Source organism: Paenisporosarcina quisquiliarum (assembly GCF_043641925.1).
GTDB lineage: Bacteria > Bacillota > Bacilli > Bacillales_A > Planococcaceae > Paenisporosarcina > Paenisporosarcina quisquiliarum_A.
Genome location: NZ_JBHZRU010000005.1, coordinates 1 through 168788 on the forward strand (window position 1 = coordinate 1; position 168788 = coordinate 168788).

Below are 168788 nucleotides of genomic sequence, written 5' to 3' on the forward strand. Positions count from 1 at the left end.
CGGCTGAAGGGATCGGTCTTGAAAACCGACAGGGGAGTCAAATCCCGCGGGGGTTCGAATCCCTCTTCCTCCTCCATTTTTACTAAGCACTAAATGGTATACATACCAGATGCAAAACCTTCTCACTTTCTAAGAAAGCAAAAGGGGTGGAGCAAATCGCCAAACGAAGATGGCGATTAACACCGACGCAAGCAAAGCGCGGAAGGTGTCCAATATGATTGTTGCGTTGGAAACAATGTAACATCTAATAACATTATCGCGGGGTGGAGCAGCACGGTAGCTCGTCGGGCTCATAACCCGAAGGTCGCAGGTTCAAATCCTGCCCCCGCAACCAACTGGTCCCGTGGTGTAGCGGTTAACATGCCTGCCTGTCACGCAGGAGATCGCGGGTTCGATTCCCGTCGGGACCGCCATTTTTAAAAAACATCAGAATTGAAATAAGCAATGCGACTAACAAAGTTTCGCAGCTTAGAACAATTCAATTGTGGCTCAGTAGCTCAGTCGGTAGAGCAAAGGACTGAAAATCCTTGTGTCGGCGGTTCGATTCCGTCCTGAGCCACCATATTTGCGGGTGTAGTTTAGTGGTAAAACCTCAGCCTTCCAAGCTGATGATGAGAGTTCGATTCTCTTCACCCGCTCCATTTTTTATGTGGGCCTATAGCTCAGCTGGTTAGAGCGCACGCCTGATAAGCGTGAGGTCGATGGTTCGAGTCCATTTAGGCCCACCATTCCGAAGTAGCTCAGTGGTAGAGCAACCGGCTGTTAACCGGTTGGTCGTAGGTTCGAGTCCTACCTTCGGAGCCAACTCTGGGGAAGTACTCAAGTGGCTGAAGAGGCGCCCCTGCTAAGGGTGTAGATCGGGCAACCGGTGCGAGGGTTCAAATCCCTCCTTCTCCGCCAGATGTTTGGCCCCTTGGTCAAGCGGTTAAGACACCGCCCTTTCACGGCGGTAACACGGGTTCGAATCCCGTAGGGGTCATTTAAGAAGATGCGCTATCATTAGATAGCGTGTTTTTTTATGGACTTTTTTATTGTATACATTAGGTTTTCAACTATTTCATTTTGGGCATACAAAAAGACTGCTTAGTTTGTATCATCTAAGCAGTCCTTTGCATTTACATTAAATAGCCAATCAGTATCCCAATGCCTAATAGAAAACCAAAGATTGTATTGGTTAAAGCCGTATCTTTCATCGCTGGCATAACTTCTAATGGATGTTCGTACGTTCTGAACGTTTTAATTGCGTGAATTGGTTTTTTTATGCTTAAAAGAACTAGTAAAGACCATGGTGTAATCATACCAAGTGCAACCATCACAATAATCCATACGTAAGAGACGATAAACAATAATAGCAATACCGTAATTGCATGGTTACGACCAATTAAGATAGCCATCGTGCGTCTGCCACTTTCCTTATCCCCTACAATGTCTCTAATGTTATTTGATAACATAATTGCTGCAACGAGCAACATGCTCGGAATGGATAATAGTACTGCAAGCAGAGTAATTTCTTCCGTTTGAATATAAAAAGCAATTAATACAATCAACATGCCCATAAATACGCCGGAGAATAGTTCTCCAAATGGTGTATATGCAATAGGGAAAGGACCTCCTGTATAAAAGTAACCGATTGCCATAGAAACTACCCCAACGACAGCTAAGAGCCAAGTTGTCTCTAAACAAATATAAATCCCGAGCAGTGCTGCAATTCCATATAGTAGAAACGCTAATTGTAATACTGTTTTAGGTGCTACACCATTACGAACAATGGCTCCGCCAATACCTACTGATTTTTCATTGTCTAAGCCTCTAGCAAAGTCATAATACTCGTTAAACATATTGGTAGCCGCTTGAATTAATAAGCTTGCCACTAACATCGCTAAAAATAAAATCCAGTTAATAGAACTATATGATAAGGCAATCATGGTTCCAAGGAATACCGGTACAAATGATGCGGTTAAGGTATGTGGTCTTGTTAATTGCCACCATACGCGCCAACCGGTATCGGCTTTTAAATCGTGTGACATTTGTTTTTCGCTCCTTCTAGTGTTTTTACCTCTCTCATTGTACTTCATCCAATAGTTTATGGATAGATTGTTTGCTTAACGGGTGCTGAAATGGCGAGAAAGAGGTATGATAGAAGGTATGATATTCAAGGATAGTCACGAAAACGTGTAGTCCTATTTACGGAGGGAAAATGGATGAAACAGAAGTCTTTTACATCCACTAATTTGACGATTGAAGATAAAACTTCAACGTATTATTTTTATACAGAAACAATTGAAGTAAGTGGCTTATCCTCGATTGCATTTTTTGAAGCAGGCGAGTCATATAAAGGTAAACGGTTTTATTGGCAGAATCGTGAAAAGACTTTTACGCTAGTAGGTCTCGGTCATGCTTATGTGATACAAAATTCGTTACAAGATAATCGTTTTGAAGATATTGATTCACAATGGAAAAATTTATGTGCATCTATTGTTAATGAAGAGCATGAACTTCAACCAATATTGTTTGGTGGATTTTCTTTCGATCCATTAAATCAACTAGAATCAGAGTGGGATTCGTTTCCTTCTGCATACTTTGCTGTGCCATCATTTCAATTAGTTATAAGAGATGATCGGGTTTTTATTAGCATCCATTTAATTACGAAAGATCCAAACTCTCAAATTGCATTTGATCAATTACGCACACAACGAGATGACTTAATACATGCTGCACAAGTGAATGAATTAAAACCCTATGCGAAACCGGTAGTTTCACACTTAACTGAACGTTTTAAAGAAACGTATTTAGATGCTGTTTCTCATGTGACTCGACTTATTGAAGCTAAGGAAGCGCAGAAAGTCGTGATAGCTCGTTCCTTGGCATTACAATTTATCGAAGAAGTTAGTTCACCTTCAGCTATGTATCATGTTTCAAAAGAACAACCGGAAAGCTTTGTGTTTGGCTTAGAGCTTGAGGAACAATTATTCTTTGGAGCGACGCCTGAAAGGTTAGTGAAAGTAGAAAATCAAAAAGCACTGTCTACTTGTTTGGCTGGTTCTATAAAAAGAGGTCAAACGGCAACCGAAGATCAGCAGTTAGGAAATGAATTGCTTCAAGACGCGAAAAATCGTGAAGAGCATCAATATGTCGTGGATATGATTTCGCAGGTTTTTGAAGAATACTGTGAAGAAGTAAAAGTACCTAAATATCCTAAATTGATGAAAATTCGAGATATCCAACACTTATATACACCGGTTGAAGGAACCTTGAAAAAGGGACAAGGCCTATTACAACTTGTCCAAGACTTACATCCAACTCCTGCACTTGGTGGGGAGCCACGAAATGAAGCAATGGGTATTATTCGTATGGTAGAGCAAATGAATAGAGGCTATTATGCGGCTCCTATTGGATGGATTGATGCAAATGGTAATGGTGAATTTGCCGTCGCGATTCGATCAGCTTTATTAAATAAAGACCAAGCATACTTATATGCAGGTGGAGGGATTGTCGGTACGTCAGATCCAACTTCTGAATATGCAGAGACCTTGGTTAAATTTAGACCTATGTTACGTACTCTTGGAGGTAAGTTAAATGGATGATCATCGTACAATTTTGACTGAATATGTGCACTCGATAGCGCAAGCCTTCCTTGATGCTGGTGTTAGGAAAGTGGTGATTAGTCCAGGTTCAAGATCCACTCCTTTAGCGTATGTGTTTAGCCATATGAAGGAATTTACAACGTATATGCAAGTAGATGAACGTTCAGCAGGATTTTTTGCTCTTGGATTAGCAAAAGCTAAGAAACATCCTGTTCTATTACTATGTACATCTGGGACTGCGGCCGCGAATTATTTTCCAGCCATCGTTGAAGCTAATTATGCTAGAGTACCATTGATTGTGTTAACGGCAGATCGACCACATGAGTTACGTGAAGTTGGCGCACCTCAAGCAATCGATCAAATTCAGCTTTACGGTAATCATGTGAAATGGAGCGTAGACTTCCCACTAGCTGATTCAAGTAGTGAAACGATTCCTTTTGTTGAACGCCATACGGCAAGAGCAATTGCTCAAGCAAAAGCCGCACCAATGGGTCCAATCCATATCAATATTCCATTTAGAGAACCTTTACTGCTTGATTTTGATTTCATCAAGAAGCCTTCAACTTTTCAACAGTCATTTTCAGGAGATGTACAAGCATCTGAAGAAGCTAAAAATTTCGTTGCTGAAAAAATTAATCATGCTAAGAGTGGATTCATTATTGTTGGTGAACTGCCAAAAGAGTTTTCTCACGAAGACTTTTGGACTTTTGCTAAAGTCTTGAAATGGCCGATACTAGCGGACCCACTTTCGCAATTAAGGTCAAATCTTCCGGAAGCATGTCAAGATTACTTAATTGACCAGTATGACGCACTTCTAAAAAACGAACATTTTGCTCAATCTATCATGCCAGAAGTCGTCATTCGCTTTGGGGCTCAACCCGTTTCAAAACCATTAACTCTATTTTTAAAAACTTACCAACCTAAGACATTTATCATCATTGATGAAAATCCTGTCTTTCGTGATTCCATAGGTGTTGTGACACACCATATTCATTCCGTACCTAACGTTTTTTGGAATGAATCGTATGTGAATGAGTCAAGTGATTATCTAAATAAATGGACACAAGCGAATGAAATGGCAACTAACCATGTAAATCAATACATAGCCAATCAAAAGGATGAGGGAGCATACGCAGGGTTGTTGTTTCAGCATTTAGAGGATGCAAGTGATTTGATTTGTGGTAGCAGTATGCCGATTCGAGATGTCGACACGTTTTTCAATAAAACATCAAAAGACATTGGCATCTATGCAAATCGTGGGACAAATGGAATTGATGGAGTTGTCTCAACAGCTCTAGGGATTCAACAGTCATTAAAGAGATCTAGCACACTCCTTATTGGTGATATCTCCTTTTTACACGATGTAAATGGTTTGTTAGTGTCTCGTTTTCATAAAACTGATTTAACGATCGTGGTGATGAATAATGACGGAGGTGGAATTTTTTCATATCTCCCCCAGTCATCTGAAGAACAATATTTCGAAAAGTTATTTGGGACACCAACAGGATTATCGTTTGATTCCATTGCGCATATGTATGAAGCGGAATATTTCTTGATTGAATCAAAAGAGGCATTTCTGACAGCGTTGAAGACTCCTAAAAAAACGGATATTCGAATTATTGAAGTGAAGACGAATCGTCAAGAAAATGTTAGGGTACATCGACAATTATGGAAAGCGATTTCTGAGGAGATTGACCAGTCATGGAACAGTTAACTGTGGATGTTAGAGGAATACAAATCAGTTTTACGATGACAAATCCCGATGCAAACGAGTCTATTGTATTTTTGCATGGCTTTACAGGGAGTTGGAGGTCTTGGGAACCAGTTATTAAACTTCTACCTAAAACCATCAACTATATCTCGATTGATTTAATGGGACATGGTTCAACTGAAGTAAGTTCAAATCCTGAGCGTTATCGGATGAATGAGCAATTACTCGATTTAGAAGAGTTTTTTTCATTAATTCAGTTAACTAGTTTTTCATTAGTTGGGTATTCAATGGGTGGACGAATTGCTTTAGCTTATGCATTAGGACATCCACAACAAGTTAAGAATTTGGTGCTCGAAAGTACTTCTCCGGGACTTAAAACCAATGAAGAGCAACAGTTGAGACGACAAGCTGATGACCAATTAGCAGATCGGATTGAAGAAGATGGACTCGAATCATTTATCGATTTTTGGGAGAACATACCTTTATTTGAATCTCAAAAGTCACTTTCGATTGAAAAGCAGCATGAAATTCGTTCCGAAAGGCTTGCACAATCTGCTTTAGGTCTCGCGAATAGTCTGAGAGGGATGGGGACTGGACAACAACCATCTTATTGGTCGAAACTAGATGAATTAGATATACCTGTGTATTTAGTGACTGGAGAATATGATACAAAATATACCGAGATTGCGGACGAAATGGTCAAAAAATTAAAAGATGGATCCCATCTGCAAGTTTCGTCAGTTGGACATGCAATACATGTGGAAAATCCCGTTCAGTTTGCTACAATAATAATGGAGCAATTAATCGATGGAAATTAGAGGAGGAAGATTATGACACGTCAATGGGTAACAGAACGTACATATGAAGATATTAAATATGAAACATATAACGGAATCGCTAAAATTACGATTAACCGTCCGGAAGTTCGAAATGCTTTCCGTCCTAAAACGGTGAAGGAATTACTTGAAGCTTTCACTTATGCACGTGATGATTCAAAGGTTGGCGTTATTGTTTTAACAGGTGAGGGAGAAAAAGCCTTCTGTTCTGGTGGTGACCAATCGGTGCGTGGTCATGGTGGATACGTAGGAGAAGATGAAATCCCGCGTTTAAATGTTTTAGATTTACAACGTTTAATTCGTGTTATTCCTAAACCAGTAGTTGCAATGGTTGCAGGTTACGCAATTGGTGGCGGACATGTTCTTCATGTTGTTTGTGACTTAACAATTGCTGCTGATAACGCGATTTTCGGACAAACAGGTCCAAAGGTTGGATCATTTGATGCGGGTTATGGCTCTGGTTATTTAGCTCGTATTATCGGTCACAAAAAAGCGCGAGAAATTTGGTACTTATGTCGTCAATATGATGCACAAGCCGCACTTGATATGGGCTTAGTCAATACAGTTGTGCCTTACGCTCAGTTAGAAGACGAAACAGTTCAATGGTGTGAAGAAATGTTATCTATGTCTCCAACAGCTTTACGATTCTTAAAAGCTGCAATGAATGCAGATACAGATGGCTTAGCTGGACTTCAGCAAATGGCTGGAGACGCAACTCTTCTTTACTATACAACTGATGAAGCGAAAGAAGGCCGCGATGCCTTTAAGGAAAAACGTAAACCTGATTTTGGTCAGTTCCCACGATTCCCTTGATTTGAACTTCCAAAGCTGTCCTTAATGGACAGCTTTTTGTAAAGGAGAAGATTTTTTGTATCCAAATTTAATTACTAAAAGAGCTTCCTTAACACCCCAAAAAACTGCCATTATTTTTGATCAGGAAAGATGGACTTTCAAAGATGTGGAAGTCGTAGCCCATGAAATGGCAGGGAAGCTTCGATCAGTAGGCATTAAAACAGGAATGAGAATTGCTGTGCTTTCACCTACAAACACGGACTTTTTGAAGGTCATATACGGTTGTATGTATGCAGGTTGTGAGATGGTCTTTTTAAATGAACGATTGAGCGAAGAAGAATTGAAGTATCAAGTGGAAGACTCAAATGCAGTTAAAATTTTAGTAGATGATAGCTACGCATCAAAATTAATAAGTGAATCTGTTTGTTTATTTTCAACTTTAAATCAAGCACCCATTGAACAAGTTACTTCTGCAAAAGAATGGGCACCAGATCGGACGATTTCTGTTATGTACACATCGGGGACTACTGGGTTTCCTAAAGGTGTTCGCCAAACAATGGAAAACCATTTTTCGAGTGCGACTGCTTCTGCATTCAATATGGGGGTTGACCCTAATGATGTATGGTTATGTACGATGCCGTTATTTCATATTAGTGGATTTTCGATCATCATGCGCTCACTAATCTATGGAATTGGCATTTCATTGTACGCCAAATTCGATGCTGTTAAAATAACGGATGAATTAATTGATGGTACAGTCACACATATGTCTGTAGTGTCCGTCATGCTTGAGCGAATTCTAATAGAATTAGAGCATCGAAATGAACTTGTTTCAACTAAGTTTAAAATCATGTTAGCTGGTGGTGGACCCATTCCGATTGCTTATTTAGAGCGGGCTCAAGCTAAAGGCATTGCCATTTTACAAACATACGGTATGACAGAAACAAGTTCGCAAACGTCAACTTTAGCTGCGGAAGATGCGAAGAGAAAAATCGGTTCTTCAGGGAAACCTCTTTTATTAAATGAAATAAAGATTGATGGTGCAACCTCACCTCATGAGATCGGGGAAATCCTTATTAAGGGTCCACATGTAACGCCAGGGTATATCGGTCATTTTGCGAATCATCCTGCACAAAGAGATGGGTGGTTATATACTGGGGATGTCGGTTATCTTGATGCAGAAGGCTATTTGTATGTTGTTGATAGGCGATCAGACTTAATAATTTCTGGTGGGGAAAATGTTTATCCTGCTGAAGTTGAGAATGCGATCCTGAAACATCCGGATATTTTAGGTGCAGGGGTTTGTGGTCACAAAGACGAACAATGGGGAGAGGTACCTGTCGCTTTTATCGTAACGAATGCGCAAATTACTTTGGAGTCATTGCAAAAATTTTTATCAAATCATTTGGCGGCATATAAAATACCAAAGTTTATGTATATTGTAGAAGAACTCCCAAGGAATGCCTCGAACAAATTGTTGAGAAGAGAGTTGAAAAAGTGGCTACTATCCAAATAATAAGTGCAAAGATGTTTCACGTAAAAGTACCATTAAAAAAACCCTTCACAACACATTTACAATCGGTCGAGGAGCGGGAAAGTATTCTTATTGAGATGATGGATGCCGATGGAACAATCGGTGTAGGAGAATGTGTGGCTTTTACATCACCTTGGTATACAGAAGAAACAGTATCCACTGCTTGGCTTGCGATTGAACAATGGTTAATGCCTTTGGTTTTGAATGAAACCTTTAAACATCCTAATGAATTAGATCATGCCATGTCTTTCGTTAAAGGAAATAGTATGGCGAAAGCATCTATAAATCATGCTATATGGGATATTTATGCCAAAAAAATGAATCAGCCTTTGTGGAAATTAATTGGTGGAGTTAAAAGCGTTATTGAAGCTGGTGTTGTGATTGCAGAGAACAATTTCACTGAGCTTTTAACAAAAGTAGAGAAAGCAGCAACAGATGGATATAAGCGAGTTAAGTTGAAAATATCTACTACTTCTAATCCAAAAGAATTGAAGGAATTAATTACTCGATTTCCTAACTTGCAATTTTTCGCCGATGCAAATGGTGCGTTTTCAAAGGATTCAATACAGATTCTTAAGCAGTATGACGAGGTTGGACTAACGCTTATCGAGCAGCCTTTTAGTGAAGATGAAAATCTCCTGTCAGCACAAGTTCAAGCGACGATGAAGACTCCTTTTGCATTAGATGAAAGTATTACTAGCTATTCAGATGCCAAGCAAATGAATAAAGACCAATCAGGGAAAATCATTGTGCTCAAACAAGGTCGAGTTGGAGGGTTAAGTGAGGCGTTAAAAATACACCAACTTGCAATGGAAGAGAACATTCCACTTTGGATAGGAGGAATGATTGAACTTGGTGTTTCAAAAGCATTTAATGCTGCTTTTGCGTCACTACCGTCCATTAAGTATCCAGGTGACTTTAGTTCAGCCGACTATTTTTTTGAACAAGATTTAGCCACTCCACCTGTTCAAGTTCAAAATGGAATTTATTCTTTAACGAATGAACCGGGAGTAGGAGTTTTGTGGAACCACGAATTAATTGAACAGTTTTTAATTAAAAAACAAGTATGGAATGAAAAACCACGCAAAGGAACTTAATCCCTTTACGTGGTTATTTTAATGCTTCTTCTAGTGTCGTTAAATTTTTCTCCATTAATGTAAAATAGGTTTCTTCGTTTTGAATATCTTCTTCCGTAAGGACGCTGAGATTATGAAGGATACCTGATTCAGCTCCAACCTCTGATTGAATTACTTTTGCTAAGTTTGACGAAACATTTTGTTCGAACAAGATCGTCTTAATTTGTTTCTCTTTTGCTAGTTCTACAATTTCAGTTAATTCTTTTTGAGAAGGTTCATCTTGTGAATTCAATCCAGCAATTGCAACCTGCTCGAGTCCATAAGCCCCAGCTAAATATCCAAACGCTGCATGAGAAACAAAAAATGTCTTGTTGGGTACATTGTTTGCCATTTCTTGAAATTTCATATCTAACGCTTCTAATTCTGTTTGCAATGCATCAAAGTTCTTTGTATAAGTTTCCTCGTTTGCAGGATCTTGTTCAATAAGTGAATCTTGAATCGATTTTGCTAACTTTATGCTAATAGTTGGTGAAATCCACAAATGGGGATCAATGTCTCCATGATCATGGTCATCATGATTTTCTACTGCTTCATTTTCATTAGCATGAGTATCCTTCTCTTCATGAACATGAGTATCTTCATCTTCTTTAGCGTGAGATTCCTCATCTGTGCCTTCATCTTCATGTATTTCTTCTTGAACTAAGTCTTCATCAGATACAGAATTCGATGTGGCTATCAATTTTACTTGTTCATTTGCCAATGTTTTTTTGGCATTATCCACAAAGCCTTCAAGTCCCATGCCAATATAGAAAAATAGATCAGCATCTGCAAGATTCATCATATCTTTTTGCGTAGGGTCAAACGTATGTTCATTTGAACCAGTTGGGTAAATCGATTTTACTTGAACGAGGTTTCCACCAATTCGCTCTGTAAAGTATGTGAGAGGATAAACGGTTGTGTAAATGGTTAATTTATCTGCGTCATTATTTTCTTGAGGGAGTGTATCTGTTTGTCCGCATGCAGCGGTAAATAGGATAAGTATGCTAGTAAGTATAATAAAATATGCTTTTTTCATTAATAAATCTCCTTAACAGTAATCATTACGATTTGTTTTATTGCCTTTATTAGCATACAAGAATCGTTCCAAAAAGACAAGAAAAAAGAAATGACGTAATTCAAGTCATTTCTTTTTCGGCCATTCTTCAGGAACTGGATCATATCCACCTTCATGAAAAGGATGACAACTTAATATTCTTTTTGTGGCTAAGTAAACACCTTTAAGGGCACCATGTTTTTGAACTGCCTCAACACCATAATGCGAACAAGTCGGATAAAATCGACAACTTGGAGGAGTTAAGGGAGAAATCACTTTTTGATAAAATCGAAATATACCAATGACAATATATTTCATACGTTCTTATCATCCGTCATTGATTTTTGTGGTACCGGATCGATTGTGTGTTTATGTGAATATGCTTTATTTGTTGATAAAAGGAAAATGAGCGTTATTCCAATGACAACAATGAACGCAACAACTAAAAGGAACCATAAAGTCATTTCTTTCACTCCATTTCTGTCTGTATGTTTATTGTAGTGACTTTAGTGGTAAATTAAAAGTAGAAAAGCTTTAAATATAAAAGAGGAGAGTGTTTTTTTATGTCAGCAGCATTAAACAAAGAATTAAATAAGCAGGTAGCAACTTGGTCAGTTATGTATACGAAATTACATAATTTCCATTGGTATGTAAAGGGACCTCAATTTTTCACTCTACATGCTAAATTCGAAGAACTTTATAATGAAGCAACACTTCATATGGATGAAATTGCAGAAAGATTATTAACATTAGGTGGAAAACCTGTTGCGACTTTAGCGGAGCATCTTGAATTGTCGGATGTGAAAGAAGCTACTGGGAAAGAATCAACAGATCAAATGGTTAGCTCAGTTGTGAAGGATTTCGATACGATTATGAAATCATTGAAAAAAGGGATGGACGAAGCTGCTAAAGATGAAGATGATATGACGGAAGATTTATTAAATGCTGTCTATCAATCGATTGAAAAACACCAATGGATGTTAAATGCATTCTTAGGTGATACAAATAAATAAGAGAGTATAGACAAATTCCTTTTCAGAGGAATTTGTCTTTATTTTTTGTGAGAATGGACGATATTAGATTTGTAGGGAAGGAGGTATGTTTATGGAAATGAGCTCAATTATGGCAAGTCAATTGAGAGAACTACAGTCTACAGTTCAAATGAGCGTTATGAAAAATGCGCTTAATATGAGCTCGGCATCTGCAGTTGAAATGCTCCAAAACATGCCTGAGCAACCGACAGCTTCTCATCCTTATAAAGGAACAGTTGTCGATATTTCAGGCTGACCAAAGCAAAAAGACATGCCATCAATTTGATGTGCATGTTTTTTGTTTTATGTAACATCCTATTTAAAAGAAAGGATGTATGATATGGCGAAAATATATGTCTCCGTAACCCATCATCAATATTATTTCCATCCGGATGATTCTCCGTGGGAATATGAAATTGAAGGAAAGCCAGAAGTGATTACGATACTGGACGAATTATTTAATCAGAAACAAGAGTGGGAGTGGAAAAATTTCCTCCGGGCTCACTTACCTTATATACCTTATCATTTAGATCCAGAAAATGACGAAGTGGACTTACGATTGAAAAAGCTATATGCAGTCATTCATGAATATGGAACGGATGACGCGAAAGTGCTTATAGAATCAATGCCCTTTTATGCACCAAGGGAACAATCTATGAACGAAATTCGATAAATGTTGAATGCAATGCATGCCTTCGCTACACTTTAATGAAAGGGGTGTAGAAGGCATGTATTTTTTTAAAGATTTAAATGGATATGATGTCACTTTATCATTTGTTCCAGATACGTTTTCCATACCTGCGAAACATGTTCTGATACTTGCTAATAAACAAGATAAGTGGTTAGTAACGAAACATCCAGAGCGAGGGATTGAGTTCCCTGGTGGAAAGGTCGAAGAAGGCGAGACATTAGTAGAAGCTGCAAAAAGAGAGACCTATGAAGAAACCGGTGCAGCTTTAACAGATGTGAGTTGGTTTGCAGAATATACGGTTCATACAGTACCTCCATTTCGGAAAGTCGTATATAGAGCTACAGTAAATCACATAGTGAAAATGAATAAACAGTTTGAAACAGATGGCTATAAATGGATGACTTTAACTGAATTTAACAAAGAGGAAAATTTAAGTTTTCATATGAGAGACGAAGGTATGAAAAAAATGTTGGAAAGAGTGATGCTGAATGAAGCAAAGCGGTGAAATCTTCTCTAAACAGCCTTACCCAAGTCCAAATCCGAGTATCCAACTAAGTGAAATTATTTATTGGTCCAATGGTTTACGAGTAAAAGGTTTACTTGCAGAGCCAAAAGGAAAAGGTATTTATGAAGGGATTCTATACTTACGTGGGGGAATTCAGCGAGTTGGCATGGTTCGACCTAGCCGAATCGCTCAATTTGCTGCGCAAGGCTTCGTCGTTTTCGCACCCTATTATAGAGGAAATCGTGGCGGAGAAGGCTTTGATGAGTTTGCAGGTGATGATCGATATGATGCCGTACACGCTGTAGATGTGTTAAAGCTTTTTCTGAAGGTACATAGAATACATATCTTTTCTTTTTCTAGGGGAGGAATCATGGCCCTTTGGACAGCCATTTTACGTAATGATATTGCCTCTGTGGTTACATGGGCAGGAGTTACAGATGCTGCCTTAACGTATGATGAACGTAAAGATATGAGACGAATGATGAAACGAGTTATTGGTGGTACTCCTACCAATCATCCCGAGCTTTATCATGCAAGAACACCATTGAATTACATGGATGAATTTACGTCACGAGTACTGATTATTCATGGCTTGCAAGATCAGCATGTAAGTTTAGAACATGCAAAGAAACTCGAAGCTAAACTTTCGCAATCAAAGAATGAAGTGAAAACTTGGTATTTTGAAGAATATAAGCATCACTTCCCACCAGCAGTAAATAGACAAACAGTAAGAGATTTAACACAGTGGATGAGAAATGCGAGAGGAGATTTGTCATGAAACATATTAAAATTCAATTAGAAACAACCCATTCTGAACACAAAACATCTTTTCCGATTACGACGTCTTATTGGCAAGAACTTTGGGATACATACACCACCGATTTCAGTTCAGTAGAAATTCATTGTTGGAAAGAAGAGCCCAAACATATGGAGGAACTTGAAAAGATTGCTTCGTTAATTCAAGATCAAAATTTGATTATAGCTTATACCGTAACCTTGAACGAAGAAAATCGAGAGTTTTTGCGAAATAACTCCATTGATGAAAATGGGGGATTAAAATGGTTTACGTTGCTATTCTATAAAGAAACGACGCAAATGTTGGAAATTGGCCAATATGGTTCTGAAATTAGTTTGTACGGGATAGATGAAAAGGAAGCGGAGACATTTAAAGCGATTTTTCCTGAAGATGTCGAGTCAGAATATTTTAAAGAACATTTAATGTGACTTAGAGTATCACACATTAAGAATCTGCAGCTCTCATATTACAGACAAAAAAATGCTGATTTCCATTTCGCCGGACGCTTTCCGCGGAGGCCAACAGGATGTTGGTTTCACAGACGTTGCCACACGATGTGGCATTCTTAGTCTGTGTTCCTCAGCCGCTTCCCTCGCGAGGCTCAGTCCAGGGTCTTCACTTCTTGCTGATTCCGCCGGAGTCGCCGCCTCAATTACAATCAGTAAAAGCATATGTAAGCCAATTTCTTTAACAGAAGAAAAAATATCGTTGACATCAATTATTTGAAGTGAAATAAGTAGCCGCACATCTATTAATTGAAATGAATGCTAATGATAAGAACTAACCTTTTAAACCTAAAAAAGAGCTTGCACAAGTTAATGTGCAAGCTCTTTTTGATTAAATAATTGGTCCACCTTTAGAAGAAATATCTTCTGAAACTGATCCGAATTTTTTGAAGTTTTCACGGAATTGATCAGCCAATTCTTTTGCTTTCTTGTCGTAAGCATCTGTGTCTGCCCAGGCATCGCGTGGATTTAACACGTTTGTTGGAACGCCAGGGATTTCTGTAGGAATTGCTAAACCAAAGACTGAACCTTTGTTTGTTTCCACATTATCTAGTTTTCCTTCAAGTGCTGCACGAACCATAGCTCTTGTATAAGATAATTTCATGCGGCTACCAACGCCGTATTCTCCACCAGTCCAACCGGTATTAACTAAGAATACTTGTGAGTTATGCTCATCAATTTTCTTACCTAACATTTCTGCATAAACAGTTGCAGGTAGTGGTAAGAATGGAGAACCGTAACATGTTGAGAAAGCAGCTTGAGGTGAAGTGATTCCACGCTCAGTTCCTGCAAGTTTCGATGTGAAACCGCTTAGGAAGTGATACATTGCTTGCTCTTTCGTGAGTTTACTGATTGGAGGCAATACGCCAAATGCATCAGCAGTTAAGAAAATAATTGTTTTTGGATGACCAGCTACAGATGGATCGACAATATTATCAATTGCTTGAAGCGGGTACGCTGCACGTGTATTTTCAGTTAATGAAATATCATCGTAATCAGCAATTCTAGTTTCTGAGTCTATAACTACGTTTTCTAAAACGGAACCAAAACGGATGGCATCATAAATTTGCGGTTCATTTTCATGTGTTAAATTAATCGCTTTTGCATAACATCCGCCTTCAATATTGAAGACGCCATTGTCTGACCAACCATGCTCATCGTCCCCGATAAGTTTGCGATCAGCATCAGCTGATAAGGTAGTTTTACCTGTTCCTGATAAACCGAAGAACAAAGCAACATCGCCTTTTTCTCCAACGTTAGCAGAACAGTGCATAGGAAGAATACCTTGTTCAGGTAATAAGTAATTCATAATCGAGAAGATCGATTTTTTCATTTCACCAGCATATTCAGTACCACCGATTAAAATAATTCGTTTCTCCATAGACACCATGATGAAAGTTTCTGAAGATGTACCATCAACTGCTGGATTTGCTTTAAAAGTCGGAGCTGATACAATTGTGAAATCTGCTTCGTGAGTAGTTAACTCTTCTGCAGAAGGGCGAATAAATAATTGGTGAGCAAACAGGTTATGCCAAGCATATTCGTTAATCACTTGTAAAGATAAGCGAGATTGTTTGTCTGCACCAGCAAATCCTTTAAACACAAATAATTCTTCTTTTGTTTTTAGGTAATCGATTACTTTCTTATATAATGAGTCAAAAATTTCAGATGAGATGGGTTGATTAACAGGACCCCAGTCAATTTTGTCCTTTGAAATGTCTTCTTCAACCATGTACTTATCTTTAGGCGAACGACCTGTGTATTTTCCAGTCTCCGCTTTTACAGCACCTGTTGATGTTAAGACAGCTTCTCCGCGTGATGTTGCTTTCTCCACTAATTGTGGTACTGAAAGTTGAACGTGCACGTTTTGGCCATTTAACAATTCGTTCAGCTCGGTAATTGTGTTCACTGAATTCATGTATATGTACCTTCCTTTTTCAAGTATTCCCGATAAAATGGGGTAATTTTGATTCGAGAATTAGTATAACACATTCCGTTTAATAATCTACACTAATAGCCTGTATAAAATATAGATATTTCTTGTCAAAATTAATGTGCATAAAATGTTTGACATTGTCGAAATTGTTTATTATGATGTAAAACTGAACGGATACTCTTATCCCGAGCTGGTGGAGGGGTCAGGCCCTATGAAACCCGGCAACCTGCGATTATATGATTTCATATGATTGGCGAAGGTGCTGAACCTGAAGCAAGGTGAATTCCTTGGATGATAAGAGTGAAAGGTGCCTACTAAATCATACCTTTCCTCATGTAATTGACGTGAGAGAGGGTTTTTTTTATGCTATCTCACTAAATTGCATTTAAATGGATGATTTAACACAGACATCTCCCTTTATCCTCGTGTAGAAGCCCGAAACGGCGGAAGGTTTTATTCAATCGAGTAAAGCTTGACATGGGAAATGAGTACCGTTTGAATTTTCCGAGAGAAATCTCGAAGGATATAGGAGGAATTAATAATGACAACTCGTCGATTATTTACATCAGAATCAGTAACAGAAGGGCATCCGGATAAGATTTGTGACCAAATCTCAGATGCAATATTAGATGCTATTTTAACAGAAGATCCAAATGCACGTGTGGCATGTGAAACAACAGTTACAACAGGATTAGTTCTTGTAGCTGGAGAAATCACAACGTCAGCTTATGTTGATATTCAAAAAGTAGTGCGTGAAACAGTTCGTGAAATTGGTTATACTCGTGCAAAATATGGTTTTGACTCAGAAACATCAGCTGTTTTAACAGCAATTGATGAGCAGTCTGCCGATATCGCAATGGGTGTTGACCAAGCATTAGAAGCTCGTGAAGGTTCTATGTCAGATGATGATATTGAAGCAATCGGTGCTGGAGACCAAGGATTAATGTTTGGGTTTGCATGTAATGAAACGCCAGAATTAATGCCTCTTCCAATTAGTTTAGCTCACAAGTTAGCTCGTCGTTTAGCTTTGGTTCGTAAAGATGAGATTCTTTCTTACCTACGTCCAGATGGTAAAACACAAGTAACTGTAGAATATGATGAAAACAACAAACCATTGCGTATTGACACAATCGTTATTTCTACTCAACATCATCCAGAAGTAACGCTTGAACAAATCCAACGCAACCTTAAAGAACATGTTATTAATCCAGTTGTACCTGCAGAATTAATTGATGAAAACACAAAATACTTCATTAATCCAACTGGTCGCTTTGTTATTGGTGGACCACAAGGAGATGCAGGTTTAACAGGGCGCAAAATTATCGTTGATACTTACGGTGGTTATGCTCGTCACGGTGGTGGAGCATTCTCTGGTAAGGATGCAACAAAAGTTGACCGTTCAGCAGCTTATGCAGCACGTTATGTTGCTAAAAACATCGTAGCAGCTGGTCTTGCTGATCGCTGTGAAGTTCAATTAGCATATGCAATTGGTGTTGCTCAACCTGTATCGATTGCTATTGATACATTTGGAACGGGTACAGTTGATGAGTCGAAAATGGTTGAAATGGTTCGCGAATTATTCGACTTACGTCCAGCTGGAATCATCAAAATGTTAGACCTTCGTCGTCCAATCTACAAACAAACTGCAGCATATGGACACTTTGGTCGTACAGACATAGATGTTCCTTGGGAGAAAACAGACAAAGCTGCTGCATTAAAAGAAAAAGCAGGCGTTTAATTGAAAAAGCTGTTCCGGAATAATTCGGAACAGCTTTTTTAATTCTATTAACCCTTTTGCATGGCTTTATAAATTTGTCCTTTTTCGGCATACTCTCGAACAATACGTTCCATATCCTTACGGTCTTCATCGTTTAAATCTCTGACTACTTTAGCAGGTCTCCCAAGAGCCAGTACACCCGGCGGAATCATTTTACCGGGTGGGACTAAACTGCCAGCGCCAATGAACGCTCCTTCTCCGATTAGAGCTCCATCTAACACAATCGACCCCATACCAATTAAAGCACCTTGTTTCACCGTACAACTATGTAAAGTCACTTGATGACCTACCGTAACCTCATCTTCTAAAATTAATGGAAAAGCTGGACTTTGATGCAAGCAACATAAATCTTGAATGTTTACCTTATTACCGATAATCGTTTTATTCACATCTCCACGGATGACCGTATTAAACCATACCGTAGACTCTGGACCAATCGTGACATCCCCACTAATTGTCACAAAATCAGCTATATATACAGATGCATCAATTTCAGGAGTCTTTCCATTAAAAGGGTAAATCATTAAATGACCTCATTTCTTCGTTTAGCTAAGTTTCATTATACTAAAAAAGAGGGAATCATAACTAGAATAGAGTGAAAGCCTATTTTATCCATCATATTATCCAGTAGGATAATGGTATAATAAAAGGATTAATAGCATTTAGTAAAAGGGGAAGATGTTCATGTGGAAATGGGAAGCAGAAGGTAAAGCAAAAGCTGTCATAGCTATTGTACATAGTGCATATGAGCATCATCGTCGTTACGCATGGACGATTGAACAATTTAGAAAATCGGGTTTTCATGTGGTGATGGGAGATCTCCCAGGTCACGGTGAAGATTCTTCATTAAATGAGGCACATGACGAAGATTTTGAGTTGTATTCTAAATACGTCAAACAACTAGTCGAAGTTTCCATGGCGGATTCCTTACCCGTATTTGTTATGGGACATGGAATGGGAGCGACTTTGGTTATGCATGCATTACAAACTCATTCTATTGAATGTGCAGGTGTCATTTTGACCTCACCATGGTTAAATTTACGTATCCAGCCATCTAAATTATCTGGGGCTCTAGCGAATATGGGCAAGCTAGCAGATCATATGAAGAGTACTCATGAAATTTCAATAAAAGAATTGACACGTAACTATGATGTATATGTACAAGAAAAAGACGATCCACTTTTTACAAATAAAATTACATTAAAGTGGTATAGAGAATTACAAAATTTGAAGAAAAATACGGTTGGTAGTGTTGAATCAATCTCCAATATCCCGGTATTATTAATGACCGGTGAACGTGATAAAGTAACGGATCCAGTTTTTAGTGAAAACTGGCTGAGCAAACAAAAATTATGTGAGTATCAATTTAAAGAATGGAAAAATGCTTATCATGATTTATTTCATGAGCCAGAGCGTGAAAATGTTTATTATTACACGGAATCATTTATGCACAATGTTCTGCGTTCTATAGGTTATATTATTTAATAGAATACACCAAAAGAAAAAGCACTTGACTGTGCTTTTTCTTTTTTTATCTTCATCTATCAAAATTAGCTTAAAATAATATTTTTTCAGACTATTTCTATTTCTCGGCTTGTGTTCATACAATATCTATAATATAGTGAATTGTGTGACAATAATGTGAACTATACAAAGGGGGAGAACAGATGGAAGAGTTTATTGGTCAAGTAAACAATTTTTTATGGGGTCCGTGGATGATTTACGGATGTTTAGCAGTGGGACTTTTATTTTCAATTCTTACACGTTTTGTTCAAGTTCGTTTAGTGAAAGATATGGTTCAACAGATTTTTAAAGGTAAAGAATCAGATGCAGGGGTATCTTCATTCCAAGCATTAGCTATTGCTTTATCAGGTCGTGTTGGTACTGGTAATATCGCAGGTACTGCAACGGCGATCGCATTTGGTGGTCCTGGTGCCGTGTTCTGGATGTGGATGATTGCCTTCATTGGTGCAGCATCAGCATTTGTTGAATCAACACTTGCACAAATTTATAAAGTGAAAGATCAAGGGCAATACCGTGGTGGTCCAGCCTACTACATAGAAAAAGGAATTGGCGTGAAGTGGTATGCCATTCTATTCGCACTAGCTGCTTTATTAGCAATGTCGATCTTAATGCCAGGTATTCAATCGAATTCAATTGCGATCGGAATGGAAAATGCATTTGGATTAGAGCGTTGGATCACTGGTGCAGCAATCGTTGTCATTTTAGGTATCATTATTTTGGGTGGAGTTAAACGTATTGCTCATGTTGCGCAATTAGTTGTTCCATTCATGGCAATTGCTTATATGTTAATGGCAATCGTTATTATCGGAATGAATATTACTGAATTACCAGGTGTCATTTCATTGATTTTCTCAAGTGCATTTGGTTTTGATTCTACTTTCGGTGGGATGATTGGTGCTGCAATTGCTTGGGGTGTTAAACGCGGAATTTACTCGAACGAAGCTGGTCAAGGTACTGGTCCTCACGCAGCAGCAGCTGCTGAAGTATCACATCCTGCAAAACAAGGTTTGGTTCAAGCATTCTCAGTATATATCGATACTTTACTAGTTTGTTCGGCAACAGCATTTATGATCCTATTTACAGGAATGTATAATGTTCAGCTAGATGATGGAGATGGCCCATTTGTTGTAGAAAACTTACCAGATATTGAAGCGGGTCCTGGTTATACACAAGCTGCCATTGATCTTGCGCTTCCTGGAACAGGAATTGGCGCTGGTTTCGTTGCGATCGCACTATTCTTCTTCGCATTTACAACAATCATGGCTTATTACTATATGGCTGAAACAAATGTGGCTTACTTATTAAAAGGGAATGCTGAAAAAATTGGGATTTTTGTTCTGAAAATAGTAATCCTTGTTACAGCGTTCTTAGGAACAGTACGTGAAGCTGGTCTTGCTTGGGCACTAGGGGATGTTGGTTTAGGATTGATGGTATGGTTAAACTTAATTGCCATCTTAATCATTGCCAAACCTGCACTTATTGCACTGAAAGACTATGAAGCACAGAAGAAAGAAGGCTTGGATCCTGTCTTTGACCCTACTAAACTAGGTATCAAAAATGCAGATTTCTGGGTTGACTACAACGAAAACTTGAAAAAATAATACACATTCGCCCAACCTAAGTTGGGCGATGTTTTTTTCTGTTATAGTTAAAGTAAAAAAGGGGTATGTTACGTGGAAATGGCTTTATCAGTCTTTATCATTGCTGTAGGAATTAGTGTATTTATTATCATGAAGAAATTCTCTCATACGAGTAAAACGTACTTAGTGAACTTTGCCATTGCGCTATTATTAGGTTTACTAGTGTTGCGTACGCTTATGCTAGATCCAATTGATTGGATCGGATACTTAGCCATTGTTTTTTGTGGACTAGGCTTCCTCGCACAATTAATTCTAGGATTTAAAAACTTAAAAATGTCAGAACAATAAAACCAACCGTTGCAGCTTGCAACGGTTGGTTTTTTATTGGGGTTGTTTTATTCCACTCTGCTTCCTTTACTTATCCGTCTCTTTGTCCAAACAGAGTTTGCCAGATGACCTATAACCATGACATCCTATTAAAATTTTTCAACATTATCGCTCAAGTATTAATCTCATTTGGTGTCTAGATATATTTAAGTCATTACAGAAGTAGTGTTAGTTTTGATTAATTTGTGTCATTAGGACTATTAGTAATAGAATCATCAAAGCTCCATTGATGAATACATAATTTATTTGTTTTCGGTAATAATAAAAAGTTCTGCATATTTCAGTTATAAACACATATATTTTTGGAGAGAATGATGAAGTGGAAGGGAATGGAAAAATAAAAATCAAGCATTTTTTTTTTGCTTTTTTGTAAAAATTGAATATTTTTCCATTGTTTCGACTTTTCCTTACAAATAAAAAAACGATTTCGACAGAAGCTTACAGAACCTCCTATGTACTAATAAATTTAATTGATTTAAATTAAGGTGGTAGGAAAAAAGGTTCAAGTAAATTTTACATGTGAATAAAGAAGTTTGATAAGTAGAACTTTTTATTCATTTAAATGTAATTATTTGAATAATTTTTATGAGTATTAAGTACTTTGTACTTTTACTATAAATTAATTTGGCCTGAGAGCCCCAAGGGAGAGGGAATATGAATCAACTATTCAAATCAGTTTATTAGTAAAAACATTTGTACCAGTATTTCGCTTCGATTGCTCTACTACGAAAAGATGTTTATAGCAATTGGAAGGGAGAGGAATTTATGAAAAAGCTTATTGGAATTATAATTGCCTCCTCTGTGCTGGTTAGTGCAGGATCGATTTATGCAAATGTTGATCCAGCAACCAAACTCTCAAATTGGTATGATCATTCATTTAAAAAGAAGAGCGGAAAATTAGGAGCAGAGACGGCAGTTGGACTCTTTAAAGTGTTTACGCAGTTTCAAGGCATTATGGAAGAATCAAAAGATTCGATTGACTCTTCAATTGTTAGCTTCACTGCGGACCGTGTGAAAGAGGTAGCTTTAGAAATAAGTCGAATCCAAAACGATACTGTAAACCGTTTAGATGAAACCGTTTCTGAATTAAAGAAAGAAAACTTCGATGACTATGCTGAAAATGCAAATATTGAAGAAGAACTCGATCAGAGTGTAGAAGAAATTCTGGAAGAGGTCTTAAGTGAAGAGGATTCAAATGAATAATGCGAAAAGCGGACATTCATTCAAAAAACACACCACAAAGGGGACATTCAAATGTTAAAAACAATCAAAGGTAAAGTAATTGCAGGTACAGTATCAGTAACATTATTAGCTGGTGCAGGAGCAGCCTTCGCTAGTTCTAATGCAGGGGCAAACTTAAAAGATTGGTATGATGGTCAGTTTAATACTGCTTCTGGGAATATTCAAAGTGATGTTGCTACAAATGTACAAAACAGAATTAATGGTTTAGCTTCTGAATATAATGGGCTAAAATCAGCAGCAGGAAATAGTATTAGTACTGATGGCACAACCGCAACAGCAACTGCTAGCGGAAACATTGACACAGCTGCACAAGAACATATCGATGCAATAAATGCAGAAAAAGTTCATATTCAAGGTTATATGGCTGGTCAATTTGCTTCCCTTGAAACATTTGCGGATGGTTTAATTAATCAAGCTGGAACTGCTGCAGTAAATTACGCAAATAATGATTTAACAAATTATACTGGAGCACAAGGTGTCGCGGCACGTACAAGTTTAACAACTGCTTTAGAAGACGATACTGAAGATGCAGTTGCTGAATTACAACAAGCAATTAGTGCTGCCCAAGGTGAGCTTCAAGGTCAATTAAATTCACTTGAAGATTCGACTACTGAAAATATTATTGATGCTATTGATGCTAAAATCGAAGAACTTCGTTTAACAATCACAGCTAAACGTGATGCTTTAGTTGCTGCTCAAAAAGTTCTTATTGACGCAAAAGCAGTTGAGTTAGAGGAAGCTGCAAAAGCTGCTTTACAAGCTGAAGTTGACGGCATTTAATTAGTTTTTTCATACTAAATAAGGACCTCGTTTTTTAGAGGTCCTTATTCTTGTAACTGGAGGTATTGTATTGGATAGTAGAGTTGAAAAATATAAAAAGAAGCGCAAAACCAAGAAAAATATCGTTTTAATAGGTGCTGTCATTTTAACACTTGGTATCGGAAGTGGTATGAAAACGACATTTGCAGATGCTGATGTCAGTACCATGTTAATTAATTGGTTTAATAATAAACAATCCGATTCCATCAGGGAAATTGATAGAGCAATAACTGCGGAAAAAGAAATCTTATTAGCCGATTTGAAACAACAACTTAAAGCTGAAATGGATGCTGCTGAAAATGATCTTTATCAGTTTACTGAGCAAGTAAAATCGGAACGAATTGCTTCATTGAGAGAACATGCATCTATTTTAATTGCTAACATTAATATTGATAACAGCAAACAAGAAGCTGCTATTACATCAAACATCAATTCAATTGTAGAAAATGCAATCGCTCAAATGAATAGCGCTGCCGCATCAATTCCTGAAACAGTTGTAGTGCCTGTACCTGAAACACCAGCAAAAAGTGAACCAGTAGAAGTTCCTGAAACAAAGCCAGAGCCAATCAGTGAAACGGTTCCAGCTCCTGTAACTCCTACTCTAGAACCATCTCCAATCACGGATCCAATTATTGAACCTGTAACGGAATCAGAAACTGAAGAGAAAACAGACATAGTTGAAGAGCCTACAACAGAATCAACTCCAGAACCAATCTCCACACCACCAAATATAGTAGTTGAAGATGTTCAAGCAAATCGTGATTCGAGCTTGGAAGATGAGTTAACTGAATAAATTTAGTTTTAACTGAAGGCTCTCTATTGAGGGTCTTTTTTTTTCGGATGTGACAATTAAATATTAATACAAATAAATACTACTAATAATCTCTTCAAAAATTTGCTATAATGGACGAATGACTTTTTCTAGCATAGATGCGTAGAAAAAATAGGAGGATATTATGGCATTACAAGAAATTATTCGTACGTTAATCGTTGAAACACCGTCAAAACCAGGGAACTTTGCGAAAGTAGCAACTGCAATCGGGGTAGCGGGTGGAGATATAGGAGATATTACAATTATCAAGGATGGCACGCTGTCTACGATTCGTGATATTAGTGTTAAATGTGAAAATCTTGAACAGTTAGATCAAGTAATTGAAAATGTTCGAGCGATTAGTGAAGATGTTCATATTCATGCGGTAACAGATGATGTACTAAAAGCGCATGAAGGCGGAAAAATTCACATGAAGAGTCGCATCGATGTACGTTCTTTAGGTGATCTTCGTCGAATTTATACACCGGGCGTTGCGAGTGTGTGTTTAGACATTCAAGAAGATCCAGATAAAGCACGCTATTTTACAAGTATCGGTAACACAGTTGCGATCGTTACAGACGGAACGGCGATATTAGGACTTGGTAATATTGGTCCTGTTGCGGGGATGCCTGTAATGGAAGGGAAAGCCGTTTTATTTGATCAATTTGCAGGAATTAGCGGAATTCCTATTTTACTTGATACGAGTGATATTGATTCAGTGGTTGAAACAGTTAAGCATATTCATCAAGGGTTTGGTGCGATCTTGCTTGAAGATATTGGTTCTCCGCATTGCTTTGAAATCGAAGAGCGATTGAAAAAGGAATTGCCGATTCCAGTTATGCATGATGATCAGCATGGAACAGCGGTAGTAGCACTTGCTTCGGTATTATCTGCTTGTCGTGCAACTGGAGTGGACCCTAAGAAAGCGGTTATCGGCCAAATTGGTTTAGGTGCAGCTGGTCTTGCGATATGTCGTATGTTAATGGCTTATGGTGTTGACAATGTTTACGGTATCGATCGTCAGCAAGAAGCTTTAGATCGACTTACTAGCTATGGTGGCCAAACACTTTCTTCATTGGAAGAGATTATGTCAACTTGTGATATCGTAGTGGCTACGACTGGAGTAGCCGGTCTGATTAAACCGAGTATGGTTCGCCCAGGGCAAATCATTTTAGCGTTGTCGAATCCAAATCCTGAAATCACGCCTGAAGATGCATTAGCGGCAGGAGCTGCTTATGCTGCGGATGGTCGTCTTGTTAACAATGCGATCGGTTTCCCAGGTATTTTCAGAGGTGCACTAGACGCAGGGGCTAGTGAAATTACGTATCCAATGCTTGTAGCAGCGGCTCAAGCTATTTTCAATCATACAAAACCAGGGGATTTAATTCCGAATCCGTTAGATCCTTCTGTACACCAAGTTGTTGCTCGAGCAGTTGAATTAGCAGCTACAAAACAAAAGTTATGAAACAAACCGGTCTTTTCCATTGTGAAAAGATCGGTTTTTCATTTACACTGATACAAAATCAACTTTTGGATGTGAATAATATGAAGCAACTTTTACATAATGCGAAATTCTATACAATGAAAAGTCCAAGCGACCATGTTGAAGCGGTCTTAATTGAAGATGGCAAAATTCTTCAATTGGGCAAATATGAAAAATTGAAGAACGAAACAGCCAATCAATTAGATTTAAAAGGATCATTCGTCTATCCCGGATTCGTTGATAGTCATATTCACTTAATCGGACATGGAGATAAATTACGCTATATCGATTTGTCCCTTTTTGAATCTGCAGAGACTATGAAGGAACATTTGAAAAATCACTTTGAACAGCGGAATCCGCAAGAATGGATTGTCGCAGAGGGATGGAATGAAAACAATTTTTCTGATAAAAAGATTCTTCATCGAACGGAATTAGACGAAATTACTACTTCACCACTCGTACTAAAACGCATTTGTCGCCATGCAATGATTGTGAATTCGAGAGCACTTGAAATAGCAGGAATTACTAAAGACACACCCGACCCAAGCGATGGCGTAATTGTTCGTGATGAATTCGGAGAACCTACAGGGTATTTAATGGATGGGGCACAGGCACTGATCTTAAAACATATTCCTGAAGTCAGTGTTGATCAATTAAGAACTTCTCTAGAAATGGCAGCCGAAGATTTACTTTCTTTAGGATTCACGGGTGTTCATACAGAAGACATGAGTTACTATGGAGATTACTCAAAACCACTTGAAGCATTTCAACAAACATTCGGTGAACATAAAAAGTTCCGAATTCATTTGTTGAGACATCACTTGGTTTTTGATGAGATGATACAAAGTGCATCCTATAGGGAACCTTGGATTGAGCCAGGTGCGATGAAAATATTTATTGATGGAGCGCTTGGTGGACGAACGGCTTTACTGACAAAACCTTATGCGGATGATAAATCCACACAAGGGGTCAACATACATTCACAACAAGAACTGAATGCATTGGTTGCGAAAGCTAGATCTTACGGAGAAGCTATTGCAGTTCATGCGATTGGTGATCTTGGAATGGAAATGATTGTAGAAGCTATCGAATTACATCCAGTGCCAAAAGGAAAACGTGATCGACTGATTCACGCAAACGTGCTAAATGAAAATTTGGTGAGTAGAATTGAAAAGCTAGACGTCGTGTTAGACATCCAACCGAGTTTTGTAACTTCTGATTTTCCTTGGGTGAAGGAAAGGCTGGGCGAAGAACGATTGACTTGGGCATACGCTTGGAGAAAATTAATCGATCGAGGGATTGTGTGTAGTGGTGGTTCAGATTCACCGATTGAAACGGTTGATCCAAGACTTGGCATGTATGCGGCAGTGGCAAGAAGAAATCCGGGTGAGACACACGACGGCTATTTACCTGAAGAAAAGTTAACTCGTTTTGAAGCCATTTCGTTATATACCACTGGAAGTGCATACGCTATTGGAAAAGAATTGACACGTGGAAAAATCGATGTCAATTACGATGCAGACTTCACTGTTTTTGACCGAGACTTGTTTGAAGGAACAGAAGAACAACTTTTAGATGCAAATGTTGTAAAAACGATTGTAGCTGGGGAAGTAATGTTTTCTAACAAGAACTAATGTAAATGAAAAAAGAGTAGCACGAAATGCGACTCTCAGTAAGGGGATTCGGACAATTTATCGTCCGGATCTTTTTAATTTTTCACTATTTAACATACTAATTTCATGATATGGAGTAAAACAGTGCAGACTCCTGCGAGAAAAGCGAAGTGCCGAAATCCGCTCGGACGAATAGTCCGAGTTAGTTCGGCGCAAGCCCGCGGAAAGCGCAGCTATTTTACGGAATATCATTAACATTTTACATGACTAATTATCTAGAAAACTTCTTTATAATTCGTACCTTCACAAAGTGCAGCTTCTTCAATTGGTATCCGAACAGATAACATGTACAGATTTAATAAAGTGAAAACAAGTGCTGTAATAAACGCATTAAACATTAATGGAATGACTAAAAGTTCAAGAGCAACGATTGTGTAATTAGGATGTCTCATATATTGAAAAGGTCCTTTTTTAACGACAGAAGCTCTAGGAAGTATCATGATTTTTGTGTTCCAAAATCGTCCTAATGAAGAAAGTATCCAAATCCTCATTAATTGTGTTACTGCAAAGACAGTGAAGAGTGGCAATAAAAATATAAACAGTCCTCGATTCAATAATGTGAATTCAAGCAATAGGCTAATAAAAAACCCTATATGCAAAGCAACCATAAATGGATAATGACGTTTGCCCACTTCATATCCGCCTTGAGATTTAATCCACTCTTCATTTCGCTTTGCTATAAATAATTCAATAACTCGTTGAATGATGACAAATCCGAAAATGATGAGAAAAACAATTACGTTTATGTCCATTTTAATAGCACCAATTCGCCACTGAATCCTGGACCCAGTGCAGTTAATAATCCAATATCTCCACTACTTTTCTTTTGCTTCATAAATTCTTCTAACACATATAAAACAGTTGGGGAAGACATGTTGCCGTGATTCTTTAACACTTCTCTTGAGATATTCGTTTTATTCGAATCTAAACCCAATGCTTTTTCATAAGCTGCTAAAACTTTTTTTCCACCCGGGTGTGCAATGAAGTGATCAATTTGTTCAGCAGTGATTTGATGCTCGTTTAAGAATTCGGTGACAAAGGGTTCTAGCCATTTTTCAATAATGGAAGGAATACTTTTTGAAAAGACCACATGCAGACCATCATTTTTCATATTCCAACCCATGACGTCTTCTGAATTCGCCATTGTTTTAGAAGAGGTAGCGACAAAACTTGGTAGGGGCTCACTTGAAGAGACCTCCACTTCATCTCCGCAAACTAAGGCGCAGGCTACTCCATCCGCAAATAAAGATGCACCTATTAAATTGCTTTTCGTGTAGTCATTCGGTTGAAAGGTGAGGCTACAGAGCTCTACACAAAGAATAAGTACCTTTGCTTTTGGATAGGCAAGACAATATTCAAATGCGCGACTCAAGCCAGATGCTCCTCCTGCACAACCTAAACCCCAAATCGGAATTCGTTTGACATAATCCGAAAATGGCAATTGGTTTAAAATGCGTGCGTCAATGCTAGGGGTTGAAAAACCAGTACTGGAAATAAAAAATATCCCGTCAATTTCTGAAGGATGAATAGGTTGTTTTAAAAAAATGGAATTGTTCAAGCAAGCATGGACAGCTAATGAGCCATAAGAAGTGGCTAACTCGATATATAGACGATTTCGTTCTTCTAAATCATGTGGTTGTTCGAACCACTCCATCGGTACACAAAACTGCCTTGATTCGATTTCACCGTTTTCAAAAACTTTTAACATCCGGTCTAAGTCTGCGTAGTGATCAGTAAATAAATTTTTTAATAATGTAGCTGCGTCATTTTGAGAGTATGAGTAGGGTGGCTTATATGAACTAATTGAATGGATTTGAGGCATACATATTCTCCTTATATGGTTCAATAATAGTTTCAGCTTTTCCATATAAAAGAAGATATATTCAAATAAGAGACTGTTCAACAGGTGATTAACAAAAACTGGTGGAGGAAAAAGATTTATATTACTTTATCTGTTTTTTGGAAACACCACGATGAAGTGACGAACCCTATAAAGACTAAAACTTCGGTTAAAAATTAACACAGCTTTGAAAAATGATGAATATAATAGATTATTTTATGCTGACCAATGGGAGTGAAATAATGGGAGCAATTAATGGGAAGAAATTAATCGACCGTTTGAATGAATTGGGAAGCGAAATATGGTTCGATGGAGAAAAAGTTACAGGGAAGATTTCAGAGCATCCTGCATTCAAGGGGATTCTTGAGACAAAAGCATCTTTGTATAACATGCAGTTTGATTCCAGTCTTTCAAATGAAATGGTGTTTATTTCACCTAGTACTAATAAACCAACGGGACTTTCATATTTACAACCTAGAACAAAAGAAGATTTAGTAAAGAGAAGAACAATGATGGAGCATTGGGCAAGATTGACCAAAGGAATGATGGGGAGAAGTCCAGATTATATAAACTCTGTTTTAATGGCTTTTGCTTCTTCTGCTTCATATTTAAATGGAAGAGAAAAGTGTTTTCCAGAGAACATTCAGTCTATTTATGAATTAGCCATGAATAAAGATTTAACATTCACTCACACATTTGTTACCCCTCAAGTAAACCGGTCTTCCTTAAATTTTTATTCCTCAAAGGAACCAATTTCAGCAAAAGTAATCGATCAGAACGAACACGGGTTAGTCATAAAAGGTGCTCGTCTACTAGCTACTCAAGGGGGCATAACGGATGAAGTTTTAGTTTTTAGCACCCCCAGTTTTTTCTTAGATGAGGATGAAGCATATGCTTTCTCAATTCCATCAAATACCCCAGGGTTAAAATTTATTTGCAGGGAATCTTTTGTTGGTGGTGATTCCGCCTTTAATTATCCACTTAGCTCGAGATTCGAAGAAATGGATTCTCTTGTTGTCTTTGATAATGTGTTGGTCCCATGGAACCGCGTATTCTATTATGGAAATATAGAAGTATCGGCGAAATTTCTGATAAAAACTTCTTTTCATTGTTTTGCTTTACATCAAACCATAAACAGACAAATTGTGAAATCCGAGTTCATGTTAGGGCTTGCTCAACTTCTTGTGGAGATTATTGATGTATGCGAATATCAGCACATTCAAGAAAAACTATCAGAATTTATTATTGGACTGGAAACAATGAAAGCACTTCTTGAGAAATCTGAGCATCACTGTAAATTAGATGAATTTGGAACGATGCGTCCACATCTACCTCCTCTTCAAATTGCGAGTAATATTTTTCCTAGAATTTATCCTCGATATTGTGAAATCATCCAATTAATTGGTGCAAGTGGTATGGTGACTTTGCCCACTGAGAAGGCAATTAATTCTTCAATCGGCTCTGATATTCACCAATATCTTCAAGGCTCAAACACAACTGCCGAAGAGCGTTTAAAGATATTCCGATTGGCGTGGGATTTAACAATGAGTTCATTTGGCACAAGACAAATTCAATACGAAAGGTACTTTTTTGGAGATCCCATACGGTTGTCTAGTGCACTATATAATACGTATCCAAAGGAGCAATACGTAAACACCGTTTGTGAATTTCTTGATATCAAAAATGAATAAAACTGTTCGAAGCTGGGATTTTTAATTCTTATTAAAAGAGAGTTGTTCATTTTACTGTTCTTCAATGCTTGTTTTAGGAAAGCGCATGAAACAATGTGATTTTAATTTTTTATAGCCTAATAAAATCTAATGGAATCTAGGTAGTCTAGTCCATTAGATTTTAAATTTGCTTAGTTTTTTCTAATGCTAATATAAACGGTGCATGATTTACTTGATTTATAAATTCATATTTTAATACCTGAATCGAGGATTGGGGCAGTTCACTGACATACTGGAGTAGGGCATCACGTTCAATATCTCCACCTTCGTGTCCATGGTAGACAACAATAACGATTATTCCACCAACTTTAAGTAAATTGAGACAAGCTTCAATTGCCATGACAGTGGTATCAGGTCTAGTAATGGTGGAATGATTCGCACCAGGCAAATACCCAAGATTGAAGACAGCGGCTGAAATTTCTTGATTTACATATTTGGGTATGTGTTCATGTCCGTCAAGAATGACGGATGTTTGATAACTAAATTCTATAAGTTTTTGCTTTGTTGAATTAATCGCAGATTGTTGTATGTCAAAAGCGTAGACATGGCCAGTTTTCCCAACTAGTTTAGCAAGGAAGAGGGTATCATGCCCATTTCCTGCCGTACCATCAATCACAATGTCACCTTCTGTAATAGTTTTTCGTAATAAAGTTTTTGAGTAGGAAAGAACTCGTTCTAAAATCATTCGGTTTTCACTCCTTTAAAAAGAAGTTTACCATGATTTCATTGACTAGCTAATGTCTATTAATTTCGGAATAATCTTTGTATTTAAGACATCTTGTTGTCCTTCATTAAATAGAATACAATTATTTTGGATTTCGAAATAATGGAGGAAGAAAGATGCCGAAAAGTGTTTGGCTGCTAATCATTGGAATGCTTGTAAATGTTACAGGTAATTCATTTTTATGGCCTTTAAATACAATATATTTGCATGATCACTTAGGGAAAAGTTTATCGGTCGCTGGCTTAGTATTAATGGCTAACGCAGGAGCGGGTATCATCGGTAATTTACTCGGTGGTTATTTATTCGACAAAATTGGTGGTTACAAATCAATCATGCTAGGAATCACCATAACCATTATTGGATTAACTGGTCTGACGATCTGGCACGGTTGGCCACATTATGTCTGGTTTCTTACCATCATGGGTTTTAGTGGGGGAATTGTTTTCCCAAGTATGTATGCGATGGTAGGTACTGCTTGGCCAGAGGGCGGACGAAAAGCATTTAATGCCATTTACCTTGCACAAAACTTAGGTGTTGCAATTGGGCCAGCGGTTGCTGGTGTCATAGCCGATTATAGTTTTGACTATATATTTGTTGCTAATCTAGGCATGTATGTAGTGTTCTTCTTTATTGCATTAATAGGATATCGGAAATTTAATATAGCACCTGATAGACATACTTCAGTTATTAATGAAGGGAAAAAGATTAAAAATAAAGCACCATTTTATGCATTGTTAATTGTAACAAGTGGCTATCTAATTTGTTGGTTAGTTTACGTTCAGTGGCAATCGACCATTGCGACATATACGCAAGAATTAGGTATTACACTGAAACAATATAGTCTGTTATGGACAATCAACGGGTTACTAATTTTAGCTGCACAACCTATCATACAGCCGATTGTGAAACGGTTAGAACATCGAATTAAAGCTCAATTAGTATTGGGAATTGTTATTATGATGATTTCGTTTGTTGTAGTAGGTTTCGCAGATGCATTCTCAATGTTTGTCACGTCAATGGTTATTCTTACTATTGGTGAGATGTTTGTTTGGCCAGCTGTGCCAACATTAGCTAGTCAATTAGCGCCAAAAGGTAGAGAAGGTTTCTATCAAGGAATTGTAAATAGTACAGCTACGATTGGAAGGATGCTAGGCCCATTCTTCGGTGGCGTGCTAGTAGACCTATATGGAATGACCGCAATGTTCTTAATATTAACGACATTCATGGCATTAGCCATCATTCCAAGTCTTTTATATGATCGACCACTAAAGAAAGTGGAAAATCTTAAAGAGGATTCTCCTTTCAGATAGTAACTAAGAACTTAGAAATTTAATTTAAGACTAAGTTAAATGTTAATTTTTTTCTCATTTTGAGATATGGAACAAAACATCGGAGACTCCAGCGGGATGAGCGAAGTGCCGAAATCCACTCGGACGCTAAGGCCGAGTTAGTTCGGTGCAAGCCCGCGGAAAGCGCAGATGATTTGTGGAATATCATCAATCCTATTTAATCTTAACTTTTAATCTTTAACGGAGAGTCCTCAATAGACTCTTCGTTTTTTGCATATTTTCAGATACTTTGGGAAAATAGAATAGAACGAATCGTGAGGTAGGGTGAATCAAAATGAAATCTGTTTTTCAACAATTACCGGAATCTGTACTGACTCAAATTCTTGAAAATGCTTTTCAATGGTTTGTAGTGGTTGATAAAGAATGCCGTATTCTATATATCAATGAAGATTATTGCCGTTTCTTAGAAGTTCCTAGAGACAAAGCCATTGGTCAACCGGTTGATCAAGTCATTGAAAATACTCAAATGCATGAAGTAGTTAAGTCAGGTAAAGCACATGTGGCTTCGCCGCACTATATTAAAGGCACGTACATGCTAGCTAACCGTGTGCCATTAATTGTAGACGGAGAAATTGTTGGAGCTTTCGGGAGCGTGGTTTTCCGAGATATGACAGATTGGAAAAAGCTAAGTTCGCATGTTCGGACCACGATGGATAAAATCACGATGAATTCCAATGAATCTAATCAAAGATCATACCGATTAGAAGATATTAAAGGAAGTTCACAAGCGATTCGCTCGATAAAAGAAACGATTCAAATGATTGCCCCAAGTGATTTATCCGTTTTAGTAGAAGGAGAAAGTGGAACGGGTAAGGAACTATTTGCTCAAAGTATCCACGAACGTTCGGAACGATCTGATTTGCCGTTTGTCAAAATTAATTGTGCCGCGATTCCATCTGAACTACTTGAGGCAGAAATTTTTGGTTCTTTTTCGGAGTCAAAAAATCAATATCGCAAAGGCCGTTTTGAACAAGCTGACAATGGAACCCTTTTTATTGACGAAATAGGAGCAATGCCACTTACGATTCAAGCCAAACTACTTCGCGCTATTCAAGAGGGAGAAATAGAGCCGTTAGGTGCTCAACAAAACATTCGTGTAAATGTACGAATTTTGGCTGCAACAAATAAGCCATTAGAAACGCTGATCGAGCAAGGGAAGTTTAGGGAAGATTTGTATTACCGTATTCAAGCTATTACTTTACGCATTCCCCCGTTGCGTGAGCGAATGGAAGATTTTACGGAACTTGCAAATACTTTTTTACAGCAATACATATTAAAAGCTGGGAAACGTAGACTTGTATTAGCCAGTCAAACGAGAGATTATTTACAAGCCTATCATTGGCCAGGAAATGTTCGAGAATTACAAAATGTTATTCAAGCTGCTGTTTATTTAGCAGATAATGAAACCATTGAACCTTCTGCATTACCTGATACACTCAAGCAACATCGTGCGAATCAGTTTAATGAATCCAATAATCTGCAGGATGCAATTGAGCAACTAGAACGGTCCATGATTCAAGAAGCACTGGGTATCGAAGATGATAAAAAAGTGGTGGCTAAGCGTCTTGGATTAAGCAGATCGACACTTTACGAAAAAATAAAAAAATATAACTTATGACCTATTTCCGAGAATCTGGACTTAATTCCGATAATCCGGACTATTAAAATACATGAAATAACCAAAGATAAAAACTATATTGCTATAAAATCCGAAATTTCGGACAGAAATGGGGTAAAACTGGACAAAATGTTGTCACAACTGCTATTGCGTGAATAGTAAGGTTCTGTTTTAATAGCTAGTGAAAGCGCTTTTATACAAAAATTCAAACGATTTCTTGTAAGGAGGAAAACCCATGAAGCCAATCTATTCTTCTGCAGAAGAGGCTGTACAACAAATTCAAGATGGAGCCACATTAATGGTCGGTGGTTTCGGACTTGTAGGAATACCAGAGACGTTAATTTTAGCTTTAGTTGAAAAAGGAGTTAAAGATTTAACGGTCATTTCAAATAATTGTGGCGTAGACGAATGGGGTCTTGGACTTTTATTGAAAAATAAACAAATAAAAAAGATGATTGGTTCATATGTTGGTGAAAACAAAGAATTCGAGCGCCAAGTATTATCTGGCGAAATCGAAGTAGAATTGACACCACAAGGAACTTTAGCAGAAAAAATCCGCGCTGGCGGAGCAGGGATTCCAGCGTTCTTTACACCTGCAGGGGTTGGGACAACCGTTGCTGAAGGCAAAGAAATTCGTGTGTATGATGGAAAAGAGTACGTTCTTGAAGAAGCTTTACGAGCTGATTTTGCACTTGTTCGTGCAGCGAAAGCTGACAAGTTTGGAAACTTAGTCTATAACAAAACGGCGCAAAACTTTAATCCGATGATGGCTGCTGCTGGTAAATTTACGATTGCAGAAGTAGAAGAAATTGTTGAAACGGGAGATATTGATCCTAATACCGTTCAAACACCTAGCATCTATGTGCAGGGGATTCTACAAGCGAAACAAGAAAAACGGATAGAGCGACTAACGACGCGTTCATAGAATAGGAGGAGACAAGCTATGGGAACAGTAAATGTCAGAGAGCGTATAGCAATTCGAGCAGAACAAGAGATCGAAGATGGAAACTATGTCAACTTAGGTATCGGAATGCCAACATTGGTTGCGAATTACATTTCACCTAATAAGACTGTGGTTCTTCAATCAGAAAATGGTCTATTAGGTATTGGACCATATCCTACTGAAGATGAAGTGGATCCAGATTTGATTAACGCAGGTAAAGAAACAGTTACCACGATTCCAGGATCAGCCTTTTTCACAAGTGCAGAATCTTTTGGCATGATTCGTGGAGGGCATGTGGATGTTGCCATTCTAGGTGGTATGGAAGTATCTGAAAACGGTGACCTTGCCAACTGGATGATCCCAGGGAAAATGATTAAAGGTATGGGTGGAGCTATGGATTTAGTTCACGGTGCCAAAAAAATCATCGTGATCATGGATCATGTTGCAAAAGACGGTTCACCAAAAATTAAAAAGCAATGTGATTTACCGTTAACAGGTAAGGGTGTGGTTAACAAAATTATTACGGAACGTGCACTGATTGAAGTAACACCTAATGGTTTAGTTTTGAAGGAAGTTTTCGAGGGATTCACTGTTCAAGACGTCATTGATTCTACAGAAGCTTCTTTAAATGTTGATGATGTAAAAGAAAACGTCTAATAAAATTTCGGGGGAAATTTATTCATGGATACTAGTGTTGTATTGAGCATGATCGGACTTATTGGTGGACTTGCTTTACTAATCTTTTTAACACTTAAAGGTGTTAACATTCTAATTGGCGGACCTATTTCTGCTTTATTCGTAGCTGTAATGAGTGGATTGCCTTTATTCCCTCAGTTAGTTGAAGAAGGTGCGGCAAACTTTGTTACTAGTTATATGACAGGTTTTACATCATTCATTTTAGCTTGGTACCTAATGTTCTTACTAGGAGCTGTTTTCGGTAAAGTAATGGAAGACAGTGGAGCTGCCGATTCAGTAGCTAAATGGTTTGTTGGCAAGTTAGGTATGAAGTATACAGTTCTTGCACTTGTATTAGCTTGTGCTGTTTTAACTTACGGTGGAGTTAGTTTATTCGTTGTAGCATTCTCGGTTTATCCGATGGCTATTTCATTATTTAAACAAGCAGATTTACCACGACGTTTTATTCCAGCTACATTAGCTTTAGGTTCTGTAACGTTCACAATGACATCAGCAGGTTCTCCAGAAATTCAAAACTGGATTCCAATCCCATTCTTGGGTACAAACCAGTTTGCTGGATGGGAAGTTAGTTTAATTGTTGCTGCATTCATGGCTGTGTTTGGTTACTGGTGGTTGAAGAAAATTATCAACAAAGCTGTTAATAAAGGTGAACGCTTTATCGATCGTGAAACGGATCCAACATTTGACGTTACACGACCATTACCAAATCCTTTCTTAGCAATGATTCCATTATTAGTCGTACTTATTATTTCATTCATCTTCCATGATTCATTAAAGCAATCAGCTTTAATTGTTGCTTTACTAGGCGGTATTATTGCCACATTTATCGTTAGTTGGAAATACTTTAAAGCTCCTTGGGAAGCAGTTTCTGCTGGTACAATCGGTGCGATTATCGCAATCGGTAATACAGCTGCAGTTGTTGGTTTCGGTGGAGTTGCTAAATCCGTACCAGCATTCCAAGTAGCGGTTGATGCAATGACAAACATTCCTGGTTCTCCGTTAATTGGGGCGGCCGTAGCGGTATCTGTTATTGCAGGTATGACCGGTTCAGCTTCTGGTGGTCAAGCAATTGCGTTACCATTATTGGCTCCTGGATATATGGATGCAGGTGTTAACCCTGAAGCGTTACACCGTGTTGTAGCCATTTCATCTGGTGCACTTGATTCACTTCCACACAATGGATATGTTGTTACGACAATTCACTCTATCTGTGGTGAGAAATATAGTGCAGCTTACTGGGCTGTAGCGGCAACAACAGTTGTAACACCAGTTATCGGTGTTATTATTGCCATCGTACTATTCTCATTCGGCTTTGGACTTTAATTAATCAAATTCAGCCGCCTCGTGCGGCTGATTTTTTTGGAGGGACATATAATGGTAAACGACAAAGTTTTATTTATCACAGGTGCTGCACAAGGAATTGGTTTTGAAATTGCACGTGAATTTTCTAAAGCAGGTGCAAAGGTTGTCTTAACTGATTTGAATGAAGAAAAAGTGAAAGAAGCTGCTGCATCTCTAGGTTCTGACGCGATTGGTTTGAAATGCGATGTTACAAAAGAAGAAGATATTATTCAATCAATTGATGCAACAATTGCTCATTTTGGTCGACTGGATATTTTAATCAACAATGCTGGGATGCAACATGTTGCCATGCTTGAGGATTTCCCGACTGAACGTTTTGAATTACTCATTAAGATCATGTTAACAGCTCCATTTATTGCCACGAAAAATGTTCTTCCACATATGCGAAAACAAGGTTTTGGACGAATTATTAATATGGCCTCAATTAATGGATTAGTTGGATTTGCAGGAAAAGCAGCTTATAATTCTGCCAAACATGGTGTCATCGGCCTAACAAAAGTAGCTGCACTAGAAACTGCAGCCGATGGAATTACGGTCAATGCCGTTTGTCCTGGTTACGTAGATACGCCACTTGTTCGCAATCAGCTTCAAGATTTAGCGACTACACGTAAAGTTCCACTTGAGTCTGTTTTAGAGGAAGTTATCTATCCGTTAGTTCCTCAGAAACGATTATTAGATGTAAAAGAAATTGCTGACTTGACTCTATTCTTATCGAGTGAACAAGCAAAAGGAATGACAGGGCAAGCAGTCGTCTTAGATGGTGGATATACTGTTCAATAAATTCTTGTGCTTTTTCCATACTTCGATTACAATGAAAAACAATAGTGTTTGACCGTGAAGAGGAATAGTAAATAATTTTGTGTTTGTAGAGAGCTGACGGTTGGTGAAAGTCAGTATCACAATTTATCGAACTCGCCTTGGAGTCAGCATTGGTGAAGGAATAGTAACCGGTGCCGTTTTCCGCGTTAAGGAAACAAGTTGAGCAATTGTATGATTGCTAATTTGGGTGGTACCGCGGGAGTATGCGTATAACTCTCGTCCCTTAGTCTTTTTTGACTATTGGGACGAGAGTTTTTTTATTTTCAAAAGGAGGAAAACACATGAACTTTAATCATCAACAGATCGAACAAAAATGGCAAGCTTATTGGGAAAAAAATCATACTTTTAAGACAGGGGAAGACGCATCAAAGCCGAAGTTTTATGCATTAGATATGTTCCCATTTCCTTCAGGTGCAGGGTTACATGTTGGACATCCAGAAGGCTATACCGCAACCGATATTCTAAGCCGATTTAAACGCATGCAAGGATACAATGTATTACATCCGATGGGTTGGGATGCATTCGGATTACCTGCAGAGCAATATGCTTTAGATACAGGAAATGACCCTGCAGAATTTACAGCGAAAAACATTGCAACATTTAAACGTCAAATTCAAGAACTTGGATTTTCGTATGACTGGGACCGTGAAATCAATACAACGGATCCTTCCTACTATAAATGGACGCAATGGATTTTCCTTCAGCTTCATAAAAAGGGATTAGCTTATGTTGACGAAGTAGCTGTAAACTGGTGCCCAGCATTAGGTACTGTTTTGGCGAATGAAGAAGTAATTGACGGGAAATCTGAGCGTGGAGGACATCCAGTAGAAAGACGCCCAATGAAGCAATGGATGTTAAAAATCACAGCTTATGCGGATCGTTTAATTGAAGATTTAGATGACTTGGATTGGCCGGATAGCATTAAAGATATGCAAAGAAACTGGGTTGGACGTTCTGAAGGTGCAGAATTAACATTTAACATTGCCGATACAGATCATTCATTCAAAGTCTTTACAACTCGTCCTGATACGATTTTCGGGGCAACTTACGCAGTTCTAGCACCAGAGCATGCATTAGTGAAAGAGATTACAACTTCTGAGAATAAAGAAGCAGTTTCAAAGTATATCGATTCAGTTAAATTGAAAAGTGATTTAGAACGAACGGATCTTGCAAAACACAAAACTGGTGAATTTACTGGTGCATACGCAGTAAACCCAGTTAATGGTGAAAAGATGCCAATCTGGATTGCTGACTATGTTCTTGCAACGTATGGTACGGGAGCAATCATGGCGGTACCAGCACATGATGAGCGGGATTATGAATTTGCTACGCAATTTAATTTGCCAATCGTTGAAGTTGTCGAAGGTGGCGATATTCAAAAAGAAGCTTACGCTGGTGAAGGTGCACACATCAATTCGGACTTCTTGAATGGCTTGGAAAAAACAGAAGCGATTGAAAAAGCCATTGCATGGTTTGAAGAAAACGGTACAGGAGAAAAGAAAGTAACTTATCGTTTGCGTGACTGGTTATTTAGTCGTCAACGTTATTGGGGTGAACCGATTCCAGTAATTCACTGGGAAGATGGTACAATAACTGCTGTTGAAGAATCTGAACTTCCTTTAATTCTACCGAAAGCAACAGATATCAAACCGAGTGGAACTGGTGAATCACCACTAGCTAAAATTGATGATTGGGTAAATGTTGTTGATCCAAAAACCGGTATGAAGGGTCGTCGTGAAACGAATACAATGCCAAACTGGGCAGGAAGCTGCTGGTATTACTTGCGTTATATCGATCCTAAGAATGATCAAGCAATTGCAGATCCAGAATTGATAAAACAATGGTTACCTGTGGATATCTATATCGGAGGAGCAGAGCATGCTGTGCTTCACTTGTTATATGCTCGTTTCTGGCACAAAGTATTGTACGATATCGGTGTCGTTCATACAAAAGAACCTTTCCAAAAGCTATTTAACCAGGGCATGATCTTAGGTGAAAATAACGAAAAAATGTCTAAATCAAAAGGGAATGTCGTGAACCCAGATGATATCGTAGCAAGTCATGGTGCAGATACATTACGTCTATACGAAATGTTTATGGGACCACTAGATGCATCGATCGCATGGTCTGAAAATGGCTTAGACGGAGCTCGTCGCTTCTTAGATCGCATTTGGCGATTGTTTATGAATGAAGACGGTACTGTTAGCAATAAAATCGTTGATTCTAATGACGGAACGCTAGAAAAAGTCTATCATCAAACTGTTAAAAAAGTGACAGAGGACTATGAAGGAATTCGCTTTAACACAGCTATTTCTCAAATGATGGTATTCATAAATGAAGCCTATAAAGCGAAAGCAGTGCCAATGGAATATGCAAAAGGATTTGTTCAAATACTAGCACCAGTAGCCCCTCATTTATCTGAAGAATTGTGGGAAAAATTTGGTGGCACTGAGACAATTTCATATGTGCAATGGCCAATATTTGATGAGTCCAAGTTAGTTGAAAATGAAATCGAAATGGTGATTCAAGTTAACGGTAAGGTTCGAACGAAGATTGTCGTGAGTAAAGATCTTACAAAAGATGAACTTGAAAAAGCTGTTTTGGCTGATGAAAAAGTCAAAGAAATTCTTGAAGGCAAAGAAATGAAAAAACTAATCGCCATTCCAGGTAAATTAGTTAACATGGTCATTGTGTAATGGAAGCGATTCATGTCGTTGTCATCATTGTCATAGCAGCATTTTCATGGAAGCTCTTTAGTATCCTCCGTCAAGATGAAATATCTAAAGGCGGTAAAAGGATGGCAATTAGTTTATATGTCTTTACTCTAATATCATTAGCAGTTGCGCTTTATTTCGGCTAAATATTGAAAAATCCTCTTATCTCATGAAAATTGAGATAAGAGGATTTTTTTCTGTTTTGGTGAATGTTCGCTCAGTTAGAAGTATGGCGATCTTGGTTAGAATTTTAACGGTCTCAGTTCGAAAAAACACATTCTTGGTTAGAATTATCGCCATCTCAGTTGTAATTGTCCTCAAAGCCTGATCTCAGACGAAGGCAACCTAACAGGAAAGGCTGCGAAAGTGAAACGTGTAGCCCAAATTAGCCCTGCCCGCTCCGCTTGGCAGGTGTTTCTGTGAGAGAATATAGTCGCTAAGTTAGAGATTTCGCATTCTTGGTTAGAATTTTAGCGTTGTCAGTTAGAAAAATAGCATTCTTGGTTAGAATTATCGCCATCTCAGTTGTAATTGCCATCAAAGCCCGATCTCTGACGAAGGAAACCCAACAGGAAAGGCTGCGAAAGCGGGGCTTGCAGCCCCAATTAGCCCTGCCAGTTTCGCTTGGCAGGTGTTTCTGTTGGTGAATGTTCGCTCAGTTAAAGATTTCGCATTCTAGGTTAGAATTTTAGGGTTCTCAGTTAGAAATAAGCCATTCTTGGTTAGAATTATCGCCATCTCAGTTGTAATTGTTATCAAAGCCCGATTGTTGAAGAAGGTTATCTAACAGGAAAGGCTGCGAAAGTGAAGCGTGCAGCCCAAATTAGCCCTGCCCGCTCCGCTTAGCAGATATTTCTGTGAGTGAATGATTGCTCAGTTACAATAATAAATAAGAAAACCCGTCAAAGTGAAAACGCCACTTTAACGGGTTCAAATGTTGTTGACTTAATAATTTACTGGTACATAAGGAAAAGTTTTAGCATGTTGAGCTGCACTCATGCCAGCTATTTTTCCTGTTACCAAGGCGGCAGTTATATTGTATCCACCTGTGTAGCCATGAATGTCTAAGATTTCTCCACAGAAATAGAGGCCATTCTTTTTCTTTGACGCCATCGTTTTTGGTTCGATTTCTTTTACGGAAACACCACCACCGGTAACAAAAGCTTTTTCAATTGGCTGGGTACCGTTTACTTCCATCGTAAATGAATTAAGTAATAAAGCTAAATTACGCACTTTTTCATTCGGTAATGTCGCGCCAATATCATTTCCATCGATGCCCGCACGTTGCAGTAGGAATAATAACCAGCGTTCAGGTGCGACACCTTTCCATACGTTTTTGATTGCTTTTTTAGGTTCGTCTTTCATCATTTTAACGAGCATTTGAAAAGCAGATTCATTATTTTCGGCAGGTAGCGAATCGATGACCATTTGTACTGGTTTTTCTCCATTTTTCATACGTTCTTTCACTACGTATTGACTACAACGAAGAATAGCCGGTCCACTTAAACCGAAATGTGTGAACAACATGTCCATTTGATGTGTCACAAGGATTTTTCCTTTTTTATTTAAAACGGACACAGCCACATCACGTAAAGCTAATCCTTGAAGTTCTTTTGATCGGATGAATTTCTCATCTGAAAGTAGGGGAACTTCCGTTGGATACAAAGTCGTTACTGTATGGCCTGCTTGTTTAGCCCATGGATATCCGTCACCTGTGGAACCCGTTTGGGGAACTGCTTTTCCGCCCACAGCGAGAACTACGGCTCTACTTAAAATTTCTTCGCCACTTTTAAGACGAACACCAGTTATTCTTTCATCATCCATTAAAAGTTTCGCAACAGGTCTTTCAAATAAAACCTCTACCTTTAATTTATCTAGTTGACGAATAAGGGTATCAACGACATCCTGTGCTCGGTTGGAGACAGGAAACATACGTCCGTGATCTTCCTCTTTTAATTCAACACCTAAGCCTTCAAAAAACGTAATAATGTCTTCGTTATTAAAAACAGAGAAGGGGCTATATAAAAATCGACCGTTACCAGGAATATGCTTAACGATTTCTTCTTGAGATAAACGATTAGTTACATTACAGCGACCACCACCTGAAATGGCCAGTTTTTTACCTAGTTTTGTTCCTTTTTCGAGCAATAACACTTTTTTACCTATTTCGCCTGCAGCAATTGCAGCCATCAATCCAGAGGGTCCGCCTCCAACAATAATTACATCGTACATGTGTCCACACACTTTCTATTTCTTTTTCTTTATTATAAACCATTTGTGGTTTTGATGTCTGAGGAGTAAAATACCTTGTAGATTGTAAAATTTAGAAGTCAGGAAGTAACTCATGTCAAATAATTTATTTAAAGGAACAGCCATTTTAACACTTGGTTTGTTTCTCTCAAAAATACTCGGTGTAATTTACATCATTCCATTCTACGCAATGGTCGGAGAAGATAATATTGGTCTCTATCAATATGCTTATATTCCATATAATTTGATGCTGGCAGTGGCTATTTCAGGAGCTCCATTAGCTTTTTCCAGATTTGTATCTAAATATAATACACTTGGTGACTTTCACACTGGACGTAATTTATTGAGGTCCGGATTGCTAACAATGATGGTTACGGGCTTTTTATCATTCCTTTTCTTATATTTCTTTGCAGAGCCTTTAGCTGCATTATCTATTGACAAGGATGAAGAAATTTACTCGGTCACTGATGTTAAAGAAGCAATTCAATGGGTTAGTTTTGCTTTAATTGTTGTGCCATTTATGAGCTTATTAAGAGGATTCTTCCAAGGGTATAGCTATATGATGCCCACAGCTGTATCACAATTAATCGAACAAATTGTTCGTATCATTTTCTTACTTGGTGGAGCCTTTGTAGTTATTAATTTGATGGATGGATCACCAAAACTAGCTATTCAAGTGGCTGTATTATCCGCTTTTGTCGGTGCAATCGGCGGGTTAGTTGTCCTTTATTATTATTGGAAACGTAAAAAACCAGAATACGATCACTTGTTAACAACTTCGACCACATCACATGATGTGAGTTTAAAAGATATGTATAAAGAAATTCTTGTCTATGCTGTGCCTGTTGTTTTCTTAGGGGTTGCTAATCCATTATTTCAATTTGTGGATTTATTAACGTTTAATCGTGCGATGGATTCCGCGTTAGATTTTGATTATTTAGGCGTTTTAAACCTTACAGCTCACAAGTTAGTAATGATTCCGGTTATGCTTGCCACTGGTTTTTCTATGGCACTTATTCCATTAGTAACAAAACATTTCACGATGAATGAACATGAACAGTTATCACAAACATTGGATAAAACATTCCAAGTATTGTATTTCTTAACTTTGCCAGCTGTAGTCGGAATGACGGTCCTCGCTAATGAGTTGTATCATTTCTTCTATAAACCAAGCGAGATTGGTTCAGATATTCTTGCGCATTATTTACCAGTAGCCATCTTGTTTAGTTTATTCCCAGTGACTGCAGCAATTTTACAAGGAATTAATCAGCAAAAATGGATTATCTTGAATTTATTAGTCGGATTATTAATTAAACTAGCAATAAACATTCCATTGATTAATCTATGGGAAACAAATGGTGCAATAGCCGCAACCATTATTGGGTATAGTGTAGCTATTTTCATGAATTTTGCGGTACTTGTTACTACTCAAAACTACCGATCTAAACTATTAGTAAGAAGAATCATACTAATTACTGCTATCAATGTGTTAATGCTATTTGCAGCAGCACTAACTAGAATGTTATTGATCCAATTCATGCCAGCCGAATCAAAACTTTCTGCCTTACTCATTATATTGATCGTAGGGGTAGTAGGTGGTCTCGTATATGGAGCAATTAGTATACGTCTAGGAATTGCACAAAAACTATTTGGTGAACGTTTAACGAAGTATACAAGGAAATTTGGTTTTTAAGGTGGGACATCTATGCGGCTAGATAAACTTTTATCCAATATGGGATATGGCTCTAGGAAAGAAATAAAAATAATCGTAAAATCTAAGGCAGTAGAAGTTAATGGGAAAGTCGCAAAAGATGTATCGATGCATGTAGATAGTGAAAAGGATGACATTCTCATCTCAGGAGAGAAGGTAATTTACACAGAGTTTATTTATTTAATGATGAATAAACCTCCTGGCGTCATTTCAGCTACAGAAGATAAAAAGGATCAGACGGTAATTGATTTACTTGAGCCTATCGATCAGCATTTTCAACCGTTTCCAGTTGGTAGATTAGATAAGGATACAGAAGGCTTACTACTTATTACAAATGATGGTCACTTAACCCATCAATTGTTGTCACCCAAAAAACATGTGCCAAAATTATATTTCGCTGAAATTGATGGAATGGTTACTGAGGAGGACATCGCGAAGTTTAAAGAAGGTGTTATTCTTGAAGATGGTTATTTAACGAAGCCTGGTGATCTGACAATCCTGCGAAGTGGCGATACATCAGAGATTGAATTAATCATTACTGAAGGTAAATTTCATCAAGTGAAAAGAATGTTTGAAGCAGTTGGAAAGCGTGTGACATACTTAAAGCGCTTGAAGATGGGATCACTAGAATTAGATTCAACACTAGAACTGGGTCAATATAGACCATTAACTGAAAAAGAGTTAGATGAACTAAAGCCAAAGGACTGAATATAAAACCCAAAAACACAGCTTACACTCGAAAGAATGAGTGTAAGCTGTGTTTTTTATACAGGATTTCTAAGATGTCATTCTTACTCGCTTACTCGTCGTTGTCCATCTGCCTCGACTTGGGCTGCTAATTAAGTCATTAAAGGCCAACACGTTCAAATCTCTTTGAACGGTGCGAGGAGTGATGCCGAATTCATCGACTAGATCTTGTGTCGTGACAATTCCATGATCTCGAATGTACATATACACATCTTTAATTCGATTGAGCATCCGATCAGTAGTTGGTTTCATTTGTAGAACCACTCCTTCATCTTATGTTCTCTTGGCAAAGACTAGCGGACGACATGAAGTTTCTAATAGAAACAGGTGCTTAAGTAACTTGTCTTAGACATCCCCTTTTCTATATTGTTCGTCAAATGGTAATCTGACAATTCAATTATAACGGATTATCACTATTTTCTCTATAAATATCTCTAAATTTAACGAAATCTTTACATAAACATTACCAATATGACCGAACGATACAATCAAATTTATGAATATCATTCGCTTTATAGAATTTCTACTACTAATTTTTAGAGAAAAGTGTAGAATAGCTTTAAGTAATATGGAGGGTGGTTTTTTCGAATGGATTGGATGAAAGAAGCACAAAATCGACAAGATGAATTAATTTTAGACTTACAACAACTTATACAAATACCAAGTGTGTTAGATGAGTCATTAGCTACTAAAGATTATCCATTTGGACCTGAACCATATCGGGCTTTAAAATGGTTACTTGATAAAGGTGAAAAAGAAGGAATGATCGTTAAAGATGTAGATCATATGGCTGGACATATCGAAATGGGTGAAGGAGAAGAAATTCTTGGCATTTTGGGTCATGTAGATGTGGTTCCTGCAGGAAATGGCTGGACATACCCACCATTTGAAGGAACGGTAGTAGGGAATAAACTATTTGGTAGAGGATCTATTGATGATAAAGGTCCGACAATGGCTGCATGGATGGCTATGAAAATGGTGAAGGATGCTGGTATCCAATTAGACAAGCGTGTACGTTTAATCATTGGGACGGATGAAGAAAGTGGATTCCGCTGTGTGGAGCAGTACTTCCAAAAAGAAGCCATGCCAACCATTGGCTTTGCGCCGGATGCGGATTTTCCAATTATTAATGCTGAAAAAGGTATCTCAACTCTCCGTTTTTCATTCCAAGCTGAGAACACGAACGAGGATATTAAATCGTTTGCATCTGGGAAGCGAACGAATATGGTACCAGATTTTGCAGAAGCCGTTTTGATACATGATGATCCAAACATTGGTAAAACATTTGAGCAGTTTTTGCTTACCAATAAAGTCAAGGGATCTGTCATTCCTAAACATAACGAGTGGCACTTTACGCTAGAAGGTAAATCAGCACATGCCATGGAACCTAATGATGGCGTGAATGCCGCGATATATCTTGCAAAATTCCTTGCAGAATATGTAACATCAACGGGTTCAAAGAAATTTATCGATTTTCTAGTAAATACTTTTTGGAATGATTCGAGAGGAAATGCCATTGGATTAGCATTTACCGACGAAATGTCTGGTGATACTACGCTAAATGCAGGTGTCATCGCTTTTGATGGGAAGACGGGTACTGTTGATGTTAGCTTACGCTATTCGGTAAGTTATTCATTTGAAGAGAAATTGACCCAATGCCAAACAGCTGTTAATGAACAAGGAATCGCAGTAGATGTACTGTCCAACTCAAAACCTCATTACGTGGATGAGTCGGAAGAGTTAATTCAAAGCTTAAAGAAAGTATATGAACGTCAAACGGGTGAACCCGCAACGTTGCTAGCTATTGGTGGCGGAACATATGCAAGAGTGTTAGAAAAAGGTGTGGCATTTGGGATGTTATTCCCTGGAGAAAAAGATGTTGCTCATCAACTTGATGAATTTGTAGATATTCAAAACCTCTTAAAATCTGCAGCGATTTATGCGGATGCAATTTGTGAATTAGCTGCTAAAAAGTAAAGCTATGATACACGATAAATGTGAGAATCTATTTCGATAATGAATTTATAGAAGCTACATTTTTTATTGGAATTAATAAAATAACCTCAAAAAATAGAGTAATACATGAAAGAAGGATTTAGCATGTCAATCATTTTATGGAACAACCAATTAATAAATGAAGAAGAAATCAATATTTCAAAAGAAGATCGTGGCTATCAATTTGGTGACGGGATTTATGAGGTCATTCGTGTTTATGATGGTTCCATGTATACAGCAAAAGAACATATTGATCGGTTATATGAAAGTGCCGACAAAATTAGACTGATCATTCCGCATACAAAAGATGTTTTCCACAAAATGATGTATGACTTGATTGAAGCAAATGAGGTTGTTACGGGACAGGTGTATGTTCAAGTAACTCGTGGTGTATCTGCTAGACAACATCAATTTCCTTCACCTTCAGTTGAATGTGTGATTACAGCTTATACAAAAGAAGTAGCACGTCCTGTTACACAAATGGCAAACGGTGTTTCAGCTAAAACAGTGGAAGATGTACGGTGGTTACGCTGTGATATTAAGAGTTTAAATCTACTTGGAAATGTACTCGCTAAACAGGAAGCGCATGATGAGGGATGTTTTGAGGCTGTATTACATCGAGGAGATGTAATTACAGAAGGGTCATCTTCGAATATGTATGGCATACGTGGCGGCGTCCTTTATACGCATCCGGCAACAAATTACATATTAAATGGTATTACCAGACGAGTGATTTTAGAATGCTGCGAAGAAATTGGATTACCTGTGGTAGAAGAAGCGATGTCATTAACGAATTTATATGACCATGAAGAATTTTTCATGTCTTCAACGACGGCTGAAATATTACCGATCATTATGATTGATCAAAAACCAATAGGAACTGGTTTACCAGGAAGTTGGACTACCAAGTTACAAGCTGCATTTGAAGCGAAAATAAATAAAGCAGTTCATGCTTAAAAAGGCATCCCTCTTTTTAGAGGGATGTTTTTATTTACTGTTTTTTTATTGTGAGCTACTGTAAACTAATGGTACTAAGACTGGTGGTGTCAAGCTCATGAATCAGCATTATTTTGTTGGCATATCAGTGCCAAAACAACAGACAATTTCTTTAATAAAAGCAGCGCATGAAATGGAATTAAAGAACACACATAAAATAGTGGTGGCTTCAGAAGATATGCACATTACTTTGATGTATTTAGGGGCAGTTAACCCTCATCAAATGAATGAACTTATCAAATTTATGGAAAGTGCATCGAAATGTCATTACCCGTTTGAGATTCATTCTACTTCTGTGCGGGTATTTGGCAATGAAGAAATTCCACGAGTAGTTTACGCAAACATTGAAGAAAAGCAGGAGTTACATTCTTTACACACAGATTTATCAATAGGTGCTACTGAAAAAGGACTCCGGTTAGATAAAAAACCTTTTATACCTCATATCACATTAGCGAAAAAATGGAGCGGTTTTGGACAGATGCAATCTATTATTTCGTTTAATGATCCAATTTCTTTTACTGTCGAAGAGTATTCATTGTTTGAGATTCATCCAAACCAAAGTCCAAAATACAAATCCATTGCCACTTTTCAACTAGGAGATAGATAAATTATGGCGCAACTCGTAAAACTTCAAGATTATATATCACGTTATCAACGAGATTTGAAGAGATACCCAACTCAATTTGTGAGACTTAAAAAAATTCAGTGGGAACGCATGAAGACGGAATGGGAAACCGGTGCGGAAGTCCCTCACTGGGAACACGAGGAAGAAGTGGAGACGTTTGAAAAAAAGGGTTGGTTCAAGCGAATATTCGATAAGAAGAAAGAGCAGGAATTAGCTTGGGAAGAAAGTTCAATAGAATTAGAAACGCAAGATGAGGAAGAAGATGACAGTGGTTTTCATTTTGAACCTAATATTGTGTATACCCCTCAAAACTTAGAAGATTTAAAACGTATGTATATGGATCAACTTTTCCATTTTCAATTAAAGTGGGCAAGTTCAACACTTTTGGAAAAATCCCATGTAGATCCTAAGTTTTTACGTGACAGCCTGTTACGACAATTAACTCAAAAACTACCTGATAATTATTTATTATTTTACTATCCGATTTTACAATTAAAAAATGCTCCTCTAGAGTTGGATATTTTGTTATTAACACCTACTGAAGCCTTATGCATTAAAGTGTTAGAGGAAGAAAACATGGCAGCCTTCATTGGAAGCGGTGATCGCTTTTGGGTAAAAAAAGTGGGGAAAGCGGAGAAGAAAATTTTGAATCCAACCATTGGTCTAAATCGAATGGAAACGATACTTACTCAAATATTTAAACGAGAAGAAATTGAATTGCCAATTAAAAAAATAATCGTTTCCCGAAACGGCTATATCGATTTTCCAGGTTCAACTTATGGATTCCAGTTTATAGACAAACGTAAGTTTCCTGAGTGGTTTACGCAACTAAAGAGTACAAATTCGCCAATGAAACATATGCAACTAAAAGCAGCTCAAGCAGTATTGGGGATGGTTCAAACCACATCTTACCATCGTGTTGGCTGGGAAGTAGATGTTGAGGAAGATCCATCATGAGAGTAACTTTTATTATTAATCCCCTTGCTGGAAACGGCAAGGCGGAACGAAAATGGCAGACTTTTAAAGAAGGATTAGACTTTCCGTATGAGTTTTTCCTGACAAGGGCTGCAAAAGATGCAACTGCAATTGCTACAGATGTTTCGAAAGATAATGAGAAGAACCATTTAATCATTGCTTTTGGAGGAGATGGTACCGTTCATGAAGTAATCGAAGGGTTATTGGATACTGATTTTTCGATTGTTGGAGTTGTAGGAGCGGGATCCGGAAATGACTTCGGTCGCGGTTATGTTGCTTTTAAAACACCAGTTGAAATTAATGAATATGTTAGGTCAGAGAAAAACCATCAAATGATGGATATTGGGATCATTCAAAATAAGAACCTACCTTATTATTTCGTTAACAATGCAGGATTAGGCTTTGATGCTTTTGTGGCATTTAAAGTGAATCAATCTCCTTTTAAGAAATGGTTAAACCAATTTGGGCTTGGTAAATTAACGTATACATATTTTGTGATTTATACATTACTGACGTTTAAGAGATTCAATCTTTCAATTTCCACAAAATCGGATCAACTAGAATTTAAAAATGTGTGGTTTGCTACTGTAAGTAATCAGCCTTATTTTGGTGGTGGAATGAAAATCTCTCCAACATCTAATCCTAGTGACGGTTTGTTAGAGTTAACAGTCGTTCATGATCTTTCAAGATTAAAATTATTAGTGGTGTTTGCTACTGTCTTTTTTGGAAAACACACGAACTTTAAAGAGGTTCATCAAATGCAAGCTCCTTTATTCAAATTATCGACAGATACATCAGTCTACCGACATACTGATGGAGAATTTGCTGGTTTAACCGAGCCATTCATTGAAGATGAATTTAATGTGCAACAGGAGAAATGGAGACTGGTACAATAATTCTCAACTTGACGAAATTGACTAGATTGGTAATAATGGATTGTCATATATAAATGTAATAACGAAAGTAGGAAAGTATCAAATGAGATTACGTCATAAACCATGGGCAGAAGATTTTATTGCAGCTCATCCAGAAATAGTCATTGCAAACCCAGAAGAACATAAAGGTAAATGGCACGAAGTATTTGGGAACAATCATCCCCTTCATATAGAAGTAGGTACAGGAAAAGGACAATTTGTTACTGGGATGGCATTAGCCAATCCTGACATAAATTATATCGGTATCGAGTTGTATGATAGTGTTATAGTTTGTGCAGTTGAAACAATTTTAGAAGCAGGGGACGTTCCAAACTTAAGATTATTAAAAGTAAACGGAGCAGACTTGCATAAGTTCTTCCAAAAGAACGACGTGAAACAAGTTTATTTAAATTTCTCTGACCCTTGGCCAAAAACTCGTCATGCAAAAAGAAGACTAACACATGAAGAATTCTTAAAACTTTATGAATCGATTTTAGTGGATTTTGGTGAAATACACTTTAAAACTGATAATCGTGGTTTGTTTGAATTTTCACTTCTAAGCATGTCTTCATACGGCATGTTACTTAAAGATGTGTCATTAGATCTTCATGCTAATCCCCCTGAAGGTAATGTAATGACTGAGTATGAAGAAAAGTTTTCTGCCAAAGGGCAACCGATTTACCGTTTAGAATCCCAATTTGTGAAAAAGGAAAGCCTCTGATTTCAGAGGCTTTTTTTGTTATACTGATAAGCAAGTAAGATTAAGGATATTAGAAAAAGAGGTCAGAATCACTACTTTGAATATGTATTTCATTGCACTGATAATGTCTGTCATTCCAATATTAATTCGGAAAAAAATACTTAATTCAAAAAAAGGTGGAATCGCACATATGGATCAATATACATTTCATCAAATGAAACTAACATGGCTACAAGGTGGCTTTACGAACTTAGATGGTGGAGCGATGTTTGGGGTAGTCCCCAAGCCGCTATGGTCAAAAAAATATCCTGTTAATGAATTGAACCAAATTGACCTTAGTACCGATCCAATTCTTATCCAGTATAAAGGCAAAAACGTGTTGATAGATTCAGGAGTTGGATTTAACAAGATGACTGAGAGACAGTTAAGAAATAATGGAGTTATTATGCAATCGCATTTAGAAGATTCATTAGCAGAAATTGGCTTACTTACAGAGGATATTCATTTTGTTTTAATGACACATATGCATGCTGATCATGCATCTGGTCTAACAAAATTTGAAAACGAGCAGTTAATGCCCACGTTTCCGAATGCAGAAATTATGATGTCTGCAATCGAGTGGGAAGAAGTTCGTCATCCGAATATTCGATCGAAGAATACATATTGGAAAGAAAATTGGGAGCCCATTCAACATCAAGTTAAGACATTTGTTGAAGAAGTCGAAGTAATACCAGGAATCAAAATGATCCATACAGGTGGTCATAGTGCAGGGCATAGTATTATCAAACTTACTCAAAATGATGAGACCTTAATTCATATGGCGGATATTATGCCGACACATGCTCATCAAAACCCTTTATGGGTGCTGGCTTTTGATGATTATCCCATGTCCTCTATTTATGCAAAAGAAAAAATTATGGCAGAAGCACTTGCTAATGGTCATGGCTTTATTTTCTATCATGATGCTTTTTATCGTTTAATAAAATGGGATGTAACAGGCAAAGAAATAATAGATAAATTAGAGCGTACTAATAGACACAATTAATGGATATAAATAAAAGCGATCCCTAAACTTAGGGGATCGCTTTTCATTACATTTTGATTAATTCTACAATCGTACCTGTTCGAGCATCGGCGAAAAATTCAAATTGCTCCATCTCGCCTTCGCTAACTCGTGAAATTCCCCCGCGATACACATCAGTGGAAATTCCTTGGCGATTGAAACCTTCAGTCTTCATATAAATCCAAGAACCGTCAATCGGTCCTTCCTTCTTAAATGACTGTTTCACCCCGTGAAGTACAAGTTCTGCTGGTTTCAACGGTTCAATACGTTTTGCAACTTCGCGGATTAATAAACCCGCAGCAATTCCAGTGGTGAATCCTATGAATAAGTCACGTGTTTTCAATTGACCAGCCCCCTATGCAAATTGTAGTAACAGTTTACCATAAGATACGCGAAATCACTCTGTAAAAGAATGCGATAAATAATTCGGAAAGCGAAAGATAGGGGTGGAAATACTTTGTCAAGTGGACTACAATATTAAAGAATGTACATAATGAGGAGGATATAAAAGTGAATACAGAAACCCTTCAATTATTTAAAACACTAACAGAACTTCCGGGGGCTCCTGGAAATGAGCATGCAATGAGAAAGTTTATGAAAAGTGAACTTGAAAAATATTCAGATGAAATCATTCAAGATCGTCTTGGCGGAATCTTCGGCGTAAAAAAAGGCGATGACCAAGGACCGAGAATTATGGTGGCAGGTCATATGGATGAAGTTGGATTTATGGTGACACAAATTACGGAGAACGGAATGATTCGTTTTCAACCTCTTGGTGGCTGGTGGAGTCAAGTTTTATTAGCACAAAGAGTCGAGATTATTACTGACAATGGACCAGTAGTTGGTGTAATAGGTTCTATTCCTCCACACTTGTTAAGTGATGAAATGCGTAACAAACCAATGGATATTAAAAATATGTTAATTGATATTGGTGCAGATGATCAATCCGATGCGAAGAAAATCGGCATTCGACCAGGACAACAAATTGTACCGGTATGCTCATTTACACCAATGGCGAATAAGAAGAAAATTTTAGCCAAGGCCTGGGACAACCGATATGGGTGTGGACTGGCGATTGAATTATTAAAAGAGTTAAAAGATGAAACTTTACCAAACACTTTATATTCTGGAGCGAATGTAATGGAAGAGGTAGGTCTTCGTGGCGCACAAGCCGCAGCAAACATGATTAATCCAGATTTATTCTTCGCTTTAGATGCGAGTCCAGCTAACGATATGTCTGGATCGAAAACCGAATTTGGCCAGCTTGGGAAAGGCACACTTTTACGAATTTTTGATAAATCCATGATTACTCACCGTGGGATGCGAGAATTTGTATTAGATACTGCTGAGTCTAACAATATTCCTTATCAGTACTTTATTTCTCAAGGTGGAACAGATGCAGGTAGAGTTCATATGTCTAATGAAGGTGTTCCAAGTGCAGTTGTGGGTATATGTTCAAGATATATTCATACATCTGGTTCAATCATTCATACAGACGATTATGCTGCAGCAAAAGAGCTAATTGTTAAATTGGTTAAATCTGCGGATCGTACAACTTTAGAGACCATTCATCAAAATGTTTAAACAAAGGAGCCTGAAAGGGCTCCTTTTAAACTGTAAATAAAACAATAAGGGTTTCTTCTTAAAATTCAATATTAACTTTTATCCTTTACTGAAATAGAAAGTGGTCGGCTCTTTCTTTCGCTTTCCGCGGACGAAACGCCAGCCTCCTCGGCTCAGCTGTTTGACTTGCTGACCCTGTGGGGTCTAGCGTATTTCGTTTTTCCGCAGGAGTCTTCAGAAATAGCCGTCCACTTTCTACTAAAATGTATTGTTAACAGAGCTATACAAAAATGATTGTTTAAGTTTAAACACATAGCGTATGATTGTAGCGCAAGGCGACTCCTGTGGGACTAGCACGTACTGAAAGCCCGCAGGAACGGAGTGACGAGGAGATTGAAGGCGTGCCCCACGGAAAGCGTCCGCATGGAGCGGAAATCAACTTTGTTAGAGTTTTATTATTAGATTATTTATTATGAAATTAACTCATGTATATATTTACTGGGATTTTTGTTGATTGGAATGGAGGCGGCGACTCCGAGAGGATTAGCAAGAGCTTTAGACCCTGGACTGAGCATCGCGAAGGAAGCGGCTAAAGCCTTGCCCTCCGGAAAGCGTCCGTCGCAATGGGAATCAACATTTTTTACTTATCTCAATTCCATAGTTTCTCACAAATTGTATGTAGAGGAGAGGCAAATAGTTGAAAATAGGCATAGGCACGACAAACCCAGCAAAAACATCGGCAGTTAAACGATTATGCGATATACACTTTCAAGATGCTATTATTTCCGAATATAAAGCACATTCTCTTGTTTCAGAACAACCTTTAAGCGACGAGGAAACATTACTTGGCGCAAAAAATAGAGCAACACATGTCCTAGAACTCTCAGATGCACAACTTGCATTTGGACTTGAAGGTGGCGTGAAAGAAGTAAACGGTCAAATGTACATATGTAATTGGGGAGCATTAGCTCTAAGAGATGGCACTTTTTTTGTAGCAGGTGGAGCGCAAATTCCATTGCCGGAAGAAGTAGCAAAATCTATTCGGGAGGGTTTAGAACTTGGCCCAGTTATGGATGCGTATACCAACCGAAGTGGAATTAGTCACTCCGAAGGAGCAGTAGGCGTTTTTACAAATGGTTTATTAAAACGACAAGAAATGTTTGAACATATACTTATTATGTTGATTGGACAATATAAGCGCACACAATCCACCATTTAATACGCTTGAGTTGCAACCATTACCGAACAATATTAAAATGTAAGTACTGCGTAGTTGAATGGAGGAAAGAAAATGAATCGAAGTTGGTTGCGGATTTTAATCGCACCTCTCGTCATGATTAGTTTAGTTGGATGTTCAGCATCTGTTGAAAATCAAACAGAGGATGGCATTCAAGAAGCTAAAGAAGTATTCCAAGGTGATTCCATTAAGCCAAATGAACAAGTAGAATCCGTTCAATTCTATGTTCCAGGTGGCTTTGCTATAAAAGAGGAATCCGATGAATCAAATATTGTTCTTTCGGATGATCATGACTCATTTGTATTATTTATTAATCCAAACGAAAAAGCAGATAGTCAATTGTTTTATGACTTATTACTTGCTGAAAAGAAAGACATGATTTTAGCAGAGCAAACGTTTGAACAAAACGGTCGATTTGGTTTTGTTGCTTTATTACCATCCGGTGAAGAACATTATGAAATTATTGTAAGTAGTGGTGGTTATAAATTATCCACGATATCAGATGAAAATAAAATCGCTGATAACATGCAACAGATGATGGAAATTATTCGTTCCGTTAAAGTTGAAAAATAATGGAGGGTTGATGAATGAAGCATTTAGAGTCAGTTGAACAATTTAATGAGTTAAAACAATCTTCAACTGTTGTGTTCCTATTTACGGCTGACTGGTGTCCGGATTGTCATTTCATCGATCCGTTTATGCCAGAAATCGAACAAACATTTAACAGCCTCACATTCATTTCAGTTAACCGTGATCAGTTTATCGACATTTGTGCGGAGAATGAAATTTACGGAATTCCTAGTTTTTTAGCTTATAGAGATGGTGTAGAAGTTGGAAGGTTTGTCAGTAAAGAACGTAAGACGAAACTAGAAATAGAAGAATTCTTAAATAGAATCTAAAAATTAAATGGATATAACAATTATTATTTGTTGTAAATGATATGAACCGCAATAGTCAAATCTATTGCAGAATCGGCTGTCTATTTAATAGTTCCAATAAATAATGAACGGTTCCGCCATATCGGTGTGAGCCGTTTACTTTTGTAGAGGATGTGAATGTATGAATTCAGAGCAATTGGTAAATCGTTTAAAAGAAAAGTTAGCTGATCCAAACTTTAATTGGCAATTCGATAAAAAAACAGATCGAATCCGGTTAGACCATGCTGTATTAAATAAAGGAATGGATATATCTTTACCTGAAATCTTAGCTAAGTATGAAGTGAAGAAAGAACAAGCGATTGATGAAGTTGTGTATACGATTAGCCAAACATTTTCTGCAATGGAGATGGAAGCAAAGGGACTTATTCAATCTAATCATTCCATTTTTCCGGTTATTAGATCAACGTCATTCCCAACAAAATCGAATGATGGTGAACTCTTCATTACTTCTGATCATACTGCGGAGACAAGAATTTATTATGCCTTAGATTTAGGGAATACGTATCGCTTGATTGACCAAAAGGTGTTAAATGAATTAAACCTGTCCGAATCCCTTGTTAAAGAAACTGCTCGTTTCCAAGTTAGAAAATTAGCTATTAAATTAAAAGAAGATCATGTAGCAGGTAATGTTTTTTATTTCTTAAATGTAAATGATGGTTATGATGCTAGCCGTATTTTAAATGAATCATTCTTAAAAGAAATGGAAGCGAAAATAGAAGGGGATATGACTTTATCTGTCCCTCATCAAGACGTATTGATAATTGGCGATATACGAAATGATGTAGGATATGATGTTCTTGCACAGATGACAATGCATTTCTTTACTGTCGGAACGGTTCCTGTTACATCCTTATCGTTTCTTTATGAAAATGGAGAGTTAGAGCCAATATTTATCATGGCTAAAAATCGAGTTGAAAAGGAGAAAGAAAATAAATGAATATGTTTTATAACACACAAGGAATTGGTGACGTTTTACTCGTCCAATTAACTATGGATTCATTCGAAAATATCGAATCTGAAACAAAAGGTGACATTACTTTAATAAAAGATGCACAATCAGGAAAAGTTGGAGCATTTAATTTATTTCAAGCAAGCAATTATGTAAGCATTGCTGATAAAGGTTCAGTAGAAATAACGGAAGATCTTGTTGCTAAGGTACAAGAGGTATTAACTAAAAACGGTGTGGACTTAGTTTTAGAAATCGATTTGTCGCCGAAATTTGTTGTTGGACATGTTACTTCAAAAGAAAAACATCCGAATGCAGACAAATTAAACGTATGCCAAGTTAACGTTGGGAATGAGACCATACAAATAGTTTGTGGTGCATCTAATGTCGACGAAGGTCAAAAAGTAGTTGTCGCAAAAGTCGGAGCTGTCATGCCATCTGGTTTAGTTATTCGTGATGCAGAACTAAGAGGCGTACCTTCTAGCGGTATGATTTGTTCAGCAAAAGAGTTAGCAATCCCAGATGCACCAACTGAAAAAGGCATTTTAGTATTAGAAGAATCGACAGAAGTAGGAATTCCATTTACAATCTAATACATTTTACAAGGCTAAGTATCCATTTTTAAGGATTCTTAGTCTTTTCTTTTTAGATTCATTTAAAACGCAAGGCAAAACTGATAAAATGGAAATATTGAAATGAAAAGAGGGTTTTATTTTGAAATGGTTGACCAATAAATTGCAACGCTTGTTTTCAACAGATCGAGAGGATTCTGTTGAAATCGAAAGTGAACTTGAATACACGGATACTAAAGTATACATAGATAAAAAAACACCGTTTAGGTTTCCATTAATTAGTGATGATGAAAAAGAACATAAAAATGATGGTCACATTCCTCTTATGAAAGATGAGGAAGATCTAGAGGGAGACATCCAGCCTCTTTATATGCATAAGAAATGGCAACAAAATCGTCCGACTGCACCAGTCACTCAAACGATAAAAAAACTAGAAATCAAAGCGATTCCACAAACAAAGAAAATACCAGTGGCGACAAAAACGTTTACGCCGACTCAAGTTCCTTCACCCATACATGGATTTGCACGTCCGAATGCTAAAACGGGTAAGCCAATTGAAGAATTACTTGCTAAAAAAAATCTGGACGATCCTAATGCGAGTAAAGCATTGAGGATTAGTACTGAGCCAGAACCATTAAAGATTAGTGAAAGACAAGAAGAAATAACGAAACCGATCATTTTATCTGAACCTACTCGTGAGATTCCAAATACATCTGAATCTCAAAAAGAAATAATCAGCAAAGAAGAGGTACATGAAAAAGAGATTCAAGCAATTCAAGTTGAACCAGTTTTAGAAAAACCAACATCAAACAAAACTTTACCCTTCAATGTCATGATGTTGAAATCGGATAAGCAAAAGCTTGGAAACAAAATGGACATGCCTTCTAAAGTACAAACTAATAACTCTTTTAATCAACCGGTTGCAACTGAAGTGGTTGCAACAAATATGGCACCTGTTAAACCGATTGCACCAGTTGAAACGAAGCCAGTTGCTTTGCCAACCGAAGAGAATGGCTACATCTTTCCACCACACCAATTCTTAGTACCACCTGAGCAGAAAACACAGGACACCGAATGGATGGAAATGCAGGCAACGAGATTAGTAGAAGCGTTATCCTACTTTCAAGTAAAAGGTGAAATTATTCAGATGGTGCAAGGTCCTGCTGTCACTCAATTTGAAATGACAGTCGGGAATGGCACGAAAGTAAGTAAAATCAGAAATCTCGCAGACGATTTAAAACTTGCGTTAGCTGCAAAAGATATTCGTATTCAAGCACCGATTCCAGGTAAGAGTTCAATTGGAATTGAAATACCAAATCGAGTATCTAGACCGGTTCGTATTTCAGAAGTTGTAGATAGTGAGCCTTTTAAAACGTCCGATTCACCCTTAGAGGCAGCACTAGGTCTAGACCTCACTGGTAAACCAGTGACCATTGATTTGCGAAAAATGCCACATGGTTTAATTGCTGGAGCTACAGGTTCAGGTAAATCAGTATGTATTAACTCATTATTAATTAGTTTGTTATACAAATCGAATCCTTCCGAACTGAAATTGTTACTAATTGATCCGAAGATGGTGGAGCTCGCTCCATTTAATCATATTCCTCACTTAGTAAGTCCTGTAATTACCGATGTGAAAGCTGCGACTGCTGCTTTAAGATGGGCAGTTGAAGAGATGGAAAGACGTTATCAATTATTTGCACATGTTGGCGTTCGTGATATTACTCGTTACAACTCAATAGCAACTGAAAAACGTCAATTTGCACAAAAAATGCCTTATCTTTTAATCGTTATTGATGAATTAGCTGATTTAATGATGATGGCACCAACTGAAGTGGAGGAAGCCATTTGTCGAATTGCTCAAAAAGCAAGAGCGTGTGGCATACATTTAGTAGTAGCGACACAACGTCCATCTGTAGATGTCATTACGGGCTTAATAAAAGCAAATATCCCAACTCGTATTGCTTTCTCAGTATCATCTCAAGTTGATTCTCGCACGATCCTGGATACACAGGGTGCAGAACGATTATTAGGACGCGGAGACATGTTGTACTTAGGAAATGGAATGTCAGCTCCAGTGCGTCTGCAAGGTACTTATGTGACCGATGATGAAATGGAAGCTATTATTGAACACGTAAGAAGCCAAGGAGAGCCTGAATACTTATTCGAGCAAGATGAGCTAGTACGACGACTCGAAGTTTCTGACGATCAAGACGAACTTTTTGAAGAAGCCTGTCGATTCATTTTAGAACAAGGTTCTGCTTCTACCTCGTTACTCCAACGCAAATTCCATATTGGATATAACCGAGCGGCAAGGTTAGTGGATTTAATGGAACAACATGGTTACGTCTCTGAGCAAAAAGGAAGCAAGGCGAGAGAGGTCTTTATTACTGAAAATGATCTCGAAGCATTATTTGGATGATTCATAGCGAATACATTTGGAAATGGATGTATATGCTTTGTTAAATAGTAAGAAAAAACGTTCATTTCTTGAGAAGATTAATTGATGATATAATAGGGTAAGTAATTTAAGAGAAAAGTTCGGGTACCTTTCCCAGGAGGTTATATATAATGACATTGTTTCATTTTACAGGTATTAAAGGGTCAGGTATGAGTTCACTGGCTCAAATTTTGCATGATGCTGGAAATCAAGTTCAAGGGTCAGATATTGAAAAGCACTTCTTCACAGAAGATCCACTTCATAAAAGAGGAATTACGATTCTTCCTTTTAATAAAGATAATATTCAAGAAGGAATGACTGTTATAGCAGGAAACGCTTTTCGTGATGATCATGAAGAATTAGTTGAAGCTAAAAATAAGGGCATTGAAGTAATTCGTTACCATGTATTCTTAGGAGATTTAATGAACCAGTTTATATCAATTGGTATAACAGGATCTCATGGGAAAACATCAACAACTGGTTTGATGTCACATGTATTAGGTGGTCATGCACCTACGTCATACCTAATCGGAGATGGAACAGGCCATGGTACTGAAGATGCCACGTATTTTGCTTTTGAAGCATGTGAATATAGACGTCACTTCTTAGCGTACCACCCGGACTACATGATTATGACCAATGTAGATTTCGATCACCCAGATTATTTTGGTGGAATTGATGATGTATTTTCGGCATTTCAAACGATGGCTTTGCAGGTGAATAAAGCAATTATCGCTTGTGGTGATGATGAGCATTTGCAAAAAATTCAAGCGAATGTACCGGTTGTGTTTTATGGATTTGGATCTGAAAATGATTTCGAAGCAAGAAATGTAACCAAAACAACGACTGGTTCAACATTTGATGTGTTTGTTCGAAATGAATTCTATTACACGTTTGAAATTCCATTATTCGGAGATCACACGGTTTTAAATGCCTTAGCTGTCATCTCTCTTTGTCACTATGAAGGTATCAAAGCTGAGACAATACAAGCGCAATTAGCAACGTTTAAAGGTGTTAAACGTAGATTTACAGAAAGCGAAAAAGGTGGCCATATTCTAATCGATGATTATGCTCACCATCCGACTGAAATCAAAGCAACGATTCAATCTGCACGACAAAAATATCCGGAACGCGAAATTGTAGCTATCTTCCAACCACATACATTTTCTCGAACTCGAACTTTTTTAAATGAGTTTGCTGTAAGTTTAGAAGGTGCGGATGCTGTTTATTTATGTGATATATTCGGTTCTGCTCGTGAAAATGTAGGAGATTTATCAATTGGTGATTTAAGTGAGTTAATCCCAAATTGTTCTGTCCTAACAACTGAAGAGATTGATCGATTACTAAACCACAAAAATGCAGTCTTTTTATTCATGGGTGCAGGAGATGTACAAAAATTCCAACGTGCTTTTGAAGAAAAAATTATATAAAAGATGAGCTCTAGCCATATTTGGCTAGAGTTTTTATTTTGCAGGATTATATCGGTATTTATCAGCAGGATTTTTGAAGCTTTTGTAGAATAAAGATATCATTCACGTTTAATTACTGCTGTGAATGGGAACATAGTTTATATGAACATCATAGAGGAGGAATAAAGTATGGAGATGGAAATTATTCTATACATAGCTGCCTTAATCGCGGCAATAGGCTTTCTAGTCTTATGTATTAGTTTAGCCATGACGTTAACATCATTGAAAAAGACCCTTACAAATGTGTCTAATACAATGGCAGGATTAGAAGGGCAACTTCAAGGTGTAACGAGAGAAACGACTGAATTGCTTCACAAAACGAACGGTTTAGCGTCAGATCTTCAGTATAAATCTGAGAAACTAAACAGCGTAGTGGATGCAGTTAAAAACGTTGGCGAATCTGTAAATGGATTAAATACATCAGTTAGAAGAATTACATCTTCTATTTCTACAGAAGTTGAAAGAAATGAAGACAAAATTGCTCAAGTTGTACAATGGAGTAATGTTGTCATGGGCATTCGAGATAAGTTGAAAGAACGAAAAGCACTTGAAGAAGCAAGAGCAGGATATACGATTTACTCAAATAATCCTGATGAAGTAGCTACTAAACAAAATCAAGGAGGAATTTAATATGACAAACTACAAACCAAATTACAACGAAGCTCAATATAATCATGAATTCTACAATAACAAATCTAAACAAACGGAAGCTTACTTACCACAATCTTATGAATATCAAAATGGACACCGCGATTCAATTTACTCAAATGACGAAGTAAATTCAAAAGACTTTGTAATTGGTGCATTAGTTGGCGGAATTATTGGTGCAGCTGCTGCATTATTCCTTGCTCCAAAAACAGGTAGAGAATTACGTGAAAATGTTTCAACTCAAGCAATGCAGTTAAAAGACAAAACAGCTGATTTCTCATCAACAGCTAAAGAAAAAACTTCTCATTTGTCTACTCAACTAAAAGAACAATCTGGACAAATCGTTGATAAAGTAAAAGGAATGAAAACAAAATCATCAGCTCCAATGGATGATGGCACTGCTTCTTCTGAAGGTGAAGAGCCAATTGATTTCTTAGAAACGGTTACGAATACGGTTGACGAAGTGGCAGACGAAGGTAATAAAGGATTAACAGCTACTGCTAAAGCTTTACAAGAAGCTGTGGAAGATCAAAATAATAAATAAGTTTTATGTTAAAAACCCCTCACACCTTTAAAAGATGTGAGGGGTTTACTTGTTTAAGAACTAAAATGAATTTCTAACTGATCTCCACCAAAAATGGGTTCATCAAAACTAGATGACTGTCCATTTCTTAAAATAGCGAATTGACCAGATTGCTGATCAGAAAGTTTCCAATCGGTAAATCGGAAAACATCTTGGAAAATCCATGGATTCGTGTCTAATTTATCTATAGTTACATGACTTCCAGCAGAAACAACATCATTTAATTTGGCACTATTTCCATTGACGTGTACTGATACACAATTTTTTTCTAGTTTCGTTTGCTTACCTTGAAATGAAATTGTTATCGTATCTTGAAGCTTTATTTGAAGTTGATCCGCAATGTTTTGAACAGATGGTGACATGCTTTTAGATACGGACAAGATATCAGAATCTTGAACAGGATATTGAAGTTTAATAGGTACATCATTGAGTAAAAGTTGTGAAGAAAATTCTGGGAATAAAACAGATTTCCCATCGACTGATATAAAATACGGTTTAATTTTTTGGAACAAGTGTGATTGACCAGTGGCTTTAATAATGTCTTCAGCAGAATCAATGGTTTTGATGGTTACTTTATCTCTCTCTTGAAGAGATGAATCGAGAGTTGCTGAATTACCATTGACTTGAATTAATGGCTCAACCATATACATCGTGCCTTCTATAATGACTGTTTTAATAGATGCATCATCGATTAGATCACGTACTGTCACTTGAGCATTAGCTCCATCTCGGCCTTCAATTAAATGAATAACATCTCCATTTTTAATGAGAGACTTTGTATTGGCAGGTTCATTATTTACATGTAAGGTTGCAGGTTGACCATGTTCGCCAGGAATCATAATATCTCTACCATTTACGTTTACTGCTAATGCCATACCAGGTTTTCCGTATAAACTACGTGCTCGAATATTCGCTGCTAGAAGAGCATCTCCTACAGTCATTTCCTTTAATTCGAATAGCCGAATCACCTTTTCATTGACTTGAACAGACATATAATGAATCGGTGTTTTTCTTGCTGCAATGGCTATGCCAATCGGTGTTACTAATTCAGGTGAAGAAGAAACATGCTCGGCTTTTGTTAATGACTGAATAGCATCTATACCTCTTACAGCTACACGATTCTCTGGTAACTCTAATTCAGCTGCAATAAGTTTTGTAATATCAGGAGTTAAACTGCCACCGCCAACTAACATAATCGCTTTAGGTGATTGTTGATTATTTAGTCTTAAAATTTCATGAGCAATAGATTTAGCTAAATTAGAGGTTGCCGGACGTAATGCTTCAATGACTTCGGTCTTCGAGAAAAATTGGTCAAATCCCAAGATATCTTGAATACGGATTTCGTCAGACTGGTTGATCATTCGTTTTGCTTCTTCTGCTAAAGGAAAATCTAGTAAATAATGATCACTCATAGCTTCCGTAATCTCATCACCAGCTGTCGGAACCATTCCATAGGCAACCACGGTACCTTTATCCGTAATTGCAATGTCAGACGTTCCAGCGCCAATATCAACTAGTGCAACATTTAACCGTCGCATAGAAGGTGGAATCAGCACGTTGATCGCTGCAATCGGCTCTAAAGTTAGGCCTTCCATTTCAAGGTCGGCTCTTTTTAATGCTGATAAAAGTGATTCCACAACAACTCGTGGCAGGAAGGTTGCAATAACTTCAACCGAAGCAGTCGAACCTTGCTGGTCGACTAAACTTCCAATTTCTTCACCATCTAATCTGTAATAAAGAACAGAATAACCCACACAATAGTAGTGACTATTTTTGTTTTCTATATCGTCAGTGAGTAATTGTTGTTGCGCTTGCTGGACAGCTGCTAGCTCTAATCGACTAATATCTTCTTCGGAAAATAGAGGACGATTTGTTACATCCATTTCAACTAAAGCTTGTTCGGTTTTTAAAGCTCGTCCAGCGGCTGCTACACTTACTTTAGTAAGAGGACCATGGGTTTGTTCAAGATTTTCTTTTACGTGTCTGATGACATCTGCAACAGCTAGTACATTATGTATTTGACCATCTAACATAGCCCGCTCTTTATGTTCTTCTACAACTAAGTCTGCTACATGGTAGGAATCATTTTTTTCTTCTAATATGATGCCAACTACTGATCTCGTTCCGATATCTAAAGCGAATAGTTTTTCAGCCAATCGAAAGCACATCCTTTTATCTTCATAACCCATTTTTACTTTCGCGCGTTGAAGCGATAAAGAAAATGCGTGACTTTCTAATTTTCATTGATTATAATAGTTCTATTATCTAAAAATGTATCATAGTTTTCGGTTCGCCGAAAGACCTGGTACCAGGAAGAGAGGAGATCACGGTATGAGCCATCAAGAATTAGATCATTTACGCACACGTGTTGATGAATTAAATTTAGAAATTTTAAAATTAATCAATGAACGTGCAAGCGTAGTTCAAGAAATTGGAAAAGTAAAAGAAAAGCAAGGTGTCAACCGTTATGATCCTCTTCGTGAGCGACATATGTTGAATTTATTGAAAGATAACAACGTTGGTCCACTGCCGCAATCGACAGTTGAACATATATTTAAAGAAATCTTTAAATCTGCATTAGAACTACAAGAAGATGATCATCGTAAAGCACTATTAGTATCGAGAAAGAAAAAAGCAGAAGATACGATTGTCGTGATTAATGGAGAACGCATTGGAGAAGGCGGTCCATCATTTGTATTTGGACCATGTGCAGTTGAATCATATGATCAAGTTTCAACAGTTGCTGGAGCCATCCAAGCAAAAGGTTTAAGAATGATTCGTGGGGGCGCTTATAAACCAAGAACATCGCCTTACGACTTCCAAGGTCTTGGCCTAGAAGGATTGAAAATTTTAAAACGTGTAGCTCAAGAATATAATTTAGCGGTTGTCAGTGAAATTGTCACACCTTCACACTTAGAAGAAGCTTTAGAATACATTGATGTAGTTCAAATTGGAGCACGTAATATGCAAAACTTTGAATTATTAAAAGCAGCAGGGTCTATTAAGAAACCCGTTCTATTAAAACGAGGAATGGCTGCAACGATTGATGAATTCATCAATGCTGCTGAATACATTATTTCACAAGGTAATGATCAAATTATATTATGCGAACGTGGGATTCGTACGTATGAGAAAGCGACACGAAATACACTAGATATTTCAGCTGTGCCAATTTTAAAGCAAGAAACACATTTACCAGTATTTGTGGATGTTACTCATTCCACAGGACGTCGTGATTTATTGCTACCTGCAGCTAAAGCAGCGATTGCGATTGGGGCTGATGGAGTAATGGCTGAAGTCCATCCTGATCCAGCTGTTGCCTTATCAGATGCAGCACAACAAATGAATTTACAACAATTCGATGAGTTCTACGATTCGTTGCAAAAATTCATGAAGAACTATGATATGAAATAATTTACGCTGTTTAAGGCATACAACTAAGTGAATGACATACGTTTCATATCAACGAAAGACTGACTGCCTCTTGTCCCAACTTGTGGATAAGAGGTGTTTTTCTATTTTTTTGTTATTGCTTTATAATGGCAGAAAACTATTATATGATGAATAAATAAGAATGGGTATGAGCGGGGAGTGAAGATAAATGACGATAACAATCTACGATGTTGCGCGAGAAGCAAATGTTTCAATGGCAACTGTGTCTCGAGTAGTGAATGGAAATCCAAATGTAAAACCAGCAACCAGAAAGAAAGTTCTTGATGTCATTGAACGATTAGAATATCGACCAAATGCTGTCGCTAGAGGTTTAGCAAGTAAGAAAACAACAACTGTTGGCGTAATAATTCCAGATATCTCAAATGTTTTTTATGCTGAACTAGCAAGAGGGATTGAAGATATTGCAACGATGTATCGATATAATATTATTTTATCGAACTCCGATCAAAGAGAAGAGAAAGAATTACAACTATTAGAAACAATGTTCGGTAAACAAGTAGATGGGATCGTGTTAATGAGCGAACAAGTATCAAATGACCTGTTGCAAATGATCGAACGATCTCCAGTTCCCATTGTATTAGCAGGAACAATAGATGCAACAAATCGGATACCGTCCGTAAATATTGATTACCATCAAGCGGCATATGAAGCAGTGAGTAGACTTATTCAAAATAATCATAAACGAATTGCGTTTGTTTCAGGTTCACTAAGCTCAACAATTAATCGTGCCTTTAAATTTACAGGGTATGAAAAAGCATTAGAAGACGCTGGTCTAACCATCGATCAATCATTAGTCATCGAAAGTGATGCTACATATGACGACGGTATCGAAGCATTTCTAAGTCTTCAAAGTATTGAAAATCCACCGACTGCTTATTTTGCAGGGAATGATGAATTGGCAATTGGTTTAATCCACGGTGCTCAAGATCAAGGCTTGAATGTCCCTGAAGAGGTTGAAGTCATAAGTTTTGAAAATTCAAAGTTAGCTCGAATGGTTCGTCCAACATTAACGAGTGTGGTCTTACCCCTTTATGATATTGGTGCCGTTTCCATGCGTTTATTAACTAAATTCATGAGTAAAGAGAAGATAGATGAAAAAACAGTTGTTTTACCACATCGCATTGAGGAACGACATTCTGTTAAACCTCTTCAATAAAAATGTGCTAAGCACTAAGAAAACAGTCCCATGAGGAATTGATTTCTTAGTGTTTTTTTAGATAGAGAGTGAAGGGGAACTTGACATTCTTGATTTCGAGGGTCTTATTCAAGGATTCATTAAGGCTGTTCTCCAATTGGATTGTGCTATTCTCGATTTTGCCTGGCCTATTTAAGGATTCGACCATCACATTCTAAAATTCATGATTTTAAAACAATTTAACTTACTTTATGTGAGGGAAAGCGGCTGAAGTCTTGCCCGTGGAAAGCGTCCGCCGAAATGGAAATCATCCTATATTATTTGTCTACAGTCAAAAAGGAATGAATGCGATATAAATCGTCATTCATTCCTTTTATTTAATCTGTATGGTTTCGAATTATATATAACGATTTTTGTAATACTTGATGATTTTTTTCCGTTATCTCCGCTTTTCTTGGAATGGGTTCGTATAATTTTTCTGGGTCATGCCAAGTAGGTATTAGAGGAACTGGGGACTCACTTTGCCACCTATCTATCCAATCTGGTGGCAAATCACCTTTTGGTAAAGGAAGACCTTTCATTTCCATCCATAATAAAGACCAAGCTCGAGGAACTACTCTCCATATATCATAGCCTCCACCGCCAACACCAATCCATCGTCCATCACAAAATTCATGTGCTAGTTCATGTGCTAACTTAGGAATTTCTTCATATATTTTCATAGAACCATAAAGATGAGTTAGTGGGTCAAAGTAATGAGCATCGGCTCCATTTTGACTAATAATCACATCGGGTTTAAAATGCTCAGCTATTTCACGAAAGGCTGTTTTATATAACTCTAAAAATGAATCATCTTCGGTAAATGCATCAATCGGAAGGTTAAAAGAGGTACCATAACCTTCTCCTGTTCCTCTCTCTGTCACATTTCCAGTCCCAGGAAATAAATATCTTCCTGTTTCATGTATAGAGACAGTACAAACTGACGGATCGTCATAAAATGTCCATTGCACGCCATCCCCATGATGGGCATCTGTATCAATATATAAGACGCGTGCATTATATTTTTCTTGTATGTATTTAATAGCTACTGAACTGTCGTTGTAAATGCAAAATCCAGAGGCTCGTCCACGAAAACCATGATGTAAGCCGCCACCTAAATTAAGTGCATGACTTGCTTTATTTTCCATGACGTAATCCACGGCTGTCAGCGTACCTCCAACTAATAATGCGCTTGCTTCATGCATATTAGGAAAGATAGGCGTATCTTCCGTTCCTATTCCATAGCTTTCTGTTTGCTCTTCAGTGACCAAGCCTTTGCTCGCTTTTTTTACCATTTCAATATAGCGCTCATCATGTGCAAGCAGCAATTCTTCATCAGTAGCCATGCGAGGAGCAATAATGTCTTCATCTGATAAAACGTTCATTTTACGTAGTAAATCTGTCGTTAATACAAGACGCTTTTGGTTAAATGGGTGTGTGTCAGAAAATTTATACCCTAATTGATTTTCTGAATACACAAATACTGCTTCTTTTTTTACGTGTTGATTCCCGGCATGTTTGGCCATAATACATCGAAACCTTCTTTGCGGATATCCTCAATAATTTGGAGAGGATTCATCGTTTTGACTCTGAAAACTAGAATTTTGTTTTCTTCACTTTTTGCATCAGGGTATACCAATACACTTAAAACATTCGCGCTATGGTCATGAAAAACTTTCGAAACTTCGAATAATATGCCTGGTTTGTTAGGCACTCTCACTTCAATATGAGAACCGGGTTGATGTGCACCAGTTAATTCAATATATTTGTACAATAAATCAGTTTCCGTAACAATACCTACCAATTTTTCTTGACTGACAATTGGTAAACAACCTATTTGTTGATCGTAAAAAATCGTTGCAACTTCTTCCACGAAATCGAGTGGATGACCTATAATGGGATTTTTCGTCATAATTTTATCTAGCGTAATCGTCATAAGTTCATTATCATTGTGATCTAAAATATTCGATGGAGTCGCTTGTTTAATATCCCGATCTGAGACAATGCCAATGACTTTACCTTCTAAATCGGTGATTGGCAAATGACGAATTTTATTCTCACGCAATACATGTATGGCATCTTTGATTGTGTGAGTAGGTTGCAAGGTGAGAACTTTTTTTTGCATCATTTCTTCAACAATCATGAGGCATAATCTCCTTTATATCCTGGGTTTTGAACTAGTACATAAAGCGGTTCATAAATCGGAGTTGATCGAATCGCTGAATCGATTCCATATCAATTCGACTACCGATTTTAGCCATTAAACAATTAGCAGGATGAGAACTAATTTCAGGATCATCCGTAGCGAAGTATTCCAGGCCGCCTGCATTCATCATTTTTTCCATTACTTTTCGGTATTCCCAGACATTTAAACCTGTACCTTTTAAATCCCAATGCCAGTAATATTCAGTCGTAATTGTAATATAATCTTCCATCATATCATCCATCATGGACACTTTTAATAAGCCTTTCCCAACGCCTGAACCACGGAATTTAGGGATGACTTCAATTGCGCCTAATTCGATTAAATTTTCCATTTGACCTTTAGACCAACGCTCAAGAGGGTCAGGATATAAGTACGTTACATAACCAACAATTGTAAAGTTATCACGTGCAATTAGAATTCTTCCTTCAGGCAACTTTGCAATTTCAGTAATTGCTTTATGTTGCTGTGCAGGTGGTCTAAATGCAACCAGGTCTTTGTGAAAATCCAAACGAGCGATATCTTCTGAGGATACAGGACCTTCAAGAATGAGACTGCCATGTTTTGTTTTTAATTCAATGGCATTATAGGTTTTTGTATGTTCCATATTTGCACCACCTAGTTTGACAATATGTTCATTATACATGAATTATAAAAGAGGAAAACGTTTTCACAAAATCAAAAGTAAAATTTTCGAAAAATAAAATAATTCGCTTTTTAATTTCTGATTGATGTAAACTAGTAGATGTATCGTATTCGAAAGGGTGGTAGAAATGAAACTTGAGTCACTTCCTGTTGTTCAAGGAGATTACTTACTCCAAAATTATGATGAGGCTGCTTCAAACTTTGATTGGGCAGACGTTGAGAAAGAATTTAGTTGGTCGGAAACGGGTAGATTAAATGTAGCTCATGAAGCAATTGATCGCCATGCTAACTCACATCGAAAAAATAAGGTTGCTCTTTACTATAAAGATGGAGTTCGAAAAGAAACCTATACGTTTAATGAAATGAAGAAATGGTCTAATAAAGCAGCAAATGTATTGAAAACGCATACAAATCTAGAAAAAGGGGATCGCCTGTTTATTTTCATGCCTCGATCACCAGAATTATATTTTTCACTGATTGGTGCTTTAAAAATGGGTGTAATCGTCGGTCCTTTATTTGAAGCATTTATGGAAGGAGCAGTTTATGATCGTTTAGCTGATAGTGAAGCAAAAGTGATCGTGACAACTCCAGAATTGTTAAGTAGAATTCCAGTAGAAAAATTACCTCATTTAGAAACGATTTTACTTGTGGGTGACGGAATAGAAGAACAAGGAAAAAACGTGGACTTTATGAAGTATCTCGAAACAGCTTCTCCTTACTTCCAAGTGGAATGGCTATCGAAGGAAGACGGATTAGTTTTGCATTATACTTCTGGTTCTACAGGAAAGCCTAAAGGTGTTCTGCATGTGCAAGAAGCGATGCTGCAACATTATCAAACGGCTAAATGGGTACTAGATTTAAAAGAAGAAGACATTTATTGGTGTACGGCAGATCCTGGCTGGGTAACTGGTACTTCTTATGGAATTTTTGGTCCATGGCTTACTGGAACAACTATGGTTGTTTTAGGTGGACGCTTCTCACCTGATACATGGTATAAAACGATTGAGGATTATGGTGTAACTGTATGGTACAGTGCCCCTACTGCATTCCGTATGTTAATGGGTGCAGGGGATGCGCTCGTGAAATCATTTGATTTATCTTCATTACGTCATGTTTTATCAGTAGGAGAGCCACTAAATCCGGAAGTTATTCGATGGGGTGCACAAGTCTTTAATCATCGTATTCATGATACATGGTGGATGACCGAGACGGGTGCTCAAATGATTTGTAATTATGCTTGTTTACCAATTCGTCCAGGTTCAATGGGTAAGCCGATACCTGGAGTAAAAGCAGCAATCGTAGATGATCGTGGTGTCGAGTTAGCACCTTATCAAATGGGGAACTTGGCCCTGAAAAAAGGTTGGCCATCAATGATGCGTCAAATTTGGAATAATCCTGAAAAATATCAATCTTATTTCTTAAATGACGAGTGGTATGTTTCTGGAGATTCAGCTTATATGGATGAAGATGGCTACTTCTGGTTCCAAGGACGCGTAGATGACGTTATTATGACATCTGGCGAACGTGTTGGACCATTTGAAGTGGAAAGCAAGTTATTAGAACATCCTGCAATAGTAGAAGCAGGCGTTATTGGTAAACCCGATCCGATCCGTGGTGAAATCATCAAAGCATTTGTTGCACTAAAAGAGGGTGTTGAACCTTCGGATGAGCTAATCGCTGATATTCAACAATTTGTGAAAAAAGGTTTAGCTGCTCATGCAGCACCGAGAGAAATCGAATTCAAAGACAAATTGCCGAAAACACGTAGCGGGAAAATTATGCGCCGAGTATTGAAAGCCTGGGAATTAGATTTACCAACAGGTGATTTATCAACAATGGAAGATTAATTATTATAAAAAAGCTGTACTACTCATCAATTTGAAGAGTAGTACAGCTTTTTATTACCTTTTCTATTCTTGTTAATTCAAAAAAAACACAACTTGTCCACTTCGGACAAGTTGTGTTTTCATTATATGTTATTCATCTTCAGCAGGTGGCTCAACAGGTGGTTCAACTGGAGGTTCAGGTGGTGTTCCACCATCCCCAGGTGGATTTCCTGGTTCATCAGTAGGCGGCTTCGGCTCACTAGGTGGTGGTGGTTTAGGACCACTAGGTGGAGCTGGTGGCTTAGTTGGCTGAGTCGGATTTGGTGTAGGTGTAGGTGTCGGCTCCGGTTTTGGAGCATCAATTTTCACGATATTAGAACTAGCTGATTGCTTGCCAGTAATATCTACTGCTACAACAAAGTACTCACCAGGACCGGATACAGAGAACTGATTTCCACTTGCTTCTAAAACAGAAGCTAATTTAACATTACTACTTCCTGAGCGTTGGAATACTCGGTAACCGACAACATCATTTGATCCAGAGTTACTCCAAGATAAACTACTTCCAGAAAGACTAGCAGTTACACCATTTGGTGACGCTCCATCTGCTTCAAACGTATCTTCAGAAACGACACGATTTGCAAACCCTGAATTTTGTGGGAATAGCTTGCTCGGATCACCTTTTATTCTTCCGAACATACGATTTATAAAGTCTTCATTCACTCCAACTCCACCCTCAACTACAAATTCACTAGGTGTAGACGGCAATGAACGGAATCTTTTCCCATTAATCATGACATAAGATGATGAAATGAAACTATCATCGACTTTTTGTGAAACATACGTATTACCATTGAACAAATCAGAAGTGACAAGTCCTGCTTTAGAACATCCATCTGATGGTGCAAGACCAGAAATCGAACAGAATGATTTAGAAACGACACCTTTAGGTGCTTTAAATTCAACATTAGGATCGACTAGTTCTGGATTAACATCATATGAACTATTCATAATTCGGGCCCAAAGTAAATTGACGCGTGTACCAGGCTGTAAATAGGTTCCATTCGCAAGGTTTAAGTTGGTTGGCTGATCGTAACCTAACCAAACACCTAAAGTAATAGAGGGGTTATAACCCATAAACCATACATCATGAGCGTCATTTGTTGTTCCTGTCTTAGCAGCAAAATCAGATTGGAATTTAAGTTCACCGTTTGCTCTAGTTCCTGTTCCTTCACTCAATACATCTCGCAACATATCCGTCACAATGTAAGAAGTTTGAGGGGAGTAAACAGGTGTTGCTTCAGACTGATGTTGGAAAATAATATTGCCATCTGCATCTTCAATTTTTTCAATCATATATGATTCAATAAATTGTCCGCCATTTGCAAGTGTGGCGTAAGCATTTGTATTTTCTTGAACTGTAACACCTCTAAACATACCACCGATAGAGGTCGAAATATTTGTGTAATCTTGTTCGGATAAACGAGAAAATTGGAGTTTCTCTAAAAATGTTGCTGGTCGTTTTTCTAATATTTGATCATATAATCGTAAGGCCGCTAAATTCTGAGATGATGCAAGTGCTTGTCGCGCGGGAATAATGCCGAGCTCTTGCTCACGATTAAAGTTACCAGGATTATATGGTTCACCAGATCCATCAATATAATCCTCAAATGCAACATCGACTACTGGGCTTCCCGCGCCAATTACTCCATATTCAATGGCAGGGGCATAAACCAATAAGGGTTTCATCGTTGAACCATTTTGTCTATAAGCGAATGTAGCATGGTTTTGAGCTTCCAGTTTATAATCGCGTCCGCCAATGAAACTTAAAATTCGACCCGTACTATTTTCCATTAACACACTGCCAACTTGAACTGGCGCATCGACTTCTTCGACTTCACCTGTGTCAGGATTTGTTCTCTTTTTCCTTAAAGTAGGTCCATAATTTTTAAATTCATCTTTAACTTTTTGATGGGCATCATACATATTTTTATCAATCGTAGAATAAATACGATAACCATTTGTTCGCATCGCACGATCGGCAAGTATTTCATACTTCTGTTGTAAGTTTTCCTCATCTGCTAATCGTGAAGGGTCTATATTATCTTTTTCTGCTAGCATTTCAGAAATTATTATCTTAGCTTGTCTTTCTAATTCAAATGTTAAAAAAGGATATCTTTCTTGTGGTAATGGCTCGGGTTTTTTGAAATCTTGTGTAATATCATAAGCTACTGCTGCATCGTATTCAGCTTCCGTAATATACCCAGTTTCTTTCATGCGATATAGTACAGTTAACATACGGTCAATTCCAGGTTTTAAACCGGCCTCATCTTTTAACACACCTTTAGAAGTGAATGGTGTATGAGCAAATGGTGCTTGTGGAATTCCTGCTATAAATGCAGCTTGTGGAAGGGTTAAATCTTTTGCTGCTACATTAAAAATACCTTCTGCAGCTGTTTCAATCCCAGCTATATTAGCTCCAGATGCATTTCTTCCATAAGGAATAATATTTAAATAAGCTTCGAGAATTTCTTCTTTAGACATGAATTTCTCTAATCTAAGTGCCAATAAAATTTCTTTCGCTTTTCGTTCATATGAAACTTCGTTCGTTAAAATCTGATTCTTGATTAACTGTTGCGTTAATGTTGAACCACCTGTTTGACTATCTGAATTTGTTACATCTTGCATAAGACCTCGGAAAATTGCTTTTGGAACAATTCCTTCATGGACATTAAAATATTCATCTTCAGTTGCATATACAGCATCTAATACATACGGTGAGACTGAACTTAACTTCGTTTCATTTCTCTGAAGATCTGTTCGTAACTTTCCTAGATAGACATTATTTGCGAAGTACACTTCTGATGTCTCTTCATAACTGAAAATGGATGAACGCATTTCTTCTTCCTTACGTAATGGCTCTTGATCAACTAATGAAGCAAAATATCCTGCTCCGACAGAACCTACAAAGACGATACTAGTAATAATAACAATCACGAATAGGAGAGCTAGATTCCAAAGAACACCTGAAGTGATTCTAAGTCCTTTTGCCCATTTTGCTTGTGTCCATTTATTCCACGTTTCATTTATGCGATTTAGCCAGTTTTTTGCTTGATCATTCAATTGAATCGACCCCCTAAAATCTTGTTACATTATATCATAATTCCTGGATATCTAATATATTTATTGACATTGAAAAAAAAGAGCGTAAAATGACCTAATATATAGTTTCTTAAGCGATGAAAAGTCCGAAGTAATGGATGCATAAACTGTTTAGAGAGTCAGCGGGTGGTGAAAGCTGATCAGTATGCAACCGTGAATTACAGGCTTGGAGCATAACGCACGCACAGCGATAAAGTGCTTGTAAAGCGGAAGGGATTTTTTCCTTCAAGCTGGGTGGTACCGCGCAAAATGTTAATTAGCGTCCCTGCATGATTCTTTATGAATCGTGCGGGGACTTTTTTATTTAGAGGAGGAATTATAATGACTAACACATTAATCGAAGATTTAAAATGGAGAGGGTTGGCTTATCAATTAACAGATGAAACCGGTATGGTTGATTTGTTGAATAAAGATTCAATTTCACTATATTGTGGTGTGGATCCGACAGCTGATAGTATGCATATCGGACATATTGTCCCTCTGCTTACTTTACGTCGTTTTCAAATGCACGGCCATCGACCAGTATTACTAATCGGTGGAGCAACTGGGATGATTGGTGATCCTTCTGGACGAAGCGAAGAAAGACAACTTCAAACAACTGAACAAATCGATTTAAATGTAAAAGGCTTACAAAAACAAATGGAACGAATTTTTGATTTTAATTCAGATAACGGCGCAATCTTAGTTAACAATCGTGACTGGATTGGTTCAATGGACGTTATAGAATTTTTACGTGATTATGGTAAATATATTGGTGTTAACTACATGTTAGCAAAGGATACGGTAGCATCACGTCTAGAAGGTGGCATCTCATTTACGGAATTCTCTTACATGTTAATTCAAGCTATTGATTACAATCATTTATACAATGAACACCAGTGTCGAATACAAGTAGGTGGCTCAGATCAATGGGGTAATATCACAACCGGCTTAGAAATGATTCGTAAAACGCATACAGAAGAGACGAAAGCATTTGGGATGACAATTCCACTTGTGACAAAAGCTGATGGCACTAAATTCGGGAAATCTGCATCTGGATCCGTTTGGTTAGATGCTGAGAAGACGTCTCCATATGAATTCTACCAATTTTGGTTGAATACTGCAGATGCGGATGTTATTCGATACATGAAAATCTTTACTTTCCTAACACGCGAAGAAATCGAAGCTTTTGAAGTGACTGTTACGGAAGAGGCACATCTTCGTAAAGCTCAAAAAGCTTTAGCAGAAGAAATGACGAAGATGATTCATGGAGAGGCTGCACTTGAAAATGCAATTCGTATTACAAATGCATTATTTAGTGGAGACATCAAAGCGTTATCAGCAAACGAAATGAAAGAAGTATTTAAAGATGTTCCTTCTATTGAATTGACGAAGGAAGATAAAAATATTGTTGACCTTATTGTTGAAGGTGCGATTTCATCATCAAAACGTCAAGCTAGAGAAGATGTAACGAATGGCGCGATTTCGATTAATGGAGAAAAAATTACAGATGTAGGATATGTGATAAGTGCTGCTGATCGATTAGACGATTCATTTGCCATTGTACGTCGAGGGAAGAAAAAGTATCATATGGTGAAATTTGTTTAATAGTAGAATGAATAAGATGCCTTGAGACTAATATCTCTTGGCATCTTTTTCATACTGATTTTTTGCATCGCATCCAACATGAAGTTGGTCACGAAGTGGCGTATTCAGAGAAGAATTCTTCGAGTTTCATATTTAGAAGTAATAGTAATTCAACATTGGTAGTTACCATAGACGATTATTTAACATTCGTTACCCAGGCAGGAAGGCGTAAGTCACTGTATATTTCTGGGTGAAGTATATTCGCTAGTTTAAAGGCGCCTTCAAGTAAGCGAGGGGAGGGGCGACAATAAAGTTCTTCTTCCATAATATAAAGTTGTTTCTTTTGATTATCACTAAGTCCATCGTAACCAGGGCGTTTCTCAATAACTTTTGTATTCACTTTAGCTTGTGCTACACCCACCCAGGCTAAGAAAATATAATCTGGATTTCTCCGTAACACATCGTCCCAATCCGTTTGAATACTTGCTAACTCCACATCACGAAATACATTGCGACCGCCAGCAATCTCACTTACTTCCGTTAACCAGTTTATTTGCCCAGGCGTAAAAATCGGTTTTGGCCACCATTCCCAATATAGTTCTGGGCAATAAGAGATAGTAGCTGCACGATTTTTCATGTCATTTATGAAGTCATGGTACTCATCGACAACTAATTCAGCAGTTTTAGAATGATTGCACGCATGTCCAACAGTTAATAAGTCTTCTGCAATATTTTCTAAACTTTGTGGATTCAAGACAAGGTGAGGAATCCCTCGTGCAATTAATTCATCCACATTTTTTTCCATTCCAGGAACACTTAATGATGCTAACACTAAATCAGGTTTCAATGCTTCAAGTTCGTCCATACGAATAGATAAATCGGGACCTAGTTTAGGTAAATGTTGTACCGATGATGGCCAATCCGAAAAATCGTCCAAGCCAACAAGTTGATCACATAAGCCTAAATAAGCTAAAAGTTCGGTGTTACTCGGGCAAATTGAAATGAGTCTCATAATAAAACTCCTTTAATTGTTTTTATAAGTTTAGCATAAACAAAAAAAGAGCCCCAAAAGGGACTCTTTCATGATTAACGTGAGTAGTACTCAACGATTAATGCTTCGTTAATTTCTGCATGTAATTCACTACGTTCTGGGTTACGAACGAATGTACCAACTTTTTTGTCTGCATCGAAAGTTAAGTAGTCAGGAACAAAGTTGTTCACTTCGATTGACTCGTTTACGATATCAAGGTTTTGAGATTTCTCACGAAGAGAAATTTCTTGACCTGGCTTCAGACGGTATGAAGGAATATCAACGCGTTTTCCATCGACCATAACGTGACCGTGGTTAACTAATTGACGAGCGCCACGACGAGTGCGTGAAAGACCTAAACGGTAAACGATGTTATCTAAGCGAGTATCAAGAAGAATCATGAAGTTCTCACCTGATTTACCAGGCATTTTAGCAGCTTTATCAAATAGTGTACGGAATTGACGTTCGTTTACACCATACATATGACGAAGTTTTTGTTTTTCTTGTAATTGTAAACCATATTCAGACATTTTTTTACGTTGGTTAGGACCGTGTTGTCCTGGTGCGTAAGGGCGTTTCTCTAATTCTTTACCTGTGCCGCTTAGTGATAAACCAAGACGACGAGACAGTTTCCATGCTGGACCTGTATAACGAGCCATGAGAGACTCCTCCTTTAAGTGGTTTTATTTTGTTGTAAAATAAGACCAGATGTATCAAACTTATTGTCATTTTATTTTCATGTACCTTCGCCCTCGCAGCCAAGGGTTACGCGATACCCCTTCCGAAATAGTCGGAGGAATAAAATGAAGCATATAAATCCATACAACTGCTGCATTTATTTTACACAAACTCCATTGTAACTAGAATAGTACAAAGTGTCAAGGTACTTCTTAAATAATCAATGTATAGATATTTGAAATTAAATTCCAAATATCTCATTTCATAATAGTCAAAATGGCACATTAAATGTATACTAATAAATAGTTAGTAATTCATGGAATTTTTAAAATTCTTAATAAAATTAGGTGATATTATGTTAAATCATAGTGAAACAATTGTTCATATAAAATCAGAAATGCTTGATTTGTGGAATGAAAATGGAATGAAAAATATTCCGGCTACTGGATGGTTTGATTTATTCAACCAACTATTAGAGAAATATTTTGGAATCCAAGAAAGTCATTTCATGTTATTTGATATGGATCGATTTATCCCTTTAAACTACAATCACTCAATTATGAAAAAAATGGACTCATTAACTTGGCAACAAGTTAGTTACGCATTCTCTACTTCATGTGTAGCAAATTTAAGCAAAGAATACTCTTCTGTGGATCCTTCAATGGATTCGGCACTGTTGTTTAAAAGCAGTGAAGGCACTCCCGAAGGATTAATGTTATTGAAGTCTACTCAACGATGGAATTCTTTTTCTAATTCGGATTATGTAGAGGAGTTTTCTACTATCTCTTCCTATTTAATCTCTAACATTAAGAAGCAAATATTTATTGCTCAAAAAGAGAAACAATATAGAGAATTATTTAACGTTACGGAAATGTTCCATTCTACCATGGACATTGACCGAATCCTAGAAGGTGTTTTATTAGCGATGAATAGTGCATTTCCATCATTTCAAACAGATTTAGTTTTATCGAATGATCAGGATCGTCAAATGAAAATTGCGGTTAAATTATTTGATTATTTGTCTGAAAGGCCCTCAGCGATTGAAGCTTTTGTTTCTGGAGAAATCACAGTAGAAAATGCGAGTGATTTAGACTGTCGATTATTAAATGCTCCGATAAAAGGGAGACAAGGAATTTATGGGATTCTGCAAGTAAGAACACCAGAAGATTACTTATTCTCTAATCGCCAAAAAGATTTCATTCGCATGTTAGCAAATACATCAGGGAATGCTCTCGAGAATGCAAAGCTTTACCATCAATCGCATCGATTAATAGCAGATTTACAATTAATAAATGAAACTTCCCATAAATTGAATATGAATTTGAAACTTGAAGAAATGCTAAATTTCCTTCAAAAGCAACTAACAAAATCATTTCATCCTATGCAGTCTTGTTTTGTATTTATAAATGATGATGAAATGGATATTACGACATCTTGTCCAAAGTTTATCGCATCCAAACCTGGACAAATGTATATCTCACATATTAGTCATCATTTCAAAAAGTCGAGAGATTCGCTGTTTATAGCAGATTTCACGAAATTCGCTGATGAAAAAGTTCCGTATCTTTCTTTGATGGCTGTTCCACTTTTAGATCAACAAGAGATTTTCGGTTACTGTTTCGTACTTCATGAAGAGCCATATTTCTTTTCTTTTGATAGTTTTAAACTTATGCAATCACTTATTCATCACTGCACACTTGCCATTACAAACTCTAAACTAAGAGATCAGCTACAAGACATGGTGGATCGTGATCATTTAACAAAATTATATGCAAGAAGTTACCTCGATCAGTATGTAGAAGAGTCTATTGAGAAAGATCATTCAGGGGTCTTTATTTTGCTCGATATTGATAACTTTAAACAAGTGAATGATACTTACGGACACCAGGTAGGAGATAAAATTCTGGTTCAAATCGCTCAGCTTCTTGATCAAACAATCGGTGGCAAAGGGATAGGTGCTCGATGGGGTGGCGAAGAATTAGCTGTGTTTTTACCTCATTTTACAGAAGATGAAGGGAAGAACCTTGGACTGACTTTAGTAGATTTAGTACCAAAAATGACAAACCCACCAGTAACTATTTCATCAGGTCTTGCAAGTTGGGAACATTCAGGGCAAGAAGCATTTCATGATGTTTTTCATGCTGCTGATACGGCTTTATATGAAGCAAAGAATAATGGGAAAAATCAACTCCGAATTTTTGATTCAAACGTCTCTTTATAGAGACGTTTTTTTTTATAGATTTAACCAATTCAATTTAAAAATTCATGAAAATCAACCATACAAGTAGTTCTATATTTGTATAAATTAATTGACCTTTGCAAAAAGAAACGATTCAAGTAAAATGGAATAGGATGGAATGAAAGCGTTTACATCAAGAAGGGGTGCTTTATATGCATAACAAAGAAGTTAAAAAGGAAACTTCCCTTATCCACAAAGGCTATGTTTCTAAAAACCATCATGATAGTTTGACAATTCCTCTCTACCAAACATCCACTTTTGCATTTTCTAGTGCAGAGGAAGGTGAGCGTCGTTTTGCAGGTGAAGAAAGTGGAAATATTTATTCCCGTTTAGGCAATCCTACCGTGAGCTTGTTAGAAGAACGGATGATGGAACTTGAAAGTGGGAAAGGAGCACTTGCCTTTGGGTCGGGGATGGCCGCAGTAAGTGCTGTATTGTTACATGTTATTAAATCTGGTGATCATATTTTGTGTTCGCGAGGAATTTATGGATGTACCTTTGGACTGCTCGAAATGTTTGAAGAAAAATTCAATATTTCACATAGTTTTCACGCGATGGAAACGGAAGAAGAAATAGAAGCAGCCCTTCGACCAAATACAGCTTGCTTGTATATTGAAACACCGATTAATCCAACAATGGAGATAGTTGATTTATCTCTAGTTATAAAAGTTGCTAAAAAGCATGGTATTAAGGTCATTGTAGATAATACATTCTCCTCACCATTTTTACAAAACCCATTAGAAATGGGAGCTGATTATGTCCTTCACAGTGCAACGAAATATATAAATGGTCATGGAGATGTAATCGCTGGTTTGCTCGTGGGAAATGATGCAGACGACATGATGAAATTACGAATGACTGTTCAAAAGGATGTTGGAGGAATCATTTCTCCATTCGATGCTTGGCTATTAATTAGAGGCCTTAAAACGTTGCATGTTCGAATGGATCGACATACTCAAAATGCAGGAACACTATTGTCTTATTTAAAAAATGAGCCATTTGTTGAAAATATTTATTATCCTTTTGATGAATCACATCCACAATATCACATTGCAAAAAAACAAATGAAAGCTGGAGGGGGATTAATTTCCTTTACCATTCGAGGTGGAAAAGAAGCAGCACAGCTCTTTTTGAATTCACTATCTCTTATAAAAATAGCGGTCAGTTTGGGAGATGCGGAAACGCTTATTCAACATCCCGCGACCATGACTCATTCAGTGATTCCAGAAATGGAACGAGAAAAAATGGGCATTACCCATTCGTTACTTCGAGTTTCGGTTGGATTAGAACATCCAGAAGATTTGATTAACGATTTAAAGCAGGCTTTTATAAAAGTCAAAGAGCAAATGCCAACAACGAATGTAAACTAAAAAAGAAAGAGGTGAATTTTTCCACCTCTTTCTTTTACTTTTATATATGTTTCATTAATATTTGGACAAAACCTTCCAATCCTGCTTGATCTTCACTTGAGAATCGATTTTTTTCAGGACTATCGATATCAAGTACACCAATAACTTCGCCATTTTTTATTAGCGGAATCACGATTTCAGACTGAGATGCTGCGTCACATGCTATATGCCCTGGGAAGGCATGTACGTCAGCTACGACCATCGTTTCTTGTTTAGCAACAGTTGTACCACAGACTCCACGACCTACAGGAATTCGAACACATGCAGGTAGTCCTTGGAATGGACCTAAAACAAGTTCACCGTTCTCCATTAAGTAAAATCCGACCCAATTAATGCGGTCTAAAAATTGATTTAATAATGCGGATGCATTACTTAAGTTAGCAATTTGATTTTTTTCGCCTTCTAATAAGGCATTGAGTTGTTTACCTAACATGGAGTATTGCTCCACGCTATTTCCTGCATAATCTGTTTTTGTAAACATAGGTGCACCTCTTTTAAATGTTATTTTAATGTAGTATAAACGTCTTCGTAATATTGGTGCAAGTCATCAGCACAATGAGCATCTGAACCAAAAACAAGTGGAATACCTTGCTCTTTTGCATATTGAATATAAGGTGCAGGTGGATATGTTTCTAAACAATATTGTTTAGCGAGACCTGCGCTATTCACATCGATTTCATAATGATGAATTTTTATATCTTGTAGTGTACGAATGATTAAATCGTGATCATCCATTTTTTCTTGAAGGCCATGTTGAAATTTATGAATTAAAGTTGGGTGGCCAATTCGGGTTGGTTTATATAAACCTAGGTCAGTCACAATAGATTGTCTGACGGTATTGTAATAGTTTTCGTAAACGGTTTTTAATGAACCAACCTTACGAACATAATTATTGAAATGTTCAACCGAGTAATCAATACATTCATATTTCTTTTGATGTAAAAGAAAATGCACAGATAAAATGGAGTCATTCAAGTGGGGTCCAACTTTATTTAAGAAATTTTTTGTTTCCACTTCAAATCCTTGTATGTAATCGACTTCTAGACCTATATTAATTTGAATTTCAGAAGAATATTTCATTTTCAGCTTTTGTAATTCAGTAATGTAAGGATCTAAAAACTCCATTTTCATAAAGCTGTCTTGTTCAGGAACCGTGTCGATAAACCCTTTTGGTGCTGGAGCATGTTCAGTGAAAGTAATATGAGTGAAACGATTACTAATTGCTTTCTCAATATATTTTTCAAAGGAATCTGAAGAGCCGTGAGGACAAAAAGGGCTGTGTATATGACCGTCAATTTTCAAAAAAGGACACCTCCAAGTAAAAAGAACCGAATTTTTTATATATTTCAGCAAAATTCTTGTAATTTCGTCAGCAAATTTGCTTTATTCATGGTAAGATTACATGTATAAAATGGCATAGACCGTGATTTTGGAACAGGGGGCTTACGATGGATTATATCATTATTGCAATCATCGTACTAATAGCACTGATTATCGTTGGATTTTCTTTTCGACGAAAACATAATGCTGAAATAGAGCGTTTGGAGCATGAAAAACATCAAATTCAAAATAAACCAATCTTAGAAGAAATGACGAAAGTAAAGCAATTGAACATGAATGGTCAAACAGAAGAAATGTTTGAGAGTTGGAGAAATAGTTGGACTGAAGTTATGGACATACATATGCCTAAAATTGACGCCTTATTGTTCGATGCTGAAGAATCAATCGATAAGTTTAGATTTAAACGTGCATCTGCTATTGAAAAAGAAATTAGTCAACGGATAAAAGAATGTGATCAACAGATGTCACAAATTTTAATCGAACTGGAATCTTTAATTGGTAGTGAAGAAAAAAATCGTATCGAAATTGACCAATTAAAAGAACAATATAGATCGGCTCGGAAAACATTATTAGCGCATCAGCATTCTTTTGGTGCAGCAGCTGGCCCATTAGAAAAGAAATTAGAAGAGTTTGTGCCATTATTTGATGAATATGATCAACTAACCGGTTCAGGGAATTATCTGCAAGCACGTGAAATTGTGATAGCTCTTTGTCAAGAAGGTGAAAGAGTGTTCAGTATTTTGCACGACATTCCTTCCTTATTAACTGAAATTCAAAATAAGATTCCTTCTAATATCCATGACCTTCGAAGTGGTCAACGTGAGATGGAAGAGCAATCATATTATTTAGAGCATCTTGAGATGACAGAGCAATTGAATAAATTAGAAGAAGAATTATTATCCCTAAAAGAATCAATTATTCAACTAGAACTTACTCATGTGATACCACGAGTGCATGAAATTAAGGATGAAATTGAAACATTTTACGATTTACTTGAAAAAGAAGTAATGGCGAAACGTTTTGTCGACCAAAATCGTCAATCAACCGAACTTCGTTTAGCAGAAGTGACAACTATCACAAGACAAACAAATGATGAAGCCGCTTATGTTCAACAAAGTTACCGTATTCCTGAAAAAGAAGCAGAGATTCCACAAGTTTGTTTAAAACAAATTGAATCTTTACAAAAACGATATGATTTACTTTCTCAAAGAGCGAGCGAAGATCAACTAGCATATTCCATTTTACAAGACGAATTAACACAAATCGCTATCAATTTAGAAAATCTGTATGATGAGCAAGATGAGTTTGCGAACAGTTTGAAAAATCTTCGAATTGATGAAAATCGTGCTCGTACCAAGCTTGATGAATTAAAGCGCTTATTGCATGAAACTGACCGAATGTTACATAAAGCAAATATGCCTGGAATTCCTGAAGAGATGGATGTACGTTTGGAAGAAGCTGAGGAACATATTTACCTTGTTATGCAAAGCTTGCAGGAAGTACCATTGAACATGAAATTAGTGGATTCCTACTTAACAAAAGCTGATAAATGTATACATGAAGTTCATGAGAAATCCAAAGAAATGCTAGAAAATGTACTATTAATTGAACGTATTATTCAGTATGGAAATCGATATAGAGCGAGCCATCCTCAAATGAATCAACGTTTACTTGAGGCTGAAGCAGCATTTAGACAACTACGATACACGAAAGCGCTTGAGGAAGCCGCTACAGCAGTGGAAGAAGTGGAACCTGGTGCAATGAAACGAATCGAAGTACTTGTCAAAGAAGATGCTTGGCGTTCATAATAGGAGCATCATTAACCACCACACAAGATTCTTGTGGGTGGTTTTCTTTTCGAAAGGAAGAGTGCAGTTGAATTATATGGATCATAGCGCCACTACCAAGCCACGCAAAGAAGTGCTTGATACTTTTATAAAGGTGAACGAGAACTATTATGGGAACCCAGCTTCTATTCATGAAATGGGTGTAGAAGCGAATGCTTTATTGGAAAGAGCGCGTTCACAAATCGCAACGATGTTAGGCACGGAAAATCATAAAGTTATTTTCACTTCTGGAGGTACTGAATCTAATCACTTTTCCATAACAGGAATAGCAAAAGGATTAAAAAGTCGAGGTTCACATATTATTACTTCGAAAATTGAACATCCATCTGTCCTAGAATCAGTTAAGCAATTAGAAAATGAAGGCTTTGAAATCGACTACTTAGAAGTGAATAAAGATGGAATTGTATCAATAGAAGATTTACGTAAGAAACTAAGAAAAGATACTGTACTTGTAAGTGTTATGCATATCAACAACGAAATTGGCTCAATTCAACCAATCGCAGAATTAGCTGAGCATGTGAAGAAAAACAGTCGGGCGATTTTTCATGTAGATGCAATTCAAAGCTTTGGTAAATATTCTGTAGATTTTAACTCTTTGGGAGTTGATGTTTTATCTCTTTCAGGACACAAAATAAATGGACTTAAAGGTACGGGGATTGTTGCTTGGAGACCTGAGTTAACCTTTTTTCCTGTATTAGTTGGTGGTGGACAAGAGTATGGCTTACGAAGTGGAACAGTTGCTGTTCCTCAAGCAGTTTCATTAGCCAAAGCCATGAGACTGACATCCGAGAACCTTGGACATGCTCATTCGCAATATGGAAAATGGTCCACTGAACTTAGAGAGTTTTTAAGTGAATTCCCATCCATTAAAATTATTTCTCCTTCTGATGGCGCTGTTCATATTTTGTCCTTCAGTGTGAAAAATATAAAAGGTGAAGTATTAATAAATGCACTTCAAACTAGAGGGATCATTGTTTCAACATCCAGTGCATGCTCTTCTCGACAAGTAAAAACTAGTCATGTGATTGAAGCATTAAAAATTGCAGATGACTATAAAAAAGGTGTACTTCGAATCAGTTTTGGTTATGGCATGGAGGATCAACAAATTCAAGATTTTAAATATCATTTTAAAGAAATAATGAAGCAGTTAAAAGGAGAATAATACACAATGAATTGGAAAGAAATATTAATACGTTATGGTGAACTATCAACAAAAGGTCGCAATAGAAATTCATTTACTGGGAGACTTCGAGATAATATCCGCTATGCGTTTGCAGATTTACCTAAAATGGAAATTATTACTGAACGTGATCGTATGTTTATTCGACCTAATGAGGATGAAACGATGAAGGAAGTTTTGAGTCGCTTGCCACATATATTTGGGATCCAATCGTTTAGTCCTGTTGCATCTTGTAGTTTGGACTTAGAAGATATTAAAGATACAGCTGTGCGTGTTGTTCAAGCAATTGAGCGTGAAGGCAAGACATTTAAGGTAACGGTTAAACGTTCCTATAAACCATTCCCTTTAGAAACCAATGAATTACAGCTTTTGGTGGGATCACATGTATTGCGCAATTTCCCTGAAATTAAAGTTCAAATGAAGAAACCAGATATCGAACTTCGTGTAGAAATTAGACGTGAAGGTGCATATATGACAGCCGAGGTCATCCAAGGAGCTGGCGGATTACCGATTGGTTCTAATGGTAAATCGATTTTGATGTTATCCGGTGGAATCGATAGTCCAGTTGCTGGTTATCAAATGTTAAAACGTGGTGTTAGACTTGATGCAATCCACTTCCATAGTCCTCCTTATACAAGTGATCGTTCAAAAGAGAAGGTCATGGATTTAGCTGAAAAATTAAGTCGTTTTGGTGCATCTGTAAAGTTACATATCATTCCTTTTACAGAAATCCAAGAAGAAATTCAAAAACAAATTCCTGAAAATGTGTCAATGACCACTACACGAAGAATGATGCTTAAGATTGCAGACCGAGTGAGAGAAGAAACGGGTGCGTTGGCTATTATTACAGGAGAAAGTTTAGGTCAAGTGGCTAGTCAAACGTTAGAAAGTTTAACGGCCATTAACGCCGTAACTAATACACCAATATTAAGACCTTTAATAGCATTTGATAAACAAGATATCATCACAATTGCTCAAGAAATCGATACTTATGAAGTGTCTATTCGTCCATACGAAGATTGCTGTACCATCTTTACACCCGCCAGTCCAAAAACAAAACCAAAATTAGAAAAAGTTGAGTTTTATGAGAGCTTTAAATCTTTTGATGAAATGCTTGAAAAAGCTGTTACCAATCGTGAAATATGTGTTTATCCGATTAAAAAGACCGACAAGTTTTCCGATTTACTGTAATTCCATGAATTACTATTTTCCATGTGTGCATGAAAATGAGCGAATCGCACATTCTATCTTCACAAGGAGGTGACACACATGGCAAATCAAAGTTCAAATCAATTAGTAGTTCCGGGTGTGAAACAAGCTTTAGATCAAATGAAATATGAAATTGCTCAAGAGTTTGGCGTACAGCTTGGACCAGATGCTACAGCGCGTGCTAACGGATCCGTTGGCGGAGAAATTACTAAGCGTTTAGTGCAAATGGCAGAGCAATCATTAAACGGCTACTCAAAATAATGGTATTAAGGGCCGGTAGCTTCTGCTACCGGTCTTTTTCTTTAGAATACGTAGATAAACATTATTTTAGCCAAAAATGTTTTTATAATGAGAAGCTAATATTTCCAGTTCCGCAACCCACATTTCGTAGAAATGTTTTATGAGAATAATTTATTAAATTTACATTCCTTAAAAAGGACTCTATAATAAATTTATTATTTCGAGAGTCAAAAGGAATGGGGTGGAATCTTGTCAGAAAGTCAAAAAGGCATTATATGGGCAGCAGGTGCTTATATCGTATGGGGAGTTCTACCGATATATTGGAAAACGTTGCAACATGTACCGAGTGCTGAAATATTAACTAGTCGTGTACTATGGGCATGTTTGTTCACGCTTATTATCGTAATTTTAATGGGGAATCTTTCAACACTTCGAAATGATTTAATTGCGTTGTGGAGAAATAAAAAAGCATTTTGGAGTTTGTTCAGTGCTTCCTTTTTAATAACAGCAAATTGGTTTTTATATATTTGGGCAGTAAATTCAAGTCATATGGTTGAAACAAGTTTAGGTTATTACATAAATCCATTGGTTTCAGTATTATTAGGCATTTTCTTTTTAAAAGAAAGATTGACGAAAGCCCAGCTAGCTGCCTTTTTCATAGCGGCAATCGGTGTCTTAATTTTGACGGTTTCTTATGGAAGATTTCCGTGGTTAGCTTTCGCACTAGCCCTTAGCTTTGGTTTATATGGATTAATGAAAAAGACGATCAAATTGGATGCACTAAGAGGGCTGACGATTGAAACCATGTTTGTATTGCCCTTTGCTATCATCTTTTATGTGTATTTATTTATGACTGGAAAAGCAGTTTTATTTCATGACACGATCCAAACTGATTTCTTATTACTATTAACTGGCGCAGCAACAGCTATACCTTTACTGTTATTTACAAAAGGTGCACAAAATATTCCATTATATATGATTGGTTTCTTACAATATATTGCTCCAACTTGTATGTTAATTTTAGGTGTCATTATATATGGAGAATCATTTGCTTTAATTGATATGATTTCATTTTCGTTCATATGGTTTGCATTAATTCTCTTTACTGTTTCTAAGGTTCTAGAAGCAAGAACTCGAAGACAAAAAACATGAACAACTAGAAATAAAGCAGGCGAGAAATGATTCTCGTCTGCTTTTAATTTATAGATAGGTTCTTTTTACTTTTTCCCAGAAAGAATTATTCTTTAATTTAACCGTTTTTACGACTAAATCACTAAGTTGAATTTTTACCGCATCTACATGTTGAATGCTCAGCGATTCATTATCCATACCCATTGTTGGGAACACATTTCCGTTTTGCTGTAGTTTTAATGTTAAGCTTCGTTGACCGCTTAATATGAAAGAAGATCCTAACGTTCTAAATTTATTACTATTAACAGAAGCCAGCTCAGATACTTGTATACAAGGAAGTAACGGATCCACTACAGCTCCATTTACTGACTTATTGTATGCAGTACTACCAGTCGGAGTCGCAATAATCATACCGTCTCCTCGGAACGTTTCAAAATGTAAATCATCAATATGGACATCTAAAACGAAAGTCTTTGTAATATTTGAACGAATACTGAATTCATTTAAACAATAAAAAGCTGGATTCTCATCCACAAATACTTGTAAGATAGGATAGCGACGTACTTCTATTTCCGCATTTTGAACATCACGAATCATGTTTTCTAAGTCGTTAAAGTGAAAATCGCAATACATACCCAGAGTACCCGTTGTGGAAATACCTGCGTATAAACAATCCTGTCTAAAACCAGTTTTTCGAACAGCTTGTAAAAACGCCCCATCTCCACCCAAACTCACAATAATGTTGGCATCATTTTCATCTTCAACAACCGAAAATCCAAATTTGTGTATGGTATCAGAAAGTGTTTTTTTATTGGCTAAAGAAGCCTCATCGTGTTTTGAATAAATAAATATATGTTTACGTTCAGACATGTATTTGGGCCCCTTTTAAAGAATTCTTGTCGTTATTTTAGCATGTTCTGAAACATTTCGACACGATATTCGTATAACTTATTGTAGAAACTAAGGAGGAAAGAGATTTATGAACACAAAACGTTGGATTGCATTAGGTGCGGCTGCACTCTTACTAGGAATTTCACTAGTCGTCAATATGGCGTCACTTGCTTTTAGCAATGATTGGTCGAGCAGTTTTGAAGAGATGCTAGCTATGCCAGAATCAGAATTTACGGAAACGATTTTAGAAGAAGGTAATATGGACGAAAAAATTGCTGTTTTAACAGTGGATGGCGTTATTCAAGATACAGGAAGTGCTAATTCATTGTTTGGAGCTGTGGGTTACGATCATCAGTTTTTTATGAATCAACTTCAAATGATTAAAGAAGATGAAACAGTGAAAGCAGTTGTTTTGCAAGTTAATTCACCTGGTGGTGGAGTTGTAGAATCTGCTCAAATTTACGATAAGATTGTGGAGATTCAAGAAGAAGTCGGTGTACCATTCTATGTTTCAATGGGAAGTATGGCAGCTTCAGGAGGATATTACATATCAGCTCCAGCAGATAAGATCTTTGTGAATAAAGAAACACTTACAGGATCGATTGGTGTCATTATGGAAAGTATCAACTACGGAGATCTTGCTGAAAAATATGGCATTGATTTTGTAACTATTAAAACGGGTCCTTACAAAGATATTATGAGTCCAACTCGTGATATGACTGAGGATGAACGTGCGATGCTACAAGAAATGATCAATGATTCGTATGAGTCATTTGTCGACATTATCGAAGACGGTAGAGGCATGACGGAAGCAGAAGTGAAAGCTGTTGCTGATGGTCGAATTATGAATGGTCGTCAAGCTATTGAAGCAGGTTTAGCGGATGAGACTGGTTATTTAGAAGATGTGATCGCTGCAGTGAGAACAGATTTTGATTTATCGAACGCGCAAGTGATTGAATATGGTTATTCCCAAGATTTAGCCAGCTTATTCTCATTAAAAGCACAGTCATTATTTGGAGGCAACATTGAAAATCAATTGATTGGTAAATTGCTTTCAGATTACCACGCACCAAGAATGATGTACATTTACGGTGAGAAGTAAGGAGGGTGACACTATGAACGAATCTCAAGAAACAATTATTTCAAATGAACATACATCCACTTCTCCAGTTCAAAAAGATCCTGCACAATTTGAAATGTATGATCGATTTGTTCCAAAGCCAGCAGGTTTTTGGACTCGTTTTTGGGCTTACTTAATTGATTTAATTGTGATTTCATCCATAACAAGTATATTTGTCTACCCACTATTCCGTATTTTTGAATGGGATTTACAAGGGACAACTTGGTATGCACCAATTGGAATCATCACGAGTCTCATTTTCTATTTATATTTTGTCTTAATGACTTTGTTCTTAAAACAAACGGTAGGGAAAATGATTTTCGGCATACGAGTGATTTCTAGTAAACAGGATAAGCTTTCTTTTTCTACTATACTATTTAGAGAATGGATTGGTCGTTTCTTTTCAGCAACAATCTGGCCATTATACTGGCTAATTGGTTTTACTCCAAACAAACAAGGCGTTCACGATTTTATTGCGGACACAATGGTGATCCATGAACAAGCGTTTGAAAAGAAAACTTTCCGAAGAGTGATTACTACTGAAAGGTCGACTGAGTTGCCAGAAACAAACTCGATTTAGTAAGATAGAAAAAAGGGAGGCGTTATCTTGGTACAAGTTACATTTAAACACGAACCCATAACACTTATCGGAACTGAAGTGAAAATTGGAGATAGTGCGCCGAATTTCACTGTTTTAGCAAACGATCTAAGCCCAGTTACTCTGGAAGATTCAAAAGGCAAAGTACGTTTAATCAGTGTGGTGCCTTCATTAGATACTGGTACATGTGATGCACAAACGCGCAAATTTAATGAGAGTGCTTCTGAACTTGGAGAGAACGTTGTGATTTTAACGATTTCTAATGATCTACCATTTGCGCAAAAACGTTGGTGTGCAGCTGCTGGAATTGACGCAGTACAAACACTTTCTGATCATCGAGATTTATCATTTGGTGAAGCTTATGGAGTAGCGATTCAAGAATTACGTTTACTTACTCGTGCCATTTTCGTAGTCGATACAAATGATAAAGTTACGTATGTAGAGTATGTATCTGAAGCGACTGAACACCCAAATTATGAAAAAGCAATCGAAGCTGTTAAATCTCTTACAAACTAATGCGAAGAAACCCACTCGAGAAATTTGAGTGGGTTTCCCATTTGCATGAAAGTAACAATCACATTTTATAAGGAGTTATATATGAACAGTTCATTGGAACAATTATTTACGTTTATAGATACACATGCGAAACAAATGCAAAGTGATGAAAATATCACTTATATCGAAGGTGTATTAGAAACAACAGAACTATGGTTAGATGGAGACATCTCACCCGAAGTGAATCAAATTGAAAAAGAGGATATTCGAAAAGCAATTCAACTAGCCATTTTAAAAGGCATGAAGGAACATGTTCAGCCTCATCATCAAATGACACCTGATTCACTTGGATTACTCGTTGGGTACTTTGTGGATTTATTAACGAAAAACAAAGAGCAAGTATCTATTTTAGATCCAGCAGCTGGAACGGGGAATCTGTTATTTACGGTTCTAAACTTTTTGCAAGGAAAAGCAATTTCATCTGCAGTAGAAATTGATGACATGCTGATCCGTCTTTCAGCTTCAACTGGTGATTTATTGCAACATCCAGTTACGTTATATCGACAAGATGCCCTACAACCATTGATGATTGACCCGGTAGATATTGTTGTTAGTGATTTGCCTGTTGGATACTATCCAGATGAAAAAACTGCTTCTAGTTATGAATTAAAGGCAAAGGAAGGCATGTCTTTTGCTCATCATTTAATGATTGAACAGTCTATTCGTCACACTGTAGATGGTGGATATCTCGTTTTGTTAGTCCCTCAAGGTATTTTCGAATCTAATCAAGCAAAAGAGCTACACACTTATTTCTCTAAATATGCATGGATGCAAGCCGTCATTCAATTGCCGACGAATTTGTTTAAAAATGAAGCACATGCAAAAAGTCTTCTTGTGATTCAAAAAAAATCGGCCGACTTAAAACAACCGAAAGAAGTCCTTTTAGCCAAAGTACCTAATATGTCTAACAAAGAAGCAATGTCCTTGTTTTTTAAAAAAGTGAACATATGGCATAAAGAAAACACTAGTAGATAGTTGCCCGTCCCTTTTTTCCACTGTACAATTACCGTAACAGTGGAAAAGGGGCGTTTTTTTATGGTCAAAATTATAGCAATTAATGCTGGAAGTTCATCATTGAAATTCCAACTACTTCAAATGCCTGAAGAAGAGGTCATTGCAAAAGGATTAATCGAACGCATTGGCTTAAAAGATCCAATCTTCTCGATGACGACAAATGGAGAAAAAATAGAACTCATTCAATCTATTCAAAACCATCAAGATGCCGTGAAAATTCTTTTACATATGCTTATTGAACAAAAGGCGGTTTCATCATTGGATGACATTGATGGTATCGGACATAGATTAGTTCATGGTGGAGAAGACTTTAGCGATTCGGTATTAATTACGGAAGAAGCAATCGCTCACTTTGAAAAACTATCCGACCTAGCACCTTTACATAACCCTGCCAATATAACAGGAATTAAGGAATTTCAAAAAGCACTTCCACAAGTGCCAGCAGTAGCAGTATTTGATACCGCGTTCCATCAAACGATGCCTGAAAGCTCGTTTTTGTACTCGATCCCATATGATTACTACAAGAAATATGGAATACGAAAATATGGATTTCATGGTACCTCCCATAAATATGTTTCAGGCAGAGCAGCTGAATTACTAAATCGTCCAATTGAATCGATCCGATTAATTTCCTGTCACCTTGGAAATGGAGCTAGTATCGCGGCAATTGACGGTGGTCAATCGATTGATACATCTATGGGCTTTACACCGTTAGCAGGTGTAACTATGGGAACAAGATCTGGAAACCTAGACCCAGCACTTATTCCGTTTATCATGGAGAAAACAGACAAAAGTGCAGAAGAAGTGTTAGACGTTTTGAATAAAAAGTCGGGCATGTTAGGGGTTTCCGGTTTCTCTAGTGATTTACGTGATATTGAAGTAGAAGCTTCTCAAGGAAATCCACGAGCTCAGCTAGCGTTGGATGTATTTGCGAGCAGAATTCATAAATATATTGGATCATATGCCGCACGAATGAATGGAGTAGACGCGATCATTTTCACAGCGGGAATAGGTGAAAACAGTGACGTCATTCGCGAGAAAGTTTTAGCAGGTCTGCAGTTTATGGGAGTCTACGTAGATCCGGATTTAAACAAAATCAGAGGCAAAGAAGCATTTATTAGCTATCCGCATTCACCTGTAAAAGTGATCGTGATTCCAACGAATGAAGAAGTTATGATTGCGAGAGATACGGTACGATTAGCAAATTTATAACATGAAAAATCCCGAGGTTATATGCCCTTAAGCCTTATTCCTAGCTGATTTGATGAAAAGTAACCATTCAACAGTGAAAAATTAGAATGTATGCTAATCACTAAATAAATGACCTTATTCTTCAATGTGAAACCATAACCGAGTTTTTATCAAATTGTTAATTCAACCTTTCTTTTTGTTCTAAAATAACAATGAAGGAAGGTTTTTTTAATGGCTCCACGCAAAAGGAAAACACAAGTAAGCAAGCAAGTCTCAGGACTTACATTTGAACGTGCAAGAGAGATTGTAATCAGTGTAAAAAAAGTTGAAGGAAAAGCTGCACATTAATATCCAAACGTTTGTTAGAAACTATATTTTTCAAAGAAGGAAAAGCCAACATTTATTGCTTAAAAACTGTAAATGAAATCACAATTTTATTGACAAATAATTTCTATGGCAATTAGGAGACAGGTCACTAAATTTATTAATAGAGTCTTCCCCACCTTTGGATAAGTAATGAATATGGTGCGCTTCTAGGAACGGCTCCCCATATATATCATTGCAGCGGGTACGAGTTTGATGAAAATGAACAATGGTTTTTTAGACAGCAATGGCAAGGTTTACAAATTCGTTCGAAATGTAAAGTACTACCAATTCTATCCTCCTCCTTCGATTTTAAGTAGTTAGTCATAAGCTGACCTTTCCAAATTCCGACTCACATAGATATTTTTTGATAAATTTTCCACTTTAGGGAGGTATTTAAAAAAGTATGTAGAATGAGTTAAAAAAGGAGGGGATATTATGAAATTATTCAAATTTACAATTCGAAATTTTAAAGGAATTAAAGAACTTACGATGGATGTGGAGAATATCTCTATTATTATCGGACCAAATAACTGCAGTAAAAGCACGATCTTGCAGGCACTAAATCAATTTGGAAGTAAAGAACTCAAACTTAGTAAGCATTTATATCATAAACATAATATGTCAGAACCTATTAGTTTTCATGCGACATTTACTGATTTAACTCCAGAAGAGATTGAGATGCACGGTATCAGAAATTCTATTCATAGAGATACAAGTAATTTTATTGTAAGAGCTGTATATAAGGAAGGTGTAAACGTTGAGCGTGCTTCCAAGACATCAGGAGCAGAAACTCATGACCTAGAACAGGAAGGCTGGGAAGGAAGACTAGGAGGGGGAGTTAATGGAACGCACTTCCTAAATGTCTTTCCAGAAATCATATATATACCTGCTGTCAAAGATGCTAATGATGAACTAAAAAATAATTCGGCTCATATGAAAACACTTTTCACCCTTTATAAGGATGTAGTTGCAGGTTTACCTGAATATCAAGAAGCATATGAGAAGACTCAACTACTTCAGCAAAGAATCAATGAGCATAATGATGAAAAAATAAAATACTTTGAAGATGAAGTAAAAGCTTTTTTAAATGATGTAACTTCAACAGATGTAAAGTTTAAAGTAAATGTAAGTCCATTAGATGATATTGTAAGTACATCCGTTGCTACAAATTTTAATTATAATGGTTTAGATACAGAGTTAAGCCATCAAGGGAATGGTGTGCAAAGAACTTTTATTTTGTCAGTTTTCAAAGGTTTCAGGAAATACAAGAGACGTTTTGAGACAGAAAATGTTGAAAACAAAAGACCTTTAATTGTTGCCTTTGAAGAACCCGAACTTTACTTACATCCGCATTTGGCAAGAGTGTTCAAAGATACTTTGTACAGTTTAGCAGACGATGGATTCTTTCAAGTAATTGCGACATCACATTCGCCTAATTTTGTGGATTTATCCAAGCCGAATAGAACACTCGCAAAAGTATTTATAAATGAGGACAATGAAGTTGGTTTAAATCAAGTTAATTCAGATGTTTATGGATTACCAACAAATGAAAAAGAACGACTTCAGGCTCTTTTACGGTTTAATCCTTATGTAAACGAGGTCTTTTTTGCTGACAGAGTCATACTGGTTGAAGGTGATACGGAAGTAATTGCTTTAAAAGTTTTAGGAGAAAAGTTAGTAAATAACGGTCTCTTGAACCCAGAAGATTATCATAAAACTTCTGTAGTTAACTGTAATGGAAAGGGAACAATGTATCTTTTACTAAATATCTTAAATAATTTTGGTATCAAATATACAGTAATTCATGATTATGACATTACGGAGCATGACAGAAAAGGGAATCGAAGAAGTAGCAGTTCATTAAAAGCAACTTTGACACTCAATCACAAATTAGAAAGACTAGCTTTTGCTAGAGAAAACAATAAGTATGTACTGCGTCATACATTTGAAGCTGAGATGCCACCTGATTATTACCGTGGGTCTTCAAAGTCTTTTTCCGCATATGAATACCTAAATACAAAAGAACTTGATGAGTTGCCAATTGGTCTATTAAATATTGTCAAGGCATCCTATGGACTAGCGGAAATTGAACTAGACCATAGAAACGAAATTTTAATATTAAATTACGACTGGATTGAAATGAATGAAGCCTTAGAAGAATGGACTGAACCAAGAGAAGAAGAATTTCTAATAAGGTTATGGAATCACGAACAAGAAGTAGCACCTGTTTAAGATTTCAACTCTCCCGTTTGAAGAAAGCCTAATAGAATTTGAAAGTAGAGTTAAATGAATAAGCTCAGTAGTTGTGAAAAGACATCCACTTTAATGGATGTCTTTTTCTAGGTTTTGCTTTTAATTTGCTAATGGATAGTCAAAAAATAGTCTATACTTAGAGAGTCATAGGAGAAAGATACAAGAGTGGCTTATAAGAGCGTTCAAATAGGTCTCTCATCCCTTTCCCCTATTAGGTTTGAAATTGTTCTAATCATAATCTGAGGTGTGTTAATCCTCTTAGGACCATCGACCTTCATTAATTAATATTCCTCTTAATCGCTGAAACATTTTAGGATGATAATTCACTGAATTATGATGATTGTTTATTTCTGTAGGATTTAATATTTCTTTCGATACAATCCATATCTTTTCTCTGTCTTCTTTATCTTGATAAACGTTGACTACGAAAGAAATGGTCCTCGAACTTTCTTTATCAGACTTATAAATTTCCTCTCTAACAAATTGTTGCTTTGCCAATATACTCATCTCCTTTAACATCATTATATCTACTATTTTTTAATAAGTTTGCAGCCAGTGCCATACTTAGTCTTCCGTGCTCCTTTAAATTCATTAATATGTAATCTTGGAAACTCCTTTTCCCATAATTCAAATACATAATGGTTATTTGATTCGCCATTTTTGTATAGTTTGACAATATGGAATCCATATTCATCATTACACCTAGTTAATGCTCTTTTCTCTCGAATTGAAATAATTCTTCCTGAATGTGTAACTTCATAAATACCTTCGTACCCTTGAATAGTCTTTCTATCTTCTCGAAACTCCATTTTCAAACTCCTTTATTGACTTATTCTGAAGTAATAATATTTATTCCATATTATACTAATTGAAAGGTATAATTAATACTATTAAATTAGTAAAAATTGAATACTTAAATAAAGAGAATAAGTATATAGCTAATTAGAGAAGAGGGTTTAGATGAGTACATGGATATTTCAAGGTAATCCGACAAAATTTAACGTAGATGATTATTTATTAGATAATGATAAGATTTGGTGGTCTATTCGACAAGAGCATTTAGCTAAACATATACAATTAAATGAGGAGGTATTTATTTGGAGGTCAGATGGTGGAAATAGAGGGAGTGGGGGGATTGTTGCAAGAACTTTAGTAACAACACTTCCACAAGAATATACAAATGACAATGAATCTGCTAATTACTGGTACGCAGATATAAGCGGTGATACATATCTAGCAGTGGAACTCAAAGTGTTGGAAGTAAAAGTGACAAATGGGATAAAGAGCAGTTTCCTTAAAGCGAACCACTTACTAAAGGAATTACCGATATTAAGATTAAGAAATAATACAAATTATCTTTTAGAGGAGAATATGGGTACGTATTTAAGTAGTATTTGGAAGGAAGGACTTTCGAAAAAAACAATAGCTGTTAATGCTGATGATGTTACTATATTAAAATCCAATTTCCATCAAGCTATGATGAATATTACTGAACAAACCAAGAAATTCGGTTACAATCCTACACGTTTCAAAAAAATGCTTTTAGCAGATGGTGGACATTTTGTCGCTAAGAAGCTTCTAAGTAGTAAGACTGTTTCTGATGGATTTAGTGTGTTGTGGGAAAATAATGCTTTAGATTTGTCAGTCGAAGCGGTGGTTTTACAAAAAGAATTTAGAATACTATTCACAGCAGAAGAACTTGAAATTGCTGAAAAAAGGTTAAGTGAGTTTGGATATCAAGTGGAAGAAGAAGAGTTACTAGGAGAACTAGAATTAGATAGAAGTATCGCTTCTGATATTGAAGCGGAACTTGCTGAAGATGGTCATGGAATTGAAGGGAAATTAAAGTATTACTTTGGTAAGCGATATGAACGAGATTCAAAAAACAGGAAAAAGGCTATTAAAGAACATGGAATAAATTGTTATGCTTGTGGGTTTAATTTCGAGGAGGTATATGGTGAACGAGGAAAAGACTTTATCGAAGTACATCATATTAATCCTTTGAGTACGTTGGAAGAAGCTGTAGAAATTAATCCTGAGACAGACTTAGTTCCATTATGTGCGAACTGCCATCGAATGATTCATAGGAGAAAAGATGATGTACTTAAAATTAAAGAATTGAAGGAAATATTAAGAAATACGAAAGGATAGTCTTAGCCTTATTTATTTTTATTCTTCTATCATCAATTCAAATTGTTGTCAGATTTTTGGAGGGATTTATAAGTAACTAAAGTGTGATATGGACGACTATTAATTTCACGAAGGAAGAGTATTAATTTATAAAAGGGGTGTATTATTATGAATTTCGAAAGAAAGAAAGATTTAATTAATCAATTGTTAAATGAACTTAATGAGCTTGAATACAACCAGGATACCTCTGATAGAGAATCTTTTATGAGAAAAGGTGAAGTAACTTTAAGAGCGATTTTAGGTGATAGCTCACATCAGGTTGTTGAATTTAAAAATGTGAGATTTTCCCCTTCGATTTTAAGTATTGGTGGAGATAATACAGATGCATATTTAAAAGGCTTTAATAGAGGTAAAGGTAATATTAAAGCAATTTTAAATGGTGTTCTACATGAGGTGGTTTTGCAAGATGAAATTAATTTGAGTACCTTAGAAAATGCTAATTCGAATGAAAAAGAGAAACTAAAATCAAATAAAGTTTTCATTGTTCATGGTCATGACGATGGGTTAAAGAGTGAAGTTGGTAGATTTGTAGAAAAATTAGGGTTTGAGGCAATTATTCTTCACGAACAAGCTAGTGGGGGTGGAACAATCATTGAAAAAATAGAACGTTATTCTGATGTTGGATTCGCTATTGTGCTTTATACACCTTGTGATGAAGGTAAAGCAAAGTTAGCCGATACACTTAGAGATAGAGCTCGACAAAATGTTGTATTTGAACATGGTTATTTTATTTCTAAATTAGGACGTTCAAATGTTGTTGCATTGCACAAAGGTGATGATATTGAGTTGCCTAATGATATTTCTGGTGTTATCTATATAAAATATGAGGGTGGAAATTGGAAATTTGAAATAGCACAGGAAATGGATGATTGTGGTTATGAAATTAATTATAGAAAATTGAAATAAAAAATATCATATACAAAAATTCAGTTTGTTCAAAGATTGGTTCCTGGTGGTTTAAAATATCGCTAATTTTGGTAATCAAAAATGAATTAGCATAGATTTGCATTAGGTTCTCTATTTCAAATACTTTATTGAACTCAAATTTGCAACCACTACAATAGGAAGAGAAACTTGTGAAACCAAGCCTGAAATGCTATATTATGTGAAAGAACATATAAGAAACATTGATACAACAACATTTGGATATATAGTTTTGGTTTTCACAATTCCAACGTATGAAGAAGTTATGATAGCGAGAGATACGGTACGATTAGCAAATTTATAACATGAAAAATCCCGAGGCTATATGCCATCGGGATTTTTTGTTTACTCGTGTTCGTCAGTACGGACAACCAATACGTCACATTTAGCAGCTCGTACGATATATTCTGATACACTGCCGATTAAGAAACGCTCGACTGTACTTAGTCCTGTTGCTCCACAAATAATTAAATCAGCTTCTACTTTGTTAGCTAAGTCTTTTGCAATAACTGATTTAGGTGAGCCATAATCTACAATGACATTTACCTTTGTGACACCAGCTGCTTCAGCTTCTTTTTTATATCCAGCCAAAAGTTCTTCTGCAAAAGCCTGAGCTTTGTCAGCAATGGAGCGATCGTAAGCTTCAACTGCAGCAAATGATCGAGTATCGATCACGTTTGCTAAGTTTAATGTAGCGTCGTTACGTTTAGCAATTGCAACTGAATTTTTGAAAGCCCATTCTGCTTCTTTTGAACCGTCTACCGCGACTAGAATATGTTTATAAGTGATTGACATTCTGTTTCCTCCTTTATTTGTTCTCTATGATATTATTCGACAAGTAAGCTTATAATCCTTTTGGCAGGACTATTTATTTTATTATTTTAAAAACATTTTTAGCTAGGAATAGGTAAAGTAGTGAACTACCTATGAAAATGAGCATCCCAGGCGAAAACGTCTGAGGAATCATTAAATAGACGATACTCATACTGGCAAAGGTGATGATTGCAGCAAGATTTAATTGATATGAACCACTAATTACTTTTAATAGTACGTCCTCTGAAATGATGCCTTTTTTGATTAATAAATAATCTGTCACTAATATGGCAGAAAGAGGAATAATACCAGCCCCTAGGTATGAAATGAAATAAGAAGCTTCAGAAGCTAAAGTTGGGAAACAACTAAAAGTAATACCAACTACACCAAAAAGAAGTGAGCTCCTAATGCGTCCAAGTGACGGCCATGTATTTAGTAAACTAAAACTGCCAGTATAGGCATTTCCAATATTGATTGAAATCATGGCAAGTAAGCCACTGAAGGTGATAAATAAACCAACTAATACATGTGGGGCACTTTCAGTTAATACAACAAATGGATTAGTTGAATTAAAATAGGAACCAACAAGTGTACCTATAAGTGCTGTCATAAAGTAACCTGCTGCATTCCCAACAAACATGCCAGTAAATCCTTGTTTAGCGGTTTTTGCATACCTTGTCATGTCACTTGATGCACTAACACCAGAGACAAATTGGACAAATGCTAAACTCATATAGAAAAGAAAAGGTCCCCATTGAAATGAGGTAAATGAAGTAACTTCACTATTCTCAAAAGATATTTGAGATAAAATCACATACAGCATAAGACCTTGACCAATCAAAAGAACGGGCAGAGATAGTCTCGTTATTTTCTTGACTGCGTCATATCCTACAAGCGCCAAATATGCCATAATGCCTGATGTACAAATAGCGAGTATTGGGAATGGTATTTCTATCTTAAAAAAATTAGAAATAACAGTTTGTAATATGAATGTACCGCCTATTGTTTGAACGCTAAACCAATATAATGAGGTGATCACTCGAATAGGAGAAGCAATTTTTGTAGCAAGCCATGAGCCAGTAAAAGCCCTAACGATGTATTGTCCAGGTAAACCATACAATGCACCAGGTATAGACAGAGCTGAGACTAAGAGGAAAGCTAGAAGTGCTCCTATCCATACTGCTAAAAACGCTGCTTGCCAAGATAAGTTTCCTTGAGTTACAGCTAATGTCGGAACTAAAAAGTTGCCTGCATTTACTGAGAATGCGAATGTAATAATTGCGTATTCTTTCCAACTGGATTGTTTGAGAGCTAAAGGAACGGGTTCTAACCCGTATCTTTCGAATTTACTCGTATTCATATTAGTCATCGTATAAAACACCGTCTTTCAATTATCAGAAATATTGAAAAATCATTTCTCGAAATATTTTTAAAGCCATTTTCAATTATATCTGATAGAATGGATTTGCTTTGAGATAATTTATTTATGTCAGCACATCTGACTTATGATTATGAATCTATATATACACATAGGAGGGTTTTTCAATGAAAATTGGAGTGCCAAAAGAAATAAAAAATAACGAAAATCGTGTTGCAATGACACCAGCTGGGGTTGTCAATTTATCTGTATTTGGTCATGAAGTATTTATTGAATCAGGTGCAGGTCTAGGTTCTGGTTTCACTGATGAAGCATATGAATCTGCTGGCGCAACAATTGTTGCAACTGCAAGTGAAGCTTGGGCTAAAGATATGGTCATGAAAGTGAAGGAGCCAATTGCTTCAGAATATGGTTATTTCTCAGAAGGACTTATTTTGTTCACATATTTACATTTAGCACCTGAGCCAGAGTTAACAAAAGCTCTAGTTGATAATAAAGTCGTTGGTATCGCGTATGAAACAGTACAATTACCGAACAACTCATTGCCATTGTTAACTCCAATGAGTGAGGTAGCGGGTCGTATGTCTACACAAATCGGTGCACAATTCTTAGAAAAAATCCACGGTGGAATGGGTATTCTTTTAGGCGGAGTTCCTGGTGTTTCTCGTGGGAAAGTAACGATTATTGGTGGAGGAATTGCTGGGACGAATGCTGCACGTGTTGCAGTAGGTATGGGAGCAGAAGTGACGATTATCGACTTGAGTCCTGATCGTTTGCGCCAATTAGAAGAATTATTTGGTCGCGATGTACAAACATTGATTTCAAATCCATTCAATATCGCAGAATCTGTGAAAGAATCTGATTTAGTTATTGGTGCTGTATTAATTCCAGGTGCAAAAGCTCCTAAATTAGTTACAGAAGAAATGATCATGTCAATGAAACCTGGTTCAGTGGTTGTTGATATTGCAATTGACCAAGGTGGAATTCTTGAAACGTCTGATCGTATTACAACACATGATAATCCAACATATGAAAAACACGGCGTAGTACATTATGCGGTAGCAAATATGCCTGGTGCGGTTCCAAGAACTTCTACAATGGCATTAACAAATGTTACGGTTCCTTATGCAGTGCAAATTGCAAACAAAGGATATAAACAAGCTTGCTTAGATAATAATGCACTTCTAAAAGGGGTAAACACTTTAGATGGTAACGTGACGTACCAAGCAGTAGCTGAAGCTCAAGGTCTACCGTATGTGAGTGTAGATTCTCTTTTAAGATAATCACTAGAAAAGACCCTTTTCATATTGAAAAGGGTCTTTTCTATTATACAAATAGAAATATTTGATTTTTTAAAAGTTTGACGACGTTCAAATCTCTATACTATTCTGCAGAAATGATAACCAATTCTTTTGGATATTTCGTTAAAACTTCAACGCCATCCTTCGTCACCACAACATCATCTTCAATTCGAACACCTGTAATACTTGGATCGTAAATTCCAGGTTCGATTGTAAATACCATTCCTTCGATCAATTCCATCTCATTATTCCCTGTTACTGATGGGAATTCATGTACGGAAATACCAAGACCATGGCCTAAGCGATGGGTGAAGAATTCGCCATAACCCGCTTCAGTAATAATATCTCGTGCTATCTTATCTAATTCCATAGCTTTTACACCAGGTTTAACAGCGTCCACTGCAGCTTGTTCTGCTTTGCGTACCGTTTCATAAACCTCTTTTTGCTTAGTTGAAGGTTCACCAAATGCAACTGTGCGTGTTATATCTGAGCAATACCCTTTGTAAATAACACCTAGGTCAAATAATACGAGGTCACCTTTTTGGATTTTACGATCACCTGGCTTGCCATGTGGAGAAGCAGTTTTGGGTCCACTTAAAACCATGGTGTCAAATGACATATGGGAGATTCCTTTTTTCTTTAAAGCTAATTCGATTGCCGTTAAAATCTCAAGCTCGGTTTTTCCTTCTGCAATTTCACTTACTCCGACTTCAATCGCATAGTCAGCATATGCAGCTGCTTCACGAAGGATAGCTAATTCGTTTGCGTCTTTTACAACACGCATTGAATTGAGTTGATCATCGAGTCTAGTGAAAGTAACATCTGGGTATAATTCTTGAATAGCTTCTAAACGTTCAACCGTCATATGCGATTTTTCAATAGCTATTTTTGATGGCGTTACTTTTTTGTTTTCGATGGCTTGTTTTAATAATTGCCATGGCTGATCCGTATCTTGATGTCCGACTACATCAAAATTCCATCCTGCATTTTTTGCATCCGGTACTTCCATTTTAGGAAGAATCATTAGAGGTTCAGCGTCTTGAAAGACTAGAACGCCAAGCAACCGTTCATGAGGATTGCTTCTAAAACCAGAAATATAAAACACGTTATCAGGTGTTGTAATAAAAGCCGCATCTATATTATGCTCTTTTAAATAAGTAGAAATTTGATTGATTTTACTCATGGTAGCACTCCTTTTTGTATTGTTCTCCTAAATAGCATATCAAAAAACAGGATTCTCGGCATTTTTATCGAATAAAGAACAATATCCACAGAAGGAGGTTATAAAAATGTATGTATCTTTCCATGGACATTCAGTTGTCAAAATTAAAACAGGGGACTTTACAATTCTGATTGACCCTTTTATTTCCGGAAATGGCTTAACAGATTTAATTGCTGAAAATGAAAAACCAAATGTTATATTGTTGACGCATGGACATAATGATCATGTTGGCGATACGGTAGCCATAGCAAAGGCTAATGATTCACTCGTTATCGCACCATTTGAACTTGCTGAATACTTAGAGTGGCAAGGAGTGCGAACGCACGGGATGCATATCGGTGGAGCTTACCAATTTGAATTTGGGAAAGTGAAATTAACACAAGCTTTTCATGGCTCATCGTATGTCACAGAAAAAAATGAAATTATTTACACAGGAATGCCAGCGGGAATTTTGTTCTCGGCAGAAGGAAAAACCATTTACCATGCAGGAGATACTGCGTTGTTTGGAGATATGAAATTAATTGGGGAACGTCATCCAATCGATCTTGCTTTTTTACCAATTGGTGATAATTTCACAATGGGAATTGAGGATGCTGCTTATGCAGTTGAATTATTGAATCCCCAAGCAGTCGTTCCGATTCACTACAATACGTTCCCGCCAATAAAACAAGATCCTAATGATTTTAAAGAATTGGTCAAACACTCAAACGTTCATATTTGGGAAGCTGGAGATGGAACAGAAATGTAGTGTGTAGCACGGAAAGTCTTTGACTTTTCGTGCGTTTTTTATGGCTGAAAAATGATACCTTTGTGATACACTAACAATAGAACGATTGTTTGGGAAATAGGTGATGACATGGCAACTAAGCATGAACAAATTTTACAATATATCGAGTCACTACCCGTTGGAGATAAAATCTCTGTGCGACGTATTGCGAAAGAACTTCAAGTCAGTGAAGGGACCGCATACAGAGCGATAAAAGAAGCAGAATCTCAACGATATGTGAGTACCATTGAACGAGTTGGTACAATTCGAATTGAAAAGAAAAAGAAAGAAAATATTGAACGATTAACATTTGCAGAGGTCGTCAATATTGTAGATGGTCAAGTGTTGGGCGGGAAAAGTGGCTTACATAAAACGTTAACGAAATTTGTTATTGGTGCCATGCAACTGGATGATATGATGCGATATACAGATGCAGGCAGTCTTTTAATCGTCGGAAATCGGACAAAAGCCCATTTTACTGCTTTAAAAGCTGGAGCGGCTGTTTTGATTACTGGCGGTTTCGAAGCTTCAGACATGTTAAAAAAATCAGCAGACGAACTGGAATTACCCATTATTTCAACGAGCTATGACACGTTTACAGTTGCAACAATGATTAATCGTGCGATCTATGACCAATTAATTAAAAAAGAGATTCTCTTTATTGAAGACATTTATGTACCTTATCAAGAAACAGATTTTTTAAAAGTAACCGACGAAGTGAAAAGTTATCACGATCAAAATGCCTTAACAACCCATGGTGGATTCCCAGTGATCGATGCCAATCAAAAGTTGGTTGGTATTGTTACAGCTAGAGATGTCATTGGGATTGACCACAATGAATCCATAGAAAAAATAATGACCAAAAATCCACTAACTGTATCGATGAAAACGAGTGTTGCAACTGCTGGACATCGAATGATATGGGAAGGCATTGATTTAATGCCGGTAGTAAATGACGCGGGGAATTTAGAAGGTGTCATCAGTAGACAAGATGTTTTGAAAGCATTGCAATTAGCTCAACGACAACCCCAGCATGGTGAAACAATCGACGATATCGTGAAAAGTCAAATGAAGGTTTTAGATGAGAATGATTTAGCAGTAGAATTTACTGTTACGCCACAAATGACCAACCAATTTGGCGCGATTTCTTATGGCGCATTTACAACGCTGTTAGCTGAAGTTGGAAATCATGTTTTGAAGAAAAACAAACGCGGGGATAGTGTTGCTGAAAATATGACCATCTACTTTATTAAGCCGATGCAAATGGATAGTGTCATTACAGTGAAGCCAAGCATTTTAGACATGAGTAGGAAATTTGTGAAAATGGAATTTGATGTTTATCAGTCAACTTTACTTGTTGGTAAAGCCATGATGATGTTCCAACTCTTAGAAAGATAGAGATGGCAAAGAAAAAAGTGATGCGGTAATACGCATCACTTTTTATTCAAACGAAATTCTTCTTCTACAAACTGACCATAATGTTTCATTACTTTGGCATAATGAACGATGGTAATTAAACCGATGACAATAAAAATGGCTGAAATAACATATGTTATGGTTGTAGAAAATAAGAAAAGTTGGTTTAAGCCAAAGAAGAAAAGTAAACTTCCAAGTGCAACCATTGCTCGATTGGCATACCATTTTTTTGCAATAGGTAATTCACTTCGCAATTGTTTCACTTTCATGTAAAAGTAAAAAACAGCTGAAATGATTATGAAAAAGACAAAAACTGCATTTATCATCGTAAACCTCCTGGAATATGTGAAACTGTCATAATTGTAACGACATTTCCTAGAAAATGCGAATGGTATTAATTTTAAGTTGGAGGGAAATCACATGAAACGTCAAATCATTGACACAATAGCTAGGTACGAAACAATCATCATTCATCGCCATGTAAGACCTGATCCAGATGCCTATGGTTCAGCTTTCGGCTTACGCGAAATTTTAAGAGCGACTTATCCAAATAAGAAAGTCTACACTACAGGAGAGCATGAAGAAACACTCTCATTTTTAACTATGCCGGATAAAGTGACAGATGATCAATTTAAAGATGCATTAGTTATAGTGACAGATACCGCAAACACAGAACGAGTGGATGATCAGAGATATAAAACGGGTGCTTTTTTACTGAAAATTGACCATCATCCGAATGATGATCCTTATGGCGATTTGCTTTGGGTTAATACAGATGCTAGTTCAGCTAGTGAAATGATTTACGACCTTTATGAAGAAGGAAAGAAAGTGTCCGACTGGACTATGTCCGATGAAGCTGCAAGATTGTTATTCGCAGGTATTGTGGGAGATACAGGTCGATTTATGTTCCATAGTACAAGTCGAAAAACGTTTGAAACAGCTGGCGATTTAATTTCTTATAATTTTGATCGAACTGAACTGTTTAATGGAATGTACGAAGTCGATCGTAATTTATTGAATCTGCAAGGTTATATATATCAAAAATTCGTTATTGATGATAACGGAATGGCGTATGTCAAATTAACAATGGATACATTAAAAGAATTTGGCGTAACATCGAGTGAAACATCATTATTAGTTGGATCTCTTGGAAATGTAAAAGGAATTAGAGCGTGGGTTATTTTCATCGAAGAATCAGATCAAATTAGAGTTCGACTTCGTTCAAAAGGACCGATTATAAATGAATTAGCGAAAGAATTCGGGGGCGGAGGTCATCCCCTTGCTTCAGGAGCATCGGTTTATTCATGGGAAGAAGCAGATCGTGTAATCGAAAAATTAAAAGGTATATGCCAATAAAAAGAAGGGAGAAAATCAAGTGAATCCAGTATATCCGCATGTACAAACATCAGCAGATTTATTAAATAGTACGGTACGACTGGAATCACTGATTCCTTTCTTACAAGAACAAAAAGCGTCGGCTGTCGCAATTACGAATCGGAGAATGTATGGCACACTTCCATTTTATAAGTCTGTGAAAGCCGCTGGGGTTCATCCTGTCATCGGATTAAGTTGTGACGTTGAATTTTCAGATACGATTAAATTACCTATTCAAGTGTACGCTAAGTCGAATAAAGGGTACCAAAACTTGTTGAAAATTAGTAGCGCTCTTGAAGTGAAAGGGTTAGTACAGCTTCCACTAAATTGGTTAAAAGCATATAAAGAAGATTGCGCCATCATCTTAGCTATACCAGATACTGACGATTGGTCGGATAGTCAAATTGAAGAAGTTGTATCCAACATGAAACAACTCTTTTTAGATGATGTGTATGGTGGTATAGAAAGACCTGGTGGTATTGTTTCGCCTCGTGAAAACTTCATTGTTTCCACTATGAATCAACAAGGAATTCCTGTCATAGCCACACATCATGTGAAATATGAACATGCGGATCATGCATTCTCTTATGAAGTGGCTCAAGCGATTTCTAATGGAGTAAAACTGCAGGATTCATCACGTGTAAAACCAAGCCATACGAATTCATACTTGCCAAGTGCTCGGGATTGGATTGAATGGTTTGCCGATCATCCAGAGTGGTTAGATTCTTCTGAAAAACTTTTAAATAGTTGTTTAGTGGACATTCCTTTACATAAAATGCACATGCCTGCATTTCCAGTGACTCCTCCTTTAACATCCGCGGAAGTACTTAAATCACAATGCTTATCTGGGCTTTCCCAACGCTTAGGAAAAGTATCTCACGAGTATTTCGATCGACTTGATATGGAACTTTCGATAATTAATCAAATGGGGTATGCAGATTATTTTTTAATTGTGGCTGATTTTATGGCATATGCAAAAGAGAAAAAAATCCTTACTGGACCAGGACGTGGTTCTTCAGCAAGTTCACTCGTTGCATTTTCTTTATTTATCACTCATGTAGATCCTTTAAAGTTCGGTCTTTTATTCGAGAGATTTTTAAATCCTGAACGAGTCACGATGCCTGATATAGATATCGATTTTGTAGATAACCGTAGACAAGAGGTTATTCAATACGTAGCCCAAAAATATGGTCAAGCTTTTGTCGCGCAAATCATCACGTTCGGGACATTATCAGCAAAAGCAGCTGCTCGTGATGTAGCTCGTGTTTTTGGTTTTAGTAATGATATATTAGAAATGATTTCAAAACAACTACCGAATAAAGCTGGGATTTCCTTAAAAGAGGGTATAGAATCCTCGACTATTCTAAAAAAATGGATTGAATCTGATGCCCTACACAAACGTTGGGAAGAAGTAGCGTTACAATTAGAAGGTTTGCCTAGAAATGGTTCGACTCATGCAGCTGGAGTTGTATTGTCTCCAGTTCCTTTAGTTGAGCTTTTACCTATTGAAGATGGACAAGAAGGAATATATTTGACGCAATGGCCGATGCAAGATGTCGAGCAGAGCGGTTTATTAAAGATGGATTTCTTAGGTCTCCGCAATCTCACAATTTTAGATCGAATCCGATCTATGATTTGGTATGATACAAAAAAATGGTTAGATTTCGAGAAAATCCCTCTAGATGACTCACAAACTTTTCAATTGTTGCAAGAAGGCGATACCACAGGCGTATTCCAATTAGAATCCGATGGGATGAGACAGGCGTTAAATGATATTAAACCATCTCATTTTAACGATATTGTAGCGGTAAATGCCCTTTATCGTCCCGGACCAATGGAGCATATTGCGACCTATAAGCGTCGAAAACATGGTGAGGAAAAAACAATTTATCAACATCCGATTTTAGAGCCGATTTTAAGTGACACTTACGGCGTTATTGTCTATCAAGAGCAAATCATGCAAATAGCATCACAAATGGCAGGATTTACGTTTGGTGAAGCTGATATTTTACGCAGAGCCGTCAGTAAGAAGAATAGACAAGTGTTGGACGAGCAACGCCAACACTTTGTTACTAAATCAATGGCTAAAAACTTTACTCCTCATGAAGCCGAAAGTATTTATGATTTAATTGTTCGTTTTGCAGATTATGGATTTCCAAAAAGTCATGCTGTCGCATATAGCATGATTTCGTATCAAATGGCTTATTTAAAAGCCAAGTATCCCGCTTATTTTTATGCTTCTTTATTAACAAGTGCAATCGGTAATAGTGATAAATCGATGAAAATTTTACAAGAAGTTAAACAAAAAAAGATTTCCTTATTACCGCCCTCCCTATTAAATAGTGGACTTACATTCCGAGTAGAGAATGGGTCAATTCGATTTGGATTATCTGCAGTAAAAGGAATTTCTTATGAGTTTTTAAAACGTATCATTGAAGCACGTAAATCTGCTATTCCACAATGGAAAGATATCTTTGAATTAGCAGCGGGTTTGTCTGCTCAATATTTTTCGAGAAAACACATAGAACCATTAATAAAATCTGGGGCATTGGATGAGTTTCATCAAGATCGATCCACCTTATTAGCCACATTGGACGCTGCTGTTAAATATGCTGAACTCGTACGTCCGAAAATGGAAGTGGATTTGTTTGAAGGGGATTTCAATTCTTTTGGGAAACCAAAATACATTGTGAAAGAACCTTTGCCAGATATGATGAAATTACAGTTCGAAAGAGAAACACTCGGCTTTTATATGTCTAGCCATCCAATCGGAAGATGGAAAGAAACCTTAAATCAACCATTCATAGATCTTCAAAATTTGGGGAATAAAAAGAATGGAGAGCACGTTTCCGTACTTGGCATGATTGAGGAAATACGCAGAATTCGCACGAAAAAGGGAGAATCAATGGCTTTTGTTACTCTTCAAGACGAAACCGGAGACGGATCAATTACTATTTTCCCTAGCGACTACGCTAATATTAATCTTATTTTAAAAGAACAAGAGATTGTGAACGTCGAAGGCATTATCGAATGGCGTCAAGGTAAGCCACAAATCATCTTAAAGCAAATGAAAAGTAGTTCTTCTTTTAAATAATTTAAGTACGTGAGGCTATCTCAAAAGTCATTAAGTGACGGAGAGATAGTTTTTTTATGCATATTTTAGATTTTATATATTTAAAATTGTTATATCTTGTTTAATTTTTGAAACAAAAAGTATATTAATCGGATATTAGTATTGCTCTTAAAATCTTAGCATTTTCTTTATCTAGTTCTCCGAAAATTCTATCCTCCATAATGATTGTTGCTGTTTCATCAGAATTGAACCAAATCGCGTAATCAGCTATTTTCTTTGGCTCTTTATCTTTATCTAAGTCGTAAAATAAAGATGCTTTTATATCTTCTCTTTTTTCCATAAGTGGTGGCTCGACATTTTGGTTCCATTGTATATTCCCGAACGCTATCCCCAATAAATTCAAATTTTCTTTATCCGTAATTGTTACAAAGTCACCATTACTTCCGTCTAATTTCACTTTCTGAACATCAACTTTGAAAAGTTGTTTCATGTCTGAATGAGAAGTTTGCTCAACCTCCTGATTATTAATGTCTGTACATCCTGCAATTAGAAACAGTGAAAGAAAAAAAACTGCAATAAAATTAGTCCACTTCTTCAAACTAAATTCCCCCTTCAAACAGTTAATTTTGATTCACAATTTAATTAAGTTTAATCTAATTTTTTTAAACACTATATTAAAATGAAATTGTGAATTAATTCAATTTATGTAAAACAGTATTGATAGATAATGTATAGCCTCGAAAAATAAATAATCTTCGAGAGACAATTAACTTTAACTTACCAATCTTTTCATACAAAACAAATCTTTTATGAATAACCATGTATCTCATTAATAACATTTTCAAATAATGCCCATTGCAACCAATCGAATTTTTTTGTATGATAGTCACATTGAGTGGTCAGACCACTTTGTAAATAATGGAAGCAAGAGGGATGCACATGGACAAACAGTCCACTAAAATGTATTTACAAATTGTTCGAGAACTCAGGCTCCTTATTCAATCAGAAAATATTAAACCCGGTGGCAAATTGCCTTCTGAAAGAGAATTAGTTGAACGACTTAAAGTTGGGCGGTCGACTGTTCGAGAAGCACTTAGAAGTTTAGAATTACTTGGGTTAATTGAAACAAAACGTGGAGAAGGAACTTTTTTAACGGATTATCGTAATCATAAACTGGTTGAGATTTTATCAACTTTTATACTACAAGATACAAAAACAATTAATGATGTCCATTTAACGAGACAAACTCTTGAAAAAGAAGCGATCCGTATTGTATCTGCTTCACCTAATTTAATGGATTTGCCGGTCTGGGAAAGTTTATTAATAAAGTTAGACGAAGAAGGAACTGTTCAACGTGAGGACATCATTCGTGAAATTTTAATCGTAAGCAATAATCGGCTGTCTTTAAAGATGTGGTTTTTACTAAAACAATATGGCGAAGAGCCCTATCAAGGTTTCACAAATGAAGATGAAAATACCTACCTTATACAATTGCTACAAGCAATCAAGGATGGGGAAATTGAACAAGCTGTCGAAGCATATAATGCTTGGACGAATTTTTTAACAAAGGGGAGAGAGAATGTATGATACGAGATATTTTTTCAAGAAATCGTAAACACAAATATGCGACGATTCCAAATCTCGCTTCCAAAACGGATGTACCTGAAGGAATTATGACAAAATGTCCTGAGTGTAAATATATAGGTTTAACAAAAGATTTAATGTCGAATAAAAAAGTTTGTCCGGGATGCGATCATCATTACAAAATGACTGCCTATGAGCGAGTAGCTAATTTCTTAGATGAATCTACTTTTGTTTCTATGGATGATCATCTAGAAACAGTTAATCCACTTAATTTCCCTGGGTATACAGACAAAATAAAATCTGATAGTAAAAAAACTGGCTTAAATGAAGCTGTGCTGACTGGTACTGGGCAAATCAATGGTCAGAGTGTAGTGGTTGCGATCATGGATGCTCATTTCCGAATGGGTTCAATGGGATCCGTTGTTGGAGAGAAAATCACACGTGCTGTTGAAGAAGCGACGAAACAAGGCGTACCTTTTATTATTTTCACTGCAAGTGGTGGAGCAAGAATGCAAGAGGGTGTTCTTTCTTTAATGCAAATGGCGAAAACAAGTGTTGCGCTTAAGCGTCATAGTGAAAAAGGTTATTTGTTCATCTCGATTTTAACTCACCCAACTACAGGTGGAGTTTCAGCAAGTTTTGCATCACTAGGAGACATTAATTTAGCTGAACCAAAAGCTTTAATTGGTTTTGCTGGTCGCCGTGTAATTGAACAAACGGTGCGAGAAAAACTGCCTGAAAACTTCCAAACAGCTGAATTTTTACTGGATCATGGACAATTGGATGCAGTCGTTCATCGAGCATCGATGAAAGATACTGTTTCAACATTAGTGAAACTACACTCGAAAGGGGAAAATAAAAATGGTTAAAACATTACCTTTCGAAGAACCAGTTATTCAACTAAGAGCGAAGATTAGTGAATTGAAAGATTTCACTTCTAATGCAGAGGTTGATCTTTCAACAGAGATTCAACAATTAGAAGATCGACTTCAAAAATTAGAAACAGATATTTATGAGAATATGCAACCTTGGGATCGTGTTCAAGTAGCAAGACATCCTGAGCGACCAACGACACTCGATTACATTCGTGACTTATTTACAGATTTTATTGAACTTCATGGGGATCGTTTGTATGGAGATGATGAAGCGATTGTTGGAGGTATAGCCTCATTTAATGGCCAACCTATTACCATCATTGGTCATCAGCGCGGAAGAGATACAAAAGAAAATATTAGACGAAACTTTGGAATGCCTCACCCAGAAGGCTATAGAAAAGCCCTTCGTTTAATGAAACAAGCTGAAAAGTTCAAGCGACCTATTATTTGCTTTATTGATACAAAAGGAGCTTATCCTGGAAAAGCTGCTGAAGAACGTGGACAAAGCGAAGCCATTGCTCGAAACTTGTTTGAAATGGCGGGATTGAAAGTGCCAGTCATAAGTGTAGTAATCGGCGAAGGTGGAAGTGGTGGTGCCTTAGCATTAGGCGTTGCCAACCATATTCATATGTTAGAAAATGCAACGTATTCGGTTATTTCACCTGAAGGAGCAGCATCAATTCTTTGGAAAGATGCCGCACTTGCTCAGCAAGCAGCTGAAGCAATGAAAATTACAGCACCTGATTTAAAAGAAATGGGAATAGTAGACGAAATTATTCCTGAATCTACAGGAGGCGCGCACCGAGATCCTAAACGACAAGCTGTCTTAATGGGAGAAGTTTTACAACGTTCCCTTGACGAATTGTTGAAGTTAAATGAAGATCAATTAGTCGACACTAGATATGAGAAATTTAAATCGATTGGTGAATTTATTGAATAACAAAAATATGAGCTTGTCCCAAAACGGGGCAAGCTATATTTTTCTTCCGTTTCTTTTCTACTTTTACCTATGATCAAATATACAAGATTGTATAAACCATGTTAATGTGAATTACATGATCTATAAAATTGCCGATTTGAAGGAGGATATCCTAATGAAAAAAATTGCTGTTTTAACCAGCGGTGGGGACGCACCAGGTATGAATGCTGCTATTCGAGCAGTCGTTCGAAAAGGAATTTACCATGGGTTAGAAGTTATGGGTGTCTATAATGGATATCAAGGATTAATCGAAGGAAATATACATAAGCTTGACCTAGGCTCGGTTGGTGACATCATTCAAAGAGGTGGAACAAGACTTTATTCGGCTAGATGTCTTGAATTTATGACAGAAGAAGGTCAGTTAAAAGGAATCGAGCAAATGAAGAAACATGGGATCGAAGGTCTAGTTGTTATTGGTGGGGACGGGTCTTATCGAGGAGCAATGGCTTTAACAAAAAGAGGTATCCCAGCTGTAGGTGTTCCTGGAACAATTGACAATGATATTCCAGGCACGGACTATACAATTGGTTTTGACACTGCATTAAATACAGTGATTGAAGCAATTGATAAAATTCGTGATACCGCTACTTCTCATGAACGAACTTTTATAGTAGAAGTTATGGGTCGTGATGCAGGAGACTTAGCTTTATGGGCTGGCTTAGCAGGTGGAGCTGAAACGATCGTGATCCCAGAAGATCCGTATCAACTTGATGATATTGTTGCAAGATTAAAGAGTGGGCACGAGCGAGGCAAAAAGCACAGTATCATCATTGTTGCTGAAGGTGTGATGAGTGGAAATGCTTTGGCCGAATTAATTGAAAAGCATGCTAATATTGAAACACGAGTTTCTGTCTTAGGGCATATTCAACGTGGTGGTTCACCAACTGCACGAGATCGAGTCTTAGCAAGTCAATTTGGTGCTAGAGCAGTGGAAATTTTATTGGAAGGTCATGGAGGACTAGCTGTTGGCATGCGCAATCACCAAGTGGTAGACTATTCTATGACAGAGGCTTTTCAAGGAAGCCACAAAACGGATCTTTCAATGTATCAATTATCTAAAGAATTATCGATATAACGTAACGGAGAGGATATTACTATGAGAAAAACCAAAATTGTATGTACAATCGGTCCAGCGAGTGAATCACCAGAAATGCTGGAACAACTGATTGAAGCGGGAATGAACGTTGCTCGATTAAACTTTTCACACGGCAATCACGAAGAACATGGAGAACGTATTCGTCGAATTCGCGAAGCTTCTAAAAAGACGGGTAAAATTGTTGGAATATTGCTGGATACGAAAGGACCTGAAATTCGTACACATCAAATGGAAAACGATGCAATTGAGTTAATTACTGGGCAAACGATTGCAATATCGATGAAAGAAGTTTTAGGAACGAAAGAAATGTTCTCTATCTCTTACGATCATTTGATTGAAGATGTTCAAGAAGGCTCGGTCATTTTATTAGATGATGGATTAATTGAATTGCGAGTGAAGAGTATTGATGCAGCTGCAGGATTAATTCATACGGAAGTATATAATGCCGGCACCCTTAAAAATAAAAAAGGTGTTAATGTACCAGGAGTTTCAGTTCAATTACCTGGTATTACTGAAAAAGATGCACAAGATATTTTGTTTGGGATTTCACAAGAAGTTGATTTCATTGCCGCTTCTTTCGTAAGAAGAGCGAAGGATGTTATGCAAATTCGTGAATTATTAGAAAAAAATAATGGTTCTTACATTCAAATCATTCCTAAAATCGAAAACCAAGAGGGCGTCGATAATATCGATGAAATCATCCAAGTATCAGATGGTTTAATGGTTGCTCGTGGAGATTTAGGGGTAGAAATACCGGCTGAAGAAGTACCTTTAGTACAAAAGAGTTTAATTGCAAAATGTAATGAAGCGGGAAAACCGGTTATTACTGCGACTCAAATGTTAGATTCGATGCAGCGTAATCCTAGACCAACTAGAGCTGAAGCTAGTGATGTAGCAAATGCTATATTCGACGGAACGGATGCAATTATGCTTTCTGGTGAAACGGCTGCTGGAATGTATCCAGTTGAATCCGTAAAAACAATGGATAAAATTTCGATTCGCACAGAAGCTGCTCTTGATTACCGAGCAATTGTTACAGCTAAAAGTAAGAGCAAAGATGTAAATATGACGGATGCGATTGGTCAAGCTGTAGCTCATACGGCAATCAATTTAAAAGTGAAAGCGGTAATTGCTCCTACTGAAAGTGGTCATACTGCGAAAATGATTTCCAAATATCGTCAAGGTGCACCGATTATAGCTGTTACGTCAACTGAACAACCATCACGTAAACTCACTTTGGTTTGGGGCGTATACCCAATCGTTGGAGAAAAAGTAGGATCAACGGATGAGATTTTAGAGTTATCAGTTGAAGAAAGTATTAAACATAATTATGTAAAACACGGTGATCTAGTTATTATTACAGCGGGTGTTCCAGTTGGTGAAGCCGGTACAACCAATTTAATGAAAGTTCATCTTATTGGAGATATGGTTGCTAAAGGACAAGGCATTGGAAAATCAGTTGCTGTTGGTCGAGCAGTTGTGGCAAACAACGCAAAAGATGCTCTTTTAGCGAATGTCGATGGTGCCATCTTAGTAACACTTGGTTCAGATCGTGACATGATGCCTGCGATTGAAAAGTGTGCAGGTTTAATAACGGAAGAAGGCGGTTTAACGAGTCATGCGGCTGTGGTTGGTTTAAGTCTTGGAATTCCTGTGATTGTCGGTGTCAAAGATGCAACTAAGCTAATTGAAAACGGTCAAGAAATTACGATGGATGCTGAATCCGGAGTTATTTACCATGGTCATGCAAGTGTATTATAAGTAACAGAGATAAAAATACCTCAACGCATATTGTGTTGAGGTCATTTTTTTACACATATGTAATGTAAGGAAGGGAGATGTTTACAATGAAATGGTTGCTTTTTGTATTAATCGTAGCTCCAGTGATTGAAATAAGTGTGTTAATTTGGTCGGGAAACCAATTTGGAATTCTACCAACGATATTAATTATTCTTAGTACCGGAATTTTAGGTGCGTTTCTAGCCAAAAAACAAGGACTAAAGGCAATTCGAGATATACAAAACCAAATGAAGAATTTCGAAGCTCCAGGCGATGCTATGGTGAATGCCCTTTTTGTATTTGCAGGTGGAATCATGTTACTATCACCAGGCTTTGTAACGGATATTTTCGGTTTCTTATTTTTATTTTCACCAACAAGACAACTGTTCAAGCCCATCATTTATAAATGGATTCGAACTAAAATGAAAAAAGGTCAGCTTATTGTGATGTGAACCAATGGTGTTCTCTAAAATGAACAGCTGCGAGTAAAAGAAATGGACTTAATAGGATTCCAGGAACACCAAACATCAACAGTGAACATGCACTAATAAAAAATACATGAATCGCTCGAATATGCATGGTATTTGCCCACAAAAAGGATTCAAGTAATTGTCGTGTCAATAAAATAAATGCATATAACAATATAATGACAATTCCTAATGTAGATTGATTGGTTAGCATAAAGAAGACAGCCATTGGTATGAGGATGATACCTGTCCCTAAAAACGGCATGACATCAGCAAAAGAAATTAAAAAAGCGAGTCCAATTGGGGATGAAAAGTTCAACGCATAAAAACCAACTGCTAGCTGAGCAAAAGTGGTGAGAAATAGGACGATTTCTACTTTTGTAAACTTTTCAAATAATTGAGTAGCACTTACAAACAATGGTTTAATGGTTTTGCGAGTTTTAGTTGGGATATAAATGAAAAACCAGGTACGAGACTTAATCGATTCTAATAATGCAAAGTAAAAAGCGATGATAAAAACAAATGTCTCGACAAATTGTTCTGGTAAATGTTGAATGAACAAGCTGATTTTTTTAATCATCGTTTCACTTAATAAAGAAAAAGCCTCTAAAGCGGATTTCCAATTCGCTTTATTTTCATTTACTAAGACTTTTAACTCTTCTAAGTGAAACCGAAGTGGGTAGACAATTTCAAATAGCTCTTTTACCACTAATGTAGCGATAGCGATCAACGAAACGATTAGGATGCTTTCAAATAGAAAAACAGTCAGCCATCTTGGTAATCTAGTTTTTTGATGGATCCATTTAACAATTGGTTGAAAGAAATAGGCAAATAAAATGGCCAAACTTACCGGATAGATAATCCATGTGATGATTAAAACAACGATGACAGGAAGCCATTTTTTAAAATTATTCATTATATTTTCATACATTATGTAGGCCTCCTTTGCAGAAATAGTACCTATAACAATAGCAATTCGCTTAAACAGAATATTTCTACTTTAAGACAAATTCTCTTAATTTTTTCGAATTTTTACGAAAAACGAGCGTTTTCATTCACAAAGGCGTCAATATTGATTATAATGTTCAATGTAAGCGATTAAATAAAGGTTCATAAGAGCAGATGAGCCATCATTCTGCGTTTTTTTTGTGGGATGATGAATTTTATAAGAAGAAGGAGCGGTATACATGACGACAACAAAAGGTCTCGAAGGAGTAGTAGCAACTCAATCAGCTATTAGTTCAATAATTGACGATACACTTACATACGTTGGCTATGATATTGATGATTTAGCGGACCATGCAAGTTTTGAAGAAGTAATTTATTTGTTATGGCATCAACGTCTGCCTAAAGCAGCAGAATTGGCTGAACTTAAACAACAATTAGCGGATAATATGGCTGTACCTCAAGAGGTATTAAACCATTTTAAAGCTTATCCAATTGATAAAGTTCATCCAATGACAGCACTTCGTACGGCAGTATCTATGCTTGGATTGTATGATGAGAAAGCAGAAGATATGTCAGAAGAAGCTAACTACTTGAAAGCGATTCAACTTCAAGCAAAAATGTCCACTTTAGTAACAGCATTTGCTCGCGTTCGTAAAGGACAAGAACCAATCGCACCTAAAAATGATTTAAGCTTCGCTGCTAACTTCTTGTACATGCTTAACGGAGAAGTTCCTGAAGCAATTGAAGAAGAAGCGTTTAACAAAGCGTTAGTTTTACATGCTGACCACGAATTGAATGCATCAACATTTACTGCTCGTGTTTGTGTAGCAACACTTTCAGATGTTTACTCTGGAGTAGTTGCAGCAATCGGTGCTCTAAAAGGACCTCTTCACGGCGGTGCAAATGAGCAAGTAATGAAAATGTTAATGGACATCGGTTCAGTAGAAAATGTAGATTCATACATTAATACAAAGCTTGAAAACAAAGAAAAAATTATGGGATTCGGCCACCGTGTTTATCGTAAAGGTGATCCTCGTGCGAAACACTTACGTGAAATGTCTCAAAAATTAACGAAACTTCGTGGTGAAGAGAAATGGTACGAGATGTCAATTAAAATTGATGAGATCGTAACAGGTCAAAAGAATCTACCACCTAATGTAGATTTCTATTCTGCATCTGTGTATCATTCTTTAAATATTGACCATGATTTATTTACACCAATTTTCGCAGTATCACGTGTTTCTGGTTGGTTAGCTCATATTTTAGAGCAGTATTCAAATAACCGTCTAATTCGTCCACGTGCAGAATACATCGGACCTGGTATGCAAAAATATGTACCAGTTAGCGAGCGTTAATTTTTAAATTACACATTTATAGGGCTGTGCTTGATCATATGGTTTATTCCACTTTGATCGTACATGCCCTATGACTATGATTATAGGAGGAATTTTATTATGACAAACGGTGGAAAAATTTCAGTTGAAAACGGCGTATTAAATGTACCAAATAATCCAATCATCCCTTACATTGAAGGTGACGGAATTGGTCCTGATATTTGGGCAGCTTCAGAACGCGTTTTAGAAGCAGCTGTTGAAAAAGCATATAACGGCGAAAAATCAATCGTATGGAAAGAAGTTTTAGCTGGACAAAAAGCTTTCGACAAAACTGGCGAATGGTTACCTGAAGAAACTTTAGAAGTTATTCGTGAGTATTTGATTGCAATTAAAGGACCTTTAACAACTCCTGTTGGAGGCGGAATCCGTTCTTTAAATGTTGCATTACGTCAAGAATTAGATTTATATACTTGTGTACGCCCAGTTCGTTACTTTGACGGAGTACCTTCACCGGTAAAACGTCCCGAAGATACGGATATGGTTATCTTCCGTGAAAACACTGAAGATATTTATGCAGGGATTGAATTTGCTAAAGGTTCTGATGAAGTGAAAAAAATCATCGAATTCTTACAAAATGAAATGGGTACAAAAAACATCCGTTTCCCTGAAACTTCTGGTATTGGTATCAAACCAATCTCTGAAGAAGGAACAAAACGTTTAGTACGTGCTGCTTTAAATTACATTATTAAAGAAGGCCGTGAATCACTAACTTTAGTTCACAAAGGAAACATCATGAAGTTCACTGAAGGAGCTTTCAAAACTTGGGGTTACGAAGTAGCTGAACAAGAATTTGCTGAGCAAACTTTCACATGGAACCAATACGATCAAATTAAAGCTGATAAAGGTGCAGAAGCTGCTGATAAAGCACAAGCAGACGCATTAGCTGCAGGTAAAATTTTAGTAAAAGATTCGATTGCTGATATCTTCTTACAACAAATTTTAACTCGCCCAAGCGAATTTGATGTTGTTGCTACAATGAACTTAAACGGAGATTATATTTCTGATGCATTAGCTGCTCAAGTTGGTGGTATCGGGATTGCTCCAGGAGCTAACATTAACTACTTAACTGGACATGCAATTTTTGAAGCTACTCATGGTACAGCTCCTAAATATGCTGGATTAGATAAAGTAAATCCTTCTTCTGTCATTCTTTCAGGTGTATTAATGCTTGAACACCTTGGATGGAACGAAGCGGCTAAATTAGTAATGGATTCTATGGAGAAAACGATTTCTTCTAAAGTAGTAACATATGACTTTGCACGTTTAATGGATGGTGCTACAGAAGTTAAGTGTTCTGAGTTCGCTGACGAATTAATCAAAAACCTATAAGAGTTGTTTGAAGGCGTTGTGTCCCAGTGGCATAACGCCTTTACTTTTTGTGGCAATAAACTTAGGCATGCTAAATGAAGGTAGAATTTATCATAATTAGGTATACTTTGTTAGAAGAGATTCTGTTATTCTCTTTACCTAAGTAAAAGGAGTGTATTCTGATGACAATGAAACGTAAAAAGATTTCAGTAATCGGTTCAGGATTTACAGGCGCTACTACAGCATTCTTACTTGCTCAAAAAGAATTAGGAGATGTTATCTTAGTTGATATTCCGCAAATGGAAAACCCAACGAAAGGTAAAGCTCTTGATATGTTAGAAGCTGGTCCTGTTCAGGGTTTTGATGCTAATATAATTGGTACTTCTAACTACGAAGATACAAAGGATTCAGATATCGTAATCATTACAGCTGGAATTGCACGTAAACCAGGAATGAGCCGTGACGATTTAGTTCAAACAAACCAAAAAGTGATGAAAATTGTGACAGGTGAAATTGTTAAGCACTCTCCAAATACAACGATTATTGTATTAACCAATCCCGTTGATGCAATGACTTATACAGTATATAAAGAATCAGGATTCCCTAAAGAGCGTGTAATTGGCCAATCAGGTGTACTTGATTCAGCGCGTTTTAGAACTTTTGTAGCTCAAGAATTAAACTTATCAGTTAAAGACATTACTGGATTTGTTCTAGGCGGACATGGGGACGACATGGTTCCACTAGTACGTTATTCATATGCAGGAGGAATTCCTTTAGAAACATTGATCCCATCTGATCGTTTAGCTGCTATCGTGGAAAGAACTCGAAAAGGCGGCGCTGAAATTGTGAATCTTCTTGGAAATGGTTCAGCCTACTACGCGCCAGCAGCTTCAATTGTTGAAATGGCTGAAGCAATTCTTAAAGATCAACGTCGAGTGTTACCATCTATCGCATACTTAGAAGGTGAATATGGGTTAGAAGGTATTTACCTAGGGGTACCAACAATTCTTGGTGCAGGCGGAATTGAGCAAATAATTGAGTTAGAGTTAACAGAAGAAGAAAAAGCTCAGTTAGATAAATCTGCTGCTTCAGTCCGTAATGTAATGGAGATTTTAACTTAATTTCGCTGATATCCTCTGAATGAATTCTGATGTTATATAGAATAAATTCAAAATCTATTACTTTCTTATCAATGAAATATCAATCGAGTAGGCAATCCCTGCTCGATTTTTTTTATACTTATTGATACTATGAAAGTAGAACTACTCAAGGGGGATTAAGAATGTTACTTGGAAAGAAACGTAAATTAGGACGTAAAGTTGAAAGTATGTCAGTAGGAGAAAAGTTAAAGCTGACTGAAAAAATTGAAGATAAAGACTTACTATTATATTTAGGTTTAACAAATGACGGAAATCCCTTATATATTCAACATGATTTTGCTTCACAAACTTCATATGAAAAACCAATTGTACCAGCTATTATGTTAACAGGTATTGTAACATCTGCGATTTCGAAATATTTACCTGGGCCAGGTTCTCATATTGTCGATCAACATATCTCTTTCCCAAAACCGGTGTACCATTACGCAACGATAGATTTTTTATTAACAGTAGTAGCTGTTGATGTAGAAAAGAATTTAGTTGAGATTGAAGTGGAAGCTACCAATGAAGAGGGAGAGGTAGTTATTACAGGTAAACTTGTTGCAACACCACCTCGTCTTGAGAATAAATTGACTTCGCACGCAATGGATAATTTCTAATACAGCTAAATGGGTTTGAAATGGGGGTTTCAAATCGATTGTGGAGGCTAAATCATGTCAAATAAAATTTTAGTGGTAGACGATGAATCGTCTATCGTCACGTTACTACAATACAATTTAGAACAAGCTGGATTTGAAGTCATTACTGCAGCAGATGGTCAACAAGCTTTTGATTCTGTCATCGCAAACAAACCTGATTTAATTGTGCTTGATTTAATGTTGCCAAAAATGGACGGTATGGAAGTATGCAAGGCACTGCGACTTCAAAAAATTAGCACACCTATCATTATGTTAACCGCTAAAGATGATGAATTTGATAAAGTTTTGGGACTCGAACTCGGGGCAGATGACTATATGACAAAACCTTTTAGTCCACGAGAAGTAACGGCTAGAGTTAAAGCTGTACTTAGAAGAACAAACAACATTTCAGATGAAGTTCAACCGTCACAATCCGAAAACTCTTATGAATTTAATCATTTGCGCGTATATCCTGAACGTTATGAAGTTTTCTTGCATGATAAACAGCTCGAATTCACACCGAAGGAATTTGAATTGCTCGTCTATCTTATGGATAATAAAAATCGAGTACTAACTCGCGATCAATTATTAAGTGCTGTGTGGAATTATGACTTTGCAGGAGATACACGAATCGTTGATGTGCATATTAGTCATTTACGTGAAAAAATTGAAGAAAGTAGTCGGAAACCTTTATTCATAAAGACGATTAGAGGGCTAGGCTACAAATTCGAGGAGCCTAAAAAAGGATGAAGTCACTCCAAAAAAACTTAATAATGTCCTTTTCATTATTAATGGCATCAATTCTTGCTGGCTTAGGTATTATATTAAGTCAGCTTTTTCCTGTATACGTTGAAGATGCAGTTCGTTCGAATACCATAAATACGGGGGAAGAAATTGCCCAAGTTTTAGAGAATTCAGGAGATGGACTTAGTGACGACCAATTAATTGAAGTGAATAAAATTCTTTCAGACGTCGAACACGGCAAGGAATTTAATGAAATTCGTCAAAAATTATGGTTAATCATTGGAATCGTTTTAGTAGGGGCATTTCTAATGATGATTCTTTTCACAATACGTATGGCAAAAAAACATGCACAACCGATTGATAATGTTACGGAAGTTGCTATTGAGCTAGCAAAAGGAAATTATCGAGCACGCGCATTTGAAGATGAAACGAGTAATTCTGTCCATTTAAGTACTTCGATTAATATTTTAGCAAGAAACTTACAAGATATTTCAAAAACACGAGAAATTGAAAAAGAACGTTTAAAGACGCTAATTGAGAATATGGGAAGTGCATTATTAATGATTGGTCGAGATGGCCAAGTTACAATTGTTAATAAATCATTTCTCACGCAGTTTTCTAGAAAGTTAACGGACGTTCAAGACCATTCATTTAAAGGTGTCGGATTGCCCAAAGAATTAGAAGACTTAATTGATTTCGTATTCTTAACGGAATCATCCATTCGAAAGCAACTTCGATTAACACTTAAGCAAGACCAGAGACATATGGAAGTGTATGGCGCTCCTGTTATTGGTGAATATGGTCGATGGCTAGGTGTAGTTATCGTTATGCATGACATTACGGATTTAGTGCGTTTGGAGCAAATACGTAAAGATTTTGTAGCGAATGTATCTCACGAACTTCGCACACCTGTTACATCGATCAAAGGATTTACAGAAACATTATTAGATGGCGCTTCAAACGATAAAAATACTCTGAACACATTTTTAGAAATTATTCATCAAGAAAGCAATCGATTACAAGATTTAATTGAAGATTTATTGGAATTATCCAAGATTGAGCAACACGGTTTTTCAGTTGAGCATACAATCATTAATTTGAAAGAAGTGATGATGAGGGCAGCTGAAATGACTGGACCAAGATTAGATGAAAAAAATATGGTTTTGAAATACAATTTTGAACAAGATATTTTTGTAGAAGGCGATTTCAACCGATTAATTCAAGTATTGATGAATTTATTAACAAATGCTATTACGTATTCACCTGAAAACACCACCATAACAATGGATTTATCAGAAACAGAGTCAAGTGGAATCATGCTTATTCAAGATGAAGGAATAGGCATAGAAGAAACCGAAATTCCTCGTATCTTTGAAAGATTTTATCGAGTAGATCGTGCAAGAAGCCGGAATTCTGGTGGGACAGGTCTTGGTCTAGCGATTGTGAAACATTTAATCGAAGCACATCAAGGGAAAATAACAGTGAAAAGTTCTATTGGTAAAGGGACAAGATTTGAAATTTCAATCCCGAAGAAACAATCAACTTAACATGTTATTTACAATTTCTTCATAGGGAATTCACAATGCTTTGATAAGATACTTATGAAACCCCCCAATACCGCATTTGGCAAAAGGAAAAGCTCTCAATTGAGGGCTTTTTCTTTGTTTATAACACATTTGGACGATAAGGATGGAGAACGGTACAGTCATAAAAATTGTTGCAAACTACCATTATCCTTTAAAAAGCAAATCAAATAAAATAATGTGGGTATGTTTTTGAAACCTTAGCAAAAGTTAATCGTAAAACTATAGAAGAATAGAAATGAGGGGAATTACGATGAGTGTTAAACGAATATTATCTATTGTGTCATTATCAATAGTAGGAATTATTGCATTAATAGCTATTTTTACATCTTGGTATACCGTGGATGAGTCTGAGCAAGCAGTTGTTATTACATTTGGTAAAGCAGAAGCACCAATCCTTGACTCAGGTTTACATTTTAAACTACCTTGGCCAATGCAAAAAGTTAAAGTTCTTTCAAAAGAAACATTTAGTCTTCAGTTTGGTTATAAACAATCAGCTGATGGAGAAATCGTCTCGTTTGATAACGAAACAAAAATGATTACTGGTGATGAAAACATTGTTTTAACTGATTTAGTTGTGCAATGGAAAATTACCGATCCAACTAAATACTTATTTAATGCTGAATCACCACAAGTCATATTACATGATGCAACGTCAGCATCCATACGTTCAATCATTGGTAGTTCATTAATCGATGAGGCGCTAACTTCTGGTAAAGCTGAGATAGAAGCGGAAACTCGTGATTTACTTGCATCATTAATTGAGAAATACGATATTGGTATTACGATTCTTGGCGTTAAATTGCAAGATGTCGAGTTGCCAAACGCAGAAGTTCGTGCTGCGTTTACGGCTGTAACAGATGCACGTGAAACGAAAAACACGAAAACAAATGAAGCTGATAAATATAAAAACCAACGTGAAAGTGAAGCGATTGGAGAAATTTCTGCTATTAAATCTCGTGCAGAGGGACAACGTACAGCACGTATTGAACAAGCAAAAGGCGAAATTGCTGTATTTGATAAGCTTTATACCGAATATAAAGGCAATCAAGAGATAACGAGACAACGTTTAGTCATTGAAACACTAGAATCTGTCTTGCCAAATGCGCAAATTTATATCATGAATGATTCAGGAGAGACGGTAAAATATTTACCATTGCAACAACCAACGCAAGTGCCACCAGTTGCAACTGAAGGAGGCGGAAATTAATGGACCAAAATAAACAAAATCCATTTAGTTCTTTGGAACAAAAATTTAATGAACAATTTAATAAAAACAATAAAGTTCCAAAGACAAAAGAACCCATTAATTTTAAAAAGCATATGAAGACTATTATCATTCTTACACTAATATTTGCGTCGTTCGTTATCTTACTTGCCAATATCTATGTCGTAAAAGAGAGCGAGTACCGTGTTGTTCGTCAATTTGGTGAAGTAAAAGAAATTCGATATACACCAGGCATTTATATGAAAGTTCCATTTTTACAAAGTGTCACTTCGTTACCTCGCTACCAAATGACATATAACGTGTCTGAAGCAGAAATTAATACGATGGATAAAAAACGTATTATTATAGATAACTATGCCGTATGGCGTATTACGGATCCGAAAATGATGATTACGAATGCCGGAAATATGCTGAATGCTGAAGGACGTATGGAAGAATTCATTTATTCAGTGGTCCGCACTGAATTGGGTCAACTAGCATATGACGAGATTATTAATGATGAAAATACTTCTCGAGGAAGTTTAAACGATCGAGTAACCGAGAGAGTAAATGAATTATTAGCAAAAGACAAATATGGGATTGAAGTAGTCGACGTACGTATGAAACGGACAGATCTTCCACCTGAAAATGAACAATCGGTTTATACACGAATGATTTCTGAGCGCCAATCAATCGCACAAAAGTATCTTTCTGAAGGGGATGCGGATAAACGAACAATTGAATCTACCACAGATAAAAAAGTTCAAGAAATGATTGCGGTCGCACAAAAAGAAGCTGCCATTATTACTGCAGAAGGCGAATCAGAGGCGGCTAAAATCTATAACCAATCTTTCTCTAAAGACCCTGAGTTTTATGCATTATATCGTACACTTGAATCTTATAAGAAAACCATCGGGGAAGACACAATGATTATTCTTCCATCCGATTCACCCTATGCAAAAATTCTCACTGGTTATTTAGAATAATTTTTAAAGCAATTTAAAAACAAATGATCTTCTTTGAATCTGAGGCGTCATTTTCCTTTCATCTACCCATCATGGTAAAATGAAGGAAGATGGCGTCTTTTTGCTTGGAAAATATATAACGGATAATTTTTAGGATTTCAATACATAGAGGAGTGGAATAGCTTGAGCAAAAATAAAGTGTTATTACTCGACGGAAACAGTTTGGCGTACCGTGCTTTTTTCGCACTTCCTTTACTGACAAATGAAAGCGGCATTCATACGAATGCAGTTTATGGATTTACGATGATGCTACAAAAGATTTTAGATGAAGAAAATCCCACGCATATGTTGGTAGCATTTGATGCAGGAAAAACGACATTTAGACATTCTACTTTTGGAGAATACAAGGGAGGACGTCAAAAGACTCCACCAGAACTTTCAGAGCAATTTCCTTACTTGCGAAAATTGTTAACTGCCTATCAAATCCCTCAATATGAACTCGAAATGTATGAGGCAGATGATATTATCGGAACACTTAGCAAACAATCAGAATTAGCTGGTGATGAAGTTGTAATCGTTTCTGGTGATAAGGATTTAACGCAATTGTCATCGCCTACGACAACTGTATACATTACCAGAAAAGGTATGACAGATATTGAGAAATACACCCCAGAACATATTAAGGAGAAATATGGCTTAACGCCTGATCAAATTATCGATATGAAAGGGTTAATGGGCGATTCATCCGATAACATACCGGGTGTCCCTGGAGTCGGAGAAAAGACTGCTATCAAATTATTACTTGAACACAAAACGGTCGACGGAGTTTACCAAGGTTTAGAAAGTGTTAAAGGGAAGTTGAAAGAAAAGCTAGAAACCAATGAAGAGCAAGCGAAAATGAGTAAAGTACTTGCCACGATTGAGACAAATGCACCCATAACAATTGGCTTCAAAGATCTTCAGTATGACGGGCCAAACATGGAAGAAGTGTTGAATATTTGGCAAGAGCTTTCCTTTAAATCGCTACTTGAAAAAACTACTTACACCCAAAAAGAAGTCGCTCAAGAAGACATTGTATTTGAACACCTTACAGAAATAACATCGGAACATTTATCAGATGAGATGGCCGTCCATTTAGAGTTGTATGATGAACAATATCATACAGCGGATATGTTAGGTCTTGCATTAGTAGATGAACACAATGCCTATTTCATAAAAGTGGATGATGCGTTTAAATCATCAGATTTCCGTGCTTGGTTAATTGATGACACAAAGAAAAAGCGATTAGTTGATGCAAAAGCTGCACTTGCAGCATTCCATCGTAAGGATGTCTTGCTAGATGGTGTGGAATTTGATTTTGTATTAGCAGCCTATATTGTGAATCCTGCCATTACCTCAGATGATGTAGCTGTTTTATCGAGAGAGTTTGGCTACATGGAAGTCTCGACTAATGAACAAGTATATGGAAAAGGCGCTAAAAAATCCGTACCGGAAGTTGGCATCCTCAGTGATCATATTGTTCGAAAAGCAATGGCTGTTTGGAAATTACGAAATACAATGGATGACAAACTAAAAGAAAACGAACAATATGAGCTATACCATGACCTTGAACTACCTCTTGCCACTATTCTTGGGAAGATGGAATCAGATGGCGTTAAAGTGGACAAACAAACACTTTTAGACATCGGTGAAGATTTAGCTGGCAAACTTACTGAAATTGAACAAGCGATCTATCATGCATCTGGTGAAAGCTTCAATATTAACTCACCTAAACAATTAGGCGTTATCTTATTTGAGAAACTCGGTCTTCCACCTTTAAAGAAAACGAAGAAGGGTTATTCTACTGCAGCAGATGTTTTAGAAAAACTTGAAGGAAAACATGCGATTATTTCTCATATTTTACTTTACCGACAATTAGGTAAGCTTCAATCTACGTATATTGAAGGTCTTTTAAAAGAAATTCATGAAGACGATGGAAAAATCCATACTCGTTACCAACAAGCGCTGACTCAAACGGGTAGACTGAGTTCTACGAATCCAAATTTACAAAATATACCCGTTAGATTAGAAGAAGGGCGTAAAATCCGAAAAGCCTTTGTTCCGTCTCAACCTGACTGGGTTTTATTTGCAGCCGATTATTCACAAATTGAACTACGTGTATTGGCTCATATGTCAGATGACGCTGAATTAATTGACGCATTCCGAAACGATCTTGATATTCATACAAAAACAGCAATGGATGTTTTCCATGTGGAAGCACATGCAGTGACATCAGATATGCGTCGTGCCGCTAAAGCAGTTAATTTTGGGATAGTTTATGGAATTAGTGATTATGGTCTATCTCAAAACTTGTCGATCACGCGTAAAGAAGCAGCAGAATTTATTGATCGCTATTTACAAAGTTTCCCTGGCGTTAAAGAATACATGGACAATATCGTTCATGAAGCGAAGCAAAAAGGATTTGTTACAACGATTTTAAATAGAAGAAGATATTTACCTGATATTACGAGCTCGAACTTTAATTTACGAGGCTTTGCTGAACGCACAGCAATGAATACACCAATACAAGGTAGTGCTGCGGATATTATTAAGAAAGCAATGATTGATATGGCTGATCGTTTAGAGAAGGAAAATCTCCAAACCCGTATGCTACTTCAAGTTCATGATGAATTAATCTTTGAAGCACCACCTGAAGAAATTGCCATTTTAGAAAAAATCGTGCCTGAAGTGATGGAGCATGCAATCGAATTGAAAGTTCCTTTAAAAGTTGATTATGCATATGGTTCCACTTGGTACGAAACGAAATAAGGGGGCTGACTTAGTGCCTGAATTGCCAGAGGTGGAAGGAGTAGTAAACTCTTTAAAACCAGTTGCAACTGGGAAGACAATCAATGAAGTAAAGGTTTCTTCAGTCATTACCCATGCACACTCACAAGGAAGACAAGCCATCGTCAAAGGAAGTTCACTTCAACAGTTTTGTAGTGATCTAGCAGGTGCAAAAATTGAACAAGTGGTTAGAAGATCTAAATATATTTATTTTCATCTAATAAAAAACAATGAACAAAAGTTACTGGTCACTCACTTAGGTATGACTGGCGCATGGTTTTATGTTCAACATACCGAAGATGTGACGGAAGAGAAATTCAGGAAACATATTCATGTTCAGTTTCAATTAGATGACGACATGATTTTAGTCTATGCTGACATTCGAAGATTTGGGGAAATGAGATTGCTCGATATGGAATCACAATTTCCACCTCTTTTATTAATGGCTCCAGAACCCTTTGAAGAAATTGCGCTGAATCATTTTTTGCAGATGTCTTTATTGCCCAAATACCAACAAAAATCGATTAAAGAAACAATAATGGACGGACAAGTCATTTCAGGCTGTGGAAATATATATGCAACTGAAGCATTGTTTCGAATGAAGATACATCCTGGTAGGACGGTCAAACGCATTAGTGAGAAAAGAAAAGTACAGTTGTTTAAAGAAATTGTAGATGTATTGAATGAAAGTATTTCTGCAGGAGGCAGTTCAATCTCTGATTACCGGAATATAAATGGTGAAGCGGGTAATATGCAAGACCGCTTACAAATGTATGGGAAGAAAATTTGTCCAACATGTCAGCAACCAGTTAAGCAGCGAGTGCTCGGAGGACGAAATTCTTGGTATTGTTCAACATGTCAACGATAAAGGATGAAGAGTTACATGATTATTGGTTTAACAGGCAGTATAGCGAGTGGGAAAAGTACGGTTTCCAAAATGCTGCAAGATATGGGATTCTCCATTATTGATGCAGATATTGTGGCGAGAGAAGTTGTCGAGATAGGAAGTGATACACTTCAAGAAATACAAAAACAGTTCGGAAATGAAGTACTTCATACAGACGGAACACTTAATCGAGAAGTTCTTGGCTCCATGATTTTTCACCAACCGGCTAAGCGCAAACAATTAAATGACATCATGCATCCCGCTATTCGAAAAGAAATGTTAAAACAGCGTGATGAGTTGACCAAAAAGGGAATTGAAACATTTTTCATGGATATTCCATTGCTTTTTGAAAGTCGTCTTCAACATTTGGTTGAGAAAATATTAGTTGTTTCGGTGACTGAGGACGTCCAATTAGAGCGTCTCATGAGTCGCAATAATTTATCTAAAGAAGAAGCAGAAGCACGAATTAAATCTCAGTTACCTTTATCCGAAAAAGAAAAAGGGGCTGATGCGGTTATCTATAACAATGGATCAATTGAGGAGTCCAAAAAGCAATTGGAGGGCATTTTAAAAATTTTGGATGTATCACCTTATAATTCAGAAAAGTAGAACTTCTTTAGGTTTAGTTGAAAGTGTTTACCTAAATTTTATATGTGTTATACTAATTACGGATAAAAGTTCAACAGTATAACATACATGTAGGAGGATTTTTCAATGTCAGCTTCTATTGCTATTAATGGTTTTGGCCGTATTGGCCGTATGGTATTCCGACAAGCTATTCTTGAAGATAATCTAGACGTAGTGGCAATTAATGCCAGCTATCCCGCTGAAACGTTAGCACATTTGATTAAGTATGACACAAATCATGGTACATTCTCTGGAACGGTAGAAATTGAAGAAAATGCGTTAATCGTTAATGGTAAAAGAGTTCAACTGGTTAGTGACCGTGATCCTCTAAATTTACCTTGGAAAGAAATGAATATTGATATTGTTATTGAAGCTACAGGTAAATTTAATGCACGGGAGAAAGCAGCCTTGCATTTAGAAGCAGGTGCTAAAAAAGTTATTTTGACTGCTCCTGGTAAAAATGAAGATGTAACAATCGTTATGGGTGTTAATGATGACAAATTAGACATTGAGGCACATGATGTTATCTCAAATGCTAGCTGTACAACGAATTGTCTTGCTCCAGTAGCGAAAGTATTGAATGACACTTTTGGTATTGAAAATGGATTAATGACTACTGTTCACGCATATACAAATGATCAGAAAAATTTAGATAATCCACATAAAGATTTACGTAGAGCTCGTGCATGTGCACAATCTATTATTCCTACATCTACAGGAGCAGCTAAAGCATTGTCATTAGTGTTGCCTGAATTGCAAGGGAAACTTCATGGATTGTCATTACGTGTACCAACACCAAACGTATCACTTGTAGATTTAGTTGTAGATCTTCAACAAGACGTAACAGTTGAAGATGTGAACAATGCTTTTATTAAAGCGTCTGAAGGAAGTATGAAAGGTGTACTTGGTTTCACATCTGAACCTTTAGTTTCAATTGATTTTAATACAAATCCACATTCTGCAATCATTGACGGTTTAACAACGATGGTTATGGGTTCTAGAAAAGTAAAAGTTCTTGCTTGGTATGACAATGAATGGGGTTATTCCGCTCGTGTCGTTGACTTGACGAAAAAAGTTGGCGCAGCACTTAAAGAAAAAGTTCAAGCTTAATATAAACATTCATTCTATCTTTCGATAGGGTGGATGTTTTTTATATACCATAGAGAACAATTTTTATTGAATGTAATAATCCTTAAGTTTTAAAAGTAATTTCTAACAAAGAATTCCATTTATAAAGTATTGTGAAATTATTTTAAGTTTTTATCTTGCATTGATATTTAAAACATCATATAATGACATTCGTGTACTTCGAATGTACATACGGACTGCTTAAAGGGTTAGGACCTCTCTGGACTAACTTTCCCCCGTGGTAGTCAAACTTTAAGAAGGTTACAAAATTCTTAAATTTTTTATTAGAGGGGGAAAACGAACCATGGAAACAATGGGACGTCATGTAATTGCAGAACTTTGGGAATGTGAATTTGACAAATTAAACGATGTGAATTTTATCGAAAGAACATTTGTTGATGCAGCACTAAAATCAGGAGCGGAAGTACGTGAAGTTGCTTTCCACAAATTTGCACCACAAGGTGTAAGTGGAGTAGTAATTATTTCCGAGTCACATTTAACGATTCATAGCTTCCCTGAACACGGTTACGCAAGTATCGATGTATATACATGTGGCGATTTAGATCCAACGATAGCTGCAGAATACATTGCAGATGCACTTGGATCAAAAACTCGTGAAACAATGGAACTGCCTCGTGGTATGGGTCCAGTTAAAGCGGGTAAAGCACTTGTAACAGCACATGCATAACATTTGAAATTATAGACGAGAGAGCAGAGGGAGAATTTCCTCTGCTTTTTCGATTTTAGGGGCAAATGTTTGATATAATAAATGAAATAAAAGAATTACGAAATCAGGAGATTATCATATGAGATGCCCAAGTTGTCAATATAATGGAACAAGAGTTGTCGATTCAAGACCTGTCGATGATAATAAGGCGATACGCCGAAGAAGAGAGTGTGAGGATTGTGGTTCTCGTTTTACTACTTTTGAAAAAGTAGAAGAGATGCCATTAATCGTTGTGAAAAAAGATGGGTCACGAGAAGAATTCAGTCACGAAAAAGTTTTACGTGGTCTTATTCGTGCTTGTGAAAAACGTCCCGTTTCTTTAGATGTACTTGAAAACGTTGTCTTTTCAATTGAAAAAGATTTACGTCGTATTGGAAATTCTGAAGTGAAATCAGAAGAAGTTGGTGAAATGGTTATGGACCGTTTAGCTAAAATTGATGAAGTAGCTTATGTGAGATTTGCATCTGTCTACCGTCAGTTTAAAGACATTAATGTATTTATCGATGAATTAAAAGATTTATTGAAAAAGACACCAGAAGACCAACGTTAAAGGTAAGGGAGGTATGATGTATGCAATTTTTGTTTAAAGAACTTCAACCCGTGGATAGCTGCATCATTCAAATGCCTTATCCATTAACAGATCAAGATCGTCAGTTAGTAACGCTTTTGTATAAGCCCATTATCGGAATTGAAGCTATGAGTCTTTATTTTACATTATGGGCTGAATCCGAGTACCATCCTGCTGAACCCCTTAGTCATTATTTTTTAATGGACGTATTGGGTATGCCTTTAAAGAAAATTTTTGACGCTCGTGTTTCATTAGAAGCAATCGGATTATTAAAAACTTGGAAACAAGACAAGTCAGATCAGAGATTGTTTATTTATGAAGTATTAGCTCCTTTAACGGCTCACGCGTTTTTTAGTGAACCCATTTTAGCTACTTCACTATATAGCGTCATCCATGAAAAGGCCTATATAAAAGTGCGAGATCGATTTATGAAAAAACAGCAAACACATCAAGATTTTGAAAATGTTTCTCGCGAACTCAAAGACGTCTACAAAAGTAATCATGACTATAACAAACTAGGTCATATTTTTGATAACACACCGACTGAGGAAGTGAATCGACCTAGTAAATTGCCATTTTATTCACTAGATTTCGATTTTGACTTATTAAAATCAGGCTTGTCTGAAGTAATGATTCCTTCACATGTATTAACATTACCCGTAAAAGAATTGATAGCGAAGGTAGCGTTTTTATATTCGTTTAATCCATTAGACATGCAAAAGGTTGTTATGCTCGCGATTGATGATCAAAATCGGATTACGGAAGAGCGTTTAAAAAAATCAGCAGCAGATTTTTATAAATTAACGGTTTCTTCTAAACCACCTAAGCTCATGAAACAAGTTAAAAATACAACTGAGCCTGCTAGTCCAATTGCAAAATCATCAAAGGATGAATTGTTAATTAAATATCTCGAAGAAACACCACCACTTGAAGTGTTAAGAGATATCTCAAAAGGTAGAGAACCGATGCCGATTGAAGTAGAATTGGCTAACGAATTGGTCATGAAATATGAATTACCTCCCCCCGTGGTGAATGTGTTACTTCAATTTGTTTTAATACGTGCAAAAATGAAATTAAATAAAAACTATGTCCATAAAATCGCGGCTCATTGGCAACGAGAAAATGTTCAAACAGCAAGAGAAGCAATCGATATTTCGAGAAAAGAACATGATCAATATCTAGATTGGCAAAATAGTGCATCAAAACCTGCAGCTTTCCGTAAAAAGGGAACACGAGATGAAAAAGTTCCGGAATGGTTCTTTAAAGCCAAAGAAAGCCGAGCGACTAAACAAACAATTGAAAATGAAGTCACAGAAGACTTTGAAATTGAGAAACAAAAATTGCTTAAGAAACTCGGTGTAACAGAGGGGCAGGCGAAATAAAATGGAACCGATTAGCGAAACATTAAAACGAGTAGTAAATGCGCCAGAATTCTCTAAACGATATGACAATATGAAAGCAGAAATATTAGAGAATCCTGGAGTCCAACAGTTCTTATCTCAGCATGCTGATGAAGTGAACAAAGCGATGGTGGATAGAAGTTTAGGGAAACTATATGAATACACGACTCAAAATCATGATTGCGAAAATTGTGCAAACGTTGCTCAATGCTCGAACTTCATGAAAGGATTCGTCCCTAACCTCGTAATTACTAGAGGTACTATTGATATCGATTACACAAAATGTAATCAGAGACTTGTTGAAGAAGAGCGTCGCCACGTATCGGAAATGATATCAAGCATGCATATGCCAAAAGATGTATTAAAGGCTAGACTTGCTACTGTCACATACGATCATAATACGCGAGTTAACCTAGGATCTGCCGCACAAACTTTCTTAGAAGAAGTGAAAACCGAAGGAAGTTTACCTGCAAAAGGTTTTTATATTTATGGTGAATTCGGTGTTGGTAAGTCATATGTTCTAGGTGCGCTTGCAAATGAACTAGCTGAATTACGAATAAAAACCGTTCTTGTATATGTTCCTGAATTCCTTCGAGAAATGAAACATGCGATTCAAGATCAATCGTTACAAGAAAAAGTGGATTATGTGAAAAAAGCTCCTGTGTTAATGTTAGATGATTTAGGTGCCGAAACACTCTCTAGCTGGACAAGAGACGAAATTCTAGGAACCGTATTACATTATCGAATGGCTGAGAACCTTCCTACTTTTATTACTTCTAATTTTGATTATGACGGATTAGAAGATCACTTAGCCTACTCAGGAAAAGGTGAAAGAGAATTAGTAAAAGCAGCAAGAATAATGGAAAGAATTCGTTCCATAACAATTCCAATGAGATTAAGTGGGAAAAATAGAAGAGATGGCTAAAAAAAGGTGTCTAAAAAGTTGTGAAAACGACTTTTGGACACCTTTTTTGTGTGGTTAGAAAATAGCTAAAAATTTCTTGGGAAATGGATTTGATGATACCAAAGCAAGTTGGTTTTTACTAAAGATAGTAAACAAAAGGATTCTATTCGCTATTTAGTTTGAATATTGCGAATATCTTAAAGCCGCTACTGATTGGTTGACTTTTTCATAATCCGATTTATAATTGATATTGAGAATCGTTTTCAATAACAAATCATTTAATAAAGGGAGAGACAACAAGTGAAAAAAGCATTATTTCTATTATTATCATTTACCCTGTTAGTTTTAACTGCATGTGGTAATGACCAAGCAACAAAAACGACTGATACAAAAGATGTAAAAGAAACAAACGAAAGTATGGAAGTAAACTTATATACAGCTCGTCATTATGATGTTGACGATGAATTATATGCGAAATTTACAGAAGAAACAGGAATTAAAGTAAATGTAATTAAAGGTGAGGCTGATGAATTACTTGAGCGTATTAAGCGTGAAGGTGATGCAACAGCAGCAGATTTATTTTTAACTGCAGATGCTGGACGATTATTCCGTGCTAAAGACGATGGTTTATTACAAGCAGTATCTAGTGATGTCTTAGATGAGCAAATTCCAGCTAATTTCCAAGACGAAGATCAAATGTGGTATGGCTTAACTAAACGTGCACGTGTCATTGTTTATAATAAAGAGACAGTGAAACCTGAAGATTTATCAACGTACGAAGCATTAACAGAAAATCAATGGAAAAGTCGTGTTTTAATTCGTGGTTCTGAAAATATTTATAATCAATCTTTATTAGCATCATTTGTTGAAATTGAAGGTGAAGAAAAAGCGAAAGAGTGGGCTGCAGGACTTGTAGCAAACTTTGCACGTGACCCTGAAGGAGGAGATCGTGACCAAGCTAAGGCAATTGCTGCAGGCATTGGTGACGTGGCAATTATGAATACGTACTACCTTGGACAAATGTTGAACTCTGAAGATGCAGAAGAAGTTAAAGTTGCTGAAGGCTTAGGTGTTTTCTTCCCTAACCAAGAAACGACAGGAACTCATGTAAATGTAAGTGGTGCTGGGGTAGTTAAAACTGCAAAAAATAAACAAAATGCAGTTAAACTTTTAGAGTTTTTATCAGCACCTGAAGCTCAAGGGAAATTTGCTGAAGCTAATTATGAATACCCAGTGAATGAATCAGTAGAACCTACAGAATTATTGAAATCATGGGGCGAGTTTAAAGAACAAGATATCTCATTATCTGCATTAGGTGATCATAATGCTAAATCGATTTTAATCTTTAATGAAGTAGGCTGGAAATAAAAAAATACAATTCCCTTGTTACAATTTTCGTAACAAGGGTTTTCTTACATTAATTTCTGTTAACATGTATATGGATAACAGAAAGGGACCACGTTCTTATTAATTAAGAATAGTATGTGTTTCTAATATTAGTTACGAGGTGTAGGGGCGTTATGCAAAGGAAATTTACAAATTTTAATAGTTGGACCGTGACGGCGGCAGTTATCATGCTCTTGTTGTTTTTGCCGAATTTAACGATCGTAACTGGCATATTTACACCTACAAATGAAAACTGGGAGCATATGAAAGAATTTGTTCTAAGTTCGTTCATTAAAACATCTCTAATACTAATAAGTGCTACTGCCATTCTAACCATAACGATTGGACTGAGTTTGGCATGGCTTATCGCACAATATCAATTTCCGCTAAGGAATTTTCTTAAATGGGCGCTTATTTTACCTCTTTCTATTCCACCTTTCATTGGTGCGTATACGTATCATGGAATTGTGAATTATACCGGGATTATTCAATCGACACTTCGAGATCACTTTGGTTTAAATTTGAGTCCAGCGTTCTTTGATATTATGAATTTACCTGGTGCCATTTTTATATACACGATGTTTTTATATCCATATGTTTACACGATTACGCGGATATTTTTGTCGCAGCAATCAGCTTCACTAATTGAAAGTGCACGAATGCTAGGTAAGGGACCTTGGCGTACCTTTTTCCAAGTAGTTATTCCTATTTCTCGCGTATCAATCATTGGTGGTGCAAGTTTAGTTGTTCTTGAAGTCTTAAATGATTATGGCGTGGTTAAATACTACGGAATTCAAACCTTTACGACGGCAATTTTTCAAACTTGGTTTGGATTAGGTGATATAGAATCTTCTATTAAGCTTGCTGCATCCTTAATGGGATTTGTAATCTTAATTTTAATGATCGAAAAGATTTTGCGTGGAAGAAGACAATATAGTTATTCCACTACAAAGGTCCGTCCATTACCTTTAATAAGATTAAATGGATGGCGTGCAGGAATAGCAACAGCATACGGTTTACTTATTTTAAGTTTAGGGTTTTTTGTACCAATCGCTCAATTGATTGATTGGATGATTTTAACCATTGGCACGATTCCTATGGGTGAATTTTTAACTTATGTTAAAAATTCCGTACTCGTTGCTGGTATAAGTGCAACCGCAATTATTGTTTTTGCCTTGATTGTTGGTAACTTTAGTCGTCTTGTCCATGGTAGAATAGCAAAATTATTGCCTAAACTAACAATTCTCGGTTATTCTATACCAGGTGCGGTAATTGCAGTTGCAGTAGTCACTGCTTTTATAGCGCTTGATCGATTTTTAGTTCCACTGTATCGATTAATTGGAATGGAAACCACTTTATTTTTGAGTGTAAGTTTAGTCATGTTAATATCTGCTTATATTATTCGATTCTTTGCGATCGGCTATAATTCAATTGAATCTGGTTATGATAAAATTGGAACAGATTTCCGAGATGCATCTAGACTCTTAGGAGTAGGATTAACCAAAACATTTTTTAAAATTGACGTGCCTATGTTAAAAGGCGCAATCATAAGTGGATTTATTTTAGTATTTATAGATATTTTAAAAGAAATCCCACTGACATTAATTTTACGTCCATTTAACTTTGACACATTATCAACAAAAGCTTTCCAATATGCGAGTGATGAAAAAATTATGGAAGCCTCTCAGGCTTCGTTATTAATTGTCGGTATTAGTGCCCTTGCCATTGTTATTTTCTATAAGTTTCTTGAAAAGGAGCCAAATTGACATGTTTATTTCTATTAATAATGTTTGTTTTTCATATCCCAATTCAGAAAGTCCAGCACTTGATCATTTTTCAATGTCAATTGAAAAAGGGGAAGTCATTTCAATTTTAGGTCGAAGCGGAAGTGGAAAAAGTACTATTTTGCGCCTTCTTGCGGGACTTGAGAAACCAACAACTGGTTCACTAACAATACAAAATGAAGTTTTGTTTGATGACCAAACATTCTTGCAACCTGAAAAGCGTGGAATAGGAATGGTCTTTCAGGATTATGCATTATTTCCACATATGACTGTCGCTGAAAATATTCTATTTGGATTATTCCAGTTAAACAGAGCAGAAAAGAAGAATCGTCTCCAAGAAGTTTTAGAATTAGTTGAGTTGGAAGGCTTTGAAAAACGTTACCCACATCAGTTGAGTGGCGGACAACAACAAAGGGTAGCAATTGCAAGAGCTATAGCTCCAAATCCTCATTTAATCTTGTTAGACGAACCATTTAGTAACTTGGATGCTGAGTTGCAAGTGAAAATCCGAAAAGATTTGCGTGAAATTTTGAAAAAAGCTAATATTACTTCCATCTTTGTTACACATGATGAAAATGATGCACATGCCTTAGCTGATCGTATCGTGAAATTGAAAGATGGATGCATAGATTTAATTGGGAGACCATGCGATTTACTCGGAATACATCCGCATCCAACACCTCAATTTGAACAAATTGTTGAAACGAGAGAATTAGCAACTGTATAAATTAATTTAAGTATTGCAATTAATTTAAAGCAAGAGTAAAATGTCAACATAAGAATAATGAAATGCCAAGAAGAGGACAATATTTGTCTATACGACTTTAAGAGAGAGAAGCCATGGCTGGAAGCTTCTTAAGTACGATAGTCATTTAACCACCTCGGAGCAGCAACAGTGAAATTTTTAGTAATTGTTGACGGTAACGGCCCGTTAGCCGGCTCAAAGCTTCGTCTTTTTAGTCATGCGACTACTGAGAAGGAAGAAGGGTGGAACCACGAACTCAAACCTCGTCCCTTTCATAGGATGAGGTTTTTTTGCGTTCATTTTTATACGAATAAAAAAATTTATAAGGAGTGGTCAACATGTCAGAAAACATTAAATTAACTTTTCCAGATGGTGCAATAAAGGAGTTCCCAATTGGAACAACGACAGAAGATGTGGCTGCTTCAATTAGCCCAGGCTTACGTAAAAAAGCTTTAGCAGGTCAGTTAAATGGTCAACTTGTCGATTTGAAAGCGCCACTCAAACAAGATGGAACAATTGCGATTGTGATGCCAGGATCAGATGAAGGTCTAGAAGTATTGCGTCATAGCTCAGCGCATTTATTAGCACAAGCAGTTAAACGTTTGTTCAAAGGTGTAAAACTTGGAGTAGGTCCTGTTATTGAAAACGGATTTTACTACGATATAGATTCCCCTGAACCAATAACTGCTGAGGATTTATTAGCAATTGAAAAAGAAATGAAAAAAATCATTAATGAGAACATTGAAATTGTTCGTCATGATGTAAGTCGTGCTGAAGCATTTGAAAAGTTTAAAGAAGATGAATATAAGATTGAGTTATTAGAAGCCATCGCTGAAGACGATCAAGTATCGATTTATGAGCAAGGTGATTTCTTTGATTTATGTCGTGGAGTACATGTTCCTTCAACAGGCAAATTAAAAGAGTTTAAACTGTTAAGTATTGCTGGGGCTTACTGGCGTGGAAATAGTGACAATAAAATGCTTCAACGTATTTACGGAACAGCATTCTTCACTAAAGAAGAACTTGCTGCCCACATGCAAATGTTAGAAGAAGCAAAAGAGCGAGATCATCGTAAAATCGGTAAAGAATTAGATCTTTTCATGAATTCTCAAAAAGTGGGTCAAGGACTGCCGATGTGGTTGCCAAAAGGTGCGACAATCCGTCGTATTATTGAACGATACATTGTCGATAAAGAAGTGAAACTAGGCTACGATCACGTTTATACGCCTGTAATGGGAAGTGTAGAGCTTTATAAAACGAGTGGTCACTGGGATCACTACCAAGAAAATATGTTCCCAGTCATGAGCATGGATAATGAGGATTTAGTTCTTCGTCCAATGAACTGTCCACATCATATGATGATTTTCAAAAATGGAATCCATTCATACCGAAACTTACCGATGCGTATTGCAGAATTAGGTACTATGCATCGTTATGAATTATCAGGTGCTTTAACAGGTCTACAACGTGTTCGTGGGATGACTTTAAATGATGCACATATTTTCGTTCGACCAGATCAAATCAAAGACGAGTTCAAACGCGTTGTTCAACTAGTAATCGATGTTTACAAGGACTTTGATTTGAATGATTACTCATTCCGTTTGTCATATCGTGATCCAGAAGACAAAGAAAAGTACTTTGATGATGATAACATGTGGAATAAAGCGCAAGGTATGATTAAAGAAGCAATGGATGAACTCGAATTAGAGTACTTTGAAGCTGAAGGTGAAGCTGCATTCTACGGTCCAAAACTAGACGTAATGGTTAAAACAGCTCTAGGGAAAGAAGAAACATTATCGACAGTGCAATTAGATTTCCTATTACCAGAACGCTTTGATCTTTCTTATATTGGTGAAGATGGAAAACAACATCGTCCAGTTGTTATTCACCGTGGGGTGGTATCAACAATGGAACGTTTCGTAGCTTTCTTAATCGAAGAATACAAAGGCGCATTCCCAACATGGTTAGCTCCAGTCCAAGTACAAGTTATTCCAGTTTCTAATGAAGTGCATTTTGAGTATGCAAAAGGAGTGATTGAAAAACTCCAAGCTGCTGGTCTTCGTGTTGAAATGGATGATCGTGACGAAAAACTAGGATACAAAATTCGCGAAGCTCAAATGCAAAAGATTCCGTACATGTTGGTTCTTGGCGATAAAGAGCTAGAAAGCGGTTTTGTAAACGTTCGTAAATATGGAGAGCAAAATTCTGAAAGCATTGCTTTTGATGAATTCCTTTCTCGTATTTCAAAAGAAAACCAATAAACACTATTGACAGTCATAGTTCCAAGTGATATAGTTATTAAGGTTAATGAATACAAGTTTGTGGTATAAGTAGAGGCTGCCCGCTTCTCACCTGATCGACACATTATGTTGTTTACAGGTAGACACACGATTGAACGTAACGTACAGTGTTGTACGTAACATATATCGGCGGGCGGACATCTTATAAAATGTCCGCTCGTTTTTTTATTGTCCGGAACGGCGTAACTGACTCGTTAGGAATTCCTAATTAGCAATATGCCCAAACCACGTATTCGCGACACTACCTGGAGGTGGATTACTATTAGCAAAGACATGTATGTAAACGATGGCATTCGCGCACGTGAACTTCGAATTATAGACCAAAATGGTGAACAATTAGGAGTAAAAACGCGTAACGAAGCGCTTGAAATTGCCGCTAACGTTAATTTGGATCTTGTCCTTGTGGCCCCTCAAGCCAAGCCACCAGTCGCTCGTATCATGGACTATGGTAAATTCAAGTTTGAGAATCAAAAGAAAGATCGTGAAATTCGTAAAAATCAAAAGATTATTGTATTGAAAGAGGTTCGTTTGAGCCCAACAATCGATGAGCATGATTTCCAAACGAAATTACGTAACGCGATCAAGTTCCTTGAAAAAGGCGACAAAGTTAAAGCATCTATTCGTTTTAAAGGCCGTGCAATTACGCACAAAGAAATTGGTCAACGCGTATTAGATCGCTTTGCAGAAGCTTGTGCTGAAGTATCGACGGTTGAACAAAAACCGAAGATGGAAGGCCGTAGCATGTTCTTAGTGTTACAACCAAAGAACGAGAAAAAGTAAGATCTACGAACAGTTTAGGAGGAATTTGACATGCCAAAAATGAAAACTCACCGCGGCGCGGCTAAGCGTTTTAAAAAGACCGGTTCTGGAAAAATTAGACGTGCTAGTGCTTACCGCAGTCACTTATTCGCTAACAAGTCAACAAAAGCTAAACGTAAGTTACGTAAAGGTGGACTTGTATCAAAAGGTGATTACAAACGTATCAAATCACTTATCGCTTACATGAAATAAAACTCGAAATTTAATTGTTCGAAATAATAGCAGGAGGTAATTATTATGCCACGTGTAAAAAGCACACCAGTCACAAAAAGACGTCGTAATAAAGTTCTAAAATTAGCAAAAGGTTATTATGGTGCTAAAAAATTACTTTATAAAGTAGCAAACCAAGCAGTTATGAAATCAGGTATGTACGCATACCGTGACCGTCGTAACAAGAAACGTGACTTCCGTAGATTATGGATCACTCGTATCAATGCAGCAGCTCGCATGAATGGTCTTTCATATAGCCGTTTAATGCACGGTTTGAAATTAGCTGGTATCGAAGTTAACCGTAAAATGTTAGCTGAATTAGCTGTTTCTGACTCTGCAGCATTCACACAATTAGCAGACGCTGCTAAAAAAGCAATGAATAACTAATTTTTAACTATTAAAAAGGCTGATGGATTTCCCGTCAGTCTTTTTTTGTACCGAAAAATTAAGATTACTTCAGTTTATGAATAAACATAGAGATCTCAATCAACTAAAATGTTTTAATACTGAAAATAGATAGAGAAAATTAATTGAGTGAATTTCTATTCTTGTTTAATATGTTCGTGTTATATAAAAATTGCTAGGTTATTCAAATAGTCATGTTCACGAATTTAGGACAATCCTATATTTTTTAAAATCATTATATTAAGACGATACACATGGTATGCTTGCTTTATTGATTAAACGATCGAAGGAGAAGTATATGAATCTATTGCCAGTACTATTGATTATCTTAATGTCGATTATTGCCTTCGTAGCAATGGGTGTAGACAAGCGGAAGGCTAGACAGCACCAGTATCGAATTTCGGAAAAAACATTGTGGATTGTAGCACTTCTAGGAGGGGCTATCGGTTCGTACTTGGGTATGATTTTCTTTCGACACAAAACGAAGCACTTAAACTTTCGAATTGGATTCACTTTATTAGCAGTTGGTCAATTAACTTTGCTATTTTGGATTTATTTTATTCGTGATTATCGATAAATAGATCGATTTAGAATTCAAGTGAAAACCCGTTACGAAATTAATCGTGACGGGTTTTATTTATTCGTTCATTAAATTTTCGATTGGGTTTTTCCAACTAATTTTGGCATCAGGATAATTCATGTGAATCTCATTCTCTAAAAAAAGAAAATCCTCTTTCGTCATTCCTTGTAAGGTCATTGTGTCCTTTACCCACACAAATATCGACACAACTTCAAATGAATCCTTTGTGGTTCCTAAATACTTTTCACCTTCGAATAATGCACCCTTGTAGGTGATGAAAAAATTTTTTCTCACATTTTTAATATCATCGTAAAAATAGTACGAATTTTTTTCAACTGCTTCATCTAATTTTCTTTTAGGATCCATTAAAAACGAAATTCCACGGTAAAATAAATAAATAATAAATGCAAGAACAACGAAACGTAATAAAACAATTATCATAATGAACCCCCTTTTGGGCAGACGTGTTACTATTATATACGGATTACCTTATAAAATGGTTTCAATTTTATGAAAAAGATTTGAGAGGGGCTTTAATATGCAATTACAACCTTTATTTACAATGCAAAAGACTTTAGATACTTATATACAAACTGAAAAAAACATCTCCAATGATGTCTTTTTAGAAAAAGGATTAGCTCTTTTAGTAGAACTTGCAGAACTTGCAAATGAAACTCGTTGCTTTAAATTTTGGAGTGAAAAAGGACCTTCTGAAAAAGAAGTCATACTTGAGGAATATGTTGATTCAATTCACTTTCTATTGTCCCTTGGTATTGAAATGAACTTTAATACATTAGAAAAGTGGCCAAAGAGCCACAAGGAAGAATCTCTCACTTTATTATTTTTGCACACACAATCTTCCATTAATCAATTCTTATTGGAACCTACTATGAATCAATACATGGATATTTGGTCGTGGTATGGGGCACTGGCAGAGAAATTAGGATTTATTCATGAAGATGTGGTACAAGCATACAATGCTAAGAATGAAAAAAATTATGAACGACAACGCTCTGGTTATTAAAGAAAATTTTGAATACTGTACGCGTATACATTATAATAAAATGGACGGTATATTTAGGAGGGCGAAATAATGACGAAACTAGATCCAACGTTAACGATGTTAAAAGAACTAACTGACGCTAAAGCAATTCCAGGTAATGAACGTGAAGCTCGCGATGTTATGAGAAAATACATAGAACCATTTGCAGATAAAATGGATACAGATAATTTGGGAAGTCTTATTGCTGAAAAAGTTGGGGACCCTAATGGACCGAAAATTATGGTAGCTGGACATTTAGATGAAGTAGGATTCATGGTTTCACAAATTGATGAAAAAGGATTTTTGAAATTCCAAACCGTCGGTGGATGGTGGTCACAAGTGATGTTAGCTCAGCGTGTAACGATTGTTACTCGTAAAGGAAAATCAGTCACTGGTGTAATAGGCTCAAAACCACCACATATTTTGCCAGCTGAAGTTCGTAACAAGCCAGTTGATATTAAAGATATGTTTATTGATATCGGTGCATCATCAAAAGAAGAAGCAATGGAGTGGGGCGTTTTACCAGGAGACATGGTAACTCCTTATTTCGAATTTACTGTCATGAACAATGAAAAACTTTTATTAGCAAAAGCTTGGGATAACCGTATCGGTTGTGCGATTGCTATTGATGTTTTAAAAGCTCTAAAAGACGAAAAACATCCTAATATTGTATATGGTGTCGGAGCTGCCCAAGAAGAGATTGGTTTAAGAGGAGCGCGCACAGCGGCTGCTAAGATTAAACCTGATATTGGGTTTGCTGTTGATGTGGGTATAGCAGGCGACACGCCCGGAATTACAGCGAAAGAATCAACTAGTAAAATGGGTGCAGGTCCACAGATTGTTCTATTTGATGCATCCATGGTGTCTCATAAAGGACTACGCGATTTAGTAGTTGATGTAGCAGATGAAAACAACATTCCATATCAATTCGAAACGATTCCTGGTGGAGGAACAGATGCTGGAGCTATTCATTTAACCGCGAATGGTGTTCCTTCTTTAGCCATTGGTGTTGCTACTCGTTATATTCATTCTCATGCTGGTATTTTACATCGTGATGACTATGAAAATGCTGTGAAATTAATCGTAGCAGTAATTAAAAAGCTCGATAAAGAAACAGTGAATGAAATTATTTTTAACTAAATTAGGTTTTTAAAGCATCGCTTATGCGGTGTTTTTTTTATTGAGAATATAGTAGAAAGAAATCAAACAAGCTATATACATCTCTCTAGCAATTAGAACCAATATTTTAAAAATGAAGCATAGTTTCCTGACTACGCTTCATTTTTTTGATTTTTTTAAGTTGAAATCATCAAACATATTAAAAGTTCTAAGTAAAAAGATTAATGATAGCATTGAAAATAAAATAACTAGAAATACTCTATAGCTCTTTCCATTTTGCCTAGTTCCTTTTTCTATCTATTAATATTTTATATATGAAAGGCAAATACGGATCGAATGGACATTTAATAGAAGTCTATTACTTTCCAAATGAATGGAGGTGTAATCAATTATGAAATCATATAACGAAAAGAAATGGGAAAGAAAAGAAGGTTGTAATTGTTGGAAGTGTCGTGAAAACGAAGAGGTTCATGAAAAAATTGTAATCAATGTAGATTGCAATAAGGAACATGATCGAGACAATCAAAAAAATGATTATGATAAAAAAGATCAAGATAAAAAAGACCATGAGAAAAAGCATGATAGTAACAAATGGATTCGCGAAATATTAGAAAAAAACTTTTTGTATAAAGAAGTGACCTTCTTTACTAAAGATTCCACACATACTGAAGGAATAGTATCAGAAGTGGGCAAGGAATTTGTGAAATTGGTTAGAGGAAATGAACCAATCGAAGTTGAGAGTAATTGCGAAAATGATGAAGAACTTGAAGAATTCGACCTATACTTTATTAGATTAGACTGTATTTGTGGGTTCGGACGCGAAACAGAAGATTAATTTCTAATGACAATGTTGTATAAATACTTTGGAGAAACGTCTAAATATTTTTAGACGTTTTTCTTTTATTAATTAATGACTTTTAAAGTTATTATGATAACTATTCTTTTTAAGAAAAATTCTTTCATACATTGAAGATTTTCATATTTCGTTAATAATAGTTTACTTTATGTTAAGTATAATGTACATTATGTATAGTATACTTAACATGAGGGGTTGATGAAATGCTCCATAACCGAGTCAAGGAACTCCGAGCAAGGTATGGTTTTTCTCAAGGTGAATTAGGTGAGAGAGTTGGTGTCACGAGACAAACCATTGCATTTATTGAAAAAGGTGAATTCTCACCATCTGTAACATTAGCTTTAAAACTGTCTAGAGAATTTGAAATAAAAGTAGATGAATTATTTTGGTTAGAGGGGGAGAAACCATCATGAAGAAAGATTTTCGAGTACAATATCCTTTATGGCAAATGGCATTCATTATTTTATTTGGATTTATTGCAATTAGCCTTACTGGAGCATCATCAGAAATTCACAATGATGTCGAATTTAGTTATTCATTAGAGTTTCCGGCATTGGAATCTATTCTATTATTCATTACACTTGCAATGACATTTATTCTATTAATAATTTTTATTATGAAAATCACTAATCATAATAAACGATATCCTCAACAAAAACTATCATTCTGGCAGATCAAACCAATCGAATATTTAGAAGAAGATGAAGGTATGATTTATATTACGAGACGCGCAGCTCAAAAAGTGTATACATTTTTTGTTTGGGCTTTGCCATTTGTTGCTATGATTTATCTTCTATTTAACCTGAGTCGCTTGTGGATTGTCATCGGTATTTTATTTTTAGCATTCATGCAATATCTCATTTTTTATATAGAGGTTCGCAAATATTTAAGTAAGGATGAAGCCTAATGTGGGAATATTTTTTAGTTTTTTTAGGTGCCGCAATCCCTTGGCTTGAAATGGCCTTAGTTATTCCACTAGGAATCGTTACTGGGTTGAACCCATTTTGGGTTGTGGTCATAGGGTTTATTGGTAATATGGTGACGGTTTTGATTTTAATAATAGGCTATGACAAATTTAAGTTATGGTTGGCTAAACGGCGTGAAGGACAAGAAGTAAAGGAATCTAAACGAAGTGAAAGAGCTAAACAATTATGGAACAAATATGGTTTACCTGGTATGTTAATGCTCGGTCCAATATTAATCGGAACACATATAGCGGCGTTTATTGGAATGACACTCGGGGCTAGTAAGAAACAAACGACGATTTGGTCAATTATTAGTATAGCGATATGGGCAATCGTATTTGGGGTTTTAACTGCACTAGGGTTTGATTTATTCGTATCGGATATATAAAACTGAAAACAGCTCATCCTTTTGGAATGAGCTGTTTTGTCATGATTGGAAGGATTGTTCTAAATGTTTTAAAACAGATTCTTTTTCAGGTTCTGGAGCGGTTTTCCACCATTTTTCAAAAAATACACCTAAACCAGGAAGTAAGTGCTCTTCACCTCGCGTAATGGCATCTTCTACCACATCACGAATTTCGGAAGCATTGTTTCCAATCATGTTCGCAGTAATGGCGTCTCGAATTTGAAAGTTCATATTCTCTCCTCCTCAAAATTCATTTTGTCCGCTGACCTCGCCACTTATACATGTATTTGATACACTATAAAGAAAAAGGCGGTAAAATTGATGAAACGAATTGAATCCCTACAAAATACACAGGTTAAGCACTGGAAAAAACTTGGTACTGTTCGAAAAGAACGTGACAAATCAGGTGAGTTTTTAGTTGAAGGTTTTCATTTAGTAGAAGAGTCTTTAAAAAACAAACATAATGTTTTAGCCATTATTATTAGAGAAGGCATGGAGATTCCAAGTAAATGGAATGTTGACGATATTGAAATTATTGAAGTAACAATGGAGATTGCGAAAGAAATGGCTGAAACTGAGCATTCACAAGGAATTTATGCACATTGTCTTCAACAAACGACTTCTAATGATCAACAAAAATCGTGGAAACAAGTCCTTATGATCGATGCTGTTCAAGATCCAGGTAACGTGGGAACGATGATAAGAACTGCTGATGCAGCTGGCATTGATGCTGTTATTTTAGGGAAAGGTTCAGCAGATGCGTTTAATCCAAAAACAGTACGATCAGGTCAAGGTTCACATTTCCATATTCCAATCGTTAAAAGTGATTTATCCGAATGGATTCAATCTTGTAAAGAACAAGGAATTCCTGTGTATGGAACTTCATTAGAAGAATCCATCGCATACCATGAGGTACAACCTCAAGCAAAATTTGCATTAATCATGGGAAATGAAGGAAGTGGCTTAGCGCCAAAACATCTTGTACAAACTGATATGAATTTAAAAATCCCATTATACGGACAAGCTGAGTCGCTAAATGTGGCTGTCGCAGCGGGAATTCTATTATATACGTTAATTCCTCAAACAAATTGAGCCTTGATGAATTGCAGATTCGAGCGTATAATAAAGACTAATTTAATAAAGAAAAGCAATGATCGGGAAGAGTACATGAAATTCTTTTATAAAGGGATTTTGCACCTTGACTGCAAGTGCAAATATAGAAGGTTCATCGAAGTTCACCCCGTTAGCTGCCATCAGGACCAGCATAGCTGTAAAGATGAGCCGGTGAAGAGCCGTTAATTCAATGAAGTGATTACGTCTGGAATATCAGCGTAGTAATCAGGGTGGTACCGCGAAATAGTTCCTCGTCCCTTTTATAGGGGCGGGGTTTTTTGATTTTTTAGAGGGAGGATATAAAAATGGAAGCACAATTACAACAATTGAAACAAGAAGCGATCAGTAAAATAGAAGCCGCTTCAAGTGTGAAAGAACTTCAAGAAGTACGAGTAGCATACTTAGGTAAAAAAGGACCGATTACGGATTTGTTAAAAGGTATGGGGAAATTACCTGCTGAAGAACGTCCTAAAATGGGGGCTTTAGTAAACGTTGTACGAGAAGAAGTTACAGTCGTACTTGATGAAAGACAAGTAATATTAGAGAACGCAGCTATTCAACAACAGCTTGAAAATGAAACGATTGATGTGACCTTACCAGGTCGTCCTGTAAGAACTGGGAATCATCACCCATTAACGCGTGTAGTTGAAGAAATCGAAGACCTATTTATAAATATGGGGTATGAAATTGCCGAAGGTCCTGAAGTTGAAAAGGATTATTACAACTTCGAAGCGTTAAATTTGCCTAAAGGTCACCCTGCAAGAGATATGCAAGATTCATTCTACATTTCAGAAGACATTTTACTTCGTACACATACATCCCCAGTGCAAGCTCGTACGATGGAAGCTAAGGGCGGAGAACCGATCAAAATCATTTGTCCAGGGAAAGTGTATCGTCGAGATAGCGATGATGCAACACACTCTCATCAATTTACTCAAATTGAAGGTCTTGTGATTGGCGAGAATATTCGCATGAGTGATCTAAAAGGAACTTTGTCTGTATTTGCGAAAAAAATGTTTGGGGATGATCGCGAAATTCGTTTGCGTCCAAGTTTCTTCCCGTTCACTGAACCATCTGTTGAGATGGACATTTCTTGTTTTAAATGTGGTGGGTCTGGATGTAACGTTTGTAAAAAAACAGGGTGGATTGAAATCCTTGGTGCCGGTATGGTGCATCCTAATGTATTAGAAATGGCAGGTTACGATTCAAAACGCCTATCTGGATTTGCATTTGGTATGGGACCAGAACGCATTGCGATGTTGAAATATGGAGTGGAAGATATTCGTCATTTCTATACAAATGATGTGCGATTTGTTTCGCAATTTCACCGAACTGAAGTGTAAGGAGGAGATCACATGTTAGTTTCAACTAAATGGTTAGCAGATTATATAGATACAAAAGGATTGCATCCCGCAGAACTTGCTGAAATGATTACTCGCTCAGGGATTGAAGTGGATGCAGTTATTGATCGGTCACACGGAATGACAAATGTGGTTGTCGGTCATGTTTTAGAATGTGAAAAACATCCTGAAGCCGACAAATTATCCATTTGCCAAGTGGACGTGGGTGAAGAAGTAACACAAATTATTTGTGGTGCTCCTAACATCGCAAAAAATCAAAAAGTTATTGTGGCAAGACCTGGTGCAGTTTTACCAGGCGGTATGAAAATTAAAAAAGCTAAACTTCGTGGTGAAGAATCGAACGGTATGATTTGCTCACTTCAAGAACTTGCGATAGAGGGAAAACTTGTACCAAAAGCTTATTCTGAAGGGATTTATGTTTTACCTTCTGATACAGAAATAGGTGCTGATGCGCTTGATGTTTTAGGTTTACAAGATACAGTACTTGAACTTGGACTTACTCCTAACCGTGCGGATGCAATGAGTATGTTAGGTGTGGCATATGAAGTTGGAGCAATCCTTTCTGAAGATATGAAATATCCACAAATACAATACTCATCTTCAACTGATGTAGCTGAAAACGTTTTAAAACTCAGTATTGAAGACATGGATGCCAACCCAATGTATGTAGCGAAAGTCGTGAAAAATGTCTCTATTGGTGAGTCACCTTTATGGTTACAACAACGCTTAATGGCGGCGGGTGTTCGACCACATAACAATGTAGTAGATGTAACGAACTATGTATTAATGGAATATGGTCAACCGCTTCATGCATTTGATTATGATCGTCTACAAACAGGCGAAATCGTTGTAAGAGCAGCTAAAGATGGTGAAAAAATCACGACTTTAGATGATCAAGAACGTGAATTGAAATCTCATCATTTAGTGATTACCAATGGTCAAGAGCCTGTAGCAATTGCAGGAGTTATGGGTGGGTTAAATTCCGAAGTACACGAAGGAACAACGACGGTAGTTATAGAATCAGCCTATTTCAAACCCGCTTCTGTCCGTCAAACATCAAAAGACCACAATTTGCGCAGTGATGCTAGTTCACGATTTGAAAAAGGGGTTGACCCTAATCGAGTGGAAGCGGCTGCTGAACGTGCTGCTCAATTAATTGCTGAATTAGCTGGTGGAGAAGTATTGCAAGGAAGTGTGAAAGTCGACGAGTTAGATAAATCTCAAAAAGAAGTTATCGTATCTCCTGATTTCATCAATAATCGTTTAGGCATGAAAATTTCTTTAGAAGAGATGAAGACAATCTTACAACGTCTAAAATTTGATTTTGAAGCAGCAAATGGTTTGCTTTATATTAATGCGCCAACCCGCAGACAAGATATTCAAATTGAAGAAGACATTGTGGAAGAAATTGCTCGTATTTACGGCTACGATGAAATTCCGTTAACCCTTCCAGAAGGAGAATCTACTCCTGGTGGTTTAACTCCATACCAAGCACATCGAAGAATTGTTCGTAGCTACTTGGAAGGGGCAGGCTTACATCAAGCGATTACGTATTCTTTAACATCTAAAGAACTTGCTCAAAGTTTTGCTCTTGAAACTGCTCCTGTAACAGAATTGTTAATGCCAATGAGTGAGGATCGTAGTACTTTACGTCAATCCTTGATTCCGCATTTATTAGAATCAGCTACCTACAATGTGGCACGTAAAGCAGATTCAGTTACTTTGTTCGAAACTGGCGCTGTTTTCTTAGGTGAAACTGCAGAAGGTCTTCCACATGAAGAAGAACATGTCGCGGCTGTTATGACAGGTAAGTGGCTTGATCATAGTTGGCAGGGTGAGCAGAAAACAGTTGATTTCTTTGTATTAAAAGGAATCGTTGAAGGTCTTCTTGCAAAATTAGGTTTAAATAAGCAAGTTTCTTTTGAACAAAGTCAAATGGATGGATTGCATCCTGGTCGTACAGCATCAGTTAAAGTAAATAATGAATCTATTGGAATTTTGGGTCAACTTCACCCAAGCGAACAAAAGAAACGGGACTTAAAAGAAACATACGTTATGGAATTAAATCTAGCAAAACTATTATCAATTTCGTTAGATCCATTACTATATACACCGGTTCCACGATTCCCATCAATTTCACGCGATATCGCATTAGTTGTCAATCGCGAACAAGCAGCTGGTGAATTACAACAAATCATTCGTAATGCTGGTGGTAAATTACTAAAAGATGTAAATGTATTCGATTTATATGAAGGTGAAAAAATGGAACCTGGTCAAAAATCGGTAGCATTCTCTCTCCTTTATGAAGATCCAGAACGTACATTAACAGATGAAGAAGTAGTTAAAGCCCATTCAAAAGTGTTAAAAGCACTGGAAGAACAAGCAAACTCACAACTTAGAGGATAACACGAAGAGCAGCGATAAGAAATTATCGACTGCTCTTTTTTATGAGGAATTTTTGGAGAGGAATGTTGACGGTTAGCGTTTTCTTGAATGTCTTTGGCGGTGGTGAAAATTTGATGTTGGTTAGTGAATTCATATCTATCGCCAATTTAATGATCGCAAACTCCATATTAATCGATTTTTCCGCTATATTCTGAAGCTCAAACGACATTATGTAGATCTACCGCAATTATACGAGTCTACCGCTATAATAACGCAACAAGGTAGACGCCATAAATGAACTTCCTGTCCTTCAACTTTAAGAAAAAGGACTCTCCATAAATGTCGTGTTTCATGACGTATTGGACAGTCCGATTTAATTAGTTGTTTCTCTTCTTATTAACAATTGCCAATGCTTTTCCAGTGTTCGCAAAATGTTTTTTCGTAATAGTTGATAAATAATCTTCACCTTTTGATAGTATAATCTTGGCAGCAACTTCATCCACCTTGGAACCGGCTCCTTTAGGAAGAGTTACACCTGCATTTAAACTTAATCGATCCATCTCTTCTAAAAAGGCAACACGTGCTAATATGGAAGCTGCTGCAACTGCTACATGTAATTGTTCAGCTTTGGTTGAGAAAAGTATATTTTCTCTAATTATTTCTTTTTCCATTTTGATGTGATTGTAATAAATGCCACGTTCAGCAAATTGATCAATTAAAATGTAATCTGGTTTTTGAGGTCTCATTTTGTTCAGTACATGTTTCAAAGCTTGGTTATGTAAAAGGGCTTTGATTTTGCCTTGTGACCAACCTTTAGACTGAACTTTGTTATATTTTTCATTTCCTAACGTTAAAATACTGTAGGTCAATACTTCTTTTAAGTCAGGAGCAATTTTACGCATTAGTGGATCTGTCAGCATTTTCGAATCTTTCACACCAAGTTCTTGGATTAATTCGATTTGATCGGACGAGACGAAACATGCGGCAACCGTCATCGGTCCAAAAAAGTCGCCAGTTCCTGTTTCATCAGATCCAATGACTGAAGTTTGAGAGAAACCAAGAGGTAAAGTATCACCTTTTGCAGCACTTACTTTTGGTTTTAGCAAATCACTGCTCCAACGATTTGCTTCTCTTTCTGCACCAGCCCCCTGGAATAAAACCTTGCCTGACTTATATCCAGTAATAGATGTATCCGTTAGTTTAGCCGCGAAAACAACACCAGGTGCAGAGCGAATAATCTTATGAGTATCATAGTAAGTGGCAACTTCAGATAACTGTTTAGCGTTTAATTGAATAACTTGATTGGTCATGACAGGATTCCTTTCGTGTCTCAGTATTCACATGTGTATCCATTTCATGGTATGATAATGACTAGTATTTTGTTGGGGAGGGTCGAATTTGACAAAACTACATAAAAATCGAATATCTGTTGATATATATGGCCAATCGTATAAAATGATTGGATCTGAAACGTCAGGTCATATGCGCCTAGTCGCATCTATGGTTGACGATAAAATGCGCGAAATCAATTCACATAACCCCTCACTAGACAGTGCTAAATTAGCGGTACTTACAGCCGTAAATTCGGTCCATGAATATGTGAAATTGAAAGAGCAAGTAGAATTACTAGAAGAAGAAATTAAAAGGTTAAAGGGTTGAATTCATGTTAGATATACTTATTCTTGTCTTATTAATTGTAGGTTTAGTAGTTGGAGCTAAAAGAGGTTTAATTGTCCAATTGATTCACATGACTGGATTCATTATTGCTCTCATTGTTGCTTATACCTATTATAAACCACTAGCAGAAAAATTTGTTCTTTGGATTCCATATCCTACAGTGGATTCGGATTCAACATTAACATTAGCTATTGATCGTTTGGATTTAGATCAGACTTTTTATCAACTAATTGCATTTGCCATTATTTTCTTTGTTATTAAATTCGCTCTTCAATTAGTAGCTTCGATGTTTGATTTCTTGAAATATTTACCCGTCTTAGGTTTTGTAAGTAGAATCGCTGGTGCGATTTTAGGATTCATTGAGTTGTATATTATTCTCTTTATTATACTTTATGTAATCGCGTTATTACCGATTGCTCCATTCCAAAATCTAATGAACAATTCGGTTTTAGCTACTTATCTATTAGAGAATACGCCATTTTTATCTGATACAGTTAAAGATTGGTGGTACATTTATGTGAAATCATGACTTCTCTCTTAGGAGAGAAGTTTTTTTAAACTGATAAATAACTATGATTGATCTGGTTGTTTTTTGAAATTGGATTGCTTTTATTCACAATGAGAGTTTCATTGGATACACACTATTATTCCGAAAAAATACAACGACTTTTTATTAAAGGAGTGGCTGTTTATGATCAATAAAAAACAAATTATTCGTACGTTCGAAAAAATTGCTCTTTATATGGAATTGGAAGGTGAAAACCCATTCAAAGTTTCCGCTTTTCGAAAGGCAGCTCAAGCACTCGAACTGGACCCAAGAAGTCTTTCGGAAATGGATGATGTAACGAAGCTTAAAGGAATTGGAAAAGGCACAGCATCTGTAATAGAAGAATTACTTGAGACCGGAAAATCAACCGTATTAATTGAATTAGAAGAATCAGTGCCAAGTAGTCTTTTACCTCTATTAAAACTTTCAGGTTTAGGCGGCAAGAAAATTGCAAAGCTGTATCAGGAACTAGGCATTGATTCGATGGAATCATTAAAACAAGCTTGTTTAGATGGAAAAGTGCAAAATTTAGCTGGATTTGCTGCGAAGACTGAAGAGAAAATCTTAAAAGAAATCGAACAATTTAATTCCCGACCTGATCGATTACCGATTTGGCGTTTTGATCAAGTTGTCCTATTAATTGAAGACATCGTTAGTAATATAAAACAGGTGGATCGTTTCTCTGTTGCGGGGAGCTTTAGACGTGTAAAAGAAACGAGTAAGGATCTTGATTTTATTATTTCGACTAAGCATCCTGTTGATGTAAAAGAAGCATTGTTAAAGCTCCTTCCAGTTAAAGAAATTATTGCTGCTGGAGAAACAAAAGTTTCCGTTACGATTGAACTGGAAGAGCTGATTGATGTGGATTTTCGAATTGTCGAGCCTGAGGCATTTATTACAGCGCTTCACCATTTTACAGGGTCTAAAGATCATAATGTTAAATTGCGACAAATTGCCAAATCTCAAGGAAAGAAAATCAGTGAATATGGAGTGGAACAAGAAGACGGCACGAATCTAACGTTTGAGTCCGAAGAAGCATTTTTTGGCCATTTCGGTCTACCTTATTTTCCACCAGCCGTTCGAGAAGATTCAAAAGAGTTTGATCGAATCGATGAATTAAAAACCTTGTTACACTTAGAAGCGATTAAATCTGATTTACATATGCATACCACATGGTCTGATGGAGCGCACTCACTTCGGGAAATGATAGAGGCTTGTATTGAAAAGAACTATACCCATATAGCCATAACTGATCATTCACATTATCTACGTGTAGCAAATGGTTTATCTGCAGAACGGTTAATGGAGCAAATGGAAGAAATCCATAAACTTCGAAAAGAGTATCCATCCATTCATATTTTAGCAGGAACAGAAATGGACATATTACCTGATGGATCTTTAGATTTTGACGATGAAATTCTCGAACAACTTGATTTTGTTATTGCTTCTATACACTCAAGCTTCAGTCAACCACAAGAAAAGATCATGGAACGATTGTTAACCGCAATGAAAAATAAACATGTTGACATGATTGCTCATCCTACAGGTAGAATTGTAGGAGAAAGAGCAGGCTATAATCCAGATGTTCCACAATTAATTGAGTGGGCTGCTAAATATGGCAAAATTCTCGAATTAAATGCAAATCCTCATCGATTAGATTTAGCGACTGAATATTTAGTTCAAGCTCAAGAATTACAGGTACCAATTGCGATTAATACAGATGCGCATAGCATTGATCAATTGCGATTTATGGATACAGGTGTCAAATACGCACAAAAAGCTTGGTTAAAAGAATCTAATATCGTTAATACTTGGTCAATCGAAAAACTGATTGACTATTTAAAGTAATTGTAAAAAAATTTTTTTACCTAGCATTACAATTTGAGAGTCCTTTATAAAATACAGGATCAGCAATTAAAATAACTACAATAAAAGAGTAAATGGAGGTGTTTTGGATGATCGCTAAACGCGCATTGAAAACACTAGAATTTGATAAAATTAGAGAACAAGTTGCCTATTTTTGTACGTCCTCACTAGGTCGATCTCATCTTGATCAATTAGAGCCTTCTATTGATTTAGAAACAGTCACACGTCTATTAGATGAAATGGATGAAGGTCTTGCCTTACTAAGAATTAGAGGCAATGTGCCAATGGGTGGTATATTTGACGTGCGTGGTCACGCAAAGCGAGCTCAAATTGGTGGGATGTTAAGTCCAACGGAATTAATGGAAATCGCAAGTACAATTAGAGCGAGTCGTATTCTACGTCAATTTTTTGAAGCAGTAGAAGAATCGAAAGAAATTGCCATTCCATATTTCATTGAACATAAACAAGCATTACCAATATTAACAGCTTTAGAACATGAAATCGTTGCATGTATTGATGACAATGGTCATGTCCTTGATAGTGCTAGTACGCAGCTTCGAACAATTCGACAATCGTTGAGAGCCCAAGAAAGTCGCGTTCGAGAGAAACTTGAAAGCTATACTAGAGGTAAAAATGCCTCTAAAATGTTATCCGATTCTATTGTGACGATACGTAATGATCGTTATGTAATTCCTGTTAAACAAGAATATCGCAGTAATTATGGTGGAATTGTGCACGATCAATCATCATCAGGACAAACATTATTTATTGAACCAGATGCGGTAGTCCAAGCGAATAACGAAATTCGTAGATTGAAGATGAAGGAGCAAGAAGAGATTGAACGAATTTTAATCGCTCTGTCATTAGAAGTTCAGACTGTGGCTCATGACTTGTTTACCTTAGTTAACATATTAGGTGAAATCGATGTAATTCTGGCGAAAGCAAAATATGGACAAGCGAATAATTGTACAAAACCATCAGTTAATAACAATGGAATCATTCGCTTAATAAAAGCTCGACATCCATTGCTAGATAAAGATGAAGCTGTACCAAATAGTATTGAATTTGGCAAGGATATTACTGCAATCGTCATTACGGGACCAAATACGGGCGGTAAAACAGTCACCCTTAAAACAGTTGGATTATGTACATTAATGGGGCAAGCAGGAATACCGATTCCTGTCCTTGACGGCTCTGAAATTGCTGTATTTGATCAAGTGTTTGCGGATATAGGAGATGAGCAGTCGATTGAACAAAGCTTGAGTACTTTCTCGTCTCATATGGTTAATATAGTTGATATTCTAGGGAAATTTGATGAAAATAGTCTAGTATTATTCGATGAATTGGGCGCAGGCACAGATCCGCAAGAAGGTGCAGCCCTAGCTATTTCCTTATTGGATGAAGTACACGGTCGCGGAGCTCGAGTAATGGCGACAACCCATTATCCTGAGCTAAAGGCTTATGGATATAACCGGGATGGCGTAGCAAATGCGAGTGTTGAGTTTGATGTAGAAACACTTAGTCCAACCTACAAACTATTGATAGGTGTACCTGGAAGAAGTAATGCCTTTGAAATTTCGAAACGTCTCGGCTTACCGAGTCACATTATTTCACATGCTCAATCCTTTACTGGCACTGATCGTCACGAAGTGGAATCGATGATTGCTTCATTAGAAACAAGTAGAAGACAGTTTGAAAAAGATGCGGAATTAGCAAAAATCAATCTTTCAGATTCTGAAAAGCTTAAATCAGATTTACATGAACAGCTGCAACAATTAGATGAGAAAAAAGAAACATTGGAACAAAAGGCGAAAGAAAAAGCTCGTAAAATTGTTGAAGAAGCGAAACGTGAAGCAGATGGAATAATTGCAGAATTACGTAAGATGCAAATGAATGCCAATCAAACCGTTAAAGAACATGAATTAATTGATGTTAGAAAACGACTGGAAAAAGCCGCTCCTGAAAACAAAGTTTTGAAGAAACAAAAACAATTGAATGAGCGACAGATGACTTTAACTCAAGGTGACGAAGTAAAAGTACTAAGCTATGGCCAAAAAGGAACGCTGCTAGATAAAGTCTCAAGCAATGAATGGATCGTTCAAATTGGTATCTTAAAAATGAAATGTCACGAATCCGATTTGGAATACATGAAGCCTGAGAAACAAAAACAAACAGTTGCTATGACAAATGTTAAAGGTCGTGATTCGTATGTTAAACTTGAGCTCGATTTACGTGGTGAGAGATACGAAGATGCGATTATGAGAGCTGAAAAATACATTGATGATGCTGTTCTGTCCAACTATCACCAAGTATCGATTATTCATGGCAAGGGAACAGGTGCTTTGCGACAAGGAATACAGCAATTCCTGAAAAATCACTCCCGCGTCAAGAGTTATCGATTTGGTGAAGCGGGTGAAGGTGGCCATGGAGTGACGATGGTTGAATTGAAATAAATGAAACCATCTCTTTGCTCATCCGTATTAGCAAGAAAGATTTGAAGGAGCAATGTAAATGTTAGGTATTGATTTTTGGCAAAACCCCCTTGTTCAAACAGCAGGTTATTTTAGTGTAGCAATTTTATGTATTATTTTAACGATGATTGTTTTTGAACTTGTTACGAAGTACAACAACTGGGAAGAAATTCAAAAAGGTAATATTGCTGTAGCAATGGCAACAGGTGGTAAAATTTTTGGTGTGGCCAATATTTTCAAATATTCGATTGAAAATCACAATTCATTACCTGAAATTATGGGTTGGGGACTTTATGGATTTTTCCTTCTTGTATTAGCCTATTTCTTATTTGAATTTTTCACCCCTAAATTTAATATTGATCGTGAAATTGAACAAGACAATCGGTCTGTCGGTTTTATTTCCTTATCGATTTCAGTAGGGCTGTCCTTTGTCATTGGAGCGAGCATATCTTAGGAGCGGATTAAGTGGAGCAGTTAGCGAAAATTTTATTAGGCGTTTGTGTACTTTTTATTGTAGTGGGCATAGTCTATTTATATCTTCAGTAAGTCGGATGCATGGGATAAGAAAATTGTCCCATGTTTTTTTCTAGATTGAATTGAATGTCGATTCATTTTTCTCTATAATGAAGAATAGGAATATTCAAACGATTTAAAAAAGGGGGAAATACAATGACGGCAAAACCTTGGTTATCACAATATCCACCCGAAATTCCGCACACGCTTAATTACGATCCAATACCTGTTCAAGAATATTTGACGCGTGCTTATAAGAATTATCCGGAAAAAGTAGCCATTCATTTTCTTGGGAAAGATGTCACGTATAGCGAATTATATGAATCTGCTTTAAAGTTTGCTAACTACTTACGCACGATAGGAATTGAAAAAGGGGATCGAGTAGCAATTATGCTACCTAACTGTCCTCAAAATGTAATTGCTTACTACGGTATTTTGTATGCTGGTGCAATTGTAGTACAAACAAATCCTTTGTACACAGAACGGGAAATTTCTTATCAAATGAAGGACTCTGGAGCTAAAGCGATTTTGTCTCTTGATATTTTATTCCCACGTATTTCGAAGGTTTTAAAAGAAACGAATCTTGAAAACGTTATCATTACGGGTATTAAAGACTATTTACCATTCCCGAAAAATTTGGTGTATCCTTTTATTCAGAAAAAGCAATATGGCTTTAGTGTTAAAGTAGAGCATCGTGGAATGAATCACCTATTCCCTGAAATTATGAAAGTAGCTAAGGCTGAACCTTTAGAAAATGCTTTCAATTTTGAAGAAGATATTGCAATTTTGCAGTATACTGGTGGTACAACTGGTTTCCCTAAAGGTGTTATGCTGACGCACAAAAATCTAATCTCAAATGCTTCTATGTGTGATGCATGGCTTTATAAGTGTAAAAAAGGGGAAGAGACGATTTTAGGGATTTTACCATTCTTCCATGTGTATGGAATGACCACTGTTTTAATCCTGTCTGTTATGTTAGGAAATCGTATGGTTTTATTACCGAAATTTGATGTGGACTCGGCATTGAAAACGATTGATAAACAAAAGCCAACATTGTTCCCTGGTGCACCAACTATTTATATTGGACTATTAAATCATCCAGATATTGCGAAGTACGATTTGTCGTCAATTGAAGCTTGTTTAAGTGGTTCTGCACCGCTTCCAGTAGAAGTTCAAGACAAGTTTGAACAAGTTACCGGCGGAAAGTTAGTCGAGGGATATGGCTTAACGGAATCTTCTCCTGTTACTCATGCCAATTTTGTGTGGGACGTTGAGAGAATTAAAGGCTCTGTAGGAGTTCCTTGGCCAGATACAGAAGCTGCGATTTTCCAAATGGATTCAACTGAACCATTGCCACCTGGAGAAATTGGAGAAATTTGTGTACGAGGTCCACAAATTATGAAAGGTTATTGGAATCGACCAGAAGAAACAGCTGCAACAATGCGTGATGGTTGGTTATTAACCGGAGATTTAGGTTATATGGATGAAAAAGGTTTCTTCTATGTTGTTGATCGTAAGAAAGATATGATTATAGCAGGTGGATTTAATATTTATCCTCGTGAAATAGAAGAAGTTTTATATGAACATCCTGCGATTCAAGAATGTGTGGTTGCTGGAATACCAGATCCATATAGAGGCGAAACAGTAAAAGCATATATCGTGTTAAAAGAAGAAGAAAATATTTCTGAAGAAGAATTAAACACGTTCTGTCGCGAACATTTAGCGTCTTATAAAGTACCGAGAATTTATGAGTTCAGAAAAGAATTACCGAAAACGGCGGTCGGAAAAATTTTACGTCGCTCATTAGTTGATGAAGAAAAAGAAAAAGTAAAACAAGCTTCCGAGATTTCTTAGAGAGATTTCTTGACACGCACAGCTTGTTCATAATAATATGAAAATATGAATGAATAGTCATTCATATTTTCTTTTTTTGGTGGTGAATTTATTGAAACGAGACAAACCGAAATATAAACAAATAATTGATGCTGCCGTTATTGTTATTGCTGAAAACGGGTACCACCAAGCACAAGTTTCTAAAATCGCGAAACAAGCAAGTGTCGCTGACGGAACCATTTATTTGTATTTTAAAAACAAGGAAGATATTCTCATTTCGGTTTTCACCGAAAAAATGGGCGTGTTCGTCGAAAATTTAAAACAGATTATTAAAGATGAATCAACTGCTTGTGAAAAGCTTTTGAAGATGATTGATAATCATTTCCGTGTACTAGCAACTGATCACCATTTAGCAATCGTTACTCAGTTGGAGTTACGCCAGTCAAATAAAGATATTCGATTAAAGATTAACGATGTTTTAAAAGAATATCTTGTCTTGCTTGATCACATTTTGATTGAAGGACTGGAAAATGGAGAATTTAATAAAGATTTGGACATACGACTTGCTCGTCACATGGTGTTTGGTACAATTGATGAGACCATTACAACGTGGGTCATGAATGATCAAAAATACGATCTAATGAAATTAGCTCCAAAAGTGCAAAAGTTACTTCTTAGTGGTATGAGAGCATAACTGAAAGGGTGAAGTGAGTGGAGTTTTTAAGTTGGACAATCGAAGATTATGTTGCGGTTGTAAAAATTAACCGACCACCTGCAAATGCATTATCAAGAGCATTGATTCTTGAAGTCAATGAATTGTTAAACGCAGTTGAACACGATAAAGATGTGCGTGTTGTTGTTTTACAAGGAGAAGGACGTTTCTTTTCTGCAGGAGCAGATATTAAAGAGTTTACATCTATTCAAACTGGGGAAGAGTTCTCTGCACTAGCTGCAAGTGGACAAGAAATTTTCGAACGTGTTGAACGTTTCTCTAAACCAGTTATTGCTTCAATTCATGGTGCTGCACTTGGTGGGGGATTAGAGCTCGCTATGAGCTGTCATCTGCGAATCGTATCTGAGAATGCTAAACTAGGATTGCCAGAACTTCAATTAGGGTTAATACCTGGTTTTGCTGGCACACAAAGACTTCCTCGACTAGTAGGTGTTCCAAAAGCAGCAGAAATGCTATTTACTAGTGAACCTATTACTGGCTTAGAGGCTGTCCAATGGGGATTAGCAAATCGTGCATTTGCTGAAGAGGAACTTGAAGCTAAGACGATGGAATTAGCAAAAAAAGTAGCTAAAAAGAGTCCTGTTGCAGTTAAAGCATCCATTGAAATGTTGCAATTTGCAAAAACTTACTCGTATGATGAAGGTGTAAAAGCTGAAGCACAATCTTTTGGAACCGTTTTCGTTTCAGAAGACGCAAAAGAAGGCATTCAAGCTTTCCTTGAGAAACGAGAGCCTGTGTTTAAAGGAAACTAATTACAAGTATTGGGAGGTCTGTCACATGAATATTTATGTGTTGGTAAAACGTACATTCGATACAGAAGAAAGAATCGTTGTTTCAGGTGGGAAAATTCAAGAAGATGGTGCAGAATTCATTATTAATCCTTATGATGAATATGCAATTGAAGAAGCAATTCAAGTTCGCGATGCTCATGGCGGGGAAGTAACCGTTTTAACTATGGGTGGCGAGGAAGCTGAAAAACAGCTTCGAACTGCATTAGCAATGGGTGCTGATAAAGCTGTGTTAATAAATGTTGAAGACGATATTGATGAACTTGATCAATTCACTTCAGCACAGATTTTAGCTGACTACCTAAAAGACAAAAATCCAGACTTAATCTTAGCAGGAAACGTAGCAATCGATGGCGGATCAGGACAAGTAGGACCACGTGTTGCTGATTTACTTGATATTAACTATGTAACAACAATTACTAAGTTAGAAATTAACGGAACTCAAGTTAGCATTGTAAGAGATGTTGAAGGGGATTCAGAAGTAATTGAAACTTCTTTACCACTTTTAGTAACAGCTCAACAAGGTTTAAATGAACCACGTTATCCATCACTTCCGGGGATTATGAAAGCTAAAAAGAAACCATTGGATGAAGTGGAACTAGACGATTTAGATATTGATGAAGACGATGTTGTTGCAAAAACGGAGACAATTGACATTTACTTGCCTCCTAAAAAAGAAGCAGGTCGCGTATTAGAAGGCGACATTTCTGCTCAAGTAACAGAATTAGTACAGTTACTTCGTACAGAAGCAAAAGTCATATAATCGGATCTGAACATTTGTATTGGAGGGAAAACACATCATGACAAAAAAAGTTATCGTTTTGGGTGAAGCGCGTGAAGGCGTTTTACGTAATGTATCGTTTGAAGCAATTGCAGCTGCTAAAAAAATATCTGGTGGCGGAGAAGTTGTCGCTATTTTACTAGGAGATTCTGTACAAGCTTTAGGAAATGAAATGATTCATTATGGGGCAGATCGTGTTGTTACGGTTGAACATCCTCATTTAAAAACATATACATCTGACGGCTATAGCCAAGCATTCATGGCTGTCGTTGAAAATGAAAAACCAGATGCTGTTGTCTTTGGGCATACGGCATTAGGTAAAGATTTATCTCCAAAAGTAGCAAGTAAATTACAATCAGGATTAATTTCTGATGTTACTGATATTGAAGGAGAAGGAGAAGGTGCAGTATTCATTCGCCCAATCTTCTCTGGTAAAGCATTTGAAAAAGTAAAAATCAAAGAAGGAATCGTTTTTGTAACGATTCGTCCAAACAATATCGAACCTCTAGCACATGATGAAAGCCGTTCTGGTGACGTGTCATCTGTGAGTGTAGATATTACAAACCTTCGTACGATTATTAAAGAAGTTGTTCGTAAATCAACTGAAGGCGTTGATTTATCAGAAGCAAAAGTAATCGTTGCTGGTGGCCGTGGAGTGAAGAGTGAAGATGGTTTCGAACCATTAAAAGAACTTGCGGACCTATTAGGTGGGGCAGTAGGAGCTTCTCGTGGTGCTTGTGATGCTGATTACTGTGATTACTCACTTCAAATCGGTCAGACTGGTAAAGTTGTAACACCAGATTTATATATTGCAGCTGGTATTTCGGGAGCAATTCAACATTTGGCTGGTATGTCAAACTCGAAAATCATCGTTGCTATTAATAAAGACCCTGAAGCGAATATCTTCAAGGTAGCTGACTACGGAATTGTTGGAGATCTTTTCGAGGTAATTCCAATGCTTACTGAAGAATTCAAAAAAATGAAATCAAATTAATCAACTAAACTCCGTACATTTTGTACGGAGTTTTCTTGTTGATGAAAATTTATTAATGCTATATATTATAATGAAATTCGAATTAATTTGATTTCCACTTCAGGCGGACGCTTTCCGTGGGCACGGCTTCAAGCTCCTCGTCACTTTGTTCCTTTGGGGCTTTCAGCTCGTGCTATTCCCACTGGAGTCGCCGCCTTGCGCTCCAATCAACGATCTCTGCTTAAACGGATAATTGACAATAATACCACTTAACTGATTGCTGGTTTTGTATAAATATATTTCAAATGATTAATAAAGAAGCTTGTTGTCTATTCCTTTCGTTTATCTCTGAAGCAATAGACAACCATTTTCCAATTAGTAGAGATTAGAGTTGCTATTTTATAATAAACAAAATGGATAAAATTATATTCAAATTTAAACGATTTCTAGTTGTTTGGAATGGAGGCGGCGACTCCGAGGGGATCAGCACGAGATTTAGACCCTGGACTGAGCATCGCGAGGGAAGCGGCTAAAGCCGTGCCCCCCGGAAACATACTAACATTAGTAGTACAAACCAAGGCCACGGTTTGTGCTACTATTTTTTTGTAGAAGTGAAGGGAAGTCGTGCGGACGCTGGGGTCTTAGAATCCGAATCAGGAAACCGACTCACTTCACACCCTTATCAGAATCAGATTAGTATGTTGGGTCTTCGAGACCGTGTATAAGAAAGTGGAATCGATAAGGCACTGTGATGGACTTCTATGAAGAATGAAAAAGGAGGAAACGTATGAAACACGTTATCGCTTTTGATGTCAGTATGGGAAAAAGTACGATGGTCGTTTACGATCACAATCAGCACTGCCACCATGAAGGCGAATTGGAACATAACCAAACCGGTTTTCAATCACTAAAAAAGCGCATTGATTCCTTAACAGATCTCGATGGTCAAGTGCCTGAAATCGTATTCGAAGCTACAGGAGTCTATTCGCAAGGTCTTGAGAAATTCCTGCAGGAAAATCAATATCC

157 protein-coding genes, 8 tRNA genes, 1 riboswitch and 4 other annotated features are annotated in these 168788 nt (G+C 36.8%); of the genes, 131 read left to right on the plus strand and 34 right to left on the minus strand.

What is annotated here, in order from left to right; translation table 11 throughout:
* Positions 1-257: 257 nt before the first annotated feature.
* From ACHUE4_RS05205 to ACHUE4_RS05240, 8 genes are all read left to right on the plus strand, one after another.
* Positions 258-334, plus strand: a tRNA-Met gene (locus ACHUE4_RS05205).
* 3 nt (positions 335-337) lie between these two features.
* Positions 338-413, plus strand: a tRNA-Asp gene (locus ACHUE4_RS05210).
* 73 nt (positions 414-486) lie between these two features.
* A tRNA-Phe gene (locus ACHUE4_RS05215) sits at positions 487-562 on the plus strand.
* A gap of 5 nt (positions 563-567) precedes the next feature.
* Positions 568-641, plus strand: a tRNA-Gly gene (locus ACHUE4_RS05220).
* Positions 642-651: 10 nt separating this feature from the next.
* Positions 652-728: transfer RNA gene (locus ACHUE4_RS05225), tRNA-Ile, on the plus strand.
* Between the two features lies 1 nt (position 729).
* Positions 730-804: transfer RNA gene (locus tag ACHUE4_RS05230), tRNA-Asn, on the plus strand.
* Positions 805-809: 5 nt separating this feature from the next.
* Positions 810-900 (plus strand) — tRNA-Ser (locus ACHUE4_RS05235).
* Positions 901-907: 7 nt separating this feature from the next.
* Positions 908-979 (plus strand) — tRNA-Glu (locus tag ACHUE4_RS05240).
* Positions 980-1115: 136 nt separating this feature from the next.
* Here the strand turns inward: ACHUE4_RS05240 and ACHUE4_RS05245 are convergent.
* Complete coding sequence (locus tag ACHUE4_RS05245) at positions 1116-2027, minus strand: 1,4-dihydroxy-2-naphthoate polyprenyltransferase (RefSeq protein ID WP_394188322.1); 912 nt, start codon at positions 2025-2027, stop codon at positions 1116-1118.
* 174 nt (positions 2028-2201) lie between these two features.
* Here ACHUE4_RS05245 and ACHUE4_RS05250 point away from each other — a divergent pair, with 174 nt between their 5' ends.
* Genes ACHUE4_RS05250 through menC form a run of 6 tightly spaced genes read left to right on the plus strand, consistent with a single transcriptional unit; the run spans position 2202 to position 9554 of the window.
* Complete coding sequence (locus ACHUE4_RS05250; protein WP_394188323.1) at positions 2202-3584, plus strand: isochorismate synthase; 1383 nt, start codon at positions 2202-2204, stop codon at positions 3582-3584.
* Complete coding sequence (gene menD, locus ACHUE4_RS05255; RefSeq protein ID WP_394188324.1) at positions 3577-5298, plus strand: 2-succinyl-5-enolpyruvyl-6-hydroxy-3-cyclohexene-1-carboxylic-acid synthase; 1722 nt, start codon at positions 3577-3579, stop codon at positions 5296-5298. The genes ACHUE4_RS05250 and menD overlap by 8 nt, the downstream gene beginning before the upstream one ends.
* A complete protein-coding gene (gene menH, locus ACHUE4_RS05260) occupies positions 5286-6113 on the plus strand; it encodes a 2-succinyl-6-hydroxy-2,4-cyclohexadiene-1-carboxylate synthase (protein ID WP_394188325.1) in 828 nt (275 codons plus the stop codon). Before menD ends, menH begins: the two co-directional genes overlap by 13 nt.
* A gap of 12 nt (positions 6114-6125) precedes the next feature.
* Positions 6126-6944: a 1,4-dihydroxy-2-naphthoyl-CoA synthase gene (gene menB, locus ACHUE4_RS05265; protein ID WP_394188326.1), complete on the plus strand. Its 819-nt coding sequence runs from the start codon at positions 6126-6128 to the stop codon at positions 6942-6944.
* 55 nt (positions 6945-6999) lie between these two features.
* Positions 7000-8439 carry an o-succinylbenzoate--CoA ligase gene (locus ACHUE4_RS05270; RefSeq protein WP_394188327.1) on the plus strand — a complete coding sequence of 480 codons (1440 nt, stop codon included), beginning with the start codon at positions 7000-7002 and terminating at the stop codon, positions 8437-8439.
* On the plus strand, positions 8421-9554 hold the full coding sequence (gene menC, locus ACHUE4_RS05275; protein WP_394188328.1) for an o-succinylbenzoate synthase: 1134 nt from the start codon (positions 8421-8423) through the stop codon (positions 9552-9554). Before ACHUE4_RS05270 ends, menC begins: the two co-directional genes overlap by 19 nt.
* A 13-nt stretch (positions 9555-9567) precedes the next feature.
* Here the strand turns inward: menC and ACHUE4_RS05280 are convergent, their stop codons facing one another.
* From ACHUE4_RS05280 to ytzI, 3 genes are all read right to left on the minus strand, one after another.
* On the minus strand, positions 9568-10608 hold the full coding sequence (locus tag ACHUE4_RS05280) for a metal ABC transporter solute-binding protein, Zn/Mn family (protein ID WP_394188329.1): 1041 nt from the start codon (positions 10606-10608) through the stop codon (positions 9568-9570).
* A 105-nt stretch (positions 10609-10713) separates the two neighbouring features.
* A complete protein-coding gene (yidD, locus tag ACHUE4_RS05285) occupies positions 10714-10944 on the minus strand; it encodes a membrane protein insertion efficiency factor YidD (RefSeq protein WP_394188330.1) in 231 nt (76 codons plus the stop codon).
* Positions 10941-11090 carry a YtzI protein gene (gene ytzI / locus ACHUE4_RS05290; RefSeq protein ID WP_394188331.1) on the minus strand — a complete coding sequence of 50 codons (150 nt, stop codon included), beginning with the start codon at positions 11088-11090 and terminating at the stop codon, positions 10941-10943. The genes yidD and ytzI overlap by 4 nt, the downstream gene beginning before the upstream one ends.
* Positions 11091-11189: 99 nt before the next feature.
* On the opposite strand from ytzI, the gene ACHUE4_RS05295 reads away from it, so the two are divergent.
* The 6 genes from ACHUE4_RS05295 (at position 11190) to ACHUE4_RS05320 (ending at position 14077) form a co-directional block, all read left to right on the plus strand.
* Complete coding sequence (locus ACHUE4_RS05295; RefSeq protein WP_394188332.1) at positions 11190-11639, plus strand: Dps family protein; 450 nt, start codon at positions 11190-11192, stop codon at positions 11637-11639.
* 91 nt (positions 11640-11730) lie between these two features.
* The gene (locus ACHUE4_RS05300; protein WP_394188333.1) at positions 11731-11913 is read left to right on the plus strand and encodes a putative motility protein; all 183 of its coding nucleotides are present in this window, start codon (positions 11731-11733) and stop codon (positions 11911-11913) included.
* Positions 11914-11997: 84 nt separating this feature from the next.
* Positions 11998-12330 (plus strand): transposase, encoded by a 333-nt coding sequence (locus ACHUE4_RS05305; protein ID WP_394188334.1) that lies wholly within the window; start codon positions 11998-12000, stop codon positions 12328-12330.
* Between the two features lie 55 nt (positions 12331-12385).
* Entirely contained in the window at positions 12386-12853 is a 468-nt protein-coding gene (locus ACHUE4_RS05310) for an NUDIX domain-containing protein (RefSeq protein WP_394188335.1), read from the plus strand.
* A complete protein-coding gene (locus ACHUE4_RS05315) occupies positions 12837-13631 on the plus strand; it encodes an alpha/beta hydrolase family protein (RefSeq protein ID WP_394188336.1) in 795 nt (264 codons plus the stop codon). The genes ACHUE4_RS05310 and ACHUE4_RS05315 overlap by 17 nt, the downstream gene beginning before the upstream one ends.
* Positions 13628-14077, plus strand: a complete 450-nt coding sequence (locus tag ACHUE4_RS05320) for a hypothetical protein (protein ID WP_394188337.1) — start codon at positions 13628-13630, stop codon at positions 14075-14077. The genes ACHUE4_RS05315 and ACHUE4_RS05320 overlap by 4 nt, the downstream gene beginning before the upstream one ends.
* Positions 14078-14486: 409 nt before the next feature.
* Here the strand turns inward: ACHUE4_RS05320 and pckA are convergent, their stop codons facing one another.
* Positions 14487-16073 (minus strand): phosphoenolpyruvate carboxykinase (ATP), encoded by a 1587-nt coding sequence (gene pckA, locus ACHUE4_RS05325; protein WP_394188338.1) that lies wholly within the window; start codon positions 16071-16073, stop codon positions 14487-14489.
* 195 nt (positions 16074-16268) lie between these two features.
* Positions 16269-16392: riboswitch (SAM riboswitch) on the plus strand.
* Between the two features lie 240 nt (positions 16393-16632).
* Here pckA and metK point away from each other — a divergent pair.
* Complete coding sequence (metK, locus tag ACHUE4_RS05330; RefSeq protein WP_394188339.1) at positions 16633-17829, plus strand: methionine adenosyltransferase; 1197 nt, start codon at positions 16633-16635, stop codon at positions 17827-17829.
* A gap of 47 nt (positions 17830-17876) precedes the next feature.
* Here the strand turns inward: metK and ACHUE4_RS05335 are convergent, their stop codons facing one another.
* Positions 17877-18392 carry a gamma carbonic anhydrase gene (locus ACHUE4_RS05335; protein WP_394188340.1) on the minus strand — a complete coding sequence of 172 codons (516 nt, stop codon included), beginning with the start codon at positions 18390-18392 and terminating at the stop codon, positions 17877-17879.
* A 160-nt stretch (positions 18393-18552) separates the two neighbouring features.
* Between ACHUE4_RS05335 and ACHUE4_RS05340 the strand changes: the two genes are divergently transcribed.
* From ACHUE4_RS05340 to ACHUE4_RS05375, 8 genes are all read left to right on the plus strand, one after another.
* Positions 18553-19353: an alpha/beta hydrolase gene (locus ACHUE4_RS05340; protein WP_394188341.1), complete on the plus strand. Its 801-nt coding sequence runs from the start codon at positions 18553-18555 to the stop codon at positions 19351-19353.
* A 182-nt stretch (positions 19354-19535) separates the two neighbouring features.
* Positions 19536-20993 (plus strand): alanine/glycine:cation symporter family protein, encoded by a 1458-nt coding sequence (locus ACHUE4_RS05345; RefSeq protein WP_394188342.1) that lies wholly within the window; start codon positions 19536-19538, stop codon positions 20991-20993.
* 78 nt (positions 20994-21071) lie between these two features.
* Positions 21072-21320 carry a hypothetical protein gene (locus tag ACHUE4_RS05350; protein WP_394188472.1) on the plus strand — a complete coding sequence of 83 codons (249 nt, stop codon included), beginning with the start codon at positions 21072-21074 and terminating at the stop codon, positions 21318-21320.
* An 804-nt stretch (positions 21321-22124) separates the two neighbouring features.
* Positions 22125-22562, plus strand: coding sequence for a hypothetical protein (locus tag ACHUE4_RS05355; protein ID WP_394188343.1), 438 nt, complete (start codon positions 22125-22127; stop codon positions 22560-22562).
* A 51-nt stretch (positions 22563-22613) separates the two neighbouring features.
* A complete protein-coding gene (locus ACHUE4_RS05360) occupies positions 22614-23381 on the plus strand; it encodes a hypothetical protein (RefSeq protein ID WP_394188344.1) in 768 nt (255 codons plus the stop codon).
* Positions 23382-23451: 70 nt separating this feature from the next.
* Complete coding sequence (locus ACHUE4_RS05365) at positions 23452-24213, plus strand: hypothetical protein (protein ID WP_394188345.1); 762 nt, start codon at positions 23452-23454, stop codon at positions 24211-24213.
* Between the two features lie 163 nt (positions 24214-24376).
* Positions 24377-25696: an NAD-dependent malic enzyme gene (locus ACHUE4_RS05370; protein ID WP_394188346.1), complete on the plus strand. Its 1320-nt coding sequence runs from the start codon at positions 24377-24379 to the stop codon at positions 25694-25696.
* A gap of 80 nt (positions 25697-25776) precedes the next feature.
* Positions 25777-27348, plus strand: coding sequence for an amidohydrolase (locus ACHUE4_RS05375; RefSeq protein ID WP_394188347.1), 1572 nt, complete (start codon positions 25777-25779; stop codon positions 27346-27348).
* Positions 27349-27602: 254 nt separating this feature from the next.
* On the opposite strand, the gene ACHUE4_RS05380 is transcribed toward ACHUE4_RS05375, so the two are convergent.
* A complete protein-coding gene (locus ACHUE4_RS05380) occupies positions 27603-28139 on the minus strand; it encodes an isoprenylcysteine carboxyl methyltransferase family protein (RefSeq protein WP_394188348.1) in 537 nt (178 codons plus the stop codon).
* The gene (locus tag ACHUE4_RS05385) at positions 28130-29209 is read right to left on the minus strand and encodes a type III polyketide synthase (protein ID WP_394188349.1); all 1080 of its coding nucleotides are present in this window, start codon (positions 29207-29209) and stop codon (positions 28130-28132) included. Before ACHUE4_RS05385 ends, ACHUE4_RS05380 begins: the two co-directional genes overlap by 10 nt.
* Before the next feature lie 260 nt (positions 29210-29469).
* On the opposite strand from ACHUE4_RS05385, the gene hpaB reads away from it, so the two are divergent.
* The gene (hpaB, locus tag ACHUE4_RS05390) at positions 29470-30918 is read left to right on the plus strand and encodes a 4-hydroxyphenylacetate 3-monooxygenase, oxygenase component (RefSeq protein WP_394188350.1); all 1449 of its coding nucleotides are present in this window, start codon (positions 29470-29472) and stop codon (positions 30916-30918) included.
* 160 nt (positions 30919-31078) lie between these two features.
* On the opposite strand, the gene mnmM is transcribed toward hpaB, so the two are convergent.
* Positions 31079-31642, minus strand: coding sequence for a tRNA 5-(aminomethyl)-2-thiouridylate-methyltransferase MnmM (gene mnmM, locus ACHUE4_RS05395; RefSeq protein WP_394188351.1), 564 nt, complete (start codon positions 31640-31642; stop codon positions 31079-31081).
* A gap of 155 nt (positions 31643-31797) precedes the next feature.
* Here mnmM and ACHUE4_RS05400 point away from each other — a divergent pair, with 155 nt between their 5' ends.
* The 8 genes from ACHUE4_RS05400 to ACHUE4_RS05435 all read left to right on the plus strand — a co-directional run bounded on the left by ACHUE4_RS05400 (position 31798) and on the right by ACHUE4_RS05435 (position 41328).
* A complete protein-coding gene (locus ACHUE4_RS05400; protein WP_394188352.1) occupies positions 31798-32991 on the plus strand; it encodes an MDR family MFS transporter in 1194 nt (397 codons plus the stop codon).
* A 313-nt stretch (positions 32992-33304) separates the two neighbouring features.
* Entirely contained in the window at positions 33305-34648 is a 1344-nt protein-coding gene (locus ACHUE4_RS05405; protein ID WP_394188353.1) for a sigma-54 interaction domain-containing protein, read from the plus strand.
* Positions 34649-34883: 235 nt separating this feature from the next.
* Positions 34884-35573, plus strand: coding sequence for a CoA transferase subunit A (locus tag ACHUE4_RS05410; protein WP_394188354.1), 690 nt, complete (start codon positions 34884-34886; stop codon positions 35571-35573).
* Between the two features lie 18 nt (positions 35574-35591).
* Positions 35592-36248 (plus strand): 3-oxoacid CoA-transferase subunit B, encoded by a 657-nt coding sequence (locus tag ACHUE4_RS05415; RefSeq protein ID WP_394188355.1) that lies wholly within the window; start codon positions 35592-35594, stop codon positions 36246-36248.
* Between the two features lie 24 nt (positions 36249-36272).
* Positions 36273-37610 (plus strand): GntP family permease, encoded by a 1338-nt coding sequence (locus tag ACHUE4_RS05420; RefSeq protein WP_394188356.1) that lies wholly within the window; start codon positions 36273-36275, stop codon positions 37608-37610.
* 51 nt (positions 37611-37661) lie between these two features.
* The gene (locus tag ACHUE4_RS05425; RefSeq protein ID WP_394188357.1) at positions 37662-38429 is read left to right on the plus strand and encodes a 3-hydroxybutyrate dehydrogenase; all 768 of its coding nucleotides are present in this window, start codon (positions 37662-37664) and stop codon (positions 38427-38429) included.
* Positions 38430-38474: 45 nt separating this feature from the next.
* Positions 38475-38695 (plus strand) — a binding site (T-box leader).
* Between the two features lie 54 nt (positions 38696-38749).
* On the plus strand, positions 38750-41164 hold the full coding sequence (gene leuS / locus ACHUE4_RS05430) for a leucine--tRNA ligase (protein ID WP_394188358.1): 2415 nt from the start codon (positions 38750-38752) through the stop codon (positions 41162-41164).
* Positions 41164-41328 (plus strand): hypothetical protein, encoded by a 165-nt coding sequence (locus tag ACHUE4_RS05435; protein ID WP_394188359.1) that lies wholly within the window; start codon positions 41164-41166, stop codon positions 41326-41328. The genes leuS and ACHUE4_RS05435 overlap by 1 nt, the downstream gene beginning before the upstream one ends.
* A 799-nt stretch (positions 41329-42127) precedes the next feature.
* Here ACHUE4_RS05435 and ACHUE4_RS05440 read toward each other — a convergent pair.
* On the minus strand, positions 42128-43414 hold the full coding sequence (locus ACHUE4_RS05440) for a BaiN/RdsA family NAD(P)/FAD-dependent oxidoreductase (RefSeq protein ID WP_394188360.1): 1287 nt from the start codon (positions 43412-43414) through the stop codon (positions 42128-42130).
* A 112-nt stretch (positions 43415-43526) separates the two neighbouring features.
* On the opposite strand from ACHUE4_RS05440, the gene ACHUE4_RS05445 reads away from it, so the two are divergent.
* Complete coding sequence (locus tag ACHUE4_RS05445) at positions 43527-45125, plus strand: putative polysaccharide biosynthesis protein (protein ID WP_394188361.1); 1599 nt, start codon at positions 43527-43529, stop codon at positions 45123-45125.
* A 12-nt stretch (positions 45126-45137) separates the two neighbouring features.
* Entirely contained in the window at positions 45138-45851 is a 714-nt protein-coding gene (locus tag ACHUE4_RS05450) for a pseudouridine synthase (protein ID WP_394188362.1), read from the plus strand.
* A gap of 69 nt (positions 45852-45920) precedes the next feature.
* On the opposite strand, the gene ACHUE4_RS05455 is transcribed toward ACHUE4_RS05450, so the two are convergent.
* Complete coding sequence (locus ACHUE4_RS05455; protein WP_394188363.1) at positions 45921-46142, minus strand: DeoR family transcriptional regulator; 222 nt, start codon at positions 46140-46142, stop codon at positions 45921-45923.
* A 336-nt stretch (positions 46143-46478) separates the two neighbouring features.
* On the opposite strand from ACHUE4_RS05455, the gene pepV reads away from it, so the two are divergent.
* The 7 genes from pepV (at position 46479) to ACHUE4_RS05490 (ending at position 53140) form a co-directional block, all read left to right on the plus strand.
* Positions 46479-47867, plus strand: a complete 1389-nt coding sequence (pepV, locus tag ACHUE4_RS05460) for a dipeptidase PepV (protein WP_394188364.1) — start codon at positions 46479-46481, stop codon at positions 47865-47867.
* A gap of 123 nt (positions 47868-47990) precedes the next feature.
* Positions 47991-48842, plus strand: coding sequence for a D-amino-acid transaminase (dat, locus tag ACHUE4_RS05465; protein ID WP_394188365.1), 852 nt, complete (start codon positions 47991-47993; stop codon positions 48840-48842).
* Positions 48843-48939: 97 nt separating this feature from the next.
* Positions 48940-49488 carry an RNA 2',3'-cyclic phosphodiesterase gene (gene thpR / locus ACHUE4_RS05470; protein ID WP_394188366.1) on the plus strand — a complete coding sequence of 183 codons (549 nt, stop codon included), beginning with the start codon at positions 48940-48942 and terminating at the stop codon, positions 49486-49488.
* A gap of 3 nt (positions 49489-49491) precedes the next feature.
* Positions 49492-50463: a nuclease-related domain-containing protein gene (locus ACHUE4_RS05475; protein ID WP_394188367.1), complete on the plus strand. Its 972-nt coding sequence runs from the start codon at positions 49492-49494 to the stop codon at positions 50461-50463.
* On the plus strand, positions 50460-51377 hold the full coding sequence (locus ACHUE4_RS05480) for a diacylglycerol/lipid kinase family protein (protein WP_394188368.1): 918 nt from the start codon (positions 50460-50462) through the stop codon (positions 51375-51377). The genes ACHUE4_RS05475 and ACHUE4_RS05480 overlap by 4 nt, the downstream gene beginning before the upstream one ends.
* 82 nt (positions 51378-51459) lie before the next feature.
* Positions 51460-52116, plus strand: a complete 657-nt coding sequence (trmB, locus tag ACHUE4_RS05485; RefSeq protein WP_394188369.1) for a tRNA (guanosine(46)-N7)-methyltransferase TrmB — start codon at positions 51460-51462, stop codon at positions 52114-52116.
* A gap of 169 nt (positions 52117-52285) precedes the next feature.
* Positions 52286-53140: a YtnP family quorum-quenching lactonase gene (locus tag ACHUE4_RS05490; RefSeq protein ID WP_394188370.1), complete on the plus strand. Its 855-nt coding sequence runs from the start codon at positions 52286-52288 to the stop codon at positions 53138-53140.
* A 46-nt stretch (positions 53141-53186) separates the two neighbouring features.
* On the opposite strand, the gene ACHUE4_RS05495 is transcribed toward ACHUE4_RS05490, so the two are convergent.
* Positions 53187-53501 (minus strand): hypothetical protein, encoded by a 315-nt coding sequence (locus ACHUE4_RS05495; protein ID WP_394188371.1) that lies wholly within the window; start codon positions 53499-53501, stop codon positions 53187-53189.
* 167 nt (positions 53502-53668) lie between these two features.
* Here ACHUE4_RS05495 and ACHUE4_RS05500 point away from each other — a divergent pair, with 167 nt between their 5' ends.
* From ACHUE4_RS05500 to ACHUE4_RS05545, 10 genes are all read left to right on the plus strand, one after another.
* Positions 53669-54742, plus strand: coding sequence for a M42 family metallopeptidase (locus ACHUE4_RS05500; RefSeq protein ID WP_394188372.1), 1074 nt, complete (start codon positions 53669-53671; stop codon positions 54740-54742).
* A gap of 676 nt (positions 54743-55418) precedes the next feature.
* Complete coding sequence (locus tag ACHUE4_RS05505; RefSeq protein ID WP_394188373.1) at positions 55419-55940, plus strand: DUF84 family protein; 522 nt, start codon at positions 55419-55421, stop codon at positions 55938-55940.
* 72 nt (positions 55941-56012) lie between these two features.
* Positions 56013-56531, plus strand: coding sequence for a hypothetical protein (locus ACHUE4_RS05510; protein WP_394188374.1), 519 nt, complete (start codon positions 56013-56015; stop codon positions 56529-56531).
* A gap of 14 nt (positions 56532-56545) precedes the next feature.
* Positions 56546-56857: a thioredoxin family protein gene (locus ACHUE4_RS05515; protein WP_394188375.1), complete on the plus strand. Its 312-nt coding sequence runs from the start codon at positions 56546-56548 to the stop codon at positions 56855-56857.
* 160 nt (positions 56858-57017) lie between these two features.
* Positions 57018-57833 carry a DUF1444 domain-containing protein gene (locus tag ACHUE4_RS05520; RefSeq protein ID WP_394188376.1) on the plus strand — a complete coding sequence of 272 codons (816 nt, stop codon included), beginning with the start codon at positions 57018-57020 and terminating at the stop codon, positions 57831-57833.
* Positions 57830-58435, plus strand: coding sequence for a YtpR family tRNA-binding protein (ytpR, locus tag ACHUE4_RS05525; protein ID WP_394188377.1), 606 nt, complete (start codon positions 57830-57832; stop codon positions 58433-58435). Before ACHUE4_RS05520 ends, ytpR begins: the two co-directional genes overlap by 4 nt.
* 121 nt (positions 58436-58556) lie before the next feature.
* Positions 58557-60836 (plus strand): DNA translocase FtsK, encoded by a 2280-nt coding sequence (locus tag ACHUE4_RS05530; RefSeq protein WP_394188378.1) that lies wholly within the window; start codon positions 58557-58559, stop codon positions 60834-60836.
* A 149-nt stretch (positions 60837-60985) separates the two neighbouring features.
* Positions 60986-62284 (plus strand): UDP-N-acetylmuramate--L-alanine ligase, encoded by a 1299-nt coding sequence (gene murC / locus ACHUE4_RS05535; protein WP_394188379.1) that lies wholly within the window; start codon positions 60986-60988, stop codon positions 62282-62284.
* 174 nt (positions 62285-62458) lie between these two features.
* Positions 62459-62953: a DUF948 domain-containing protein gene (locus ACHUE4_RS05540; protein ID WP_394188473.1), complete on the plus strand. Its 495-nt coding sequence runs from the start codon at positions 62459-62461 to the stop codon at positions 62951-62953.
* Between the two features lies 1 nt (position 62954).
* On the plus strand, positions 62955-63515 hold the full coding sequence (locus ACHUE4_RS05545) for a YtxH domain-containing protein (protein ID WP_394188380.1): 561 nt from the start codon (positions 62955-62957) through the stop codon (positions 63513-63515).
* A gap of 53 nt (positions 63516-63568) precedes the next feature.
* Here the strand turns inward: ACHUE4_RS05545 and pilM are convergent, their stop codons facing one another.
* Entirely contained in the window at positions 63569-65710 is a 2142-nt protein-coding gene (gene pilM, locus ACHUE4_RS05550) for a pilus assembly protein PilM (RefSeq protein WP_394188381.1), read from the minus strand.
* Positions 65711-65885: 175 nt separating this feature from the next.
* Between pilM and ACHUE4_RS05555 the strand changes: the two genes are divergently transcribed.
* Both ACHUE4_RS05555 and ccpA read left to right on the plus strand, forming a co-directional pair.
* Complete coding sequence (locus tag ACHUE4_RS05555; RefSeq protein ID WP_394188382.1) at positions 65886-66968, plus strand: bifunctional 3-deoxy-7-phosphoheptulonate synthase/chorismate mutase; 1083 nt, start codon at positions 65886-65888, stop codon at positions 66966-66968.
* Between the two features lie 187 nt (positions 66969-67155).
* Entirely contained in the window at positions 67156-68163 is a 1008-nt protein-coding gene (gene ccpA / locus ACHUE4_RS05560) for a catabolite control protein A (protein WP_394188383.1), read from the plus strand.
* A 356-nt stretch (positions 68164-68519) separates the two neighbouring features.
* Here ccpA and ACHUE4_RS05565 read toward each other — a convergent pair whose 3' ends face one another.
* Genes ACHUE4_RS05565 through ACHUE4_RS05575 form a run of 3 tightly spaced genes read right to left on the minus strand, consistent with a single transcriptional unit; the run spans position 68520 to position 70991 of the window.
* Complete coding sequence (locus ACHUE4_RS05565; protein WP_394188384.1) at positions 68520-69707, minus strand: acetoin utilization protein AcuC; 1188 nt, start codon at positions 69705-69707, stop codon at positions 68520-68522.
* Positions 69677-70324: an acetoin utilization AcuB family protein gene (locus ACHUE4_RS05570; protein ID WP_394188385.1), complete on the minus strand. Its 648-nt coding sequence runs from the start codon at positions 70322-70324 to the stop codon at positions 69677-69679. Before ACHUE4_RS05570 ends, ACHUE4_RS05565 begins: the two co-directional genes overlap by 31 nt.
* A gap of 34 nt (positions 70325-70358) precedes the next feature.
* A complete protein-coding gene (locus ACHUE4_RS05575; RefSeq protein ID WP_394188386.1) occupies positions 70359-70991 on the minus strand; it encodes a GNAT family N-acetyltransferase in 633 nt (210 codons plus the stop codon).
* Positions 70992-71157: 166 nt separating this feature from the next.
* On the opposite strand from ACHUE4_RS05575, the gene acsA reads away from it, so the two are divergent.
* On the plus strand, positions 71158-72876 hold the full coding sequence (gene acsA, locus ACHUE4_RS05580) for an acetate--CoA ligase (RefSeq protein ID WP_394188387.1): 1719 nt from the start codon (positions 71158-71160) through the stop codon (positions 72874-72876).
* A 129-nt stretch (positions 72877-73005) separates the two neighbouring features.
* On the opposite strand, the gene ACHUE4_RS05585 is transcribed toward acsA, so the two are convergent.
* Positions 73006-75978, minus strand: a complete 2973-nt coding sequence (locus ACHUE4_RS05585; protein WP_394188388.1) for a transglycosylase domain-containing protein — start codon at positions 75976-75978, stop codon at positions 73006-73008.
* A gap of 107 nt (positions 75979-76085) precedes the next feature.
* Positions 76086-76287 (plus strand) — a binding site (T-box leader).
* Positions 76288-76338: 51 nt separating this feature from the next.
* Between ACHUE4_RS05585 and tyrS the strand changes: the two genes are divergently transcribed.
* The gene (gene tyrS / locus ACHUE4_RS05590; RefSeq protein WP_394188389.1) at positions 76339-77604 is read left to right on the plus strand and encodes a tyrosine--tRNA ligase; all 1266 of its coding nucleotides are present in this window, start codon (positions 76339-76341) and stop codon (positions 77602-77604) included.
* Positions 77605-77779: 175 nt separating this feature from the next.
* Here tyrS and ACHUE4_RS05595 read toward each other — a convergent pair whose 3' ends face one another.
* A complete protein-coding gene (locus ACHUE4_RS05595) occupies positions 77780-78595 on the minus strand; it encodes a cobalamin-binding protein (protein WP_394188390.1) in 816 nt (271 codons plus the stop codon).
* A 74-nt stretch (positions 78596-78669) separates the two neighbouring features.
* On the minus strand, positions 78670-79272 hold the full coding sequence (gene rpsD / locus ACHUE4_RS05600; RefSeq protein WP_394188391.1) for a 30S ribosomal protein S4: 603 nt from the start codon (positions 79270-79272) through the stop codon (positions 78670-78672).
* Positions 79273-79646: 374 nt separating this feature from the next.
* Here rpsD and ACHUE4_RS05605 point away from each other — a divergent pair, with 374 nt between their 5' ends.
* Together ACHUE4_RS05605 and megL are read left to right on the plus strand one after the other, a co-directional pair.
* On the plus strand, positions 79647-81512 hold the full coding sequence (locus tag ACHUE4_RS05605) for a sensor domain-containing diguanylate cyclase (RefSeq protein WP_394188392.1): 1866 nt from the start codon (positions 79647-79649) through the stop codon (positions 81510-81512).
* A 170-nt stretch (positions 81513-81682) separates the two neighbouring features.
* Positions 81683-82900 (plus strand): methionine gamma-lyase, encoded by a 1218-nt coding sequence (gene megL / locus ACHUE4_RS05610; protein WP_394188393.1) that lies wholly within the window; start codon positions 81683-81685, stop codon positions 82898-82900.
* A gap of 40 nt (positions 82901-82940) precedes the next feature.
* Here the strand turns inward: megL and ACHUE4_RS05615 are convergent, their stop codons facing one another.
* On the minus strand, positions 82941-83420 hold the full coding sequence (locus tag ACHUE4_RS05615; RefSeq protein WP_394188394.1) for a GAF domain-containing protein: 480 nt from the start codon (positions 83418-83420) through the stop codon (positions 82941-82943).
* A gap of 20 nt (positions 83421-83440) precedes the next feature.
* Positions 83441-84241: a histidinol-phosphatase HisJ gene (gene hisJ / locus ACHUE4_RS05620; RefSeq protein ID WP_394188395.1), complete on the minus strand. Its 801-nt coding sequence runs from the start codon at positions 84239-84241 to the stop codon at positions 83441-83443.
* Between the two features lie 146 nt (positions 84242-84387).
* Between hisJ and ezrA the strand changes: the two genes are divergently transcribed.
* The 5 genes from ezrA to rarD all read left to right on the plus strand — a co-directional run bounded on the left by ezrA (position 84388) and on the right by rarD (position 89908).
* Positions 84388-86088: a septation ring formation regulator EzrA gene (gene ezrA, locus ACHUE4_RS05625; protein ID WP_394188396.1), complete on the plus strand. Its 1701-nt coding sequence runs from the start codon at positions 84388-84390 to the stop codon at positions 86086-86088.
* Between the two features lie 67 nt (positions 86089-86155).
* Positions 86156-87289, plus strand: coding sequence for a cysteine desulfurase family protein (locus ACHUE4_RS05630; protein WP_394188397.1), 1134 nt, complete (start codon positions 86156-86158; stop codon positions 87287-87289).
* Positions 87290-87295: 6 nt separating this feature from the next.
* Complete coding sequence (thiI, locus tag ACHUE4_RS05635; protein ID WP_394188398.1) at positions 87296-88498, plus strand: tRNA uracil 4-sulfurtransferase ThiI; 1203 nt, start codon at positions 87296-87298, stop codon at positions 88496-88498.
* A 78-nt stretch (positions 88499-88576) separates the two neighbouring features.
* Complete coding sequence (locus ACHUE4_RS05640; protein ID WP_394188399.1) at positions 88577-88777, plus strand: small, acid-soluble spore protein, alpha/beta type; 201 nt, start codon at positions 88577-88579, stop codon at positions 88775-88777.
* 228 nt (positions 88778-89005) lie between these two features.
* Complete coding sequence (gene rarD, locus ACHUE4_RS05645; protein ID WP_394188400.1) at positions 89006-89908, plus strand: EamA family transporter RarD; 903 nt, start codon at positions 89006-89008, stop codon at positions 89906-89908.
* A 48-nt stretch (positions 89909-89956) separates the two neighbouring features.
* Here the strand turns inward: rarD and ACHUE4_RS05650 are convergent, their stop codons facing one another.
* Positions 89957-90757 carry an NAD kinase gene (locus ACHUE4_RS05650; RefSeq protein WP_394188401.1) on the minus strand — a complete coding sequence of 267 codons (801 nt, stop codon included), beginning with the start codon at positions 90755-90757 and terminating at the stop codon, positions 89957-89959.
* 109 nt (positions 90758-90866) lie between these two features.
* Between ACHUE4_RS05650 and sppA the strand changes: the two genes are divergently transcribed.
* The 5 genes from sppA (at position 90867) to ACHUE4_RS05675 (ending at position 95277) form a co-directional block, all read left to right on the plus strand.
* Positions 90867-91880, plus strand: coding sequence for a signal peptide peptidase SppA (gene sppA, locus ACHUE4_RS05655; protein WP_394188402.1), 1014 nt, complete (start codon positions 90867-90869; stop codon positions 91878-91880).
* A 13-nt stretch (positions 91881-91893) separates the two neighbouring features.
* Positions 91894-92478 (plus strand): RDD family protein, encoded by a 585-nt coding sequence (locus ACHUE4_RS05660; protein WP_394188403.1) that lies wholly within the window; start codon positions 91894-91896, stop codon positions 92476-92478.
* 27 nt (positions 92479-92505) lie between these two features.
* Complete coding sequence (tpx, locus tag ACHUE4_RS05665) at positions 92506-93012, plus strand: thiol peroxidase (protein ID WP_394188404.1); 507 nt, start codon at positions 92506-92508, stop codon at positions 93010-93012.
* Between the two features lie 81 nt (positions 93013-93093).
* A complete protein-coding gene (locus tag ACHUE4_RS05670) occupies positions 93094-94026 on the plus strand; it encodes a class I SAM-dependent methyltransferase (RefSeq protein WP_394188405.1) in 933 nt (310 codons plus the stop codon).
* A gap of 60 nt (positions 94027-94086) precedes the next feature.
* On the plus strand, positions 94087-95277 hold the full coding sequence (locus ACHUE4_RS05675; protein ID WP_394188406.1) for an acetate kinase: 1191 nt from the start codon (positions 94087-94089) through the stop codon (positions 95275-95277).
* A 405-nt stretch (positions 95278-95682) separates the two neighbouring features.
* On the opposite strand, the gene ACHUE4_RS05680 is transcribed toward ACHUE4_RS05675, so the two are convergent.
* Complete coding sequence (locus tag ACHUE4_RS05680) at positions 95683-95850, minus strand: HNH endonuclease (protein WP_394188474.1); 168 nt, start codon at positions 95848-95850, stop codon at positions 95683-95685.
* A gap of 207 nt (positions 95851-96057) precedes the next feature.
* Between ACHUE4_RS05680 and ACHUE4_RS05685 the strand changes: the two genes are divergently transcribed.
* Positions 96058-97854, plus strand: a complete 1797-nt coding sequence (locus ACHUE4_RS05685) for an ATP-dependent nuclease (RefSeq protein WP_394188407.1) — start codon at positions 96058-96060, stop codon at positions 97852-97854.
* A gap of 279 nt (positions 97855-98133) precedes the next feature.
* Here ACHUE4_RS05685 and ACHUE4_RS05690 read toward each other — a convergent pair whose 3' ends face one another.
* Together ACHUE4_RS05690 and ACHUE4_RS05695 are read right to left on the minus strand one after the other, a co-directional pair.
* A complete protein-coding gene (locus tag ACHUE4_RS05690) occupies positions 98134-98373 on the minus strand; it encodes a hypothetical protein (protein WP_394188408.1) in 240 nt (79 codons plus the stop codon).
* 32 nt (positions 98374-98405) lie between these two features.
* Entirely contained in the window at positions 98406-98684 is a 279-nt protein-coding gene (locus ACHUE4_RS05695) for an NUMOD4 domain-containing protein (RefSeq protein WP_394188409.1), read from the minus strand.
* Positions 98685-98835: 151 nt separating this feature from the next.
* Here ACHUE4_RS05695 and ACHUE4_RS05700 point away from each other — a divergent pair, with 151 nt between their 5' ends.
* Together ACHUE4_RS05700 and ACHUE4_RS05705 are read left to right on the plus strand one after the other, a co-directional pair.
* Entirely contained in the window at positions 98836-100026 is a 1191-nt protein-coding gene (locus tag ACHUE4_RS05700) for an EVE domain-containing protein (RefSeq protein ID WP_394188410.1), read from the plus strand.
* 147 nt (positions 100027-100173) lie between these two features.
* Positions 100174-100971 (plus strand): TIR domain-containing protein, encoded by a 798-nt coding sequence (locus ACHUE4_RS05705; RefSeq protein ID WP_394188411.1) that lies wholly within the window; start codon positions 100174-100176, stop codon positions 100969-100971.
* A gap of 363 nt (positions 100972-101334) precedes the next feature.
* Here ACHUE4_RS05705 and ACHUE4_RS05710 read toward each other — a convergent pair whose 3' ends face one another.
* Both ACHUE4_RS05710 and ACHUE4_RS05715 read right to left on the minus strand, forming a co-directional pair.
* A complete protein-coding gene (locus ACHUE4_RS05710; protein WP_394188412.1) occupies positions 101335-101784 on the minus strand; it encodes a universal stress protein in 450 nt (149 codons plus the stop codon).
* A gap of 73 nt (positions 101785-101857) precedes the next feature.
* Entirely contained in the window at positions 101858-103171 is a 1314-nt protein-coding gene (locus tag ACHUE4_RS05715) for a purine-cytosine permease family protein (RefSeq protein ID WP_394188413.1), read from the minus strand.
* Between the two features lie 176 nt (positions 103172-103347).
* Here ACHUE4_RS05715 and ald point away from each other — a divergent pair, with 176 nt between their 5' ends.
* Entirely contained in the window at positions 103348-104463 is a 1116-nt protein-coding gene (gene ald, locus ACHUE4_RS05720) for an alanine dehydrogenase (RefSeq protein ID WP_394188414.1), read from the plus strand.
* Positions 104464-104563: 100 nt separating this feature from the next.
* Here ald and ACHUE4_RS05725 read toward each other — a convergent pair whose 3' ends face one another.
* Complete coding sequence (locus tag ACHUE4_RS05725) at positions 104564-105664, minus strand: M24 family metallopeptidase (RefSeq protein ID WP_394188415.1); 1101 nt, start codon at positions 105662-105664, stop codon at positions 104564-104566.
* 106 nt (positions 105665-105770) lie between these two features.
* Between ACHUE4_RS05725 and ACHUE4_RS05730 the strand changes: the two genes are divergently transcribed.
* Positions 105771-106451, plus strand: coding sequence for a metal-dependent hydrolase (locus ACHUE4_RS05730; RefSeq protein WP_394188416.1), 681 nt, complete (start codon positions 105771-105773; stop codon positions 106449-106451).
* Between the two features lie 108 nt (positions 106452-106559).
* The gene (locus ACHUE4_RS05735) at positions 106560-107867 is read left to right on the plus strand and encodes a DRTGG domain-containing protein (protein WP_394188417.1); all 1308 of its coding nucleotides are present in this window, start codon (positions 106560-106562) and stop codon (positions 107865-107867) included.
* 35 nt (positions 107868-107902) lie between these two features.
* Here ACHUE4_RS05735 and ACHUE4_RS05740 read toward each other — a convergent pair whose 3' ends face one another.
* Positions 107903-108211, minus strand: a complete 309-nt coding sequence (locus ACHUE4_RS05740; RefSeq protein ID WP_394188418.1) for a YtpI family protein — start codon at positions 108209-108211, stop codon at positions 107903-107905.
* 94 nt (positions 108212-108305) lie between these two features.
* On the opposite strand from ACHUE4_RS05740, the gene ACHUE4_RS05745 reads away from it, so the two are divergent.
* Both ACHUE4_RS05745 and dnaE read left to right on the plus strand, forming a co-directional pair.
* Positions 108306-109241 (plus strand): DHH family phosphoesterase, encoded by a 936-nt coding sequence (locus tag ACHUE4_RS05745; RefSeq protein ID WP_394188419.1) that lies wholly within the window; start codon positions 108306-108308, stop codon positions 109239-109241.
* A gap of 19 nt (positions 109242-109260) precedes the next feature.
* Positions 109261-112353: a DNA polymerase III subunit alpha gene (gene dnaE / locus ACHUE4_RS05750; RefSeq protein WP_394188420.1), complete on the plus strand. Its 3093-nt coding sequence runs from the start codon at positions 109261-109263 to the stop codon at positions 112351-112353.
* Positions 112354-112477: 124 nt separating this feature from the next.
* On the opposite strand, the gene ACHUE4_RS05755 is transcribed toward dnaE, so the two are convergent.
* On the minus strand, positions 112478-112930 hold the full coding sequence (locus tag ACHUE4_RS05755; protein WP_394188421.1) for a hypothetical protein: 453 nt from the start codon (positions 112928-112930) through the stop codon (positions 112478-112480).
* A 341-nt stretch (positions 112931-113271) separates the two neighbouring features.
* Here ACHUE4_RS05755 and ACHUE4_RS05760 point away from each other — a divergent pair, with 341 nt between their 5' ends.
* From ACHUE4_RS05760 to ACHUE4_RS05785, 6 genes are all read left to right on the plus strand, one after another.
* Entirely contained in the window at positions 113272-113919 is a 648-nt protein-coding gene (locus ACHUE4_RS05760) for a FadR/GntR family transcriptional regulator (RefSeq protein ID WP_394188422.1), read from the plus strand.
* The gene (accD, locus tag ACHUE4_RS05765) at positions 113916-114785 is read left to right on the plus strand and encodes an acetyl-CoA carboxylase, carboxyltransferase subunit beta (protein ID WP_394188423.1); all 870 of its coding nucleotides are present in this window, start codon (positions 113916-113918) and stop codon (positions 114783-114785) included. The genes ACHUE4_RS05760 and accD overlap by 4 nt, the downstream gene beginning before the upstream one ends.
* Positions 114778-115731: an acetyl-CoA carboxylase carboxyl transferase subunit alpha gene (accA, locus tag ACHUE4_RS05770; RefSeq protein WP_394188424.1), complete on the plus strand. Its 954-nt coding sequence runs from the start codon at positions 114778-114780 to the stop codon at positions 115729-115731. Before accD ends, accA begins: the two co-directional genes overlap by 8 nt.
* A 154-nt stretch (positions 115732-115885) precedes the next feature.
* Positions 115886-116845, plus strand: a complete 960-nt coding sequence (pfkA, locus tag ACHUE4_RS05775; RefSeq protein ID WP_394188425.1) for a 6-phosphofructokinase — start codon at positions 115886-115888, stop codon at positions 116843-116845.
* 21 nt (positions 116846-116866) lie between these two features.
* Positions 116867-118627, plus strand: a complete 1761-nt coding sequence (gene pyk / locus ACHUE4_RS05780; RefSeq protein ID WP_394188426.1) for a pyruvate kinase — start codon at positions 116867-116869, stop codon at positions 118625-118627.
* An 86-nt stretch (positions 118628-118713) separates the two neighbouring features.
* The gene (locus tag ACHUE4_RS05785; protein ID WP_394188427.1) at positions 118714-119097 is read left to right on the plus strand and encodes an FxsA family protein; all 384 of its coding nucleotides are present in this window, start codon (positions 118714-118716) and stop codon (positions 119095-119097) included.
* Here the strand turns inward: ACHUE4_RS05785 and ACHUE4_RS05790 are convergent.
* The gene (locus ACHUE4_RS05790) at positions 119084-120043 is read right to left on the minus strand and encodes an AI-2E family transporter (protein WP_394188428.1); all 960 of its coding nucleotides are present in this window, start codon (positions 120041-120043) and stop codon (positions 119084-119086) included. The genes ACHUE4_RS05785 and ACHUE4_RS05790 overlap by 14 nt on opposite strands.
* A 256-nt stretch (positions 120044-120299) precedes the next feature.
* Here ACHUE4_RS05790 and citZ point away from each other — a divergent pair, with 256 nt between their 5' ends.
* The 24 genes from citZ (at position 120300) to ACHUE4_RS05910 (ending at position 146330) form a co-directional block, all read left to right on the plus strand.
* The gene (gene citZ, locus ACHUE4_RS05795; protein ID WP_394188429.1) at positions 120300-121415 is read left to right on the plus strand and encodes a citrate synthase; all 1116 of its coding nucleotides are present in this window, start codon (positions 120300-120302) and stop codon (positions 121413-121415) included.
* 99 nt (positions 121416-121514) lie between these two features.
* On the plus strand, positions 121515-122783 hold the full coding sequence (gene icd / locus ACHUE4_RS05800) for an NADP-dependent isocitrate dehydrogenase (protein ID WP_394188430.1): 1269 nt from the start codon (positions 121515-121517) through the stop codon (positions 122781-122783).
* A gap of 161 nt (positions 122784-122944) precedes the next feature.
* On the plus strand, positions 122945-123883 hold the full coding sequence (mdh, locus tag ACHUE4_RS05805) for a malate dehydrogenase (protein WP_394188431.1): 939 nt from the start codon (positions 122945-122947) through the stop codon (positions 123881-123883).
* Between the two features lie 161 nt (positions 123884-124044).
* Entirely contained in the window at positions 124045-124521 is a 477-nt protein-coding gene (locus ACHUE4_RS05810; protein ID WP_394188432.1) for a MaoC/PaaZ C-terminal domain-containing protein, read from the plus strand.
* 54 nt (positions 124522-124575) lie between these two features.
* Positions 124576-125289, plus strand: coding sequence for a response regulator transcription factor (locus ACHUE4_RS05815; protein ID WP_394188433.1), 714 nt, complete (start codon positions 124576-124578; stop codon positions 125287-125289).
* A complete protein-coding gene (gene pnpS, locus ACHUE4_RS05820) occupies positions 125286-126830 on the plus strand; it encodes a two-component system histidine kinase PnpS (protein WP_394188434.1) in 1545 nt (514 codons plus the stop codon). The genes ACHUE4_RS05815 and pnpS overlap by 4 nt, the downstream gene beginning before the upstream one ends.
* Before the next feature lie 289 nt (positions 126831-127119).
* Positions 127120-128076, plus strand: coding sequence for an FtsH protease activity modulator HflK (hflK, locus tag ACHUE4_RS05825; protein WP_394188435.1), 957 nt, complete (start codon positions 127120-127122; stop codon positions 128074-128076).
* Positions 128076-129059, plus strand: coding sequence for a protease modulator HflC (hflC, locus tag ACHUE4_RS05830; RefSeq protein WP_394188436.1), 984 nt, complete (start codon positions 128076-128078; stop codon positions 129057-129059). The genes hflK and hflC overlap by 1 nt, the downstream gene beginning before the upstream one ends.
* 162 nt (positions 129060-129221) lie before the next feature.
* A complete protein-coding gene (gene polA, locus ACHUE4_RS05835; RefSeq protein WP_394188437.1) occupies positions 129222-131846 on the plus strand; it encodes a DNA polymerase I in 2625 nt (874 codons plus the stop codon).
* A 13-nt stretch (positions 131847-131859) separates the two neighbouring features.
* A complete protein-coding gene (gene mutM / locus ACHUE4_RS05840; RefSeq protein WP_394188438.1) occupies positions 131860-132732 on the plus strand; it encodes a bifunctional DNA-formamidopyrimidine glycosylase/DNA-(apurinic or apyrimidinic site) lyase in 873 nt (290 codons plus the stop codon).
* 15 nt (positions 132733-132747) lie between these two features.
* Positions 132748-133359 (plus strand): dephospho-CoA kinase, encoded by a 612-nt coding sequence (coaE, locus tag ACHUE4_RS05845; RefSeq protein WP_394188439.1) that lies wholly within the window; start codon positions 132748-132750, stop codon positions 133357-133359.
* Positions 133360-133464: 105 nt separating this feature from the next.
* The gene (locus ACHUE4_RS05850) at positions 133465-134487 is read left to right on the plus strand and encodes a glyceraldehyde-3-phosphate dehydrogenase (protein ID WP_394188440.1); all 1023 of its coding nucleotides are present in this window, start codon (positions 133465-133467) and stop codon (positions 134485-134487) included.
* 322 nt (positions 134488-134809) lie between these two features.
* Positions 134810-135193, plus strand: a complete 384-nt coding sequence (speD, locus tag ACHUE4_RS05855) for an adenosylmethionine decarboxylase (RefSeq protein ID WP_394188441.1) — start codon at positions 134810-134812, stop codon at positions 135191-135193.
* A gap of 118 nt (positions 135194-135311) precedes the next feature.
* Positions 135312-135782: a transcriptional regulator NrdR gene (gene nrdR / locus ACHUE4_RS05860; protein WP_394188442.1), complete on the plus strand. Its 471-nt coding sequence runs from the start codon at positions 135312-135314 to the stop codon at positions 135780-135782.
* A 20-nt stretch (positions 135783-135802) separates the two neighbouring features.
* Positions 135803-137182 carry a replication initiation and membrane attachment family protein gene (locus tag ACHUE4_RS05865; protein ID WP_394188443.1) on the plus strand — a complete coding sequence of 460 codons (1380 nt, stop codon included), beginning with the start codon at positions 135803-135805 and terminating at the stop codon, positions 137180-137182.
* Position 137183: 1 nt separating this feature from the next.
* Positions 137184-138125: a primosomal protein DnaI gene (gene dnaI, locus ACHUE4_RS05870; RefSeq protein WP_394188444.1), complete on the plus strand. Its 942-nt coding sequence runs from the start codon at positions 137184-137186 to the stop codon at positions 138123-138125.
* Between the two features lie 279 nt (positions 138126-138404).
* Positions 138405-139472: a Fe(3+) ABC transporter substrate-binding protein gene (locus tag ACHUE4_RS05875; protein WP_394188445.1), complete on the plus strand. Its 1068-nt coding sequence runs from the start codon at positions 138405-138407 to the stop codon at positions 139470-139472.
* Positions 139473-139624: 152 nt separating this feature from the next.
* Positions 139625-141256 (plus strand): ABC transporter permease, encoded by a 1632-nt coding sequence (locus ACHUE4_RS05880; protein ID WP_394188446.1) that lies wholly within the window; start codon positions 139625-139627, stop codon positions 141254-141256.
* Position 141257: 1 nt separating this feature from the next.
* A complete protein-coding gene (locus ACHUE4_RS05885) occupies positions 141258-142001 on the plus strand; it encodes an ABC transporter ATP-binding protein (protein WP_394188447.1) in 744 nt (247 codons plus the stop codon).
* A gap of 58 nt (positions 142002-142059) precedes the next feature.
* Positions 142060-142293: a binding site (T-box leader), on the plus strand.
* Positions 142294-142357: 64 nt separating this feature from the next.
* Entirely contained in the window at positions 142358-144280 is a 1923-nt protein-coding gene (thrS, locus tag ACHUE4_RS05890; protein ID WP_394188448.1) for a threonine--tRNA ligase, read from the plus strand.
* Positions 144281-144592: 312 nt separating this feature from the next.
* Positions 144593-145099, plus strand: a complete 507-nt coding sequence (gene infC / locus ACHUE4_RS05895) for a translation initiation factor IF-3 (RefSeq protein WP_394188475.1) — start codon at positions 144593-144595, stop codon at positions 145097-145099.
* Positions 145100-145129: 30 nt separating this feature from the next.
* The gene (rpmI, locus tag ACHUE4_RS05900; RefSeq protein WP_024534254.1) at positions 145130-145330 is read left to right on the plus strand and encodes a 50S ribosomal protein L35; all 201 of its coding nucleotides are present in this window, start codon (positions 145130-145132) and stop codon (positions 145328-145330) included.
* A gap of 45 nt (positions 145331-145375) precedes the next feature.
* The gene (rplT, locus tag ACHUE4_RS05905; RefSeq protein ID WP_394188449.1) at positions 145376-145735 is read left to right on the plus strand and encodes a 50S ribosomal protein L20; all 360 of its coding nucleotides are present in this window, start codon (positions 145376-145378) and stop codon (positions 145733-145735) included.
* 316 nt (positions 145736-146051) lie between these two features.
* Entirely contained in the window at positions 146052-146330 is a 279-nt protein-coding gene (locus ACHUE4_RS05910; protein ID WP_394188450.1) for a DUF1294 domain-containing protein, read from the plus strand.
* A 60-nt stretch (positions 146331-146390) separates the two neighbouring features.
* Here ACHUE4_RS05910 and ACHUE4_RS05915 read toward each other — a convergent pair whose 3' ends face one another.
* Complete coding sequence (locus ACHUE4_RS05915; protein ID WP_394188451.1) at positions 146391-146774, minus strand: sigma-w pathway protein ysdB; 384 nt, start codon at positions 146772-146774, stop codon at positions 146391-146393.
* 97 nt (positions 146775-146871) lie between these two features.
* Between ACHUE4_RS05915 and ACHUE4_RS05920 the strand changes: the two genes are divergently transcribed.
* The 6 genes from ACHUE4_RS05920 (at position 146872) to ACHUE4_RS05945 (ending at position 150703) form a co-directional block, all read left to right on the plus strand.
* Positions 146872-147357, plus strand: a complete 486-nt coding sequence (locus ACHUE4_RS05920) for a dUTP diphosphatase (RefSeq protein ID WP_394188452.1) — start codon at positions 146872-146874, stop codon at positions 147355-147357.
* 69 nt (positions 147358-147426) lie between these two features.
* The gene (locus ACHUE4_RS05925; RefSeq protein ID WP_394188453.1) at positions 147427-148515 is read left to right on the plus strand and encodes a M42 family metallopeptidase; all 1089 of its coding nucleotides are present in this window, start codon (positions 147427-147429) and stop codon (positions 148513-148515) included.
* A gap of 370 nt (positions 148516-148885) precedes the next feature.
* A complete protein-coding gene (locus tag ACHUE4_RS05930) occupies positions 148886-149329 on the plus strand; it encodes a hypothetical protein (RefSeq protein ID WP_394188454.1) in 444 nt (147 codons plus the stop codon).
* Positions 149330-149553: 224 nt separating this feature from the next.
* On the plus strand, positions 149554-149763 hold the full coding sequence (locus ACHUE4_RS05935) for a helix-turn-helix transcriptional regulator (protein ID WP_394188455.1): 210 nt from the start codon (positions 149554-149556) through the stop codon (positions 149761-149763).
* On the plus strand, positions 149760-150257 hold the full coding sequence (locus ACHUE4_RS05940; RefSeq protein WP_394188456.1) for a hypothetical protein: 498 nt from the start codon (positions 149760-149762) through the stop codon (positions 150255-150257). Before ACHUE4_RS05935 ends, ACHUE4_RS05940 begins: the two co-directional genes overlap by 4 nt.
* Positions 150257-150703 carry a small multi-drug export protein gene (locus ACHUE4_RS05945; RefSeq protein ID WP_394188457.1) on the plus strand — a complete coding sequence of 149 codons (447 nt, stop codon included), beginning with the start codon at positions 150257-150259 and terminating at the stop codon, positions 150701-150703. The genes ACHUE4_RS05940 and ACHUE4_RS05945 overlap by 1 nt, the downstream gene beginning before the upstream one ends.
* Positions 150704-150742: 39 nt before the next feature.
* Here the strand turns inward: ACHUE4_RS05945 and sspI are convergent, their stop codons facing one another.
* Positions 150743-150952 carry a small acid-soluble spore protein SspI gene (sspI, locus tag ACHUE4_RS05950; protein ID WP_394188458.1) on the minus strand — a complete coding sequence of 70 codons (210 nt, stop codon included), beginning with the start codon at positions 150950-150952 and terminating at the stop codon, positions 150743-150745.
* Positions 150953-151042: 90 nt separating this feature from the next.
* On the opposite strand from sspI, the gene ACHUE4_RS05955 reads away from it, so the two are divergent.
* The 3 genes from ACHUE4_RS05955 (at position 151043) to pheT (ending at position 155601) form a co-directional block, all read left to right on the plus strand.
* Positions 151043-151813 carry a TrmH family RNA methyltransferase gene (locus ACHUE4_RS05955; RefSeq protein ID WP_394188459.1) on the plus strand — a complete coding sequence of 257 codons (771 nt, stop codon included), beginning with the start codon at positions 151043-151045 and terminating at the stop codon, positions 151811-151813.
* A 49-nt stretch (positions 151814-151862) separates the two neighbouring features.
* Positions 151863-152096: a binding site (T-box leader), on the plus strand.
* Positions 152097-152139: 43 nt separating this feature from the next.
* Positions 152140-153177: a phenylalanine--tRNA ligase subunit alpha gene (pheS, locus tag ACHUE4_RS05960; RefSeq protein WP_394188460.1), complete on the plus strand. Its 1038-nt coding sequence runs from the start codon at positions 152140-152142 to the stop codon at positions 153175-153177.
* Between the two features lie 12 nt (positions 153178-153189).
* Complete coding sequence (gene pheT / locus ACHUE4_RS05965) at positions 153190-155601, plus strand: phenylalanine--tRNA ligase subunit beta (RefSeq protein WP_394188461.1); 2412 nt, start codon at positions 153190-153192, stop codon at positions 155599-155601.
* Between the two features lie 356 nt (positions 155602-155957).
* Here pheT and rnhC read toward each other — a convergent pair whose 3' ends face one another.
* A complete protein-coding gene (rnhC, locus tag ACHUE4_RS05970; protein WP_394188462.1) occupies positions 155958-156890 on the minus strand; it encodes a ribonuclease HIII in 933 nt (310 codons plus the stop codon).
* Between the two features lie 88 nt (positions 156891-156978).
* On the opposite strand from rnhC, the gene zapA reads away from it, so the two are divergent.
* The 11 genes from zapA to ACHUE4_RS06025 all read left to right on the plus strand — a co-directional run.
* Positions 156979-157239 carry a cell division protein ZapA gene (gene zapA, locus ACHUE4_RS05975; protein ID WP_394188463.1) on the plus strand — a complete coding sequence of 87 codons (261 nt, stop codon included), beginning with the start codon at positions 156979-156981 and terminating at the stop codon, positions 157237-157239.
* A gap of 4 nt (positions 157240-157243) precedes the next feature.
* Positions 157244-157786: a CvpA family protein gene (locus ACHUE4_RS05980; RefSeq protein WP_394188464.1), complete on the plus strand. Its 543-nt coding sequence runs from the start codon at positions 157244-157246 to the stop codon at positions 157784-157786.
* Between the two features lie 165 nt (positions 157787-157951).
* On the plus strand, positions 157952-159652 hold the full coding sequence (polX, locus tag ACHUE4_RS05985; RefSeq protein ID WP_394188476.1) for a DNA polymerase/3'-5' exonuclease PolX: 1701 nt from the start codon (positions 157952-157954) through the stop codon (positions 159650-159652).
* Positions 159653-159759: 107 nt separating this feature from the next.
* Complete coding sequence (locus ACHUE4_RS05990; protein WP_394188465.1) at positions 159760-162123, plus strand: endonuclease MutS2; 2364 nt, start codon at positions 159760-159762, stop codon at positions 162121-162123.
* 58 nt (positions 162124-162181) lie between these two features.
* Complete coding sequence (locus ACHUE4_RS05995; protein WP_394188466.1) at positions 162182-162595, plus strand: DUF350 domain-containing protein; 414 nt, start codon at positions 162182-162184, stop codon at positions 162593-162595.
* Positions 162596-162810: 215 nt separating this feature from the next.
* Positions 162811-164508 (plus strand): long-chain-fatty-acid--CoA ligase, encoded by a 1698-nt coding sequence (locus ACHUE4_RS06000; RefSeq protein ID WP_394188467.1) that lies wholly within the window; start codon positions 162811-162813, stop codon positions 164506-164508.
* A 91-nt stretch (positions 164509-164599) separates the two neighbouring features.
* Entirely contained in the window at positions 164600-165181 is a 582-nt protein-coding gene (locus ACHUE4_RS06005) for a TetR/AcrR family transcriptional regulator (protein WP_394188468.1), read from the plus strand.
* A 17-nt stretch (positions 165182-165198) separates the two neighbouring features.
* Positions 165199-165972, plus strand: a complete 774-nt coding sequence (locus ACHUE4_RS06010; RefSeq protein WP_394188469.1) for an enoyl-CoA hydratase — start codon at positions 165199-165201, stop codon at positions 165970-165972.
* Positions 165973-165997: 25 nt separating this feature from the next.
* Complete coding sequence (locus ACHUE4_RS06015) at positions 165998-166771, plus strand: electron transfer flavoprotein subunit beta/FixA family protein (RefSeq protein WP_394188470.1); 774 nt, start codon at positions 165998-166000, stop codon at positions 166769-166771.
* 37 nt (positions 166772-166808) lie between these two features.
* Entirely contained in the window at positions 166809-167783 is a 975-nt protein-coding gene (locus tag ACHUE4_RS06020) for an electron transfer flavoprotein subunit alpha/FixB family protein (protein ID WP_394188471.1), read from the plus strand.
* Positions 167784-168549: 766 nt separating this feature from the next.
* Positions 168550-168788 (plus strand): IS110 family transposase (locus ACHUE4_RS06025; RefSeq protein WP_463510137.1); only part of this gene is annotated, 239 nt, incomplete at its 3' end.

Excerpts from the sequence above, each read along its gene's own strand:
- ACHUE4_RS05440 (WP_394188360.1), bottom strand. The coding sequence starts at position 43,414 with ATGTACGATGTAATTATTGTTGGAGGCGGACCCTCTGGATTGATGGCT.
- pheT (WP_394188461.1), top strand. The coding sequence starts at position 153,190 with ATGTTAGTTTCAACTAAATGGTTAGCAGATTATATAGATACAAAAGGA.
- ACHUE4_RS05400 (WP_394188352.1), top strand. The coding sequence starts at position 31,798 with ATGCCGAAAAGTGTTTGGCTGCTAATCATTGGAATGCTTGTAAATGTT.
- leuS (WP_394188358.1), top strand. The coding sequence starts at position 38,750 with ATGAACTTTAATCATCAACAGATCGAACAAAAATGGCAAGCTTATTGG.
- ACHUE4_RS05945 (WP_394188457.1), top strand. The coding sequence starts at position 150,257 with ATGTGGGAATATTTTTTAGTTTTTTTAGGTGCCGCAATCCCTTGGCTT.
- ACHUE4_RS05575 (WP_394188386.1), bottom strand. The coding sequence starts at position 70,991 with ATGGAACATACAAAAACCTATAATGCCATTGAATTAAAAACAAAACAT.
- ACHUE4_RS05515 (WP_394188375.1), top strand. The coding sequence starts at position 56,546 with ATGAAGCATTTAGAGTCAGTTGAACAATTTAATGAGTTAAAACAATCT.
- ACHUE4_RS05305 (WP_394188334.1), top strand. The coding sequence starts at position 11,998 with ATGGCGAAAATATATGTCTCCGTAACCCATCATCAATATTATTTCCAT.
- infC (WP_394188475.1), top strand. The coding sequence starts at position 144,593 with ATGTATGTAAACGATGGCATTCGCGCACGTGAACTTCGAATTATAGAC.
- ACHUE4_RS05490 (WP_394188370.1), top strand. The coding sequence starts at position 52,286 with ATGGATCAATATACATTTCATCAAATGAAACTAACATGGCTACAAGGT.
- ACHUE4_RS05695 (WP_394188409.1), bottom strand. The coding sequence starts at position 98,684 with ATGGAGTTTCGAGAAGATAGAAAGACTATTCAAGGGTACGAAGGTATT.
- ACHUE4_RS05455 (WP_394188363.1), bottom strand. The coding sequence starts at position 46,142 with ATGAAACCAACTACTGATCGGATGCTCAATCGAATTAAAGATGTGTAT.
- ACHUE4_RS05915 (WP_394188451.1), bottom strand. The coding sequence starts at position 146,774 with ATGATAATTGTTTTATTACGTTTCGTTGTTCTTGCATTTATTATTTAT.
- ACHUE4_RS05405 (WP_394188353.1), top strand. The coding sequence starts at position 33,305 with ATGAAATCTGTTTTTCAACAATTACCGGAATCTGTACTGACTCAAATT.
- ACHUE4_RS05300 (WP_394188333.1), top strand. The coding sequence starts at position 11,731 with ATGGAAATGAGCTCAATTATGGCAAGTCAATTGAGAGAACTACAGTCT.
- ACHUE4_RS06015 (WP_394188470.1), top strand. The coding sequence starts at position 165,998 with ATGAATATTTATGTGTTGGTAAAACGTACATTCGATACAGAAGAAAGA.
- menD (WP_394188324.1), top strand. The coding sequence starts at position 3,577 with ATGGATGATCATCGTACAATTTTGACTGAATATGTGCACTCGATAGCG.
- ACHUE4_RS05250 (WP_394188323.1), top strand. The coding sequence starts at position 2,202 with ATGAAACAGAAGTCTTTTACATCCACTAATTTGACGATTGAAGATAAA.
- ytpR (WP_394188377.1), top strand. The coding sequence starts at position 57,830 with ATGAATATGTTTTATAACACACAAGGAATTGGTGACGTTTTACTCGTC.
- rnhC (WP_394188462.1), bottom strand. The coding sequence starts at position 156,890 with ATGACCAATCAAGTTATTCAATTAAACGCTAAACAGTTATCTGAAGTT.
- ACHUE4_RS05545 (WP_394188380.1), top strand. The coding sequence starts at position 62,955 with ATGACAAACTACAAACCAAATTACAACGAAGCTCAATATAATCATGAA.
- nrdR (WP_394188442.1), top strand. The coding sequence starts at position 135,312 with ATGAGATGCCCAAGTTGTCAATATAATGGAACAAGAGTTGTCGATTCA.
- ACHUE4_RS05760 (WP_394188422.1), top strand. The coding sequence starts at position 113,272 with ATGGACAAACAGTCCACTAAAATGTATTTACAAATTGTTCGAGAACTC.
- speD (WP_394188441.1), top strand. The coding sequence starts at position 134,810 with ATGGAAACAATGGGACGTCATGTAATTGCAGAACTTTGGGAATGTGAA.
- ACHUE4_RS05615 (WP_394188394.1), bottom strand. The coding sequence starts at position 83,420 with ATGTTTACAAAAACAGATTATGCAGGAAATAGCGTGGAGCAATACTCC.
- ACHUE4_RS05335 (WP_394188340.1), bottom strand. The coding sequence starts at position 18,392 with ATGATTTACCCTTTTAATGGAAAGACTCCTGAAATTGATGCATCTGTA.
- pnpS (WP_394188434.1), top strand. The coding sequence starts at position 125,286 with ATGAAGTCACTCCAAAAAAACTTAATAATGTCCTTTTCATTATTAATG.
- ACHUE4_RS05955 (WP_394188459.1), top strand. The coding sequence starts at position 151,043 with ATGAAACGAATTGAATCCCTACAAAATACACAGGTTAAGCACTGGAAA.
- murC (WP_394188379.1), top strand. The coding sequence starts at position 60,986 with ATGACATTGTTTCATTTTACAGGTATTAAAGGGTCAGGTATGAGTTCA.
- ACHUE4_RS06000 (WP_394188467.1), top strand. The coding sequence starts at position 162,811 with ATGACGGCAAAACCTTGGTTATCACAATATCCACCCGAAATTCCGCAC.
- hflC (WP_394188436.1), top strand. The coding sequence starts at position 128,076 with ATGGACCAAAATAAACAAAATCCATTTAGTTCTTTGGAACAAAAATTT.
- sspI (WP_394188458.1), bottom strand. The coding sequence starts at position 150,952 with ATGAACTTTCAAATTCGAGACGCCATTACTGCGAACATGATTGGAAAC.
- ACHUE4_RS05520 (WP_394188376.1), top strand. The coding sequence starts at position 57,018 with ATGAATTCAGAGCAATTGGTAAATCGTTTAAAAGAAAAGTTAGCTGAT.
- ACHUE4_RS05425 (WP_394188357.1), top strand. The coding sequence starts at position 37,662 with ATGGTAAACGACAAAGTTTTATTTATCACAGGTGCTGCACAAGGAATT.
- mdh (WP_394188431.1), top strand. The coding sequence starts at position 122,945 with ATGACAATGAAACGTAAAAAGATTTCAGTAATCGGTTCAGGATTTACA.
- ACHUE4_RS05735 (WP_394188417.1), top strand. The coding sequence starts at position 106,560 with ATGGCAACTAAGCATGAACAAATTTTACAATATATCGAGTCACTACCC.
- ACHUE4_RS05480 (WP_394188368.1), top strand. The coding sequence starts at position 50,460 with ATGAGAGTAACTTTTATTATTAATCCCCTTGCTGGAAACGGCAAGGCG.
- ACHUE4_RS05385 (WP_394188349.1), bottom strand. The coding sequence starts at position 29,209 with ATGCCTCAAATCCATTCAATTAGTTCATATAAGCCACCCTACTCATAC.
- ACHUE4_RS05295 (WP_394188332.1), top strand. The coding sequence starts at position 11,190 with ATGTCAGCAGCATTAAACAAAGAATTAAATAAGCAGGTAGCAACTTGG.
- ACHUE4_RS05670 (WP_394188405.1), top strand. The coding sequence starts at position 93,094 with ATGAACAGTTCATTGGAACAATTATTTACGTTTATAGATACACATGCG.
- menB (WP_394188326.1), top strand. The coding sequence starts at position 6,126 with ATGACACGTCAATGGGTAACAGAACGTACATATGAAGATATTAAATAT.
- accD (WP_394188423.1), top strand. The coding sequence starts at position 113,916 with ATGATACGAGATATTTTTTCAAGAAATCGTAAACACAAATATGCGACG.
- ACHUE4_RS05595 (WP_394188390.1), bottom strand. The coding sequence starts at position 78,595 with ATGAGACTCATTTCAATTTGCCCGAGTAACACCGAACTTTTAGCTTAT.
- ACHUE4_RS05990 (WP_394188465.1), top strand. The coding sequence starts at position 159,760 with ATGATCGCTAAACGCGCATTGAAAACACTAGAATTTGATAAAATTAGA.
- ACHUE4_RS05450 (WP_394188362.1), top strand. The coding sequence starts at position 45,138 with ATGCGGCTAGATAAACTTTTATCCAATATGGGATATGGCTCTAGGAAA.
- ACHUE4_RS05245 (WP_394188322.1), bottom strand. The coding sequence starts at position 2,027 with ATGTCACACGATTTAAAAGCCGATACCGGTTGGCGCGTATGGTGGCAA.
- pfkA (WP_394188425.1), top strand. The coding sequence starts at position 115,886 with ATGAAAAAAATTGCTGTTTTAACCAGCGGTGGGGACGCACCAGGTATG.
- ACHUE4_RS05540 (WP_394188473.1), top strand. The coding sequence starts at position 62,459 with ATGGAAATTATTCTATACATAGCTGCCTTAATCGCGGCAATAGGCTTT.
- ACHUE4_RS05710 (WP_394188412.1), bottom strand. The coding sequence starts at position 101,784 with ATGTCAATCACTTATAAACATATTCTAGTCGCGGTAGACGGTTCAAAA.
- ACHUE4_RS05510 (WP_394188374.1), top strand. The coding sequence starts at position 56,013 with ATGAATCGAAGTTGGTTGCGGATTTTAATCGCACCTCTCGTCATGATT.
- ACHUE4_RS05280 (WP_394188329.1), bottom strand. The coding sequence starts at position 10,608 with ATGAAAAAAGCATATTTTATTATACTTACTAGCATACTTATCCTATTT.
- ACHUE4_RS05675 (WP_394188406.1), top strand. The coding sequence starts at position 94,087 with ATGGTCAAAATTATAGCAATTAATGCTGGAAGTTCATCATTGAAATTC.
- ACHUE4_RS05375 (WP_394188347.1), top strand. The coding sequence starts at position 25,777 with ATGAAGCAACTTTTACATAATGCGAAATTCTATACAATGAAAAGTCCA.
- ACHUE4_RS05360 (WP_394188344.1), top strand. The coding sequence starts at position 22,614 with ATGTTAAAAACAATCAAAGGTAAAGTAATTGCAGGTACAGTATCAGTA.
- hflK (WP_394188435.1), top strand. The coding sequence starts at position 127,120 with ATGAGTGTTAAACGAATATTATCTATTGTGTCATTATCAATAGTAGGA.
- ACHUE4_RS05415 (WP_394188355.1), top strand. The coding sequence starts at position 35,592 with ATGGGAACAGTAAATGTCAGAGAGCGTATAGCAATTCGAGCAGAACAA.
- ACHUE4_RS05605 (WP_394188392.1), top strand. The coding sequence starts at position 79,647 with ATGTTAAATCATAGTGAAACAATTGTTCATATAAAATCAGAAATGCTT.
- icd (WP_394188430.1), top strand. The coding sequence starts at position 121,515 with ATGACAAACGGTGGAAAAATTTCAGTTGAAAACGGCGTATTAAATGTA.
- ACHUE4_RS05885 (WP_394188447.1), top strand. The coding sequence starts at position 141,258 with ATGTTTATTTCTATTAATAATGTTTGTTTTTCATATCCCAATTCAGAA.
- ACHUE4_RS05745 (WP_394188419.1), top strand. The coding sequence starts at position 108,306 with ATGAAACGTCAAATCATTGACACAATAGCTAGGTACGAAACAATCATC.
- ACHUE4_RS05320 (WP_394188337.1), top strand. The coding sequence starts at position 13,628 with ATGAAACATATTAAAATTCAATTAGAAACAACCCATTCTGAACACAAA.
- ACHUE4_RS05315 (WP_394188336.1), top strand. The coding sequence starts at position 12,837 with ATGAAGCAAAGCGGTGAAATCTTCTCTAAACAGCCTTACCCAAGTCCA.
- ACHUE4_RS05725 (WP_394188415.1), bottom strand. The coding sequence starts at position 105,664 with ATGAGTAAAATCAATCAAATTTCTACTTATTTAAAAGAGCATAATATA.
- dnaI (WP_394188444.1), top strand. The coding sequence starts at position 137,184 with ATGGAACCGATTAGCGAAACATTAAAACGAGTAGTAAATGCGCCAGAA.
- ACHUE4_RS05940 (WP_394188456.1), top strand. The coding sequence starts at position 149,760 with ATGAAGAAAGATTTTCGAGTACAATATCCTTTATGGCAAATGGCATTC.
- ACHUE4_RS05410 (WP_394188354.1), top strand. The coding sequence starts at position 34,884 with ATGAAGCCAATCTATTCTTCTGCAGAAGAGGCTGTACAACAAATTCAA.
- ACHUE4_RS05685 (WP_394188407.1), top strand. The coding sequence starts at position 96,058 with ATGAAATTATTCAAATTTACAATTCGAAATTTTAAAGGAATTAAAGAA.
- ACHUE4_RS05925 (WP_394188453.1), top strand. The coding sequence starts at position 147,427 with ATGACGAAACTAGATCCAACGTTAACGATGTTAAAAGAACTAACTGAC.
- pheS (WP_394188460.1), top strand. The coding sequence starts at position 152,140 with ATGGAAGCACAATTACAACAATTGAAACAAGAAGCGATCAGTAAAATA.
- ACHUE4_RS05995 (WP_394188466.1), top strand. The coding sequence starts at position 162,182 with ATGTTAGGTATTGATTTTTGGCAAAACCCCCTTGTTCAAACAGCAGGT.
- ACHUE4_RS05850 (WP_394188440.1), top strand. The coding sequence starts at position 133,465 with ATGTCAGCTTCTATTGCTATTAATGGTTTTGGCCGTATTGGCCGTATG.
- ACHUE4_RS05660 (WP_394188403.1), top strand. The coding sequence starts at position 91,894 with ATGAACGAATCTCAAGAAACAATTATTTCAAATGAACATACATCCACT.
- metK (WP_394188339.1), top strand. The coding sequence starts at position 16,633 with ATGACAACTCGTCGATTATTTACATCAGAATCAGTAACAGAAGGGCAT.
- ACHUE4_RS05810 (WP_394188432.1), top strand. The coding sequence starts at position 124,045 with ATGTTACTTGGAAAGAAACGTAAATTAGGACGTAAAGTTGAAAGTATG.
- ACHUE4_RS05880 (WP_394188446.1), top strand. The coding sequence starts at position 139,625 with ATGCAAAGGAAATTTACAAATTTTAATAGTTGGACCGTGACGGCGGCA.
- ACHUE4_RS05420 (WP_394188356.1), top strand. The coding sequence starts at position 36,273 with ATGGATACTAGTGTTGTATTGAGCATGATCGGACTTATTGGTGGACTT.
- rpsD (WP_394188391.1), bottom strand. The coding sequence starts at position 79,272 with ATGGCTCGTTATACAGGTCCAGCATGGAAACTGTCTCGTCGTCTTGGT.
- mnmM (WP_394188351.1), bottom strand. The coding sequence starts at position 31,642 with ATGATTTTAGAACGAGTTCTTTCCTACTCAAAAACTTTATTACGAAAA.
- ytzI (WP_394188331.1), bottom strand. The coding sequence starts at position 11,090 with ATGACTTTATGGTTCCTTTTAGTTGTTGCGTTCATTGTTGTCATTGGA.
- acsA (WP_394188387.1), top strand. The coding sequence starts at position 71,158 with ATGAAACTTGAGTCACTTCCTGTTGTTCAAGGAGATTACTTACTCCAA.
- ACHUE4_RS05650 (WP_394188401.1), bottom strand. The coding sequence starts at position 90,757 with ATGTCTGAACGTAAACATATATTTATTTATTCAAAACACGATGAGGCT.
- ACHUE4_RS05370 (WP_394188346.1), top strand. The coding sequence starts at position 24,377 with ATGGCATTACAAGAAATTATTCGTACGTTAATCGTTGAAACACCGTCA.
- ACHUE4_RS05715 (WP_394188413.1), bottom strand. The coding sequence starts at position 103,171 with ATGACTAATATGAATACGAGTAAATTCGAAAGATACGGGTTAGAACCC.
- ACHUE4_RS05380 (WP_394188348.1), bottom strand. The coding sequence starts at position 28,139 with ATGGACATAAACGTAATTGTTTTTCTCATCATTTTCGGATTTGTCATC.
- menH (WP_394188325.1), top strand. The coding sequence starts at position 5,286 with ATGGAACAGTTAACTGTGGATGTTAGAGGAATACAAATCAGTTTTACG.
- ACHUE4_RS05700 (WP_394188410.1), top strand. The coding sequence starts at position 98,836 with ATGAGTACATGGATATTTCAAGGTAATCCGACAAAATTTAACGTAGAT.
- ezrA (WP_394188396.1), top strand. The coding sequence starts at position 84,388 with ATGGATTATATCATTATTGCAATCATCGTACTAATAGCACTGATTATC.
- rpmI (WP_024534254.1), top strand. The coding sequence starts at position 145,130 with ATGCCAAAAATGAAAACTCACCGCGGCGCGGCTAAGCGTTTTAAAAAG.
- ACHUE4_RS06020 (WP_394188471.1), top strand. The coding sequence starts at position 166,809 with ATGACAAAAAAAGTTATCGTTTTGGGTGAAGCGCGTGAAGGCGTTTTA.
- ACHUE4_RS05565 (WP_394188384.1), bottom strand. The coding sequence starts at position 69,707 with ATGGCCAAACATGCCGGGAATCAACACGTAAAAAAAGAAGCAGTATTT.
- coaE (WP_394188439.1), top strand. The coding sequence starts at position 132,748 with ATGATTATTGGTTTAACAGGCAGTATAGCGAGTGGGAAAAGTACGGTT.
- thpR (WP_394188366.1), top strand. The coding sequence starts at position 48,940 with ATGAATCAGCATTATTTTGTTGGCATATCAGTGCCAAAACAACAGACA.
- ccpA (WP_394188383.1), top strand. The coding sequence starts at position 67,156 with ATGACGATAACAATCTACGATGTTGCGCGAGAAGCAAATGTTTCAATG.
- dat (WP_394188365.1), top strand. The coding sequence starts at position 47,991 with ATGTCAATCATTTTATGGAACAACCAATTAATAAATGAAGAAGAAATC.
- ACHUE4_RS05815 (WP_394188433.1), top strand. The coding sequence starts at position 124,576 with ATGTCAAATAAAATTTTAGTGGTAGACGATGAATCGTCTATCGTCACG.
- ACHUE4_RS05705 (WP_394188411.1), top strand. The coding sequence starts at position 100,174 with ATGAATTTCGAAAGAAAGAAAGATTTAATTAATCAATTGTTAAATGAA.
- ACHUE4_RS05785 (WP_394188427.1), top strand. The coding sequence starts at position 118,714 with ATGAAATGGTTGCTTTTTGTATTAATCGTAGCTCCAGTGATTGAAATA.
- ACHUE4_RS05445 (WP_394188361.1), top strand. The coding sequence starts at position 43,527 with ATGTCAAATAATTTATTTAAAGGAACAGCCATTTTAACACTTGGTTTG.
- yidD (WP_394188330.1), bottom strand. The coding sequence starts at position 10,944 with ATGAAATATATTGTCATTGGTATATTTCGATTTTATCAAAAAGTGATT.
- ACHUE4_RS05640 (WP_394188399.1), top strand. The coding sequence starts at position 88,577 with ATGGCAAATCAAAGTTCAAATCAATTAGTAGTTCCGGGTGTGAAACAA.
- thiI (WP_394188398.1), top strand. The coding sequence starts at position 87,296 with ATGAATTGGAAAGAAATATTAATACGTTATGGTGAACTATCAACAAAA.
- ACHUE4_RS05790 (WP_394188428.1), bottom strand. The coding sequence starts at position 120,043 with ATGTATGAAAATATAATGAATAATTTTAAAAAATGGCTTCCTGTCATC.
- ACHUE4_RS05930 (WP_394188454.1), top strand. The coding sequence starts at position 148,886 with ATGAAATCATATAACGAAAAGAAATGGGAAAGAAAAGAAGGTTGTAAT.
- ACHUE4_RS05475 (WP_394188367.1), top strand. The coding sequence starts at position 49,492 with ATGGCGCAACTCGTAAAACTTCAAGATTATATATCACGTTATCAACGA.
- ACHUE4_RS05310 (WP_394188335.1), top strand. The coding sequence starts at position 12,386 with ATGTATTTTTTTAAAGATTTAAATGGATATGATGTCACTTTATCATTT.
- ACHUE4_RS05980 (WP_394188464.1), top strand. The coding sequence starts at position 157,244 with ATGTTAGATATACTTATTCTTGTCTTATTAATTGTAGGTTTAGTAGTT.
- ACHUE4_RS05740 (WP_394188418.1), bottom strand. The coding sequence starts at position 108,211 with ATGATAAATGCAGTTTTTGTCTTTTTCATAATCATTTCAGCTGTTTTT.
- ACHUE4_RS05910 (WP_394188450.1), top strand. The coding sequence starts at position 146,052 with ATGAATCTATTGCCAGTACTATTGATTATCTTAATGTCGATTATTGCC.
- ACHUE4_RS05345 (WP_394188342.1), top strand. The coding sequence starts at position 19,536 with ATGGAAGAGTTTATTGGTCAAGTAAACAATTTTTTATGGGGTCCGTGG.
- tyrS (WP_394188389.1), top strand. The coding sequence starts at position 76,339 with ATGACTAACACATTAATCGAAGATTTAAAATGGAGAGGGTTGGCTTAT.
- pyk (WP_394188426.1), top strand. The coding sequence starts at position 116,867 with ATGAGAAAAACCAAAATTGTATGTACAATCGGTCCAGCGAGTGAATCA.
- ACHUE4_RS05730 (WP_394188416.1), top strand. The coding sequence starts at position 105,771 with ATGTATGTATCTTTCCATGGACATTCAGTTGTCAAAATTAAAACAGGG.
- ACHUE4_RS05920 (WP_394188452.1), top strand. The coding sequence starts at position 146,872 with ATGCAATTACAACCTTTATTTACAATGCAAAAGACTTTAGATACTTAT.
- ACHUE4_RS05355 (WP_394188343.1), top strand. The coding sequence starts at position 22,125 with ATGAAAAAGCTTATTGGAATTATAATTGCCTCCTCTGTGCTGGTTAGT.
- ACHUE4_RS05865 (WP_394188443.1), top strand. The coding sequence starts at position 135,803 with ATGCAATTTTTGTTTAAAGAACTTCAACCCGTGGATAGCTGCATCATT.
- megL (WP_394188393.1), top strand. The coding sequence starts at position 81,683 with ATGCATAACAAAGAAGTTAAAAAGGAAACTTCCCTTATCCACAAAGGC.
- ACHUE4_RS05435 (WP_394188359.1), top strand. The coding sequence starts at position 41,164 with ATGGAAGCGATTCATGTCGTTGTCATCATTGTCATAGCAGCATTTTCA.
- citZ (WP_394188429.1), top strand. The coding sequence starts at position 120,300 with ATGACGACAACAAAAGGTCTCGAAGGAGTAGTAGCAACTCAATCAGCT.
- sppA (WP_394188402.1), top strand. The coding sequence starts at position 90,867 with ATGAACACAAAACGTTGGATTGCATTAGGTGCGGCTGCACTCTTACTA.
- hpaB (WP_394188350.1), top strand. The coding sequence starts at position 29,470 with ATGGGAGCAATTAATGGGAAGAAATTAATCGACCGTTTGAATGAATTG.
- pepV (WP_394188364.1), top strand. The coding sequence starts at position 46,479 with ATGGATTGGATGAAAGAAGCACAAAATCGACAAGATGAATTAATTTTA.
- ACHUE4_RS05570 (WP_394188385.1), bottom strand. The coding sequence starts at position 70,324 with ATGATTGTTGAAGAAATGATGCAAAAAAAAGTTCTCACCTTGCAACCT.
- ald (WP_394188414.1), top strand. The coding sequence starts at position 103,348 with ATGAAAATTGGAGTGCCAAAAGAAATAAAAAATAACGAAAATCGTGTT.
- pckA (WP_394188338.1), bottom strand. The coding sequence starts at position 16,073 with ATGAATTCAGTGAACACAATTACCGAGCTGAACGAATTGTTAAATGGC.
- ACHUE4_RS05350 (WP_394188472.1), top strand. The coding sequence starts at position 21,072 with ATGGCTTTATCAGTCTTTATCATTGCTGTAGGAATTAGTGTATTTATT.
- accA (WP_394188424.1), top strand. The coding sequence starts at position 114,778 with ATGGTTAAAACATTACCTTTCGAAGAACCAGTTATTCAACTAAGAGCG.
- thrS (WP_394188448.1), top strand. The coding sequence starts at position 142,358 with ATGTCAGAAAACATTAAATTAACTTTTCCAGATGGTGCAATAAAGGAG.
- ACHUE4_RS05555 (WP_394188382.1), top strand. The coding sequence starts at position 65,886 with ATGAGCCATCAAGAATTAGATCATTTACGCACACGTGTTGATGAATTA.
- ACHUE4_RS05935 (WP_394188455.1), top strand. The coding sequence starts at position 149,554 with ATGCTCCATAACCGAGTCAAGGAACTCCGAGCAAGGTATGGTTTTTCT.
- rplT (WP_394188449.1), top strand. The coding sequence starts at position 145,376 with ATGCCACGTGTAAAAAGCACACCAGTCACAAAAAGACGTCGTAATAAA.
- ACHUE4_RS05340 (WP_394188341.1), top strand. The coding sequence starts at position 18,553 with ATGTGGAAATGGGAAGCAGAAGGTAAAGCAAAAGCTGTCATAGCTATT.
- trmB (WP_394188369.1), top strand. The coding sequence starts at position 51,460 with ATGAGATTACGTCATAAACCATGGGCAGAAGATTTTATTGCAGCTCAT.